Source organism: Stutzerimonas azotifigens DSM 17556 (genome assembly GCF_000425625.1).
In the GTDB taxonomy this organism is placed as follows: domain Bacteria; phylum Pseudomonadota; class Gammaproteobacteria; order Pseudomonadales; family Pseudomonadaceae; genus Stutzerimonas; species Stutzerimonas azotifigens.
Genome location: NZ_KE384413.1, coordinates 6,205 through 172,503 on the forward strand (window position 1 = coordinate 6,205; position 166,299 = coordinate 172,503).

General features: G+C 64.5%; 169 protein-coding genes, 4 tRNA genes, 3 pseudogenes and 1 riboswitch. Of the genes and pseudogenes, 61 read left to right on the forward strand and 115 right to left on the reverse strand.

Translation table 11 applies throughout. The features are described 5' to 3' along the window. Positions 1-287 precede the first annotated feature (287 nt). Complete coding sequence (locus H610_RS0116430; RefSeq protein WP_028240699.1) at positions 288-1,577, forward strand: M18 family aminopeptidase; 1,290 nt, start codon at positions 288-290, stop codon at positions 1,575-1,577. A 38-nt stretch (positions 1,578-1,615) separates the two neighbouring features. On the opposite strand, the gene H610_RS0116435 is transcribed toward H610_RS0116430, so the two are convergent. Then, a complete protein-coding gene (locus tag H610_RS0116435; protein WP_028240700.1) occupies positions 1,616-2,581 on the reverse strand; it encodes an NAD(P)H-quinone oxidoreductase in 966 nt (321 codons plus the stop codon). 239 nt (positions 2,582-2,820) lie between these two features. Between H610_RS0116435 and H610_RS0116440 the strand changes: the two genes are divergently transcribed. Both H610_RS0116440 and H610_RS0116445 read left to right on the forward strand, forming a co-directional pair. Next, complete coding sequence (locus tag H610_RS0116440) at positions 2,821-4,938, forward strand: carboxy terminal-processing peptidase (RefSeq protein WP_028240701.1); 2,118 nt, start codon at positions 2,821-2,823, stop codon at positions 4,936-4,938. A gap of 68 nt (positions 4,939-5,006) precedes the next feature. Further along, positions 5,007-6,800 (forward strand): GGDEF domain-containing protein, encoded by a 1,794-nt coding sequence (locus H610_RS0116445; protein ID WP_028240702.1) that lies wholly within the window; start codon positions 5,007-5,009, stop codon positions 6,798-6,800. 276 nt (positions 6,801-7,076) lie between these two features. Here the strand turns inward: H610_RS0116445 and H610_RS0116450 are convergent, their stop codons facing one another. The 4 genes from H610_RS0116450 to H610_RS0116465 all read right to left on the reverse strand — a co-directional run bounded on the left by H610_RS0116450 (position 7,077) and on the right by H610_RS0116465 (position 8,797). Next, on the reverse strand, positions 7,077-7,514 hold the full coding sequence (locus tag H610_RS0116450; RefSeq protein WP_028240703.1) for an SEL1-like repeat protein: 438 nt from the start codon (positions 7,512-7,514) through the stop codon (positions 7,077-7,079). Next, the gene (locus H610_RS0116455; RefSeq protein WP_028240704.1) at positions 7,514-7,894 is read right to left on the reverse strand and encodes a hypothetical protein; all 381 of its coding nucleotides are present in this window, start codon (positions 7,892-7,894) and stop codon (positions 7,514-7,516) included. The genes H610_RS0116450 and H610_RS0116455 overlap by 1 nt, the downstream gene beginning before the upstream one ends. Further along, the gene (locus tag H610_RS0116460; protein ID WP_028240705.1) at positions 7,891-8,214 is read right to left on the reverse strand and encodes a helix-turn-helix transcriptional regulator; all 324 of its coding nucleotides are present in this window, start codon (positions 8,212-8,214) and stop codon (positions 7,891-7,893) included. Before H610_RS0116460 ends, H610_RS0116455 begins: the two co-directional genes overlap by 4 nt. 148 nt (positions 8,215-8,362) lie before the next feature. Then, positions 8,363-8,797 (reverse strand): YkvA family protein, encoded by a 435-nt coding sequence (locus H610_RS0116465; RefSeq protein ID WP_028240706.1) that lies wholly within the window; start codon positions 8,795-8,797, stop codon positions 8,363-8,365. Positions 8,798-9,445: 648 nt separating this feature from the next. Here H610_RS0116465 and mntA point away from each other — a divergent pair. Next, positions 9,446-9,829, forward strand: a complete 384-nt coding sequence (mntA, locus tag H610_RS0116470; RefSeq protein ID WP_028240707.1) for a type VII toxin-antitoxin system MntA family adenylyltransferase antitoxin — start codon at positions 9,446-9,448, stop codon at positions 9,827-9,829. After that, a complete protein-coding gene (gene hepT / locus H610_RS0116475; RefSeq protein ID WP_028240708.1) occupies positions 9,817-10,233 on the forward strand; it encodes a type VII toxin-antitoxin system HepT family RNase toxin in 417 nt (138 codons plus the stop codon). The genes mntA and hepT overlap by 13 nt, the downstream gene beginning before the upstream one ends. Positions 10,234-10,744: 511 nt before the next feature. On the opposite strand, the pseudogene H610_RS24065 reads toward hepT, so the two are convergent. From H610_RS24065 to H610_RS0116580, 21 genes and pseudogenes are all read right to left on the reverse strand, one after another. Further along, positions 10,745-11,502 (reverse strand): annotated as a pseudogene (locus H610_RS24065) (reverse transcriptase domain-containing protein); the annotation flags it as partial. 493 nt (positions 11,503-11,995) lie between these two features. Beyond that, positions 11,996-12,307 (reverse strand): ComEA family DNA-binding protein, encoded by a 312-nt coding sequence (locus H610_RS0116485; RefSeq protein ID WP_028240709.1) that lies wholly within the window; start codon positions 12,305-12,307, stop codon positions 11,996-11,998. A 157-nt stretch (positions 12,308-12,464) separates the two neighbouring features. Then, positions 12,465-12,761: a flagellar protein FliT gene (locus H610_RS0116490; protein ID WP_028240710.1), complete on the reverse strand. Its 297-nt coding sequence runs from the start codon at positions 12,759-12,761 to the stop codon at positions 12,465-12,467. Between the two features lie 15 nt (positions 12,762-12,776). After that, positions 12,777-13,154, reverse strand: a complete 378-nt coding sequence (gene fliS / locus H610_RS0116495) for a flagellar export chaperone FliS (protein ID WP_028240711.1) — start codon at positions 13,152-13,154, stop codon at positions 12,777-12,779. A gap of 251 nt (positions 13,155-13,405) precedes the next feature. Next, complete coding sequence (gene fliD, locus H610_RS0116500) at positions 13,406-14,806, reverse strand: flagellar filament capping protein FliD (RefSeq protein ID WP_028240712.1); 1,401 nt, start codon at positions 14,804-14,806, stop codon at positions 13,406-13,408. A 79-nt stretch (positions 14,807-14,885) separates the two neighbouring features. Beyond that, positions 14,886-15,239, reverse strand: coding sequence for a flagellar protein FlaG (locus H610_RS0116505; protein WP_028240713.1), 354 nt, complete (start codon positions 15,237-15,239; stop codon positions 14,886-14,888). Between the two features lie 79 nt (positions 15,240-15,318). Continuing rightward, positions 15,319-17,907 (reverse strand): flagellin N-terminal helical domain-containing protein, encoded by a 2,589-nt coding sequence (locus H610_RS24070; protein ID WP_051231823.1) that lies wholly within the window; start codon positions 17,905-17,907, stop codon positions 15,319-15,321. Positions 17,908-18,319: 412 nt separating this feature from the next. Then, complete coding sequence (locus H610_RS0116515; RefSeq protein WP_028240714.1) at positions 18,320-19,147, reverse strand: flagellar brake protein; 828 nt, start codon at positions 19,145-19,147, stop codon at positions 18,320-18,322. Positions 19,148-19,338: 191 nt separating this feature from the next. After that, complete coding sequence (flgL, locus tag H610_RS24600) at positions 19,339-21,240, reverse strand: flagellar hook-associated protein FlgL (protein WP_051231825.1); 1,902 nt, start codon at positions 21,238-21,240, stop codon at positions 19,339-19,341. 15 nt (positions 21,241-21,255) lie between these two features. After that, positions 21,256-23,259: a flagellar hook-associated protein FlgK gene (gene flgK, locus H610_RS0116525; protein WP_028240715.1), complete on the reverse strand. Its 2,004-nt coding sequence runs from the start codon at positions 23,257-23,259 to the stop codon at positions 21,256-21,258. Then, entirely contained in the window at positions 23,252-24,442 is a 1,191-nt protein-coding gene (flgJ, locus tag H610_RS0116530; protein ID WP_028240716.1) for a flagellar assembly peptidoglycan hydrolase FlgJ, read from the reverse strand. The genes flgK and flgJ overlap by 8 nt, the downstream gene beginning before the upstream one ends. Positions 24,443-24,452: 10 nt before the next feature. Further along, on the reverse strand, positions 24,453-25,700 hold the full coding sequence (locus H610_RS0116535) for a flagellar basal body P-ring protein FlgI (protein ID WP_408055001.1): 1,248 nt from the start codon (positions 25,698-25,700) through the stop codon (positions 24,453-24,455). 34 nt (positions 25,701-25,734) lie between these two features. Then, on the reverse strand, positions 25,735-26,430 hold the full coding sequence (gene flgH, locus H610_RS0116540; RefSeq protein WP_043238835.1) for a flagellar basal body L-ring protein FlgH: 696 nt from the start codon (positions 26,428-26,430) through the stop codon (positions 25,735-25,737). A gap of 23 nt (positions 26,431-26,453) precedes the next feature. Next, positions 26,454-27,239, reverse strand: a complete 786-nt coding sequence (gene flgG, locus H610_RS0116545) for a flagellar basal-body rod protein FlgG (protein WP_028240719.1) — start codon at positions 27,237-27,239, stop codon at positions 26,454-26,456. A gap of 45 nt (positions 27,240-27,284) precedes the next feature. After that, entirely contained in the window at positions 27,285-28,022 is a 738-nt protein-coding gene (gene flgF / locus H610_RS0116550; RefSeq protein ID WP_028240720.1) for a flagellar basal-body rod protein FlgF, read from the reverse strand. A gap of 287 nt (positions 28,023-28,309) precedes the next feature. Next, positions 28,310-29,722 carry a flagellar hook protein FlgE gene (flgE, locus tag H610_RS0116555; protein WP_028240721.1) on the reverse strand — a complete coding sequence of 471 codons (1,413 nt, stop codon included), beginning with the start codon at positions 29,720-29,722 and terminating at the stop codon, positions 28,310-28,312. Between the two features lie 26 nt (positions 29,723-29,748). Beyond that, positions 29,749-30,435, reverse strand: coding sequence for a flagellar hook assembly protein FlgD (locus H610_RS0116560; RefSeq protein WP_028240722.1), 687 nt, complete (start codon positions 30,433-30,435; stop codon positions 29,749-29,751). Between the two features lie 11 nt (positions 30,436-30,446). Further along, the gene (flgC, locus tag H610_RS0116565) at positions 30,447-30,890 is read right to left on the reverse strand and encodes a flagellar basal body rod protein FlgC (protein ID WP_028240723.1); all 444 of its coding nucleotides are present in this window, start codon (positions 30,888-30,890) and stop codon (positions 30,447-30,449) included. Positions 30,891-30,895: 5 nt separating this feature from the next. Continuing rightward, positions 30,896-31,303: a flagellar basal body rod protein FlgB gene (gene flgB, locus H610_RS0116570; RefSeq protein ID WP_028240724.1), complete on the reverse strand. Its 408-nt coding sequence runs from the start codon at positions 31,301-31,303 to the stop codon at positions 30,896-30,898. Between the two features lie 182 nt (positions 31,304-31,485). After that, the gene (cheR, locus tag H610_RS0116575) at positions 31,486-32,310 is read right to left on the reverse strand and encodes a protein-glutamate O-methyltransferase CheR (protein WP_043238839.1); all 825 of its coding nucleotides are present in this window, start codon (positions 32,308-32,310) and stop codon (positions 31,486-31,488) included. Positions 32,311-32,347: 37 nt separating this feature from the next. Next, entirely contained in the window at positions 32,348-33,280 is a 933-nt protein-coding gene (locus H610_RS0116580) for a chemotaxis protein CheV (protein WP_028240726.1), read from the reverse strand. An 81-nt stretch (positions 33,281-33,361) separates the two neighbouring features. Here H610_RS0116580 and flgA point away from each other — a divergent pair, with 81 nt between their 5' ends. The 19 genes from flgA to H610_RS0116650 all read left to right on the forward strand — a co-directional run bounded on the left by flgA (position 33,362) and on the right by H610_RS0116650 (position 52,836). Beyond that, positions 33,362-34,114 (forward strand): flagellar basal body P-ring formation chaperone FlgA, encoded by a 753-nt coding sequence (gene flgA / locus H610_RS0116585; protein ID WP_028240727.1) that lies wholly within the window; start codon positions 33,362-33,364, stop codon positions 34,112-34,114. A 127-nt stretch (positions 34,115-34,241) separates the two neighbouring features. Beyond that, entirely contained in the window at positions 34,242-34,574 is a 333-nt protein-coding gene (gene flgM, locus H610_RS0116590) for a flagellar biosynthesis anti-sigma factor FlgM (RefSeq protein WP_028240728.1), read from the forward strand. Between the two features lie 34 nt (positions 34,575-34,608). Next, a complete protein-coding gene (locus H610_RS0116595; protein WP_028240729.1) occupies positions 34,609-35,079 on the forward strand; it encodes a flagella synthesis protein FlgN in 471 nt (156 codons plus the stop codon). 57 nt (positions 35,080-35,136) lie between these two features. After that, positions 35,137-35,883 carry a flagellar brake protein gene (locus H610_RS0116600; RefSeq protein ID WP_043238879.1) on the forward strand — a complete coding sequence of 249 codons (747 nt, stop codon included), beginning with the start codon at positions 35,137-35,139 and terminating at the stop codon, positions 35,881-35,883. A gap of 271 nt (positions 35,884-36,154) precedes the next feature. Continuing rightward, positions 36,155-36,661: a transcription/translation regulatory transformer protein RfaH gene (gene rfaH / locus H610_RS0116605; RefSeq protein WP_028240731.1), complete on the forward strand. Its 507-nt coding sequence runs from the start codon at positions 36,155-36,157 to the stop codon at positions 36,659-36,661. 517 nt (positions 36,662-37,178) lie between these two features. Continuing rightward, on the forward strand, positions 37,179-37,649 hold the full coding sequence (locus tag H610_RS0116610; protein ID WP_028240732.1) for a hypothetical protein: 471 nt from the start codon (positions 37,179-37,181) through the stop codon (positions 37,647-37,649). A 109-nt stretch (positions 37,650-37,758) separates the two neighbouring features. Continuing rightward, a complete protein-coding gene (locus tag H610_RS0116615; protein WP_201768375.1) occupies positions 37,759-38,931 on the forward strand; it encodes an outer membrane beta-barrel protein in 1,173 nt (390 codons plus the stop codon). Between the two features lie 105 nt (positions 38,932-39,036). Continuing rightward, a complete protein-coding gene (locus H610_RS0116620; protein WP_028240734.1) occupies positions 39,037-39,573 on the forward strand; it encodes a polysaccharide biosynthesis/export family protein in 537 nt (178 codons plus the stop codon). Positions 39,574-39,644: 71 nt separating this feature from the next. Then, positions 39,645-41,888 carry a GumC family protein gene (locus H610_RS0116625; RefSeq protein ID WP_043238843.1) on the forward strand — a complete coding sequence of 748 codons (2,244 nt, stop codon included), beginning with the start codon at positions 39,645-39,647 and terminating at the stop codon, positions 41,886-41,888. A gap of 229 nt (positions 41,889-42,117) precedes the next feature. Continuing rightward, positions 42,118-42,843 carry a tyrosine-protein phosphatase gene (locus H610_RS0116630; RefSeq protein WP_028240736.1) on the forward strand — a complete coding sequence of 242 codons (726 nt, stop codon included), beginning with the start codon at positions 42,118-42,120 and terminating at the stop codon, positions 42,841-42,843. Beyond that, entirely contained in the window at positions 42,840-43,622 is a 783-nt protein-coding gene (locus tag H610_RS0116635; RefSeq protein ID WP_152529118.1) for a hypothetical protein, read from the forward strand. Before H610_RS0116630 ends, H610_RS0116635 begins: the two co-directional genes overlap by 4 nt. Positions 43,623-43,808: 186 nt before the next feature. Then, complete coding sequence (locus H610_RS25065) at positions 43,809-45,107, forward strand: oligosaccharide flippase family protein (protein ID WP_084166482.1); 1,299 nt, start codon at positions 43,809-43,811, stop codon at positions 45,105-45,107. Continuing rightward, entirely contained in the window at positions 45,104-46,243 is a 1,140-nt protein-coding gene (locus H610_RS25070) for a polysaccharide pyruvyl transferase family protein (RefSeq protein ID WP_084166483.1), read from the forward strand. The genes H610_RS25065 and H610_RS25070 overlap by 4 nt, the downstream gene beginning before the upstream one ends. Positions 46,244-46,271: 28 nt before the next feature. Then, the gene (locus tag H610_RS25075; protein ID WP_161630478.1) at positions 46,272-47,102 is read left to right on the forward strand and encodes a glycosyltransferase family 2 protein; all 831 of its coding nucleotides are present in this window, start codon (positions 46,272-46,274) and stop codon (positions 47,100-47,102) included. Between the two features lie 12 nt (positions 47,103-47,114). Continuing rightward, on the forward strand, positions 47,115-48,242 hold the full coding sequence (locus H610_RS26160; RefSeq protein ID WP_084166485.1) for an EpsG family protein: 1,128 nt from the start codon (positions 47,115-47,117) through the stop codon (positions 48,240-48,242). A 9-nt stretch (positions 48,243-48,251) separates the two neighbouring features. Further along, entirely contained in the window at positions 48,252-49,322 is a 1,071-nt protein-coding gene (locus H610_RS24080; RefSeq protein ID WP_043238846.1) for a glycosyltransferase, read from the forward strand. Positions 49,323-49,541: 219 nt separating this feature from the next. Next, on the forward strand, positions 49,542-50,945 hold the full coding sequence (locus H610_RS25085) for an undecaprenyl-phosphate glucose phosphotransferase (protein ID WP_084166486.1): 1,404 nt from the start codon (positions 49,542-49,544) through the stop codon (positions 50,943-50,945). A gap of 89 nt (positions 50,946-51,034) precedes the next feature. Then, positions 51,035-52,129, forward strand: a complete 1,095-nt coding sequence (gene galE / locus H610_RS24085) for a UDP-glucose 4-epimerase GalE (protein WP_152529120.1) — start codon at positions 51,035-51,037, stop codon at positions 52,127-52,129. 260 nt (positions 52,130-52,389) lie between these two features. Continuing rightward, on the forward strand, positions 52,390-52,836 hold the full coding sequence (locus H610_RS0116650) for a VanZ family protein (RefSeq protein ID WP_236614319.1): 447 nt from the start codon (positions 52,390-52,392) through the stop codon (positions 52,834-52,836). 771 nt (positions 52,837-53,607) lie between these two features. Here the strand turns inward: H610_RS0116650 and H610_RS24090 are convergent. After that, positions 53,608-55,017 carry an O-antigen ligase family protein gene (locus H610_RS24090; RefSeq protein ID WP_051231827.1) on the reverse strand — a complete coding sequence of 470 codons (1,410 nt, stop codon included), beginning with the start codon at positions 55,015-55,017 and terminating at the stop codon, positions 53,608-53,610. 397 nt (positions 55,018-55,414) lie between these two features. On the opposite strand from H610_RS24090, the gene yecR reads away from it, so the two are divergent. Both yecR and H610_RS26030 read left to right on the forward strand, forming a co-directional pair. Then, on the forward strand, positions 55,415-55,930 hold the full coding sequence (yecR, locus tag H610_RS0116665) for a YecR family lipoprotein (RefSeq protein WP_028240741.1): 516 nt from the start codon (positions 55,415-55,417) through the stop codon (positions 55,928-55,930). Positions 55,931-56,548: 618 nt separating this feature from the next. Then, positions 56,549-56,770, forward strand: a pseudogene (locus tag H610_RS26030) (recombinase family protein); the annotation flags it as partial. A gap of 137 nt (positions 56,771-56,907) precedes the next feature. Here the strand turns inward: H610_RS26030 and H610_RS0116670 are convergent. Further along, positions 56,908-56,984, reverse strand: a tRNA-Arg gene (locus tag H610_RS0116670). Positions 56,985-57,241: 257 nt separating this feature from the next. Here H610_RS0116670 and H610_RS0116675 point away from each other — a divergent pair. The 3 genes from H610_RS0116675 (at position 57,242) to H610_RS0116685 (ending at position 58,268) form a co-directional block, all read left to right on the forward strand. Next, entirely contained in the window at positions 57,242-57,445 is a 204-nt protein-coding gene (locus H610_RS0116675) for a hypothetical protein (protein ID WP_028240742.1), read from the forward strand. A gap of 35 nt (positions 57,446-57,480) precedes the next feature. Continuing rightward, entirely contained in the window at positions 57,481-57,666 is a 186-nt protein-coding gene (locus tag H610_RS0116680) for a PA3371 family protein (protein ID WP_028240743.1), read from the forward strand. A gap of 269 nt (positions 57,667-57,935) precedes the next feature. After that, positions 57,936-58,268 carry an Arc family DNA-binding protein gene (locus H610_RS0116685; RefSeq protein ID WP_028240744.1) on the forward strand — a complete coding sequence of 111 codons (333 nt, stop codon included), beginning with the start codon at positions 57,936-57,938 and terminating at the stop codon, positions 58,266-58,268. A gap of 524 nt (positions 58,269-58,792) precedes the next feature. Here the strand turns inward: H610_RS0116685 and mgtE are convergent. Further along, positions 58,793-60,244 (reverse strand): magnesium transporter, encoded by a 1,452-nt coding sequence (gene mgtE, locus H610_RS0116690; RefSeq protein WP_028240745.1) that lies wholly within the window; start codon positions 60,242-60,244, stop codon positions 58,793-58,795. A gap of 317 nt (positions 60,245-60,561) precedes the next feature. Here mgtE and H610_RS0116695 point away from each other — a divergent pair, with 317 nt between their 5' ends. Next, complete coding sequence (locus tag H610_RS0116695; protein ID WP_051231830.1) at positions 60,562-61,056, forward strand: DUF4124 domain-containing protein; 495 nt, start codon at positions 60,562-60,564, stop codon at positions 61,054-61,056. Between the two features lie 309 nt (positions 61,057-61,365). Here H610_RS0116695 and H610_RS0116700 read toward each other — a convergent pair. The 11 genes from H610_RS0116700 to rnd all read right to left on the reverse strand — a co-directional run bounded on the left by H610_RS0116700 (position 61,366) and on the right by rnd (position 70,676). After that, positions 61,366-61,442: transfer RNA gene (locus H610_RS0116700), tRNA-Arg, on the reverse strand. A 69-nt stretch (positions 61,443-61,511) separates the two neighbouring features. Beyond that, positions 61,512-61,588: transfer RNA gene (locus H610_RS0116705), tRNA-Arg, on the reverse strand. Positions 61,589-61,688: 100 nt separating this feature from the next. Further along, positions 61,689-61,779, reverse strand: a tRNA-Ser gene (locus H610_RS0116710). A gap of 62 nt (positions 61,780-61,841) precedes the next feature. Next, entirely contained in the window at positions 61,842-62,027 is a 186-nt protein-coding gene (csrA, locus tag H610_RS0116715; protein WP_003283978.1) for a carbon storage regulator CsrA, read from the reverse strand. A gap of 184 nt (positions 62,028-62,211) precedes the next feature. Beyond that, on the reverse strand, positions 62,212-63,447 hold the full coding sequence (locus tag H610_RS0116720; RefSeq protein ID WP_028240747.1) for an aspartate kinase: 1,236 nt from the start codon (positions 63,445-63,447) through the stop codon (positions 62,212-62,214). Between the two features lie 119 nt (positions 63,448-63,566). After that, positions 63,567-66,188, reverse strand: coding sequence for an alanine--tRNA ligase (gene alaS / locus H610_RS0116725; RefSeq protein WP_028240748.1), 2,622 nt, complete (start codon positions 66,186-66,188; stop codon positions 63,567-63,569). 174 nt (positions 66,189-66,362) lie between these two features. Continuing rightward, positions 66,363-67,367 (reverse strand): low-specificity L-threonine aldolase, encoded by a 1,005-nt coding sequence (gene ltaE / locus H610_RS0116730; protein WP_028240749.1) that lies wholly within the window; start codon positions 67,365-67,367, stop codon positions 66,363-66,365. A gap of 93 nt (positions 67,368-67,460) precedes the next feature. Beyond that, positions 67,461-68,684 carry a M61 metallopeptidase family protein gene (locus H610_RS0116735; protein ID WP_028240750.1) on the reverse strand — a complete coding sequence of 408 codons (1,224 nt, stop codon included), beginning with the start codon at positions 68,682-68,684 and terminating at the stop codon, positions 67,461-67,463. A gap of 54 nt (positions 68,685-68,738) precedes the next feature. After that, a complete protein-coding gene (locus tag H610_RS0116740; protein ID WP_028240751.1) occupies positions 68,739-69,188 on the reverse strand; it encodes a YcgN family cysteine cluster protein in 450 nt (149 codons plus the stop codon). A gap of 74 nt (positions 69,189-69,262) precedes the next feature. Beyond that, positions 69,263-69,556, reverse strand: a complete 294-nt coding sequence (locus tag H610_RS0116745) for a YcgL domain-containing protein (RefSeq protein WP_028240752.1) — start codon at positions 69,554-69,556, stop codon at positions 69,263-69,265. Between the two features lies 1 nt (position 69,557). Next, complete coding sequence (gene rnd / locus H610_RS0116750; protein ID WP_028240753.1) at positions 69,558-70,676, reverse strand: ribonuclease D; 1,119 nt, start codon at positions 70,674-70,676, stop codon at positions 69,558-69,560. A gap of 153 nt (positions 70,677-70,829) precedes the next feature. On the opposite strand from rnd, the gene H610_RS0116755 reads away from it, so the two are divergent. Both H610_RS0116755 and H610_RS0116760 read left to right on the forward strand, forming a co-directional pair. Continuing rightward, the gene (locus tag H610_RS0116755) at positions 70,830-71,684 is read left to right on the forward strand and encodes a sulfurtransferase (protein ID WP_028240754.1); all 855 of its coding nucleotides are present in this window, start codon (positions 70,830-70,832) and stop codon (positions 71,682-71,684) included. Positions 71,685-71,853: 169 nt separating this feature from the next. Further along, positions 71,854-73,146, forward strand: a complete 1,293-nt coding sequence (locus H610_RS0116760) for an OmpP1/FadL family transporter (RefSeq protein ID WP_028240755.1) — start codon at positions 71,854-71,856, stop codon at positions 73,144-73,146. A 52-nt stretch (positions 73,147-73,198) separates the two neighbouring features. On the opposite strand, the gene H610_RS0116765 is transcribed toward H610_RS0116760, so the two are convergent. From H610_RS0116765 to H610_RS0116820, 12 genes are all read right to left on the reverse strand, one after another. Then, positions 73,199-73,747, reverse strand: coding sequence for a glutathione peroxidase (locus tag H610_RS0116765; RefSeq protein ID WP_028240756.1), 549 nt, complete (start codon positions 73,745-73,747; stop codon positions 73,199-73,201). Positions 73,748-74,023: 276 nt separating this feature from the next. After that, entirely contained in the window at positions 74,024-74,566 is a 543-nt protein-coding gene (locus H610_RS0116770; RefSeq protein ID WP_028240757.1) for a flavodoxin, read from the reverse strand. 196 nt (positions 74,567-74,762) lie between these two features. Then, entirely contained in the window at positions 74,763-76,076 is a 1,314-nt protein-coding gene (gene clpX, locus H610_RS0116775) for an ATP-dependent Clp protease ATP-binding subunit ClpX (RefSeq protein ID WP_028240758.1), read from the reverse strand. Continuing rightward, complete coding sequence (gene nifM / locus H610_RS0116780; protein WP_028240759.1) at positions 76,069-76,950, reverse strand: nitrogen fixation protein NifM; 882 nt, start codon at positions 76,948-76,950, stop codon at positions 76,069-76,071. The genes clpX and nifM overlap by 8 nt, the downstream gene beginning before the upstream one ends. Next, positions 76,940-77,410 carry a nitrogen fixation protein NifZ gene (locus H610_RS0116785; RefSeq protein WP_028240760.1) on the reverse strand — a complete coding sequence of 157 codons (471 nt, stop codon included), beginning with the start codon at positions 77,408-77,410 and terminating at the stop codon, positions 76,940-76,942. The genes nifM and H610_RS0116785 overlap by 11 nt, the downstream gene beginning before the upstream one ends. Before the next feature lie 18 nt (positions 77,411-77,428). Beyond that, positions 77,429-77,776, reverse strand: coding sequence for a nitrogenase-stabilizing/protective protein NifW (nifW, locus tag H610_RS0116790; RefSeq protein ID WP_028240761.1), 348 nt, complete (start codon positions 77,774-77,776; stop codon positions 77,429-77,431). Continuing rightward, positions 77,773-78,312, reverse strand: a complete 540-nt coding sequence (locus H610_RS0116795) for a hypothetical protein (protein ID WP_028240762.1) — start codon at positions 78,310-78,312, stop codon at positions 77,773-77,775. The genes nifW and H610_RS0116795 overlap by 4 nt, the downstream gene beginning before the upstream one ends. Before the next feature lie 12 nt (positions 78,313-78,324). After that, complete coding sequence (cysE, locus tag H610_RS0116800) at positions 78,325-79,068, reverse strand: serine O-acetyltransferase (RefSeq protein ID WP_028240763.1); 744 nt, start codon at positions 79,066-79,068, stop codon at positions 78,325-78,327. Then, the gene (nifV, locus tag H610_RS0116805) at positions 79,065-80,210 is read right to left on the reverse strand and encodes a homocitrate synthase (RefSeq protein ID WP_028240764.1); all 1,146 of its coding nucleotides are present in this window, start codon (positions 80,208-80,210) and stop codon (positions 79,065-79,067) included. Before nifV ends, cysE begins: the two co-directional genes overlap by 4 nt. A 38-nt stretch (positions 80,211-80,248) precedes the next feature. After that, positions 80,249-81,457 carry a cysteine desulfurase NifS gene (gene nifS, locus H610_RS0116810; protein ID WP_028240765.1) on the reverse strand — a complete coding sequence of 403 codons (1,209 nt, stop codon included), beginning with the start codon at positions 81,455-81,457 and terminating at the stop codon, positions 80,249-80,251. A 1-nt stretch (position 81,458) separates the two neighbouring features. Further along, positions 81,459-82,400, reverse strand: a complete 942-nt coding sequence (gene nifU / locus H610_RS0116815; RefSeq protein WP_028240766.1) for a Fe-S cluster assembly protein NifU — start codon at positions 82,398-82,400, stop codon at positions 81,459-81,461. Positions 82,401-82,461: 61 nt separating this feature from the next. Next, positions 82,462-82,785 carry a HesB/IscA family protein gene (locus H610_RS0116820; RefSeq protein ID WP_028240767.1) on the reverse strand — a complete coding sequence of 108 codons (324 nt, stop codon included), beginning with the start codon at positions 82,783-82,785 and terminating at the stop codon, positions 82,462-82,464. Between the two features lie 387 nt (positions 82,786-83,172). On the opposite strand from H610_RS0116820, the gene H610_RS0116825 reads away from it, so the two are divergent. The 5 genes from H610_RS0116825 (at position 83,173) to H610_RS0116845 (ending at position 86,919) form a co-directional block, all read left to right on the forward strand. Further along, complete coding sequence (locus tag H610_RS0116825; RefSeq protein ID WP_028240768.1) at positions 83,173-83,979, forward strand: TOBE domain-containing protein; 807 nt, start codon at positions 83,173-83,175, stop codon at positions 83,977-83,979. 11 nt (positions 83,980-83,990) lie between these two features. Continuing rightward, complete coding sequence (gene modA, locus H610_RS0116830; RefSeq protein WP_028240769.1) at positions 83,991-84,740, forward strand: molybdate ABC transporter substrate-binding protein; 750 nt, start codon at positions 83,991-83,993, stop codon at positions 84,738-84,740. A 10-nt stretch (positions 84,741-84,750) separates the two neighbouring features. Further along, complete coding sequence (gene modB, locus H610_RS0116835; protein WP_028240770.1) at positions 84,751-85,431, forward strand: molybdate ABC transporter permease subunit; 681 nt, start codon at positions 84,751-84,753, stop codon at positions 85,429-85,431. 10 nt (positions 85,432-85,441) lie between these two features. Next, positions 85,442-86,539 (forward strand): molybdenum ABC transporter ATP-binding protein, encoded by a 1,098-nt coding sequence (gene modC, locus H610_RS0116840; RefSeq protein WP_028240771.1) that lies wholly within the window; start codon positions 85,442-85,444, stop codon positions 86,537-86,539. Positions 86,540-86,700: 161 nt separating this feature from the next. After that, positions 86,701-86,919 (forward strand): Nif11-like leader peptide family natural product precursor, encoded by a 219-nt coding sequence (locus H610_RS0116845; protein WP_028240772.1) that lies wholly within the window; start codon positions 86,701-86,703, stop codon positions 86,917-86,919. Positions 86,920-87,683: 764 nt separating this feature from the next. On the opposite strand, the gene H610_RS24095 is transcribed toward H610_RS0116845, so the two are convergent. From H610_RS24095 to nifH, 19 genes are all read right to left on the reverse strand, one after another. Beyond that, complete coding sequence (locus H610_RS24095; RefSeq protein ID WP_236614314.1) at positions 87,684-88,055, reverse strand: hypothetical protein; 372 nt, start codon at positions 88,053-88,055, stop codon at positions 87,684-87,686. Between the two features lie 38 nt (positions 88,056-88,093). Beyond that, positions 88,094-88,843 carry a DUF364 domain-containing protein gene (locus H610_RS0116855; protein WP_028240773.1) on the reverse strand — a complete coding sequence of 250 codons (750 nt, stop codon included), beginning with the start codon at positions 88,841-88,843 and terminating at the stop codon, positions 88,094-88,096. Continuing rightward, complete coding sequence (locus tag H610_RS0116860; protein WP_028240774.1) at positions 88,836-89,210, reverse strand: hypothetical protein; 375 nt, start codon at positions 89,208-89,210, stop codon at positions 88,836-88,838. Before H610_RS0116860 ends, H610_RS0116855 begins: the two co-directional genes overlap by 8 nt. Beyond that, on the reverse strand, positions 89,210-89,707 hold the full coding sequence (locus H610_RS0116865) for a tetratricopeptide repeat protein (RefSeq protein ID WP_028240775.1): 498 nt from the start codon (positions 89,705-89,707) through the stop codon (positions 89,210-89,212). The genes H610_RS0116860 and H610_RS0116865 overlap by 1 nt, the downstream gene beginning before the upstream one ends. A gap of 2 nt (positions 89,708-89,709) precedes the next feature. Then, positions 89,710-90,030 carry a 2Fe-2S ferredoxin gene (locus H610_RS0116870; RefSeq protein WP_028240776.1) on the reverse strand — a complete coding sequence of 107 codons (321 nt, stop codon included), beginning with the start codon at positions 90,028-90,030 and terminating at the stop codon, positions 89,710-89,712. A gap of 12 nt (positions 90,031-90,042) precedes the next feature. Further along, positions 90,043-90,186 (reverse strand): hypothetical protein, encoded by a 144-nt coding sequence (locus H610_RS26035; RefSeq protein ID WP_236614315.1) that lies wholly within the window; start codon positions 90,184-90,186, stop codon positions 90,043-90,045. Beyond that, the gene (locus H610_RS24100) at positions 90,144-90,338 is read right to left on the reverse strand and encodes a 4Fe-4S binding protein (protein WP_236614316.1); all 195 of its coding nucleotides are present in this window, start codon (positions 90,336-90,338) and stop codon (positions 90,144-90,146) included. The genes H610_RS26035 and H610_RS24100 overlap by 43 nt, the downstream gene beginning before the upstream one ends. A gap of 80 nt (positions 90,339-90,418) precedes the next feature. Continuing rightward, positions 90,419-90,628 carry a CCE_0567 family metalloprotein gene (locus H610_RS0116880; protein WP_028240777.1) on the reverse strand — a complete coding sequence of 70 codons (210 nt, stop codon included), beginning with the start codon at positions 90,626-90,628 and terminating at the stop codon, positions 90,419-90,421. 16 nt (positions 90,629-90,644) lie between these two features. Next, positions 90,645-91,127 (reverse strand): NifX-associated nitrogen fixation protein, encoded by a 483-nt coding sequence (locus tag H610_RS0116885; RefSeq protein ID WP_028240778.1) that lies wholly within the window; start codon positions 91,125-91,127, stop codon positions 90,645-90,647. 35 nt (positions 91,128-91,162) lie between these two features. Continuing rightward, the gene (locus H610_RS0116890; RefSeq protein ID WP_028240779.1) at positions 91,163-91,642 is read right to left on the reverse strand and encodes a NifB/NifX family molybdenum-iron cluster-binding protein; all 480 of its coding nucleotides are present in this window, start codon (positions 91,640-91,642) and stop codon (positions 91,163-91,165) included. A gap of 3 nt (positions 91,643-91,645) precedes the next feature. Then, a complete protein-coding gene (gene nifN / locus H610_RS0116895) occupies positions 91,646-93,022 on the reverse strand; it encodes a nitrogenase iron-molybdenum cofactor biosynthesis protein NifN (RefSeq protein WP_028240780.1) in 1,377 nt (458 codons plus the stop codon). Positions 93,023-93,032: 10 nt separating this feature from the next. Further along, positions 93,033-94,454, reverse strand: a complete 1,422-nt coding sequence (gene nifE / locus H610_RS0116900; RefSeq protein ID WP_028240781.1) for a nitrogenase iron-molybdenum cofactor biosynthesis protein NifE — start codon at positions 94,452-94,454, stop codon at positions 93,033-93,035. Positions 94,455-94,911: 457 nt separating this feature from the next. Further along, positions 94,912-95,643: a 4Fe4S-binding leucine-rich repeat protein gene (locus H610_RS0116905; RefSeq protein ID WP_028240782.1), complete on the reverse strand. Its 732-nt coding sequence runs from the start codon at positions 95,641-95,643 to the stop codon at positions 94,912-94,914. Positions 95,644-95,651: 8 nt separating this feature from the next. Further along, positions 95,652-95,921: a DUF6129 family protein gene (locus tag H610_RS0116910; RefSeq protein WP_028240783.1), complete on the reverse strand. Its 270-nt coding sequence runs from the start codon at positions 95,919-95,921 to the stop codon at positions 95,652-95,654. Further along, a complete protein-coding gene (locus H610_RS0116915) occupies positions 95,918-96,649 on the reverse strand; it encodes a dinitrogenase iron-molybdenum cofactor N-terminal domain-containing protein (RefSeq protein WP_028240784.1) in 732 nt (243 codons plus the stop codon). The genes H610_RS0116910 and H610_RS0116915 overlap by 4 nt, the downstream gene beginning before the upstream one ends. 3 nt (positions 96,650-96,652) lie before the next feature. Continuing rightward, the gene (gene nifT / locus H610_RS0116920; protein WP_028240785.1) at positions 96,653-96,874 is read right to left on the reverse strand and encodes a putative nitrogen fixation protein NifT; all 222 of its coding nucleotides are present in this window, start codon (positions 96,872-96,874) and stop codon (positions 96,653-96,655) included. Positions 96,875-96,970: 96 nt separating this feature from the next. Further along, positions 96,971-98,542 carry a nitrogenase molybdenum-iron protein subunit beta gene (gene nifK, locus H610_RS0116925; RefSeq protein ID WP_028240786.1) on the reverse strand — a complete coding sequence of 524 codons (1,572 nt, stop codon included), beginning with the start codon at positions 98,540-98,542 and terminating at the stop codon, positions 96,971-96,973. A 92-nt stretch (positions 98,543-98,634) separates the two neighbouring features. Further along, on the reverse strand, positions 98,635-100,116 hold the full coding sequence (nifD, locus tag H610_RS0116930) for a nitrogenase molybdenum-iron protein alpha chain (protein WP_028240787.1): 1,482 nt from the start codon (positions 100,114-100,116) through the stop codon (positions 98,635-98,637). A 111-nt stretch (positions 100,117-100,227) separates the two neighbouring features. Next, positions 100,228-101,109, reverse strand: coding sequence for a nitrogenase iron protein (gene nifH / locus H610_RS0116935; protein WP_028240788.1), 882 nt, complete (start codon positions 101,107-101,109; stop codon positions 100,228-100,230). Positions 101,110-101,527: 418 nt separating this feature from the next. Here nifH and H610_RS0116940 point away from each other — a divergent pair, with 418 nt between their 5' ends. Continuing rightward, positions 101,528-102,379, forward strand: a complete 852-nt coding sequence (locus H610_RS0116940) for an SIR2 family protein (protein WP_028240789.1) — start codon at positions 101,528-101,530, stop codon at positions 102,377-102,379. Between the two features lie 22 nt (positions 102,380-102,401). After that, entirely contained in the window at positions 102,402-102,971 is a 570-nt protein-coding gene (locus H610_RS0116945; RefSeq protein ID WP_084166487.1) for a hypothetical protein, read from the forward strand. Positions 102,972-103,246: 275 nt separating this feature from the next. Here the strand turns inward: H610_RS0116945 and H610_RS0116950 are convergent, their stop codons facing one another. The 10 genes from H610_RS0116950 to rsxA form a co-directional block, all read right to left on the reverse strand. Next, complete coding sequence (locus H610_RS0116950) at positions 103,247-104,815, reverse strand: methyl-accepting chemotaxis protein (RefSeq protein ID WP_028240791.1); 1,569 nt, start codon at positions 104,813-104,815, stop codon at positions 103,247-103,249. Positions 104,816-105,219: 404 nt separating this feature from the next. Beyond that, positions 105,220-105,618, reverse strand: coding sequence for a NifB/NifX family molybdenum-iron cluster-binding protein (locus tag H610_RS0116955; RefSeq protein WP_028240792.1), 399 nt, complete (start codon positions 105,616-105,618; stop codon positions 105,220-105,222). Further along, positions 105,615-106,346: a dinitrogenase iron-molybdenum cofactor biosynthesis protein gene (locus tag H610_RS0116960; protein ID WP_028240793.1), complete on the reverse strand. Its 732-nt coding sequence runs from the start codon at positions 106,344-106,346 to the stop codon at positions 105,615-105,617. Before H610_RS0116960 ends, H610_RS0116955 begins: the two co-directional genes overlap by 4 nt. A gap of 53 nt (positions 106,347-106,399) precedes the next feature. Continuing rightward, on the reverse strand, positions 106,400-106,660 hold the full coding sequence (locus tag H610_RS0116965; RefSeq protein ID WP_028240794.1) for an RnfH family protein: 261 nt from the start codon (positions 106,658-106,660) through the stop codon (positions 106,400-106,402). Between the two features lie 25 nt (positions 106,661-106,685). Next, a complete protein-coding gene (locus tag H610_RS0116970; RefSeq protein ID WP_028240795.1) occupies positions 106,686-107,405 on the reverse strand; it encodes an electron transport complex subunit E in 720 nt (239 codons plus the stop codon). Further along, complete coding sequence (locus H610_RS0116975; protein WP_051231833.1) at positions 107,402-108,037, reverse strand: RnfABCDGE type electron transport complex subunit G; 636 nt, start codon at positions 108,035-108,037, stop codon at positions 107,402-107,404. Before H610_RS0116975 ends, H610_RS0116970 begins: the two co-directional genes overlap by 4 nt. Next, positions 108,034-109,134: an RnfABCDGE type electron transport complex subunit D gene (locus tag H610_RS0116980; protein WP_028240797.1), complete on the reverse strand. Its 1,101-nt coding sequence runs from the start codon at positions 109,132-109,134 to the stop codon at positions 108,034-108,036. The genes H610_RS0116975 and H610_RS0116980 overlap by 4 nt, the downstream gene beginning before the upstream one ends. Then, positions 109,131-110,591 carry an electron transport complex subunit RsxC gene (rsxC, locus tag H610_RS0116985; protein WP_028240798.1) on the reverse strand — a complete coding sequence of 487 codons (1,461 nt, stop codon included), beginning with the start codon at positions 110,589-110,591 and terminating at the stop codon, positions 109,131-109,133. Before rsxC ends, H610_RS0116980 begins: the two co-directional genes overlap by 4 nt. Before the next feature lie 14 nt (positions 110,592-110,605). Beyond that, a complete protein-coding gene (locus H610_RS0116990) occupies positions 110,606-111,130 on the reverse strand; it encodes an RnfABCDGE type electron transport complex subunit B (RefSeq protein WP_028240799.1) in 525 nt (174 codons plus the stop codon). 36 nt (positions 111,131-111,166) lie between these two features. Beyond that, a complete protein-coding gene (gene rsxA / locus H610_RS0116995; RefSeq protein ID WP_028240800.1) occupies positions 111,167-111,739 on the reverse strand; it encodes an electron transport complex subunit RsxA in 573 nt (190 codons plus the stop codon). Between the two features lie 427 nt (positions 111,740-112,166). Here rsxA and nifL point away from each other — a divergent pair, with 427 nt between their 5' ends. After that, positions 112,167-113,711, forward strand: a complete 1,545-nt coding sequence (gene nifL, locus H610_RS0117000; protein WP_028240801.1) for a nitrogen fixation negative regulator NifL — start codon at positions 112,167-112,169, stop codon at positions 113,709-113,711. Positions 113,712-113,726: 15 nt separating this feature from the next. Continuing rightward, positions 113,727-115,292 (forward strand): nif-specific transcriptional activator NifA, encoded by a 1,566-nt coding sequence (gene nifA / locus H610_RS0117005; RefSeq protein ID WP_028240802.1) that lies wholly within the window; start codon positions 113,727-113,729, stop codon positions 115,290-115,292. A 13-nt stretch (positions 115,293-115,305) separates the two neighbouring features. Here nifA and H610_RS0117010 read toward each other — a convergent pair whose 3' ends face one another. Next, positions 115,306-115,692, reverse strand: coding sequence for a VOC family protein (locus H610_RS0117010; RefSeq protein WP_028240803.1), 387 nt, complete (start codon positions 115,690-115,692; stop codon positions 115,306-115,308). A 335-nt stretch (positions 115,693-116,027) separates the two neighbouring features. Beyond that, on the reverse strand, positions 116,028-116,444 hold the full coding sequence (locus tag H610_RS0117015) for a RidA family protein (RefSeq protein ID WP_028240804.1): 417 nt from the start codon (positions 116,442-116,444) through the stop codon (positions 116,028-116,030). A 148-nt stretch (positions 116,445-116,592) separates the two neighbouring features. Between H610_RS0117015 and H610_RS0117020 the strand changes: the two genes are divergently transcribed. The 3 genes from H610_RS0117020 (at position 116,593) to H610_RS25100 (ending at position 119,662) form a co-directional block, all read left to right on the forward strand. After that, entirely contained in the window at positions 116,593-117,519 is a 927-nt protein-coding gene (locus H610_RS0117020; RefSeq protein WP_028240805.1) for a LysR family transcriptional regulator, read from the forward strand. Positions 117,520-117,857: 338 nt separating this feature from the next. Continuing rightward, a complete protein-coding gene (locus H610_RS25095; protein ID WP_084166488.1) occupies positions 117,858-119,063 on the forward strand; it encodes an AAA family ATPase in 1,206 nt (401 codons plus the stop codon). Next, complete coding sequence (locus H610_RS25100; protein ID WP_084166489.1) at positions 119,060-119,662, forward strand: DUF4276 family protein; 603 nt, start codon at positions 119,060-119,062, stop codon at positions 119,660-119,662. Before H610_RS25095 ends, H610_RS25100 begins: the two co-directional genes overlap by 4 nt. 194 nt (positions 119,663-119,856) lie before the next feature. On the opposite strand, the gene H610_RS0117025 is transcribed toward H610_RS25100, so the two are convergent. Then, on the reverse strand, positions 119,857-120,756 hold the full coding sequence (locus tag H610_RS0117025) for a LysR family transcriptional regulator (protein WP_028240806.1): 900 nt from the start codon (positions 120,754-120,756) through the stop codon (positions 119,857-119,859). A gap of 112 nt (positions 120,757-120,868) precedes the next feature. On the opposite strand from H610_RS0117025, the gene H610_RS0117030 reads away from it, so the two are divergent. Further along, positions 120,869-121,297 (forward strand): VOC family protein, encoded by a 429-nt coding sequence (locus tag H610_RS0117030; RefSeq protein ID WP_028240807.1) that lies wholly within the window; start codon positions 120,869-120,871, stop codon positions 121,295-121,297. After that, positions 121,294-121,881, forward strand: coding sequence for a glutathione S-transferase family protein (locus tag H610_RS0117035; protein ID WP_028240808.1), 588 nt, complete (start codon positions 121,294-121,296; stop codon positions 121,879-121,881). Before H610_RS0117030 ends, H610_RS0117035 begins: the two co-directional genes overlap by 4 nt. 126 nt (positions 121,882-122,007) lie before the next feature. Here H610_RS0117035 and H610_RS0117040 read toward each other — a convergent pair. The 5 genes and pseudogenes from H610_RS0117040 to H610_RS25570 form a co-directional block, all read right to left on the reverse strand. Then, positions 122,008-122,295, reverse strand: a pseudogene (locus H610_RS0117040) (alpha/beta fold hydrolase); the annotation flags it as partial. A 58-nt stretch (positions 122,296-122,353) separates the two neighbouring features. Further along, positions 122,354-123,184: a hypothetical protein gene (locus H610_RS25555; protein ID WP_152529122.1), complete on the reverse strand. Its 831-nt coding sequence runs from the start codon at positions 123,182-123,184 to the stop codon at positions 122,354-122,356. A 171-nt stretch (positions 123,185-123,355) separates the two neighbouring features. Then, positions 123,356-123,745 (reverse strand): hypothetical protein, encoded by a 390-nt coding sequence (locus H610_RS25560; RefSeq protein WP_152529123.1) that lies wholly within the window; start codon positions 123,743-123,745, stop codon positions 123,356-123,358. A gap of 287 nt (positions 123,746-124,032) precedes the next feature. Next, positions 124,033-124,695, reverse strand: coding sequence for a hypothetical protein (locus H610_RS25565; RefSeq protein WP_152529124.1), 663 nt, complete (start codon positions 124,693-124,695; stop codon positions 124,033-124,035). Next, positions 124,685-125,215, reverse strand: a complete 531-nt coding sequence (locus H610_RS25570; RefSeq protein ID WP_152529125.1) for a hypothetical protein — start codon at positions 125,213-125,215, stop codon at positions 124,685-124,687. Before H610_RS25570 ends, H610_RS25565 begins: the two co-directional genes overlap by 11 nt. Before the next feature lie 319 nt (positions 125,216-125,534). On the opposite strand from H610_RS25570, the gene H610_RS0117045 reads away from it, so the two are divergent. Together H610_RS0117045 and H610_RS25105 are read left to right on the forward strand one after the other, a co-directional pair. Beyond that, positions 125,535-126,368, forward strand: coding sequence for a helix-turn-helix transcriptional regulator (locus tag H610_RS0117045; RefSeq protein ID WP_236614317.1), 834 nt, complete (start codon positions 125,535-125,537; stop codon positions 126,366-126,368). Positions 126,369-126,714: 346 nt separating this feature from the next. Continuing rightward, a complete protein-coding gene (locus H610_RS25105) occupies positions 126,715-127,191 on the forward strand; it encodes a hypothetical protein (RefSeq protein WP_084166490.1) in 477 nt (158 codons plus the stop codon). Positions 127,192-127,367: 176 nt separating this feature from the next. Here the strand turns inward: H610_RS25105 and H610_RS25110 are convergent, their stop codons facing one another. From H610_RS25110 to H610_RS0117060, 4 genes are all read right to left on the reverse strand, one after another. Beyond that, on the reverse strand, positions 127,368-127,652 hold the full coding sequence (locus tag H610_RS25110) for a hypothetical protein (protein ID WP_084166491.1): 285 nt from the start codon (positions 127,650-127,652) through the stop codon (positions 127,368-127,370). Positions 127,653-127,934: 282 nt separating this feature from the next. Further along, entirely contained in the window at positions 127,935-128,141 is a 207-nt protein-coding gene (locus H610_RS25575; RefSeq protein ID WP_152529126.1) for a hypothetical protein, read from the reverse strand. 460 nt (positions 128,142-128,601) lie between these two features. Next, positions 128,602-129,921 (reverse strand): NTP/NDP exchange transporter, encoded by a 1,320-nt coding sequence (locus H610_RS0117055; protein WP_028240811.1) that lies wholly within the window; start codon positions 129,919-129,921, stop codon positions 128,602-128,604. A 63-nt stretch (positions 129,922-129,984) separates the two neighbouring features. Continuing rightward, the gene (locus tag H610_RS0117060; RefSeq protein WP_236614318.1) at positions 129,985-130,983 is read right to left on the reverse strand and encodes an SDR family oxidoreductase; all 999 of its coding nucleotides are present in this window, start codon (positions 130,981-130,983) and stop codon (positions 129,985-129,987) included. A 203-nt stretch (positions 130,984-131,186) separates the two neighbouring features. Between H610_RS0117060 and H610_RS0117065 the strand changes: the two genes are divergently transcribed. Further along, the gene (locus H610_RS0117065) at positions 131,187-132,086 is read left to right on the forward strand and encodes a LysR family transcriptional regulator (RefSeq protein WP_028240813.1); all 900 of its coding nucleotides are present in this window, start codon (positions 131,187-131,189) and stop codon (positions 132,084-132,086) included. Between the two features lie 845 nt (positions 132,087-132,931). Here the strand turns inward: H610_RS0117065 and H610_RS0117070 are convergent. The 3 genes from H610_RS0117070 to H610_RS0117080 form a co-directional block, all read right to left on the reverse strand. After that, positions 132,932-135,004 carry an AsmA family protein gene (locus tag H610_RS0117070; protein ID WP_028240814.1) on the reverse strand — a complete coding sequence of 691 codons (2,073 nt, stop codon included), beginning with the start codon at positions 135,002-135,004 and terminating at the stop codon, positions 132,932-132,934. A gap of 119 nt (positions 135,005-135,123) precedes the next feature. Then, positions 135,124-136,017: an NAD(P)-dependent oxidoreductase gene (locus H610_RS0117075; RefSeq protein ID WP_028240815.1), complete on the reverse strand. Its 894-nt coding sequence runs from the start codon at positions 136,015-136,017 to the stop codon at positions 135,124-135,126. A 58-nt stretch (positions 136,018-136,075) separates the two neighbouring features. Next, on the reverse strand, positions 136,076-137,278 hold the full coding sequence (locus tag H610_RS0117080) for an MFS transporter (protein ID WP_028240816.1): 1,203 nt from the start codon (positions 137,276-137,278) through the stop codon (positions 136,076-136,078). 338 nt (positions 137,279-137,616) lie between these two features. Here H610_RS0117080 and nifB point away from each other — a divergent pair, with 338 nt between their 5' ends. From nifB to grxD, 6 genes are read left to right on the forward strand one after another with little or no spacing between them, the layout of a single operon-like run. Continuing rightward, positions 137,617-139,137 (forward strand): nitrogenase cofactor biosynthesis protein NifB, encoded by a 1,521-nt coding sequence (gene nifB, locus H610_RS0117085; RefSeq protein WP_028240817.1) that lies wholly within the window; start codon positions 137,617-137,619, stop codon positions 139,135-139,137. 11 nt (positions 139,138-139,148) lie between these two features. Continuing rightward, a complete protein-coding gene (locus H610_RS0117090; RefSeq protein WP_028240818.1) occupies positions 139,149-139,427 on the forward strand; it encodes a 4Fe-4S binding protein in 279 nt (92 codons plus the stop codon). 11 nt (positions 139,428-139,438) lie between these two features. After that, the gene (locus H610_RS0117095; protein ID WP_028240819.1) at positions 139,439-139,855 is read left to right on the forward strand and encodes an ArsC/Spx/MgsR family protein; all 417 of its coding nucleotides are present in this window, start codon (positions 139,439-139,441) and stop codon (positions 139,853-139,855) included. Further along, positions 139,852-140,409, forward strand: a complete 558-nt coding sequence (locus tag H610_RS0117100; protein WP_043238857.1) for a nitrogen fixation protein NifQ — start codon at positions 139,852-139,854, stop codon at positions 140,407-140,409. The genes H610_RS0117095 and H610_RS0117100 overlap by 4 nt, the downstream gene beginning before the upstream one ends. Next, positions 140,406-140,765 carry a thiosulfate sulfurtransferase GlpE gene (locus tag H610_RS0117105; RefSeq protein WP_028240821.1) on the forward strand — a complete coding sequence of 120 codons (360 nt, stop codon included), beginning with the start codon at positions 140,406-140,408 and terminating at the stop codon, positions 140,763-140,765. Before H610_RS0117100 ends, H610_RS0117105 begins: the two co-directional genes overlap by 4 nt. 3 nt (positions 140,766-140,768) lie before the next feature. Further along, positions 140,769-141,101, forward strand: coding sequence for a Grx4 family monothiol glutaredoxin (gene grxD, locus H610_RS0117110; RefSeq protein WP_028240822.1), 333 nt, complete (start codon positions 140,769-140,771; stop codon positions 141,099-141,101). A gap of 360 nt (positions 141,102-141,461) precedes the next feature. Here the strand turns inward: grxD and H610_RS0117120 are convergent, their stop codons facing one another. From H610_RS0117120 to btuB, 13 genes are all read right to left on the reverse strand, one after another. Further along, positions 141,462-142,667 carry an MFS transporter gene (locus H610_RS0117120; RefSeq protein WP_028240823.1) on the reverse strand — a complete coding sequence of 402 codons (1,206 nt, stop codon included), beginning with the start codon at positions 142,665-142,667 and terminating at the stop codon, positions 141,462-141,464. An 84-nt stretch (positions 142,668-142,751) separates the two neighbouring features. Next, positions 142,752-143,483 (reverse strand): adenosylcobinamide-GDP ribazoletransferase, encoded by a 732-nt coding sequence (locus tag H610_RS0117125; RefSeq protein ID WP_028240824.1) that lies wholly within the window; start codon positions 143,481-143,483, stop codon positions 142,752-142,754. Continuing rightward, positions 143,468-144,049 (reverse strand): alpha-ribazole phosphatase family protein, encoded by a 582-nt coding sequence (cobC, locus tag H610_RS0117130; protein WP_028240825.1) that lies wholly within the window; start codon positions 144,047-144,049, stop codon positions 143,468-143,470. The genes H610_RS0117125 and cobC overlap by 16 nt, the downstream gene beginning before the upstream one ends. Continuing rightward, positions 144,046-145,098: a nicotinate-nucleotide--dimethylbenzimidazole phosphoribosyltransferase gene (gene cobT, locus H610_RS0117135; RefSeq protein ID WP_028240826.1), complete on the reverse strand. Its 1,053-nt coding sequence runs from the start codon at positions 145,096-145,098 to the stop codon at positions 144,046-144,048. The genes cobC and cobT overlap by 4 nt, the downstream gene beginning before the upstream one ends. Then, positions 145,095-145,619 (reverse strand): bifunctional adenosylcobinamide kinase/adenosylcobinamide-phosphate guanylyltransferase, encoded by a 525-nt coding sequence (cobU, locus tag H610_RS0117140; RefSeq protein ID WP_028240827.1) that lies wholly within the window; start codon positions 145,617-145,619, stop codon positions 145,095-145,097. Before cobU ends, cobT begins: the two co-directional genes overlap by 4 nt. Then, positions 145,616-147,091: a cobyric acid synthase gene (locus H610_RS0117145; RefSeq protein WP_028240828.1), complete on the reverse strand. Its 1,476-nt coding sequence runs from the start codon at positions 147,089-147,091 to the stop codon at positions 145,616-145,618. Before H610_RS0117145 ends, cobU begins: the two co-directional genes overlap by 4 nt. Then, positions 147,088-148,077, reverse strand: coding sequence for a threonine-phosphate decarboxylase CobD (gene cobD, locus H610_RS0117150; protein ID WP_028240829.1), 990 nt, complete (start codon positions 148,075-148,077; stop codon positions 147,088-147,090). The genes H610_RS0117145 and cobD overlap by 4 nt, the downstream gene beginning before the upstream one ends. Further along, positions 148,070-148,984, reverse strand: coding sequence for an adenosylcobinamide-phosphate synthase CbiB (gene cbiB / locus H610_RS0117155; protein WP_028240830.1), 915 nt, complete (start codon positions 148,982-148,984; stop codon positions 148,070-148,072). Before cbiB ends, cobD begins: the two co-directional genes overlap by 8 nt. 55 nt (positions 148,985-149,039) lie before the next feature. Next, entirely contained in the window at positions 149,040-149,684 is a 645-nt protein-coding gene (gene bluB / locus H610_RS0117160) for a 5,6-dimethylbenzimidazole synthase (RefSeq protein WP_028240831.1), read from the reverse strand. Then, the gene (locus H610_RS0117165; RefSeq protein ID WP_028240832.1) at positions 149,681-150,973 is read right to left on the reverse strand and encodes a cobyrinate a,c-diamide synthase; all 1,293 of its coding nucleotides are present in this window, start codon (positions 150,971-150,973) and stop codon (positions 149,681-149,683) included. Before H610_RS0117165 ends, bluB begins: the two co-directional genes overlap by 4 nt. Further along, a complete protein-coding gene (gene cobO, locus H610_RS0117170; protein ID WP_028240833.1) occupies positions 150,973-151,575 on the reverse strand; it encodes a cob(I)yrinic acid a,c-diamide adenosyltransferase in 603 nt (200 codons plus the stop codon). The genes H610_RS0117165 and cobO overlap by 1 nt, the downstream gene beginning before the upstream one ends. Beyond that, a complete protein-coding gene (locus H610_RS0117175) occupies positions 151,575-152,150 on the reverse strand; it encodes a hypothetical protein (RefSeq protein ID WP_028240834.1) in 576 nt (191 codons plus the stop codon). The genes cobO and H610_RS0117175 overlap by 1 nt, the downstream gene beginning before the upstream one ends. Before the next feature lie 27 nt (positions 152,151-152,177). Beyond that, complete coding sequence (gene btuB / locus H610_RS0117180; protein WP_028240835.1) at positions 152,178-154,040, reverse strand: TonB-dependent vitamin B12 receptor; 1,863 nt, start codon at positions 154,038-154,040, stop codon at positions 152,178-152,180. A 118-nt stretch (positions 154,041-154,158) separates the two neighbouring features. After that, positions 154,159-154,375, reverse strand: a riboswitch (cobalamin riboswitch). 147 nt (positions 154,376-154,522) lie between these two features. Here btuB and H610_RS0117185 point away from each other — a divergent pair. Continuing rightward, positions 154,523-155,332 carry a metallophosphoesterase family protein gene (locus H610_RS0117185; protein WP_028240836.1) on the forward strand — a complete coding sequence of 270 codons (810 nt, stop codon included), beginning with the start codon at positions 154,523-154,525 and terminating at the stop codon, positions 155,330-155,332. Positions 155,333-155,377: 45 nt separating this feature from the next. Here the strand turns inward: H610_RS0117185 and nhaD are convergent, their stop codons facing one another. Then, entirely contained in the window at positions 155,378-156,640 is a 1,263-nt protein-coding gene (nhaD, locus tag H610_RS0117190; protein ID WP_028240837.1) for a sodium:proton antiporter NhaD, read from the reverse strand. A 616-nt stretch (positions 156,641-157,256) separates the two neighbouring features. Here nhaD and H610_RS0117195 point away from each other — a divergent pair. Next, positions 157,257-158,654 (forward strand): alpha/beta hydrolase, encoded by a 1,398-nt coding sequence (locus H610_RS0117195; protein ID WP_043238866.1) that lies wholly within the window; start codon positions 157,257-157,259, stop codon positions 158,652-158,654. Between the two features lie 321 nt (positions 158,655-158,975). Here H610_RS0117195 and H610_RS0117200 read toward each other — a convergent pair whose 3' ends face one another. The 5 genes from H610_RS0117200 to ttcA all read right to left on the reverse strand — a co-directional run bounded on the left by H610_RS0117200 (position 158,976) and on the right by ttcA (position 163,062). Next, positions 158,976-159,503: a C40 family peptidase gene (locus tag H610_RS0117200; protein ID WP_028240839.1), complete on the reverse strand. Its 528-nt coding sequence runs from the start codon at positions 159,501-159,503 to the stop codon at positions 158,976-158,978. 89 nt (positions 159,504-159,592) lie between these two features. Further along, a complete protein-coding gene (locus tag H610_RS0117205) occupies positions 159,593-160,207 on the reverse strand; it encodes a C40 family peptidase (RefSeq protein ID WP_028240840.1) in 615 nt (204 codons plus the stop codon). Positions 160,208-160,273: 66 nt separating this feature from the next. Next, complete coding sequence (locus H610_RS0117210; RefSeq protein WP_043238869.1) at positions 160,274-161,050, reverse strand: NAD-dependent deacylase; 777 nt, start codon at positions 161,048-161,050, stop codon at positions 160,274-160,276. A gap of 422 nt (positions 161,051-161,472) precedes the next feature. Further along, positions 161,473-162,144, reverse strand: a complete 672-nt coding sequence (locus tag H610_RS0117215; protein WP_028240842.1) for a DNA-3-methyladenine glycosylase I — start codon at positions 162,142-162,144, stop codon at positions 161,473-161,475. 93 nt (positions 162,145-162,237) lie between these two features. After that, a complete protein-coding gene (gene ttcA / locus H610_RS0117220; RefSeq protein ID WP_028240843.1) occupies positions 162,238-163,062 on the reverse strand; it encodes a tRNA 2-thiocytidine(32) synthetase TtcA in 825 nt (274 codons plus the stop codon). Between the two features lie 87 nt (positions 163,063-163,149). On the opposite strand from ttcA, the gene H610_RS0117225 reads away from it, so the two are divergent. From H610_RS0117225 to H610_RS0117240, 4 genes are all read left to right on the forward strand, one after another. Then, positions 163,150-163,818, forward strand: a complete 669-nt coding sequence (locus H610_RS0117225; protein ID WP_084166492.1) for a DNA-J related domain-containing protein — start codon at positions 163,150-163,152, stop codon at positions 163,816-163,818. A 121-nt stretch (positions 163,819-163,939) separates the two neighbouring features. Then, positions 163,940-164,539 (forward strand): Yip1 family protein, encoded by a 600-nt coding sequence (locus H610_RS0117230; protein WP_028240845.1) that lies wholly within the window; start codon positions 163,940-163,942, stop codon positions 164,537-164,539. Between the two features lie 190 nt (positions 164,540-164,729). After that, entirely contained in the window at positions 164,730-165,428 is a 699-nt protein-coding gene (locus tag H610_RS0117235) for a Yip1 family protein (protein ID WP_028240846.1), read from the forward strand. Between the two features lie 69 nt (positions 165,429-165,497). Continuing rightward, complete coding sequence (locus H610_RS0117240) at positions 165,498-165,992, forward strand: SprT family zinc-dependent metalloprotease (RefSeq protein ID WP_028240847.1); 495 nt, start codon at positions 165,498-165,500, stop codon at positions 165,990-165,992. The last annotated feature ends 307 nt before the right edge of the window (positions 165,993-166,299 follow it).

Here is a 166,299-nt window from a genome sequence, read left to right on the forward strand (position 1 = left end):
CCCTGTAGGAGCAGGCTCTGCCTGCGACCGGCCCCCACACGGCGCCGCGTCCGACGCCAGACATCCCCCTCTCCCTCCGGGAGAGGGCCGGGGTGAGGGCTGGCATGCCACGTTGCTCGCGCCCTCATCCGGCCCTGCGGGCCACCTTCTCCCGCAGGGAGAAGGGAAAGCATGCCCTTCGCCTGCCGCCTGCCGCCTGCCGCCTGCCGCCTGCCGCCTGCCGCCTGCCGCCTGCCGCCTGCCGCCCCAAATGTTAGACTGCCCCGCACTGCAGTCCGGAGTCCCCCATGCGCCAAGCACTGAACCAGGGCCTGATCGACTACCTCAAGGCCTCCCCCACCCCGTTCCATGCCACCGCCAACCTCGCCGCACGTCTGCGGGCGGCCGGCTACGAGCCGCTGGACGAGCGCGCCGAGTGGCACACCGAGGCCGGCGGCCGCTATTACGTCACGCGCAACGACTCGGCGATCGTGGCCTTCCAGCTCGGCACCCGCCCGGTGCTGGACAACGGCATCCGGCTGGTCGGCGCGCACACCGACAGCCCGTGCCTGCGCGTCAAGCCGAACCCGGAGCTGCAGCGCCAGGGCTTCTGGCAGTTGGGTGTGGAGGTCTACGGCGGCGCCCTGCTGGCGCCCTGGTTCGACCGCGACCTGTCCCTCGCCGGCCGCGTCACCTTCAGCCGGGACGGGCGCATCGAGAGCCGGCTGATCGATTTCCGCCAGCCGCTGGCGATCATTCCCAACCTGGCCATCCACCTGAACCGCGAGGCCAATCAGGGCTGGGCGATCAATGCGCAGAACGAACTGCCGCCAATCCTCGCCCAGGTCTCCGGCCAGGACATCCCGGACTTCCGCGCACTGCTGGCCGACCAGCTCAACCGCGAACACGGCCTGGTGGCCGACGCCGTGCTGGACTACGAGCTGAGCTTCTACGACACCCAGACCGCTGCGGTGATCGGGCTCAACCAGGACTTCATCGCCGGCGCGCGGCTGGACAACCTGCTGTCCTGCTACGCGGGGCTCGAGGCGCTGCTGGCCAGCGGGCCGGAACAGAGCTGCATGCTGGTCTGCACCGACCACGAGGAAGTGGGCTCGACCTCCTGCTGCGGCGCCGACGGCCCCTTCCTGGAACAGGTGCTGCGCCGCGTCCTGCCCGACGACGAGGCCTTCGTGCGCGCCATCAGCCGCTCGCTGCTGATCTCCGCCGACAACGCCCACGGCGTGCACCCCAACTACGCGGACAAGCACGACGGCAACCACGGGCCCAAGCTCAACGCCGGCCCGGTGATCAAGGTCAACAGCAACCAGCGCTACGCCACCAACAGCGAGACGGCCGGGTTCTTCCGCCACCTGTGCGTGACCGAAGAGGTGCCCGTGCAGAGCTTCGTCACCCGCAGCGACATGGGCTGCGGCTCGACCATCGGCCCGATCACCGCCGGCCAGCTCGGCGTGCGCACGGTGGACATCGGCCTGCCGACCTTCGCCATGCACTCGATCCGCGAGCTGGCCGGCAGCCACGACCTCGCCCATCTGGTCAAGGTGCTCACCGCGTTCTACGCCAGCGCCGACCTGCCCTGACGGCGGACAGGCACGGCCGCCAGGGCCGCGCCGGCGCTTCAGGTCAGCGAGGGGTCGATCACCAGCGCGATCTTGCCCGCCACGGTATTGCTGCCCAGGGTCACGAAGGCTTCCTCGGCATCCTGTACCGGGAAGGTGCGTTCGAGTTGCGGCTTCAGCTCGCCGCGGCCGAACAGCGGCCACACCTGCCGTTCCAGATCGGCCAGCAGCTCGGCCTTGAAGTCGGCGTCGCGGGTACGCAGCACCGAGCCGGTCAGCTGGATCCGCTGGCGCAGCAGGCGAGCCATGTCGATCTTGCCCTCGCGGCCGCCCATCAGGCCGATCAGCACCCAGCGTCCGTCCGGGGCCAGCAGCTGCAGGTTGAGTTCGGCATAGTTGGCGCCGACCGGATCGAGAATGACGTCGAACGGCCCGAAGTCGCGCAGGCTTTGCAGTCCGCCGTCGTGCCGCAGCGCGCCGCCCTGCGCACCCAGCGATTCGCAGTAGGCGAGCCGCTCGGCGGAGCCCACGCTCACCCAGCAGGGATTGCCGAAGGCCTTGCACAGCTGGATCGCCGCCGAGCCGACGCCGCTCGCGCCGGCGTGCAGCAGCACCTTCTCGCCGGGCTGCAGCCGCGCCAGACGGAACAGGTTGAGCCAGGCGGTGGCATACACCTCGGGAATCGCCGCGGCCTCGACCAGGCTCAGCCCCTCGGGCACGCGCATCACATGGCGGGCGTCCACCACGGCCTCCTCGGCGATGCCGCCGCCGGCCAGCAGCGCGCAGACCCGGTCGCCGACGTCGAAGCCACTGTCGACGTCCGCCTCGCTGATCACCCCGGCGCATTCCAGGCCGATGATGTCGGTCACACCCGGCGGCGGCGGGTAGTGCCCGGAGCGCTGCAGATAGTCCGCACGATTGATTCCGGCGGCGGCCACGCGGATGCGCACTTCGCCCTTGCGGCGTTCGGGGGCGGGCCGCTCGACCCATTCCACCCGGCCTTCGATACCTTGCAATGCCTTCATGCTACCTCCATATTGAGCCTTGCCTCCCGCCGAGCGGTGCCGGATGCAGGCCTGGGCTCTGTCGTGTTGTTCTGCTGCAAGCATGCCCGCTGAATCGATACCGCGAAAGTCACGGATCGCCAGACCGGCCCTGACGACCATCGGACCGCTCCGATGAACCGCCGGACCAACAGCTCGTCCGATACCTCTGCCGATGGCCTACTATGCGTAACTCTCCAGCCAAACGTTGTCCAAGCCACATGAAACGTTCGCTCACCAGCGCCGTCCTCGCCCTGGCGCTCGCCCTGCCGGCGACCGCTGCCCTGGCGAAGGCCGCCTCCCCCCAGAACTGGGATTATCTGCAACCGGACCGGGACCAGATCATCGCCAGCCTGAACGTCGTGGAGCTGCTCAAGCGCCATCATTACAACAAGCCGCCGCTGAACGACGCACGCTCGTCGAAGATCTTCGACGGCTACCTGAAGATGCTCGACCCGGCGCGCAGCTATTTCACCGCCACCGACATCGCCGAATTCGAGAAGTGGCGGACGCAGTTCGACGACTTCCTCAAGAGCGGCGACCTGGAGCCGGGGTTCGCCATCTACAAGCGCCATCTCGTACGCCTGCAGCAGCGCCTGGAGTACGCACTGGGGTTGCTGGAAAAAGGCGTCGATTCCTTCGACTTCAGCGTCGACGAGGAATTGCTGGTCGATCGTGAAAAGGCCCCCTGGGCGGCCGACAGCGCCGCACTCGACGACCTCTGGCGCAAGCGCGTCAAGGATGAGGTGCTGCGCCTGAAGATCGCCGGCAAGGAACCGAAAGCCATCGAGGAACTGCTGGTCAAGCGCTACAAGGCCCAGCTCGCCCGCCTCGAGCAGACCCGCAGCGAGGACGTGTTCCAGACCTACATCAACGCCTTCGCGCAGAGCTACGACCCGCACACCCAGTACCTGTCGCCGGACAACGCGGAAAACTTCGACATCAACATGAGCCTGTCGCTCGAAGGCATCGGCGCCGTGCTGCAAAGCGACAACGAGCACGTCAAGGTGGTCCGCCTGGTGCCGGCCGGCCCTGCGGAGAAGAGCAAGCAGATCGCCCCGGCGGATCGCATCGTCGGCGTGGCCCAGGGCAACGGCGAGATGGTCGACGTGATCGGCTGGCGGCTGGACGAGGTGGTCAAGCTGATCCGCGGTCCCAAGGGCTCGGTGGTCCGCCTCGAGGTGATCCCGGCGAGCAACGCGCCGAACGACGAAACCAGCAAGGTGGTCGCCATCACCCGCGAGGCGGTCAAGCTCGAGGAGCAGGCGGCGAAGAAGTCGGTGCTCGAGCTCGAGCACGAGGGCCATGGCTACAAGATCGGCGTGATCGAGCTGCCGGCCTTCTACCTGGACTTCAAGGCGTTGCGCGCCGGCGACCCGAACTACAAGAGCACCACGCGCGACGTGAAGAAGCTGCTCGGCGAGCTCAAGGAAGAACAGGTCGACGGCGTGGTGATCGACCTGCGCAACAACGGGGGTGGCTCGCTGCAGGAAGCCACCGAGCTCACCGGCCTGTTCATCGACCAGGGCCCCACCGTACTGGTGCGCAACAGCGACGGGCGCGTGGACGTGCTCGCCGACGACAGCCCCGGCAGCTTCTACAAGGGGCCGATGGCGGTGCTGGTCAACCGCCTGTCCGCCTCCGCCTCGGAGATCTTCGCCGGCGCCATGCAGGACTACCATCGCGCGCTGATCCTCGGTGGCCAGACCTTCGGCAAGGGCACGGTGCAGACCATCCAGCCGCTGAACCACGGCGAACTCAAGCTGACCCTGGCCAAGTTCTACCGCGTCTCCGGCCAGAGCACCCAGCACCAGGGCGTGCTGCCGGACATCGCCTACCCGGCCGACGTCAATGCCAAGGAAATCGGCGAGAGCGCGCTGCCCGAAGCCCTGCCGTGGGACAGCATCCGCGCGGCGATCGACCAGGATAACAACCCCTTCGCCCCCTTCCTGGCCGAGCTGAAGGCCCGGCACGAGGCGCGCACCGAGACCCATCCGGACTTCGTCTTCACTCGCGAGCGGCTGGCGCTGTCCAACGAGCTCATGGAGCAGCGCACGGTCAGCCTCAACGAGGAGAAGCGGCGTGCCCAGCAGGCCGACATCGAGAAGCGCCAGCTGGAGCTGGAGAACGCGCGGCGCGCGGCCAAGGGCGAGGAACCGCTGGCCAAGCTCGCCAGCGAGGAAGAGGACCTCACTGCGGCCGCCGCGACCGAGGAGAAGCCCGATCCGCAGAAGGACGCCTACCTGTCGGAAACCGGCCACATCCTCATGGACTACCTCGGCCTGACCTCCGCGGTGGCGCGACATGACGGGCAGTCCGCAGGCTTGTCATCAAAATGACATCATGGTGACGTGAAATGAAGGGGCCGCATCTGCGGCCTTTTCTATTTGGTCGTCCAGAGGCCACCATGACCGTCACCGAGCAGTTGAGCACGCTGGATCGCATCCTCGCTCAAGGCGACATCAATACCCTGTTCCAGCCCATCGTCTCGCTCTCGGAGCGCCGCATCCTCGGCTACGAGGCGCTTTCGCGCGGCCCATCCAACAGCCCGCTGCATTCGCCGCTGACGCTGTTCGCCGCCGCCCGCCACGCCGGCCGTCTCGATGCACTGGAACTGGCCTGCCGGCACAGCGCCTGCAAGCGCTTCAGCGGCGGGAAACTGCAAGGCAAGCTGTTCCTCAACGCCTCCCCCGAGTCGCTGCTCGACGCCAGCCACAAGACCGGCCGCACCCTGGCGCTACTGCAGGAGCTGGGCATTCCACCGAGCATGGTGGTCATCGAACTGACCGAACAGACGCCCATCGAAGACTTCGGCCTGCTCGACAAGGCCCTGCACCACTACCGTGCGATGGGCTTCTCGATCGCCATCGACGATCTCGGCGCCGGTTACTCCAGCCTGCGGCTGTGGTCCGAGCTGCGCCCGGACTACGTGAAGATCGACCGCTACTTCATCGACGGCATCCATCAGGACCGGGTCAAGCGCGAATTCGTCGGCTCCATTCTCAAGATCGCCCGTGCCTCGCGCGCCGAAGTCATCGCCGAGGGCATCGAACTGCCGGAAGAGCTGGCGGTACTGGCCGAGATGGGCGTCGACCTGGTGCAGGGCTATCTGATCGGTCGTCCCCAGGAGCATCCGCGCATCGACATCGACAGCCTGCTGGACCGTACCGACAGCCAGCCGGCGCTGAGCGACGGCGGTGTCGCCCTCTCCGCCCTGCTCCTGCCGCAGAAGGCCGTGCCCATGGATCGCACGGTCGCCGAAGTCCTCGAGACCTTCCGCCAGCAGGCCAGCCTGAACTCGATCGCGGTGCTCGACGAGCAGGCCAGGCCGGTCGGCATCGTGCACCGCCACCTGCTCTCCGAAGCCCTGCTGCGCCCCTTCGCCACCGACCTGCTGGCGCGCAAGCCGATCAGCCGCCTGATGAGCTCGGATTTCCTCGCGGTGGAACACAACCAGTCCCTGCAGCAGGTCAGCCGCCTGCTGACCAGTCGGGCCCGCCAGCGGATCGAAGAGGACTTCATCATCACCGAAGGCGGCGTCTACAGCGGGCTCGGACGGGTGCTCGACGTGCTCAAGCTGATCACCGAGATGAAGGTCAACCAGGCGCGCCATGCCAATCCGCTCACCCTGCTGCCCGGCAACGTGCCCATCCAGCAGTGCCTGACGCGCGTCCTGCAGCAGGCGCGGGAGGCCGTGATCTGCTACGTCGACCTGGACAACTTCAAGCCCTTCAACGACCTGTACGGCTACGCCAAGGGCGACGAACTCCTGCTCTGCCTGGCGCAATGCCTGCAGGACCGGATCGACCCGGCTTGCGATTTCCTCGGTCATATCGGCGGCGACGACTTCATGCTGGTGTTCGGCTCCGACGATTGGAAGATCCGCGTGGACGCCCTGCTGGCCGATTTCGACCAGCGTTGCCGCGCCTTCTATCACCGTGACGAACTCGAACGCGGCGGCTTCACCGGGCAGAGCCGCCACGGCACCGAGGAACGCTATGGGTTGCTGACGCTGTCGATCGGCGCGGTGCACGTACGGCCGGAACAGGCGGCCCTGGTGGACGCGGAAAAACTGGCCGCCCTCGCCTCCACGGCCAAGCACCATGCCAAGCAGCGCACCGGGCATTGCCTGCACCTGGTGGATGCGCTCGGCATCACGGAACTTGATCAGGCGCCAAGCGCCTCGGCCCGCGCTTCGTAGGGTCTGTTGCCATTTCGTTCGCGGCCGCGCCGGCGCCTGTTTTTGCGCGAGGCAAGGCACGAGGAGCGCAGTTTGGTCATTCCAATAAGCGACGAGAAACGCCGCATCGCGCAAAAACAGGCCCGTCCCGCAGGGTTGCGCGTCAAATGGCGTCATGCGGCGTTGCGGGACTTGGCAAGGGATCACCATTGCCTGCGTCCCGCGCCTTGCGGATCGCCGCCCGGCCTGGCGCCATTTGACGCTGCAACGCGGCTCGCGACGAAACGGCAACAGACCCTAATGACGCGCCTGCTCCGCATCGGCCGGCAGGCCGTGCCCGCCGACGCGGTACAGCTGCGCCAGGCGAGTCGCCGCCAGCGGATGACCGGCCTTGGCCGCCAGTGCCCACCAGCGCGCCGCGGAAACGCCGTCCGGCCCGTGGGTAGCGTCCTCACTAAGGCTGATCGCACCCATCTGGTAGGCGGCCTTGGGCTCGCCCGCCTCGGCCGCAAGCTTCAGCAGCCGGATGCCCTCCTGGCGCGCGCCCAGCCCCTTGCCGCGAAACAGCAGCAGGTGGCCGTAGAAACTCTGCGCCTGCACGTCGCCCAGCGCCGCCATCCGCGCGAACTGCCCCTCCATCCAGCGCCAGACCCCAGGGCGCTCGACAAAGGTTCGTGACGCCATCAGCCGGCGGGCGACCAGGTAACCCACCCGAGCGCGCAGACGCATCAGCATCAGGGCACCTCCGGGTAGTCGAAGTCGAAGACGCGCGCCACCTCCCCGGCATGCCAGGAGGCCGCCGCCGTGCCGTCCACCGGCCCGTTGAAACGACCGAGACGGCCGGCGCACTCGAAAAAGCCGATGCGCGGCAGCCGCTCGGCGCCCTGGCTGATGACCAGCGCGCTGCGCAACGGCCGGTTCGCGCGGGCGTCGAGCGCGGCCAGGTGCTCGAGCGCCGCGGCCAGCGTACGCATGGCCGGCGGCGGCAGCTCCAGCCGTTCGATCAGCGCGCGGTAGGTGACCAACTGGCGCTGGCGGCGGGCCTGGGCCAGCTCGTCCAGCAGCCCCTGCCAGGTCTGACGGCTGATGCGGATCGCCGACGCCTGGCCGCTCACGGCAGCGCCTCCCAGCCCGGAACCTGAAGTACACGCGCCAGGGCCCGCCTGATGGCATCGTCTGGCTGCCGCTCCCCTGCTTCGATCATGGCCAGATAGGCCGGGCTGATCCCGACCGCACGGGCCAGCTCCTGCTGGCCGAGCCCCTGCTTCTCGCGCAACCCGGCGATCTCGGCGAGCGAGGGAAGCGGTTCGCTGGTATCGGCGATCGTGCTGTCCGCTTTCAGTCGCCCGGCTTCGCGAAGCAAAGCCTGGTATTCATCCCATGGCAGTACGGCATACTCGGGTTCGCCATTGCGGGTGATGATCTGGACGCTCATCCATTCTCTTCCTGCGGAGGCCATCGTCAGGAAATGGTAGCAGCCTAACCTGTCAGAAAAAGTCACCACTCGAGCAACGAAGCCGATTTCTTGGCACCCTTCGCATATTTGCCGTAGTTCTCCCGGGCAAGCCGACGACCGGTCGCTGTCAGGCCTTCGGCTCGTTGGGCGTCGGCAGCCGATCGAGTTCCGCCCGCGCCGCCGGACCCTGCGCATCGCGCCAGGCCCGGAAGGCCTGCAGCTCGGCCGACCACTTGCTCATCACCCAGGTGAGCACCGCGATGTCGTCGAGAAAACCGAGGCCGGGAATCCAGTCCGGCAACGCATCCAGCGGCGAGACGAAATAGACCAGCCCCGCCACCGCGGCAATCAGCGCCTGCTTGCTGACGGCCCGGTATTCGCCGCGCCACCAGGCGACGCAAAGCTCCTGCAGCAATTTCAAATCTTCGCGCAGACCGCCGAGCATGCCCCCGCGGGATTTGTTCTTGCGGGCCACGGCGATCAGCAGCATCGGCAACCGCCCCTTGGCCAGGATTCGCTGGGCGACCGGCAGGTAACGAAGGAATGTCCAGGGTGCTTTCATCTCGATCTCCCGCCAGGCAGCGCCACGCCTGGCCCTTCGGCCATTATCCACAGAAGCTGTGGATAACTCTGTGAACAGCTGTTGGATGGCTCCCCCAAACGCCCGCCCCATGCGGACTTCACACAGATCGCCGTTTTTTTATACAGAAAAAAATCTCTTATTTTTCAATTAGTTGTTGACTGATGGGAGGATTAATCCCAAGGCCTGCTGGCAAAGGCGCATCAGCTGGCCTGCTATGTGTATAAGAGTAATGGTGTCAATGCTTTTTCATGCTGTTGTGACTGCCGAACGATAGCCGGGTTCGCCAGATCGCCGGTGAATAATGCCGCCTGACCAGCGTAGCGCCGTCGAACCCCGTCTCTGGCTTCACCCCCATCGTAGGAGCGAGCTTGGTCGCGAAGGAACGTAGCGCCGGCGTCGGTTCCGTTCGCGACCAAGGTCGCTCCTACATCCGAAGCGCCGCTGCGGCCCGGTAGGGTGGCCGGGCGGCGTTCCGCTTCAGCCCACCAGTCCACCCTACCGATGCATGAGCAGCGCCAAAGCAATTCCCTCTCCCATCGAGGGCCTACGTGCACGTCCCATATGTCCGCTTTCTCCCCCGGGCGTTATATGCCATCGTTACCACCAGAGTTCGCAGAGAGCAGCCCCATGAGCATCGAGGCACTCACAGCCGTACTGAAGCGCCACCCCGACATATACCTTGCCTACGTGTTCGGATCGCTCGCCACCGATAGTGCAGGGCCAGACAGCGATGTGGATGTCGCAGTGCTGGCCTCGTCCCCCCTGGACATCGAATACAGAATCCAACTGATAGAAGAGATTGCCGCGGCCACAGGGCGCCCGGTGGATCTGATAGACCTTGCCACGGTCGGGGAGCCACTGCTGGGCCAGATACTCCGGCATGGTATTCGCCTGGTTGGCGATGCCTCCCGGCATGCGGAACTGACCACGCGTCATGTTCTCAACAACGAAGACTTCATGCCTTATGTCAGACGTATGCTGGCCGAGCGGAGACGAGCATGGATCGGCTGATCATCGAACGCAAACTGGATGCTTTACAACGTTGCCTGGCACGTATTCGCAGCAAAGCCCCCAAGGAACTCGACACGCTGCTGGAAGATCTCGACCTGCAGGATGTCCTGGTGCTCAACCTGAGCCGCGCCGTGCAGATGTGCGTCGATATCGCGACCCATGTACTGAGCGAACGCAGACAGCCTCCACCGGAAACCATGGGTGGTGCGTTCGAACAATTGGCCACGGAGAAAGTCCTGACACCGGACTTGGCCGAACGCCTGAAGCGCGCGGTAGGTTTTCGCAATCTGGCCGTACACAACTATGAAGCCATCAACTGGGCCATTGTCCATAGCATCACCAGCCGGCACCTCGATGACTTCGACGACTTCGCCAGAAGCATCGCCAGTCTCGCGCTGGACTAACGGATAGCCCCGGGATTCAATCCGGAAGCCAGGCTTTCCGCCAGCGCCCCAGGAGAGGGGGGTGAGGGCTGGTACGCCCCCCTCACCCGGCCCTACGGGCCACCTTCTCCCGCAGGGAGAAGGGAAAGGCACCGGCGTGGGCCGAAGGCCGGGTACAGACGGCACGAACGGCGGGGAAAGCCTTGTTCGCGGACGAGCGCCGGAGCAAAAGATCGCGTCAATATCCACGGGATCGGCTTTGAGGGAGCAACTGTCTTTGACCGCGTAATGAGTCCCGATCGCCGGTCGCTCGGCACGCAGTCGCCGCGAGGGCGCGCAATCCACAAGATATGTGAATGCCGCAACGGGCGCGGCCTCCCACAGGGCTCGATGGCGCCGCCTGCCTTTGTGGGAGGCCCGCCCTCGGGGCGATGCACTTGTGGGAGCGGTCTCGACTGCGAACAGGGCCTGCACGATGTTACAACCAACACCCAACCACCCCCCTCGCCCTCCGGGAGAGGGCTGGGGTGAGGCCTCGCCGCTCAAGCTCACGGTCGAGTTCATCGAGCAGGATTGTTCGACAGCAACGGCGAGAGCGGGCCGCCTTGCGGCGTCCCTTCCTGCCGATGACTGACGATCCCGCCCGACATGACGCCAGCTTCGAGGTAGCGGCGGATCAGTCTGAGCACACCCTTGTCTTCGATACGACGCTCAACGCAGGCCATCAGGATGTCGTGGTTGACCCGATCAAAGAACCTCTCCAGGTCGAGTTCCACGCACCAGCGGTGACCCGCTATCACATGGACACGGGACATATCGACGGCTTGATGAGCGCTTCTGCCCGGACGAAAGCCGTAGCTGGAGTCCGAGAACAGCGGATCGAAGATCGGCGTGAGCTGTTGCAGCAGTGCCTGTTGGATCAGGCGATCAACGACGCTGGGAATACCCAATTGTCGTGTTCCGCCCTGCGGCTTGGGGATTTCGACCGCTCGCACCACTTGGGGGTGGTATTCACCGACCAGCAACCTCGCTTTGAGGATTGGCCAATACTGCTTCACGTAGCCCGCCAAGTCGGCCACCGTCATGCCATCGGCACCCGGCGCCCCCTGGTTGCTGACTACGCGCTGATACGCACGTTTCAGATTCACCGGTGCAAGCACCCGCTCCATCAACGTGTCCGGCTCCGCGTTCGTCCACGTCAGTTCTGGCCGGGACTCCGGGTGACAGTCTTCTCTGGGAGAAATTCTGCATTTCGGTTATCGACGAGACACTAACGCCTACTGGCGGCATAACCTGTTCGGCCCTTGGTGACGCGGTTAACCGTCACTTACTACGACCTCGGCTGACTTCTGTACGCTCATCCCGTCGCCTCTCGACGCCCGGTAGCACACTGGCAAACGTACAGATCTCCCAGGGTAATTCGCGCGACCTTCCTGCTTATGCCTGTCGGATCTACGTCGCAGCGTTCCGTGCAAGTATCGGGCTTTGACGATTTTCGCCGCCTCACCCCGCTGCGCCGCCTCTATCCGCTTCCTGTACAGCTGGGCGCCCCCGTCGAGCCAGCAGTTTGCCTCGGGCTTCCTTCAGATTCGCGGTCGCCCGCGACACCCTTGCCTCTGGCTAACACTTCCCCTTGCCGGGTGTGTAGAGGACTTTCACCTCCAAGTCGTCCGGCTCACCACCACGGTGAACCCGACAGCGCCAGTCACGACGCTACGCGCCATGCCTGGCGCACGAAACAGAAAGGCCGGTCAGAGACCGGCCTTCGGGAGGGAGATGACCATTACAGACCGATACGCGCCCGGTTCTTTTCCAGAATCGAAACCCCGATGCCTTTGACTTCCAGCAACTGGTCGACCGAAGTGAAGGGACCATGCGCCTCGCGATAGTCGACGATAGCCTGCGCCTTGGCCGCACCGATGCCGATCAGCCCCTTGCTGAGGGCCTCCGCATCGGCGGTGTTCAGGTTGAGCACGGTGGAGGCCTGAGCCTCGGCGACAGGCTGCGCGGCGGTCGTTTGCTCGGTAGCGAAGGTTGAAACACTGGCACCCAGCAGCGCCGAGGCGAGAAAAAGCGAAATGATGCTTTTACGCATGAGAGAAGCTCCTTGTAAGTGACTAAGCGACGTCCAGGTCGCGGTGGCACTTTAGCTTCTCTTTCATTTGCAGTCGGGAATCAAGTCACAGGACGATCATCGAGATGAAAGCCTGTATTGCGATGTTGACCTGGGCTCGCATTCTTTGACGCTGAGTTCAGCCAAACAGCTGGTAGACCTGCGCACTCTTGCGTGAATGTTGCAGATGCTGCAACTGGTTGGCTGCGTCGCGACGCCCGCTGCGGCATACGCCGATCATGCTGTTGTACAGCGCCAGCAACTGCTGCATGCATTCGGCCAGCGTCTGCGGATCGTCCTGCGGTTCAACCACGGCCTGGTTCACGGCCTGGCGGCATTCCAGGTCCAAGCGGCCCACGGCTTCCCAATCATGGGAGTCGAGCGCCTGGCGCAGAGCTGCACCTGACGCCTGCAATTGCATGACGGATACATTCATGGCGACTCCTGCAGGTCAGGCAATCCCGTCCCAGCCGGATTTGATCTGGCGCAGCAGACCTGCCACTTCGTCCAGACGCTGAGTATCGTTGTGGATGTTGGCCTCGACGAGGCGACGAGCCATGTAGTCGTAGAGGCTGTCGAGATTGGCCGCCAACTCTCCACCAGCGTCCATGTTCAACCCTTCACGCAACCCCCCGACGATGGCCACGGCCTTGCCGATCAGCTCACCCTTGAGCGCGACCTGCCCGCGCTCCAGCGCACCGCGCGCCTGGGCGATACGCTCCAGGCCGCCCTCCATGAGCATCTGGATCAGGCGATGGGGGCTCGCTTCGAGCACCTGGGCGTTGCGGTTGACGTTCTGGTATTGGCGCATGGCGGCCATGGCGTTCATGAGAAGTTACCTTGCACAGCGGTGACTGGGAATATCCCTTGTATCGACCCGGCAAAGTGGAACTTTAGGCGAATTGGATTAGAAAGAGTGGAAGCAAGGACACCGGCGCCGGGAAGCGTGCAACGCGAACCCCGGCGGGAACGCTCACAGCCGGAGAGGGGCTTTCGGGTGCTGCCCTCAACTATCTACGAAAGCGCAGGCGCACGTCACAGGCGGAAATGACGAAGTCCCAATGACGCGCTGCAAGGTCGTCAGCTGTTCTTCTGCTGCGCGGTCATGGCCTCGAACATCGAGGTGATGCTGTTGCGCGTGCTCTCCATCTGCCCAACCAGGGCGTCCATCTTGTTGAACTGGGCATACAGGCGGGTTTCCAGCGCGTCAGCGCGGCGCGACAGGTCGTCGGTCTGGTCCTGCAGGTCACTGAGGGTGGCATTCAGGTTCGTCTGCCGCTGGGCCAGGATGCCGCTGGTACCGGTGTAGGCGGATACCACCGAATCCATGCGCGTCAGCAGGCCGTTGCTGCCTGTAAAGAAGGAGCCCACGGAATCGTAGTTGGCTTCCAGCGCCGTCGCCAGCTTGTTGTCATCGACGCTCAGGGTGCCATCGGTATTGGTGGTGACGCCGAGCTGCGACAGCACGGAAAGGCCACCACTGTCCGACGAAGGCGAGGACAGCGCGCCGCGCAGCGAACTCATCAGCGTGCGCACCGAGGCATCACCCACCAGCGCCCCGGCATCCTCGACGCTGCCGTCGGCGCCTGTGGTTACCTTGGTCAGGGCGTTGGTCATCGTCAGCAGCGTGTTGTAGGCAGTGACGAAATTCTGCACCGAGGTTTTGAGACCCTCGGTGTTGGCAGTGATGGAAACCGTCGCGCTGTCATCCGTGGTGGTGCCGGTAAGCGTCAGGCTCAGGCCACTCACCGCGTTGCTGACGGTGTTGGTCTTGCTCGTCATCGACAGGCCGTCGATGCTGAACTTGGCGTTGGCCGCCTGAGTGATGTAGCCGGCGCCGCCCTCGGTGGACTGGGTGGTGCCGTCCACGTTCAGCGCCGCCAGGCTGTCATTGCTGCCGGTCACCGAGATGTCGGCGCCCTCGCCGGTGGTCTCGGAGCTGAGCACCAGGCGCGAGCCGCTTTCGTCGGTGACGATGTTGGCGGTCACTCCGGCGGAGTCGGAAAGCTTGGCATTGATGGCGTTGCGGATGTCGGTCAGGCTCGCCCCTTCGCTGACGCTGACCGAATAGCTGCCGCTGCCCACTGAAATGCTCAGGCTGCCGGCGCCGAAGGTGGCGCTGCTGCCCCCCTCCACCACGGCCGTGGCCACCTTGGAGCCACTGGCCAACTGGTCGACCTTGAGCGCATAGCTGCCGGCCACCGCGCCGCTGCTGGTGCTCACCGTCACCACGCTTTCGTTGGACGACTTGGCAGAAAGCGAAGCGAAGCTGCTCGAGACGCTCTTCAAGCTGCTCAGCGAGGCCTGGAAGGTATCCACTGCGCTTTTCAGGGTCCCCACCGCCGACAGCTTGGTGTTGGTGGTTTCGGCCAGGCGCGTGATCTGTGCTTCCTTGGGGGCGGTATCCGCCTTGACCAGGGAAGATACCAAGCCATCGATGTCGAGGCTGGAGCCCAGCCCGGTGATCGTGCTACCCGCCATAGGAGTTCCTCGCTTGAATTCTGACGCTGTTAGCGACTTTACGTTTTTCTTAGCAATTATCAGGCCACAAACGAGCCGATCAAGCCTTGGCCTCGAACAAGAGGCTGCGCATTTCTTCCAGTTGTTCGGAGAGACGCAGCGCCTCTTCACTGGGGATCTGTCGGATCAGCTCGCCAGAGTGCCCGGCATAGACCTGCACCACCACCTGTCCGGTGCTCTCGTCGAGCTCGAAGCGCAGGTCGCGGTGGGTGGACTGAACGTATTCCTGCAATTGTGAAACGGCCCGCTGCAGGCCTGCCTGGCCTGCTTCCTGCCCGCTCGACGCCGCCCGGGAGGCCTCGCCCGCGTTCACGGCAGGGTTGCGCGACTCCTCGGCCTGCGCCTGGGCGCGGGTCGGGGCAAGGTTACTACCGCCAATCGAAGTGATGTCCATGGCTGTTCACCCATGCAAAGACGGGAGAGGTGCCTGGGGCACCCCTCCCGTGGTTTCGCTCAGTTGGCTACCTGCCGGATTACTGCAGGAGGCTGAGCACCGAGGACGGCAGCTGGTTGGCCTGCGCCAGCACCGAGGTGGAGGCCTGCTGCAGGGTCTGCTGCTTGGCCAGTTCGGCGGTCTCGGCGGCGAAGTCCACGTCCTGGATGCGGCTGCGCGCCGACGAGGCGTTCTCCGCAATGTTCTGCAGGTTGGAGACAGTGCTGTCGAAACGGTTCTGCACCGCACCGAGCTTGGCCCGCTCGCTGTCGATCTGCTGCATGGCGCCGTCCAGCACCTGGATGGCGGTCTGCGCGCCTTCGGCGGTGTTGATGTCCAGGTTGCTGACGGTGGTGTCCTGGGTGACGGCGGTATTGCTGCCGGTAGTCAGGCCGAGCGCTTCGAGACCGGTACCAGCCGCGCCATCGGCGACGGTGAAGTCCTTGTCGGAGGACAGCACCAGAGCCCCATCCTTCACACTCGCAGTGACGCCGGTGCTGGCGGTGTTGATGGAGGTGACGATGCTCTCCATGTCGCTGCCGGCGGCGAGCTTCACTTCCGTACCGTTAAGGGTCACGGACGTAGCCGAGTCAAGCTTGGCGCCGGTGGTGCCCGCGGTGAGGCCCAGCTTGGCCAGGGAGCCTGCGGTGTCGTTCGACAGCTCGATGGCCTTGCCGTCAGCCGAGGTCAGCTCCAGGCGCCCGTCTTTGACCGAAGCGGTGACGCCGGTCTTGTCGGCGCTCTGGTTCAGCTTGTCGGCGATTGCCTGAGCGTCCGTACCATCCTTCAGAGTGATGGTTTCACCATTGAGCTTGATGGAGGCATCGCCAGACAGCTTGCCATCGGTAGCGCTGGCTGGAGCACCCGCTACACGGGTGATGCCGCCGTTGTTGGCGGAAAGACCCAGCACACCGAAGCCGCCATTGTCACCCTGAGCGATCTCGAAGCTGTCGGCGGAACTGAGCTTGATACTGGTGTAAGTATTACCGCCATCTGCAGAAACCTTCTCAGCAGTCACACCGCTGCCAGCAGCGTTGATCTTGTCGATCACGCTGTCGATGGATTCATCCTCGGACAGGCTGATCGTCTTGCCATTGATAGTCAGCTGGTCGTCGCCGTCGGTGGGAGCAATGAAGGCGAATACCTGCTCAGCATTTTTGGCGGTGGCGACTTCGGTGGTGCCCTTGGTCAGGCCAAGATCGGTAAGAACTGCGCTATCACCGTCGACGGAAATGTCGGAGGTGGAAGTAAAAGTCAGCTTGCCGCCGGTAGCGTCGGCTTTAATATCCAGGCCAGCATCGTTGATGCGTGCCGCAACGTCACTCAGCGAGTCACCCTTGAGTAGGGAAATCTCGGTGCCATTGAGCTTGAAGCTGGTATTAGCTTTAGTGAAACCATTGGTGGCATCAAAGGTACTGGTACTTACCACCGAGCCCGAGACTTTTGCCTGACCTGCGGTCGAGGCCTCGTAAATGGCGCCGGCGCCAGTAATCCCTACCGCGCCAGCCGCGTTACCGTCAACAGTGATATCGCCCTTGGCTTCGAGTTTGAGCTGCCCATCCTCGATGCTGGCGGTCACACCGCTGTCGCTGCTCTTGTCATTGATCCGGGCGACGACGTCCTTCAGCTCATCCCCGGCCTGCAGGGTGATATCGGTCGCTGCGTAGCCCGTCGCATTGATCGTCAGCGTATCGGCAGTGGATGCCACGATGCCGCCGGCATTAAAGCCCGTCCCGGTGACGCTTGCACGGCCACTGGCAGCCACGGCGTAGCTGTTGGAATCCGAAGTAAAGCCGATGGCGCTGCCGTTGGCGACCTCGATGCTCTGGCTGGAAGTCAGAACCAGCTTGCCGTTGTCCTTGCTGGCGGTGACGCCGGTATAGTCCTTTTGGTCATTGATCGCACTAATGGCGGCATCGATGTCATCACCACTAGCAAGCGCGATACCAATGCCATTGATATTGACCGAACTGTTCGCAGTCGGAGCGGTATAGGTACTGCCGGTCAGGCTGACCGGATCGGTGCTGTTGCCGTTGGCGGCGCCGATCGACGAGCCGGTGACCGAGGCGGTCATGCCCTTCTGCGCACCACCGACGCTGGAGGCGATGCTGTAAGCGCCCTTCAGATCCTTCGCCGCTACACCACTCAAGCTAAACGAAACGGTCTGGTTGGCATTGGCGCCGATCTGGAAGCTGGTGCTGCCGAAGCTGCCGTCCAGCAGGTTCTTGCCACCGAAGGAGGTGGTGCTGGCGATACGGGTCAGTTCGCCGGACAGGGCGGTGAATTCCTGCTGCAGGGAGGCGCGGTCTTCGTCGCTGTTGGAGCCGTTGGCCGACTGCAGGGCCAGTTCGCGCATGCGCTGCAGGATGTTGGTGGATTCCTGCATGGCGCCTTCGGCGGTCTGGGCGATGGAGATGCCGTCGTTGGCGTTCTTCACCGCGGTGTTCAGGCCGCTGATCTGGCTGGTCAGGCGGTTGGAGATCTGCAGACCGGCGGCGTCGTCCTTGGCGCTGTTGATCTTCAGGCCGCTGGACAGGCGCTCCATGGAGTCGCCCAGCTTGCTGGCGGCGGTGTTCAGGTTCTTCTGAACGTTCAGGGAAGTGATGTTGCTGTTGACGGTCAGGGCCATGATGCTGTCCTCCAGAGGACTCTAGTGTTTGCCTGAGCTTGCGACCCTCGGGGCTGGCTCTCTCAGGCACCCATGAAGTTCGCGTTCGATCTCCTTATCGGCGCGGAGCCGGGAAGCTTTAGGCGAATCCATGAGGTTTTTTCGCCTTGGCTTGACAGCCCTCACACCTCGGCGCGCCGGGGTTTCCGGAGGAAACGAACCCGCGCCACCTGAGAGGGTTATCGGCCGTCTGGAAGAAACTTGAGGGCAAAGTGCCTTTATTGTCGAAACCGGCGTCGGGGCGCGGTGTACCGGTAGCGGTGCCTGGCAGACGGCCGGGCGCGAGCTCCCGCCCGATGTCGGCTCCGCCGCAGGCGCCAGGAGCCCCGCGACCGAGCCGTTGCGACGGCTACCCAAGCAGGCTCGACAGCCCCTAGACCAGCTCCTGCACGAGGTTCTGGTAGACCACGCTCATCAGCGCCAGGCGTTCCTGCTCGCTGAGGTCGATGAACTCGAGCCCGGTGGTGCACGGAGCCTGATGCGTCGATTCGGGCTGGAAGGTCCGCACCACCGCGCGCAGGCTCAGGTAGATGTCCATGCCGCCGGGCTGGACACGAAAGGAGAGCCTGACCTCGTCGCCGATGGCGGCAATGGCCCCGGCACTGAGCACCCGCGCGCCGCCCATGCTGAGGTCGGCGACACGCCCGGCGACATTGCCGCTCGCACCGCCAATGGCGGTCACCAGGTCTACCCGGGTACGCGCGGACTTGCGGATACGGGTGGACTGCACCGTTTCCGGGTAGGCCAGGTGCAGGTAGGGAAAGGGGCTGAGCTGCGTCTTGAGCACGCGGGTACGGTAGGCCAGCGCATCCTGCCCGACGAAACCGCGAACGAGAAAGACCTGCCCCTCGCGGACGAACAGCAGCTTGCCGTTGATAGCGGGCGCGGTTACCAGCAGGCTCACCGGGGCCAGATGCCCGACGACCTTGACCATGTGGCGCTCGCTCGGGGTATCCCACGGTTGGATCTGCAGGTTGTCGCCGGGTTGCAGCTGCAAACGCGGCGCGGCCGGCTTGCTCGCCGCCTCGTCCTCGGCCGCCGGGTCGCGATAAAGCCCGCGCGCCAGCAGTTCGTCCAGCCCCTGGGCGTCCGCTATGACCTCGCCGGGGCGAAACAGCGGTCGACCTTCCGCGTCGAACAGGGTGCAGGCCAGTGGGGTGCCGATCTCGACTTGCTCTTTGTGCACGGGAATCAGAGCCATACGGCGCGCTCCAGAAGGACGAGCAGCGAACATAGCAGCGCCCAGGCGACGGCGCTATGGCTATATGCCATTACGGCGCACTACCGGAAGGCGGCCTCCCCTTGCCCGCCGCGCCTGCCCGAGCGCATCCACCGGCCCGAGACGCGTGCGCCGCCGACGGTTGCCAGCGCCCGACAGGCACCGCCCTTCCATCACATGCGGTCGAACAGGCTCAGCTGGCTGATCTTCACGAATGCCATTTGTGCCGCTTCGAGAATGGTCTGCTGCAGGTTCAACTGGGTAATGGCCTCCACCGGATCCATGTCGCGGATAGCTGACTGGATGCTCTCGTTGTTGATCTGCAGGCTCTCGTTCTCGGTCGTCAGCGATTCGATGGCGTTGAGCCTGGCGCCCACCGAGGAGCGCACTGAGGAGACCTGGTTCGCGCCGTTGTCCAGGTTGGCGATGGCATTGGCGATCTGGTTGCGCTGCTCGATCCCGGCGGCCTCGTTGCCGTCGGTGGGCACCAGCAGCGCCTGGCGCAGGGTGGAAACCGTGTCGAGGATGCTCTGGGTGCCCTGGCTCCTGGCGCCCACGGAGAACTGGTCGCCCGCCTGTGGTGTGTCGCTGAAGGTGAGGGTCAGGCCGTAGGCGGAGATTTCGGCATTGTCGGCACCGTATTGGCCGGTGATGATCGTCCTGCCGCCCGAGACCAACGAATACTGCAACGTGCCGTCGTCGTCACTGAACACCACCTCGAAGCCCGCCGCTGGAATGGCGGACAGGCTGCCCGTGGCGCTCATGCTCACGGAAGCGCCGCTGGGGTTGCCCGCCTTGGCAATGACGTTCGGCCCGCTGCTCTGCGCGCCGATGTCGAAGGTGTAGCCGGCCAGAGCCTCGTCCAGATCGGTGCCCGCCGGCAGGTCGCGGGTGAGGCCGTCGAGGGTGAACTCCACGCCACGGAAGGTGAAGCGGGTGCCGCCGTCGACGCTCGGGTCATAATGCCCGCTGTAGGCCGCGGTATTCGACAGGCCGCCATCGGCATTACGCGGATAGATGGCAAAGCTGCTGCCGTCGATGATCTGGAGCTGATAACTGCTGCCGGCGAACTCGTTGGCGTAGGCGTAGCTGTCCACCACCCGCCCCTGGGACAGGGTGAGCGCCTGCTCCTCGGCGCCGAAGGTGAAGGATTGGCCGGCGAGCGCCGCACCGATAGTGTCGGTATCGTCCCCTTCGGCATAGCTGAGGTCGAGCTTAAGCGAAACGCCATTCACTTGGATGCTGGTCGAGCCGGCGTCGTCAAGGTCCAGCGTACCGACCAGGTCATCGTCTGCATCGGACACCAGGTTACCGCTGGCGTCGAACACGCTGTAGGCACCCTCGACGCCGATCTCGATTCGATAAGGCTGGCCCGCCTGGAAGTCAGCGTACTGGTCCGGGCCCGTCACCACCGGGCGTGCGGCGGTCAGGCGCTGGGCCTGGCCTTCCGGCAAGGTGGTGGTCGCCATGGCCAGGGTCGTGGAGCTCAGGCTGGTCTGCGTGGCAGAGGCATTGGCGATGTTGTAGAAGGTATTGAAGCCACTGTCGTTGGTGGCCAGCGTCATGCCGTCGGTGACCTGCAGCTTGAGCTGGTTCTGGTCGCCCTGGTAGCTGTAGCTGCCGTCGGCATTCTTCACGAACGGCTGCGTGCCGCTGTTCGCACCGGCGAAAATGTATTGGCCGTTGACGTCCTGGCTGTTCATCAATCCCAGCAGCTGCGCCTCGATCTGCTCCAGCTCATCGGCGACGGCCTTGCGGTCGGCGTCGCCATAACTGCCGTTGTTGACGCCCAGCGCCAGCTCGCGGGCACGCTGCAACACGTTGCCGATGGTGCCCAGGGTGGCGTCTTCCTGCTTCAGGGTGTCTTCGGCGCTGCCCAGGTTCTTCGCGTACTGCTCGAGCCGTGCGCTTTGCTGCTCAAGCTGCAGCAGCCGCGCGGCGCCCACTGGATCGTCCGCGGCGGTCTGGATGCGCTTGCCGCTGGAAATCTGCTCGTAGGCCTTGTTGACGTTCGAATAGATACGCTGCTGGCTCGAGAGGCCGCCATTGTATATCTGCGATGTGGAGACGCGCATAACAACCTCGGACTATCAGATCGAACTGAGCAGGGTGTCGAAGATGCTTTGCGCCACCTTGATGACCTGCGCAGAAGCGTTGTAGTACTGCTGAAACTTGATCAGGTTAGCGGCTTCCTCGTCCAGGTTCACGCCGGAAACCGACTCACGTGCGGCATTGGCCTGGGTCAGTACCGCATCCGTGGCGGTACCGTCCAGTTTGGCCTGAGACGAAATGGCGCCGATGCTGCTGACCAGTTGGCCATAGTCGTCGCCGAAGCTTTGCGCGCCACCGACCGTCTTCGCCGTCTGCAGGCCGATCAGCGCCAGGGCGTTGCGGTTGTCGCTGCTGTTGGCGCCGGTGCGACTCAGGGTAAAGCTGTCGCCATTGGCCGGCGTGCCGGAGAACGGGATTTCCAGAGTGAAGTCATCATTGTCGCCAGCCGCGGATCCCTCGACAGTAAGGATCAACTTGCCGTCGGCGACGGTCCCCGAAGCGAGGCTCGAGCCTTCGGGATCGGAGCCATAGACGCTGAAGGTGGACGCGTCGGTGAACACCAGCTTCACCGGCAGCGCCCCGTCCAGCACCGCCTGACGGGTTGCATCCAGCGTGCTGCTCACCACCGGCTCGCCGATGACGCCCGAGCCGACGTTACCGGACGTGGCCTCGGCCTTGACCGGCGAGGCCAGGGCCAGGGCCCTGGCATCGGTCTGGGTTACGCTCAGCGCCGCTGCCGCGCCGCGCGTGGGCTGCAGGCTGATCTTCTCGTCGCTGGCGGGGGTACTGCTGAGGGTGACGGTGAACCCCTGGTCGACACCCTTGGCATCCTGCAACGACAGCGATCCAGCAGCATCGACGGTGACGCTCATCTGCGCGCCATCGCTCAGCCGCTTGGCGCTATAGGCTCCCGTGCCGCTGTCGTACTGCAGGCTGTAATCGCTGGCCTGGATGAGCGATGAGTCGGTGATCGACAACATGCCTGTGACCGGAGCCTGGGTCGGATCGCTCGGCGAACCGCTGGAAGACACCCGCTGCGCCTGCAGCTCGCTGCTGTTGATGTCGGCGAAAAGGTTCGAACCCCAGTCACCGTTCAGGTCCACACCCTGGCCCAGCTGGCCGTTGAGCTGGTCGGCCAGCACCAGCGCCAGGCGGTTCACCTGGGCCTGTGCCGGCGCCAGCACTTCACTGCGATAGCGCAGCAGGCCACCTATTTCGCCACCCGAGACAACGCCGGTCACGTCGATCCGGGTGCCGCTGCCGGTGGTCAGGGCGAGCGTGGAATTCTGGCTGTTGCCGGCCGGCGGCACCACCGACAGGCTCGAAGCGGTATTTCCCACCACCAGCGGCTGGCCGTTCCCCATGTAGACGGCGTAACCGCTGTCCTGGCTGACCACGCTGAGCGAGACCAGCTCGGAGAGCTGGCGCACCGCCTCTTCACGGGCATCGAGCAGGTCGTTGGGCGAGGCGCCGTTGGCGCTGGCCTGCATGATCGACTGGTTGTAGCCGGCGATCGCCTTGCTTAGCGAGTTGACCTCGTCGGCGCGGCTGGAGAGCTGGTCATTGACGTAGCTGGCCTGGTCCGACAGCTGGGCGGACACGCTCTGGAAACGGCCGGAAAGGGTGTTCGCCGAACTCAGGAAGAGCTGCCGCGCCGTCAGGTCGGTCGGCTGCTGGGACAGCGTCTGCAGATTGGTGAAGAAACTCGACAAGACGCTCGACAAGCCGGTGTCGGTGTTGGACAACAGCGCATCCACCTGGCTGACCTGGCTCAGAAACGTCTGCGCCTCGCTGTTGAGCGAGGTGCTGGTGCGTACCTGGGTCGTGAGGTAGTCGTTGTAGACGCGCCGGATTTCGGCCAGGCTGGTGCCGTTGCCAATGTAGTTCAGGCCGTTGAAGGCCGATGCCGGCGCGGTCTGCTGAACCGTTTGCTGGCGACTGTAGCCGGCGGTGTCGGCATTGCTGATGTTGTGCCCGGTAGTGGTCAGGGCCGCCTGGCTGGCGGTCAACCCCGACAGGCCGAGGGAAATAAGGCTAGCCATTGGTGCTGCTCACTCCTGCGGCCGCGATGGTCTGGTAGGTCTGCATCTGGCGAGCGATCTGGTTGATCTTGCTGGCGTAGTTCGGATCGGTCGCATAGCCGGCCTTCTGCAGTTCCCTGACGAACTGTTCGGCGCTGGTGGCACCCAGCGCATGGCGGTAGCGGCCGTTGCTCTGCAGGAAGCTCACGTAGTCGTTGAAACTGTCGCGGAACGAACCATAGCTGCGGAACGAGGCCTTTTCGGTCACGGCGGTGCCGGCGACATATTCACGCGTGTTGACTCGCATGCTGTCGCCGCCCCAGCCGTGGGCCTTGATGCCGAACAGGTTGTGGCTGCTGCGACCATCGCCGTGCTGGATGATCGACTTGCCCCAGCCGGTTTCCAGCGCCGCCTGGGCGACCAGGTAGCGCGGCTCGACGCCGAGGCGCTGCGCGGCCTGCTCGGCCATCGGCATCATCGCCGCGACGAACGCCTCGGGGGTTTCGAAACGTTGCTTGAGGTCGGCCTGGGCCACGCCGTTGTAGGTAGCACGGGTCGGCAGCTGGCTGACCGGCATCGGGCGCGGGGCGCGATAGCCGAGGTCCACCAGCGGGCGCGGCTCACGCGTGGACGGCTGCGTCGCGCTTGCGGCCAGAGCGGCCTCTGCGCTCGCTTCGGCGGCCGGCGCTTCGGCGGCCGCCTGGCGCGGGGCCAGCCTACCAGGCAACGCCAGGCGGCGCAGGTTGAGCGCCGAACGGTCGTCGCGGCCGGCAACCCCGTCGGGCAGCGGCCTGGCCGTGTGATCGACGGCGGCGGTCGGCACCGCGTCGGCCGCCGTCTGCGCGAAGGGATTCGGCCGATCGCCGCCGGTCTTGTCCTTGGCCATCTGCCGTACCAGCATGTCGGCCAGCCCGATGCCCCCACCCTGCTTCGACAGGGTCACCGACAGTTGCTGATCGTACATGTCCTGATACTGCTTGGTGGTCTCGCTCTGGGTCAGATCGCTGCCTTCTGACAACACCGCGTTGGCCGAGCGCATCGACTTGAGCATCTGGTTCAGGAACAGCGATTCGAACTCCTGGGCCACCTTGCGGACATTGGCCTCGCTGTCGCGATCCTTGCCCTTGAGCTGGCTCAGGCGATTGATATCGGTGTAGGCGCCGCTGTCGACGACGTTGCGCACACTGCCCAGTTGCGAGTCCATGGAAACCTCGTCAGATCACGATCAGGTCGGCCTGCAAGGCGCCGGCCTGTTTGAGGGCCTCGAGAATGGCCATCAGGTCGCTGGGCGCCGCGCCCACCTGATTGACGGCACGCACGATCTCGTCGAGCGTGGTGCCCGGCCCGAATTTGAACATCGGCTTGGCTTCCTGCTGGGCGCTGACCCGCGAGTTGGGCACCACGACGGTCTGCCCGCCGGACAACGGGTTCGGCTGGCTCACCTGAGGGTCCTCGCTGATGCTCACGGTCAGGCTGCCGTGGGTCACGGCGGCAGGCTGCACGCGCACGTTCTGCCCGATGACGATGGTGCCTGTGCGCGAGTTGATGATGACCTTGGCCACGGCCTGGCCAGGCTGCACCTCGAGGTTTTCGAGGATCGCCATGTAGTCCACGCGCTGGGTCGGATCCAGTGGCGCAGCGACGCGGATCGAGCCGCCATCGAGCGCCTGGGCTACACCCGGGCCGAGCAATTCGTTGATCTTGTCGACCACATTCTTGGCGGTGGTGAAATCCGGACGATTGAGGTTCAGCGTCAAGGTGTTGCCCTGCTCGAAACCGCTGGGCACCGGCCGTTCGACAGTGGCGCCCGCAGGGATGCGACCGGCCGACGGGACATTGACGGTGATCCGCGAGCCATCAGCGCCACCGGCATCGAAACCGCCGACTACCAGGTTGCCCTGAGCGACGGCGTAGACATTGCCGTCGATCCCCTTGAGGGGAGTCATCAGCAGGCTACCGCCGCGCAGGCTCTTGGCATTACCGATCGAGGAGATGGTCACGTCGATGGTCTGGCCGGGCTTGGCGAACGGTGGAATCTCGGCATGCACGGATACCGCGGCGACGTTCTTGAGCTGCACGTTGCCGACGTTGTCCGGCACCTTGATGCCGAACTGGGCGAGCATGTTGTTGAAGGTCTGCAGCGTGAAGGGCGTCTGCGTGGTCTGGTCGCCACTGCCGCTCAGGCCGACCACCAGACCGTAGCCAATCAACTGGTTGGTACGCACGCCCTGGATGCTGGCGATGTCCTTGAGGCGCTCGGCATGCAGGTTCGGGCTGAGTGCCGCGAGCAACAGCAGGGTCGCCAGCAACAGCCAGTCGTTGGCACCACGGCGGCGATAGCCAGGGTGAGCGGAGGCGAACTGCCGGTAGCAGGAAGTCTCCGAGCGTACCGGCCTGGCCGCCAGCGCCTGGTGAAACGAGTTCGCCCGCTGAGACAGGCCATGCAAAAGCTTCGCGAGCAAGCTCGCTCCTACGCGGTTCATCTGCGCCTCCACGTTAGAACGGCCACAACGGGCTGATGAAGAAACGGCTCAGCCAACCCGGCTGGCTGGCATCGGCGAAGGCGCCCGTACCCGAATAGGTGATGCGCGCATCGGCGACACGGGTCGAAGAGACAATGTTGTCGGTGCCGATGTCGTCGGAACGGACCAGGCCGGAAATGCGCACCAGCTCCTCCCCGGTATTGAGCGTCAGCCATTTCTCGCCACGCACGGCGAGCAGGCCGTTTGGCAACACTTCGGCCACGGTGACGGTGATCGAGCCGGAGAGGCTGTTGCTCTGACCCGCAGAGCTGGCACCCTGGTTGCTGCGCGTGCCCTCGAACTGCGCGCCCAGGTTCATGCTGTTGCCGGTGAGCGGGTTCTTGGTCGATACGCCGCCACCGAACAGCGAGGTGAGCCCGATGTTGGCCGAGCTGTCCTTGCTGATGTCGGAGGTGGCGTTCTTGCTCGCCTGGGTCCGCTCGTTGAGCTCGATGGTGATGATATCGCCCACGCGGAACGCCTTGCGGTCGCTGTAGAAATCGCTCTCGAAGCCCGCCTGATAGATGGCCCCGTTGGTCGCGGACGCCGGTAGCGGGGTGCGCGGTAATACCGGTGCGTAATATGGATCGTTGGGCTGCGCGGCGGGTGCGACGCAACCGGCGAGCGCGACGGCAGAAGCCGTCAACAGAAAAGTGAAGAAACGACACATGGCGAAACCCTGTGAAAGAGCGATCAGAGATTCTGCGAAACGAAACTGAGCATCTGATCCGCAGTAGAGATCACCTTGGAATTCATCTCGTAGGCGCGCTGGGTGGTGATCATGTTGACCATTTCCTCCACCACGCTGACGTTCGAGTTTTCCAACGTGTTCTGCAGCACGGTACCGAGCCCGTTCAGACCGGGCGTGCCGATCTGGGGCGCGCCGCTCGCGGCGGTTTCCATGAACAGGTTATTTCCGCTGGCCTGCAGGCCGCCGGGATTGATGAAGTCGGCGGTCTGCAGGTTGCCGATAATCTGCGGCTGGGCGCTGCCGGGCACGGTCACCGACACGGTGCCGTCTTCACCGACGGTGAAGGTCTGCGTTTCCGCGGGCACCACCACGGCCGGCTCGAGCGGGAAACCGTTGGCGGTGACCACCTGGCCGTCAGCGTTGAGATGGAAGGTGCCATCACGGGTATAGGCCATGCTGCCGTCGGGCATCAGCACCTGGAAGAAACCGCGGCCGTTGATGGCCATATCCAGCGGCTGCTCGGTGGTCTGCAGGCTGCCGGTGGTGAACACCTTCTGGGTGCCGGTGATGCGCACGCCGGTACCCAGCTGCAGGCCCGAGGGAAGCTGATTGTCCTGGGTGGACTGGGCACCCGGCTGGCGGCGGACCTGATAGAGCAGGTCCTGGAATTCCGCACGGTCGCGCTTGAAGCCGGTGGTGGCCACATTCGCCAGGTTGTTGGAAATGGTCGCAAGGTTCATGTCCTGCGCGGCCAGGCCGGTCTTGGCGACCCAAAGAGACGGAAGCATGGTCTTCTCCTCGCCCGCCAGATTTCCGGCGGGCTGAATTGTTCACTAGCTGATTTGCAATACCCGGGCCATGGCTGCGGAGCCATCCTCGGCCGTCTTCATCATCTTCACCTGCAGCTCGAACTGCCGGGAAAGCGCAAGGATGGAAGTCATCTCTTCCACGGCGTTGACGTTGCTCGCCTCGAGAAAACCGGACACCACGCGCACGCCGGCATCGACTTCCGCTGGCTGGCCGGTGACATGCATCAGGCCGTCGGCACCTTTGCTCATCCGGGACGGGTCGGGATTGACCAGACGGATGCGATCCACCTCGGCCTGGACGTTCGGTGCCTCGCCCAGCGCGTGAATGGTGATCGTGCCGTCTACGCCGATCTCTACCTTCTCTTCCGGGGGCAAGGCGATGGGACCGGCGTTGCCGAGTACCGGCAGGCCGTCGGCGGTCCGCAGCATGCCCAGCGCATCGATCGTCAGGTTGCCGGCGCGGGTATAGGCTTCGCCGCCGTCGGGCGTCTGCACCGCAATCCAGCCTTCGCCCTGCATGGCGATATCCAGCTCCCGACCGGTTTCCTGCAGCGCGCCCGCGGTGAAATCGGTCGCCGGCCGCTCGCTCATCGAAAATACACGGCTGGGCTGAACCTCACCGAATACCGGCATGGCGCGCGCCTGCTCCAGGTCGCGGCGGAAACCGGTGGTCGAGATGTTCGCTAGATTGTTGGCATGGGCGCGTTGCGCCAGCGAAACCTGGCTCGCGCCGGTCATGGCGACGTAAAGCATCTTGTCCATGGGAGTGCTCCTCGGCGGAAATCGGACGACTCAGGCCGCCTCATGGATGATTTAGCAATCGTCATGCCAACCACAAAAATCCTGCAACTGATTGATATGGAACGGCTTTTTCATGACCTGCGGGCGCCGGAAAGCCGGCGCGGCAAGGGCTCGCCGCTGCGCGGAAGGCGGCTTCCACCCCAACGCAACGAGGCCCTCGCTCCGCGGAAGATGGGCTCTAGCGGGAGCGAGGGCCTCGTTGGAAACGAAGCGTTTGAATTACGCCAGCGCCTGGCCGGCGGAACCTGTCAGCGCAGATTGATGATGGTTTGCGAAATGGCACTTTCGGTTTCGATGGTCTTGGCGTTGGCCTGGTAGTTGCGCTGGGCGATGATCAGGCGAACCAGTTCGGCGGTCAGGTCGACGTTGGAATCCTCCAGAGCGCCGGCCTGGACCCCGCCCAGCAACCCCGACCCCGGCACGCCATTGGCGGGCTCGCCGGAAGCGAAGGTTTCGCGCCACTTGGTCCCACTGACGGAGGCCAAGCCCTGTTCGTTGGTGAAGCTCGCCAGCACCGCCTGGCCGATCACCTTGGACTGACCGTTGGTGTAGGTGGCGAACAGCTTGCCGCTCTCGTCCACCGACAGCCCGGAAAGCTGCCCGGCAGCCCAGCCGTCCTGGTTGATCCCGCTGCTATTGATGCCGAAGGTGCTGTTGGTCTGGCGGGTGTTGGCCAGGTTGAACATGAGCTGGCCGTCGGTCGTCGCGCTGGAGGTCGCCCCGTTGGGAATCCAAGCACCGCCCTGCTGGACAGCAGGCGTCCAGGTACCCAGGCTCAGGGTTGGCTGGGTGCTCACGGTTGTCCAAGCATCCACCGGGTTACCCTCGGCATCCACCACGCCATTCGTCTCCCAGAGCAGGTTGCCATCGATATCCACGTCCTGCTCGCCATCACCATTTTCGTCCAACGCGGTACGCTGCAGTACGTTGTCGAGGTTGCCAGACGGGTCGAAGGAAAGCCTCACCGCACTGGGTTCGCTGCTCGCCGGATTGGCCGGGTTCTGCCCGTTGACCAGCGAGTACATGGTCCACGCGTTGTTGGCATCCTTGACGAAGTACTGCATCAGGCTATGAGTGTTGCCGAGCGAGTCGTAGATGTCCGAACTGGTGGACCAGTTGTAGGTGCTGGAATCCTTAGGGTCGAAGTCGGCTGTTATGGCAGTGGCAGACGAATTGAGCGTGAACGCGCCGGTGACCGTGCTGGTCGCGGTGGCCGGCTGACCGGAAGCGTCGACCTTCAGGTTACGCAACTGCCCCGGGATGATGTTGCCGCTGGCATCGGTCTCGGTATAGCCCTGCAGAATGTCGCCCTGCGAGTTGGTGACGTAGCCTTCCTTGTCGGTATAGAAGTTGCCGGCACGGGTGTAGTAGGTATCGCCCCCGTTGCGGGTAATGAAATACCCTCCCCCGTCGATCGCCAGATCCAGGCTGCGCCCGGTGCTATTGATGTTGCCGCCGGTCATCTGTTGCGATACGGACGAGGTCGCGCCGCTGCCCGCGGTGCGCTGCCCCGAGCCCAGCATGGAGCTCAGGTAGACATCCTGGAACTCCGCCCGTGACGACTTGAAGCCAGTAGTGGCCACGTTGGCGATGTTGTTGCCGGTGACGTTGAGGTCGGTACTGGCGGCATTCAGACCGCTGAGCGCGACGTTGAAGGACATGGGTTACTCCTTGCCGATCCCGGCAATCATTCAGCGATGGTTTTGATGTCGGACAGCGAGACGCTGCCCAGACCGGCCAGATTCAGCGTCATGCCGGCACCTGAGCTGTCCAGGGTGACACTGCTCACTTTGGCCGGCAGGTAGGTGGTCAGCGCGGTGTTCTCCCCACCGATACTGGCGGCTGCCAGGATGGTGTAGCTGCCGGCGGCAACCGCATTGCCTTCGGTGTCGGTGCCATTCCAGGTGAAGCTCTGCTCTCCGGTCGCCAGCGTGCCCAGCGACAGGGTAGTCACCTGCTCGCCACTGGCATCGTAGACACCGACGGTGACGTTGCTGCCGCTGGACGGCATGACCAGACTGCCGCTGATGCTGCCGCCGGCCTCCAACTGGGCGGAGTCGGTGTTCACTACCACGGAGCGACCGACCAGCGACGAGGCCTGCAGCGCCTGCATCGACTGGTAGCTGCCATAGAAGGAGCCGACCGTATCAGTGAGGTTCTGCATGCTTTCGAGGCTGGAGAACTGCGCCAGCTGCGAGACGAACTCGCTGTTGTCCTGAGGATCCAGAGGGTTCTGATTGTTCAACTGGGTGACCAGCAACTGCAGGAAGGTATCCTTGCCCAGTGCGTCGCTGGACGAGGACTTGCTGCTCGTATCCTCGTAGGCATATTGCGAGAGGATGCTCGCTGAGGTGGTACTGTCGACGGTACTCATTCAGGCGCTCCTCACTGCCCCAGGGTCAGCACTTTCTGCATCATCGTCTTTGCCGTGTTCATCAATTCCGCGTTGCTCTGGAACGCACGGCTGGCGGAAATCATGTCGGCCATCTCCTCGACGACGTTGACGTTCGGGTAATACACGTAGCCTTCCGCGTTCGCCGCCGGGTTGCTCGGCTCGTAGCGAGCCAGCAACTCGCTTTGGTCTTCGACGATTCCGGTGACCCGAACGCCGACCCCAGCCTCGTCCCGCTCGGAGAAAAGGGACTGCCCCCCGCTACCCTGGGCCTGCTGCAGCATGGTGGCGAAAACCGGATGGCGCGCGCGATAGGTCTCGTCGATGCTTGACGATACCGACTCAGCGTTTGCAATGTTCGAAGCGACGGTATTCAGGCGCACGCTCTGAGCGCTCATCCCGCTACCGGCAATATTGAAGATGTTGGATAACGACATGGCGCTCACTCCCCACGAATGGCGTTCATCAAGCCTTTGAGCTTGCTGTTCAGAAAGGTGAAGCTGGCCTGGAAGTCCAGCGCATTCTGCGCATATTTGGCCTGCTCGACGTTCGCATCGACGGTGTTCTGGTCGATGGAAGGCTGCTCCGGCATGCTGTAGAGCACGCCAGGCGTACCGAAACTGTCGCCTTGGGCGGCGATATGGTTGCCACTGGTCCTGGTGACGGACAATGCGTTTCCCTGAACCCGCTGTTGCTGCGCCTGCAGGACGCTGGCGAAATCCAGATCGCGCGCCTTGTAGTTCGGCGTATCCGCGTTGGCCAGGTTGTTCGCCAGCACCTCGGCGCGCTGGGAGCGAAAGCCCAGCGCCTTCTCGTGGATGCCGAGCGCGCGGTCGAAGTTGATGGTCATGGACGAGCCTCTGCCAGTCTGCGTGTGCAAGACAGAGAGCAAAGCCCGTGCCAGAGTAGAAATACCCTTTATTTCAAAGGGTTGGCGACATGCGGGATTGCAACCGCGTCAGAAGCGGCAACATTTTTCCGCTGTTGCCGGAGGCGGCGGCGGCCGGTGCGACGGTTTTCTGCCGCTTCGGCTCACCTGGCCCTGTAGACGATGCCCGGGCTGCACTGAACCATCTGGTACAGCTCCGGGAGGCCGTTCAGCGCTTCGGAGGCGCCCAGGAAGAGATAGCCACCGGGCTTGAGTGTGGCGTGGATACGACGAAGGATGTCCTTCTTCACGTCGGCCGAGAAATAGATGAGCACGTTGCGGCAGAACACGATGTCGAACTTGCCGAGCGCGGCGTAGCTGTCCAGCAGGTTCAGCGCGCGGAACTCGACGCGGCTGCGAATCGCCGCCTTGACCGCCCAGCGCCCGCCCGGACGCGGGTCGAAGTAGCGCTGCAGACGCTCCTGGGACAGGCCACGCCCGATCGCCAGGCTGTCGTATTCGGCCGCCTTGCAGGCCGTCAGCATGGCGCCGGACAGATCGGTCGCGACGATCTGAGCCCCGGCCTTCAGTTGGCCGGGGTTGCTGCGCTCGAATTCATCGATCGTCATCGACAGCGAGAACGGCTCCTGCCCGGAGGAACAGGCCGCCGACCAGATCCGCAGGCGCTGGCCGGGGCTGGCCTTGATCATTTCCGGCAGCACGCGCTGCTTCAGCACTTCGAAGGGATAGGTATCGCGAAACCAGAGCGTCTCGTTGGTGGTCATGGCGTCGACCACCTGCTCGCGCAGCCCCGCGCGCGGCTGGGCCTGGATGCGATTGATCAATTCGCCCAGCGACTTGATGCCGTTCTGGGCCATGAGCTTGTTCAGCCGGCTGGAAACCAGATACTGCTTGTTGGTGCCGAGAAGAATGCCGCAGGTCTTCTCGAGGAAAGCTCGGAACTGCTCGAACTCCAGGTTAGCCGACACTAATCGCGCCTCGCCTCAATGCCTGTGAAGGCCGGTTTCACTTGCCATCCATGGACCCGATGCGCTCGACGACGCGTGCGGCGAGATCGTCCGGCTGGAATTTCGCCAGGAAATCGTCCGCTCCTACCCGCTTCACCATCGCCTGGTTGAAGACGCCGGAAAGCGAAGTATGCAGGAGGACATGCAGGTCCTGCATCCGCGAATCATGTCGCACCTCGGCGGTCAGGGTGTAGCCATCCATTTCCGGCATCTCGATGTCGGAAATCATCATCAGGAACTCCCGCGCCGGGCGCTTGCCCTCGTCTGCCATGGCGCGCAGGTACTCGAGCGCCTGACGGCCGTCTTCCAGCGCCACGACCTCCACGCCGACCTGCTGCAGGCAACGCGTCACCTGCTTGCGAGCCACCGACGAGTCGTCGACGATCAATACTCGGTTCGATACCGCTTTCGACTGGATCTCGGCGCTGAGAATTCCTTCGGAGATGCCTTCGGAGACCGGGGCCACCTCGGCCAGCACCTTCTCCACGTCGATGATTTCGACCAGACGATTGTCCACGTGGGTAACGGCCGTCAGGTAATGGTCGCGTCCCGTCCCCTTCGGCGGCGGCAGGATTTCTTCCCAGTTGAGGTTGACGATGCGCTCCACCGAGCGCACCAGGAAGCCGATCACCTGGGTATTGTACTCGGTGATGATGACGAAGCTGGTCTGCAGGTCGTCGACGCTGGATTTGCCGGTGGCCTTGGCCAGGTCGAGGATCGGAATGGTGCCGCCGCGGATGCTGGCCACACCGCGCACCACCGGATTGGACTTGGGCATCAGGGTGAGCCGCGGGCACTGCAGCACTTCCTTCACCTTGAAGACGTTGATGCCGTATAGCTGATTGCCGTTCAGGCGAAACAGCAGCAGCTCCAGGCGGTTCTGCCCGACCAGCTGTGTGCGCTGGTTTACCGAATCCAATACACCGGCCATGCCAGTTTCCTCACGATTGGGATCTGCGAAGGGGAATAGGTCGAGCCTAGCAGGCGGCACGCCCCTTGCTTTTGACTCTTCATGAACGTACAGACGCCTGTTTTTCGACACCTGCGCGGCACGCTATGCGGCGCCCTCCTTTTACCTGCTTTGGGTCTGCTCGACCACACTGCATGGGCGCAGGGCTTCACGCTGCCGCAACAGCTTATCGACGCCACCCAGGAGTTTCTTGAACGCTCGGTGAGCCAATACCTGGAGCGCACGTCCATCGACGCGCGCCACGAGGTGTCGGTCAATCGGCTCGACCCGCGCCTGCGCCTGGCCAGTTGCGACAGGCCGTTGACGACGGAACTGGAAAGCCCGGCACAACCCGTCGGCCGCGTCACCGTGCGGGTCAGCTGCCAGGGCTCGTCCCCCTGGACGGTGTTCGTGCCCGGCCAGGTGCGCCTTTACCGGGACGTGATAGTGGCTGCCCGTCCACTCAAACGGCAGGAGCGGCTCTCCGCCACGGATGTCACGCTCGCCGAGCGGGACGTCGGCCTGCTCACCCAGGGTTACCTCACCGCATTCGAGCAGATCCTCGGGCACAAGCTGACCCGCAGCCTGATGCCCGATCAACCGCTGACGCCGGCACATGTCGAAGTGGCCGAAGTGGTTCGCAAGGGCGACCAGGTCGTCATCAGCGCGCAGAGCGGCTCGATCAGTGTCAGAATGCCCGGCGAAGCCCTCACCGACGGCGCCCCTGGCCAGCAGATCCGCGTCAGGAACCAGGCTTCCGGGCGGGTAGTCAAAGCCAGGGTCACCGGCCCGGGGCAGGTCACGGTTGCCATGTAGCGCCGGCTTGTCGGAAACCGTTAGGTGAACGGCCGCACGAATTTTCATTCATGCGACAAAAAACCTAAAGTTCTGGCGCGAGATGCCGAATTACTGGCAAGCACCAGATTTTTCGAGGTTCCGCAAAATGGTTATCGACTTCAACCGACCGAACAATGCTCCGGCGGCAAATGGCCGTACCGGCAACGTTCAGCCGCTCGAGCCCGCCGGCAAGACGGATCGCTCGGCGCCTGCCGAAGCTGCAGCCGGCAAGCAGAATGCGCCGGCCGGCGCCGGCGAATCCGTGCAGCTCAGCGCTGAAGCCCAGCAGCTAAAGCAGGTCAGCGAGAAGCTTCGTGATCTTCCTTCGGTCGATCAGGAAAAGGTGGCCCGCATCAAGCAGGCGATCGCCGATGGTACCTACCAGGTGGACAGCAAACGAGTGGCCGCCAAGCTGACCACCTTCGAATCCCAGCGCTGATCGTTCCAATCGACCACCATCGCAAGAGACAGCCATGCATGACGACGAGCTTCTTCCGCAACTCCAGCAGGACCTGAATCTGGCAGGCCAGTTGCTGGAGCTTGCCGAACAGGAATTCGAGGCACTGAGCCAGCGCGACCTTCCGCGCCTGGAGCAGATCCTCGGGCAGAAGCAGCCCCTTCTGGCCGTGCTCGCGCAACACGGCAACCAGCGCACCAAATTGCTTGCCGGCAAACGCTTGCCGGCCACGCGCGACGGGCTCTCGAGCCTGTTCGCCGATCGCCCGGACAGGGAATGCATCCTGGCCGAGGCCGATGCACTTGAGGCACGCCTGAAGGACTGCCATACGGCCAACCAGCGCAACGGACGTATTATCCGAGCGAATCAAGTCGCCGTTAGCCACACGCTCGGCATCCTCAGAGGCAGCCAGGATATTCCGGATCTCTATGACAGACGCGGCGGAGCACTCAGAGGGTCGTCGAACCGGCCACTCAGTCAGGCCTGAGTGTTAGGATAGCCATCATTTTGACATGATGGCGAGTTGTTGCTGGAGAGAGTCGACGTGTCCAATCCCTTCCTGGAAGAAGAAGGCCCGCAGCCCCCGCGCGTGCTCACGGCACCGCTGGAAGTCCTGGCGAATCTACGCCCGCTTCTGGAAAACCATATCCCGCTGATCATCCGTTTTGCCGACCGCAGCCAGCGGTTTCAGAGCTTCGTGGTGGAACTCGATCGGGCAGGCGGCAGCCTTGTCCTCGACGAACTCATTCCTACCGACGGTGAACGCCTGCTCCACGCCGGAGAGCCCTTCAGTATTGAAGGCTTCTACGAAGGCGCGCGTATCGCCTGGGAAGTGCGCACCGCTCGAATTGACGAGCTCGATGGCATCCGCAGCTATCGCACTGAGTTACCCACCGAACTGGTCTACCACCAGAGACGCAACGCGTACCGGGCCACACTGACAGGACCAACGGTATTCGCCACGCTCGCCGGCAAGCAGCTATCGCAGCCACTTGAAGGCAAGGTCGTGGATCTGTCGGCCACCGGTTGCAAGCTGTGCCTGCCCGGCAACCGTGTACACGGCCTGCAACCGGGGGAGGTGTACGAGCACTTCGTGGCCCAGCTGCCGATCGGCCGCGTCGAGACCGCCATCGAATTGCGCCATGCGCGCTATGAGGAGCGGAGCGACAGCACTTTTTGCGGCATTCGTTTCCACCAAATGAATGGGCTACTTCAGCGCCAGATCGAGCGCTTGGTCTATCAGCTACAACGAGAGGCGCGACGGATGGCAATGGAGGACCGATACATATGATACTGCCCTGCCTGTTTCGGCCTTGCAGATGCAGAAGGGAGCTCATCCCTACTGCTAACGCAACGGCCGTTACAGCATCGCCATCACGGCATCTGCTACCGCACTAGATGATCCATCTGCCAATGGCCGGGGTTCTGACACACCGCCCATATCCGTGAGGGCTACCCTGGTAGCCCCGCGATGCGAGTAGTGGCAAAATTACATCTTTTGACACACGTTTGACACTGAAGCGGAGGCTGTAGTCGCAGACAGTCGAGCAAAAGGACGCCTCGTGAGTTCAGGGAAGGAAAAACAGGCGCACGCCTGGTATCTCGTTCAATGCAAGCCACGTCAGGACGAGCGGGCGGAAGAACACCTGCGGCGTCAAGGCTATTTCTGCTATCGCCCCAAATACAAGCAGGAAGTGGTATTGCGCGGTAAGCGGCAGATCATCTCAGGCTCGCTTTTTCCCGGCTACGTATTCATCCAACTAAGCCAAACGGAAAACTGGGCGCCGTTGCGCTCAACCCGAGGCGTATCGCGCATCGTCAGCTTCGGCGGCCAACCCACACCGATCTCTGCCGATTTGATCGAGAAACTCCGGCAGCACGAGCAGACCTACACGGCCGAAGCGCCGCTGAACGCCGGTGAGAAAGTGCGCATCAAGGGTGGGGCATTCGCAGAAGTCGAGGCGATTTTCCTTGCAATGGATGGCCAGGAGCGCGTTGTACTGCTGCTCAACATCCTCCAGCGAGAGCACCAAATCCGTATGCCACTACGCGGGATCACAAAAATTTGACGCTGAGATACCGACGAAAGGCTACGACTTATTACGTCCAAGTTGTCGACGTCACGAAAAGCGCGTCCTTATAATGACAAGGTGATATCAAAAGGAGTTAGCCGCTCGTAGCCTGAACCCGCTAGAGCACCAATGATCGCGAGCACAAGGATGGCAGTTTTCCAGCTCATACCCCTCCAAAGGTTGCACAAGCCTGGACTCTCTGAGAAATCCCCTCGCCTTACACCTCCAAGCACTTTCGAAGTGCAGCGACGGTTCCCTGTTGCCAACAGGCCTCACCCCGCAGCGTTTTCAGGAAAAAAACGTTAAATCCTGGGGCGGTAGCGTGCCTGGACAGGGTTTTCGGCCGACCAATCAGTAATCGGGCGCGTTCAGCAATCATTTCGCGCGAGTAGCAGATACGGCCTGCTCAGGCCTGCCGTGCAGCACAACAGAGCAAAAAAACAACACTCCCCTCCCTGCTTCTCACTGCGTAGAGGGACAGGATTCCACAGCCACACAAACGAGGATGTTTGCTATGCATAAAACCCTTTCCGGCCTGACTCTGGCGCTTGCCCTGGCCTCCGGTCACGCCTTTGCCGACCAGGCGACACTGAGCGCCCTTCAGAGTGCAGGCGTTGCGCTGACCGAAGCTCAAGCCCAGGTCGTTGCCACCGCTGAGGGCGAGGCCCTTGCCGCAGCCATCGCCAGCATCGTTGCTGCCAACCCGGAGGCCGCCGCAAGCATTGTCGCCGCGGCCGTGGCTGCCAACCCGACCCTGGCCGTTGCGATCACTTCTGCCGCCGTGGCTGCTGCTCCCACCCAAGTTGCCGCCATTACCAGCGCCGCGGTAGCCGCCGCGCCAGCTCAGGCTGCCGCCATCAGTGCTGCGACCAGCACTGCTCCCGGCGTCGCCTCGGCAGCCACTTCCAGCCGCATGAGTACCGTCGCGTCCAGCGTACCGAGTGGCAGCGGTGGTGGCGGCAGCAGCACTGCCAGCCCAAATTAATCGGCTCCCATCAAGCCGAGCCGATTCGATGCTGGCGCGAAAGCGCCGGTGTCGTTTTGGTTTTTGTCAGCCTGCCGCCAACGCTACGGGTCAAGAACATTAGGTCTCTATGAACACGAAATTCCAAACAAGTTCACTGGCAGTCGTCATTTCGGCTGCCTGCGCCAATGCCTGGGCTCTCGAGCCCCAAAGCATCAAGGTCTACGACGGGCTGACATTCACGCCCACGTTGCAAGTCAGCGAGCGTTACGACGACAACTTCCGCGCGGTCGAGAGTCATGAAGAGTCCTCTTGGATCACCGCCATCACTCCGACGTTCATGCTGGAAGCGGAAGGCCGGAAAAGCGCCTATCAGCTGGCCTACTCCGCGGCCAGCGACATCTTTCATTCCAGCCGGGACGACGACAACACCGATCACCACCTGACCGGTGATGCCGCGTATGAATTCAATTCCCGCAACCGGCTCAAGCTCGAGGCTGGTTACCACAAGGTCGAAGACACCGCCGCGGAAAGCACCGAGGCTCGCCGCCAGATGGAAAACGACCGGTACAGCACCGCCAAGGTCGGCGGCGTGTACAGCTTCGGCGCGCAGACCGCCCGCACTCAGCTCGATTTCGGCGCCAGCTACGAAGAATTGCGCTACCAGAACAGCGACAACCTCAACGCTGACAAGGAGCGCGATACCACAGCACTTAGCAGTACGGTGTATTACCGAGTTGCGCCAAAAACCCGCTTGCTGGTTGAGGGGCGCCACACCGACTACGACTACGTCAGCAACACCCGCCTCAACAGCAACAACATCGCCCTGCTCGGCGGTGTGACCTGGGATGCGACCGCCAAGACCAGCGGTACCATAAAGCTCGGTGCCGAGAAGAAGCGTTTCGATAATTCCAGCCTGGACGACAACAGCGGCTCGATGTGGGAAGTCGGCCTGAAGTGGATGCCACGCACCTACTCCACCTTCAAGCTGCAGACCCGCCGCGCACTCGACGAAGGCGACGATGGCGCCTCCGCCATCCAGTCCATGAGCACCACCCTGAGCTGGGAGCATGAGTGGCTGGATCGCCTGTCCTCCAACGTGAGCTACACCTACACCGACCAGGAGTATCAGGACTACGAGCGCGATGACGAAATCAACACCTTTGGCATCGGCCTGAGCTATGAAATGCGTCGCTGGCTGGATATCGGCGTCGGCTACAAGTACGCCGAAAACGATTCCACCTACGCCGGCCAAAGCTATGAGCGCAACATCTACATGATCAGCGTCACCGCTAGCCTCTGATCTCGCCGTAGATAGAACAAAGAGGACCGCAGGCCGGCTCGCTATGATTCGTCCGGCTTGTGGTCCCTTTTCGTTATTCGTGAAATGAAAGAGCAACCCAACCACATGGTCATCCGCATCTTTTTCAGCCTGATTCTTGGCATGTTGATTCACAGCAGCGTCGCACACGCCGAAGGCAATTCCACCTACAGGCTGGCCTCCGGTGACGTGATCCGTATCAACGTGTTCGGCGAGCCGGATCTCAGCTTCGAAGAACTTCGCCTCACCGACGCTGGCACGTTCTCGTATCCCTTCATCGGGGAGTTGCGCGCCAAGGGCAAAACTGCGGCAGAAATCGAACAGATGATCGTCAACCAGCTCAAGGGTGACTACCTGATCGACCCGCGCGTATCGGTCAGCGTCCTCCAATACCGTGAATTCTTCATCAGCGGCGAAGTGAAAGAGCCAGGCGGCTACCCGTTCCAACCCGGGCTGACGTTACGCCGCGCGGTTGCGCTCGCTGGTGGCCTCACAGAGCGAGCTTCGGTCAAGCGAATCACCGTCATCCGTGACAGCGACCCCAGCCGCAGCCCCCAGACCGCCACGCTGGATAGCCAGGTCATGCCCGGCGACACCATCACCATCGATCAGGGCTTCTTCTGACATGTCGCAGCCAGCGGCCATTCGCACCGCCCGTTACGACACGCCTTACCTTTTTCAGAGTTATTCCAAGCATGGAAAGTACTAGCCAAATCGCCGAGCGCAATCTGATTGCCCAACGCCAGGACGATGACGACGACGAGATCGACCTGCTCAAGCTGTGGCAGACGATCTGGTACCGCAAGTGGGGCATCATTTCTCTGGTAATGGTTGTCACCATGGTGGCGATTCTGGCCGTACTGGCGATCACGCCGATCTATCGCGCGGCGGCGACCCTGCTGATCGAGCAGAAAGGAGCCAAGGTCGTCTCCATCGAACAGGTCTATGGCCTGGATGGCGCAGGGAGCGAATACCTGCAAACCCAGTTCGAGCTGCTCAAATCTCGGGCGCTGGCCGAGCGCGTGGTACGCCAGCTCAACCTGACCACCCACCCCGAGTTCGACCCGCGCCAGCAGCCGGAACCGCTGATCGACATCCGCGGGCTGCTAGCCACCTTGGATTTCCGCAAGGTAGTGCCTGCGACCCTGCCGGGCGACCTGGAAGACCCGCAAGCGCTCACCGAGGCCGAGATTTTTGACCAGGTCACCCGCGACTTCATGGAGCGCGTCACCGTTGCGCCCCAGGGCAAGAGCCAGCTGGTCCAGGTGCAGGTGGAAATGGCCGATGCCAATACCGCAGCCATTGCGGCAAACGCCTTGGCCAACGGCTTCATCGAAAGCCAGCTGGAAGCCACGATGGAAATGTCGATGACGGCTACCAACTGGATGAACAGTCGCCTGGGTGAACTGCGCACCAAGCTCAAGGATTCCGAAGACCGCCTCCAGGCGTTCCGTGAGGCCGAGAACCTGGTCGACGTGGACGGCGTGGCCACCATCAGTGCCGCGGAACTCTCGCTGACCGGCGACCGCATGATCGATGCCCGCCGCCAGCGGGCAGAAGCCGAAAGCCAGTATCGCCAGGTCCAGGCCATGCGCAATGGTGGCTGGGAACGCCTGGCGACCATTCCCGCCGTGCTCGGTCACCCGCTGATTCAGCAATTCAAGGCCGAGCAGGCCAAGGCGCAGGCGAAGGTCGAGGAGCTGTCCAAGCGCTACGGGCCGCGCCACCCCTCCATGACCGCCGCGCAATCGGATCTGAGCGCTGCGTCTGCCAGCCTGCGGGGCCAGGTGGAGCAGATCGTCGCCGGTATCGAACGCAATTATCAATTGGCCATTGCCAACGAGAACTCTTTGCAGGCGTCGTTCAACGCCAACAAGTCGCAAATCCAAGACATCTCGCGCAAAGAATTTCAGCTACGCGAACTGCAACGCGAAGTCGATGGCAACCGCGCGCTGTACGACACCTTCATGACCCGCCTGAAGGAAACCGCCGCCACCTCGGACCTGGAAAGCGCCAACGCCCGCGTGGTCGACCCGGCCACCGTACCCACCGAGCCGGTCAAGCCAAAGAAGGCGCTCATCGTCGCCATCGCCGCCCTGCTCGCCCTGTTCGCCGGCGTAGGTCTGACCCTGCTGCTCGAAGCCCTGAACAACACCTTCAAGAGCACCGAAGAGGTCGAAAATCGGCTGAACATTCCGGTCCTCGGCATCCTGCCGCAGGTCAAGAAGGCAAACGAGCGCGGCGAGCTGGCTCGCATGTTCAACAGCGACAAGGACAAGAGCTTCTCCGAGTCGATCCGGACCATCCGTACGGGTGTGGTGCTCTCGGGCATCGACTACCCGCACAAGGTTATGGTCATCACCTCATCCATCCCCGGTGAGGGCAAGAGTACGGTTTCAGCCAACCTGGCCTTCGCCCTCGGGCAGATGGAACGCGTGCTGTTGATCGACGCCGACCTGCGTCGGCCGACACTGGCCAAGAGCTTCCAGTTCCCGGTGGGTACGCCCGGCCTGGCGAACCTCATCGCCGGCACCGCGAAGCTCGAGGAATGCATCCAGCGAGTCGATGGCATCGACATGATTTGCGCCGGCACCGTACCGCCGAACCCGCTGGAACTGCTCTCCTCGCCACGCTTTGCCAAGGCGGTGGACGTGCTGAAGAGCAAATACGACCGCGTCATCATCGACTCGCCACCGACCCAGGCTGTGAGCGATGCAGTCGTGCTGTCCACCTTCGCCGACTCGCTGCTGTACGTGGTCAAGTCCGCCTCCACCCATATTCCGCTGGTGGAAAAAGGTGTCGGCCAACTGCTGCAGAACAACGCGCCGGTCAAGGGCGTCGTCCTCAACCAGGTCGACATCAAGAAGGCCAAGCGCTACGGCTACAGCTATGGCGGCTACTACGACTACTACGGCTACAGCAACGCCAAGCCAGCCTGAAGCTGAAGGAAGAGCCCGCCCTTACAAGCTTCGCCCGCGGGCGGGCCTCCGACAAAAGCAGCCGGACAAAACCGAACCCTGTGGGAGGAGCGCGCTCGCGGCGATTGCAGGCCGCGAGACCTGCCAGACCTGCAGGCGGTTGCCACCCGCTACCACTCATTGCAAACGAATGTATTTCCCCCGCCGGGAATCCATGCCTTTGCAATCGGCAACGCCCACCGAGCAACACATGATCGACCTACACAATCACCTGCTCCCCGGCATCGACGACGGCGCCCCCGATCTCGAAACCGCGCTGGCACTGGCCCGTGCGGCCGTGCAGGACGGCTTCACACACCTTGTCTGCACCCCGCATATCCATCCTGGCCGCTACGACAACACCCCGGCCAGCATCAGCGCGGCCAAGGCGGAATTCGAAGCGGGCCTACAGCGGCACGGCATTGCGCTCAAAGTCGCAGCAGCGGCCGAGGTGCGCTTCGGCATGGAATTGATGGTCGGCATTAACCAGAACGCCATCCCCTTTCTCGGCGAATGGCAAGGCAACAAGGTGCTGCTGCTGGAATTCCCCCATGGGGAAATTCCCTTCGGCGCCGAACGCCTCACCCAATGGCTGCTGCAACACAACATCACACCGATGATCGCCCACCCGGAGCGCAACAAGGGCCTCATGCGCACACCCAGTCGCCTCAAGCCCTTCCTCGAACAGGGCTGCCTGCTGCAAGTGACCGCAGCCTCCGTTGCAGGCAGCTTCGGCCCGGCCGCGCAATCGCTTGCCCATGCCTTGCTGGAACAGGGGGTGGTCGCCATCCTCGCCAGCGACGCTCACAACCTCGTGCACCGCCCGCCTAAAATGACCGAAGGCATGCAACATGCCGCCCGGATCGTAGGTGAGCACCAGGCCGAAGCCCTGGTGAAACACACCCCCTGGGAAATCGCGCAGTACCACTTCCAATGACCGACCAGACTCCCGTCCGGCGCAAGCGCCGGGCGCGCTCCCATTCGCGCGCCGAATCGCAAAACGTGACCACAGTCACCCGCGAACTGCCAACTCTCTCGGTCTTGCTGGTTGCCATCGGCCTAGCAATAACCGGAGGGCGCATGGCGCTTGCCGGTCTCGCCAGCTACCAGGCCGAAGCCTTTATTGAGAGCTGGGAACACGAGGCCCAGGAGCCCAGCGCACGCGCCTGGCGCATAGCTGAAGGCGCCGCACAACGCGCCATTACGCTCTATCCGGTGGCCAACGGTGAATACGCCGACCGCCTGGGCCTCGTTTTCAGTTGGCAGCAGTACCGGCAGCCGTACGGCGCAGCTGCAGCACAAGCTTCCCGACGCGCCGCGCTGAACGCCTACCGCGAAGCCACAACCGCCCGCCCGACCTGGCCAGACTCCTGGGTGCGCCTGGCCCACGCCAAGCTCTACCTCCTCGAATTCGATGCCGAGTTCCATCAGGCGATGAAAAACGCCGCCGAACTGGGCCCCTGGCGCATCGGCATCAACCGCGAGCTGGCTGAAATCGGCTTTACCGCCTGGCCGCAACTGAACCAGCCCCAGCGCCAAGCAACGCTCAAAGCCGCCCATCGCACCGTGGCGTACAGTAATAGCGAAGCGAAAAATTATTACAACATCGCTCAGCACACTGGGTTAAGCAAGTTGCTATGCACCAGCCTAGATGACCAATTAAAAGCCGCTCGCAAGATTTGTCCGCTGACGCACTTAGAATCTGGCGCCTGGTAGCGCCCGCTACCTCAACCGCTCGATTTAGGCATAGAGAAGGCTAACTAACGTTAAGTCAATAGCTTCGCCACATACACAGCCCATATCGCCTGCACTAGGACTTAGCATAAACTCAGCTTTTACGCGTTAGAACTGTTAGGTTCGAAGTCTACAATCAAAAAATGTTAGAAAAATAGCAACCCTCTAATGACCGGCATCAAGACAGTAAAAACCATCTCATTTTTATGGATCGGCTCGATCCTAGGAGCTGGCTTTAATTTCCTTGCGCAAATGGTTCTAGCTCGGAGCGTCGGAGCAGAGCAGTTCGGTGCTTTTGCTGCAAGTCTAGCTGCGGTAACCATGCTTTCGCCATTGGCTGGATTTGGGGTACAACTTTTCTGGTTGAGAGCCTTCGGAGAAGAAGGGTCAAAGGGCACGCGGTGGTTGAAAGGGAGCCTCCGGCTCGTAAGATTCACCACCTTGCTTATTTTTGTCATCCTACTCTGCTTAGGAACCATAAATTCGAAGAAGGATGCTTATTTAGGGGCAATTCTTGCCCTTCATATATTTGGCATTATTGGTATTGAATTAGTGGGGAGCCTGCTACAAATACAAGGACGCTACGCTGCTTTAGTAGCCTGGCAATTAGTTCCTCATGCTGCCCGCTTCCTTTTTATATGCGTCTTAGCTTTTATTTTTGCTTCTAGCTTTAGCACAACGGATGCCGCCCTCGCCTATGCCATCGTTTCAATTTCATCCCTAGCTTTGAGCATCCGCTTTCTAAAACAGAAAAACCGAAACGAGTTTCTTTTTATTGATCACGAAAAAGCAGCGGAAAATAGTTTTTCTAAACTTTCGCACCCTTCCGCAACGGACGTAGCAAAAGAGTCTTGGAAATTTGGGTTAACCGGAATAATTTATCTCTCCTACTTCCAGGCATCGATTATTATCTTGGAACATATATCCGGACAACATGCTGCAGGAATTTTTAGTTCAGCCTTTATGATAATTGCCGCCATCTATCTTTTCCCCGCCGCCGTGTATCAAAAATTTTTTCTACCTAAGTTCCACCGCTGGGAAAACGAAAATATAACACTGACTCGTGAAATATTGCGCACCGCATCGTTAGTCATGCTTATGATTGGGGTCTGCTCAATGCTGCTCCTATGGTTAGCTAGCCCATATCTAATCCCTCTCCTATTTGGCCAAGAATACATAAGCGCTATTCCAGTATTAAACATACTTGCTGTAGCAATCCCAATAAGATTTCTGGCATCCGGGTTTTCAGCTGCCTTAACAAAAACAACAACAATAAAGCTGAAAAACCTGGTTATGGGATGCATCTCCGCCGCTTCTGTATTAGCAAGCTTTGCTGTAATACAGCGGCACGGCATTCAAGGTGCAGCGATTGTCTATTTGTGCACGGAATTATCTTTATCAATCGCCTTCTTCATTATCGCCAAAGCGGTTGTTTTCAAAGGCTCTGTAATTGGTAACAAAGCATGAAACGAGAATTAGTCGCCGGCGGCTACTATGGTATGGGTAATTTTGGCGATGACTTATTCGGCGTAACTGTAGCTGGCGCTTCTGCCCACTACTGGACTGATTTTAACGTGCGCCTTCTGTGTCCTCGCCTTGATGGCATAGAGAATGACTTTTTTATTCCGGGCTGGTTTCCCAAGACAGTCTATTCCTCTCAAAGCTATGCCGGAAAGCTTTCTCGTCTTGGTTTTTTAATGCGCAGCCTCAAAGAAGCTGAAAAATATGTATTTGCCGGGGGCTCCGTTTTTTCTTCTATGCCATCAGGACTCAGAGACTTTGTTGTCTCTCGACACTCAGAGCAACTAGCGATTTCAGCAGTTGGTGTTTCATTAGGACCTTTTGACAGCATGGAATCGGAAAAGAAAATAAGGACCATGCTAAGGAGCTTCGAATATATTTCACTAAGAGACAAAGTCTCATATGAAATTGCAGAAAGCTTCAATTTAGATGCCCGCGTGGTACTCGCCGGAGATCTAGCAGGTGTAATGAAAACAATCTATCCACTGCCACCTACTGCAGCCTTTAAACTTACCAGCGATAAGAAGATAATTGGATTTTCTCCTTGCTTTCTTGATCGAAGACCGGAGTTAGCCAGGCACTATTGCGACGCTTTTATTTCGGCCGTTAAAGCTGCCAGCACCACTATGCAGATGAAAGTAATTGTATTAAATTTAAATTATCACCCCACTTTGGGTGATAATTCACTATGCAACTATGCAATGTCCGAGTTAAATTCTTTCGCAATCGAATGCGAGATGATCTGCTATTCGTCCATGGGTGTATTAGGAACGTGGAATCTTATCTCAACATTTGACGCCTATATTAGTGTCCGGCTGCATGGTGCAATTAGCGCATTTCTGCTCAATGTACCATTTTGCTTATTTGAATATCATCCGAAATGCACCGATTTTCTATATGAGATTGGTGCTCCCGATATAGCACGCCTCGCCCCGGAGAAAGGAGACGACTTTGGATTGACAGACGCCTTAGCTAACATCTTAGGAGGGGCGCACTACTCTACTTTATCAACTTCCAAGTATGAACAAGCCTCTGCGCTAAATTTTACTAAAGCGCCATGGGCCAAACGAAATGCGCTGTGAACAACTTTCACCGGCGGAGAAAGGAAAGGTGGATAAAGAGCTTGGAGAGGTAAGCGTAGTAATTCCCTGTTACTGCTGCTCTGAAACAATAGATAGAGCTGTATCTTCTGTCTATGTACAAACAATCAGGCCACACGAAGTCATTCTAGTCGACGATTGTAGTCCTGACGAAACATTGAGCAATCTTTACGAGCTTCAAGCAAGCTATCCACCGGGCTGGATCAAAATAATTACATTGGGCACAAATTCAGGTCCGGGTTCGGCACGCAACGCCGGCTGGAATGCTTCAACCCAACACTATGTTGCTTTTCTAGATGCAGACGATAGCTGGCACCCGCAAAAAATTGAGGTGCAACTCTCCTGGATGAGAGCAAATCCGTCTGTTTCGTTAACCGGCCATAAGTGCGAAGTGCTCGGGGGCACCAAAGCTCACTCAATCAGCCCCATTCTAAACCCTCCTCAATGGAAAGAGGTGAAGCCGGCACACCTGTTACTAAAAAATATATTCCAAACACCCACCGTCATGGTAAGAAACGATCTTGATTTCCGCATGATCGAAGGGAAAAGATATTCTGAAGACTATCATTTATGGTTAAAAACCATTCTATCTGGCCGCAAGGGATATTTCATTGATTATCCAATGGCATATTTATATAAAGCGGAATATGGAGCTAGCGGTCTAAGCGGAAATCTGTGGGAGCTTGAGAAAGGCGAAATAGACACCTTCTTTCGGCTATACAAAGATAAAGAAATAAAAATAACCCAACTAACCAAATCCGTAGCCTTTTCCTTAATTAAGTACTTTAGAAGAGCGATCATTGTTAAGCTTAGAAAAGCAACTCCAACTGCAAACAAATGAAGCCAAAAGTGTATGAACGGCACCGTATTAATATACATATACATTATAACCAGCTGGATCTTTTGCATCCTACTCCATAGGAACAAATCGGTACTTACCAACGACAGGTCGACAAAGTATTACAAAACCGTATTCTTCAGCCTACCCCCAATAATCCTAGGTTATTATTTTATTGCGTTGCGTCCCTTTAATTCGGGTGGCGATACTGTAACTTACATAAGTTCCTTTAATCAAATATCATCACCGCTCACTGCCACAGCAGACGCAAATTATGGTACCGAGATATTCTTTTGGCCAACACAAGCATTCATAAAGTATTTTTTCGAAATTCGCGGCTGGCTTATTATTAATTTTCTTGTAGTCACGAGCCTCGCCTTTTTTTCATATAAAAAACTAGCGCAAAACACAAATATTTCGCCCTTGATATTTGCCCTGGTTTTTATGACTTTTTTCGCGGTGTACAGCGGCAACGCGATGCGCCAAGTTTATTCAATACCCTTGGGCCTGATTGCATTCCATTACAGCTATCAAAGGCAATTTTTCAGATTTTTAGTTTTTTCTTTATTAGCGATTTCCTTCCACTGGTCTGCAACAATAATTTTATTAAGCCCGGCCTTTATCAATATTCCAAACCACATTCGATATTACATTGCGGTCCCCACGATTGCGCTAGCATGCTCGCCCCTCATTGGCCCTTCGGTGGGCATGGCTGTAGAATTAACAGGTTTCCAGTGGCTAACTCAAAAAACAGATCTTTATTTAAGGGGAAGCTATATTTCCCACATTAGCGCTGTATGGAAAACCATGAACTTCTGGCTATGCGTATGCATATATATAATTCTAATTATCACAAAGATCGCCATATGTGATAGATATGCCAAGATAGTTAAAATCCAGCTGATGTTTATTTCACTAATCTTTTTCTCAATACAAAACCAAGACATCTCAGAGCGATATATGACGTGGTTAATATTCATGACTCCTATTAGCATCTCTCTAATCATATTGAATCTAAAACTATCGCCCTTTATAAAAAATACGATTTACGCAACGCTCTTCATACTTATGGCTCTCTTGGTTTTTACTAGGCCGAGCGCAATAGAGACATTAGGCATAAATAACCCTGAGTTATCAATTTGAAATCCCTCAATGAAATTAACCCACATAATTGAAGCGACGGCGACAGGAACTCTGTCGATGGCAGCCCTGCTGGCTAACGCTCAATCTCGAGCGGGCCATGATGTCCATATGATTTATTCTATCCGCCCTGAATCTCCGAAAGATTTCCTATATTTATTCGATCCCAAAATAAAGCTTTATCAAGTGCAAATGAATTCTCACTTTGAAAAGCTACAAAGTATTCCGAAAATACGTAAAATCTTGAAGAGCATTCGACCAAACAAAGTATTTTTACACTCGTCTTTTGCCGGCTTCCTAGGCCGAATATCCGCATTATTCCTCCTGAAGGACACCGGTTTTCTCTATATCCCGCACTGTATATCTTTTATGCGGAAAGATATTGGGAGCATTAAGAAAGCTTTATTTGTTTTACTTGAGTGGATAGGCTCACTTAAAAAATCCGACTACATCGCCTGTTCGAAAAGCGAGCAGACAGCGATACATGAATTCATCCCGTTCCGCATTTGCCATCTCGTTGAGAACGCACTTGACTTTGCGTCAGGGGCCGCCATCACACCGGTAAAAGAAAGAAAAAATAGTATTATTACTGTCGGACAAATTCGCCCTCAAAAAGGGCCATACAGATTTTCCGAAATTGCTCACCTAGTACACGGTACGCATCCCGAGACTACGTTTATCTGGGTTGGGGATGGAGACTTCCAAGCTCGTCGGAAGCTTGAATTATCGGGCGTAATCGTTACGGGCTGGAGAAGCAAAGCTGAGATTTGGGAATTGCTTGAAAACGCGCGCCTTTATCTTTCAACTTCACTCTGGGAGGGGATGCCTGTTTCTGTCATTGAAGCTAACTTTGCTGGGCTCCCAGTAATTGCTTCAAACTGCCCAGGCAATATAGATGTCGTCGAGAATGGGAAAACCGGCTGGTTATTCGAAACTTCTGAGGAGGCGGCAAATTTAATCAGAGCTTGTCTTGAATCCCCAGCATATTCGGAAGAAATTTCAGACAGAGCATTATCCCTAGCGAAGAAACGGTTCAATCTTGACCGTTATCTCAAGGATATGGATGAATTGATTAACTCCTAGCCACCAACCAATAAACACGGCACTTCCTCTATTTAAAAATCATAAATTAATAGCTAAACGCGCTTGCGAAACTTCAATGTTAGGTGTCACGCTTCAAATGCAACGCTTTGCTATCGCTACTAGGCCTATCAGTACCAGCAAGGCCACTGCCTATTGGCAGTTCGCCGTGATCTTAGCTCGCAAACTAGCGCCATTCCGGAGTTAATGCTTGGAGGCACAATGGAACTCACATTTAGACGAAGCAGAAGCCTGTCGCATAAGTATGGATGGCTAAGCAGCAGGCTGGCGCAGTTGACCGATGTAGGTGCGACCGCACTCGCCGCCTATGTGGTTCATGGCGCGTATTTAAAACAGGCAGCCATGTCGCCGTTATATGCTTGGGGTACGACGGTTGGCGCGCTGCTGGTAGCAATCGTGCTGCCCGCTCTGGGCATCTACAACACTTGGCGAGGCCGGGTGCTTAGCCCGCTGCTGTTCAAGCTGCTGACGGGCTATGCGATTGTTGGCCTGATTTGCACTAGCCTGCTGTTTCTCACCGGCCTGTCTGAAGCGTTCTCCCGTGTGTGGCTGGTGGTCTCGTTCACCGTTGCTTTCCTTATTTCTCTCTCGGCACGAGCTGCGGTTTATCCGTTGCTCAAACGCTATCGGATGCTCGGTCGAAACCGCCGACAGGTTGTGCTCATCGGGGATGCTCGTTCCTGTGCAAGAGCCGTCCATCATTTGCAACGCGAGCCAACGGCAGGCTTCGATATCGGTGCCGTCTATTTGATGGGAGATGACTCCGCAAAGGAACTGGCAGGACAAAAGCTAAATTGGCTTCCCTATTCAGCTGCCCGTGTCCACGATATTCACAGTGACGAGGTGTGGATCTGCCTGCCACTGGCGGAAGGCGAGCGTGTCAAGCAGACCATCGCCGACCTTGGCGTTACTGCGGCGAACGTGCGGTTCATGCCCGATATGCGCGACTTCCGCCTGATCAACCACAACATCTCTCACGTCGCCAATCTCTATCTGTTGGATATGAGCTGCTCGCCGATCAGTGGCAGTGCTCATTTCCTCAAGGCGGTGGAAGATCGCTTGATTGCGGCTCTGATTCTGGTAGCAATTTCTCCAATTCTGTTAATCGTTGCCATCGGTGTGAAGCTGTCATCTCCTGGGCCGATTTTTTATCGGCAGGAGCGAGTCAGCTGGAATGGCAAGCCGTTCGATATGCTCAAGTTTCGCTCCATGCCAGTGGACTCTGAAAAGAGCGGCGTAACCTGGGGCGGCGCGCAGCAAAAGCAGACCACCCGTTTTGGCGCCTTCATTCGTCGTACCAGCCTGGATGAGCTACCGCAGTTCATCAACGTATTGAAGGGAAACATGTCCATCGTTGGGCCGCGCCCAGAGCGCACGATATTCGTTGAGCGCTTCAAGCACGAAATCCCAGGCTATATGCAGAAGCATTTAATGAAAGCCGGCATTACCGGCTGGGCGCAGATCAACGGCTGGCGTGGCGATACGGACTTGGAGAAGCGTATCGAATGCGATCTTTGGTATATCGAAAACTGGTCGCTCATGCTTGACCTGAAAATCATCTTGCTCACCGTATTCAAGGGATTCGTTAATAAAAACGCTTATTGAGGCGATTGCCTGGCCCATCGAGCCATAAGCGAGCTTTGGTGTTTCGTGGCGCCTCAGGGCACCACTTGTATTTTTGTAAGGACGCACTCTTGACTGAAACGATTTTGATAACAGGCGGCGCCGGCTATATCGGCTCGCACACCACCCTGGCCCTGCTCGAAGCTGGCTATGACGTGGTGGTGCTCGATAACCTCAGCAACAGCTCGGTTGAATCCCTCGAGCGCATTGCGCATATCTGCGGCAGAATGCCGGCTTTCGCTCGTGGGGACATTCGCGATGTGGCGCTGCTCGATCTGCTGTTCGCCAGCTACCCTATCAGTGCCGTGCTGCACTTCGCCGGGCTCAAGGCGGTTGGTGAGAGCGTGCGCGAGCCATTGGCTTACTACCAGAACAATGTGGCCGGCAGCCTTTCGTTATGCCAGGCCATGGCTCGTGCGGGGGTGTTCCGCCTGGTATTCAGTTCTTCGGCCACCGTATATGGCGAACCGGAGCGGATGCCCATCGCTGAAGATTTTCCCACTGGCCAACCGACCAATCCTTATGGCCGCTCTAAGCTCATGTTCGAGGAAGTATTGCGCGACGTAGCGGCTTCCGACCCGCGCTGGAGCATCGCGCTCCTGCGCTATTTCAACCCGGTCGGCGCCCATGAGAGCGGGCTGATCGGAGAGGCACCCAACGGAATACCGAATAACCTGCTGCCATACATCAGCCAAGTAGCGGTGGGCAAGCTCCGCCAGCTAACCGTATTTGGCAACGATTATGCGACGCCAGATGGCACCGGAATACGCGACTATATCCATGTAGTCGACTTGGCTGAGGGGCATCTGAAAGCGCTGCAACGCATCACCTCCGATGCAGGCTTGCACGTTTGGAACCTGGGAACCGGAACAGGCTATAGCGTGCTGCAGATGATCCAGGCCTTCGAGCAAGCCTCGGGCCGAGCCGTACCATACCGAGTTGCACCGCGCCGCCCTGGCGATATCGCTCAGTGCTGGGCGGATCCGAGCAAAGCCGCCAAAGAACTTGGCTGGCAAGCAAAGCGTGGCCTTGATGCAATGATGCGTGATGCCTGGCGCTGGCAGCTCAGCAATCCTGACGGGTATACGAGCGCTCCCCCCCAGGGAGAAGCCAATACCACGTTGCCCCAGGCCCCGTCAGGCACGTCAATCAGGGCGGTTGGGTAATACGCACCTGTCGCTAGGTTCCCCAGCGCGGCTAAGACGTAAGCAAGGTGTCGGAAAGCGGAGTGGTCTCCCCCCGTATTCGGTACGTCTTCGTCGACTTGGTGACGTTGGCTTGGGTTCATCGAGCCCAGCGTGATGTTAAGGCAGCTTCAAGGCGGAACGTTCGGCTGGTCGAACTTGTCGGTTGCCTGTTCGTCATCTAGCGCGGCGTTCATCATGCCTCGACCATAGCGAGCTTGGCATGGCTGCCTTATGCACAGGTGCCGTCGCGGCATCAGTATCACTCTTTTTCCTCCGCAGACGGTCCCTCCATGCAGTCTCTTCGAATCATCCCCTTTCTCGCCGTACTGGCGATAATCCTCTTCACTGGGCTTAAACCGGAACCTGTGCCCCAAGTATTCGACCAGCAGGACAAGCTGCACCATTTGCTGGGGTTCGCGGCATTGGCGTTCAGCGTGCGGCTGGCGTTCCCGTCGTTGCGGCTGCTTTGGACCGTTGCCCTGTGCTTGGCCGCTGCAATCATGATCGAACTCGCTCAGGGTTATCAGCCACACCGCGACGCCTCGGTTGCCGATATGGTGGCCAACACGCTGGGGGTGGCGGTGGGTTGCGTCTGCTTGAGCGTAGGGCGTCGCTTGTATGACCGCTGGGCTCGGCGCGGTAGGCCCCTTTCCGCTGTGGATGAAAGGGTCGAGAGCCCGGTCTGACCGGATGTTGTTCACCTCAATGATGACGGCTCGGGCCTGCGGCCTGCATCGCCGCGAGGGCGCGCCTCCCACAGACCGCCGGGCAATGCTGCTTTTGAAAGCACTACCTCGGGGCGAGCTTGCCTGAGCGGTGATGGCGCGGGCAGCTGCCTTTGACTTCGGCAGGCCTGTGTAGCCTGCAGTCCCCACGAGGGCGCGCCTCCCACGGGCGGGTGGGCGACCCTGCTTTTGTGGGAGGCCTGACCTGGGGGCGAGCGTGCCTTAGTCAGTTCGTCCGAGGGCTGTCACGTACCGTTCGTCACTTGCACCGTTTCGCTGAAAACGTTCGATAACCGCTTCGGTCCATAGCCATACACGGCGGGATTCAAGGAAAGCTGTCTGATGTCCGCTCTTGCGATGAGGAGCGGTATTTTGGCTGGACTTGGGGACCCGCACGAACCTTTTCCGAACGCCGTTCTAGCGCGCTCTTCACGCTTTGCTCAGGTATTTTCGGCTGCCCTTGTAGGCAGCTTAGTGTCATTGCTGGCAGGTTGCGCCAGCGAACCCTCGGCGCTGCCGATAACCCACGAGCAAGTGCTGATTCATGTAAAACTCGTCGACAAGATCGACTATAAGCCAGGCACCGAAGCGTATGGGATGACCCGCTGTGCCAATGGCGTTTGCGTTGTCGAGATCCTGCGGGATCTTTACCCGTACTGCCTGTACCACGAAATCCGTCATGTCATCGAAGGCGACTGGCATGCGGGCCATGAGAGTACCGAGGGGTGTGATTTAGCCCAGCGTGGCGCTCAGCGGGGACAGTCCGAGCCTATCCCTTCTGCTTCCCCGCCCTTTATGGGCACGCTCCCTGGCATGGCTGCCGGCAAGCACAGCGATCGCGCACAGGACCACGAGAGTGGCGGCGTTGGCGGGGATCTGCAGGTTGAAGTCGGTACTGGAGTGGATCAACAGCGCAATGATTCCCATGGCAGCACCGAAACCGACGCCGCTTCGGTAGATAGAATCCCGCCGCCAGAGCGCTCGCAGCGCATGCCATAAGCCGAGCAGCACAAAGACGGCCAGGGGAAGAGTCCCCCATAGCCCAAACTCGACGGCGAACTGGATGTAATCGTTGTGTGCATGATCGAAATGCAATCGGATATCTTCGCCGGCGTACTTAGGGAATACCGCTTCGAAGCTACCTGCACCTTGTCCAACCAACGGTCGTTCCTTGAGCAGGGGTAGTGTGTACGCGAACACATCGTCGCGGACCTCGTTAGCCTGCTGGACCACCTCCCCTTCGACGACCACGTCGGTCAAACGGGTGTTCAGCAGGCGATCCTTCAATCGCTCGAGCCCGAAATACTGGCTGATTACCAGCACATCGATGAGCACCAAGCTTGCCAGGATCAGGCTGTTGCGCAGCCGGTGCGCCTTATCCATCAGCACGAACAATCCACCAACCATCAGCAGACTGACAAAGAAAGCGGTGTTGCCCATCCGTGAGCGGGTCATTACCAATGCGATGACCATGACCACGAGCGCAAGCCGCAACCGCGCCTTGGGCCCCATGAGCAGTTCGAGAAGATTTACCCAGCTGAAGGGGCGGCTGTCACGCAGAGCCATTAGCAAGCCGATGCCACAGGCGAGCGTCATCTCGAGATAGCCAGCCAAGTGGTTCCGGTTGACGAAGGTGCCGGTAGCTACGCCGAGGTAGCTGGTCTTGGGGCCGACCAGCAGCCACTCAACACCGGAAAGCGTCATGAGGGCGCCCCAAAAGGCCTGTAACGTACCGCTCACTACGAGCGTGGCGAGCAGTAAGTTAAGACGCTTTCGGGTGTGGAAAAGGCTGATAACGACCAAGAAAAGCAGACTATAAGCCAACCCCAGCATCAGATAGCTAAACGTTGCACCGTTGTCGACGCTCAGCCCGGCAAACCACTGCAATGCCACCCAGCTTTGCGCAAGCAGGAGTAGCCCAAGCAATGGCAGACCAGCCCTCAGCGTTTCAGCTTGCCTGACTTGAGCCTCGCTATCTGCGAGCCGAACCAGCGCCCAGAGCACGCCCAATCCACCCACGAGCAGTATCAGCAGTCCGACGGCCCAATCGCGATTGCTGCCAAGCGGCAAGGGCAGCCAGAACAGGACAAAGAGCGTGGCGGCCACGCAAAGACGTTCGAGGCGGCTGTGGGGCTGGGGCATGACAGATGATTATCCGCGAAAAATAAGCTGGCAAAACGCCGCTGTTGAGCGCGCGAATTGTAAGGGCTTCGCCAGCCGATGACCATGTTTGGCCGCCTTGGAAGCAACCTGGAGAGCGGCCTCAGAAATTTTCTGGGCCTGAACCGAGAAGATTAGAGCCTGCCCGCCGGTTGGGAAGCAGTTCGAATTCCCAGGAATTCAGGACGGCCGAGTCGAACCAAAGCCGCCGACTCGCATTAGTTCCGAAACCTCGGACTAGTTAGCGGGTTTCCCCATAACAAGACCGGGGTTTCCCACTTCTCCTGCAGCAGGGGCTGGAGCTAAAGGGGCCATAGTGGCAAGATCACATCACACTTCCAGTGCTGCCCCGCCAACATACCCACAAGGAGGTTCCGAGATGAACCGGACTCACCGCTTGGTCACCCGCGCCGCCGTAGCAGCTCTCGCCAGCATCACTCTGGCCGGCTGCGCGGTTAAGAAGGACTTCTACGCTATGGGTGGCAGCCGAGCTGACGGTACGGTCGATATGGCGTATGACTTCGCGCAGTTCGAGCAGCCGGTGATAAACCATCAACAAGCGCAATTGATTGCGAAGCAGAAATGCGCCGTGTGGGGTTACGAGAAGGCGGAGCCGTTCGGAGGCCAGACAACGAATTGCTATCAACGTAACGGATTCAGCACCTGTATCGCTGGCCAAGTCGTCATGAAATATCAGTGCGTGGGCGACATCAATGCTCCTCGGCCAGCCATCGCTGCCGCTAAAACCCCTTCGGCCACCAGCGCGGTGGCTTCAGGCCCAGCGCTGCTGACCCCTGAGCAGTGGAAACAGCAGCAACTACTGCAGCTTCAGAGCCAAACGGGTCTCAGCTACGAGGAATACCAGCAGCGCTACAAGCAAATCATGGGGCAATAAGCCAAAGGCTTGCTCATCGGATTACGTTTTGAGTGCACGGAGGCGCTATGCCCAACATCGACCGTATGCCGCAGTGGGAGTGGCGCCGGGCCTAGAAGGCCGTCGGATGACCGTGCGGAGCGCGGAGCAGGAGCACTAGGAAAAAACACCAGGACGACAAAAGGGCCCCGCCGTCATGCGGGGCCTTTCCTTTGCCTCACTTCTTCTTCGTGAAGAGGATGCCCCAGCCCAAGCCCGCGAACATGATGACGGCAAGGATATCGAATGTGGGCTTCTGTCATGGCTCCCCCCCCTTGGAGGCTTCCACCCAGCATAGGCCACAGCAAGGACACTCGCCTGCTGCCCTGGCGAAATACCTCGGATCCAGGAATTTGATTCGCAGCCAGCGCGGTTGCGGCGGCGGCACCTCGCTGGGATGTCTATTCCCTGGGGCACACCTATCGCGAAGATCGACAAGCCGATGATCTAGCCTGACACACGCTCACGCTTACCTGACAGCAGGGAAGAGCAGACGCGTAACATTTTAGGTTCAGGTTATTTACTGAAACGCTTCAGCCCGACCGCACCTGCCTAGGTCCCGCCGTTACGCCTCCGCTTTCGTATTAGCTAAAGCACAGCGCTCGCAAGGACTACGAGCAGCGCAGTGAGCGTCAGGCGCAGGGCATTAAGAAGGCGAAGGCTGAGGGCTGCTACAAGGGACGTCCGGTGAATGCCGATCTGCACAAGCGCGTGAAGGAATTGCTGTCAGCCGGCCTGGGCGTTCGGGCTGCCGCAAGGCACGCCGACCGCTCGACTACGACCGTGCTCGAGATTTGCGACAGCTTGCCGAGCAAAGCCTGACGGACGGCACGCCGGCCACTGAACGGAAGGGGGCTGAGGCAGTCACAGGAGCATCGAGGCTCGTTTCATTCGCTGTCAGCCTGCTGTCACGCTCTTTACCGCCGTCAGAGCCGAATCGCTGGAGCGCCTGCAAACACTGGTGTCCCAGGCAGGAATTGAACCTGCAACCTTCCCCTTAGGAGGGGGACGCTCTATCCAATTGAGCTACTGGGACATCGACCGGGGCCGCATGTTAGCGACAAGTATCCGGTTTGTCATGCCCGCGCTTCGCAACGCCCTTCCTCCCTCGCCCACACCCACCACATTGCAAAGTGCAATGCTCCCGAGGCGCCATCTTGCATTACGCAAGAGATGGCGCCTGGCCATGTTTTATAACATATTGATTTTACTAGCTTTTTTATAGCAAAAAGCTTGGCATGCAGCCTGCAATCTTCTTCCTCAGTTGCGTAATTTTGAGCGATGGAGACGCCCATGCCGAGTTCAGTATTGCTAGTCAGTGCAGCCCTGCTGGCTGCCACCGCGGCCCTGCAGCCCCTCGACCGGGAAATCGCCACGCAGTCCGCGCGCAATGACGCCAGGCTTATCCAGCATGATGCACGCCCCAAGGCGCGCGTTCTGACGACCAGCGAAACCGAAGCGTACCGTCCCGCCTCGACCCAGCGCTGGGTGTTCTGATCCTGCCAGCCGGCAGCTGAAAAAGGAGTGATGCGATGTCCAGAATGGCCTGGTCTTTCCTAGCATTGACGCTCATGAGCGGTTTGCTCGCCTTCACCGGACCGGTCGAATCCGGCCTCGAAGTCACCCTGACCAAGGGCGCAGCCTGTCTGTTCGGGACCGGCTTCTTCTTCGCGCTGCTGGTCGGTCGCCGCTTCAAGTTCGACCCCGTGCTGCGCTGAGGCGCGCCTGCGGAATGTCCGCTCGGCTCATCAGGGCTGGGTCGAGCGACCATCCCCTCACAAGGACAATGCCAATACGGTCACGGGGTGAAGACCGTAATGGCATTAGGCCTTTACTCTTTCTTTTTTCGTCGCATAATTGGCGCCAGCGTTCTGTTGCTCGCCATCGTTTTTTTGCTTAACTGGGAACAGTTAGTGCTGCGAGTTGTCAGACCGGTGACAATAGCAGCAGTGCCAGCATCGCTCCCCTCTGACTAACCGGTTTAAGTATGCGCCCTATGAAGCAGGCAGTTTATTCCAGCCGCACGGCTGACAAGTTCGTTGTTCGCCTACCCGAAGGCATGCGCGAGCGCATCGCCGATGTTGCGCGCAACCACCATCGCAGCATGAACTCGGAAATCATCGCCCGCCTTGAGCAGAGCCTGTTTCAGGAGGGCGCGCTCGACGACGACCTGAGCATGCGTCTGGACAGCCCTGAGCTTTCGCTGCACGAACGCGAGCTTCTGCAGCGGTTCCGCCAGCTCAGTCGCCGCCAGCAGAACGCCCTGATCGCGTTGATCGCGCACGATGCCGAAATGGCAGCCGAAGCGGAAGCGAGCTGAGCGAACCGCAGACGAGCCCAATGAAAACGCCCCAACTTCCGGGGCGTTTTTCGTAGCCAGCGTCTCTCCGTGATACGAGAGACGCTGGCTCGGCTATACCTGAAGCTTCTGCCCTTCCCGAGCACCCACCCCTCACCCCTCGACGCTTGCCCCCCGGCAAGTTCGCCCCGAGGTCGGCCTCCCACGAAGGCAGCGCTGCCTACCCTCCCCGTGGGAGGCCGCGCCCGTTCCCGACGGGCTTGCGGCATTCACGACGTCCTTGTGGATTGCGTGCTCTCGCGGCGAATGGGGACCACAGGCCCGCCCGAAGCTTAAGCGCCATCGCCTGAGTGAACAGCGCTGTCCTCTCGTGGACAAGCCGCTACGCGGCGTTATCCACCCTACTCCCGAGGGCGCACCCCTCGCTCCAGCCAGCGCGACCCTGCCGCGCTTGTGCGTCGGCAGGCGGGCCCTAGGCAAACCGGGGAGCACTAGCGGGAAACGGCAGGGCTGGCAAAGGCCTGGATGTCGCCCCCGCCACAAACTCACAGAAGGAAGAGCGAGGCCAGCCCGAGGAAGATGAAGAACCCACCGCTGTCGGTCATGGCCGTGATCATCACGCTCGCCCCCATCGCCGGGTCCCGGCCCAGGCGAGCCAGCGTCATCGGGATCAGCACGCCCATCAGCGCCGCGAGCAGCAGGTTGAGCGTCATCGCCGCGGTCATGACCACTCCGAGCGACCAGCTGTCGTAGAGGAACCAGGCCACGCCGCCGATCACCCCGCCCCAGACCAGCCCGTTGATCAGGGACACGCCCAGTTCCTTGCGCAACAGCCGTGCGGTGTTGTTGGTGCCGACCTGGTCGAGCGCCATGGCCCGCACGATCATGGTGATGGTCTGGTTGCCCGAGTTGCCGCCGATGCCGGCGACGATCGGCATTAGCGCGGCCAGCGCCACCAGCCGCTCGATGGAGCCTTCGAACAGGCCGATCACACGCGAGGCGATGAAGGCGGTGACGAGGTTGATGGCCAGCCAGGCCCAGCGGTTGCCGACCGATTTCCAGACCGAGGCGAAGATGTCTTCCTCTTCGCGCAGACCGGCCATGTTCAGCACTTCGCTTTCGCTTTCCTCGCGAATGAGGTCGACCATCTGGTCGATGGTCAAACGGCCGATCAGCTTGCCGTTCTTGTCGACCACCGGCGAGGACACCAGATCGTAGCGCTCGAACGCCTGCGCCGCGTCATAGGCATTCTCGTCGGGATGAAAGGCCACCGGGTCGTTGGCCATGACCTCGGCGACCTGCTTGTCCGGGTCGTTGACCAGCAGCCGCTTGATCGGCAGGACGCCCTTGAGGACGCCGTCGTAATCGACCACGAACAGCTTGTCGGTGTGCCCGGGCAGCTCCTTCAGCCGGCGCAGGTAACGCAGGACCACCTCGAGGCTGACGTCGTCGCGGATGGTGACCATCTCGAAGTCCATCAGCGCGCCGACCTGATCCTCCTCGTAGGACAGCGCCGAACGCACCCGCTCGCGCTGCTGCGCGTCGAGCGACTCCATGAGTTCGTGGACCACGTCGCGCGGCAGCTCGGGCGCCAGGTCGGCGAGCTCGTCGGCGTCCATCTCGCGGGCGGCGGCCAGCAGTTCGTGGTCGTCCATGTCCGCAATGAGGGTCTCGCGGACGGCGTCGGAGACCTCGAGCAGGATGTCGCCGTCACGGTCGGCCCGGACCATCTGCCAGACGGTGAGGCGGTCGTCGAGCGGCAAGGCTTCGAGGATGTGGGCGACGTCGGCGGGGTGCAGCTCGTCCAGGCGCAGCTGCAGTTCGGCGAGGTTCTGCCGCTGGTCCAGGTCGTCGATGAACGTCCGGTCGGGGCCATCGCCTTCCTGGCGCTGTGCCAGGTCTTCGGCGAACTTGTGTCGATGGAGCAGCTCCACGACCTGCGCCAGGCGGTCCTGAAGGCTCTCTTGCGACTTTTTCGCGGCTTCTACTTCGGTCATGGCGCACTCCACCCGGGCAAGCGGGTGCGCCCGGGTATCAATCAGTCGATACGTGATTGGCTGTCAGGAGTCTCGAGCGACTACTGGGTAAGTCCATAGGGTTCGGTTTTCCACAGGCCCGACGGGCAGGTCGGGCAATGATACCACCGCCCAGCGCAACGGCGCGGGCAAAAAGCAGGCTGTACAGGCACTTGGAGCATCCACTTCATGTGCCGGCAACGACTGTTTGTCGACGCTTTCACGTTGCGGAAAGACACCAATGGGATGTGACAATTATTCGATTAGGCTAAGGGCGCATCGTCACGGAGGACGAAATCATGAAACGACCCACCAAGAAGGCGGTCGCCGGCGGCCTGTGGCTGGCGCTTTCCATCAGCACCGCCGAAGCCTCGAGCGTCTACCGCTGCGAGGACGGCAACGGCCACGTCACCTTCTCGCAGCAGGGCTGCCCGGACATGCAGCAAGCGGAACGGCGCCGAGCCTACAATCCCACACCGGGCGGCAGCGAGTTGACGCCGCTGGGCACGCCGAAAGCGCCCGACCGCCAGGCACGCCCAGGCGGCGTGGAGCTGGTGGTCGTCGGCGGCAAGGACGACGGGTGCGACAACCGGGTCAGCGGCAACGACAGGCGCCAGGCGATCATCCGCAAGGAGATCCGCGCCGGCATGACCCGCGCCGACGTGGAAAGCGCCCTCGGCAAGCCCGACGTCATCACCCGCAGCAACGGGCAGACCCGCTACCGCTATGACACGCCAGGGCGCAAGCGTACCGTGAGCTTCGATGAAGCCGGTTGCGTGAGAGGCTCGCGCTGACACCGGGTGTTGGGCTTCGCAACCCAACCTACGGCGCGCTGGAAACCCTGGGGAGCGGTCTGGACCGCGAACGGGCCTGCACGGCGCTACGACCAACACCAGAGCAACCCTCTCCCTCCGGGAGAGGGCGGGGTGAGGGCTGGCGCGCAGGAGCCCTCCCTCATCCGGCCCTGCGGGCCACCTTCTCCTGCGGGGAGAAGGGAAAAGGCCGAAGGCTGGGCACAGCCCTGTAGGAGCAGGCTCTGCCTGCGACCTCGGGCAGCTGCGCAAAAGAAAAAAGGCCTGCATCGCTGCAGGCCTTTTCGGGTATGGCGCACTCGGGAGGATTCGAACCTCCGACCGCCCGGTTCGTAGCCGGGTACTCTATCCAGCTGAGCTACGAGTGCGTGGGGTGTTTGTTCAACCAGTCACCGCTGGTAAGCGACGAACCCGCCATCGGCAAGCCCATTCGAATATGGCGCACTCGGGAGGATTCGAACCTCCGACCGCCCGGTTCGTAGCCGGGTACTCTATCCAGCTGAGCTACGAGTGCGCTGAGGGGGCGCATTATAGGGATAACCAACCGATGGTCAAGCTGGCTTCAGGGCTTTTTGCCACTGGCTCCAGATGCTATCGAAACCCTAGAAATGCAATGGCGGAGAGGGGGGGATTCGAACCCCCGACACCCTTTTGAGGTGTACTCCCTTAGCAGGGGAGCGCCTTCGGCCTCTCGGCCACCTCTCCGCAACACGGGGCGCATGATACTCATGTTTACCCCGCTTGCAAAGCCAAAAATTAGAGAAAAATTAGTGGCTTGGTTCTTGGTCTTTCTCCTTCTGGATCCGCTGGTAAATCTCCTCGCGATGCACGGCTACCTCTTTGGGTGCGTTTACACCGATCCGAACTTGATTACCCTTGACGCCCAGCACGGTGACAGTGACATCGTCACCCACCATCAGAGTCTCTCCGACCCGGCGAGTCAGAATCAGCATTCCTTTCTCCTTAACGGATTCAGTTCAGAACCACAGTCTGCAAAAAATGAAAAATGGGAACTCCGTGACAGCAGAGGCCTGGCAGCCTTCACTCAGTTATTGACCAGCGCCGCGGAACCTAAAGTTCCACCACCGTTACCGGTTACGACAGAAGGCGCGAAACAGACAGCCGGTGGCCGTACGGTCACTCGCCCCTGGCGGTTGGCGCGTCCAGCTCGAACGCGGTGTGCAAGGCACGTACAGCAAGCTCCAGGTATTTTTCTTCGATGACCACCGACACCTTGATTTCCGAAGTGGAAATCATCTGGATGTTGATGCTCTCCTTCGCCAGCGCCTCGAACATCCGACTGGCGACACCGGCATGCGAGCGCATGCCGACCCCGACGATCGAAACCTTCGCGATGTTGGTGTCACCAATGACCTCGCGAGCCCCCATCTCGTTCGCTGTGTTTTGCAGAACTTTGAGCGCGTTGGTGTAATCGTTGCGATGCACGGTGAAGGTAAAGTCGGTCGTCATGTCGTGCGCGACGTTCTGCACGATCATGTCCACCTCGATGTTGGCCGCGCTGATCGGCCCGAGAATCTTGAACGCGATGCCCGGGGTGTCGGGCACACCACGGATGGTCAGCTTGGCCTCGTCGCGGTTGAAGGCGATGCCGGAGATGATTGGCTGTTCCATGGATTCCTCTTCATCAAGGGTAATGAGGGTGCCCGGCCCCTCCTGAAAGCTGTGGAGCACGCGCAGGGGGACGTTGTACTTGCCGGCGAACTCGACGGAACGGATCTGCAGCACCTTGGAGCCGAGGCTGGCCATCTCCAGCATTTCCTCGAAGGTGATCTTCTCCAGGCGCTGCGCCTTGGCCACGACCCGCGGGTCGGTGGTGTAGACGCCGTCGACGTCCGTGTAGATCTGGCACTCGTCGGCCTTCAAGGCGGCGGCCAGCGCCACCCCGGTGGTGTCGGAACCACCGCGGCCGAGCGTGGTGATGTTGCCCTTGTCGTCGACGCCCTGGAAACCGGCGACCACGACCACGCGCCCGGCCTTGAGATCGCTCTGGATGCGCTGGCCGTCGATGTGCAGGATGCGCGCCTTGGTGTGCGCGCTGTCGGTGAGAATGCGCACCTGGTTGCCGGTGTAGGACACGGCCGGCACGCCACGCTTGATCAGCGCCATGGCCAGCAGCGCGATGGTGACCTGCTCGCCGGTCGAGACCATGACGTCCAGCTCGCGCGGCACCGGCTGATCGCAGATCTGCTTGGCCAGATCGATCAGGCGGTTGGTTTCCCCGCTCATGGCCGAGACCACGACGACGATGTCGTCGCCGCGCTCGCGGAATTTCTTGACCTTTTCGGCCACCTGCTCGATTCGCTCGACGGTGCCGACGGATGTGCCTCCGAACTTCTGTACGATCAACGCCATTTCAATTGCCGCCTATGCCCGCCCAGGGCCTGAGTCATCTGTTTCCCATGACAGCCTCGCGGCGAATGCCCGCCCGCGGCTGCCCGGCGTCCCGCCGCGAACGACGGGCGCCTCGATCGTCAACACGCCTCGACGAAGGCGGTGGCCAGCGCCAGCGCCTCGTCCAGCTTGCCCGGCTCGGTGCCGCCGCCCTGGGCCATGTCCGGGCGTCCGCCGCCCTTCCCGCCCACGACCGCCGCGGCCTGCTTCATCAGCTCGCCGGCCTTGAACCGCGCCGTGAGGTCGGCGGTGACGCCGGCCACCAGCACCACCTTGCCGTCGAGCTCGCTGCCGAGCAGGATCACCGCGCTGCCGAGCTTGTTCTTCAACTGGTCGACCAGCGCCAGCAGCGCCTTGCCGTCCGACCCATCCAGGCGCGCCGACAGCACCTTCACGCCGCCGACCTCGACCGCCGCGCTGGCCAGATCGTTGCCGGCTGCGCTGGCCGCCTTGGCCTTGAGCTGCTCCAGCTCCTTTTCCAACTGGCGGTTGCGTTCGAGCACGCCGCCCAGCTTGTCGACCAGGTTGTCGCGGGTGGCCTTGACCAGGCTCGCGGCTTCCTTGAGCTGCTCTTCGGCGGCGTTCAGATAGGCCAGCGCCTGGGCCCCGGTGACCGCCTCGATCCGGCGCACGCCGGCGGCCACGCCGCCCTCGCTGACGATCTTGAACAGCCCGATGTCGCCGGTGCGCGAGACGTGGGTGCCGCCGCACAGCTCGACGGAGAAGCCGCCGCCCATGGTCAGCACGCGCACGCGCTCGCCGTATTTCTCGCCGAACAGCGCCATGGCGCCCTTGGCCTTGGCGGTGTCGATGTCGGTTTCTTCGATTTCCACCGGCGTGTTGCGGCGGATTTCCTCGTTCACCTTGTCTTCCAGCGCCTTCAGTTGCTCGGGGCGCACCGCCTCGAAATGGCTGAAATCGAAGCGCAGGCGCTGGCTGTCCACCAGCGAGCCCTTCTGCTGCACGTGCTCGCCGAGGAACTGCCGCAGCGCAGCGTGCAGCAGGTGCGTGGCCGAGTGGTTGAGCGCGGTGGCCTGGCGCACCGAATCGTCGACCACGGCCTCGATCTGGCTGCCGACGCTCAGGCTGCCCTGGTCGAGGATGCCGTGATGCAGGAAGGCGCCGCCGGCCTTGCTGGTGTCGCGCACGTCGAAGCGCAGGCCATCGGCCTGCAGGTAGCCGCAGTCGCCGACCTGGCCGCCGGATTCGGCGTAGAACGGCGTCTGGTCGAGCACCACCACGCCCTCCTCGCCGGCATGCAGCTGCTGCACCGCCATGCCTTCCTTGAACAGCGCCAGCACCTGGCCGCTGCCGCGGGTGCCCTGGTAGCCGATGAAGCGCGTCTCGCCCTCCACCTTGACCAGCGCGTTGTAGTCCATGCCGAAGGCGCTTGAGGCCCGTGCACGCTCGCGCTGGGCTTCCATCTCGCGCTCGAAGCCGGCCTCGTCCAGGGTCAGGCCACGCTCGCGGGCGATGTCGTTAGTGAGGTCGACCGGGAATCCGTAGGTGTCGTACAGCTTGAACACCACTTCGCCGGGAATCTCCTTGCCATCGAGCGCGGCAAGGTCCTGCTCGAGAATGCGCAGGCCCTGCTCGAGGGTCTTGGCGAACTGCTCTTCCTCGTTCTTCAGCACGCGCTCGATGTGCGCCTGCTGCTGGCGCAGTTCCGGGAAGGCGTCGCCCATCTCCGCCGCCAGCGCGGCGACGATGCGGTGGAAGAATGCGCCCCTGGCGCCCAGCTTGTTGCCGTGGCGGCAGGCGCGGCGAATGATGCGGCGCAGCACGTAGCCGCGACCCTCGTTGGACGGCAGCACGCCGTCGGCGATCAGGAAGCTGCAGGAGCGGATGTGATCGGCGACTACCTTCAGCGAAGGCGCGTCGTCGTTGGCGCAGCCGATGGCGTCGGCCGCGGCGGCCAGGAGGTTCTGAAACAGGTCGATCTCGTAGTTCGAATGGACGTGCTGCAGCACCGCGCTGATGCGCTCCAGGCCCATGCCGGTGTCCACGCTCGGCGCCGGCAGCGGGTGCATCACACCGTCGGCCGTGCGGTTGAACTGCATGAACACGTTGTTCCAGATCTCGATGTAGCGGTCGCCATCCTCTTCCGGCGAGCCGGGCGGGCCGCCCCAGATGTCCGCGCCGTGGTCGTAGAAGATCTCGGTGCAGGGGCCGCAGGGGCCGGTGTCGCCCATCGCCCAGAAGTTGTCGGAGGCATAGGGCGCGCCCTTGTTGTCGCCGATGCGCACCATGCGCTCGGCCGGCACGCCGACTTCCTTGGTCCAGATGTCGTAGGCCTCGTCGTCACTGGCGTAGACGGTGACCCAGAGCTTGTCCTGGGGCAGGCCCAGCCATTTCGGCGAGGTGAGGAATTCCCAGGCATAGGTGATGGCGTCGCGCTTGAAGTAGTCGCCGAAGCTGAAATTGCCCAGCATCTCGAAGAAGGTATGGTGGCGCGCCGTGTAGCCGACGTTCTCCAGGTCGTTGTGCTTGCCGCCGGCACGCACGCATTTCTGGCTGGAGGTGGCGCGGGTGTAGGCGCGCTTCTCCAGGCCGAGGAAGCAGTCCTTGAACTGGTTCATGCCCGCGTTGGTGAACAGCAGGGTCGGGTCGTTCGCCGGGATCAGCGAGCTGGAGGCGACGCGGGTGTGCCCCTTCTCTTCGAAGAAGCGGAGGAAGGCTTCACGGATTTCTGCGCTTTTCATAGGTCTTTTCCAGAGGACTGCGGCCGGACGGCGCGAAACGGGACGGGCAGGACGACAGCCCGGGGCCGGTAACGGCCGTGCGGATAACCGGCAAAGGGCCGCATTATATCGGCGTTGCGCGCCCGGTATAGGGGATAAATGCGATAGACACAAGCGATTTGCCGGTGCCCGCGTTCAGCTCCGGGCGAAGGCGGCGAAGGCATCCAGGACGGTCTGGATATCGGCCTCGCGCACGTCCAGATGGGTCACCATGCGCAGCCGCGGCGCGACCGTGAGGCGGATGCCGCGCTCGGCGCAATGCTTGGCCAGCGCCTGCGCGCGATCGCCGATGTCGACGTAGACCATGTTGGTCTGCACCGGCTCGACACTGTAGCCGAGCGCCTCGAGCCCGGCGCCGAGCGCTTGCGCATGGGCGTGGTCCTCGGCCAGCCGCTCGATGTGATGGTCCAGCGCATACAGGCCGGCCGCCGCGAGGATGCCGGCCTGGCGCATGCCGCCGCCGACCATCTTGCGCAGCCGCAGCGCCTTGGCGATGTACGCCCGGCTGCCGCAGAGCACCGAGCCCACGGGCGTGCCCAGGCCCTTGGACAGGCACACCGACACCGAATCGAAGTGCCGCGTGATGGCCTGCGCATCGCAGCCGAGCCTGACCGTGGCGTTGAACAGCCGGGCGCCGTCCAGGTGCAGCGCCAATCCGCGTTCGCGGGTGAATTCGCGCGCGCGGGCCAGGTAGTCGAGCGGCAGCACCTTGCCCTGCATGGTGTTTTCCAGCGCCAGCAGGCGGGTGCGGGCGAAGTGGATGTTGTCCGGCTTGACCGCCTCGGCGACCCGCGCCAGGTCGAGCGAGCCGTCGGCTTCCATCTCCACCGGCTGCGGCTGGATCGAGCCGAGCACCGCGGCGCCGCCGCCCTCGTACTTGTAGGTGTGCGCCTGCTGCCCGACGATGTACTCGTCGCCCCGCTCGCAATGCGCCATCAGCGCCAGCAGGTTGCTCATGGTGCCGCTGGGCACGAACAGCCCCGCCTCCATGCCCAGGCGTTCGGCCAGCGTCGCCTGCAGGCGCTGTACGGTCGGGTCCTCGTTGTAGACGTCGTCACCGGTCTCGGCGCGCAGCATCGCCTCGCGCATGGCGGCGGTGGGCTTGGTGACGGTGTCGCTGCGAAGATCGATGACGCGCATGAAGTAATCCCGACTGCTGAAAAGTGAAGGGCCCGGCCTGTAAGGCCGGACGGCCTAGGCTATGCGCGCACCGCTCCAGCCGCAATGGCCGGTTCAGCGCAGCAGCCGGGTATCCAGTACCTCCGAAGACCCGCCGAGCATGGTTTCGGTGATGGCGATGATGTCCTGGGTGCTGGCCTTGTCCAGGCGCATCAGCCCGCGCGCGACGTCGTCCAGCGAGTGCCGGCCCTTGCTGCGGTTGCGGATTTCCCGGTCGAGCTCCTGCAGCAGCAACACGGCACGCGCGGTGACCTTGCCGGTCGAGCGCTCGGTGCGCAGGCTGTCCACCCCGCGGCTCCACTGGGTCAGGTCCTCGCGCACCTTGCGATAGCGCGACTCGCTGAGCCCGCCGGCGCGGCGCATCAACTCGATCGCGTAGTATTCGGCCAGGCCCTCGGTGATCCAGTCGCTGCGGTCGGTGGCGCGGATGCGGCTGAACACGTGGACCAGTTCGTGCACCAGCGAACTGGTGCCGTTCTCGCTGACCAGCGGGCGATCGGCATGCAGGTAGAGCGAGTTCGGCGCCGACAGGCCACCGCGCCACATCGGGTCGCCGGCGCTGACGATCAGCAGCTTGGCCGGGTCGCGCGGGAAGACGTTCTGCAGTTCCGGCCAGACGAAGCTGAGGAAGGTGAGGATGTCCATGCGGTGCACGCCCTGCCCCACCGGTGCGGACACGGTCACGTCGGTCTGCCCGAGCTGGTCGCGGCGGCTGCCGAGCTTGCCGGCGAGCATCCAGCCCACCGGCCGGTCGAACAGGCGCTCGGGGTTGTCGATGCGAAAGCGGTTCTTGCCTACCCGCGGCCAGCCGGTCTCGACGCTTTTCCAGCCTTCCGGCAGCTCGAAGGTCAGGCGCGCGACGAATCGCGTGCCGTCGACCTCGTCCAGGTTCGCGGCCGGCACCAGGTCGTCGCCGCGGAACAGCGCCCACTGCTCGGTCATCATCGCGTCGTAGCGGCCGCTGTCGCGCTGGTTGGAGATGCGCACCCGGTAGCGCAGCTCGGCCTTGCCGGCGGCGGGGCGCCAGATGCCGCGACCGGGCGTGTCCTCGCTCCACTCGCCGTCGGCCTGGAAGTCGCTGTAGCGGCCCTCGTCGCCCAGGTTGAAATCGAAGCTGCGCACCCTGGCGCCGTCCTCGAGGACCATACGCACCTCGGCCTGGTCCTGCTCGGGCAGCAGCCGCACGTGGTAGTCCAGGTCGACACGCTTGGCCGCGAAGGCCGGACCGGCGACGAGCAGGATCAGGACGGCGAACAGCAGGGAAAGGCGTGCGGGCATCGTGCAGCTCCAGTCAGACAGGGCAATGCTGAGACGGTGACGTACCGACGAGATTCAACCGGCGCGGAAAATCAGGTGTGCCTCCCATTCGTCCTCGTCGACCTGGCCTTCGCCGAGCATGCGCCCAGCCTGGGAGATGCCCTCGGCGTGCACCGCGTCCGGATCGCCGCAGACCAGGTGGTGCCAGAGCGGCAGGTCCTTGCCTTCGGCGACCAGGCGGTAGCCGCAGGTCGGCGGCAGCCACTTGAATTCGGCCGCGTCCGCCGGCGTCAGGCGGATACAGTCCGGCACGCTGGCGCGGCGGTTGACGTAGTCGCTGCAACGGCATGTCTGTAGGTCGAGCAGCTTGCAGGCGATACGGGTGTAGTAGACGCTGCCATCGTCCTCGTCCTCGAGCTTCTGCAGGCAGCACAGGCCGCAGCCGTCGCAGAGCGACTCCCACTCCTCGGCGTCGAGCTGATCGAGGCGTTTGCGTTTCCAGAAGGGTTCGACTTTGGCGGCCATAATGCGGGGGCAAGCGGAAAAGCGGGCAGTCTAGCCTGCCGGCGGGAGGCGTCCAAGCCCGCGCCGGCGGGCGGTCAGACCGGGTCGTTCATGCGCAGGAGTTCGTCCGGCAGATGCTCGATGTACTCGTCCTGGGGCGGCGGCATCTGCAGGTGGTAGCCCTGCTTCTCGATGTTGGCCAGCACCTTGGCGACGTCCTCACGGGCCAGCTTGCGCTCCGGCGTCAGCACCATGTCGAAGGCATGCTGCGGCGGGCCGAAGGCCGCCAGCAGCCCTTCGGGCACCCGGCTGAGCGCTTCGCGCTTGTCCACGTAGAGGTACATCTCGTTCTTGCGCGGGCTCTTGTAGATCGAGCAGATACGTTTCATCTCATTGCTCCAGCGCCTGCAGCAGCGCGGCGCCCATGCGCTCGCGGCGCCAGCCGCGCAGCGAGTCTGGAAGTTGATACGGTCCCTGAGGGTAGCCCGTCTTGAGCAGCGCCTCGAGCACCCGCTTGCGCAGCATCAGCTCCGGGGTGATGCCCAGCCGCTCGGCCTCGCCCTGGCCGACCCGGCGCAGCTTTTTCAGCATGCCGGAGGCATCCAGCGGCAGCGGCTCGGGCACCCGCGGCGGCCAGGTCTCCGGCGCGCTGGCGGCCGCGGCGGCGATGAGGTCGAGGATCTGCTGGCCGTCCTGGCGGATGGTGCGCGGGTGCATGTCGTCGATCTTCGCCAGCGCGGTCAGGTCCTTCGGCTGGTAGCGCGCCAGCGGCCACAGGCTGGCCTCGCGCAGGATGCGGTTGCGCGGCTGGTTGCGCGCCCGGGCCTCGCGCTCGCGCCAGGCCGCCAGGTCGCGCAGCACGGCGAGCTGCTGGCGGCTGAGCCGCCAGGACTGCTTGACGTCGAGATAGCGCTCCTCCGGCAGCGCCTCGCGCTGCAGGTTGCCCACCAGCTCGGCGCCGTCCTCGAGCACCCAGCGGTACTTCTCCTCGGGCAGCCGCGTCTTCAGCTCGACGTACAGCTCGGCCAGGTGCTGCGCATCCTCGGCGGCGTACTGCACCTGGGTTTCGCTGAGCGGACGCTGCAGCCAGTCCGAGCGGGTCTCGCCCTTGGGCAACTCGACACCGAGCACGGTCTGCACCAGGCGCGAATAGCCCATCGAGAAGCCGATGTTCAGGTAGCCGGCGGCGAGCTGGGTGTCGAACAGCGGCTCGGGCAGCGTGCCGGTCAGGCGCAGCAGGACTTCGAGGTCTTCGCTGCAGGCATGCAGCACCTTGACCACGGCCTCATCGCGCAGCAGTTCGGCGAACGGGCCCCAGTCCTTCACGCTCAGCGGATCGATCAGGTAGGCGCTCCGGCCGTCGCCGACCTGCACCAGTCCGGCGATCGGATAGAAGGTGTCTACCCGCATGAATTCGGTATCCACGGCGACGAAGGGCAACTGCCGCCAGGCCACGCACAGTTCGGCCAGGCTCGCATCGTCGAGTACCCAATGAATGTCGATCGCCACGCAGCTCTCCTCTGTTCTGGCCACCCGTCCGGCCGGCGCCGTTCGAGCCGCGCAGTATATACACCTATGCCCGTGCCGGTGCCCGATCCGCGCACGGCGACGCACTCCCGGATTTCCGGTAAGGTGCCTCTCCGCCTCGAGGAGGATGCCCCCATGTCGCTTGCTCAACTGATCCATCCGGAGCAATTGGCCGCCCGCCTGCAACGGCCCGAACTGCTGCTGCTCGATTGCCGCTTCGCCCTGGAAGACCCGCAATACGGGCAGCGCAGCTACGAACAGGGCCACCTGCCGGGCGCCCGCTTCGCCGACCTCGAACGCGACCTGTCCGGCCCCGTCGAACCGGGCGTTACCGGCCGCCACCCGCTGCCGGACCCCGAGCGCCTGCTCGGCCGCCTGCGCGCCTGGGGGCTGGAGGAGAACAGTGAAGTAGTGCTCTACGACGACGGCCCCGGCGCCTTCGCCGCACGCGCCTGGTGGCTGCTGGCCTGGCTCGGCAAGCGCGAGGGCGTGTATCTGCTCGACGGCGGCCTGAAGGCCTGGACCGAAGCCGGCCTGCCGCTGACCACCGAGAAGCCCGCACCGCGCCGCGGCGGCTTCCAGGGCGCACCCGACGCGCGCCTGGTGCTCGGCGCGAACGAACTGCTGGAACGGCTCGGCGAACCCGGGCTGATTCTGCTCGACGCCCGCGCTCCGGCGCGCTTCCGCGGCGAGGTGGAGCCGATCGACCCGGTCGCCGGGCACATTCCCGGCGCGCAGTGCGCCCCCTTCACCGACAACCTCAATGCCAACGGTCGCTTCCTGCCGCCCGAGCGCCTGCGCGAGCGCTTCGAGCGGCTGCTCGGCCCGCGCCCGGCCAAGGGCGCGGTCGCCTACTGCGGCTCGGGCGTCACCGCCTGCCATAACCTCTTCGCCATGAGCCTGGCCGGCCTGCCGCTGCCGGCGCTCTATGCCGGCTCCTGGAGCGAATGGATCACCGACCCGGCGCGTCCGCGCGCCAGGGGTGAATGACCTGACAAGGCGAGAGCGAAACTGACCGACCGGTCGCGGTCAAAGGTGTTCGAGGAAGTTGGGCTTGTTTTCCCGACCGCGGTTACGAAAATTTGCAATGCGCCGTCTTGCTAGCCGTTCGAGAAAATTGCTAGCTTCCGACCCGCTTTTATCCCGGAGTAGCACAACAATGAAAACAACATGGTTGAAGACCGTAGCCGCGGTAGCCGCAGGCGCCCTGACCAGCCAGGCCATGGCTGCCGGTTTCGCGATCAATGAACAAAGCGTCAGCGGCATGGGTACCTCCTTCGCAGGCCGCTCCTCGGCCGGTGAAGATGCAACCACCGTCTTCGGCAACCCCGCCGCCATGTCACGCCTCAAGCGCGAAGAGATTTCTGTCGGCGCGGCGGCAATCTATGCCAAGACCGATATCAAGAATGCAAGCAGCACCGGAGCGTTCGGTCCTGTTTCAGGCTCGAACGATGGCGACATGGTGCCTTTCACCGCCATACCCATGGGCTACTGGGTCAAGCCGCTGGACGAAAAGGTCACCTTCGGCCTGGGCGTGTATGTGCCTTTCGGCCTGATCACTGATTACGAAGGCGGCTTCCAGGGCCGCTACCACGGGGACTACAGCGAAGTTCGGGTGATTACCATTCAACCGACCTTGAGCTATCGCTTCAACGACAAGCTGTCGGTAGGCTTCGGCACGACCATCAACCGCATCGATGGGAAATTGGAAAGCGCAGTAGCGAGCCCGATTGGCGCTGCCGATAGTCGTGTGAAGATCAAGGGCGACGATGTCGCCGCCGGCTTCAACGTGGGCGTGCTGTACGAGTTCACGCCCAGCACCCGCGTCGGCCTGACCTATCACTCGAAGGTCAAATACGAGCTTGAGGGAAGCACGCGCATCAGCGGCAGCGACCCCGTTCTGGGTGGCATGCTGAATGCCTATGGCAAATACGACGCCAGCCTCGACCTGACCACGCCGGAAGTGGTCGACTTCTCGATCACCCACGAGCTGAACGACCGCTGGACGATCTACGCGGGTAGCGCCTTCACCCGCTGGAGCCGGCTCGACGAAATCCGCGTCAATAACGAAGGGGTTTCTCCGATTGCAGCCTCCCAAGGATTCGGCAGCATCGCGGAGGAACAAAACTGGCACGACACCTGGTCTCACGCGATCGGCGCGTCCTACAAGCTCAGCCCTCAGCTGACGCTGCGCGCAGGTATCGCCGTCGATCAATCGCCGACCAACAACCAGAACCGCTCGCCTCGCATCCCGAGCGGCGACCGTAAGGCCTTCAGTCTCGGCCTCGGCTGGGCCGTCACCCCCGACATGAGCGTCGATTTGGCCTATTCCTACCTCAAGGAAGAGGATACCGACATCAATCTCCCGGCCGAAAACACCAGCCCCTCATACGTAGCCACCTACGAAAACAGCGCCCACGGCTTCGGCGCCCAGCTGAACTACCGCTTCTAACCGGCAAGCGGTCAAGCCAGAAAAGGCCGGACAGGCGACTGTCCGGCCTTTTTCATTCCTTCAGCGCCTGCTCCACCGCTGCCACCAGCGCCGGATCGTCCGGTTTCGTCTTGCTGGGGAAGTAGGCCACCACCCGCCCCTGCCGGTCGACCACGTACTTGTAGAAGTTCCAGCGCGGCGCCTGGCCCGCCTGTTCGGCCAGGTCGCGGAACAGTGGCGTGGCATCCCCGCCGCGCACCGGCTGGGTAGCCGCCATGTCGAAGGTCACGCCGTAGTTCACGTAGCACACCTCCGCCGTCTCGGCATCGTCGTCGGACTCCTGGAAGAAGTCGTCCGAGGGCACGCCGAGCATAGCCAGGCCCTGACCGCGATACCGTTGATAGAGCGCTTCCAGGCCTTCGAACTGGGGCGTGTAGCCGCAATGGCTGGCGGTGTTGACCACCACCAGCGCCTTGCCCTGGTAGGCCTGGCAGAGGTCGATGCGCTCCTTCGAGCGCAGCTTGGGCAGCTCGTGTTGCAGCAAGGCAGGACATTCGGCGGCCGGCGCCGGTACGACAGGCAGCGCGAACACGAGCGAGGCAATGAACGTGCGAACCTTCATGGCGAATCTCCATTGTCGGTTTCACAGCCACGCTACTCCGCCCATGCCCGCCGGGCAACGATTCGGGCGGATCGCTGTTGAACTCGAGCCTCGGCGTAGGAAAAACGTTGGGCTTCTACGCGCCCGCGTTCGCCGCGAGGGTGCCTCCCACCGGACTCGGTGGGCGACGCCGCTTTTGTGGGAGGCCCGATCTCGGGGCGAGCTTGTCCAGGTTACACCGGGGAACGCAGGTTGGGCTGGGTCGCCAGGATTCGGCGCAGCGAAGGCCCGGCGAGCTCACAACGGCAGGTCGAATGCCGGCGCGATCTGCCGCAGCCAGGCGTCCAGCCGCTCTTCGGTCAGGTTGCTCTGGTTGTCCAGGTCCAGCGCCAGCCCGACGAACTTGCCATCCACCACCGCTTCGGAATGATCGAATTCATAACCGGCCGTGGGCCATTCGCCGACCAGGTTGGCGCCGCGCTCGGCGAAGAAGGCGTGCAGTTCGCCCATGGCATCGAGGAACTCGTCGGCATAGCCCACCTGGTCGCCGAGGCCGAAGATGGCCACGGTCTTGCCGGTGAAATCCAGCCCCTCGAGCTTCGGCAGGAATTCCTCCCAGCTCTCGTTCTCGCAGTCGGCGCTCAGCCCCGGCAGCAATCCCTCGCCCAGGGTCGGCGTGCCGAGGATCAGGTGCGAATAGGCGGCGAAATCCTCCGCGCTCGTGCGGTTGACGTTGAGCGGATCAGCCAGGGTGTCGTCGTCGAAGCGCTTCTTGATCATCTTGGCGACCTTGCGCGTCTTGCCCGTGTTGCTGCCGAAGAAAAGTCCGATCCTGGCCATCACGCCACCTCGTTGCTGTTGAATGAATGTCACCTCGCCGGGTCCGTGCCCGCCAGGCAGAACCTTCCCAGCAGAAAACACGCCAGGCGAGAAAAACGCCTTAATCTTTAAAAACAATAAGTTGCGCTCGAAAATCCTGTAGCAAACCGCACATCCCACGAAGGCCGGCCAGCCGTCGCTGTCGGCATTGCGACATTCAGCCGTCGACCCTCAACAGCGCGCGCTGCCCGGGCGTGGCGGCCGGTCGGCTGGCGGGTTGCGCCTCACCCTGCTCGTCGAACTGCCTGAGCACCACCAGTTCGCTGCCCTCCTCGTCGAGGTCGAGCAGGCAACTGCGCAGCTGCGGCTGCGCCGGCATTTCGAACATGGTGCGCTGCAACGCGCCCTCCATGACCGCCCGCAGGCCGCGCGCGCCGGTGCGGCGCAGCAGCGCCTGGTCGGCGATGTGGCTGAGCGCCGCCGGGCTGAACTCCAGCTTCACCCCCTGGTAGGCGAACAGCTGCTGGTACTGCTTGACCAGCGCATTGCGCGGTTCGCTGAGAATGCGCAGCAGCGTCGCGTGGTCCAGCTCGCGGAGGAAGGTGATGATTGGGAAGCGGCCGATGAACTCCGGGATCAGGCCGAACTCATGGAGATCGTCCGGCAGCAGCGCCGCCAGCAGTTCGTTGATCGAGGGTGTCTGCTGCTGCGGCCGGGTATGGAAGCCGATCGCACTGCCGCGCGGATGCACACGGCTGCCGACCAGGGTTTCCAGGCCAGGGAAGGCGCCGCCGGCGATGAACAGGATGTTGCGGGTGTCCACCACCTGCTCCTCGCCATGCTCGCCCCGCCGGCCACCCTTGCCGATGCGCACTTCGCTGCCCTCGACCAGCTTGAGCAGCGCCTGCTGCACACCTTCGCCGGAGATGTCGCGCACCGCCGTGCCGCCCCCGCCGCGCCGTGCCAGCTTGTCCACCTCGTCGATATAGACGATGCCCCATTGCGCCCTCTGCACGTCGCCGCCGGCGGCGTCCAGCAAGCGGGCGATGATGCTGTCGACGTCGTCGCCGACGTAGCCGGCCTGGGTCAGCGTGGTGGCGTCAGCCGAGGCGAAGGGCACGCCGAGGATGCGCGCCAGGGTGCGTACCAGCAGGGTCTTGCCGGTTCCCGAGGGGCCGGCCATGAGGATGTTGGATTTCTCCAGTTCGACCGTCCCGCCCAGCTGGCAGACCGGCTCGCGGGCGCCGTTGAGCAGGCGCAGGTAGTGGTTGTAGACCGCCACCGCGAGGGTTTCCTTGGCCGCCTGCTGGCCGATCACCGACTCGTCCAGGTGCTGCATGCAGGCCGCCGGGGTGACCAGTTGCGGCGCCAACTGCTGGGCCTGGCGCCGCTGCCCCCAACTGCTCACCACCTGGTGGGCGAGCTTGACGCAGGCCTCGCAGATGCGCCCCTCGTTGCCGGCGATCAGGGGGACCGTCGGCGATTTCTCCGCGCCGCAGAAGGAGCAGCAGGGCTTTTCGGTTTCACTCATGGGGCAGCGTCTCCACGGGAGTTGGGGCGGACTGCAGCAAACCGGCCAGCCATGCGCGCTGGTGCCGCTCGCACTGACGGGCCTGGAGCCGCTCACGCAGGTGCGGCAGCACCTCCTGCAGCGACATCTGGCCGGCCGGGTGGATGGCCTCGCAGAACACCAGGTGAAAGCCCAGCGGCGATTCCACCACCGGGCCGATCTCTCCTTCGCCGAGGCCGAACAGGCAGGCTTCCAGCTGCGCATAGAGCACGCCGGGGCGCACCAGGCCGAGGCTCCCGCCGTCCATCGCCGAAGGGCATTCGGAATGCTTCAGCGCCTGCTCGGCAAAGCGCCGTGGCTTGCGCCGCAGGCGCCCGGCGATCTGGTTGATGCGGCGCCAGGCACTGGCCCGGGTGTTCTCGGGGAAGGCCTCGTTGACGGTGATCAGGATGTGCCGCGCGCGCCGCGTGGCGGGTCGCACGAAGCGCTCCGGATGATTGAAGTAGTACAGGCTGACGTCCGTGTCGGTGATCTCGGGCAGCCCGGTGCAGACGCGTTGCAGCACCGTCTCGACCTTGAGTTCGCGGGCCAGCAGCCGGCGCAGCCCGGCCTCGTCCAGGCCGCTGTCGTCCAGCGCCCTGTGCAGCTCATCGGGCGTCTCGTAGCGGGAGACGATCGCCGCCCAGGCGTCATCGACCTGCTCGGGCGGAATCACCACGCCACAGGCCTCGGGGCTGTGCAGCACGGCATCCTCCAGCTGCAGCTGGCGATCGGCGATGCGCTCGGCCTGCTCGCGCTGCGGCGTGCTCAGGGCCGCCGGTGCGCAGCCGAAACGCTCGTGGGCGACCTTCAGCAGCTGGTAGCGGGCGCCGCCGGCGACCGGATCAATGCTCATGCTCGCCTCCCGCCCGCGCATCGGCCCAGGCCAGGCTCGTCTCGGGCACCTGCAGCACCCGGCCGTCGCCGAAATACACGTGGTACTGAATGCCGCCGGGCAGGTCACGCAGCACCTTCTCGATGCTGCCGGTACAGCCCTGCCGCACTACCACCTCGCCGCGTACGGCAAGGCTTCGGGTGGCGATCACCTGGTCGCGGAATTCGAACAGGTTGGGTATCCACGGGTCCGACGCGGGAATCAGTTCCTCCTCGCGGCAGCCCACCGTGCAGCCCTGCTCGAGGAAATGCACGCGATAGATCAGTTGATCCTGCAGGTAGGTGCCGACGTCGTAGACGCAGCCCACAGCCCCGCGGCGCAGCAGCAAGGCACCGGTGTCCTTGCCGGGGTAGGTGCCGTCGTTGCGCACGTTGCGGATCAGCCTGACAGCCTGGCCATATTCGTAGAGCGGCAGGCTCATGCGCCCTCCTCCCGCCGGTCAGCCCAGCAGTTGATCGACCGAGACGAAGGTCGTCTGCGGCTCGTGCATGCGGAACACCTTGAAGACCTTCTCGGTCTGCGCGTCGGAGCTGACGAAATCCTCGTAGGCGCGGGCCAGCAGCCGGCGGTAGACGGCGTGCCGCGCGGCCTCCTGCAGATCGTCCAGGTCGCCGGCCTGGCTCAGGTAGTCGTGATAGCGCTGCATGATGTGCAGGCGGTTGACCTGGACCACGGAGGGCACGAAGGGCACGCCGAAGAAGTTCAGGAAGTCCTCGGCGGACACCAGCTCCTCCAGCGCCTCGTCCAGGGCTCCGTCGAGGTTCGGTTCGGCGGCTTGTTCGCTCATGGGCGTGTCTCCAGGGTGGCGGCAGGGGGAAAGGTGAGGACGGTGGCGTCATTGGCCGCCAGCACGTCGAGCAGCAGACGCGCCCCAAGGCGGTTGTCCGCGTCCAGTTCGACGACCTTGGCCAGCATCGACTTGCCCTGGCCGAACAGGCCCAGGCGCAGGCTCAGGTAACCGGCGCCCTTGAGCGCCAGCAGGTGAAAGCGCAGCAGGCCGATGGCGTCGGGCGCCACGTGCACAAGGCTGCCGGCATCGAGTTCGCGCCAGTCCGCCGGCAAGCCCAGGCGCGGCGCAACCACGTCCAGCACCCGCGCGGCGATGGCCAGGGCATCGGCATGGCGATGTTGGTAGAAGTAGAAGCGGTAGAGCCCGACCAGCACGCTGAGGTCGCCCGGCGCCAGCGCGTGCGCTGCCAGCAGCGGCCGCTCCGCCTTGCCGTCGGCGTATTGCGCGGCGGCGTCGGCCAACAGCGCCGCGACGCGCGGCAGGCGCGGTTCGTCGAAGTAGAGGGCGGTGTCGTCGAAATCCTGCAGGTCCATGGGCGCGCTCCGTTACCGCCCGGCCATGGCCGGGCAGTCGTTTTCACACAGGCCGTTGTCCGGCTGGCAGTCCTGGTAACGCCGCTGCTGGCTGCCGGCGGCGACCAGACCGCCCTGCTCGACCTGCTTCTCCAGGCTGTCCAGGCGCTCCAGCAGGCAGGCGATGGCCTTGCCCACCGGGTCGGGGATCAGGTGATGATCGAGATCGATGCCGTGCGCGTTGGGCCGCCCAGCCTCGCGCAGGCGCACCACCTTGCCGGGAATGCCGACCACCGTGCAGCCGTCCGGCACGTCCTGCACCACCACCGAATTGGCGCCGACCCGCGCCTTGGCGCCAATGCTGATCGGCCCGAGGATCTTCGCCCCGGCGCCGACCAGCACGCCGTCGCCCAGGGTCGGATGACGCTTGCCCTTGCGCCAGCTGGTGCCGCCCAGCGTCACGCCGTGGTAGAGGGTGACGTCGTCGCCGATCTCGGCAGTCTCGCCGATCACCACGCCGGCGCCGTGGTCGATGAAGAAGCGCGCGCCGATGCGGGCGCCGGGGTGGATATCGACGTTGCTCAGCAGCCGTCCGGCGAAACTCAGCAGGCGCGCGGCATAGCGCCACTCGCGGCGCCACAGGCGATGCGCGAGGCGGTGCAGGATGATCGCGTGCACGCCCGGATAGGTGGTCAGCACCTCCAGCGTGGAGCGTGCGGCAGGGTCGCGCTGGAATACGCAGCGCACGTCGTCGCGGCATTCGCGGTACAGGCTCATGCGGCACCTCCGGCCAGGGCCAGGCCCTGTTCGCACAGCTGCTGGTAGAAAACATGCAGGTCGGCGCTCTGCGGGCTGCGCTTGGTCTGCGTGGAGAAGCGGCGGATGCAGCCGAGCAGCGCGCGGCTCTGCCACTGCTGTAGCTCGATGCCCAGCTCGCGGTAGCTCAGCTCGACCATGTGCGCGCCGGAATGCTTGCCCAGCACCAGGCTGTGGCTGCGCCCGAGCTCGTCGGGATTGAGCCCCTCGTAGTTGCGCCGGTGCTTGAGCAGCCCGTCGACGTGGATGCCCGCCTCATGGGTGAACACCCCGGCGCCGACCACGCTCTTCTGCCAGGCCACCTGACGTCCGGAGGCCTGTTCCACCAGCGCCGAGATCGAGGGAATGCCGCGCACGTCGATGCCGCAGTCGATGCCGTGGAGGTGCTTGAGCGCCAGCGCGCATTCCTCCAGCGCGGCGTTGCCGGCCCGTTCGCCGAGGCCGTTGACCGTGGTGTTGATATGCGTGGCCCCACCCCGCACGGCAGCCAGGGTGTTGGCCGTGGCCAGGCCGAAGTCGTCGTGGGCATGCACTTCCAGCTCCAGGTCCAGGCGCCCGGCGAGAAAGCGGAAGCGCTCGTGCATCGCGAACGGCTCCATCACCCCCACCGTGTCGGCGAAGCGCAACCGCCGCGCGCCGGCGGCCTGGGCGACTTCTGCCACGCGAACGATGAATTCCGGATCGGCGCGCGAGGCGTCCTCGCAGCCCAGGCACACCTCCAGCCCGGCGTCGCGCGCCGCGCCCACCAGCCGCGCGACCTCGCGCAACGCCCAGTCGCGGTCGCGGCCGAGCTTGTGCTGCAGCATCAGGTCCGAGACCGGCAGCGACAGGTCGACCATGCCCACGCCGGTGCCGCAGGCGGCCAGCAGGTCGCTGTCGCACAGCCGGCACCAGGCCAGCAGCCGTACCGGCAGGGCGAGCCCAGCGATGGCGCGCATCACCTCGCACTCCTCCTCGCCCATGCTGGGGATGCCGATCTCCAGCTCCAGCACGCCGAGTTGCGCCAGGGCACGGGCGATGGCGATCTTCTCCTCGGCGTTGAAGGCGACCCCGGCGCTCTGCTCGCCGTCGCGCAGGGTGGTGTCGTCGATCACGATGGACATGCTGAACCTCCTCGCCGCCGCGGGCGGCCTCCTGGCCGTCAGGCGTAGACCGGCGCGAACGATTGCCCCGCTTCCTCGGCCGGGCCGTTGCCGCTCCAGTAGGGCGACAGCTTGCGCAGCTGGGCGATGATCGGCGGCACCTCGCGGATCACGTAGTCGATCTGCTCCTCGGTGGTGTAGCGCGACAGCGAGAAGCGCACGCTGCCGTGCGCCGCCGTGTAGGGAATGTCCATCGCGCGCATCACGTGGGACGGCTCCAGCGAACCGGAGGTGCAGGCCGAACCGCTGGAGGCGGCGATGCCGACCTTGTTCAGCAGCAGCAGGATGGCCTCGCCCTCGATGTATTCGAAGGCGATGTTGGCAGTGTTCGGCAGGCGGTTGTCCGGGTCGCCGGTGACGAAGGCATAGGGCACCGCGGCGAGGATGCCGGCCTCGAGCCTGTCACGCAGGCGCCGGACCTCGGTATTCTCGTGTTCCATGAAGGCCAGCGCGCGCTCGGCGGCGACGCCCAGGCCGACGATCGACGCCGAATTCTCGGTGCCGGCACGGCGGCCGCGCTCCTGGTGGCCACCGCGCAGCAGCGGCCGGAAGCGCGTGCCACGACGCAGGTAGAGCACGCCGACGCCCTTGGGCGCATGCAGCTTGTGACCGGACAGCGAGAGCATGTGGATGGCGCTGTCCTTCAGGTTCATCGGCACCTTGCCGACCGCCTGCACCGCATCGGTGTGGAACATGATGCCGGCGTCATCGGCCATCTGCGCCATCCGCTCCACCGGGAACAGCGTGCCGGTCTCGTTGTTGGCCCACATCACCGAGACGATGGCCACGTCGTCGTCGAGCAGCGCGGCGTACTCCGCCAGGTCCAGGCGACCCTTCTTGTCCACCTTGAGCTTGTGCACGGTGTAGCCGTCCTCGGCCAGGTGGTCGCACAGGCTGAGGATCGCCGGGTGTTCGACCACCGTGGTGATGAGGGTCTTGCGCTCGGGCTGGGCCTTGAGCGCCGAGAGGATCGCGGTGGAATCGGCCTCGGTGCCGCAGGAGGTGAACACGATCTCCGAGTCGTACTCGGCGCCAAGCAGCCGCTGCACGCTCTGCCGTGCCTTCTTCAGCGCCATGCCGACCTGGTTGCCGAAGCTGTGCAGCGACGACGGGTTGCCGAACTGTTCGGTGAAGAACGGCAGCATCGCCTGCACCACTTCCTCGTCGACGCGGGTGGTCGCGTTGTTGTCGAGATAGATGTCGTTCATCTCACACCTCCGCCATCGCGCTGTGGGCCGGGGAACTGACCGGGACCACCTTGACGAACTCGCCGAGCTCCTCGATCAGCCGCTGCTGGATGCCGGACAGCGTCATGCTCGCCATCTGGCAGCCGGTGCAGGCGCCGGTCAGCTTGACGTAGATGTTCTTGCTCTCCACATCCAGCAGCTCGACGTCGCCATGGTCGCGCTGCAGGGTGGGACGGATCGATTCGAGCACCCGCTCGATGCGGCGGATGCGCTGCAGGTTGGTCATGGGCTGCGCGGCAGGCGCCGGCTGTGGTGCCTGCAGCGGTACCGGCGAAGCCTTGGCCTTCTTCCTGGCGGCCCTGGCGCCGGTGCCGGCCGGCACGAAGATCTCGCCGCGCGCGGCCAGTTCCTCGACCAGCAGCCGCTCGATGCCTTCATGGCAGGACGAGCAGCCGCCACCGGCCTTGGTGTAGTTGGTCACCTCCTCGACGCTGGAAAGCCGGTTGGCGCGGATGGTCTCGCGCACCATCACCTCGTCGACGGCGAAGCACTTGCACACCAGCGCGCCTTCCTCGTGGTCGTCCTCGAGGGTTTCGCCGCGGTAGTTGGCCACCGCCGCCTGCAAGGCCTCGCGGCCCATCACCGAGCAATGCATCTTTTCCGGCGGCAGGCCGTCGAGGAAATCGGCGATGTCCTGGTTGCTGATCTTCAAAGCCTGGTCGACGGTCAGCCCCTTGATCATCTCGGTCAGCGCCGAGGACGAGGCGATTGCCGAGCCGCAGCCGAAGGTCTGGAAGCCCGCGTCGAGAATCACGTCGGTGGAAGGATCCACCTTCAGCGACAGCCGAAGGGCATCGCCGCAACTCAGCGAGCCGACGTCGCCGACGGCATTGGCCTCGGCCACGGCGCCGGCGTTCTTCGGGTTGTAGAAATGCTCTTTGACCTTTTCCGAATAATCCCACATGACGGCTGATCTCCCGGTGAATGCTGGGCAGCCGGTCCTGGCCGGCCGCCTCGAGTGGCGCTTAGCAGGCGAAGGACTTGCCGCAGCTGCAACCGCCGCTGGCGTTCGGGTTGACGAAGGTAAAACCGCTGCCTTCCATGCTCTCGACGAAATCCATGGTCACGCCGGCGAGTAGCGGCGCGCTGGCGTCGTCGATCAGCACGGTGAAGGCGCCACAGTCGACCCGCTGGTCACCGGCGAGGTCCTGCTCTTCCAGCTTCAGGCTGTACTTCAGCCCCGCGCAGCCGCCGCCCTCGACGCTGATGCGCAGCCCGGCGGTGGGCTTTTCGTTCTGGCTGATGAAGCGGTTGATCGCGTTCTTGGCGCTTTCGGTCAGGGTAATCATCGGCGTGTCTCCTCGGCTGTGGCAGCGACCCGGCCGCCCGCAGAAGAGCAGGTGCAACGCCTGTGCCACGCCTTTCCCGACCAGAAAAGCGCTTTGCAATCAGTTGATTACAGAAGCGATCCGGCATGCCTGGGCTGTCGCGAACGGGACGCGCGCGAACCCAATGTCGGTTTTGCGACAAGCCGGGCGGCGGCCGGAGCGCACGCCGGATCCTGTAGCGCTATATACAAAAAGATATAGCGAACCCCACAATGTCGCTTTGCGAACAAACCGCAGGCGTGCCGCGGACGCACGCAAGTCACTGACCGCAAGGAACTTTCGCCCCCCCAGGCAGCCCTGGACGCGTTCTTGCACCGATTCGCCAGGGCCAACCCCGAGGACACGACGATGAACGAGGCACAGCTACCCCTGCGCGTGGACGGCCAACTCTGGTTCAACCGCGGTGAGAAGGGCTACCTGGGTGGCAAGCGCATCGACCTGCTGGAGCAGATCGAGGCCACCGGCTCCATCAGCCGCGCCGCCAAGGCCATCAAGCTGAGCTACAAGGCCGCCTGGGACGCGGTGGACGCCATGAACAACCTTTCCGAGCGGCCGCTGGTGATCTGCTCCGCTGGCGGCGCCCAGGGCGGCGGCACGCGCCTGACCGACTTCGGCCGCGAGATGCTGCACGTCTGGCGACGCATGCAGGCCGAGTACGAGCGCTTCCTCGCCCAGGTTGCCGAGGGCATCGAAGGCTTCGACGACATCGACCGGCTGCTGAGGGCCATCGCCATGAAGACCAGCGCACGCAACCAGTTCCGTGGCCGCATCACCACCGTCAGCAAGGGCGCCGTCAACGGCAGCCTGAACCTGGACATCGGCGAAGGCCTCTCCATCAGCGCCACCCTGACCAACGACAGCATCGACGAGCTGCAGCTGGCGCCCGGCAATACCGCCATGGCGTTGATCAAGGCCAGCTTCGTGCTGCTCTCCCCCGACCCGGACGTGAAAATCAGCGCCCGCAACCGCCTCACCGGCACCATCAGCGCGCTGATACCGGGCGCGGTGAACTGCGAGGTCAAGCTGCTGCTGCCGGGCAACCGCACCCTCAGCGCCGTGATCACCAACGAGAGCGCCGAAGAACTCGGTCTGGCCCTCGGCCAGCCCTGCACCGCGCTGATCAAGGCATCCCACGTCATCATCGCCGTCGATTGAAAGGAGTCGCCATGCACCCCGTCCACCGTTTCTGCACCGCCCTGCTGCTCTGCCTGCCGCTGACCGCCGTCGCCGACGACGTGCAGGTAGCGGTGGCCGCCAACTTCACCGCGCCGATCAAGGAAATCGCCGAGGCCTTCGAGAAGGAAACCGGCCACAGGGTGGTGACCTCGCTCGGCCCCACCGGCGGCCTCTACACCCAGATCAAGAACGGCGCGCCCTTCGAGGTCTTCCTCTCCGCCGACGACGGCACGCCGGCGAAGCTGGAAAGCGAAGGCGAGATCGTCCCCGGCTCGCGCTTCACCTACGCCATCGGCAAGCTGGTGCTCTGGTCGGCGCAACCCGGCTACGTCGACGAACAGGGCGAGGTACTGAAAAAGAACGACTTCAAGCACCTGTCCATCGCCAACCCGAAAACCGCACCCTACGGCCTGGCCGCCACCCAGGTGCTGGACAAGCTCGGCCTGAGCGAGAACGTCCGGCCGAAGCTCGTCGAGGGTGGCAACATCACCCAGGCCTATCAGTTCGTCGCCACCGGCAATGCCGAACTGGGCTTCGTCGCCCTGTCGCAGGTGTACAAGGACGGCGAGATCACCGGGGGCTCCGCCTGGAGGGTCCCGGACGCCATGTATGAACCGATCCGCCAGGACGCGGTGATCCTGAAGAAAGGCGCCGACAACCCGGCCGCCCAGGCCCTGGTCGACTACCTGAAAGGGCCGCAGGCCGCCAAGGTGATCGCCGCGTACGGCTACGAGAACTGAGCCGTCATCCATGCCGCTGTCCGTCCACGACATCGCCGCCATCCGCCTCACGCTGGAACTGGCCTCGCTGACCACGCTGCTGCTGTTGCTCATCGGCACACCCATCGCCTGGTGGCTGGCACGCACGCGATCGCGACTCAAGGGACCGGTCGGCGCGATCGTGGCGCTGCCGCTGGTGCTGCCGCCCACGGTGCTCGGCTTCTACCTGCTGGTCACCATGGGGCCGCACGGTCCCGTGGGCCAGTTCACCCAGTCCCTCGGGCTGGGCACCCTGCCCTTCACCTTCGCCGGACTGGTGGTGGGCTCGGTGTTCTACTCCATGCCGTTCGTCGTGCAACCCCTGCAGAACGCCTTCGAAGCCATCGGCGAGCGGCCGCTGGAGGTGGCCGCCACCCTGCGCGCCGGCCCCTGGGACACCTTCTTCAGCGTGGTCCTGCCGCTGGCCAAGCCGGGCTTCGTCACCGCCTCGATCCTCGGCTTCGCCCATACCGTCGGCGAGTTCGGCGTGGTATTGATGATCGGCGGCAACATCCCCGGCGTCACCCGCACGGTCTCGGTACAGATCTTCGATCACGTCGAGGCCATGGAATATGCCCAGGCGCACTGGCTGGCCGGCGGCATGGTGGTGTTCTCCTTCTTCGTGCTGCTGGCGCTCTACTCCAGCCGCCGCTTCAAGCCCGGCTTCAACTGAAGGGATTCGCATGACCGATTCGTCACCCGCCGGGCAGATCCTCGCCCGCTTCCGCCTGGCCTGGCCCGGGTTCGAACTGGACGTCGACCTGACCCTGCCCGGCCGCGGCGTGACGGCGCTGTTCGGCCATTCGGGCTCGGGCAAGACCACCTGCCTGCGCTGCGTCGCCGGCCTGGAGCGCGCCGGCGAGTCGCACCTGGAAGTCAACGGCGAACGCTGGCAGGACAGTGCGGCAGGACTCTTCGTCCCGGCGCACAGGCGCGCCCTCGGCTATGTGTTCCAGGAAGCCAGCCTGTTCCCGCACCTGTCGGCGCGACGCAACCTGGAATACGGCCTGCGCCGGGTCAGGGCCGCGCAGCGCCGGGTGGACTGGGATCACGTGGTGAAACTGCTGGGCATCGAACACCTGCTGGAGCGCCTGCCGGGCACGCTGTCCGGCGGTGAGCGCCAGCGCGTGGGCATCGCCCGCGCCCTGCTCACCAGCCCGCGCCTGCTGCTGATGGACGAACCCCTGGCCGCCCTGGACCTCAAGCGCAAGAACGAGATCCTGCCCTACCTCGAACGCCTGCGCGAGGAACTGGACATCCCGGTGCTCTACGTCAGCCACTCGCCCGACGAGGTCGCGCGGCTGGCCGATCACGTGGTGCTGCTCGACCAGGGCCGCGTGGTGGCCCAGGGCGGCCTGCGCGAAACCCTGGCCCGACTCGACCTTCCCACCGCCCTCGGCGAGGATGCCGGCGTGGTGGTCGAATCCGTGGTGGCCGAACACGACGACGCCTACCACCTGACCCGCCTGACCTTCCCCGGCGGCGAAGTACTGGTGGCGCGCCGCCCGGAAGCGCCCGGCCAGCGCCTGCGCTTTCGCGTGCATGCCCGCGACGTCAGCCTGGCGCTGACGCGCGCCGAAGGCAGCAGCATCACCAACCTGCTGCCCGCGCGGGTCGAAGCGCTGGCCGCGGCGGACACCCCGGCCCACGTGCTGGTGCGCCTGGACGCCGGCGGCACGCCATTGCTGGCGCGCATCACCCGCCGTTCGGCCGACCAGCTCGGCCTCGCCCCCGGCCTGCCGCTGTGGGCGCAGATCAAGGCCGTGGCATTGCTGGGGTAAGCGAGCGGTTGTTCGATTGTCGCCAATACGACAATCGACGGCCCGTCAAAACCTCATAACCCCTTGATATTCAAGGGAATGATCTCAGGCATCGAAGTTGCTATGGGATGCCTCGCCAGCCGTTCGGCGCTGGCTTCAGCCACAGCAACAGAGAGAACCCCATGTCCATCAAGGAAATCCAAGCCTTCTCGAGCCAGGCCATGAACGACCCGGCGCTCGGCGAAAAACTCAAAGCCTGCGACAAGGTCCGCGACCTGATCGCCCTCGGCAAGGAGCATGGCTACAGCATCGTCGAGGACCTGCTCTATCCGCCGAACGAACCGCAGTTCAGCGAAGCCCAGCTGTCGCCGAAGATGGCCAAGGCGCTGTTGCGGGCCTGAAACGGAACGCCGCCCGGCCCACCCTACGGAACTGCTTTTGTGAGAGGCCCCGACCCGGGGCGATGCTTGTCAGTCTTGGGCAGGCCTGCCGGCCTGCATCGCCGCGAGGGCGCGCCTCCCACAGGGCTCGGTGCTGCTGGCTGCTTTTGTGGGAGGTCCGACCCCGGGGTGATGCTTTTCAGTGCGGTAGAATGGGCTTCAGTCCACCTCGACGATTTCCACACCTGGAATTGGTGGGCTGAAGCGGAACGCCGCCCGGCCCCCTACGGAACAGCTTTTGTGGGAGGCCCGACCCCGGGGCGATGCTTGTCAGTCTTGGGCAGGCCTGCCGGCCTGCATCGCCGCGAGGGCGCGCCTCCCACGGGGCTCGGTGCTGCTGGCTGCTTTTGTGGGAGGCCCGCCCTCGGGGCGACGCTCTTCAGTGCGGTAGGATGGGCTTCAGTCCACCTCGACGATTTCCACAACTGGAATTGGTGGGCTGAAGCGGAACGCCGCCCGGCCCACCCTACGGAACGGCTTTTGTGGGAGGCCCGACCCCGGGGCGATGCTTGTCAGTCTTGGGCAGGCCTGCCGACCTGCATCGCCGCGAGGGCGCGCCTCCCACGGGGCTCGGTGCTGCTAGCTGCTTTTGTGGGAGGCCCGCCCTCGGGGCGATGCTTTTCAGTGCAGGGTGGGCTTCAGCCCACCTCGATGACGTCCATGCCTGGAGGTCAGGCTACGCGACCGCCCCGTTCCACGCGCCTACACTTCACCCTATCAGCACCTCATAGGCCCGGCCTGAGCAGTTCGCGGTCCAGCCAGGGCATGCCGATGCTCTGCGTCAGTTCGATCCAATGGGTTCCGATGGCCGCCCGGCACAGGTCGTGCCCGTCCAGTGCGGCGAGGAATACCGGTAGCACGCCGCCCGCCACTTCGAGGTCAACCCGGTAATCGGCCACCAACTCCAGCGGCTTCTCGATCCCCAGTTCGCGCTGCAGGCTGCGCAGGGCACTGGCCGGGTGGACCAGCAGATCGCTCCGTTCCGGGCCTTCGGCGAATACCGCGAGGGCCGGAAGCGGCTGCGGCAGCACCACCCCGCCACGCTGCGGCACGAGGAAATGCAGGCGCGCGCTGACCGGGTGCTTGTGACAGATCATGCCCCGCCAGCCCAACCGGCCGTCAGCCCGAGCCGCCATCATTCGCCGAGCGCCATCAAGGCATACTCCACCGGCCCGGCGAACAGCCGCGTGCCGCCACCCTCGGCAATCACCCGCCGCACCCCGGCAGGGTCGAGCACACGAACCCCGGCCAGGTAATCCACGCCGAAGCGCCGCCAGCCGTCCAGCCAGGGCAGGCTCGGCCCCATCAGCACCACCTGCGCCTGGCGCGACAATTCGAGCAGGCGCGGCAGGGTCTTGTTGGCGATGCTGCTGGCGCTGACGAACACCCAGTCGGCCCCGGGCAGCAGGTACTCGGCGGCGCAATCGGGCAGGTCGCCCTCCTGCAGATGGCGCTCCAGGCATTGATAGGGCTGGTCCTGCCAGAGCCGTTCGAGGCCGGGATAATGGCCGATCACCACGACCCGCTGGCCCGCCAGCCGCGGCCGGAAGTGCGCGAACACCTGCAGATGCCCCGGTACTTCCGAACGCAGCGCCAGCGCCTCGCATTGGCAGCCAGCGGCCGTATTCACGCTGGCGTTGAGCACGGCCAGGCCGACCGCGGCTTCGGCGTCGTTCCAGGACAGCAGCCAGGGCAGCAACGCGGCGTTGCCCTGCCCGGCGAGCGTGCCCGACCAGTCGAGCGTGCGCGGCACCTGGCGCGGGCTGAAGGCGAAGCCCTGGCTGCCGTCGACTTCGGCCAGCGTCCAGTTCAGCCCGAGGCACAGATGCTCGACGCGCCCAGAATGCGGTGCGCTGGCCAGCAGCCAGTCGTAGAGTTCATTCATGTTCGAGCGCCGGCAGCAGGCGCAACTCGCTTTTCAATGCGTCCGGCCAACCCCAGACGGCGACCGCCTCCACCAGCCAGGCCGGCTTGTGCGGGTGCGCCAGCAGCACGTCGAATTCGGCATAGACCTGGCCGTCGCCGTTGATCTGCATGCTGCCCAGAAAGTCGCCACGGGCGCTGCGCCACTCGCTGTAGAAGCATTCGCTGCGATCGAACGGATCGACCCGCACCTCGCTGCGGGTCGGCTCACCGTCGGCAGGCAGTTGCAACCTGATCGCCGCACGCTGCAGGCAGGCCTGCAGGGCATTCTGGATTTCGCCAAACAGCGGCCGCGCCGCGTGCAGGCGCGCTTCGACCGACGCGTTCATCAGTTTTCCTTTTCGAAGGCGCGGGCGATCTGCAGGAAGGCCTCGCCGCCGATTTCATCGCCCGGGTCCAGCTCCAGCAGCTTCTCCAGCACCCGCCGCGCATCGTCCACCTTGCCGCGGCGCAGGCGGATCACACCCAGCGCCTTGAGGCTGAACAGGTACAGCCGTTCGGCGCCGCAGCGCACCTGCCAATCAGCGCTGGCAGGGTGCAGGCGCCGGTAGTTGCGGCTGAAGCCGGCCTGGCCGGCCGCACGGCGCAGGGCTTCCCACACGGCGGCTTCGGCCTCCGGGTAGCGGGCCTGGAGAAAATAGAACTTGTACAGGCCGATATGCGCGTCCGGCTCCTCGCTCCAGCGCCGTCGAGCCTCCAGCAGCAGAGCCTCGATCGCCGCCGGATGTTCGAGACTGCGCGCGCTGTTCAGCAAGTAGCGCAGCCCGGTCGGCGTACGGTCGGAAAAGAACGCCCGCTCGGTCTCCAGCAACAGCACCTCGCCCATGCCTACCAGAGCTCCGTCGGGGTCAGCTTGTCGGCGAAGGGCTCGCCCTCGAGCAGATGCGCGAGGATGGTATCGGCGTCCGCCGGTTCCACCCAGCTGTGCATCAGCGCGCCCGGGTAGATCAGCACATTGGCGCCGGCCTGGCAGGGGCCGAGACAGCCCGTGCCGGTCAGTGCGATACGGCCGATCAGGTTGCGCCGGATCAGCGCCTGGGAAAAGGCATCGAACAGGGCCTCGCCGCCCTTCGCGGCGCAACTGCCACGCGGATGCCCCTCGGCACGGCGCTGCAGGCAGAGGAAGATGTGATAGTCGGGTCTTGGCATCTCCGCAGCTCCTCAACCAGCCAGGGCCTGATGGGTGTGGCACTGCTTCGGACAGACCGCCGCACAGGCCTTGCAGCCGATGCAGTCGAGGCCGTCGGCGATGGCCATGACCATCATCTCGTCGTCCTCGTCGTAGAGGTCGTCGTCCTCGTCCACCAGCCGGAGCGCTCCACCAGTTCGAACACGTCGCGCGGGCAGACCTTGTAGCAACGCCCGCAGCCGATGCATTTCTGCGCATCCACGGCGGTGACGAACTGCGGCACCCACTCGCTGCCGCCGCGCGTACGCCCGGTTATCACTGCTTCCATCTGTCATCTCCTGCCGCCAACGGCATGGCGGCGGCCTACGGTTGGGATACGGCGGGCTCGGGCCCGCTCTGTATTGGCGGTCAGGCGCTGCCGGCCGCTTCCAGCCGGGCATTGGCCTCAGCCCAGTCGAGGCAGGCCTGGTGCGCCTGCGCCGCCAGCTCCGGCAACTGCCGGTAGTCGATCAGCAGGCGATCCTCGACCAGGTCGTGGATCTGCGACGCCCATTCGGTGGCAATGCGCTTCTTCTGGCTGACTTCCTTCTTCAGCGCCTTGAGTTCCTCCTCGGTCATCGGTTCGCCCTCCCCGTCACAGCTCGGCGACCGCGCGGTGCTCGGCGACCAGCGCGCTCGCCTTGCCCAGCAGTTTTTGCGCGTCGAGCGACAGCGCCTCGAGCGACTCGAAGCCGAAGCGGTGGACGTCGCGCAGGGTCTTGTCCAGCGCCACCAGCTTGCCGACCAGGATCAGCGCGCGGCCGAAACCTTCGTGGGTGATGTTGATCACCGGCACCGCGAGCAGCCCGGTCTCGCGCTCGATCATCTGCGCCAGGGCGTTGTAGAAGGCCTTGACCCGCGACAGGGTGACCTCGTCCGGATCGCCGACGATGGGGATCGCCCGGCGCCGCTCGCGGGTCAGCACCAGCGGGTCGAGCACCCGCGCATCGCTCCAGGTATCGTAGGTGCCATAGCTGTCCATGGCGCGCAATTGCACCACCATCTGCCTGATCACCGGGTCCTGCAGGGCCGGGTCGTCGTCACGGACGACCGCCTGCTGTTCTTCCACTGCGTACATACGCTGTCCTCGATTGGGAAAGGTGCGGTATCGCTCTATTCGTCCCAGGCCTCGCCGGCCATGGCCTCGAAACGCTGTTGGTCCGGCGCGCCACGGGTGCGCCGGATCGCCTTGGCCAGCCAGGCCGAAGGGCCTTCGCGCAGCTCGGCCTGCAGCGTCGCGATCAGCTCGGCGATGCTCTCGGTCTCGCTGACCTTGATCGGCTGCACGCCGATCGCCAGCAACTGGCGCACCGCCGAGGCACCGCAGGCGCGGCAGTACACCGCGATGCAGCCGTCGAGCAGTTCCAGCTTGGCCGCCAGCTTGTCCTCGTTGCCGTCCTGATCGAGCTCGCCGAACTCCACCACCGACTGCAGCTCGGCGCGCTCGGGGTCGACGCCGTAGAACACGAACGAACGCGAAGAGCCGAAATGCTGATCCACCGTGCGCCGGTCGGACGAGGCGAAGGCCACCTTGAGCAAGGTGCCGTCGTTCTCGCCGCCAAGCACCTGCAGTTGTCGGATCGGACTGGCCATGACTCAGTGCCTCCATTGCGAATGATCGGGGGCGGGCTTCTGCGCATAGATCGAGCGATACGGCGCGATGCCCTGGTGATGTTCGGTGAGCAGGTTGGCGAGGTCGAACAACGCCTGCGCACTGGCCCGGTAACCGCTCCAGCAGCGCTGGAAGCCGCCCAGCAGGTCGTACTGCGGGAACCCCACGCGCAGCAGCGGAATGCCCAGGCGGCCGGCGCTGGCCAGCGCGTGACTGTTGCCGAGCAGCAACTGGGCGCCACCGTCGCGGGCGGCCTGTTCCAGGTCCTCCAGATCACCGACCTGGATGCGCGCCAATGGCGCGGCGGCCAATGCCGGTGCGCGCGCCGGCACCACCGCGGCCACCAGCTGCGCGCCCATGCCGCGCGCCAGGGCGTCGAAACCGAGCAGCAGGTCGGGGTCGGCGGCGATGCCCAGGCGGGCGTCGCCGAGCATGAAATGGGTGTCGAGCATGGCGTCCTGCAGCTGCCGGCGCTGACGCTGCCAGCGCTCCGGCACCGGGTTGCCGCTGATCTCGCTCAGCGCCATCAGCCAGGCATCCACCGCGTCCAGGCCCAGCAGCAGGCCGAAACGCCGGTCCGGCACGCCGCTGCGGGCGGCCAGCGCATCGGCGGCGGCGGCCAGGCTCTGGCCGATCACCAGGGTGGCGGCGCTCTGCCCGGCGCTGGCCAGCTCGTCGAGGGTCAGCCCGCCGGTGGTCAGCGGATTGAAGGCCGCCTCGTCGAGATGGCCGTCCAGCGAGCCGGACAGGTCGGGGATCAGCAGCGGCCGCAGGCCGAAGCTCTCGATGCTCTCGGCGACGAACTCCAGGTCGCCGGACGTCAGGCTGGCGCTGCACAGCACGTTGACCTGGCGCGGCCGCAGGCCGACCTGGTCGCGGCGCTCGGGCACCAGCGTCTCGATCATCGCCCTGAGCGCGGCGGCGAAGCCGCTTTCGAAGCAACCGCTGAAATCCGGGCTGTTCACCGGCACCACGGCCACGTCGCCGTATTCGGGGTATTCGCGGCGGAACTCGTGCAGCGCGCTGTGCAGATCGCAGCCCTGGGTCTCCGCCAGCGCGGTACTGAGCAGGCCGATCACCGCCGGGCGCTGCTTGTCGCAAATGGTGCGCAGCGCCTCGACCACGTTCTCGTCGGCGCCCATCACCGAGCTGACCTGGTCCATCGCCGTGGTCTGCAGCGGCACCGGCTCGCGGAAATGCCGGACGAAGAATACCTTGGCGAACGCCGTGCAGCCCTGTGAGCCGTGCAGCAGCGGCATGCTGCGCGCCAGCCCGAGGAAGGCCAGCGCGGCGCCCATGGTCTGGCTGGCCTTCAGCGGGCTGACCGCCAGCGCCTTGTTGCGATTGATGATCTGCGCCATCTCGATCTCCTCAGGCGTTCGCCAGCGCGGGGGCCGGCGCCTCGGCCGTTATCGCGTGCCGCTCCCACGGCGCCGGCTGGCGCACCGCCGCCCACACCGGACTCTCGAGGGTCAGGCACAGCTGGCGCACCAGTTCCAGCATGCCGTCGTAGCCGGCATAGCCGAATTCGCGTTCCTGGTTGATGTCGAGGAAGGGAATGCGCCCCTTGAGCGCGGTGTACATGTTGCGGCCGCCGGCGATCAGGATGTCGGCGCGGTATTCCTCCACCGTGCGCAGCAACGCGCGCGGGTTGCCCTCCTCGAGCATCTTCACCTCGTCGCCCATCAGCTCGCGGATGCGCGCCTTGTCCTCCTCGGTGGATTTCTTGGTGCCGGTGGCGACCACCTTCATGCCCAGGTCCTGCAGCGCGGAGATCACCGACCAGGACTTGACCCCGCCGGTGTAGAGCAGCACGCGCTTGCCGGCCAGGCGTTCGCGCCAGGGTTCCAGCGCCGCGCGAATCTTCGCTTCCTCGCGCGCGATCAGCGCTTCGGTGCGCGCGACGAGGTCGGCGTCGCCGATCAGCCGGGCGAAGTCGCGCAGCGCCTGCGAGGTGTCGGTGATGCCGTAGAAGCTGCCCTCGAACCAGGGCGTGCCGTAACGCTCCTGCAGCTTGCGCGCGACGTTGAGCATGGCCTTGGAGCAGACCATCATGTTCACCTCGGCGCGGTGCATGCTCTGCACCTCGCGAAAACGCGCATCGCCCGACAGCGTGCAGAGCACGCGCAGGCCCAGCTCGTCGAGCAGCGGCAGCACGTGCCAGAACTCGCCGGCGATGTTGTATTCGCCGATCAGGTTGACGTCGTGCACGCGGATGCCGGGGCGTTCGCTGCCGGCCGGCAGCGGGTCGGGCTCGCGGGTGCCGATCACGTGCTTGACCATGGCATCCCCGGCGATGCGGTTGCCGAGGTTCTTGGTGCCGTAGAAGCCGGCGCCGTCCACCGGCACCACCGGGGTGGCGAAATGCTCGCTGGCGGCCTTGCACACGGCGTCGAGGTCGTCGCCGATCAGCGCCGGCACGCAGGTGTTGTAGACGAACACCGCCGGCGGCGCGTAGCTCTCCACCGCCTGGCGGATGGCGTGGAACAGGCGCTTCTCGGCGCGCCCCATGATCACGTCCTGCTCGGAGAGGTCGGTGGTCATGCCGATGCGGTACAGCTGCGGGCCGCTGGAACGGGTCCCGCGGTTGTCCCAGGAGCTGCCGGCACAGGCGATCGGCCCATGGACGATATGCGCCACGTCGGCGATCGGCAGCAGCGCGATCTGCGCGCCGTCGAAGGCGCAGCCACCGTCGGTGGCGCCCGGCGTCGGCTTGGCGCAGCCGGACTTCTCTTTCTTGTTGTGCGTGCAGGCGGGCTCGTCGAGCAGCTCGGCAATGTCCTTGGCTTTCATCGCACCCTCCGGTCGTCGTGGTCATGCGCAACGAGGTGGGTGCAATGCCTGTACCAAAAGACAATTCATTGATCTATATGGATTTTTCCAGAAATCGGATTGTCGCAAACGTGCCCGGATGTCGGGTTCGCAACAAGAATTCGGCAGGTGGCCCCGTAGGCCGGGACGGGCGGCGGCGTATCCGTGGGCTTCAGCCCACCAGATCCAGGCCAGGGAAGTCACCAATGGTGGGCTGAAGCGGAACGCTGCCCGGCCCACCCTGAAAAGCATCGCCCCGGGGGCGGGCAATCCACAGGGATGTGGTGAATGCCGCAAGCCCGTCGGGAACGGGCGCGGCCTCCCACAAGAGCAGCAGGCAGCCTACGGACCTGTGGGAGGCGCGCCCTCGCGGCGATGCAGGCCGGAAGGCCGGCCAAAGACTAAAAAAGCATCATCTCGGGTCGGGCCTTCACCCAACCTACCCCAACCGTTGTGCGATCGCAGCCTGGACTTCGGGATCGTCTTCCTTCAGCTCGCGCAGGGCTTCGAGCGGGGCGTTTTCCACGGCGGCCAGGCGTACGGTCCAGTCGGGGTCGTGGAGCATTTCCAGCACATCCTCGGCGTGCAGGCGCGCGGCGACCAGGCGGCGGACTTCCGGTTCGGGGTCCATGACCATCAGCCCGAGGCTTTCCTCGGGCAGGCGCTGGGCGACGAACTTGCGCACCTGGCGGTCCTCGTCGCGGATGAAGCGGAACAGCCGGCCCGGGGCGATGCGCTGGACCACGTAGGCGCGCACCAGGTAGTCCGGGTCGGTGGCCATCCGCTCCAGCTGCTCGGCCGGCAGGCGATCGGCGACGGTGATGCGCACCTCGCGATCCGGGTCGTCTATGAGTTCGCCCAGGCGCTCGCGCGGCAGGCGGTAGGCGACTGCGCGGCGCACCGCCTCGTCGACGTCGTGGATCATCGGCAGCAGCGCCTCCACCGGGGCATAACGCACGGCGATGGCGCGCCGTTCCCAGAACGGATCGGCCAGGTACTGCACGGCCAGGTGCGGGTTGCCGCGGAACAAGCGATCGATCTGCCGGCCGCTGTGGATCGCCACGCAGCGGTCGCCCGGCATGCAGCGGCCGCTCGGCAGCAGGCTGCCGCGAAAGCTGCAGTCGCGGCAGTCCGCCAGGGGGGTGATGTCCTCGCCACCATCGTTGTGCATGGGCGCGCTCAGTCGGCGATGACTTCGGCCAGGACGATGCCCGAGGCGGCGTCCAGGTCGTTGCTCAGCACCGAGCAGTGCTGGCTGGAGTTGACCAGATAGACGTTGAATCCCGGCCGCTCGGCGACGGGCCTGGCGTTGACCGTCACGTCGTCGTCCATGCAGCAGGTGAAGTGGATGCCGGGATGGTCGCTGCGCAGTCTGGTGAGCAATGCCTCGTCGAGGGAGGCGCCTTCGGCCTGGCGGATGACCGCCTCGAGCTGGGTCTGGCTGATCATGGGGTTTCCTCTTTCCCGGAAAACGAAGCGCGGCGGGCGGCCGGTTCGCCGCCCATGGCCTTGGCCAGCCAGGGCGGCGGCGCGGCGGCCAGCACCTGCTGCAGTTCCTCGACGATCTCGCGGGCCGGTATCGGCCGCGAAACCTTGATCGGATGGGTGCCGACGCGAATCACCTTGGCCGCCGCCGGCCCGCCGATGCTCAGGGTGTAGAGCAACTGGCAGTCGTGCAGCAGTTCGGCGCGGCTGGCATGGCGATCCTCGTGCGGCGCGACCGGCCCCGGCTCGCGCAGGGCGACCAGGCGGCTGGCGCTCGGCGAGATCTGGTAGACGAGAAAGCGCGCGCAGCTGCCGAAACTGCCATCCAGGCGCTCGCCGCCGTCCGATGAGCAGGCGATACGGATCGAATCCGGCAACTCGCCTTCGCGATAGGGCTCGACGGCCGGCAGCGGCTCCTCGGGCATCCGAACGCCGCGGCCCTTGAGCAGGCTGATGGCGCGCTGCAGCTGCCGCTCGCCGGGCGCCATCCCGCCGGTCATGTCCAGCAGGCGGTTGCGCAGGCGATTGGGACGCAGCCGGGCCAGCCGCGCCTCGGTGATCGGCTCGCCGGTGACGCTGAGCAGGGCCTGGAGCAACTGTGCGGTTTCCACACCGCTCAGTTCACGCGCCGCCAGGGCGATGCGCAGAGCCAGGTGGGCGGGCAGCGGGGCCCGTCCGTTGCCGGGCACCATCGCTCAGCCCTCGCCGGCCCGTTTGGCGCGCAGGGTGATCGGCAGTTTCGGCGGCGCCGAGAGGGGTTCGAAGTAGTAGCTGGAGCCGTCGGCCAGGGCGACTTCGCCGCCCCAGCGCGAGGGGCTGTCGTGCTCCAGGCTGACGATGATTTCCTCCTGGTCCTTCTTGGCGATGTAGAAGGTCAGTTGGCCATTCCTGTTGCGGTTGATCATGACGCTGGGCATGGGGGTCTTCCTGCAATGGGGCCGGTCGGCCGGCGACCCTGTGGTGCGCCGGCCGGCCAGGATAGGCACGGGGAAGTCGCCCTCCCCGCGCGCGGATCAACGGACCAGGTCGTAGTTGTAGTCGGTGGTCTGCATGCCGCGGGTCTCGTCGTCGAGGCGCTCGAGCACGGCGTTGACGAGGGTGGTGAGGATCTGCATGGCGCCTTCGTAGCCCAGGGTGGTCTGGCGATGCAGGTGGTGACGATCGAAGATCGGGAAGCCGAGACGGATCAGCGGCACCTCGAATTCCTTGCCCTTGTACAGCGTGTCGCGCTGGATGAACTTGCCGTAGCTGTTGCCGATCATGAAGTCCGGCTTGTCGGTGAACACCAGCGAACGCATGTGCCAGAGGTCCTTGCCGATGTACACGGTGCAGTTCTTGCCGTAGGGCGAAGATTCCAGGATCGCGTCCATGGCCTTCTTCCAGCGCTTGTTGCCGTTGTGGGCGAGGATGTGCACCGGCTCGGCGCCCAGTTCCAGGAGGAACTTGGCCATGCCCATGACGAAGTCCGGATCGCCCCAGAGCGCGAAGCGCTTGCCGTGCAGCCAGGTGTGCGAGTCGGTCATCATATCGACCAAGCGGCCGCGCTCCTTGGCCAGACTCTCGGGGATCGGCTGGCCGCTGATCTCGCTGATCTTCATCAGGAACTCGTCGGTCCAGTCCAGGCCCATGGGAATGCTCAGCTTGGGCGTCTCGTGCTTCCAGGTGCCTTCGACGAACTTCCTGGTCTTTTCCAGCTGCCAGGGCTGCAGCAGCAGGGTGTTCAGGGCGTTGGGCGCGTCCTTGATCTCGTCCTGGGTGGTGCCGCCCGAGTACATGCGGAACTGGCCGTCGGCCGGGGTATCGAGCACTTCCTCCGGATCGGAGAGCAGGCTGTAGCCGACGTCCATTTCCTTGAGCATGCGCTTGATCACGCGGAAGTTGCCCAGGTAGGTCTCGAAGCCGGGGACGACGTTGATCTTGTGGTTGCTGCCGACCACCTTGTCGTCCATGTGGTTGAGGGTGAAGTAGCGGGCGATGCCCTCGAACATGTTGTCCCAGCCGGTGACGTGGCTGCCGACGAAGCTCGGGGTGTGGGCATAGGGGACCGGGTAGTCCTCGGGGATGAAGCCCTCCTTCTTCGAGTTGTTGATGAAGGCGTTGAGGTCGTCGCCGATGACCTCGGCCATGCAGGTGGTGGACACGGCGATCATGTCCGGCTTGTAGGTGGCCTTGCAGTTGGCCAGGCCGTCCTTCATGTTCTGCTGGCCGCCGAACACCGCGGCGTCCTCGGTCATGGAGTCGGACACGCAGGACACCGGCTCCTTGAAGTGGCGGTTGAAGTAGGTGCGGAAGTAGGCCACGCACCCCTGCGAGCCGTGCACGTAGGGCATGGTCTTCTCGAAGCCCAGGGCGCAGAGCACCGAGCCCAGCGGCTGGCAGGCCTTGGCCGGGTTGACGGTCAGCGCCTCGCGCTGGAAGTTGAGTTCCTGGTATTCCCGGGTGGTGGTCCACTGGAAGACTTCGTCGATCTTGTCCTGCGGATGCTTCTCTTCGAAGGCGTCGCGCTTGCGCGCGAGCATGTCCTTGTACTCTTCGTCGCGGAACAGCGGGTAGCTGGGTTTGATGTTGTCGACTTGCTGGCTCATGACGCTCTCCTTCGCCTCACTCATCTGTGAACGGCGATCACGGAAGCCGGCCGCGGCGCAGCCGCGGCGGGGCTGGGGTTACGATTGCGGGGTCAGGCGCTGGCGGCGACCTTCTCGGCCGACTCCTCGGCCTTCTGCCAGGGCGCCTGCAGCTTCTTCCAGCACGGGTTGTTCAGGGTCATGTCCATGTCACGGGCGAAGATGGCGAAGCCGTCGAAGCCGTGGTACGGGCCGGAATAATCCCAGGAGTGCATCTGCCGGAAGGGAATGCCCATCTTCTGGAAGATGTACTTTTCCTTGATCCCGGAGCCGATCAGGTCAGGCTTGATGCGCTTGACGAACTCCTCGAACTCGTAGCCGGTGACGTCGTCGTAGAGCAGCGTGGCGTTGCCCATTTCCTTGAGGGTGCGGTCGTAGTCGTCGTTGTGGCCGAACTCGTAGCCGGTGCCGACCACTTCCATGCCCAGGTCCTCGTAGGCGCCGATCACGTGGCGCGGGCGCAGGCCGCCGACGTAGAGCATCACGCGCTTGCCCTCCAGGCGCGGGCGGTACTTGGCGATCACCGCTTCCCACTCCGGCTGGTAGCGGGCGATGACTTCCTCGCACTTGGCCTTGATGCTGTCGTCGAAGTGCTCGGCGATGGCCCGCAGCGACTCGGCGGTTTTGGTCGGACCGAAGAAGTTGTACTCCATCCACGGGATGCCGTACTTCTCTTCCATGTGCCGCGAGATGTAGTTCATCGAGCGGTAGCAGTGCACCAGGTTGAGCTTGACCTTGGGCGTCAGCTCCATCTCGGAGAGGGTGCCGTCGCCGGACCACTGGGCGACCACGCGCAGGCCCATTTCCTCGAGCAGGATGCGCGAGGACCAGGCATCGCCGCCGATGTTGTAGTCGCCGATGATGGAGACGTCGTAGGGCGTGGTCTGGAAGCTGGTGTCGTCGTCGCGCTTGTCCAGCACCCAGTCGCGGATGGCGTCGTTGGCGATGTGGTGGCCGAGGGACTGCGACACCCCGCGGAAACCTTCGCAACGTACCGGCACCACGGTGGTCTCGTGCTCGGCGGCCTTCTTCTTGGCGACCGCCTCGATGTCATCGCCGATCAGCCCGATGGGGCACTCGGACTGCACGGAGATGCCCTTGTTCAGCGGGAACAGCGTCTCGACCTCGTCGATCAGCTTGGCCAGCTTCTTGTCGCCGCCGAAGACGATGTCCTTCTCCTGGAAATCCGAGGTGAAGTTCATGGTGACGAAGGCGTTCACCCCGGTGGTGCCGATGTAGTAGTTGCGCCGCCCGGCACGCGAATACTGGCCACACCCCACCGGCCCGTGGGAAATGTGGATCATGTCCTTGATCGGCCCCCAGACCACACCCTTCGAGCCCGCATACGCGCAGCCGCGGATGGTCATCAGCCCCGGCTGGGACTTCTTGTTGGAGGTGATGCACTTCTTCGACTGCTCGAGCGTCGGGTCGTTGGGCGACAAGTGCTTGGCGCGGTCCTTGCGGGCTTTCTCGGGATAGACTTCCAGGACTTCCTGGATGAGGGATTCCACCTCTTCGCGGGACATACCGGTCATGATTGACCTCCTCTTGCGTTCATGTGCGGGTCACGGGCGCACCGCACCGTGCCGGGCACGGTGCGACACCCCGGCAGGGCCCATCCGCCCTGCCCCGTTCTGCTGAAGCGATCAGGCGACGACTTCCTCGGCGGCGGTCTTGCCGACGATGCTCATGTCTTCCTCGTCCATGATCCCGAACTCCATGAGCAGGGCTTCCAGCTCGTCCATGCTGATCGGGGTAGGGATGACGAGCTTCTTGTTCTCGACGATCTTCTTCGCCAGGGTCCGGTACTCGTCGGCCTGCTTGGCGGCGGGGTCGTACTCGATGACCGTCATGCGGCGGATCTCGGCGCGTTGCACGACATTGTCGCGCGGGACGAAATGGATCATCTGCGAGCCCAGCTTGTCGGCCAGGGCCATGATCAGCTCGTCCTCGCGGTCGGTGTTGCGGCTGTTGCAGATCAGCCCGCCGAGCCGCACGCTGCCGGAGTTGGCGTACTTCACGATGCCCTTGCAGATGTTGTTGGCGGCATACATCGCCATCATCTCGCCGGAGCAGACTACGTAGATCTCCTGGGCCTTGTTCTCGCGGATGGGCATGGCGAAGCCGCCACAGACCACGTCGCCGAGCACGTCGTAGAAGACGAAGTCCAGGTTATCCTCGTAGGCGCCTTCCTCTTCGAGGAAGTTGATCGCGGTGATCACGCCGCGACCGGCGCAGCCCACACCCGGCTCCGGACCGCCCGACTCGACGCACTTGATGTCGCCGTAGCCGGTTTTGAGCACGTCCTCGAGCTCCAGGTCTTCCACGGTGCCGGCCTCGGCGGCCATTTCCATGATGGTGTTCTGCGCCTTGGAGTGCAGGATCAGGCGGGTGGAGTCGGCCTTGGGGTCGCACCCGACGATCATCACCTTCTTGCCGAGTTCGGCCAGGGCCGCCACGAGGTTCTGGGTGGTGGTGGATTTGCCGATCCCACCCTTCCCGTAAATAGCGCATTGACGCATTGCCATAATCAAGTTCCTCAGGTTTCGTTTTCCACTGGCGTGGGCTAGGGGCACGCACAAGCCTGCGCAACAGGCCGGTAGCAGCCTTTGTGCCAGCGTTTTCCCAAGAAACTATCCCATTGTTTTTGCTTGCTTTATTTGCTCAGGACGGGCAACTAACGGCAGTCCGATAGGTAACAATCGACAGTCGCCGCTGTTGCAATGGCTACAAAAAACGAAGCCGCTGGAGATGACTTTTCTTCCCCTGCCGGCAACTGTTGCGAACCCGACAATTGTCGCCTTCACCACTTCCCTTATCGGTTGAACGGCAACTATCGCGGCACTCGCCGCCCCACATATCAAGGGGTTGCGCGCGTCCGGCGGCTGGCTCGGTTATTGCGATCGGCTATCGGCAACCACAACCGGCCGTAGCAGGAGACTCGCCGTGAACGATCCGTTGAGGGAGATCGTCGCCCGCCTTAGCGCCCATGAACTGGTGCCCTACCTGGGGCCCGGCGTGTTGCGCGGCGTGGTCGACCGCCAGACCGGCCAGCCGATGCCGGCCGACAGTGAAAGCCTGATCCTCGCCATGACCGGCGGGCAGCCGATGGCGCCGCGGCTGATGTACGAGTTCCCGCGCGCGGCCATGCACCTGGAGAACAAGAAGGGCCGCAGCTTCATCGAGCGCTTCCTGACCCAGACCTACGGCGGCGACAACTGGACACCCGCGCCACTGCACCGCTGGCTGGCCGGGCTGAACCTGCCCTACGTCATCGACTGCAACCGCGACACCCAGCTGCAGCGCTGCTATGCCGACCGTCCGCATATTCTGGTGGTCGGCGCCGCGCGCATCGCCGCCAGCCCCTACCGCTTCGATATCTACCGTTTCGACGCAGGCCGCTATCAGCGCATCGACCAGAGCGAGGTCGATCCCGCGCTGCCGGTGCTGTTCAAGCCGCTGGGCACGCCGCTGCCGACGCCCTCCTACGTCGCCAGCGACGCCGACTTCGTCGACTACATCACCGAACTGATGGGCGGCTTCGCCATTCCCGGCTGGCTCAAGCAGCGGCGCAAGGATTGCCGCTACCTGTTCCTCGGCATGCAGTTCAACCGCGACACCGAACGCATGGTGATGAGCGACCTGATCCACGATGCCGCCACGCCCGCCGGCTGGGCGCTGCTCCCCTCGCCCACGGCGAAGGACCGCAAGGTCTGCCTGCGCAAGCAGCTCGAGCTGATCGAGGCCGACTGGCACGACCTGCTCGGCCTGGCCGAAGGCGCGCCGCAGGTGGCCTGACCCGTTTTCCCCACGAGAGAGCATGACCATGCTGTTGAAAACCTACGAAACGCAAAACCTGCTGTGCAACGTCAGCGTCAATGGCGCGACCACGAAGCCGGACACCTACGCCTTCCGCGGCGACCTGGTGCTCGAGGAAGGCGAGATCGACGATGCCTCCGGCCGCCGCCTGCCGCCGACCGCCGTGGTCAAGCAGGCGGTGATGTTGGAACAGCAGGGGAAGCTGTCGATGATGGCCGGTGCCCTGATCGAACTGGCCCACCTGCCGCTGTTCGTCGAACGCTACCGCGGCGACCTGGCCGACGGCGCGCCGGTGATTTTCTACGTCGAGAACCTCGGCAGGTCGCTGTATACCGAGCTCGACGGCGTCACCCTGCTGCTGCAGGCGCATGAGGAAGGCGCGGTGTGGAACACCCTGGCCGATGACCTGCGGCTGGACAAGGAAGACTTCAAGGGCCAGAGCGCCGAGGACAAGGTGCTCACCGTCTACGCCGCGCTGCGCGACTACCGGCCGAAGCTGGAAACGTTAGGCTACGAGGCCGCCCTCGGCTGCACCGTCGCCCAGCGCCGCGAGGCGCGCGGGCCTGTCTGAAGCCGTGCGAGCGCACTCTCCCGGCAGCGTAGGCTGGGTTGAGCCCCGTAGGTTGGGTTGAGCGCAGCGAAGCCCAACCGGCGGAGCATCATGTGACACATGCGCGGTGCCGGTTCTCCGCACATGATGCCGGCCGCCGTGACTCGTTGGGCTTCACCGCTCCGCGGTTCAACCCAACCTACGGGGTCCTGTCGCGGGCCTTTTCCATCCCCTACCTTGGCGATAAGCCACTCCCCTGTGCTCCGAGGGGAGTTTTTGTTTCCGGCCCGGCTCCGTTAGCCGGCCGCCCGCTGGGCGAACTGATCGACCAGCTGCCGTAACCGGGCGGCCTGGCCCGCAACCGCGGAAGCGCAGCGATGGCTGTGCTCGCTGCTGTCGGCATTGCACTGGCAGGCCTGGCGAATGCTCTCGACGCTCTGCCGGACCTCCTCGCTGGCTTGCTCCTGGACCCGGGTGGCTTCGGCGATGTCGCGGCTCAGCTCGTGCAGGCGGCTCAGACGCACCTGTGCCGCCTGCAGATCCTCGGCGACCCGCTGCACCTGGCCCATGCCGTCGTCGGCACGCGACCGGCAATGCTCCATCGCTGCCGCCGCCACGCCGGCACGGGCCTGCAATGCCTCGATGACCGTCTTGATTTCCCGCGTCGAGCCCTGGGTGCGCCGCGCCAGGTTGCGCACCTCACCCGCCACCACCGCGAAGCCGCGCCCGGCGTCGCCGGCCCGCGCCGCCTCGATGGCGGCATTGAGCGCCAGCAGGTTGGTCTGCTCGGCGACCATCTCGATCATCTCCACGGTCTGGTCGATAGCCCGGGACTGCTCGCACAGCCGCTCGAGTACCACCGCCGCCTCGCTGACCTCGGCGGCCAGTGTTTCCACCAGCGCCTTCGCCTGCCCGGCCCGGGCCAGCCCGGAATCGGTCTCCTGTGCCGCCTGGCTCATCGAGACGGCGCTCTGCCGGGTGCTGCCGGCCACCTCGTGGATGCTCGAAACCACCTGCCCGACGGCCACCGCGACGCGCTCGGTTTCCCGGTGCTGCTGCTCGGTGATCTGCCGTCCGCCGCTGACCGATGCTTCCAGGTTCTCCAGCAGCGGTTCCATCTGGCGCACCGCGTCGGCGACCCTGCCGAGCACCGCCCCCAGTTCAGCCTCCTGACTGGAGAGCGCGAAGGCGATGTCGCCGACTTCGTCGGTTCGCCCGCTGTACAGGTAGCTGCCCAGCGGGTTGCACGCCACCCGCCGGGCCTGCCCGGCAAGCCCGCGCAACGGCGCGAGCAGCCAGTGCAGGCAGGCCGCCTGCAGCACGCCAAGCGCGAGCAGCGTCGCCGCCGTGGCCGGCCCCAGCGCGAAGAAGGCGAAGACGCCGGCGAGCGCCGCCAGGCACAGGGCGACCAGGCCGCCACTCCGGTGCACTGCCAGAGCGCGCCCGGGCAACCGCCGTCCATCACGCAGGCGCGCATAGCATGCCTCGGCGGCGCAGATCTGCTCGGCCGTGGCGGCGGTCCTCACCGACTGGTACTCCACTACCCGCCCCTTGCGCAGGATCGGCGTGACATAGGCGTTCACCCAGTAGTGATCGCCGTTCTTGCAGCGGTTCTTCACCAACCCCATCCAGGAGCGCCCTGAGCGCAGCGCCGCCCACATATCGGCGAAGGCCTGGCGCGGCATGTCCGGGTGACGGATCAGGTTGTGCGGCCGGCCGAGCAGTTCTTCCTCCTGGTAGCCGCTGATCGCCACGAAATCCGGATTGACGTAGGTGATGATGCCTTCGAGGTTGGTAGTCGACAGCAGGTTGACGCGCGGCGGCAGCTGGACGCTCCGCCCGGTGACGGGCCGATCGGATCTCATGGCTTTACTCCTTCGCGACATAGAGTCGAGCGCAGCCCTCCGGCCTGCATCGCCGCGGGGGCGCGCCTCCCACAGGGTTAGGCATGCACCGGCTGCTTTGTGGGAGGCCCGACCTCGGGGCGATGCTTTTCAGCCTTCAGGCTCCAGCTCAGCCCTCCGGCCTGCATCGCCGCGGGGGCGCACCTCCCACAGGGTTAGGCGTGCACCGGCTGCTTTTTGTGGGAGGCCCGACCTCGGGGCGATGCTTTTCAGCCTTCAGGCTCCAGCTCAGCCCTCCGGCCTGCATCGCCGCGGGGGCGCACCTCCCACAGGGTTAGGCGTGCACCGGCTGCTTTTTGTGGGAGGCCCGACCTCGGGGCGATGCTTTTCAAGCTTCCGGCCTTTTTCAGTCCGCCAATCCGCCATTACGGATGCCTATGCCCCTCGCCGCCGCAGCCTGGTTCCTCATGCGGCAAGCCTGGCCGCAGGCTGCCGGCGAGCCAGGCTTTCACGGCATGTTCCGGATCGCTTTCGGCGGTGGTCAGCAGCGTCACGCCGCGCTCGCCCAGGCGGCGCACCACACCGTCGCCGGCACTGGCGGCGATCGCCACGTCCACCGCGTGCAGCGGATGGCGTTCGGGCCGGGTGCTGACGTGCCATTCGTGCAGGCAGGCCTGCTCGTCCAGCGCCAGGCGATAGACCGACTCCGGCGCCTCGCCGGGCCAGATGTCGTACACCTGCCAGTGGTGTGCCCGGCCGGCATGGCCGGCGACCTTGCCGTGGCGGTCGATGGCCACGGCGACCAGCCTGCGCATGCCGCTCATGCCCAGGCCACCTCGTCGTCGGAGCGGTCGAAGCGCACCCGCTGTTCCGCGCCCACGCCCAGCAGCTTGGCCAGCCACGGCGGCGGGTTGCCGGCCATGACGGTCTGCAGGTCGGCGAGGATCCGCCGTGCCTCGCCGCCGGCTTTCTTGATCGGATACAGGCCGGACCTGACCACCTTGGCCGCCGCCGGGCCGCCGATGGAGACCACGTAGAGCACCTGGCAGTCGCCGATCAGCTCGGCCCGCGCGCCGTTGCGATCCTCGGCGAATTCGGTTTCCAGCGCCGAGCGCACGTCCACCAGCGCCAGGCTGTCGACGCCGACCTGGTAGACCAGGAAGCGCAGGCAGGAGCCGAAGTGGCCGTCCAGGCGCTCGCCATTGTTGGAGGCGATGGCCACCCGGATCGAGCCCTCCGGCACGCCATCCAGGGCCTCCGGTTGCGGCAGCTCGTCGCCGACCCCCTCGCCCCAGAGGATGCGCACCGCCTCCTTCAGCGCCGGCAGGCCGATGCCGATGTCCTCGCCATCCTCCTCGCCGTCGGCGCTGGCGAAGGCGGTCTTGAGGTCGGTGACGGTCACGCGCTGCAGGCTCTCTTCGTCCAGTTCGCCGTCGATCCGCTGATGCAGGATCTCCAGCAAACGCCCGACGCCCACCTCGGGCAATGCCCGGGCGGCCAGGGCGATGCGCAATGCGGTTTCACGGTTCATGCTCGGGGGCTGGTTGTCCATCGGTCGCTCCTCTCTCGGCTGTTCTCTCATCACGGTGGTTGTCTGCGACGCTCTCAGTCGTCGTCATCGTCGTCTTCGTCCAGCACGCGCGTGATGCGCTGGTAGATCTCCACCCGATCGCCCTCCTTCAGCGGGCTGTCGAGCCTGACGAACTTGCCGTAGACACCGACCTTCTGCCGGTTCAGGTCGATGTCCGGGCAGTAGCGCAGCAGGCCGGACCGCTCGATGGCCTGGGCCACGCTGCAGCCCTCCTCCACGCGGCAATCGAGCAGCAACGGTTGCCGGGGGGCGGCGTATACAACGGAAATCTTCATGGCGCGCTTCGCTCCTCGGCCGGGTTCACTGCAACACCACCAGTTCGCCGTGGGTCCTGATCCGTCGCTCGGCGCGGCGGCGATCGACCACCCGCTTGAACGCCAGCACGAAGCCGAGAACGATGAACGCCCCCGGCGGCAGGATCGCCAGCAGGATGCCCTGGAAGCCCGGCAGCACGGTTGTCTCCAGCCAGCGGAAGTGCTCGCCGAGCAGCAGCGAGGCCTGGGCGAACAGCGTGCCGCTGCCGAGGATCTCGCGGATCCCGCCGATCACCACCAGCACCCAGGTGAAACCGATGCCCATGCCGGCGCCGTCGAGGATCGAGGGGATCACCGGGTTGCGGCTGCTGAAGGACTCGGCCCGGCCGAGCACCGCGCAGTTGGTCACGATCAATGCGATGAACAGCCCCAGCACCTTGTACAGCTCGTGCATCCAGGCGTTCATTGCCATGTCGATGAGGGTCACCACACCGGCGATGATGCCGATCATCAGCGGGTTGCGGACCGCCGGCGAGATGCTGTGGCGCAGCGCCGAGACGATCGCGTTGGTGATCATCAGCACCAGGGTGGTGGCCAGGCCCATGCCCAGGCCGTTGGTGGCGGTGGTGGTGACCGCCAGCGCCGGGCATAGCGCGAGCATCTGCACCAGGGCGACGTTGTAGTCCCACAGCGCCGAGCTGAAGTAGCTGAACAGCCCCTTGGGCTTGGGCGCTGCGGCGTCTGGCGATCCGCAATGGCTGCTCATGGCCGGGTCTCCTCACTGGATTGGCGGGCCTGGAACTCGAGCGCCTGGAGCACGCCCCTGACGATGGCCCGCGGGGTGATGGTGGCTCCGGCGAACTGGTCGAACTGGCCGCCGTCCTTCTTCACCGCCCACCGTTCCAGTGGCGTGTTGGCCAGCGACAGGCCGTCGAAGCCCTTGATCCAGTCGCTGCGGGTGACTTCGATCTTGTCCGCCAGGCCGGGGGTTTCCTTGTGGTCGAGCACCCGCACGCCGAGGATACGGCCCTCGGTATCGATGGCGATGAGCTGGACGATCGGGCCGCCGTAGCCGACGGTGCTGACCTGGAAGGCAGTCGCCGTCAGCCGCCCCCCGCGCCGCGCCGGATACAGCTCGAGCGTGCCGAGCTCGGCGTCCTCGACCTCGAAGGCATCGGCCAGTGGATTGTTGTCGTAGAGCGACGACGGCAGGACTTGGCGCAGCACGGCCAGGCGGTCCTGTATCCGCGCCTCGGCGATCCGCTGCCGGGTCGCCTGGTCGCCGAGCAGCAGCGCCAGCGCCACCAGCGCGCAGACCAGCCCCAGCGACAGCGCCTGGTACGACACCCGCTCGCGCCAGCCGGGCCTGACGAGCGTTTCCTCGATCGGCTCGCTCATACCTTGTCCACCTCCTTCACCTGGCTGGTCCACTTCGCCGCCACCAGCGGCTTGCCGCGCGCGTTGCGGCCATAGGCGCGCGGCCGGCAAAGCCGGTCGATCAGCGGCACCAGGGCGTTCATGAACAGCACCGCGAAGGCCACCGCCTCGGGAAAGCTGCCCCAGCTGCGAATGATGAAGATCAGCCCGCCGCAGGCGGCACCGAAGATCAGCCGCCCGCTGCGGCTGATCGGCGAAGTTACCGGGTCGGTGGCGATGAACAGCGCCCCCAGCAGCAAGCCGCCCGAGGTCAGGTGGAACAGCCCGCCGCCGTGCACCTGCGGGTTGATCTGGTGCGCCAGGGCCGCCAGCGCCGCCACTGTCAGCAGCATGCCCAGCGGGATTTCCCAGTGGATGATGCGCAACGCCAGCAGCCAGAGCCCGCCGAGCAGGATCAGCAGCTCCGAGGTCTCGCCGAGGCTACCGCCGCTGTAGCCTAGAAAGGCCGGCAGCAGGGCGAAATGCTCGGCGAGGATCTGGGGCGCGCCGTGCCCCAGCGTCAGTTCGGTCTGCAGTTGGCCCAGCGCGGTGGCGCCGCTCAGGCCATCGGCCAGCGTCCCGCCGGCGAAGGTGATGCGCAGGCCTTCGAGCCAGCCGGGCGCGCCCTCCGCCCCCAGCGGCAGGGGCAGGGCCCAGGTGGTCATCTGCAGCGGAAAGGCGATCAGCAGCGCCACCCGCGCCAGCATCGCCGGGTTGAAGACGTTCTGGCCGACGCCGCCGTACAGCTGCTTGCCGATGCCGATGGCGAAGACGCTGCCGCCCACGGCGATCCACCAGGGCGCCCAGGGTGGCAGCGTCAGCGCCAGCAGCCAGCCGCTGAGCAGCGCGCTGCCGTCCAGCAGGCGGCGCAGCGGCCGGCCGAGCAGGTACAGGCAGACGGCCTCGCAGGCCACGGCGCTGGCGCAGGTCAGCAGCCACAGGTTGATCGCCGGCCAGCCGAACAGGTACAGGCCCCAGGCCGTCGCCGGCAGCAGGGCCAGGCAGACGTGCAGCATGATGCGGTCGACCGAGGAACGATCGTGGGCGAAGGGCCCCGCCGCGATGCCTTGGGCGCTCATGGCGACACCTCGCCGGCCGGGGCCGTCGCCTTGCGCTTCTTCGCCGCCTTGGCGGCCGCCCTGGCTGCCTCTTCCTCGGCCAGGCGTGCCGCGCGCGCCTCGCTGAGCCGCTTGATGTAGTCGTTCTTGCGCGCAGCGCTGCGGCGCTCGTCCTGCTGGCCGACGGCGTACTGGAAGTACTGCACCAGCGGGATGTGCGAGGGGCAGACGTAGGAACAGCAGCCGCACAGGATGCAGTCGCGCAAGCCGTACTCGCTGGCGCCGTCGAGGTCGTCGACGCGGGTGCGAGCCGCCATCTCCAGCGGCGCCAGGCCCATCGGGCAGGCATCCACGCAGCGCGAACAGCGGATGCAGGGCGCGCTCTCGCGCTGCGGCACTTCGTGGCGGTCGAGCGCCAGCAGTCCGGTGGCGCCCTTGATTACCGGCACCCGGGTCGAGGGCAGCACCACGCCCATCATCGGCCCGCCGAGCAGCAGCTGCCGCGGCTCGCGCAGCAACCCGCCGCAGCTGTCGAACAGCGCCTGCACCGGCGTGCCGATCAGGGTCTCGACGTTGCGCGGGTTGCCTACACAGCCGCCGGCCACCGTCACCACCCGCGAGATCAGCGGCCGCCCGTGGCGCAGCGCCTGCTGGATGGCGTACACCGTGCCGGCGTTGTGCACCAGCACGCCCACGTCGGTGCTGCGCCCGCCGGCCGGCACCTCGCGGCCGGTGACCTGGCAGATCAGTTGCTTGGCCGAGCCCATCGGGTAGAGCGCCGGCACCGCCACCACTTCGATGGCGCCGTAGGGCTCGCTGGCCGCGCGCATGGCCGCCAGCGCCGCCGGCTTGTTGTCCTCGATGGCGATGACGATGCTGTAGGCGCGCAGGATGTGCTGGATCAGCCGCGCACCGTCGACCACCGCCTCGGCGCGCTCGCGCATCAGCCGGTCGTCGCAGCTCAGGTAGGGCTCGCACTCGCTGCCGTTGACCAGCACCGTCTTGATCTCGTGCTTCGCGCCCTGCCTGAGCTTCACCGCGGCCGGGAAGATCGCCCCGCCGAGCCCCACCACGCCGGCCTCGGCGACGCGGTTGGCAAGCCGCAGCGGGTCTTCGGCGAAGGGGTCGGCCGGCACATCCAGGTCGACCCAGCGATCCTCGCCATCGCACTCGAGAACCATGCCGTTGGCCTGGAGCCCCGACGGGTGCGGCGCCTCGATCGGCCCGATCGCGATGATGCGCCCGGAACTCGGCGCATGGATCGGCGCCGAGAGTTCGGTCGGCGAGCCGGCCAGCAGCTGGCCCTTGAGCACCCGCGCGCCCTCCCTCACCAGCGGCAACGCCTCGGCCCCGGCGTGCTGGCGCAACGGCAGGTACAGGCGCGGCGGCAGCGGCTGCGCGGCGATGCCGAGGGCGGCCGAGCGGTCCTTGTGGGCGGCGGGATGGATGCCGCCACGGATGTGCGCGAGGTTGAACATGATCGGCTCCCGAATCAGGCGGCCTGGGGCTTGGCCCAGCGCCAGTGGTCCAGCGTCGGCGCCTGCGGCGCCAGGGCGATGCAGTCTTCCGGGCAGGCCTCCAGGCACTTGCCGCAGCCGGTGCAGGCGTTGCTCAGCACACAGTGGATCTGCCCGCTGGCGCCGACGATGGCGTCGGTCGGGCAGGCGCGGTAGCAGCGCATGCAGCCGGTGCACTCGGCCGCCTCGATGCGCGCCAGCACCGGCGCGGCGATGGCGCCGGCATCCAGCGGCACGCCCAGCAGCTCGGCCAGGCGCTCGGCCAGCGCCACGCCGCCGGGCGGGCAACAGGTGACCGCCGCACGCCCCTCGACCAGGGCGCTGGCCGCCGCGCTGCAACCCGGATAGCCACACTGCCCGCACTGGCTGCCGGGCATCAGCGCCTCGATTTCCTTGATCAGCGGGTTCTCCTCCGAGACCGCCAGGTAGCGCGCCGCCAACCCGAGGCCGCCGCCCAGCAGCAGGCCCATCAGTGCGAGAACCAGAATTGCGCCCAACATCGTTCCTCCTTCGCCAGCCTCGCCGGCCGCATGCGTTCAGATCAGACCGGCGAAGCCCATGAAGGCCATCGCCAGCAACCCGGCGGTGACGAAAGCGATGGGCGCGCCGGCGAAGGCCGCCGGCACGCTGGCCAGCGCCAGCCGCTCGCGCAGGCCGGCGAAGATCACCATCACCAGGGCGAAGCCCAGCGCCGAGCCCAGCCCGAACAACCCCGCCTCGGCCAGCCCGTGGCCTTCGCGGGCGCTGATCAGCGGCACGCCCAGCACCGCGCAGTTGGTGGTGATCAGCGGCAGGTAGATGCCCAGCGAGCGGTACAGCGGCGGGCTGGCCTTACGGATGATCATCTCCAGCAGTTGCACCAGCCCGGCGATGACCAGGATGTAGGACAGGATGCGCAGGAAGCCGATGCCCAGCGGCAACAGCACGTAGTGCTCCAGCAGCCAGCTGCTGAGGCCGCCGAGGGTCATCACCAGGGTCGTCGCCAGGCCCATGCCCAGCGAGGGGTCGAGCTTGCCGGACACCCCCATGAACGGACACAGGCCGAGGAAGTGGACCAGCACCACGTTGTTGACCAGCACGGTACCGATCAGAAACAGCGCATATTCCATAACCCCTCCCGGTGTTTTCAGCGGCCTGCACCCTTGTCGGGCAGTGCCGCCTGCCGGAGGGTTTTTGCATCAAGCATGCCACGCCCCTGCAGGCGTCCTGCGGTCCCGCGGGAGGCCCGAATTCATTGATGCAGATCAACGAAAGGCGAGATAGCGCCTGCCCCGGCGCAGCCGGCGCAGCGGGCTTTGTGGGATTTGCGACAGCCCTGGGGAAGTGAGTGCGCCTCCCTGTGGGATTTGCAACAGTCCGAAGCCTCGAACCAGGGCCCGAAACGCCGCTGCGCTGTGTATTTCCGGCCATGCAGGCCTGCCGGGCAGGGCTGCGACCAGCGGCACGGCCTTTGCAAAAACCCTGTTCACCGTATGGCTTTGCCGCGTGGAACCGGTGCGCAGACGCCGGCTTCGCCGCATCGATGAGGAAATGCAAATGACCCAGGTCATCCCAGACGCAGGGCAACCCGCAGTGTCCGCCGGGCTGGCGCCCGAGGTGTTCCAGCAGGCCGTGGAGCATGCGCCGATCGCCATCTCCATCACCGACCTGAAGGCCAACATCCTCTATGCCAACCGCGCCTTCAGCGCCATCACCGGCTACGACAGCAGCGAGGTGATCGGCAAGAACGAGTCGGTGCTGTCCAACGGCACCACGCCGCGGCTGGTCTACCAGGCGCTCTGGAGTCGCCTGGCGCAGAAGAGGGCCTGGTCCGGCATGCTCATCAACCGGCGCAAGGACGACAGCTCCTACCTCGCCGAGCTGACCGTGGCGCCGGTGCTGGATGAACGCGAGCAGACCGTCTACTACCTGGGCATGCACCGCGACAGCAGCGACCTGCACAAGCTCGAGCAGCGCGTCAGCAATCAGCGCCTGATCATCGAGGCGGTGGTCGACAGCGCCCCGGCGGCCATCGCGGTGCTCGATCGCGACTACCGCATCATGCTCTCCAACCCCAGCTTCAACCGCCTGGCCAGCGACCTCGGCGCGGACGCCACCCCCACCCGGCTGGTCGAGCTGCTGCGCGAGAACCTCGCCGGCCCCATCGAGGCGTTGCACGCCCGCGGCCAGGCGTTTTCCGGCAAGGAGGTCACCTTCGACCTGGGCGGCCACGCGCCGCGCTGGCTGTCCTGCCATGGCCGCGCCATCCGTATCGAGGACGAGCGCGCCCACGAGTTTTTCTCCCCCACGGAGGAGTGCTACCTGCTGCTGACGGTCAACGACATCAGCGGCCTTCGCCAGCAGCAGCAGGCCTCGCAGCTCAACGCGCTGAAGGTGCTGATGGCCGAGGAAGAGCTGCTCGACGGCATGCGCGAAACCTTCAACGGCGCCATCCACCGCCTGCAGGGCCCGGTCAACCTGATCAGCGCGGCCCTGCACATGCTCGAGCGCCGCCTCGGCGACAAGGCCGACGGCGACCCGGTGCTCAGCGCCATGCGCGAAGCCAGCCAGGCCGGCATGGATGCCCTGGAGAGCCTGAGCGGCTCGATCCCGCTGCGCCAGACCGGCAACTGCGTCCCGGTCAACGTCAACCAGTTGATCCGCGAAGTGGTCAGCTTGATGACCGACCAGTTGCTCGCCCAGGGCATCGTCGTCGACTGGCAACCGGCGCTGCGCCTGCCCTGGGTGATGGGGAGCGAGGGTCGGCTGCGCAGCATGATCAAGCAGCTGCTGGAAAACGCCATCGAGGCCATGAGCCAGAACCAGGACAACCCGCGCGTACTGCTCATCAACACCCGCGTAGAGGGCCAGCGGGTGGTGCGCCTGGAAATCGCCGACAGCGGCCCGGGCGTGGCCCCCGAGCTGGCGCTCAAGGTGTTCGAGCCGTTCTTCAGCACCAAGCCGCCGCACAAGACCGGGCGCGGCATGGGCCTGGCCATGGTGCAGGAGACCGTCACCGAGCACGCCGGCACGGTGCACATCGACACCAGCTACCACCCGGGCTGCAAGGTGGTGGTGGAACTGCCCTTCTCGGCCAGCTGACGGGAGGGCCAGCGCATGAACTCGACACTCGCCAAACACTCCGCCGCGCCCAGCCGCAGCGAGCTGCTCGACAGTCAGCTTCAGGCGCTGGCGCACATCTCGCGCATCCTCAACCGCGGCCAGCCGATCGAGGAACAGCTGGCCGAGGTGCTTGCCGTGCTGCACGACGACCTCGGCCTGCTGCACGGGCTGGTCTCCATCTGCGACCCGAAGAACGGCACCCTGCAGGTCGGCGCCGTGCACACCGACTCCGAAGAGGTGGTGCGCGCCTGCGAAAGCACCCGCTACCGCCTTGGCGAAGGCGTGTTCGGCAGCATCCTCAAGCACGGCAACAGCGTGGTGCTGGGACGCGTCGATGCCGAGCCGCGCTTTCTCGACCGTCTCGCGCTGTACGACATGGACCTGCCCTTCATCGCCGTGCCGATCAAGGCCAGCGACGGCAGCACCATCGGCGTGCTGGCCGCGCAACCGGACCGCCGCGCCGACGAACTGATGCCCGAGCGCACCCGGCTGATGGAAATCGTCGCCCGCCTGCTGGCGCAGAGCGTGCGCCTGGTGGTGAACATCGAAGACGGCCAGGAAGTGGCCAACGAACGCGACGAACTGCGCCGCGAGATACGCGCCAAGTACGGCTTCGAGAACATGGTGGTGGGCAACACCGTCTCCATGCGCCGGGTATTCGACCAGGTGCGGCGGGTGGCCAAGTGGAACAGCACCGTGCTCATTCTTGGCGAATCCGGCACCGGCAAGGAGCTGATCGCCAGCGCCATCCACTACAACTCGCCGCGCGCGCACCAGCCGCTGGTGCGCCTGAACTGCGCCGCGCTACCGGAAACCCTGCTCGAATCGGAACTGTTCGGCCACGAGAAAGGCGCCTTCACCGGTGCCGTGAAGCAGCGCAAGGGGCGTTTCGAACAGGCCGACGGCGGCACCCTGTTCCTCGACGAAATCGGCGAGATCTCGCCGATGTTCCAGGCCAAGCTGCTGCGGGTGCTGCAGGAGGGCGAACTGGAGCGCGTCGGCGGCACCCAGACGGTGAGAGTCAACGTGCGCATCGTCGCCGCCACCAACCGCGACCTGGAACACGAGGTGGAGCAAGGCAAGTTCCGCGAAGACCTCTACTACCGCCTCAACGTCATGGCCATCCGCGTGCCGCCGCTGCGCGAGCGCAGTGCCGACATCCCGGAACTGGCCGAATTCCTCCTGGCCAAGATCGCCCGCCAGCAGGGCCGCCCGCTCACGCTGACCGACAGCGCCTTGCGCCTGCTGGTGAGCCACCGCTGGCCCGGCAACGTGCGGGAACTGGAGAACTGCCTGGAGCGCTCGGCGATCATGAGCGAGGACGGCACCATCAGCCGCGACGTGGTTTCCCTCACCGGCCTCGACCACGACGCCGCGCCGCTGGCGCCGCTCCCCGAAGTCGACCTCGCCGATGACAGCCTTGACGATCGCGAGCGCGTCATCGCCGCCCTGGAACAGGCCGGCTGGGTCCAGGCCAAGGCCGCCCGCCTGCTTGGCATGACGCCTCGGCAGATCGCCTACCGGGTGCAGACGCTGAACATCCATATGCGCAAGATCTGAGGGGATGGGCACTTCAGCCCTGCTGGATGATCTGGATGAGATTGCCGCAGGTGTCGTCGAACACGGCGAGGGTGACTGCACCCATGGCGGTCGGCGGCTGGGTGAAACGGACACCGGCCGCGCAGAGCCGTTCGTACTCCGCCTGCACGTCGTCCACCGCGAAGAAGGTGAAGGGTACGCCGTCCTGCTTGATCGCCGCCTTGAACGGCTTCGCCGCGGGATGAGCATCAGGCTCCAGCACTAGCTCGACCCCGTCGGGATCACCCGGCGACGTGAGGGTGAGCCAGCGATGCTCGCCCATGGGGATGTCGTGCCTGAGCTCGAAACCGAGCACGTCCCGATAGAAGGCCAGCGCCTTGGCCTGGTCGTCGACGAGCACGCTGGTCACTGCGATCTTCATGGGCTTTCCTCCATGCCGAGGGCTTCTTTCCTCGAAAGTCTGGAAGGATAGCCGCCCTTCCCCTGCCCTTCATCCAGGCACACTCCGCCCGGCGCCAACGGGGTACCGGCCTGCGCCGGTATGACAGCGTAGGGCTTCAGCCCACCAGAGGCCGAAAGTCTGGTCTCCAGGCGCGCTGAAGCGAAGCGTCCGGTCCCATCTCTGGCTTCGCCCCACCGTAGGAGCGAGCTTGCTCGCGAAGGAACGCAGCGCCGGCGATCGAATCCGTTCGCGACCAAGGTCGCTCCTACATCCAGTGCCGGTCTCGCTGCCCACCCTACGCCCACCCGTCGCCATCACCGCTCTCGACCCTCGCCCTCCTCCGGCAGCCTGGCAATCACCTTGATCTCGAACTGGAAGCCGTAGAGCCAGGTCACCCCGACGGCAGTCACGGTCGGGTGCGGTGCCTCGCCCCAGAACTCGGACACCACCAGGTTCCAGGCCCGCTCGAAGATCGCCTCGGGTTCGACCATGAAGACGGTCACGTCGACCACGTCGTCGAAGGTGCAGCCCGCCTCTTTCAGGATCGCGTTCAGGTTCTCGAACGCGCGCCGGACCTGTGTCTCCAGCTCCGGCTCAGGCGAGCCGTCCTCGCGGCTGCCGACCTGCCCGGACACGAACAGCAAGCCGTTGGCACGGACCGCCGGCGAATAACGATTGAGTTCGTAGAGCGCCTGGCGCCCGGCTGGGAAGACCACGTCTCGCTTGGCCATGAGAGTCACCTCCAGTGGTGGGCCTTGCCGGCCCGTGTATTGACGATGGAGGGACTGTAGGCCCGCCTCCTCGCTGGATAAACTCGCAAGCCCAGCCAAGACTGTTTGCAGATTCCAAACAATTGCAAGCCGAAAGACAGGAGCAGCGATGGACCGTTTCGATGCGATGCAGGCCTTCGCCCGCGTGGTGGAAACCGGCAGCTTCACCAAGGCGGCCGAGACCCTGCACATGAGCAAGACCAGCGTTACCCAGCTGATCCAGCAGCTGGAAGCACGGCTGCGCGTCCGCCTGCTCAACCGCACCACGCGCAAGGTCAATGTCACCGCCGACGGCGCCGCCTACTACGAACGCGTGGTGCGCCTGCTGGCCGACATGGACGACGCCGAGACCAGCCTGTCCAGCGCCTCGGCCGCGCCCAGGGGCCGGCTGCGGGTGGACGTGCCCAGCCCATTCGCGCGCATGATCCTGGTACCGGCGCTGCCGGCCTTCCACGCGCGCTACCCCGACATCCAGTTCGACATGGGCGTGAGCGACCGCCGGGTCGACCTCATCGGCGAGAACGTCGACTGCGTGGTGCGCGGCGGGGAAATCACCGACCAGTCGCTGGTGGCCCGCCACGTCGGCGACCTGCGCCTGGGCGTCTACGCCGCGCCGAGCTACCTGGAACGCGCCGGCACGCCCCGGCATCCGCGCGAGCTGGAAGACACCCACCACCGCATCGTCGGCTTTCTATGGGCGCGCTCCGGCAAGGTCTTCCCCTACGCCATGCATGGCCACGGCGAACGCGTCGAGGTGCTCGGCCGCTACGTGCTCGCCGTCGATGACGGCAATGCCTACCTCGCCGCGGGCCTCGCCGGCCTCGGCATCCTCTGGCTGCCGGACTACATGTCCCGCGAGCACCTGGCCCGTGGCGAGCTGGTGCCGCTGTTCAAAGACTGGCAACTCAACCCGATGCCCATGTACGTGGCCTACCCGCCGAACCGGCACGTCAGCGCCAAGCTGCGGGTGTTTATTGATTGGATTGTTGAGTTGATGGGGGAGCATGCGCCGGTTATGGGTCGGCGTGGTTTATGATCAAGCGCCGGGGCAAGGTAAAGGACCTCGTGGTGCTTGATAAAGCTCAGCTTTTGAGTCTGTCATCTCATTATATATCTGTTGTTAAATTAAGCATTATTGCACTAGCTCATGCCCGAACGATAGCGAGCAAATGAATGCTAAGAACCCCAAAAATCCATACATTCACAAAAGCAGACTTGCATGCGTTGAGACTTCCTTGCTCGCAAGGGATAGACTTTGCCTGAGCATTTGCATGATCGACGAACACCGCACAAGCAAATCACGTAATGACGATTTAATTTTTTTAGATAAGCCATCATTCAACAGCCTCTTATTAATTTTTAATGGAGCTCGCCATGAGCGAAACTGTATTCCTACAGCGTGTTGTTCTTAGAAACTATAAAAGCATTGGCCATTGCGACATCCAACTAGGCCCACTTACATATTTAGTAGGCGGCAACGGTGCGGGGAAAAGCAATTTCCTCGATGCACTTCAATTGGTGAGTGACGCGTTGAATGGCTCTTTGGACAACGCACTAAATGAGCGTGGCGGCCTAAGCGAAGTTCGGCGCCGTTCTCGCGGCCACCCAACGCACTTTGGTATTCGATTGGAGTTTTGTCTTCCAAATGGACGGCAGGGACATTTTGCCTTCAACGTGGGCGCACTTAAGGACCGTGGATATGAAGTCCAAACGGAAGAATGCGTCATCGAAGGTATTGGCAAAGGACCGTTTTATCGTATCCAACGGGGGAAACTACGTGACAGTAGCGAGGCTACCTTTCCGGCGGTAACCGCAGATCGTCTGGCACTGGTAGCAGCATCAGGGATGGCTGCTTTCCGCCCGGTCTTCGACGCACTTTCCTGCATGAGCCTTTACAACCTGAACCCAAAATTAATGCGCGAGTTACAGAAACCGCAGGAAGGACGGTTACTTAAGTCGGCAGGAGAGAACATTGCCAGCGTAATTGGGCACCTAGAGCGGGTGAATGACGGCCAGACGAAGGTCATTGAGGAATATCTTCACGTAGTGGTTCCCATGGTTCATGGGGTTCAGCGCAAACAGGTAGGGCCTATGGAGACGTTGGAATTTCGGCAGGACATGGCAGGATCGAAGGATCCTTGGCGTTTTCTTGCGCAAAATATGTCTGACGGCACTCTGCGCGCGCTTGGAGTACTAGTGGCATTGTTCCAAGCCAATCGTGACTATTCACCGTCTCTAGTAGGTATCGAAGAACCGGAAACGGCCTTGCATCCCGCCGCGAGCTCCGCGTTGCGCGAGGCGCTAGTGCGTGCATCGCAAAATACTCAGATCATTGTGACAAGCCATAGTCCGGATCTTCTCGATGATCGAAATATATCCATGGATGCGATCCTCGCCGTTGTTTCCGAAGGAGGGGAAACGCGCATTGCACCGCTGGACGAAGCCTCACGAGAGAGCATGCACCAGCATTTGTTTTCAGCAGGAGAACTACTTCGCCTGAACCAGTTAGAGCCTGACAGAGCTTTCCTAGACGCCCAAGAACGACGACAAACCGAGCTATTTGGGAGTGGCGAAGCATGAAAATCGTCAGCATCGTCGAGGGAGACGGCGAAGTGGCAGCAGTACCAATCCTGCTGCGTCGCTTAGCCCAATGGCGTACCCCTGGTCAGTTTCCTGACGTACAAACACCCATTCGCGTATATAAGGATCGTTTCCTTAACCGAAATGAAGAATTCCAACGTCATCTTTCTTTGGCAGCCAAAAAATGTGGTGCGAATGGGTGGATTCTGGTGCTGCTGGACGCTGATGATGATTGCCCGGCCACCCTGGGGGAAAAAATTTTACAACGTGACCAAGCTTGTGTACCGCATAGGCCTGTGTCGGTGGTATTGGCCAATCGGGAATATGAAGCATGGTTTATTGCAGCCGCGGCATCGCTACACGGACACCGTGGTTTTTGTTCTGCACCGCCGGATGAAGAGGTTGACCCTGAAATTCCCCGAAATGCCAAAGGATGGATACGCGAAAGAATGAACAATCGCGCTTATGGCGAAACAACCGACCAGCCAGCATTTACAGCACGTTTTGACTTCCAGCAAGCGTTTGACCGGAGCCGGTCTTTTCGAAAGCTGTGCGCCGAATGGGATCGGCATCACACGCACCCGGTACAAAGCGACTGAAACGACCAGACGCCATCGCTCGACATTCCAGATAAAAATCAAGCGCGCTTCACCTTTCCATCCCGAATAACCAAGGCCAAAATTCATATCGCCAGGCGAGGAGGATGAGGGTGCGTTAGGAGTTTGCGGAGCCCGAATAACAGCGGCAAGTCGCGGATATCTGCTTTAAGCGCCACACCGGCCGAAAACAGACACTAGCCCTCAGGATCAGGCACCCCCTTCTCCAACCGCGGCCCTGCCCATTCCACGAACGCCCTCACCCGCGGCGAAAGCTGCAACGAATGCGGATAAACCAGCTGGATCGGCAGGTCCACCGGCTCGAACGCCCTGAGTATCCGGACCAGCCGCCCATCGGCCAGCTCGTCCGCCACCTGGTAGTGCATCAGTCGCGTGATGCCCAGGCCCTGCACGCAGGCCAGGCTGGCGGTGCGGATCTGGTTGCATACGAGCCTCGGCGTGGTGGGTTCGGCGAGTTCCTTGCCGTCGTGGCGGTAGTACCAGTGCCGGCCTTGGGAGGCGAGTGCGATGCAGGCGTGGTCGCGTAGCGCCGCCGGGCTGTCGATGGCCGGGGCGCTGCGCAGGTAGTCGGGGCTTGCGCAGGTCACCAGCCGGGTGGCGCCGACCTGGCGCGCCACCATGGTCGAGTCGGGCAGGTGGCCGATACGTAGCGCGAGGTCGAGGCGCTCGTCGAGCAGCGGGAGCAGGTGGTCGTTCAGGCTCAGCTCGATGCGCAGCTCGGGATGTTCCTTGAGGAAGGCGTTCACCAGCGGTGCGACGTAGCGCTGGCCGAACTCGACGGGCGCGGTCAGGCGCAGCAGGCCGCGAACGACACCGTCGTGCGCCGCCAGGCGCTGCTCCATGTCGTCGAAGTCCGCGAGCATGCGGCGGCTCCAGGCCAGGTACTCCTGGCCCTCGTCGGTCAGAGCCATGCGCCGCGTGCTGCGGTTCAGCAATCGAACCCCCAGGTGGCGCTCCAGCGCCGCCAGCGAGCGCACGAGCGACGCCACGGACTGGCCCGTCGCCTCGGCCGCCGAACTCAGGCTGCCGTTTTCGACGATCCGGACGAAATTGGCCATTGCCTTGAGCCTGTCCATTGCCACCTTCGATCTCTGCGTTCAATGCACAAGTATTGTCAGGTTCAAGCCATAGGTGAAACGGGCAGACCGGCAGACACTTCGGTGACCGACCTCAACCGGAGCGACTGCCATGACCGAGCGACCCAGCCCAGCGCGCATTCTTTGCTACGACCACATCGGTATCCGCGTCAGCGACAAGCCCCGGGCGATGGCCTTCTACCAGGCGCTCGGGTTCGTGGAGACCGCGAGCTTTCCGCTGTTCGAGGCCAACGAGATGGTGAGCGCCGACGGGGTGCGTATCAACCTGATCTTCAACGGCGCCCGCATCCCCGATGCGCACAACGTCCTGCTGGATGCGCCGGTGAAGCTGCCGGGCATGACCCACCCGGCCTTCATCGTCGATGACCTCGAGGTGCTTCAGGGCTGGCTGGGCGAACGGGGCATCCTCATCACCGAGGGGCCGCACCCCATCGGCCCCCGACGGGTCGCGCTGTTCATCCGCGACCCCGACGGCAATGTCCTCGAATTCAATCAACTCGTCGAAGGAGATGCGCAATGAAACTGTACGATCTGGATGCGTCCGGCAACTGCTACAAGGTCAGGCTCTTCGCGTCTCTGGCCCGTATCGAACTCGAACGGGTGCCAGTGGATATCCCGGGCGGCGAACACAAGCGGCCTCCGCTGTCGGACCTGAATCCGCTGGGGCAGCTGCCGATTCTGCAAGATGGCGCCCATGTCGTCCGGGACTCGCAGGCGATCCTGGTCTACCTCGCGGGCAAGTACGGCGGGCTGGCGTGGTGGCCGGCCCACCCGCTGGGGCAGGCGGAGATCGTCCAGTGGCTGTCGTTTGCCACCAACGAGGTCCAGCACAGCCTCTGTGCCGCGCGGCTGGTGGAGAGGTTCGGCTACGCACTGGACAAGCACGCGGCGCTGGCGAAATCGCCCGCCGTGCTCTCCATCCTCGACAGGCATCTGGAGCGCCATGACTGGCTGGCGATGGGTCGGCCGACGATCGCCGATTGCGCGGTCTATCCGTACGTCGCACTGGCCCCGGAAGGTGGCGTGGACCTCGAACCCTACAGGCACGTCGCAGGCTGGATGAAGCGGATGGAGGCTCTTCCCGGGTACCTGCCCAAGCCTTGAGCGGGGTTCGTGGCGTCCGCAGAGCAGCGATTGGCCGCTCACCGCCATGCGACCTGTGGGTGCCAGGGGAAAGTCAAACCCGCAAGAAAGGGGAGCCAGGGGGCGAGCCCCATGGCCCTTGCCCAATCAGCCACGCACGAAAGCGAGCAGATCGGCGTTGATCGTCTCGGCATTGACGGTCGGCATGCCGTGCGGGAAGCCCGGGTAGATCTTCAGGGTGCCGTTCTCGAGCAGCTTCGCCGACAGGACCCCCGCGTTCTCGTGGGGGACGATCTGGTCGTCGTCGCCATGCATCACCAGAACGGGAATCCTGATGGCCTTGAGGTCTTCGGTGAAGTCGGTCTGGGAGAAGGCGACGATGCCGTCGTAATGAGCCTTGGCGCCACCCATCATGCCCTGCCGCCACCAGCCCACGAGGATGCTGCAACGGCATTCAGGAGCACGCCTGCAATGGCCGCACTGTTTCCGAGCTTCATGTTCTTGTTATCTCCGCTTGCGCTATGGCTGGTAGGTAATTTAGCTCCGTCTCAAACTCTTCATTATTAGAAGAATTTGACAGGATTTCTAGAATCTGAGGAATGCTAAAAAAACGAGAGCTTATAAATTGATCTCTTATGTCCTTGTATGCCTCCCTGAATTCGTCAGTTTTAAACTGACGATTTATCTCTCTGAGGTGGACATTAATCTTCTCATCGGCCTCTGAATCCCCGCTTTCAATTTTCCCATTTATAAGGCTGTTCAGAATTTGACTTACAAAAAATCCATCTTGAATCCCAAAGTACCCAAACATCGAAACGGCGACCCGCTCGACTTGCCTATCTTTTAGCTCAATCTTGGTTCCGTCCAAATATTGAATCTCTCCATTACGCCTTAACATGTACTCATGGCAGCCGGCCTGTGCCTGAGCATGTAGAAGTGACTGTGCAATATCTATCATGGAGTGGAGTGGGCTTCCAGCTCTTGCATCAGATGTCAGTGTTTTTCTTTTAAGTTCAATAAAGATAACAGTTGACTCTGTTTCCACTATAAAGTCACACTCTCTCTCAGTGCTATTTATTTGCAGTTCATCTCTTACATTCTTAGGTATCTTGTATCTTTTGTTTTCTAAGAACTTGATGCCTGCGTCCCGCAGCGCACTGGCAAATAACTCCTCCGTAACATCTCCAATGAGCTTCCCATTAAGTCCACTTTCTTTGCATAACTCAAGAAGCGTAGAGTAGAAGCCATAACTGCACAGATTCGGATTTGGGTAAGCGTATCTCTGCTCTACAGAAACAAAAGGCCTCTCATAATAGTTCCTCAAGCTTATATGATTCGGCCACAAATATCCTTTGTTAATTTGCACCGTTGTGAATGACAGCTTTTCGAGCGCAACCGTGATCGAGGATTGTAAATGCTTATATTTTAATGCCTCAAAGACTATATTGGAGTCGAATATCAGAGGCTTATCGTGCGTCGCCCGAGAAGAAGCCCACTAAAAAATATCAAGATAAAGTGAGATATCAACAGTAACCCCAGATAATCTAGGGGAAGTAAAAACCCCGAACATTATCTTCTTGATATGCTTTACTGCTATTTGATCAATAGAAAACTTCTGATCATATTCAATTTGCCGGGTTATAGCCGCCAGAATAGTTTGAGGGGTGTGATGCATATCCTCAAATTTAGTAAAACTCTGCAAGCGCTTAGTCGCGAAGTAGTGCCTTGCAAGCTCAACAGACTCACTGTAGGTCTCAAATTTATTCTTTATTGATCTTGGGCAATGAAGATTGGCAAGTGCTAAGTTAAACAGGTAGCCCCACGGCCTATCTAGACTCAACTGTTGGCCCTCAGAAGGCTCAGGCCTCAACAAGAAACGTCGCATCTCATTATCGTAATGCCGTAATGACATTTCTTGTATAACTGTCTCTAGCCCCAAAGCACCTAATTTTCTGAAATCCCGCTGCAACCTGTTAAGAATTTTTACCTCAAATTCCGGTGCGAACGTGACCTTGCCTTGAATTACGCTTGATTTATACCCCTTCCCTTTAAGGTAAATAATAGACCTTGCTATTAATCGTTCGAATCAGGAGGGAAGATATAGCCGGGCAGTACATACAGGGCCGGTTCTCTATTCGCTCTTAGCCATAGCATCTGAGTAATAACTTCCGATTAATCGCCGAGAAGCATAAGCACCTGTTCTTTGTAGGGATGAAAGGCACACCCACCTTTCACTAGCCCTCCATCCAGCAATGGTATTGATTCATTTGGCAGTGAGAAATATTCATTGGATGCGGACCAAGATGGAGGGGAGAATAGGACTGCGAGTAGATGTTTGCTTGGGGGTATGTTCCTCAACGGTCTTTGCATTTGCTCGACGCCTTCTCCGCGTACCAAGTTGAAGCTCAGTAGAGAACTCGTTGCGCCCAGAAGAACAGATGAAATGTCGTGGTTATCAAAAGCAGGAATGGCTGGAGCAACGAAGCACGCGCAGAGGTAGCGCATCACTGTCGCTGCCCAGACCTTAAAGGTCGGCTCTTCTATTGTCGGCGAGAAGACCAATTGGAAATGAAGAGGGACGACTGGCCGCTCGACAGGCTCCGCGTCTAGATAAAAAATGTAGTTCGCTTTTGTGTTGGATGATTTCGATACTTTTCTTTGGCATGAGTTTAATAGGAATATTATCCGAACGAAGCTTCCAGTGTCGTTAATTCCGGAAACCAAACCCTCCTCATCTGTACAGCTGAATACCTTATCAGAACTATCTTGTATGGAGAAGGCAAATAACGCATCAAGTGACGAAAAATGGTGATTGCCAGGTTTTTTATAGAGCATTAGTGCAGTCTTTCAACAAGTGTGAAGATTTCCTTTTGACTTGATGAATGGCATGCACGTCTAGCCATATTCGCTCGATTTCGAGTACCTGATACCAATTAAGTCCATGGTGATCGTGCAGGTCGTGGAATGACCAGCAGATGCGATCTTCATTGAGACGAGGAATGCCTTCTACCCCATCGTTCCAGTTGAAATGGAATAGCGAGAATATTTCTACCGCTTGCTCTGGTGTCGGCTTGAGGTAGTACCATTTGAGCGGCGGCATAAAGATAAAGTCGGCTTGAAGTATTAGTTCTTCTTGCCCTTGTTCCGAGGACTCAGAACGGTAGTAGCCGATTTTGCTTTCAAGCTCGAAGTCTTCCTCTGCAGCCCAGTCAGAGGGGGCAGGTCTGTTTCGGAAGTCTTCGACAAGCTTTTTTGCACGCTGAAGGCACCAATATTCCAATTGAGTGAGTTTCCTATTTAGCGAAATGAGGCGTTCAGTTTGCGCATGAGAGAATGCTGGAATGTTGCGGCGCATGATGAAATGCTCCTCTGCTTCCGTCATTTTCACTACCGCCACGACAACATGCGTCGCACCTCCATGCGACACATTTCGTCGCAGCTTGATGCACAATCACGCCAAGCCAATCTCACACCTAGATGCAAGGGTCGCTATCGTGCCGTCCAATAAGAGCAGGGATACTCTCAGCCGCCAGTGGGAGCTGCTGAAGCTACTACCCACCACGGGCAGTGGAGAAACTGCGAGCTCACTCCAACGCCGTCTAGCCGAGATGGGCTTTCCTACCACCAAACGCACGGTTGAGCGCGACCTGGTGGACTTGTCGAGCGTCTTTCCCTTGCGTATCAACGACAAGAGCAAGCCATATGGCTTTAGCTGGTCACCACCAACCAGCCTACAACTGTCAGCTATCAGTGTTTATGAGGCGTTGACCTTGCAACTGGTGCGGGAAATGCTTCGGCCACTGATGCCCACCGCCATGCTTACTGCGCTGCAGCCGCATTTCGAGCAGGCAAACAAAAAGCTAAAGGCACTAGCCCGAATATCGCCAGTAGCGGATTGGCCTAGCAAGGTCGCGAGCGTACCGGCCTATCTACCGTTGATGCCTCCTCAGATTGATACCGCAACGCTTGCGGTCGTTCAGCAGGCGCTGCTCGAAGAGAAGGCTTTCAAATGCCGCTATTACTCCGCTCATCGAGATCTGGTTAGCGCACTGACACTTTCGCCGCTGGGCTTGGTTCAACGAGGAAACGTTACGTATCTCATTGCGACAGTGCCCCCTCATTTGGATGTGCGGCAGTTTGCGTTGCACCGGATCTGCAATCCCGAACTGCTGGACATCCCTAGCGAGCCTTCCGAAGGGTTCGATTTGCATGACTACGCCACGTCCGGAGCGATGCAATTTGGCGACAATGTTGGCCGTACCATCACCCTTGAGGCGTGGGTGAATACTGGCCTCCTGGGGCTACTTCGTGAAACACCTCTTTCCGAGGATATGCAAGCGATGTCCGATGAGGACGGAGGCTGGATACGTGCGACTGTGGCGGACAGCTGGGAACTGGAATGGTGGTTGCTATCGCACACCGGATCGATCGCAGTAACAGCGCCTGAGACACTCAGGAAGCGTCTGCTCCAGCGTTTGCGCCGTGGTCTGGAACTTTACGATGAGTAACGTCGATGTGCTGTCTTAAGCTCCGGATTGCTATCCGCGTAGTGTCGGCCGTGCTGCTTTGCGCATACTCGCCGCTATGGTAGCGTTAAGCGATCATCACTGGAGGCATCTAACTCTTAGCAGGTGCCACCTCAATGAGGTTCATCTAGCGGCTGCGCTTCCCGGCGATGCAAGAGAAAGTGGCGACTGATTATTCATATCAACCGCGAAGCGCCTGAGCAGCATCGTGACATTTGCCTGCAGGGGGTGCAGGAGAATGGCTGCCTAGGTGGGTTAAAAATACATTTGGTATTGGCTGAATTGCTCAGGCACCACCAAAAAATCAACAGACAAAAAGTGGACTAGAATGACAACATCACAATGGATCAATCTTTTTGATAAGGCGTTTCAACATATGGGGGAGCGACTCGAGCAAGTACTACAGTTAAATAGCTGCCGAGAGCACTGGATTCAAGCCGAGATCAGTCTCCACGCATGGTTCAAAGATGAAGTAGAAATCTGGACGGATTTTCCTATTGGGGGGAACCGCAAAGCCGATTTATATGCAGAAAACGGTGAAGGATCAGTCTCGATGGTCGCTGAGGTGAAATGTCTCAGTGACCTCTCACAAGCCAAGTGTCTAGAGGGAGATTGGTCAGTGCGCACCGACATTGATCGACTTCACTCTATCCAGAGCCCCACTCGGCTCTTTGTTCTTGTGATCGAAAAAAATGAGGTAGAAACGAATATAGGGCGAGCCTTACGTACGGAAGCCTGGGTAGAGGGCCAGCCCCCCCACGAGCTTGACCTGGGATTTTGTCTAATCCGTATGTGGGCTATTTGACTTCCATTCTTCACCCCCCCTGCCCCTAGCTTTTTCAGGGGCTTTGATATAACGAAGCTTTAAGTTTTTTATGTAATCGGGCGAGCGCAACAAATAATCTCTAGTTTGTCTAGAGCTGCTCGCGTGTAAATGCTTGACGTTACGCCGTATAAAACATCTCTCCTCTCGAAGCAATTTCAGCGCAGCCAAATTCTCCACATGCCCTTAGCACCCTCTTCAGTCCAGCCGCCCTCGAGTAGAGCTGATCCATCGAATGTATGCAGGGTTGCCCTGCCATCGAAACCTACTGCATGCAATTCATAATGCCCAGGGCCTTTTTCATGTCCTTTGTAAATGACCGGTTCGCCGTCACTGGTGTATTCGACAGTGATTACGCCGTCCTCAACCCTGACTTGGCATGGGTCATCTAAGGAGACATGAGTGGATCCATAGGTTTCCATGCGTGAGTCGCGATAAAGCATGACGGGATTCTTCCTCATGTTTTGATAAATGGGTTGAGTCCGCGCAGCGGCTCGGTGATACAGCCCTTTTCGATAGCAGGTTGCCTAGCAGGCCGAGCACCCTAGCAAGACCGCTATCGCGTCTTCTCGGGCCATAATACATCCACAACAATAGCGTTGCGCCACTACAAAGCAGGGGCGCCAGGGTCATATTGACGATACATTCCCTGGAACCTTCTTGGAGCGGTAGGCTCAGCCAGTCCGAGGAATAGCGATGCAAGGTGATGTCTTCGACTAGCGCATTCAGTCTCCTGCACATCCTTCATGGGCAAGAGCGTCACGGATCTGGATGTGCTTGCCACAGCGCACCATGGTGCCGAAGTGATCCCCTAGGCAGCCGCATACCTCGCATATACGAAAGCTCATCGTGATTGCCATTTCGCAGTACGCGGCATCGGTGCTTTGAGCTGTTTTACCAAACCGAAGTGTGGCGAATTTCTCCTTGAACATCGATATTTCCGTAGCGGCACGGTGCTCTAGTTCAGCCTGGCGAGAAGCTGCTCGCCCTATGCATCCAAGATACCGAGCCAGCCATCGCCGCACTCAGTACGCACCGTTTTCCCATAAATGCTGGAGTAACGCAGGCGCAGGGTCTGCAGCCGCTCTGGATGCATAATGCAAAACCTATTGGCTAATCCGGGGCAGACGATCACTTTCAGTCTGATTGGGTTTGCAGAGGTCAGGCTGAACGTCTGATCCGTCCAGTGTTGCCGCTATGGTTTCTGGTCTTTTTTGGGCTTGGAATGACTAGATCGTCAAGGCAGTGTTGGACCGCGACATAGATAACTGGCTTGTCTGCCGAACGCAGAGCGGCAGCAATTGGCCGAAAACGGCCTGTGCTGTGCTCGCTACCTCCATCGCATATCCCCCATGCCATGCAAACGAGGTCCCCTCCTCTACCGATATCCCCCTACGTCCCCGCAACGCCACCAGCAACCTGCAGCCGCGCCTGCTGGTGGTCGGCCCGGCGCCCGAGCTGCCATCCCAGGTAGCCCCACAGCAGCGCGCAGAGCGCGCCGATCAGCGCGGCCAGACCGGCGCCCTGCCCCAGCATGTCCAGCAGGCTCTTGGCCCAGCCGCTGACGGCATCGCCGGCGCGGTAGACCACCGTGTCGATGAAGTTCTTGGCCTTGTACTTGCTCTCGGCGTCCAGCGGCGCGAAGAGCATTTCCCTGCCCGGCCGGACGAAGGCGTATTCGCCGATCCGCCGCACGATCATCAGCGCTGCGAGCAGGGCGAACCCGGGCGCCAGCGCCAGGCCGACGAAGCCGACGCACATCAGCAGCGGGACGATTGCCAGCAGCACGCGAACGCCCAGCGTCTGCGCGATGCGCCCGGTGACGAACAGCTGCGACAGCAGCGCGCCCGCCTGCACGACGAAATCGATGATGCCGAAGACGCGGACCTGCGCCTCGCGGTCGGGGAAGTGCTCGGCCACCAGCCGGGCCTGCTCGAAGTAGAGGAAGGTGGTGACCGTCGCCAGCAGCACCACGAACCCGGCGATGCCCAGCAGGTAGGGCGACCGGAGCACCGCGGTCAGGCCGCTGAAGGGGTTGCCCGGCAGCGGTTGCCGGGGGCCTTCCGCCGGCGGCGCACCGGGGCGGCCGGCCCCACCCTCTTCGCGCCAGCTCATCAGCGCCTGCTTCAGCACCAGCGTGGCGCCGAGCAGCACGGCGGCCACTAGCATCAGCCCGGACGGGCCCAGAACGCCGATCAGCGCCGTGCTCAGCGCCGGCCCGAGCAGGCCGCCGACGCTGGCGCCGGCGGCGATGAAGGCGAACAGGCGCTTGGCCTGCTCGCTGTCGAACACGTCAGCCATCAGGCTCCAGGCCACGGACACCACGAACAGGTTGTACACCGAGATCCACACGTAGAAGGCGCGGGCCAGCCAGGGGCTGTCCGGCTGTAGCTGGAACAGCGCGACGAACGCCAGCAGGTTCATGCCGAAGAAGCCGTACACCCAGTCGATGAAGTGCAGGCGCGGCACGCGGGCGCTGAGCCAGGCGAACAGCGGAACGGCCGCGAGCATGACGAAGAAGGTGAGCGTGAACAGCCACTGCAGGTTATCCACGCCGGCGGCGATGCCCATCGACTCGCGGATCGGGCGCAGCATGAAATAGCCGGCGAAGAGGCAGAGGAACAGCAGGAATCCGGACAGCGCCGGGCGCAGCTCGTGGTCACGGGCATTGAGCGCGAGGCTCAGCCGGTGCGGCAAGGAGGGCGTGCTCATGGAGGCTCCTGGAGGAAGGCAACGGCGCGTCGGCACGGGGCGGAATCCCGTGCCGGGACGCATTCAGGGGTAGGTCACGCCGGTGAGCTGCTCGGAGACTGCCCAGAGGCGTTCGGCATCGGCCTCGTCGGTCGCGGCCGGCGGCGTCCTGGCGAAGCCCAGCGGCCCGCGTCGCTCATCGTCGCCGGTCGGGCCGTAGTAGGCACCGCCGACCGCCTCAGCCGCGGTGGCGGCATAGAGCGTGGGCAGCGCTCCCTGCGCGGCCGAGTGGTACTCGTCGCGGTCCTCGGCCCACTGCCGGCCGAATTCGCTGTTCAGGCCCGGGCCGCGCGCGATCAGCTCGGTCACGGCGACACCGGGGTGCGCGGCCATGCTGCGGATGCCCCAGCCACCAACCTCGCTGCGCCGCTGCAGCGCGAAGGCCCAGTGCAGGATGGCCAGCTTGGACTGTGCGTAGCTGCCGTAGGGATCGTACTGGCGCTCGGCCTGCAGGTCGTCGAAGTTCAGGCTGCCGCGGGTCGCGGCGATGCTCGACAGGCTGACCACGCGGGCATCCGCGCTCTCGCGCAGCAGGGGCACCAGCAGGCCGGTCAGGGCGAAGTGCCCCAGGTAGTTGGTCGCCAGTTGCAGCTCGAAGCCGTCGGACGAGGTGCCGCGCTCGGGCGGCGCCATGATGGCAGCATTGTTGATCAGCACGTCGAGGCGCGGCAGCCGCGTCTCGAGGCGCTGGGCCAGGTCGCGCACGGAGGCCAGGCTGGCCAGGTCGACGGCCTCGAACTGCACCCGGGCCTCGGGCACCGATTCGCGGATGCGCGCGATGGCCTCGGCGCCGCGCTCGGGGTTGCGCGCCGCGATGATCACCTCGGCGCCAGCACGGGCGAGCGCCAGCGCGTCCTCGTAGCCCATGCCGCTGGTGCCGCCGGTGACCAGCACGATGCGTCCCTGCTGCGAAGGCATGTCGCGGGTCGACCAGTCCGGCTTCGGCGCCACGCGGCCCGAGGCTTCGAGGGCGGCGGCACTCATCAGCGCGGCGCCGGCGGCCAGGGTACGCGCCAGCTTCATGAGCCGGTCTGTGTTGCTTGCGGAGCCCGGGGCGGGCATGGCGGGGCTGTTCCACATGGCTGAAGTCCTCTCGTCGAGTTGGAAACGCCGGCACGGCCGGACGGGGGATGATTATTTCCGTACGGCAGGCGGGTGATAATCCGATCATTTCTGGATGCCCCGTACGGCCAGGCGTACAGTTACGGCCGACCGAAGGAGCCCGCATGCGCCAGCCCAACCTCACCGATGTCGCCCTGTTCGCCGCCGTGGTGGAAGCCGGCGGTTTCCGCGCCGCCGCGCAGAAGCGCGGCATGTCCGCCTCGTCGCTCAGCGATTGCATGCGCCGCCTGGAAGCCGACGTCGGCGTGCGCCTGCTCAACCGCACCACCCGCAGCGTGACCCCCACCGCCGCCGGGGAGCGCCTGCTCGAACGCCTGCGCCCGGCGCTGCAGGAAATCGTGTCGGCCTTCAACGACCTGGACGACGATGCCCAGCGCCCGGTCGGGACGCTCAGGCTGAACGTGCCGGTCCCGGTGGCGCGCTACCTGCTGCCGGACCTGCTGGCGCGCTTTCTCAGGCTCTACCCGGGGGTGAACGTCGAGGTGATGATGGACAACACCTTCATCGACGTCATCGCCGCGGGCTACGACGCCGGGGTGCGCTACGAGGAAAGCCTGGCCAAGGACATGATCGCCGTGCCCATCGGCCCGCGCCGCCAGCGTTTCGCCGCCGCCGCCGCGCCCGCCTACCTGGCCGCGCGCGGCACGCCGCGCCATCCGGCTGAGCTGGAAGACCACCAACTGCTGGGCCACCGCTTCGAGAGCGGCAAGCTGGCCATCTTCGAATTCGAGAAGGACGGCCGGACGTTCCGCATCTCGCCGCGCGGCCAGTTGATCACCTCCTCGCACGACCTCAAGACCAGCGGCGCCATCGCCGGGCTCGGCATCATCTACACCTTCGAGGACTTCCTGCGCGAAGCGCTGGCCGACGGCCGCCTGGTGCCCATCCTGGAAGACTGGTGGCAGGCCTTCGACGGCCCCTACCTGTACTACCACGGACGCCGCCACATCCCCTCGCCCCTGCGCGCCTTCGTCGATTTCCTCAAGGCCGAGGCGCAGGGCTAGCGCGCCCGGGCGGTGGACCCGCGGTCTTGACCCCGAAAGGGCGGTGGAGACTCGCTCACGATCAAGACTCCGCAAGAGCATCGCCCCGGGGTCGGGCCTCCCACAAAGCAGGCGGTGCTGCGCCGGACCCTGTGGGAGGCGCGCCCTCGCGGCGACGCACCCGTAGGGTGGAAAGCCGCGCAGCGTTTTTCCACGCGGACTGGGCATGCGGCGTCCCGGGCGGGCCTGACCCACCGCGTGGATGAGGCTGCGCCGTCATCCACCCTACTTCCCTGCAGAAAGCATCGCCCCGAGGTCGGGCCTCCCACAAAGCAGGCGGTGCCGCTCCGGCCCCTGTGGGAGGTGCGCCCTCGCTGCGACGCACCCGTAGGGTGGAAAGCCGCGCAGCGTTTTTCCACGCGGACTGGGGGCATGCGGCGTCCCGGTTGGGCCTGACCCACCGCGTGGATGAGGCTGCGCCGTCATCCACCCTACTTTCCTGCAGAAAGCATCGCCCCGAGGTCGGGCCTCCCACGAAGCAGGCGGTGCCGCGCCGGCCCCTGTGGGAGGCGCGCCCTCGCGGCGACGTCGTTGGCCGAAGCCGCGGCATGGTTCCTCGTGGGGCCTTGGCCGCGAATGGGCGGTGGAGAATCATTCGCGGTCGAGACCACAAGAGCATCGCCCCGAGGTCGGGCCTCCCACAAAGCAGGCGGTGCTGCGCCGGACCCTGTGGGAGACGCGCCCTCGCGGCGAGGTCGTTGGCCGAAGCCGCGGCATGGTTCCTCGTGGGGCCTTGGCCGCGAATGGGCGGTGGAGACTCGTTCGCGGTCGAGACCGCTCCCACGAGGCTCGTCGCTCGCCTGGGGCTAGGGTCGAGGCAGTCGTTTCACCTGTTCCAGCAACGGCCCGCACTGGTCCGCCTGGCCGCCGCTGGGCGCGACCAGGGCCAGCAGGCCAGCCACCGGGCCGACCGTGGCGCCCAGCAGGATCATGCCGGCGCCGCGCAGCGCCAGCGGGCCGGCGTGCACGCCCGGGCGGGGATTCTTCAGGGTGCCCTGGACATACAGCGGCGAGCGCAGCGAGATGATGCGGATGCCCTTGGAGCGCGGCACGATGTCCAGGTCCATGTTTTCGCTCTTGAAATCGACCTGGCCGGTGACGTTGATCACCGCGTTCTCGGTGTCCAGCACGAACAGCCGGGGCTCGGCCAGACCGTTCTTCATGCCCAGGTCGACCACCGCGCAATTGATCTGCACCTCCTCGTCGCCGAACAGGCGGCCGACCAGGTAGTTGCCGACGTTGAGCCCGGCCAGCTCCATCAACCCGCGGCTCACGGTGCCGTCGTTCATCAGCAGGCGCAGCTCGCCGTTGGCGCTGCCGAGCAAGGCGGCGACCGAGTTGCCGGTGCCCTGGATGTCCGCATCCCCGTTCAGCTCGCCCAGGCTCTTCTGCATGGTCGCGACCGTGGGGAACAGCTGCCGCAGCTTGAGCGACTGGGCCTTCAGCCGCACCCGCCCGGCCAGCGGCGTGCGCTGGCCGTCCAGGCGCACGTCGGTTTCCAGACGCCCGCCCGCCAGTCCGAAGCTCAGCGGCTGCAGGCTCAGCACGCCATCGGCGAGCACCACGTGGGCATTCAGGTTCTGGATGGGCATGGCCTCGTCATGGACGATGCGCTTGCCGACGAAACGCACGTCGGCATCCATGTCGCGCCAGCGATCGGTGCGAAACTCCTCCACCGGCAGCGCTTTGTCCGGCGGCTGCTTGCGGGTTGCTCCGCGCGCCTGGCGGGACTTTTCCGAATCGGCACCGATCAGCGGCGCCAGGTCGGCGAAACGCAATTGGTTGGAGGTCAGCTCGCCGCTCAGCTTGGGGCGCGGTTCGCCGGCGACATAGGCGAGGTCGCCACGAATGTCGCTGCCGCCGATGCGACCGTTGAAGCCCTCGTAGCGGAAGGAGGCGCCGTCCGGGTTCTGCAGGTCGGCGCGCAGGCGGCCGTCGCTGGAATAGGCGCCGGTGTCCGGCAGGGTCACGCCGATCAGCGGGTAGAGGTTGCCCAGGCTGTCGCCGGACAGGCGCAGGCGCAGGTCCAGCGCGCCGAGGTTGAGCGGATCGGTCAGTGTGCCTTCAACCGCCACCCGGGTCTTGCCGGCACGCAGGTCGACCTGCAGCGGGAACGGCAAGGCCGCGTCCTGCAGCGCCAGCAGGCCGCCCACCCGGCCTTCGCCGGACACCGGCTGGCCGCCATAGCGCCCTTCGGCCTTCCAGGCGAAGGCGTAGTCCTGGGTCGCCGCCGCCTGTGCCTGCCCCTCTTCGGCCCCCGCGCCCTGGGCCGCGCCGAGTATCTGGCTGTAGGGCACCGGCTCGCCCAGCGGCGTGACCTCGAGTTTCACCTCGGCGCGCGAGACCTTGTCGTCGAGGCTGACGTTGCCCTGGTCGAAGCCGACGGTGCCGATGTCCAGCACCCAGGCGGAGGGTTTCTTCTCTTCCGCTTCGTCGCTCGCGGCGAGTTTTTCGAAGGTCCAGTTGGCCCGGCCATCGGCGAGCCGCTCGAGGTGCGCCGACGGCCCGCCCAGGGTGATGGCCGGGATGCTCACGCGCTTGCCCAGCAGCGCCAGCGGGCGCAGGTCCGCCGCGACGCTGTCGAGGTGGACGAAATAGGGCGCCTGCCCCCACTCGGCATTGCCCAGGGTGATGTCCTCGGCGGTCAGGGTCGGATGCGGGAACCAGCCGCGCCAGCCGGGCGCCTCGCGGTCGCGCTGCCAGCGCAGGTCGAGGTCGCCCTGAATGGCGAACGGCCGGCCGAGGGTGTCGGACACCCGCTCGTTGAGGGTGGGCTTGAGCAGGTTCCAGTCGAAGGTGGCCAGGAACACGGCCAGCGCCACGACCAGCAGCGCCACGATGCCCAGCAACCATTTGAGTACGCCACCGATTCGGCTCATCGATCTCTCGCAGCTTGTGCAGTGTTTGTCGGCATGCTCGTTTTTTCGACTGGCCCGGGACCGGATCGACTCCCCGGCGAGGCGGGTTTTCTTCCTGGCGGCGTCGTGCGGTTGCGGCCTCAGCGATCCTGCCTGGAGCGAAATTCGACCCCGAGCAGCTGTTCGTACACCTTGATCATGGCGCCCTTGTCCAGGTCGCCATGGCCTTGCAGCAGCGCGGTCTGGTAGGTCGCCGTGGCGGCCGCCAGCACGGGCAGGGGGATGCCCATCTGCGCGCTCAGCTGCGCACCGTGGACGAGATCCTTGTAGGCGTGCCTGAGCGGATAGCCGTTGCCGAATTCATTCTCCAGGATGTGCGGCAGGAAGCACTCGGACGCATGGCTGCGCCCGGTGCCGCTGTTGACCACCGCGGTGATCTTTTCCGCGTCCAGGCCGAGCTTGACGGCCATCGGCAGGATTTCCGCCAGCGCGGCGCAGTTGATGTCGAACAGCAGCTGATTGATCAGCTTGGTCAGCTGGCCGCTGCCCACCGGCCCCATATGGAGGATGTTCGAAGCCATGCTGCGCAGGTAGGGCTCGATGGCGGCGAACACCTTCTCGCTGCCCCCGCACATGGCGGTAAGGGTTCCGGCGGCGGCCCGCGAAGCCATGCCGGAAACGGGCGCGTCCATGAAACCGACCTGCCGCGCGGCGAGCCGGCGTTCGATCTCCAGGGTCTGCGAATAACCGATGGTGCTCGTATCGACCACGATGCTGCCGGGCCGCATCCATTGGGCGATGCCGTCGGCCGCGAACAACACCACCTCGACCACCGCATCGTCGGGCAGCGACAGGAAGACGATATCGCTCGCCGCCAGCATCTGCCGGTCATCCGTCGTCACCGCACCCAGCGCGGCCAGCTCGGGGTAGGCACGGCCGCTGCTCGAACTGACCATGAGCCCCGGGTGGGCACGCAGCAGGTTGGTCGCCATTGGGCAGCCCATCTGCCCCAGCCCGATGAACGAGATTTTCATGTCCAGCGCTCCTTGGATCTCTTTGTACGAATTGCCGATTCAAACCCGATCGCTATCCCTATGGCGACACCGTCCTCGGCGCCATCGGCAACAGCCAGGCGCCCAGGGCCGCGAGCAGCAGCGCCAGCCCCAGGGCCAGCAGCAGGCCGACCGGCCCGACGGCCTCCAGGAAGAACGCAGCCAGCAGCGGACCGCATGCCTGCGCGAGCAGGATGGGACGGGCCAGCAGCCCCATGCGCGCGCCATAACCCTCCACGCCGAAAAGCGCCAGGGGCAAGGTGCCCTTGGCGATGGTCTGGATCCCGTTGCCTGCGCCGTAGAGAACGATGGCGGCGAAGGCCACCCAGGGTTTGCCGGTCAGCAGGCAGAGCGTGCCGATCAGCAGGAGGGTCATGGCGATCCGGGCGGACCAGGTGGGCGCCAGGTTGCGCCCGACCGTGAACTCCAGCAGCCGCGCGCCGACCTGCGACGGTCCGATGAGCATGCCGATCGCCAGCGCCGTGGCCGTCGCCATCCCGAGCTGCCTCAGCACCTCGAGCAGGTGCACCGACAGGCTGACCGTCACGAAGGCCTGCAGGGTGAAGATGGCCGCGACCAGCAGGAACAGGCGGTCGTTCGGCATGGCCGTTGGCGCGATATGGCCAAGCGGGGTCGCAGGCCTGTCCATCCCTCCCCTTTTCCGGGTATCGGGAACCAGCAACAGGTGGATGGGCAGGGAAACGGCCAGCTGGGTGGCCGCCAGGACGAGGCAGGCCTGCCTCCAGCCGAACCATTGCTCCAATGCTGCGATGGCCGGCCAGGACAACGTGCTGGCCAGCCCGCCGAGCAGGGTCACCCCGGTCAGCGAGGGTTTGGCGTCCTTTCCCAGCAGCCGGCCCAGGGTGGCGAAGGCGGCGTCGTACAGCCCGCAGGCCATGCCGGCGCCCATCACCGTCCAGCCCAGGTAGTAGAGTGCCAGCCCGGGAGCCAGGCCGATCAGCGTCAGCCCCAGGGCGAGCAGGATCGAACTGGCCGCCAGCACCGACCGGCCACCGTGCCGATCGACCCGGCGCCCCATCCAGGGTGAAACCAGGCCGGCGGCCAACATGCCCCAGGAGAACCCGCCGACGATGAGCGTGGTCGTCCAGCCGGTGTCTTCGGAAATGGGCGTGGCGAGCACCGCCAGCAGGTAGTACGAGCAGCCCCAGGAGAGGATCTGGGTGATCCCCAGCGCGCCGACCAGGCGCAGGCGGGCCGCGCCCGCCGGAGGGTCGGCCGTCATGCGATACCCCCGGCCGGCAACATTCGGGTCGGCCGGCTCATCGCTCGACATCCGGCAGGCGTTGCAGCGGAGCGATCCTTCACGGTTTGCGGCCCTCTCGGCTGAGGTCACGGTGGGAGCGGCATCCTAGCAGCGTGATCCTGCCGGCGTCTGGCTATGTCGCAGCGTTTCGCTTGTCGCCTTTGCGACAGCCCCCTCCTCCGCCCGGCCGCTTTGTCCGTTGCGAAACAACGAATCGTTCATTCCCACCTTAAAATTTCCTTCAAAAACAATGGCTTGAAAAACAGGCACGCCCCTTGCTCCGCTAACGCCGACAGTCCTCTATTCGGAGACCGAACATGGAACTGAACGTACTGGGCCAGGACGAGGCCGGGCATGCCGCCGGGGGCGGTTGTTCAGCGGGTTCCTGCGGCAGCTCGGATGACCAGCTCGCGCACCTGCCCGAGCATATCCGCGAGAAAGTGCACAACCACCCCTGCTATTCCGAGGAGGCGCACCACTACTTCGCGCGCATGCACGTGGCGGTGGCGCCGGCCTGCAACATCCAGTGCCATTACTGCAACCGCAAGTACGACTGCGCCAACGAGTCTCGCCCGGGCGTGGTGTCCGAGCTGCTGGACCCCCTCCAGGCGGTGAAAAAGGTCAAGGCGGTGGCGGCGACCATCCCGCAGATGACTGTGCTCGGCATCGCCGGCCCGGGCGACCCGCTGGCCAATCCGCAGCGCACCTTCGAGACCTTCCGCATGCTGTCCGAGCAGGCGCCGGACATCAAGCTGTGCGTCTCCACCAACGGCCTGGCGCTGCCCGACTGCGTCGACGAGCTGGCCAGGCACAACATCGACCACGTGACCATCACCATCAACTGCGTGGACCCGGACATCGGCGCTGAGATCTACCCCTGGATCTACTGGAACAACAAGCGCGTCCGCGGGCGCAAGGCGGCGAAGATCCTCATCGAGCGCCAGCAGAAGGGTCTGGAGATGCTGGTCGAGCGCGGCATCCTGGTGAAGGTCAACTCGGTGCTGATCCCCGGGGTCAACGACCAGCACCTCAAGGAAGTCAGCCGCATCGTCAAGGCCAAGGGCGCCTTCCTGCACAACGTCATGCCGCTGATCGCCGAGGCCGAGCACGGCACCTTCTACGGCGTGATGGGCCAGCGCAGCCCGGAGCCGGAGGAACTGCAAGACCTGCAGGACGCCTGCGCCGGCGACATGAACATGATGCGCCACTGCCGCCAGTGTCGCGCCGATGCGGTGGGCCTGCTCGGCGAGGACCGCGGCGACGAATTCACCCTCGACAGGATCGAGACCATGGACATCGACTACGAGGCGGCGATGGTTAAGCGCGCCGCCATCCATGCGGCGATCAAGGAGGAACTGGACGAACGCGCGGCGAAGAAGGCGCGCCTGGCCACGCCGGCCGGGCCGCGCCTCGTCGGCGTGGCGGACAAACATCATCGCCCGGTGCTGATGGCGGTCGCCACCAGCGGCGGCGGGCTGGTCAACCAGCATTTCGGCCATGCCCGCGAGTTCCTCGTCTACGAGGCTTCGCCGGCCGGGGTGCGCTTCATCGGTCATCGCAAGGTCGAGCAGTACTGCGTCGGCAACGACAGCTGCGGCGACAAGGAAAGCGCGCTGTCGGGCAGCATCCTCGCGCTCAGGGGCTGCGAGGCGGTGCTCTGCTCGAAGATCGGCTTCGAACCCTGGGGCGAGCTGGAGGCCGCCGGCATCCAGCCCAACGGCGAGCACGCCATGGAGCCCATCGAGGAAGCGGTGCTGGCGGTGTACCAGGAAATGATCGCCGGCGGCCGCCTCGATGCGAGTCCGGAACGGACAGCGGAGCAATGCCTGATGGCATGAGGAGGTGGAGCATGGCACTGCGAATCGTCGACAGCTGCGTCAACTGCTGGGCCTGCGTGGACGTCTGTCCCAGCGAGGCGATCAGCCCGGGCGCCACGCATTTTCGCATCAGCGCGCACAAGTGCACCGAATGCGACGGCGACTATGCCGAACAGCAGTGCGCGAGCATCTGCCCCATCGAGGGCGCGATCCTGCTGGCCGACGGCAGCCCGGCCAACCCGGCCGGATCGCTGACCGGCATTCCGCCAGAGCGGCTGGCCGAGGCCATGCGCGCCATCCAGGCCCGCTGAAGGAGGCGCCCATGTCCTGCATCATCTTCTACGAGAAACCCGGCTGTGCCACCAACCGCCTGCAGAAGGAGCTGCTGCGCTCGGCGGGCATCGAGCTGGAGGTGCGCAACCTGCTGCACGAAGCCTGGACGCCGGAACGCCTGCGGCCGTTCTTCGGCGCGCTGCCGGTGGCCGAATGGTTCAACCCCTCGGCGCCGGCGATCAAGTACGGCGAGCTGGACCCCGCGGGGCTCACCGCCGAGCAGGCGCTGGCGCTGATGGTCGCCCACCCGCTGCTGATCCGCCGCCCGCTGATCCGCTGCGGCATGCGCTACATGGTCGATTTCGACCTGATCGGCATCAACGCCTGGCTGCCCTGCCACGGCCGCCTGCCGGCGCTGGCGCCGGACATCAGCGGCTGCCGCCCTGCCGCGAGCGCCTCGCGATGAACGGCGTCGCGCTGCGTCTGCAGATTCGGGTCGAGAGCAATGCGGCCTGGCTGGCGCAGATCGTCCGCGCCCAGCGCGAAGGACGCAGCTGCCTGCCGGCACATCTCGGGCTCGATGCCAGGCAGTACGCGGCGCTGCTCGCGCGCCATGGCCTGCGGCCGCTCGTCCGCGGCGCCGAGGACGGCCTGCTCGGCGAGCGTGACGCCCTGCGCGAGGAGCTGCTGGCGCTGCGCCGCGAGGAATGGCAGGAATTGCGCGATCTGCTGCTGGCCGGGCAGGACGACCGCGGCGAGCCGGCGATGGCCGCCATCGTCGCCGCCGCCTGCCTCGGCGGAGAACACCTGTGGCGCGACCTGGGCCTCGATTCACGGGCGCAGCTGCATGCGCTGCTGATGCACAACTTCCCGCACCTGGCCGTGCGCAACACCCAGGACATGCGCTGGAAGAAATTCTTCTACAAACAATTGTGCGAACAGGGCGGCGGCTACGTCTGCCGTTCCCCCTCCTGCGAAACCTGCCCGACCTACCACGACTGTTTTGGAGAAGAGCGATGAGCGATTACCAACGCATCGGTGTCGAGCAGGCCGAACGGCTGCTCGCCAGCGAGAACGCCATGCTGCTGGACATGCGCGACGCCCGCACCTACTGCCAGGGCCATGACCCGCACGCCACCCGCCTCAGCGAGCTGAACCTGCGCACGCTGCTCAAGAGCACACCGCCCCACGTCCACCTGATCATCTGCTGCGACCGCGGGCATGCCAGCCGTGACATGGCGCAGTTGTTCAGCGACTTCGGCTTCGTCAACTGCTACAGCCTGGACGGCGGCTACGAGGCCTGGAAGGCCCGGCCGCTGTATCCACGGCAAAGCCCGAACGCGCGCAGCGCTCAGCCTGCGCTGGCGATGGAGTGACCCATGCAGATCCTCGATACCGAAGCCCGTATCCGCCAGCAGCTCGCCGAGCATCCGGTGCTGCTGTACATGAAGGGCACGCCGGACGCGCCGGAGTGCGGCTTCTCCCACGCCGCGGTGGCGGCGCTGAAGAACAGCGGCCGGCCGTTCGCCACGGTCAACGTGCTGCTGGCGCCGCATATCCGCGAGAAGCTGCCGAAGATCTCGCAGTGGCCGACCTACCCGCAGCTTTTCCTGCGCGGCGAGCTGGTCGGCGGCTGCGACATCATCCTCGGCCTGGAAGCCGACGGCAGCCTGGCCGCGCAGCTCGATGCCGCCCTCGCGGCGGAAACCTAGGCAGGGGCGAGCGTAGGCTGATCGTACCGAGGCGAAGATGATCTCCGGGGCGTTGAAAGACCGATGAGATTCTGGCAGGCCTGCGGCCTGCATCGCCGCGAGGGCGCGCCTGCCACAGAATCGCCTTTCGTGGGAGGCCCGCCCTCGGGGCGATGCTTTTGTGGGAGCGGTCTCGACCGCGAACCTGGCCCCTTGAGTTCACGGGTCGAGACCGCTCACGAAAAGCCCGACGCCCGCGCCCCGCTCAGCAGACTCCGACGCCCAGCTGCAGCAGCGCCATCCCGCCCTGCGCCCAGCCCCACCAGGCCAGGGCCAGCATCGACGCACCCGCGGCCAGCCAGAGCGGCAGCAACCGCCGGCTCACGGCGCCACCGCGTCGCGCAGGCGCGCTACCGGCTGCTCGCGCACCGGCCAGTTGAGCGCCGCGGCCATCAGGCTGAGCAGGATCGACAGTTGCCATACCAGGTCGTAGCTCCCCGTGTGGTCGTACAGGTACCCGCCCAGCCAGCCGCCGAGGAAGGCGCCGATCTGGTGGAACAGGAAGGCGATGCCGCCGAGCATCGACAGGTTGCGCACGCCGAACAGCGTGGCGACCGTACCGTTGGTGAGCGGCACCGTGGACAACCATAGCAGCCCCATGGCGATGCCGAAGGCGTAGGCCGTGACCGTGCTGACCGGCAGCACGACGAAAGCGGTGATCACCGCGCCGCGCAGCAGATAGATGGCCGTCAGCAGGCGCGGCTTGGACATCCGTCCGCCGAGCCAGCCGGCGGCGTAGGTGCCGACGATGTTGAACAGCCCGACCAGCGCCAGCACCGTGGTACCTACCGTCGCCGGCAGGTGCTGGTCCACCAGGTAGGCGGGCAGGTGCACGCCGATGAAGATCAGCTGGAAGCCGCAGACGAAGAAGCCCAGCGCCAGCAGCCAGAAGCCCGGGTGCACGGAGGCCTCGCGCAAGGCCTCGACGAGCGTCTGGTCGTGGGCCTGGGCCGCGACCGGCCGGTCCTTCAGCAGGCCGGCCAGCGGCACGATCAGCGCCACCAGCAGCCCCAGCGCCAGCAGCGCCGAGGACCAGCCGAGCCAGCCGAGCAGCCCCAGCGTGCCCGGCAGCATGGCGAACTGGCCGAAGGAGCCGGCGGCGCTGGCGATGCCCATCGCCATGCTGCGCTGCTCCGGCGCGACGGCGCGGCCGACGGCGCCGAGCAGCACCGAGAACGAGGTGCCCGACAGCCCGACGCCGATCAGCAACCCGGCGCTCAGCGACAGCGACCAGGGCGAGTCGGCCAGCGCCATCAGGCCCAGCCCGGCGGCATAGAGCACGCCGCCGACTACCACCGTGCGCGCCGCGCCGAAGCGGTCGGCGATGGCGCCGGCGAAGGGCTGCGTCAGGCCCCAGATGAGGTTCTGCAGCGCGATTGCGAAGGCGAACACCTCGCGGCCCCAGCCGAATTCGGCGCTCATCGGCGGCAGGAACAGGCCGAAGCCGTGGCGGGTACCGAGCGACAGGGCCATGATCAGGGCGGCCGAGGCGAGTACCCAGGCGCTGGTGCGGGATAAGGCAGTCATCAGTCAGGTCCTTTGGGGAGGCTGGCGTCTGCGCGCCATGGCCGGCGATCTATAGTGCCGCCGCCGGGCGGTTTGGCAAGCCTTTCAGATCAGCGCGAGGCCCAGCAGCACCGCCGCCTCGGTCAGTTCGACCAGCGCGCCGGCGGTGTCGCCGGTGGTCCCGCCGATCCGCCGCCGCATCGAGCGCCGTGCCAGCAGGAAGACCAGCCCCGCCAGCACCAGCGCCAGCAGCGCCTCCCCCGCCCACAGCAGCACGGCGGCCAGCGCCACCCCGGCGAGCACCCAGAGGGCCACCCTCGCCGGCAGGTGGTCGGCCAGCGCCTGCCCCAGGCCGCCGGCGCGCACGTAGGGCGTGCACAGGAACAGCGCCAGCAAGGCGCTGCGGCCGAGCAGCGGCGCCAGCAGCAGCGCCGCGCCGGCGCCACGGTCGAGCAGCGCGACCAGCGCGGCGAACTTGAGCAGCAACAGCAATACCAGCACCACCACTGCCGCCGGGCCGCTGCGCGGGTCCTTCATGATCGCCAGCGTGCGCTCGCGATCGCCCAGGCCGCCAAGCCAGGCGTCGGCGCTGTCGGCCAGCCCGTCCAGGTGCAGGGCGCCGGTGAGCGCCACCCACAGGCTCAGCAGCAGGGCCGCCCGAAGGAACGTCGGCGCCTCGGCCAGCAGCGCGCCGGCCAGCCAGAGCACGGTGCCGAGCGCCAGCCCCACCAGCGGATAGCACAGCAGCGAGCGGCCGATGGCGCTCGGGGTCGGCATGCCGGGCAGGCGCACCGGCACGATGGTGAGGAACTGCAGGGCGATCAGCAGGGGCTGCATGGGGGCGCCTCGGCCAGGCAGGCCGGATCGAAGCCGTGCAGGCTGGCGTGGCCAACCTCCACCTCCAGTAGCCGCTCGCGCGGCAGGCCGCGCTGGCGCGCCAGCAGCAGGCGCATGACGCCGCCATGGCCGATCACCAGGACGCGACCCTGGCGAAAACGTGCGACCAGCCGTTGCATGGCCGCCAGTGTCCGGGCCTCGAAGGCCACCAGCGGCTCTCCGAACGGAGGCGTATGCCCATAAGGATCGGCCCAGAAAAGGCCGAGCGCCTCGGCGTGGGTCTGCATCAGCTCGGCGGCGGTGCGTCCCTCCCAGAGGCCGAAATGCAGTTCGCGCAGGTCGGGCTCGATGATCAGCGGCAGGCCGGTCGATTCCGCCAGCTCCGTAGCGAAGGCGGCGCAGCGCTGCAAGGGCGAGCTGACCAGCACGTCCCAGGGACCGGCGCCGACCAGCGCCTGGCGCATCTGCTGCCAGCCACGGGCGGTCAGCGCATCGTCGAGGCTGCCGCGCAGGCCGCCGCCCCGCTCGGTTTCCCCGTGGCGCAGCAGGTCGATGCGCGCGCTCACGCCGGCCGCTCCGACACCGCGGCCTCGGCGAAGGTCGCCATGCCGACGTGCAGCGCGCAGGCCTGCTGCAGCAGCGGTACCGCCAGCGCCGCCCCGCTGCCCTCGCCCAGGCGCAGGCCGAGATCGAGCAGCGGCTCGGCGTCCAGCGCGTCGAGCACGGCGGCGTGGCCTGGCTCCGCGGAGCGGTGGGCGAAGAACAGCCAGGACCAGCAGCCGGCATTCAGGTTCACCGCCAGCAGCGCGGCGACCGTGCAGATGTAGCCGTCCACCAGCGCCGCGATGCCCTGCTGCGCGCAGGCCAGGTAGGCGCCGGCCAGCGCGGCGAGCTCGAAGCCGCCGAGCCGCCGCAGCGCCTCCAGCGGCTCGTCGCAATGGGGCCGGTGCAGGGCCAGGGCGCGCTCGATCACCGCCGCCTTGTGCGCGACGCCGGCGCCGTCGAGCCCGGTGCCCGGGCCGACCAGCTCGGCGGCCGGCCGATCGAGCAGCACGCAGGCCAGCGCGCAGGCAGCGGTGGTGTTACCGATGCCCATCTCGCCGCCGATGAACAGCCGCGTGCCGGCCACCCGCGCCCGGGCCACGGCGTCGGCGCCGGCCTGCAGGGCCAGCCGGCACTGCTCGGCGCTCATCGCCGGCGCGCGGGTGAAGTTCGCCGTGCCCGGCCCCAGCGCCAGGCGCCGAACGCCTTCCAGTGCAGCGCCCGACACCGTGCCCAGGTCGAGCACCTCCAGCGGGGCGCCAAGCCGCTCGGCGAGCACGCTGATGGCCGCACCGCCGCGCACGAAGTTGCGCAGCATTTCGCCGGTCACTGCCTGCGGAAAGGCCGACACGCCCTCCTCCACCACGCCGTGGTCGCCGGCGAACAGGCTGATCCAGAGCGGCTCGGCGCGGGGCCGCGAGTCGCCCTGCAAGGCCGCGAGCTGCACCGCCAGGCTCTCCAGCAGGCCCAACGAGCCCTGCGGTTTGGTCAGCGTACGCTGCCTCTGCAGCGCCGCCTCGCGTACCTGCGCATCGGGCTGCCGGCACGCGGCGGTCCACCAGGCCGCGCTCACAGCGGCGCACCCTTCAGCACGCAGGGCAAGCCGGCCACGCTGAACACCACCCGCTCGGCCTCGGCGGCCACCGCCTGGTGCAGCCAGCCGGCCTCGTCGACGTAGCGCCGCGTGAGTTCGCCAAGCGGCACCACGCCCAGGCCGGTCTCGTTGCTCACCAGGATCACCCTCCCGGGCAGCGACGGCAGCCGCTCGAGCAGGGCCCGGCGTTCGGCGGCCAGGCGCTGCGGATCGTCGAGCAACAGCAGATTGGTCAGCCACAGCGTCAGGCAGTCGACCAGCAGGCAGCGCCTCGCCCCGCTCTGCTCGGCGAGCACGCGCGCCAGCTCCAGCGGCTCCTCCACCAGCTGCCAGCCGGTCGGGCGGCGCCGGCGATGATGGGCGACGCGTTCAGCCATTTCCGCGTCCAGCGCCTGGCTGGTGGCGATGTAGACGACCTCCAGCCCGCTGGCAGTGGCCAGGCGCTCGGCCAGGGCGCTCTTGCCCGAGCGGGCACCGCCGAGGATCAGTTCGACACTCATGGGGTTTCCTCTTCGCGGGCGTCCAGCCCGCACAGCGCGCGCAGCCGCGCGGTGTCCAGATGCGCCTCGACCAGATCGGCAAGGCGCTCGATGTCGCGCTCGCGCAGGGCGGCGTAGTCGGCCGTCTCGGCCTGGCGCAGGCCGGCCCAGCGCAGCAGCGCGGTGCAGGCCGCCGGGTTTTGGAACAGGCCGTGCAGGTAGGTGCCGCACAACTGGCCGTCGACGCTGAGCGCGCCATCGGTACGGCCGTCGGCCAGGGTGACGGCAGGCCGGTCCAGCGCCGGTCCCCGGCTCACGCCCGCGTGAATCTCGTAGCCGGACACCGGCGCCCCCTCCAGCCAGAGCGCCCCGGCAACGTTGCGCAGCTGCTTCTCGGCCTGCAGTTCGGTGGAAAAATCGAGCAGGCCCAGCCCGTCGCAACGGCCCGGCGGGCCCTCCAGCCCGAGCGGATCGTCGATCGAGCGGCCAAGCATCTGGAAGCCGCCGCAGATGCCCAGCAGCCGGCCGCCGTAGCGCAGGTGCCGGCGGATCGCCTCGTCCCAGCCGGCGGCGCGCAGGCGTTCGAGGTCGGCGCGCACGCTCTTCGAGCCGGGCAGCACCATCAGCTCGGCCGGCGGAATCGGCTCGCCGGGACCGACGAAGCGCAGGTCCACCTGCGGGTGCAGGCGCAGCGGGTCGAAGTCGGTGTGGTTGCTGATACGGGGCAGCACCGGCACCACCACCCGCAGCAGCTCGCCGGCCTTGGCCGCCTGCCGCGCGTCGATCGCATCCTCGGCCTCCAGGTGCAGGTCGTGCAGATACGGCAGCACGCCGAGCACGGGCTTGCCGGTGTATGCCTCGAGCCAGTCCAGCCCTGGCTGGAGCAGGGCCAGGTCGCCGCGGAAACGGTTGATGACGAAGCCGGCGACGCGCGCCCGCTCGCTCTCCGACAGCAGCGCCAGGGTGCCGACCAGGTGGGCGAACACGCCGCCGCGGTCGATGTCGGCGATCAGGATCACCGGGCAGTCCACCGTCTCGGCGAAGCCCATGTTGGCGATGTCGTGCTCGCGCAGGTTGATTTCCGCCGGCGAGCCCGCGCCTTCCACCAGCACCAGTCGGTAGGCCTCGCGCAGGCGCCGGTGCGAGGCCAGCACCGCCGCGCGGGCGACGCGCTTGTAGTGGTGGTAGGCGCACGCATCCATGTTGCCCACGGCACGGCCGTGAACGATGACCTGTGCGCCGACATCGCTGTTGGGTTTGAGCAGCACCGGGTTCATGTCGGTGTGCGGCGCCAGCCCGCAGGCCAGCGCCTGCACCGCCTGGGCTCGGCCGATCTCGCCGCCGTCGGCGGTGACCGCGGAATTGAGCGCCATGTTCTGCGGCTTGAACGGCGCCACCTGCACGCCCTGGCGGCGGGCCCAGCGGCCGAGCGCGGTCACCAGCGTGCTCTTGCCGGCGTCGGAGGTGGTGCCCTGCACCATGAGCGTGGTCATGCCCGTAGCCCTCGCCAGCGGAGCGCCTCGTCGAGTCGCGCCCATTGCGCGTCGTCCGCCGGCAGCCCCAGGCGCACGCTCGACGGGTGACGGAACAGCCGCACCAGAATGCCGCGGCTGGCCAACGCGTCGGCGAGCGCCGCGGCGCGGTCGGTCAGCACCCACTGGAAGAGCGCGCAGCCGCCCGCCGGCGTCAGCAGATGGCGGCGCAGCGATGCCTCCAGACGCCGGCCGTCCTGCAGCAGCCGCTCGCGCTGCTGCGCCTGGGCGGCTTGATCGGCGAGCAGCGCGGCGGCCACCGCGCGGGTCGGACCGGCCACCGTCCAGGGTCCCAGTTCGGCCTCCAGACGCCCCAATAGCGCCGCTTCGGCGAAGACGAAGCCGAGCCGGGCACCGGCCAGGCCGAAGAACTTGCCGAACGAGCGCAGCACGATCAGCCCCGGCCGCGGGCAGCAGGTGGCCAGGCTCTGCTCGGGGGTGCAGTCGACGAAGGCCTCGTCGACGACCAGCCAGCCGCCGTGCTCGGCCAGTTCGGCATGCCAGGCGAGCAACTGCGCCGGGGCGATGCGTCGCCCGGTGGGGTTGTTCGGGTTGACCACCACCAGCACGTCGAGCCGGCGGGCCGACCGCCGCGCGGCGCCTTCGCTGAAGGTCAGCACCTGGTGTCCGGCGCGTTGCCAGGCGTGCGCGTGCTCGCCATAGCAGGGCGAGACGATGCCCACCTCGGCGCGCGGGCGCAGCCGCGGCAGCGCCTGGATGGCGGCCTGGCTGCCGGCCACCGGCAACAACGACGGGCTGCCGTAGTAGCCGGCCGCCGCCGCCAGCAGGCCGTCGTCCGGTTCGGGCAGGCGCGTCCAGGCCTCGGCGGGCAGCGGCGGCAAGGCCGGGCCATAAGGCGCGATACCGGTGGACAGGTCCAGCCAGCCGGACAGGGGAATGCCGTAGCGGCGCGCCGCCGCGCGCAGGCGTCCACCGTGCTCAAGCATCGAGCCAGCCTCCCAGCAGCAGCAGCAGCGCCAGCCACAGGCCGACGCCGCCCCACACCAGGTCCAGCGCGCGCTCGATGTCGCGGGCGTCCGGCGCCGGCCCCTCGCCCAGCGCCGGGCGCAGGTGCGCCACGCCGTGATAGATCGCCGGCCCGCCGAGCGACACGCCGAGTGCGCCGGCCCCGGCGGCCATCACCGGCCCGGCGTTGGGGCTGTCCCAGGCCCTGGCCTGGCGTGCCCAGCAGCGCAGCGCGGTTCGCGTCCGCCCGAGCAGCGCATAGGTCAGCGCGGCCAGCCGCGCGGGGATCAGATTGAGCAGGTCGTCGATGCGCGCGGCGGCCCAGCCGAAGCGCTCGTAGCGCTCGATCCGGTAGCCCCACATGGCGTCCAGGGTGTTGCTCAGACGGTAGAGCACCACGCCCGGGGCGCCGGCCACGGCGAACCAGAACAGCGCGGCGAACACCGCGTCGCTGCCGTTCTCCAGCACCGATTCGGTGGCGGCGCGGGCCACGCCCGCCTCGTCCAGGGCCGCGGTGTCGCGGCTGACGATGCGTCCGACCCACCGGCGCGCCTGCGCCAGGTCGCCCTCGCGCAGCGCCTGGACGATCGGCAGCACGTGGTCGCCCAGGCTGCGCAGGCCGAGCGCGAGGTACAGCAGCGCCACCTCCACCAGCCAGCCGACGCCCGGCAGCAGGCTCAGCAGCCAGGCGGCCAGGACCGGCGGCAGCACCGCCAGGCACCAGGCGGTGACCCCGTGGCTGCGCCAGCCGCGGCCGTCGGCGCCGTTCAGCCGCCGCTCGATGCGGTCGGCCAGGCTGCCGAAGGCCACCAGTGGGTGCGCACGCCTAGGCTCGCCGAACAGCAGGTCCAGCAGCAGCGCGGCCGCCACGGCCAAGGCCAGGCTCACGGGCGGGCTCCCGGCAGGGAAAAGAGACGGGGGTAGAGGCGCATCCGTTGCGTCATCAGCAGTTCCATTGGTTTTCCGACAGCAGTTCGTCCAGCGGCCGCGGCTCGGTCCAGCCTTCGAGCGCCAGCATCGGCGCCGGGTAGAAGGCCTCGACCGGTCCGAGGCAGAGGATCGCCACCGGCCGGGCGCCGGACGGCGCGCCGAGCAGTTCGGCCAGCGCCCCGGGGTCGAACAGCGAGACCCAGCCCATGCCGAGCCCCTCCGCCCGCGCGGCGAGCCAGAGATTCTGAACGGCGCAGGCGACGGACGCCAGATCCATTTCCGGCAGAGTGCGCCGGCCGAACAGGTGACCTTCGCGCCCGTCCATCAGCGAAACCACCAGCAGCTCGGCGCACTGGCCGATGCCCTCGACCTTCAACCGCATGAATTCGTCGCGCCGCTCGCCCAGCGCCTCGGCCGTGCGCTGGCGCTCCTGCTCGACCAGCGCAGCGATCGCCGCGCGCAGGTCGGGGCGGGTGATGCGGATGAACCGCCACGGCTGCATCAGCCCCACGCTGGGCGCCGCATGGGCGGCTTCCAGCAGGCGCGCGAGGGTGTCGGCCGGGACCTCGCCGCCGGCGAAGTGGCGCATGTCGCGGCGCTCGGCGATGGCCCGGTAGACTGCCGCGCGTTCCTCGGGGCTGAAGGCGTGCCCGCTCATGGCCGCAGCAGGCTCGCCGCCGCCCGCGGATCGGACGGCAGGTAGAAGTGGATGTAGGACGCTGTCAGCCGCCCGTGCCCGAACACCGCCTCGGCGGTGCCCCGCCCGTTCGGGCAGCTGCCGCGGACGAAGGGCTGCAGCGGCGATTCCAGCCGCGAGTAGTGGAAGCTGTGCCCGCGCAGGCGGCCTTCCGGCAGCGTCGCCTCCTGCAGCGCCAGCGCGGCCAGGCGCGACTGCATCCGCGCTTCACCGGGCAGCAGGCCGAGCATCGGCGCGCTGGCGCCGTCACGGTCGGTCAGGCGTTCGAGCAGGTAGAGCATGCCGCCGCACTCGGCGAGGATCGGCTTACCGGCGGCATGGTGCGCGTGGATGTCGTCGGCCAGGCCCTGGTTTTCGGCCAGGGCCCGCAAGTGCAGCTCGGGGTAACCGCCCGGCAGGTACAGGCTGTCCACCTCGGGCAGCCGCGAGCCGGCCAGCGGAGAAAAGAACTGCAGCGTCGCGCCGAGCTCGGCCAGCAGGTCGAGGTTGGCCTGGTAGAGGAAGGCGAAGGCGGCGTCCCGGGCGATGCCGATGCGCACGCCGTCGAGCAGCCGCGGGCGCTCGCCGGTCGCGCCGGGCTCGAAGCGCACCGGCGCCGGCAGGCGGGTGTCGGCACTGGCCGCCAGGGCATCGGCGGCCGCGTCCAGGCGCCGGTCGAGGTCGGCCAGTTCCTCGGCCGCGACCAGCCCGAGATGCCGGCTCGGCAGCTCGAAATCGCCTCCGCGCGGCAAGGCGCCGAACCAGCGCAGCCCCGCCGGCGTGGCGTCCCGCAGGATCTCGCCATGCCGCGCGCTGCCGACCCGGTTGGCCAGCACCCCGGCGAACGGCAGGTCCGGCTGGAAGCTCGCCAGGCCATGGGCCAGGGCGCCGAAGGTCTGCGCCATGGCCGCGCCGTCGATCACCGCCAGCACCGGCACGCCGAAGCGCCGTGCCAGGTCGGCGGCGCTGGGATTGCCGTCGAACAGCCCCATCACGCCTTCGATCAGGATCAGCTCGGCCTCTCCTGCGGCCTCCCACAGCAGGCGCCGCGACTCCGCCTCGCCGACCATCCACTGGTCGAGCTGGTAGACCGGCCGGCCGCTGGCGCGGGCGAGGATGGTCGGATCGAGGAAGTCCGGCCCGCACTTGAACACCCGCACGCGCTTGCCCTGGCGCGCATGCAGCCGCGCCAGGGCGGCGGTGACGGTGGTCTTGCCCTGACCGGAGGCCGGTGCGGCAATCAGCAATGCCGGGCAGGCTCGCACCGGCATCAGAACTCCACTCCCTTCTGTGCCTTCACCCCGGCCTTGAACGCATGCTTGACCAGCGTCATCTCGGTGACGGTGTCGGCGGCCTCGATCAGTTCCAGCGGCGCGCCCCGCCCGGTCACCACCACGTGCTGGCGCAGCGGCCGCGACTGGATGTCGTGCAGCACCCCGTCCAGGTCGAGGTAGCCGTACTTCAGGGCGATGTTCAGCTCGTCCAGGACCACCAGGCCGATACCCGGATCGGCCAGCAGTTCGACCGCCACCGCCCAGGCCTCGCGGGCCCTGGCGATGTCGCGCTGGCGGTCCTGGGTTTCCCAGGTGAAGCCTTCGCCCATGACGTGATAGCGCACCTCCCCGGGGAAGCGCCGGAAGAAGCTTTCCTCGCCGGTGCTGGCCGCGCCCTTGATGAACTGCACCACGCCGACCTTGATGCCATGGCCCAGCGCGCGGGCGACCATGCCGAAGGCCGAGCTGCTCTTGCCTTTGCCGTTGCCAGTGTGCACCAGCAGCAGGCCGTATTCGTCCTGGGCTTCGGCGATCTTCGCATCGACCACCGCCTTCTTGCGCTGCATGCGCGCCTTGTGCCGGGCGTCGCGCGCGTCCATCAGTGCACCTGCCGCGGACGCGTCAGGCGCAGCGCCGAGACGATGCCGAGGTGCAGCACCAGCGCCGTGCCGACGTAGAACGCCAGGTTGCCCAGGTGACGCGGCACGTACTGGGCGATGCGCGGCAGGAAGCCGGCCAGGGTCGGCTCCGGATAACGCCCGGAGAAGAAGTAGAAGGCCCCGCCGGAGATCAGGTAGGCGACGAAGCCCGCGACCAGCAGCGTCAATGCCAGCAGCGCCAGGCTGCGCAGGTCGTCGCGCTGCCAGCCGGCGAACAGCCGCCCGGCCAGCCACAGGCTGCCGTAGGCCGGCACCAGCGCCCAGTAGGCCGGCGACAGGCACCAGTCGCTGATGGTGCCGCTGGCCAGGGAACCGAAGTCCAGCACGGATGCCTCGGCGAACAGCAGCACGAACGTCCAGCGCGGACGCAGGTAGAAGCCGGCGAGGAAGAAGATCGACCAGCTGGCGCTGGGCAGGTTCTGGACGCTGGCGAAGTGCTGACCGCGGGTCATGGCCATCAGCAGGATCAGCGCGGCGCCTATTGCCAGTTGGGCGCGCGTGGACGGGGCGTGCATGGGAGTGCTCCTTCGTGGGGTTACCGGTTACAGGGCCTGGTAGCGGACGGTGAAGTACAGCGCGCGGCCGGGCTGCTCGTAGGTCTGGGTGGTTTCGTATTCGCGGTCGAACAGGTTCGCCAGCCTGGCCTGCAGCCGCCAGGCGTCGTCGAGGCGGTACTCGCCGCGCAGGTCCACCAGGGCATAGCCGGGCATGCGCGAATCCTCGGCGTTGCTCGCCTTGTCGAAGCGCTCGCTGGCCGCGTACAGCGAGGCGCCCAGGCCGACGGTGCCGAACTGGCGATCCAGGTCCAGGTTGAACTGGCGCTTGGCGCGGCGCTGCAGCAGGTGCCCATGGTTGGCCTTGCTGCGGTCCTGCGGGTCCATGAAGGTCAGGTTGGCGGCCAGGTCCCAGCCGGCCAGCACGGTGGCGACCGTGGTCTCGATGCCACGGATGCGCGCCACGTCGACGTTTTCCGGGCGCATGGGGCTGGTGCCCGCCCAGACGATCAGGTCCTCGATCTGGTTCTCGTAGGCGTTGACGCTCCACTCGCCCCAGCCGTGGCTGCCGCGGATGCCGATCTCGTAGCTTTCCGACTCCTCCGGCTTGACGTCCGGATTGCCGGCGGTATAGGCGCTGGCCGGGTAGTAGAGGTCGTTGAAGGTCGGCGCGCGGTAGGCGGTGCCGTAGGCGGCGGTCAGCGTCAGCGCCTCGCTCAGTTCGAAGCTGTAGCCCAGGCTGCCGGTGTCGTGCGAGCCGAAGAATTCGTCCTTGTCGCGGCGCAGGCCGGCCTGCACGCCATGGCGGCCGAAGGCGGCCTGGTACTGGACGAAGTAGCCACGGTTGTAGCGGCTGTCCTCGACATAGCTGTCGCTGCTGTCGATGCGGTCCTTCTGGTAGTCCATGCCGAGGGTCAGCAGCTGCGCCTCGCCGACATGGAAGTCGTTCTGCCAGGTGGCGCTGTCGCGGCGGGTGTCGAAGCGCGAGTAGAAGCGGCCGTCCTGGAAGTTGTCGCTCAGGTCCTCGCTGTGCCCGGCCTGCAGGGTGACGTCCCAGAACGCCTGCGGCGAGAAGCGCGCACGGCCGCTGATTGCCTGCAGCGAGCCGTCGCTGTACGCATCCCGGCCGCTGGCGCCGCTGCTGGAGCGGCTGTCGAAGTCGCTATGGTTCTCGCTCTGCAGCCAGCTGCCGTCGAGCTCCAGGCCGCTGTCGAAGCGATAGCCGGCGCGCAGGTGCCCGGACAGTTCGCGATAGCCGTCCGTGTCCGGCTCGAAGGCCCCAGGCGCGCTGCTGCGGTAGGCGCGGGCATTGATGCCGTCGGTGGACTCGCTGGACACGCCGAGGTTGAACCAGCCGTTGCCCTGCCCGCCCGCCACGCCGGCCGAGCCGCTGTAGCTCGAGCGCGAGCCGGCGCCCGCCGAGAAATAGGGCTTGAAGCCGTCGCCGCCGCGACGGGTGAAGATCTGGATTACCCCGCCCATCGCCTCCGAACCGTACAGGCTGGAACGCGGCCCGCGGACGATCTCGATGCGCTCGATCTGCTCCACCGGGATGCTCTGCAGCGCGGCGCTGCCGGAGGTGGCCGAGCCGACCCGGACGCCGTCGATCAGCACCAGCACGTGCTTGTCGCTGGTGCCGCGGATGGACACCGAGGTGCTTTTGCCGCGCCCGCCGTTGCTGGTGACGCTCACCCCGGCCAGGCGTTGCAGCAGTTCCGGCACGCTGCCCGCCTGCAGGCGTTCGATGTCGTCACGGGTGATCAGGCTGCTGGAGGCGATGGACACCGGGGAGTTGCCGGTGCGGCTGGCGGTGATCAGTTGCTGGCCCAGCAGCAGGGCGCCGTCGTGATCGGCCAGGACACAGGAAGGGAAACCCAGCAGCACCGCCGCCAGGGAAAGGGAATTGCGCATCGATCGAGGTTCTCCGTCGTGCCCGCCGCACGACTCAGGGTCGGTAACGACAGACGGAGGAACCCGCATGAGGAGGGAATACCCGCAAGGGCATGCACCCGCCCAGCGCCCGCCGCACTGTCAGTGAATGCGACAGGCCGGTCTCCGGGCTTGCGAGCGGCGGCGCGGATGCGCCTGCCCGAACCACACCTTCCCATGCCGAGCACAGTGGTATTCGTGGTTCACTACTCGCCTACCGTTGCGGGGGCAGCGCCGGAATCGTCGTTGCGACTGGACCGGCTTCCCTGTTTCACTCCTGGCACATGGCCAGGGGCACCTGAGGCGCGGCGAAGGTTAGAGCACCGCCGGCAGCGACGCAACCGCGGCCGGGTCAACCGAGGTTGAGCCGGTTTCACGATGACCGGGCCGTTCATCGGAACGCCGGCCGCCCACAGGCTTCGAATACAGCAACAGCGACCACGAGGCGACAGGATGCGAACCGAATGACCACCCTGCTGCAGATTTCCGACACCCACTTCGGCACCGAACTTCCGGACGTGGTGCAAGCCCTGGAGGACCACGTGCAGGAGCACGGCGCCGATCTGCTGGTGTTCTCCGGGGATATCACCCAGCGCGCCCGGCGCAGCCAGTTCGACGCCGCACAGGCCTTCCTGCGCCGGCTGGAAGGCCACGGCATCCCCCGCTCGCTGGTGATTCCCGGCAACCACGACATCCCGCTGTACAACCTGTTCGCGCGCTTCTTCGCGCCGTACCGCAATTACCGCCGGCACTTCGGCGATGACCTGGAGCCGAGCTACGAGAACGACCAGATGCTGGTCATCGGCCTCAACACCACCGCGCCGCGCCGGCACAAGGACGGCCTGGTCACGCCCGAGCAGGTGGAGGCGGTGTGCGAACGGCTGGCGCGCACGGACCCGGCCAAGGTGCGCATCGTGGTGGCGCACCAGCCGTTCGGCGCGATGGAACTGAGCGATCTGAGCAACCTGCAGCACGGCGCCGAGCCGGCCCTGCAGCGCTGGTCCGAGGCCGGGCTCGACCTGGTGATGGGCGGGCACATCCACCTGCCCTACGTGCTGCCACTGTCCAAGCAGTACCCGACGCTGGCGCGCGAGATCTGGATGGTGCAGTCCGGCACGGCACTGTCCTCGCGCATCCGCGGGCGCACGCCGAACTCCTTCAACCGGCTCAGGCTCAACCCGCACCGCCACGCACACAAGCACGTCTGCGTGGAACGCTGGGACCTGCTCGACGGCCGCTTCGTGCCCGGCTCGCACTTCAACCTGGAATGGTGAACGCCGCGGGCCTGCCCTGACCGGCCCGCGGCGGCTTGGGAGAGTTCAGACCGGCGTGGCGGGCATCAGCAGGCCGACCAGGTAGACCCCGACGAACCCCGCGTTGAAGGCCACGAACAGATAGACGAAGTACTTCAGGTAGCTGCCGAAGGTCAGCCCCTGCACCTTGCTCATGGCGACGATGCCGGCGGCCGAGCCGATCACCAGCAGCGAGCCGCCGACGCCGACCGCATAGGTCAGCATCATCCACTCGGCCACGCCCATGGTCAGCCCGGACTTGAGCAGCGCGGCGGTCAGCGGCACGTTGTCGATCGCCGCCGAGAGCACGCCCATCAGGTAGTTCGCGACCACCGCCGGGACCTGGTCATAGATATGCACCAGGCCCTCGAGCACCTGGATCTCCTTCAGCATGCCGACCAGCAGCAGGATGCCGAGGAAGAACAGCAGCGTCTCGAACTCCACCTGGCGCACGTATTCGAGGATCGGGTCGGCATCGTTGTCGTCGCTGAAGAAGCGCGCCACCAGGAACATGACCGACAGGCCGGTGAGGAAGGTCAGCACCGGCGGAATCTCGAAGAAGAAGTTGCCGGCGATGGTGCTGAGGATGGTGCCGAGGAAGATCAGCGCGATGGCCACGTCGACGCCGCGGACCTCGGTGCGGTGGCTCCTGACCAGAACCTCACCGTTCATGCCGATCGACAGCATCGCCGCCAGCAGCATGACCGCCAGGAAGGCCGGGATCGCCAGGATCAGCAGCTGCAGGATCTGCACCTTGCCGGCGAGGAAGATCATCAGCGTGGTGACGTCGCCGGTGATCAGCGCCACGCCCCCGGAGTTCACCGCGAACACCACCAGCGTGGCGAACTTGAGCGTCTTGGCCTGCTCCAGCTGCAGCGACAGGATCAGCGTGATCGACACCAGGGTGGCGGTGATGTTGTCGGCCAGCGAGGAAAACACGAAGCAGAACAGCGCGGTGAGGAACAGCAGCGCGCGCTCGCTGATGCGCTTGGGCAGGATCAGGTAGATCAGGTTCTCGATCATGCCCTTCTTGTTGAGGTAGGCGACGAAGGTCATGGCGGCGACCAGGAAGATCCACAGCCCGGCGATGTCGGCGATGTTCTCGTTCAGCGCCTCGAGCACGCCTTCGCGCGCGGTGCCGGGCTCGGCGAAGACGAACAGCAGCACCCATGACAGGGTGCCGAAGAACAGCGTCACCTTGGCCTTGTTGACATGGGTTTTTTCTTCCAGGACCACGCCGGCCAGCGCGGCGAGCGCGAAGCCGATCAGGAGGTAACTTAGGGCGGGCATCGGAAATACCTGAGAAAGGGGTTCGGTTCCATGCGCCAGAACGGCGCACACCAGAAAAGGGCGCCTGATGGTAGTCAAACGGTTGAGCCGCGGGTATCGGCCGGAAGGATAATTTTTCGAGATATTTCAGCGCTCCGTCGGAAACCGGGCGTCACTGGCGCGGCGCAAAGCCGTGCGCGCGAAGGCTTCGGCCCTTTTCTCCCCGGGCAGGATGGCCAGCCGCCAGCCATCCCAAAGAACGAGCCCCCGCCGGCCGCCGCCTCATGCAGCATGCGCGGCCTCGCTCCCGACGGGCGGTCTCGCTCCAAAGAGCGAAATGCAGGGCCTCCCCTGATTTGAGCCGAAACGGGATGACGGCGCGTCCGGTCTCATCCAGGGCCTGTCGTCCACGTATTCGCAGGCGGGCCGGGCGGCGCTCCGCTTCAGATCCGTAGGGAGGGCTCCAGCCCACCATCACCCACACGCAGGCGAGGGAGTGGTGGGCTGCCGTCCATCCACTGCCTCCATCACAACGACAAGCAAGGGCGTAGGCCGCCAGCCCTGCCCGACGAACCGAGCGTGGCCGACTGCCTTCGGCCGCCGCGGCACTACAACAACAAAAATAAGGAGACACCCCATGTTCCCCAACAAGCTGACGATGGCCTGTGCCGGCGTGGCGCTGGTCGGTGCCCTGGGCCTGACCGCCGACGCCTTCGCCCGGCAGAAATCCATCCTGCCGCCCTACTCCGGCAGCGAGGCGCGCGAGCAGGACGGCCGTACCTTCACGCCGGTCGTGTCGCCGCTCGACGCCCTTCCCGGCCTGCCCAGCGAACGCTGGACCGGCCTGCTCGGCAACGCCTCGTACCAGATCGAGGTGCCGGCCAACTGGAACGGCATGCTGGTGATGTACGCCCACGGCTATCGCGGCGAAGGCCCGGAACTCACCGTCGGCCCGCCGGCGATCCGCGCCTGGCTGCTGCAGCAGGGCTACGCCTGGGCCGCCTCGAGCTACAGCGCGAACTACTACGATGTGCGCGCCGGCATCGAGGACACCAACGCCCTGGCGCTGGCCTTCTCCGAGCTGACCGGCCGACCCGAGCCGCAGAAGATCTACATCACCGGGCACTCCATGGGCGGGCACGTGGCCGCGGCGGCGGTCGAAGCGGAGACCTACGCCACCGCCAACCACAGGGTGCGCTACGCCGGCTCGGTGCCCATGTGCGGCGTCACCGGCGACACCTTCGAGTTCGAGTACCTGATGGACTTCACCCTGGCCGCCCAGCACCTCGCCGGACTCGGCCCGACCGGCTTCCCGGCCAGCGACTTCCAGCAGAAGCTGCCGCAGATCATCGCCGCCCTCTGGACCCAGTATCCGACCCAGCCCTCGGCGCTCGGCGAGAAGCTCGAAGGCATCGTGCGCAACCTCACCGGCGGCCCGCGGCCGATCTTCGCCGAAGGCTTCCGCACCCAGCTGCAGAGCGTGGTCCTCGGCACTGACGGGCGCGACGGCACGGTCAACGGCATCCTTGCCGACTCGCTCACCGGCAACATGGATACCCGCTACCAGTTCGACGACCACGCCGCCATGTCCCGCGAGGAGCGTGAGTTCAACGACTCGATCATCCGCGTGATCGGCCGGCCCTCGGCCAACAACCTGCGCCCGGACGGCCTGCGCTGGATTCCGGTGGTCAACGGCGAGTTCAACGTGCCGGTGGTGAGCATCCACACGCTCGGCGACCTGTACGTGCCGTTCAGGCACATGCAGATCCACCGCAAGCGGGCCGAGGCCAACGGCAATGGCGACTGGCTGGTGCAGCGTGCGATCCGTGCGCCGAGCCATTGCGACTTCAGCTACCAGGAGCAGGTCGAGGCGATGGCGGCGATGCTGCAGTGGGAGCAGCAGGGCATCAAGCCGGCCGGCGACGAGGTGCTGAGCCCGCGGGTGGTGGCCGATCCGGCCTACGGCTGCCGCTTCACCCGCAACGAAGGCGTACCGACCCGGGCGCTGCTCCCGGCCTGCCCGGAGACGCCCTGAGGGTGCCGTGAGCGCTCGAGCCGCTGTTGCGTGGACCCAGGTTGGGTCGAGGCGCCTGTGCCGAAGCCCAACGAGGATGGGGCGCAGGACTGGAGCCGGTCGTGTCGGGCTTCGCTGCGCTTCAGCCCAACCTACCCCACCGCATTCGCCGCGAGGGCGCACAATCCACAGGGATGTGGTGATGCCGCAAGCCCGTCGGGAACGGGCGCGGCCTTCCACTGGACTCGGTGGGCGACGCCGCTTATGTGGGAGGCCCGACCTCGGGGCGAGCTTGTCCAGGTGAACAACGTCGCGCCAGATGCCGGGCGTTTTCACGCTCGCTCAGGGATTGCGCGCCAGCGCCTCGCTACCCAGCACGCGCCGGGCGTCGAGGTAGCTCTTCTGCCAGTAATGGCTGGACAGGCTGTCGAGGCGGACGGTGCCGCCGCTGGATGGCGCGTGGACGAAGCGCCCCTCGCCCACGTAGATGCCGGCATGGCTGACACGCCGGCCGCCGGCGGTGGCGAAGAACACCAGGTCGCCGGCGCGCAGGGCATCGGCCCGTACCCGCTCGGCGCGCATGCGCATCAGATCAGCGGTAGTCCGAGGCAGCGCGAGGCCGGCCCCATGGCGATAGACATAGCCGATCAACCCGCTGCAATCGAAGCCGGAATCCGGCGTGTTGCCGCCGTAGCGATAAGGGGTGCCGACCAGGGATAGCGCGTTGAACAGGACGTCTTCGGCGGTGCCGGGGTATTCGCTGGCGGGGCCGGCGATCGGCACCGGGGCGACGGGCTCCGGGGCCCGGCCGGCACAGGCGCCCAGCAACAGGGTGGTGATCACGAGCATCAGGTGGGCGGAACGGCGCATCCGGGCATCCTCCAGCGAGGCTGTCACTTTGCCGGCATGTGCGCGCCCTGGCAACCGCCGGGCCCCGAAACAGGGCCCTCGGCGAGCCTTTAGTGATCCGCCGGCGCGAGGGCCAGTACGCGCTTGGCTTCCATGAAGCTGCTGCGCCAGTAGCTGTCGTCCAGGCTGTCTACCCGTACCCCGCCGCTGCGCCGGCTCGCGGAATGGATGAAGCGGTCGTCGCCGATGTAGATGCCCGCGTGGCTGACGCGCCCACGGCCGCGATCGTTGAAGAACAGCACGTCTCCGGGCTCGAGGTCCTCGCGGGCGACGAGCGGCGCATCGACGCCGATCATCTGCCGGGTCGAACGCGGCAGCTCGATGCCCGCTTCCTTGCGGAACAGGAAGCCGACGAAGCCGCTGCAGTCGAAGCCGGTCTTCGCCGACGCGCCGCCATAGCGGTACGGCGTGCCGACCAGCCGGTAGCCGCGCTCGATGATGCTGTCGGCCAGTTGCGGCAGGGCGTAGTCCTGCTCGTCGGTAAGCTGGGAAACGGTATCGGAGGAAGGTTCGAGGTCGTGGGCCGGTTGCGGCGCAGCGCGTTCGGCGACCGTCGGGGGCGTTGCGGGCTCGGGCGCAAGCGCGGCGGGTTGGGGCGTTGTCGCGCAGGCGCCGAGCAGGACGGCAAGCGTCAGAGGCACGAGGGGTGCGAAGCGTCGAAGCATGGGCACAGCCGTGTCGGATTACGGAATGGCCGCGACTATGCCTTGTCGGGCATCGATCGGCAAATTTCATTGCTCGGAAATGTGACCGATCGCCTGCGGCAAAACGTCTAGGGCCCTCCCCGGGACATGCAGGTCGACCCAGGCGGCCAGTTCGGTGGTGGCCGGGTTGATCTCGACGGTGAAGCCGCCGGCGGTGCGGCAGCGCAGCAAAGGCTCGAGGATGTAGCCGAAGCTGGCCGAGGTGCCGACCGCCAGCACCAGGTCGAAGCCGATCGCCTGCTGCCGGCGCAGGCGCTCGACGGCCTCCACCGGCAGCATCTCCTCGAACAGCACCACCGGCGGACGCAGCACCCCGGCGCACGCGTCGCAGCGCGGCGGCAGCGGGCCGGCGAGGCGCCGCTCGGCGTCGGCGGCCTCGCGCCCGCAGGCCTGGCAGTACAGCGGCGCCAGCTGCCCATGGATCTCGATCAGGCGCTCCGCCGGGCTCCCCGCCGCGCGGTGGAAGCCGTCGATGTTCTGCGTCAGCACCCAGCAGCCGGGCTTGCGCGCCTGCAGCTCGGCGATCGCCCGGTGCCCGGCGTTGGGCGTGGCGCCATGGCAGGCACGGCCGATCTCGGCGAGGTATTTCCAACACAGCGCGGGATCGCGTTGCAGCATCGGCCCGGACAGCGCCGCCTCGATCGGCAGGCCCTCGGCCGTGGTGCCGTTGTACAGGCCGCCGAGACCCCGGTAGGTCGGCAGGCCGGAATCGGCCGAGAGCCCGGCTCCGGTGATGAAGAGAATGCGCTCGGCAGCCTCGAGCGCCTGGCCGAGCTGGCGAATCCTGGAATCGTCGCGGGTCATGGTGTGGCTCCGAAGGTTCACCGGGAGATGGCGGGCTTCGCCGCGTTGCGGCTCGACCCGACCTACCCGAACGGATGGAACGGGATTGAACCGATTGTAGGTTGGGTTGAGCGCAGCGAAGCCCGAGGCGCAGAGGGCTTTCGGCAGCACCCATGCCTTTCCCTGCTCCGTTCGGACCGGTGCACATCGCCCTCACCCCGGCCCTCTCCCGGAGGGAGAGGGGGATGGTTCCGGGGCAGGCTGTGCTGCCGTGCAGGCCGTGTTCGCGAGCAAGCTCGCTCCTACGGACCCACGCCGAATCCCCGGGCCGCACCGGTCTTTTCCCTTCTCCCTGCGGGAGAAGGTGGCCCGCAGGGCCGGATGAGGGTCGTGTGGGAGCGAGCTTGCTCGCGAATGCCACAGGGGCCAGGCCGCCCCGCGCCTCAGTGATTGACCGTATGCGCCAGCATCACCGACAGCTGGCAGAACGGCCGTCCGCTCTGTTCGTGCCAGACGTTGAACGCCGCCTGCACCGCAGCCTGGTCGCGCTGGCTGGTCGGCACGCGATCGACGATGCCCTGGGCACTGAGCGCTGCGACCACGTCGTTGGCGGGGACGAAGGTGTCCTTGCCGAGCATGCGCAGGTAGCGCGGCGCGGACAGGCCGCCGAGCTGGCAGCCGTGCCTGGTCAGGTAGCGCCAGAGGCCGACGATGTCGGTGGCCGGCCAGTCGGCGACGAGCTTGCCGAAGCGGCCCTTCTCCCGCGCCACGTCGAGGATGAACTGGGCGTTGCGCGGCACGCTCTTGAGCTTGCCGAGGTGGCGGATCAGCCGGGCGTCCTGCATCAGCCGCTCGATGTGCTCGCCGCTCATGAGCACCACCTTCTCCGGATCGAAGCCGAAGAACACCTCCTCGAACGCCGGCCACTTGGCGTCCACCAGGCTGTGCTTGAGCCCCGCGCGGAAGATGCGCAGCGCCATCAGCGACAGGTAGCGGTCGTCGCCGATGGCTTTCAGCTCCTCGGCGCTACGCGGCTGCGGCAGCCGCGCCTCCAGCGCCTCGGCCGAGCCGAAGCGGTTCAGGCAGTATTCGTGAAGCCAGCGGTAGTCTTTCATCGGTAAATCCGGCTGGAAGGCTGGAAGGCTGGACGAAAAAGCCTCGCCCCACGCCCTCGTCCAGCCTCCAGCGCTCTTCTCGTCTTCTCGCTCTTAAAGATTCATCAAATCAACGAAACGCGGCGTCGCCGCCTCGTCGATGCGCAGGCTGGCGAAGTCGAACAGGTTGCGGTCGGCCAGTTGCGAGGGCACCACGTTCTGCAGGGCGCGGAACATGATTTCGGTGCGGCCGGGCGACTTGCGCTCCCATTCCTGCAGCATCTCCTTGACCACCTGGCGCTGCAGGTTTTCCTGCGAGCCGCAGAGGTTGCACGGGATGATCGGGAATTCCCGCAGCCGCGCGTAAGCCTCGATGTCGGCTTCGCTGCAGTAGGCCAGCGGGCGAATCACCACGTTGCGGCCGTCGTCGGAGAGCAGTTTCGGCGGCATGGCTTTTAGCGTGCCGCCATAGAACATATTCAGGAAAAAGGTTTCCAAGATATCGTCGCGGTGGTGACCGAGCGCCATTTTGGTGGCGCCGATCTCGTCCGCGTAGGTGTAGAGCGTGCCGCGACGCAGCCGCGAGCACAGCGAGCAGGTCGTCTTGCCTTCCGGGATCTTTTCCTTGACCACGGAGTAGGTGTCCTTCTCGATGATGTGATACTCGACGCCGATGGACTCGAGATAGGCCGGCAGCACGTGCTCGGGAAACCCGGGCTGCTTCTGGTCCATGTTCACGGCGACGATCTTGAACGAAATGGGCGCGACCTTCTGCAGGTAGAGCAGGATGTCGAGCATGGTGTAGCTGTCCTTGCCGCCAGACAGGCAGACCATGACCTTGTCGCCGTCCTCGATCATGTTGAAGTCGGCTACGGCTTCGCCGACGAGGCGCCGCAGACGCTTCTGCAGCTTGTTCTGGTTGACCGAAAGGTGAGCCATGTGTGCTTTGGGACCGGTGAGCGATAAAAGCCGGGCATTTTACGCGCAAAGCGTTTTTCACCCCACCCCGTCAGTCGCGAGGGCCAGATGGAACTGTACGAAAGCCAGCCTGCGGGCATTGTCGCCACCCAGAGCCGCCACGCGCTCGCCCGTTCCGGCGACCTGCTCGAGGAAACGCTCGAGTTGCTGCGCGCGCATCCGGACGGCATCAGCGAATACCAGCTGATCCAGGCGCTCAAGGCGCAGGGCAGCCCGCACATCTCCCAGCAGCCGCTGACCGACAAGCTGGTGCTGTTCCAGACCCACTTCAAGGTGTTCAACGCGCTCTACCGACTGCGCGACCGCCTGCGGGCCGAGCGCGCGCACGAATTGATGATCAACCCGCTGTGCATCCTGCTGCAGCCCTACTCGCCCACCCACGAGGAGGCGCTCAGCCGCCAGGACCCGCTGCGCGAGTACTACCTGGACCTGGGCCAACTCGAGGAAACCACCGAGGAAGACGTCGAGAACCTGCTCAGCAGCTACTGGGTGCGCAACGAGGGGGGCGCGGAGAAGCGCGAGGCGCTGGTGGTGTTCGGCCTCGACCGCCTGGAGCATCCGCTGACCCTGCCGATCATCAAGCACCGCTACCGCCAGTTGGTCGCCGAGCATCATCCGGATCGCGGCGGCAGCACCGAACAGCTGCAGGCGATCAACCAGGCGATGGAAATATTGCAACGCTATTATGGCCCCGCAGCTAGCTCCAAATCGCTCTAATGCCCAAGCGGCGCGGCCTTCAGCGCAACCCTATACTGCGACATAAGGCCGCACCATGCTGTCGGGCGCGCCTGGTTTCGCCCGCGGCAAAGGCGGCCTCCACCACATAGGAGACGCTGGCATGATCCATCACGTTTGGGGGCTGTTCGCCCATCCGGGTCGGGAGTGGGCCGAAATCCGCGGCGAAGAAGAAACTGTCAGTCACATGTACCTGACCCACGTCCTGGTGCTGGCTGCCGTTCCGGCGGTCGCGGCCTACATCGGCACCACGCAGCTCGGCTGGAGCATCGGCGGACGAGAGCCGGTGCGCCTGACCGAAGGCAGCGCCTTCCAGCTGACGTTCCTGGCGTACCTGGCGATGATCGCCGGGGTCGCGGTGATGGGCGGCTTCATCCACTGGATGGCCCGCACCTACGACGCCAACCCGAACCTGACGCAATGCATCGTGTTCGCCGCCTACACGGCCACGCCGCTGTTCATCGGCGGCATCGCGGCGATCTATCCGCACCTGTGGCTGGGCATGCTGGTGGGCACCGCGGCGGTCTGCTATACGGCCTACCTGCTCTACGTCGGACTGCCGACCTTCATGAACATACCCTCGGACGAGGGCTTCCTGTTCTCCAGCTCGGTGCTGGCGGTGGGGCTGGTGGTGCTGGTCGCGATCATTGCCCTGTCCGTGATCTTCTGGGGCATGGGCTTCGGCCCCGTCTACATACGCTGAGTCCGCTGAGTCACCCGGCCTGCCTGGCCACAGCCGCCCTCCGGGGCGGCTTTTTCGTTTCCACGCCGGCGCCGCTGCGACGAAACGTCAGCCGCCGAGGGCGAAACCCTCATCGCATCTGCCGCTCTAAAACCATGACGCCGCATGGTTTCGTCACCATGCCAGGCCTTCGAGGCTGATGGAGACTCGCATGATTCCGTATTTCTTCACCCTGTTGACCCGTCCCGACCAGGCCTGGGCGGACATACGCCGCGATGAAACGAAGAACAGCTCCAACTACCTTGCCCACCTGCTGATCTGGGCCCTGCTGCCGGCGGTGTGCATGTTCATCGGCACGCGCTACGTCGGCTGGAGCCTGGTGGAGAGCGAGCGCATCCGCCTCGACACCCGCAGCGCCCTGCAGTTGAGCGTGCTGATCTATCTCACCATCATCCTCGGCACCTTCATCATGGGCTTCTTTCTGCGCTGGATGTCGCGCACCTTCGAGGCCCGCCCCACCTTCAACCAGTGCGTGGGATTCATCGCCTATATCATCACGCCCTTCTTCCTGGCCGGCCTCGGCGCGCTGTACCCGACCCGCTTCATCGCCATCGCCGTCCTGCTGGCCGCGGGCGCCTACTCCACCTACCTGCTGTTCGTCGGCCTGCCGACCTTCATGCGCATCGACAGTCGTAACAGCTTTCTCTACGCCGCCAGCACCTGGGGAGTGGGCCTGCTGGTGCTGGTCAACCTCAAGGTGCCGATGATCCTGTTCTGGATGCTGGCGCTGGACCCGACCTACCAGCGCGAGGAAGTGCAGAACCAGAGCTACGGCTTCGAGACCAACCGTCCGCAGGAAACCCCCGGCGGCCTGGACAGCGAGAACACCGACCGGCCGAACGAGCAGTGACGTCCATCCGGGTACGCTACCCGGACTTCGCACCGCTTTGGCATAATCGCCCCGCTTTCAGGGGGAACGATGCCACAGCAGCTACAAGCCCGGGTCGAGGCGTGCTACCAGCAGGCCGAAACCTTTTTCCAGCGGCCCTTCGTGCGGCCCGAAGTGAGCCTGAAGCTGCGCGGGCAGAAGGCCGGCGTCGCGCACCTCGATGAAAACCGGCTGCGCTTCAATGCGCAGCTGTACCGCGAGAACCGCGAACACTTCCTCACCCAGACCGTCGCCCACGAGGTGGCGCACCTGGTCGCCCACCAGATGTTCGGCCCGCGCATCCGCCCGCACGGCGAGGAATGGCAGTTGATCATGCGCGGCGTCTACGGGCTGCCGCCGAACCGCTGCCACACCTACGAGGTGACCCGCCGGCGCGGCACCTATTACCTCTACCGGTGCCGCTGCGAAGGACAGACCTTCCCCTTCAGCGCCCAGCGCCACGCCCTGGTCGCCCGCGGCCGCCGCTACTTCTGCCGGCGCTGCCGGGCGACCCTGGTGTTCAGCGGCGAAAGCCGGGTCGAGTGACGGTCGGCATAGCTGCGAAACACCTTGGTGGGCTGAAGCCCACCCTTGTATCTCGACTACCACGCCATCCGGGGTGATAGTTCCCGACTGATCATCGGGGGAAGGTCAGGAAGCCGTGCCCACCCTGAGGCCCTGAGCCTGTGAAGTAGATACTGCTCCGGCCTTCCACACTCACTCTTGAAGCTCGAACGGTATCCAGAGCCCGCCGCTGGCGAGAGCTCGCATCCACAAGGTTGAGCCGAGTGCAGTGATGATCGTTGGATCAATAGAAGGAGTTTCCATGCCCCGCGTCATCGGCATCGATATC

Excerpts from the sequence above, each read along its gene's own strand:
- H610_RS0117070 (WP_028240814.1), bottom strand. The coding sequence starts at position 135,004 with ATGAGCCGAATCGGTGGCGTACTCAAATGGTTGCTGGGCATCGTGGCG.
- mntA (WP_028240707.1), top strand. The coding sequence starts at position 9,446 with ATGAGCATCGAGGCACTCACAGCCGTACTGAAGCGCCACCCCGACATA.
- flgJ (WP_028240716.1), bottom strand. The coding sequence starts at position 24,442 with ATGGACTCGCAACTGGGCAGTGTGCGCAACGTCGTCGACAGCGGCGCC.
- H610_RS24070 (WP_051231823.1), bottom strand. The coding sequence starts at position 17,907 with ATGGCCCTGACCGTCAACAGCAACATCACTTCCCTGAACGTTCAGAAG.
- H610_RS25095 (WP_084166488.1), top strand. The coding sequence starts at position 117,858 with ATGAGCGAAACTGTATTCCTACAGCGTGTTGTTCTTAGAAACTATAAA.
- H610_RS25565 (WP_152529124.1), bottom strand. The coding sequence starts at position 124,695 with ATGCTCTATAAAAAACCTGGCAATCACCATTTTTCGTCACTTGATGCG.
- H610_RS0116560 (WP_028240722.1), bottom strand. The coding sequence starts at position 30,435 with ATGAGTACCGTCGACAGTACCACCTCAGCGAGCATCCTCTCGCAATAT.
- H610_RS25085 (WP_084166486.1), top strand. The coding sequence starts at position 49,542 with ATGGAACTCACATTTAGACGAAGCAGAAGCCTGTCGCATAAGTATGGA.
- H610_RS0116855 (WP_028240773.1), bottom strand. The coding sequence starts at position 88,843 with ATGAATGAACTCTACGACTGGCTGCTGGCCAGCGCACCGCATTCTGGG.
- rsxC (WP_028240798.1), bottom strand. The coding sequence starts at position 110,591 with ATGTTCAACCTCGCGCACATCCGTGGCGGCATCCATCCCGCCGCCCAC.
- csrA (WP_003283978.1), bottom strand. The coding sequence starts at position 62,027 with ATGCTGATTCTGACTCGCCGGGTCGGAGAGACTCTGATGGTGGGTGAC.
- H610_RS0117205 (WP_028240840.1), bottom strand. The coding sequence starts at position 160,207 with ATGCTTCGACGCTTCGCACCCCTCGTGCCTCTGACGCTTGCCGTCCTG.
- H610_RS25100 (WP_084166489.1), top strand. The coding sequence starts at position 119,060 with ATGAAAATCGTCAGCATCGTCGAGGGAGACGGCGAAGTGGCAGCAGTA.
- alaS (WP_028240748.1), bottom strand. The coding sequence starts at position 66,188 with ATGAAAAGCGCAGAAATCCGTGAAGCCTTCCTCCGCTTCTTCGAAGAG.
- nifS (WP_028240765.1), bottom strand. The coding sequence starts at position 81,457 with ATGAACGACATCTATCTCGACAACAACGCGACCACCCGCGTCGACGAG.
- H610_RS0117165 (WP_028240832.1), bottom strand. The coding sequence starts at position 150,973 with ATGCCGGTGCGAGCCTGCCCGGCATTGCTGATTGCCGCACCGGCCTCC.
- nifV (WP_028240764.1), bottom strand. The coding sequence starts at position 80,210 with ATGTCCATCGTGATCGACGACACCACCCTGCGCGACGGCGAGCAGAGC.
- H610_RS0117095 (WP_028240819.1), top strand. The coding sequence starts at position 139,439 with ATGTCCTGCATCATCTTCTACGAGAAACCCGGCTGTGCCACCAACCGC.
- cobD (WP_028240829.1), bottom strand. The coding sequence starts at position 148,077 with ATGCTTGAGCACGGTGGACGCCTGCGCGCGGCGGCGCGCCGCTACGGC.
- H610_RS0116720 (WP_028240747.1), bottom strand. The coding sequence starts at position 63,447 with ATGGCGTTGATCGTACAGAAGTTCGGAGGCACATCCGTCGGCACCGTC.
- H610_RS0116845 (WP_028240772.1), top strand. The coding sequence starts at position 86,701 with ATGTCCATCAAGGAAATCCAAGCCTTCTCGAGCCAGGCCATGAACGAC.
- H610_RS0116970 (WP_028240795.1), bottom strand. The coding sequence starts at position 107,405 with ATGAGCAGCCATTGCGGATCGCCAGACGCCGCAGCGCCCAAGCCCAAG.
- H610_RS0117195 (WP_043238866.1), top strand. The coding sequence starts at position 157,257 with ATGTTCCCCAACAAGCTGACGATGGCCTGTGCCGGCGTGGCGCTGGTC.
- flgG (WP_028240719.1), bottom strand. The coding sequence starts at position 27,239 with ATGCTTCCGTCTCTTTGGGTCGCCAAGACCGGCCTGGCCGCGCAGGAC.
- H610_RS0116745 (WP_028240752.1), bottom strand. The coding sequence starts at position 69,556 with ATGAAACGTATCTGCTCGATCTACAAGAGCCCGCGCAAGAACGAGATG.
- H610_RS0116960 (WP_028240793.1), bottom strand. The coding sequence starts at position 106,346 with ATGGACAACCAGCCCCCGAGCATGAACCGTGAAACCGCATTGCGCATC.
- H610_RS0117060 (WP_236614318.1), bottom strand. The coding sequence starts at position 130,983 with ATGAAGCTGGCGCGTACCCTGGCCGCCGGCGCCGCGCTGATGAGTGCC.
- H610_RS24095 (WP_236614314.1), bottom strand. The coding sequence starts at position 88,055 with ATGATCTGTCACAAGCACCCGGTCAGCGCGCGCCTGCATTTCCTCGTG.
- H610_RS0117230 (WP_028240845.1), top strand. The coding sequence starts at position 163,940 with ATGATCCATCACGTTTGGGGGCTGTTCGCCCATCCGGGTCGGGAGTGG.
- H610_RS0117185 (WP_028240836.1), top strand. The coding sequence starts at position 154,523 with ATGACCACCCTGCTGCAGATTTCCGACACCCACTTCGGCACCGAACTT.
- H610_RS0116675 (WP_028240742.1), top strand. The coding sequence starts at position 57,242 with ATGCCGAGTTCAGTATTGCTAGTCAGTGCAGCCCTGCTGGCTGCCACC.
- H610_RS0116610 (WP_028240732.1), top strand. The coding sequence starts at position 37,179 with ATGCATAAAACCCTTTCCGGCCTGACTCTGGCGCTTGCCCTGGCCTCC.
- H610_RS0116505 (WP_028240713.1), bottom strand. The coding sequence starts at position 15,239 with ATGGACATCACTTCGATTGGCGGTAGTAACCTTGCCCCGACCCGCGCC.
- H610_RS0116465 (WP_028240706.1), bottom strand. The coding sequence starts at position 8,797 with ATGAAAGCACCCTGGACATTCCTTCGTTACCTGCCGGTCGCCCAGCGA.
- H610_RS0116890 (WP_028240779.1), bottom strand. The coding sequence starts at position 91,642 with ATGGCCAGTCCGATCCGACAACTGCAGGTGCTTGGCGGCGAGAACGAC.
- H610_RS0117200 (WP_028240839.1), bottom strand. The coding sequence starts at position 159,503 with ATGCGCCGTTCCGCCCACCTGATGCTCGTGATCACCACCCTGTTGCTG.
- nifA (WP_028240802.1), top strand. The coding sequence starts at position 113,727 with ATGAACTCGACACTCGCCAAACACTCCGCCGCGCCCAGCCGCAGCGAG.
- H610_RS0117055 (WP_028240811.1), bottom strand. The coding sequence starts at position 129,921 with ATGAGCACGCCCTCCTTGCCGCACCGGCTGAGCCTCGCGCTCAATGCC.
- flgH (WP_043238835.1), bottom strand. The coding sequence starts at position 26,430 with ATGTGTCGTTTCTTCACTTTTCTGTTGACGGCTTCTGCCGTCGCGCTC.
- H610_RS0116735 (WP_028240750.1), bottom strand. The coding sequence starts at position 68,684 with ATGCCCGCACGCCTTTCCCTGCTGTTCGCCGTCCTGATCCTGCTCGTC.
- H610_RS0116440 (WP_028240701.1), top strand. The coding sequence starts at position 2,821 with ATGAAACGTTCGCTCACCAGCGCCGTCCTCGCCCTGGCGCTCGCCCTG.
- H610_RS0116950 (WP_028240791.1), bottom strand. The coding sequence starts at position 104,815 with ATGAGATCCGATCGGCCCGTCACCGGGCGGAGCGTCCAGCTGCCGCCG.
- nifL (WP_028240801.1), top strand. The coding sequence starts at position 112,167 with ATGACCCAGGTCATCCCAGACGCAGGGCAACCCGCAGTGTCCGCCGGG.
- H610_RS0117090 (WP_028240818.1), top strand. The coding sequence starts at position 139,149 with ATGGCACTGCGAATCGTCGACAGCTGCGTCAACTGCTGGGCCTGCGTG.
- H610_RS0117125 (WP_028240824.1), bottom strand. The coding sequence starts at position 143,483 with ATGCAGCCCCTGCTGATCGCCCTGCAGTTCCTCACCATCGTGCCGGTG.
- H610_RS0116820 (WP_028240767.1), bottom strand. The coding sequence starts at position 82,785 with ATGATTACCCTGACCGAAAGCGCCAAGAACGCGATCAACCGCTTCATC.
- H610_RS0116615 (WP_201768375.1), top strand. The coding sequence starts at position 37,759 with ATGAACACGAAATTCCAAACAAGTTCACTGGCAGTCGTCATTTCGGCT.
- H610_RS0116515 (WP_028240714.1), bottom strand. The coding sequence starts at position 19,147 with ATGGCTCTGATTCCCGTGCACAAAGAGCAAGTCGAGATCGGCACCCCA.
- H610_RS0117025 (WP_028240806.1), bottom strand. The coding sequence starts at position 120,756 with ATGGACAGGCTCAAGGCAATGGCCAATTTCGTCCGGATCGTCGAAAAC.
- H610_RS0116490 (WP_028240710.1), bottom strand. The coding sequence starts at position 12,761 with ATGAATGTATCCGTCATGCAATTGCAGGCGTCAGGTGCAGCTCTGCGC.
- H610_RS0116765 (WP_028240756.1), bottom strand. The coding sequence starts at position 73,747 with ATGAAGGTTCGCACGTTCATTGCCTCGCTCGTGTTCGCGCTGCCTGTC.
- H610_RS0117010 (WP_028240803.1), bottom strand. The coding sequence starts at position 115,692 with ATGAAGATCGCAGTGACCAGCGTGCTCGTCGACGACCAGGCCAAGGCG.
- H610_RS0116450 (WP_028240703.1), bottom strand. The coding sequence starts at position 7,514 with ATGCTGATGCGTCTGCGCGCTCGGGTGGGTTACCTGGTCGCCCGCCGG.
- H610_RS25110 (WP_084166491.1), bottom strand. The coding sequence starts at position 127,652 with ATGCTTTATCGCGACTCACGCATGGAAACCTATGGATCCACTCATGTC.
- H610_RS0116795 (WP_028240762.1), bottom strand. The coding sequence starts at position 78,312 with ATGGACCTGCAGGATTTCGACGACACCGCCCTCTACTTCGACGAACCG.
- H610_RS0116580 (WP_028240726.1), bottom strand. The coding sequence starts at position 33,280 with ATGGCCGGTGTATTGGATTCGGTAAACCAGCGCACACAGCTGGTCGGG.
- H610_RS0116885 (WP_028240778.1), bottom strand. The coding sequence starts at position 91,127 with ATGTACGCAGTGGAAGAACAGCAGGCGGTCGTCCGTGACGACGACCCG.
- H610_RS25570 (WP_152529125.1), bottom strand. The coding sequence starts at position 125,215 with ATGCGCCGCAACATTCCAGCATTCTCTCATGCGCAAACTGAACGCCTC.
- H610_RS0116680 (WP_028240743.1), top strand. The coding sequence starts at position 57,481 with ATGTCCAGAATGGCCTGGTCTTTCCTAGCATTGACGCTCATGAGCGGT.
- H610_RS0116975 (WP_051231833.1), bottom strand. The coding sequence starts at position 108,037 with ATGAGCGAGCCGATCGAGGAAACGCTCGTCAGGCCCGGCTGGCGCGAG.
- mgtE (WP_028240745.1), bottom strand. The coding sequence starts at position 60,244 with ATGACCGAAGTAGAAGCCGCGAAAAAGTCGCAAGAGAGCCTTCAGGAC.
- clpX (WP_028240758.1), bottom strand. The coding sequence starts at position 76,076 with ATGAGTGAAACCGAAAAGCCCTGCTGCTCCTTCTGCGGCGCGGAGAAA.
- H610_RS0116825 (WP_028240768.1), top strand. The coding sequence starts at position 83,173 with ATGAACGAGGCACAGCTACCCCTGCGCGTGGACGGCCAACTCTGGTTC.
- modC (WP_028240771.1), top strand. The coding sequence starts at position 85,442 with ATGACCGATTCGTCACCCGCCGGGCAGATCCTCGCCCGCTTCCGCCTG.
- flgK (WP_028240715.1), bottom strand. The coding sequence starts at position 23,259 with ATGGCTAGCCTTATTTCCCTCGGCCTGTCGGGGTTGACCGCCAGCCAG.
- flgL (WP_051231825.1), bottom strand. The coding sequence starts at position 21,240 with ATGCGCGTCTCCACATCGCAGATATACAATGGCGGCCTCTCGAGCCAG.
- H610_RS0117175 (WP_028240834.1), bottom strand. The coding sequence starts at position 152,150 with ATGCACGCCCCGTCCACGCGCGCCCAACTGGCAATAGGCGCCGCGCTG.
- nifB (WP_028240817.1), top strand. The coding sequence starts at position 137,617 with ATGGAACTGAACGTACTGGGCCAGGACGAGGCCGGGCATGCCGCCGGG.
- modB (WP_028240770.1), top strand. The coding sequence starts at position 84,751 with ATGCCGCTGTCCGTCCACGACATCGCCGCCATCCGCCTCACGCTGGAA.
- H610_RS0116595 (WP_028240729.1), top strand. The coding sequence starts at position 34,609 with ATGCATGACGACGAGCTTCTTCCGCAACTCCAGCAGGACCTGAATCTG.
- H610_RS0116785 (WP_028240760.1), bottom strand. The coding sequence starts at position 77,410 with ATGAGCCTGCCGCTCTACGAATATGGCCAGGCTGTCAGGCTGATCCGC.
- nifD (WP_028240787.1), bottom strand. The coding sequence starts at position 100,116 with ATGACCGGTATGTCCCGCGAAGAGGTGGAATCCCTCATCCAGGAAGTC.
- H610_RS0116630 (WP_028240736.1), top strand. The coding sequence starts at position 42,118 with ATGATCGACCTACACAATCACCTGCTCCCCGGCATCGACGACGGCGCC.
- H610_RS0116460 (WP_028240705.1), bottom strand. The coding sequence starts at position 8,214 with ATGAGCGTCCAGATCATCACCCGCAATGGCGAACCCGAGTATGCCGTA.
- nifE (WP_028240781.1), bottom strand. The coding sequence starts at position 94,454 with ATGAAAGCCAAGGACATTGCCGAGCTGCTCGACGAGCCCGCCTGCACG.
- cobO (WP_028240833.1), bottom strand. The coding sequence starts at position 151,575 with ATGGACGCGCGCGACGCCCGGCACAAGGCGCGCATGCAGCGCAAGAAG.
- H610_RS0116740 (WP_028240751.1), bottom strand. The coding sequence starts at position 69,188 with ATGGCCGCCAAAGTCGAACCCTTCTGGAAACGCAAACGCCTCGATCAG.
- H610_RS0116870 (WP_028240776.1), bottom strand. The coding sequence starts at position 90,030 with ATGCCAAGACCCGACTATCACATCTTCCTCTGCCTGCAGCGCCGTGCC.
- H610_RS0116685 (WP_028240744.1), top strand. The coding sequence starts at position 57,936 with ATGCGCCCTATGAAGCAGGCAGTTTATTCCAGCCGCACGGCTGACAAG.
- nifN (WP_028240780.1), bottom strand. The coding sequence starts at position 93,022 with ATGGCGCAGATCATCAATCGCAACAAGGCGCTGGCGGTCAGCCCGCTG.
- bluB (WP_028240831.1), bottom strand. The coding sequence starts at position 149,684 with ATGAGCGGGCACGCCTTCAGCCCCGAGGAACGCGCGGCAGTCTACCGG.
- nifU (WP_028240766.1), bottom strand. The coding sequence starts at position 82,400 with ATGTGGGATTATTCGGAAAAGGTCAAAGAGCATTTCTACAACCCGAAG.
- H610_RS0116760 (WP_028240755.1), top strand. The coding sequence starts at position 71,854 with ATGAAAACAACATGGTTGAAGACCGTAGCCGCGGTAGCCGCAGGCGCC.
- nhaD (WP_028240837.1), bottom strand. The coding sequence starts at position 156,640 with ATGCCCGCCCTAAGTTACCTCCTGATCGGCTTCGCGCTCGCCGCGCTG.
- flgE (WP_028240721.1), bottom strand. The coding sequence starts at position 29,722 with ATGTCCTTCAACGTCGCGCTCAGCGGTCTGAATGCCGCCAGTACCGAC.
- H610_RS0116905 (WP_028240782.1), bottom strand. The coding sequence starts at position 95,643 with ATGCACAACGATGGTGGCGAGGACATCACCCCCCTGGCGGACTGCCGC.
- H610_RS0116915 (WP_028240784.1), bottom strand. The coding sequence starts at position 96,649 with ATGGTGCCCGGCAACGGACGGGCCCCGCTGCCCGCCCACCTGGCTCTG.
- modA (WP_028240769.1), top strand. The coding sequence starts at position 83,991 with ATGCACCCCGTCCACCGTTTCTGCACCGCCCTGCTGCTCTGCCTGCCG.
- H610_RS24100 (WP_236614316.1), bottom strand. The coding sequence starts at position 90,338 with ATGGAAGCAGTGATAACCGGGCGTACGCGCGGCGGCAGCGAGTGGGTG.
- flgM (WP_028240728.1), top strand. The coding sequence starts at position 34,242 with ATGGTTATCGACTTCAACCGACCGAACAATGCTCCGGCGGCAAATGGC.
- H610_RS25065 (WP_084166482.1), top strand. The coding sequence starts at position 43,809 with ATGACCGGCATCAAGACAGTAAAAACCATCTCATTTTTATGGATCGGC.
- H610_RS25070 (WP_084166483.1), top strand. The coding sequence starts at position 45,104 with ATGAAACGAGAATTAGTCGCCGGCGGCTACTATGGTATGGGTAATTTT.
- H610_RS0116430 (WP_028240699.1), top strand. The coding sequence starts at position 288 with ATGCGCCAAGCACTGAACCAGGGCCTGATCGACTACCTCAAGGCCTCC.
- H610_RS0116965 (WP_028240794.1), bottom strand. The coding sequence starts at position 106,660 with ATGAAGATTTCCGTTGTATACGCCGCCCCCCGGCAACCGTTGCTGCTC.
- H610_RS0116990 (WP_028240799.1), bottom strand. The coding sequence starts at position 111,130 with ATGTTGGGCGCAATTCTGGTTCTCGCACTGATGGGCCTGCTGCTGGGC.
- rsxA (WP_028240800.1), bottom strand. The coding sequence starts at position 111,739 with ATGGAATATGCGCTGTTTCTGATCGGTACCGTGCTGGTCAACAACGTG.
- H610_RS0117145 (WP_028240828.1), bottom strand. The coding sequence starts at position 147,091 with ATGACCACGCTCATGGTGCAGGGCACCACCTCCGACGCCGGCAAGAGC.
- btuB (WP_028240835.1), bottom strand. The coding sequence starts at position 154,040 with ATGCGCAATTCCCTTTCCCTGGCGGCGGTGCTGCTGGGTTTCCCTTCC.
- cysE (WP_028240763.1), bottom strand. The coding sequence starts at position 79,068 with ATGAGCCTGTACCGCGAATGCCGCGACGACGTGCGCTGCGTATTCCAG.
- H610_RS0116945 (WP_084166487.1), top strand. The coding sequence starts at position 102,402 with ATGACCATGCTGTTGAAAACCTACGAAACGCAAAACCTGCTGTGCAAC.
- nifW (WP_028240761.1), bottom strand. The coding sequence starts at position 77,776 with ATGAGCGAACAAGCCGCCGAACCGAACCTCGACGGAGCCCTGGACGAG.
- nifK (WP_028240786.1), bottom strand. The coding sequence starts at position 98,542 with ATGAGCCAGCAAGTCGACAACATCAAACCCAGCTACCCGCTGTTCCGC.
- H610_RS0116445 (WP_028240702.1), top strand. The coding sequence starts at position 5,007 with ATGACCGTCACCGAGCAGTTGAGCACGCTGGATCGCATCCTCGCTCAA.
- H610_RS25560 (WP_152529123.1), bottom strand. The coding sequence starts at position 123,745 with ATGCGACGTTTCTTGTTGAGGCCTGAGCCTTCTGAGGGCCAACAGTTG.
- H610_RS0116435 (WP_028240700.1), bottom strand. The coding sequence starts at position 2,581 with ATGAAGGCATTGCAAGGTATCGAAGGCCGGGTGGAATGGGTCGAGCGG.
- H610_RS0116770 (WP_028240757.1), bottom strand. The coding sequence starts at position 74,566 with ATGGCCAGGATCGGACTTTTCTTCGGCAGCAACACGGGCAAGACGCGC.
- H610_RS0116880 (WP_028240777.1), bottom strand. The coding sequence starts at position 90,628 with ATGACCGAGGAGGAACTCAAGGCGCTGAAGAAGGAAGTCAGCCAGAAG.
- H610_RS26160 (WP_084166485.1), top strand. The coding sequence starts at position 47,115 with ATGAACGGCACCGTATTAATATACATATACATTATAACCAGCTGGATC.
- H610_RS0116860 (WP_028240774.1), bottom strand. The coding sequence starts at position 89,210 with ATGAACGCGTCGGTCGAAGCGCGCCTGCACGCGGCGCGGCCGCTGTTT.
- ltaE (WP_028240749.1), bottom strand. The coding sequence starts at position 67,367 with ATGCGCGTCATCGATCTTCGCAGCGACACCGTCACCAAGCCCACCGCC.
- H610_RS24080 (WP_043238846.1), top strand. The coding sequence starts at position 48,252 with ATGAAATTAACCCACATAATTGAAGCGACGGCGACAGGAACTCTGTCG.
- H610_RS0116910 (WP_028240783.1), bottom strand. The coding sequence starts at position 95,921 with ATGATCAGCCAGACCCAGCTCGAGGCGGTCATCCGCCAGGCCGAAGGC.
- H610_RS0117065 (WP_028240813.1), top strand. The coding sequence starts at position 131,187 with ATGCGCCAGCCCAACCTCACCGATGTCGCCCTGTTCGCCGCCGTGGTG.
- H610_RS0116695 (WP_051231830.1), top strand. The coding sequence starts at position 60,562 with ATGAAACGACCCACCAAGAAGGCGGTCGCCGGCGGCCTGTGGCTGGCG.
- H610_RS0116755 (WP_028240754.1), top strand. The coding sequence starts at position 70,830 with ATGTCGCTTGCTCAACTGATCCATCCGGAGCAATTGGCCGCCCGCCTG.
- H610_RS0117080 (WP_028240816.1), bottom strand. The coding sequence starts at position 137,278 with ATGACGGCCGACCCTCCGGCGGGCGCGGCCCGCCTGCGCCTGGTCGGC.
- H610_RS0117120 (WP_028240823.1), bottom strand. The coding sequence starts at position 142,667 with ATGACTGCCTTATCCCGCACCAGCGCCTGGGTACTCGCCTCGGCCGCC.
- H610_RS0117020 (WP_028240805.1), top strand. The coding sequence starts at position 116,593 with ATGGACCGTTTCGATGCGATGCAGGCCTTCGCCCGCGTGGTGGAAACC.
- H610_RS0116485 (WP_028240709.1), bottom strand. The coding sequence starts at position 12,307 with ATGCGTAAAAGCATCATTTCGCTTTTTCTCGCCTCGGCGCTGCTGGGT.
- H610_RS0117035 (WP_028240808.1), top strand. The coding sequence starts at position 121,294 with ATGAAACTGTACGATCTGGATGCGTCCGGCAACTGCTACAAGGTCAGG.
- H610_RS24090 (WP_051231827.1), bottom strand. The coding sequence starts at position 55,017 with ATGCCCCAGCCCCACAGCCGCCTCGAACGTCTTTGCGTGGCCGCCACG.
- yecR (WP_028240741.1), top strand. The coding sequence starts at position 55,415 with ATGAACCGGACTCACCGCTTGGTCACCCGCGCCGCCGTAGCAGCTCTC.
- H610_RS0117225 (WP_084166492.1), top strand. The coding sequence starts at position 163,150 with ATGGAACTGTACGAAAGCCAGCCTGCGGGCATTGTCGCCACCCAGAGC.
- hepT (WP_028240708.1), top strand. The coding sequence starts at position 9,817 with ATGGATCGGCTGATCATCGAACGCAAACTGGATGCTTTACAACGTTGC.
- H610_RS0116865 (WP_028240775.1), bottom strand. The coding sequence starts at position 89,707 with ATGGGCGAGGTGCTGTTGCTGGAGACCGAGCGGGCGTTCTTTTCCGAC.
- H610_RS0117240 (WP_028240847.1), top strand. The coding sequence starts at position 165,498 with ATGCCACAGCAGCTACAAGCCCGGGTCGAGGCGTGCTACCAGCAGGCC.
- cobU (WP_028240827.1), bottom strand. The coding sequence starts at position 145,619 with ATGAGTGTCGAACTGATCCTCGGCGGTGCCCGCTCGGGCAAGAGCGCC.
- H610_RS0116625 (WP_043238843.1), top strand. The coding sequence starts at position 39,645 with ATGGAAAGTACTAGCCAAATCGCCGAGCGCAATCTGATTGCCCAACGC.
- flgF (WP_028240720.1), bottom strand. The coding sequence starts at position 28,022 with ATGGACAAGATGCTTTACGTCGCCATGACCGGCGCGAGCCAGGTTTCG.
- ttcA (WP_028240843.1), bottom strand. The coding sequence starts at position 163,062 with ATGGCTCACCTTTCGGTCAACCAGAACAAGCTGCAGAAGCGTCTGCGG.
- flgC (WP_028240723.1), bottom strand. The coding sequence starts at position 30,890 with ATGTCGTTATCCAACATCTTCAATATTGCCGGTAGCGGGATGAGCGCT.
- nifT (WP_028240785.1), bottom strand. The coding sequence starts at position 96,874 with ATGCCCAGCGTCATGATCAACCGCAACAGGAATGGCCAACTGACCTTC.
- flgA (WP_028240727.1), top strand. The coding sequence starts at position 33,362 with ATGAACGTACAGACGCCTGTTTTTCGACACCTGCGCGGCACGCTATGC.
- fliS (WP_028240711.1), bottom strand. The coding sequence starts at position 13,154 with ATGAACGCCATGGCCGCCATGCGCCAATACCAGAACGTCAACCGCAAC.
- nifH (WP_028240788.1), bottom strand. The coding sequence starts at position 101,109 with ATGGCAATGCGTCAATGCGCTATTTACGGGAAGGGTGGGATCGGCAAA.
- H610_RS0116955 (WP_028240792.1), bottom strand. The coding sequence starts at position 105,618 with ATGAGCGGCATGCGCAGGCTGGTCGCCGTGGCCATCGACCGCCACGGC.
- H610_RS0117030 (WP_028240807.1), top strand. The coding sequence starts at position 120,869 with ATGACCGAGCGACCCAGCCCAGCGCGCATTCTTTGCTACGACCACATC.
- H610_RS25105 (WP_084166490.1), top strand. The coding sequence starts at position 126,715 with ATGACAACATCACAATGGATCAATCTTTTTGATAAGGCGTTTCAACAT.
- H610_RS0116980 (WP_028240797.1), bottom strand. The coding sequence starts at position 109,134 with ATGAGCGCCCAAGGCATCGCGGCGGGGCCCTTCGCCCACGATCGTTCC.
- H610_RS0117105 (WP_028240821.1), top strand. The coding sequence starts at position 140,406 with ATGAGCGATTACCAACGCATCGGTGTCGAGCAGGCCGAACGGCTGCTC.
- flgB (WP_028240724.1), bottom strand. The coding sequence starts at position 31,303 with ATGACCATCAACTTCGACCGCGCGCTCGGCATCCACGAGAAGGCGCTG.
- H610_RS0116620 (WP_028240734.1), top strand. The coding sequence starts at position 39,037 with ATGGTCATCCGCATCTTTTTCAGCCTGATTCTTGGCATGTTGATTCAC.
- H610_RS0117075 (WP_028240815.1), bottom strand. The coding sequence starts at position 136,017 with ATGAAAATCTCGTTCATCGGGCTGGGGCAGATGGGCTGCCCAATGGCG.
- H610_RS0117100 (WP_043238857.1), top strand. The coding sequence starts at position 139,852 with ATGAACGGCGTCGCGCTGCGTCTGCAGATTCGGGTCGAGAGCAATGCG.
- H610_RS0117015 (WP_028240804.1), bottom strand. The coding sequence starts at position 116,444 with ATGGCCAAGCGAGACGTGGTCTTCCCAGCCGGGCGCCAGGCGCTCTAC.
- H610_RS0116635 (WP_152529118.1), top strand. The coding sequence starts at position 42,840 with ATGACCGACCAGACTCCCGTCCGGCGCAAGCGCCGGGCGCGCTCCCAT.
- H610_RS0117210 (WP_043238869.1), bottom strand. The coding sequence starts at position 161,050 with ATGACCCGCGACGATTCCAGGATTCGCCAGCTCGGCCAGGCGCTCGAG.
- nifM (WP_028240759.1), bottom strand. The coding sequence starts at position 76,950 with ATGAGCATTGATCCGGTCGCCGGCGGCGCCCGCTACCAGCTGCTGAAG.
- H610_RS25575 (WP_152529126.1), bottom strand. The coding sequence starts at position 128,141 with ATGTTCAAGGAGAAATTCGCCACACTTCGGTTTGGTAAAACAGCTCAA.
- H610_RS0117215 (WP_028240842.1), bottom strand. The coding sequence starts at position 162,144 with ATGAAAGACTACCGCTGGCTTCACGAATACTGCCTGAACCGCTTCGGC.
- H610_RS0117235 (WP_028240846.1), top strand. The coding sequence starts at position 164,730 with ATGATTCCGTATTTCTTCACCCTGTTGACCCGTCCCGACCAGGCCTGG.
- fliD (WP_028240712.1), bottom strand. The coding sequence starts at position 14,806 with ATGGCGGGTAGCACGATCACCGGGCTGGGCTCCAGCCTCGACATCGAT.
- grxD (WP_028240822.1), top strand. The coding sequence starts at position 140,769 with ATGCAGATCCTCGATACCGAAGCCCGTATCCGCCAGCAGCTCGCCGAG.